Source organism: Enterobacter sp. BIGb0383 (assembly GCF_003751845.1).
GTDB lineage: Bacteria > Pseudomonadota > Gammaproteobacteria > Enterobacterales > Enterobacteriaceae > BIGb0383.
The window spans coordinates 286,104-514,095 of record NZ_RJKQ01000001.1 but is presented as its reverse complement, the minus strand read 5'-3'; the positions used below and the strand labels follow the sequence as shown (position 1 = coordinate 514,095).

At 55.4% G+C, this 227,992-nt stretch carries 230 protein-coding genes, 2 tRNA genes, 4 pseudogenes and 1 riboswitch (2 of these 237 only partly in view); of the genes and pseudogenes, 136 read left to right on the top strand and 100 right to left on the bottom strand.

All coding sequences use genetic code 11. The annotated features are described in order from the left end of the window. The 8 genes and pseudogenes from EDF81_RS02560 to EDF81_RS02530 form a co-directional block, all read right to left on the bottom strand. Window positions 1–956 carry the 5' portion of a carbohydrate porin gene (locus EDF81_RS02560; RefSeq protein ID WP_123345950.1) on the bottom strand. It extends 583 nt beyond the left edge of the window, so the window shows 956 of its 1,539 coding nt (coding positions 1–956); the start codon lies at window positions 954–956; the stop codon falls past the left edge of the window. Between the two features lie 145 nt (window positions 957–1,101). Further along, window positions 1,102–2,130: a Gfo/Idh/MocA family oxidoreductase gene (locus EDF81_RS02555; protein WP_123345949.1), complete on the bottom strand. Its 1,029-nt coding sequence runs from the start codon at window positions 2,128–2,130 to the stop codon at window positions 1,102–1,104. Then, entirely contained in the window at window positions 2,120–2,806 is a 687-nt protein-coding gene (locus EDF81_RS02550) for a hypothetical protein (protein WP_404851466.1), read from the bottom strand. Before EDF81_RS02550 ends, EDF81_RS02555 begins: the two co-directional genes overlap by 11 nt. A 3-nt stretch (window positions 2,807–2,809) precedes the next feature. Next, window positions 2,810–3,066: pseudogene (locus EDF81_RS24185) on the bottom strand (Gfo/Idh/MocA family oxidoreductase); the annotation flags it as partial. Window positions 3,067–3,155: 89 nt separating this feature from the next. Further along, entirely contained in the window at window positions 3,156–4,556 is a 1,401-nt protein-coding gene (gene ascB, locus EDF81_RS02545) for a 6-phospho-beta-glucosidase (RefSeq protein ID WP_123345947.1), read from the bottom strand. A 28-nt stretch (window positions 4,557–4,584) separates the two neighbouring features. Beyond that, entirely contained in the window at window positions 4,585–4,893 is a 309-nt protein-coding gene (locus EDF81_RS02540; RefSeq protein ID WP_123345945.1) for a PTS lactose/cellobiose transporter subunit IIA, read from the bottom strand. Between the two features lie 51 nt (window positions 4,894–4,944). Then, complete coding sequence (locus EDF81_RS02535) at window positions 4,945–6,225, bottom strand: PTS sugar transporter subunit IIC (protein WP_123345942.1); 1,281 nt, start codon at window positions 6,223–6,225, stop codon at window positions 4,945–4,947. Between the two features lie 17 nt (window positions 6,226–6,242). After that, window positions 6,243–6,572, bottom strand: a complete 330-nt coding sequence (locus EDF81_RS02530) for a PTS sugar transporter subunit IIB (protein WP_123345941.1) — start codon at window positions 6,570–6,572, stop codon at window positions 6,243–6,245. Between the two features lie 452 nt (window positions 6,573–7,024). Here EDF81_RS02530 and EDF81_RS02525 point away from each other — a divergent pair, with 452 nt between their 5' ends. After that, window positions 7,025–7,804 carry a DeoR/GlpR family DNA-binding transcription regulator gene (locus EDF81_RS02525; RefSeq protein WP_123345939.1) on the top strand — a complete coding sequence of 260 codons (780 nt, stop codon included), beginning with the start codon at window positions 7,025–7,027 and terminating at the stop codon, window positions 7,802–7,804. A gap of 48 nt (window positions 7,805–7,852) precedes the next feature. Here the strand turns inward: EDF81_RS02525 and EDF81_RS02520 are convergent, their stop codons facing one another. Continuing rightward, on the bottom strand, window positions 7,853–8,758 hold the full coding sequence (locus tag EDF81_RS02520) for a LysR family transcriptional regulator (RefSeq protein ID WP_123345938.1): 906 nt from the start codon (window positions 8,756–8,758) through the stop codon (window positions 7,853–7,855). 151 nt (window positions 8,759–8,909) lie between these two features. Here EDF81_RS02520 and EDF81_RS02515 point away from each other — a divergent pair, with 151 nt between their 5' ends. The 6 genes from EDF81_RS02515 to EDF81_RS02490 all read left to right on the top strand — a co-directional run bounded on the left by EDF81_RS02515 (window position 8,910) and on the right by EDF81_RS02490 (window position 13,970). Beyond that, on the top strand, window positions 8,910–9,368 hold the full coding sequence (locus EDF81_RS02515) for a cupin domain-containing protein (protein ID WP_123345936.1): 459 nt from the start codon (window positions 8,910–8,912) through the stop codon (window positions 9,366–9,368). 13 nt (window positions 9,369–9,381) lie between these two features. Further along, entirely contained in the window at window positions 9,382–10,158 is a 777-nt protein-coding gene (locus tag EDF81_RS02510) for a carboxymuconolactone decarboxylase family protein (protein ID WP_123345934.1), read from the top strand. Between the two features lie 36 nt (window positions 10,159–10,194). Beyond that, window positions 10,195–10,932 (top strand): SDR family oxidoreductase, encoded by a 738-nt coding sequence (locus EDF81_RS02505; RefSeq protein WP_123345933.1) that lies wholly within the window; start codon window positions 10,195–10,197, stop codon window positions 10,930–10,932. Window positions 10,933–11,133: 201 nt separating this feature from the next. Beyond that, a complete protein-coding gene (locus EDF81_RS02500) occupies window positions 11,134–12,342 on the top strand; it encodes an MFS transporter (RefSeq protein ID WP_123345931.1) in 1,209 nt (402 codons plus the stop codon). A gap of 85 nt (window positions 12,343–12,427) precedes the next feature. Continuing rightward, window positions 12,428–13,471 carry an alpha/beta hydrolase gene (locus tag EDF81_RS02495; protein WP_123345929.1) on the top strand — a complete coding sequence of 348 codons (1,044 nt, stop codon included), beginning with the start codon at window positions 12,428–12,430 and terminating at the stop codon, window positions 13,469–13,471. Between the two features lie 70 nt (window positions 13,472–13,541). Further along, complete coding sequence (locus tag EDF81_RS02490; RefSeq protein WP_123345928.1) at window positions 13,542–13,970, top strand: cyclophilin-like fold protein; 429 nt, start codon at window positions 13,542–13,544, stop codon at window positions 13,968–13,970. A gap of 15 nt (window positions 13,971–13,985) precedes the next feature. On the opposite strand, the gene EDF81_RS02485 is transcribed toward EDF81_RS02490, so the two are convergent. Further along, window positions 13,986–14,897, bottom strand: coding sequence for a LysR family transcriptional regulator (locus tag EDF81_RS02485; RefSeq protein WP_123345926.1), 912 nt, complete (start codon window positions 14,895–14,897; stop codon window positions 13,986–13,988). 171 nt (window positions 14,898–15,068) lie between these two features. On the opposite strand from EDF81_RS02485, the gene EDF81_RS02480 reads away from it, so the two are divergent. After that, window positions 15,069–15,395: an EthD family reductase gene (locus EDF81_RS02480; protein ID WP_123345924.1), complete on the top strand. Its 327-nt coding sequence runs from the start codon at window positions 15,069–15,071 to the stop codon at window positions 15,393–15,395. A gap of 119 nt (window positions 15,396–15,514) precedes the next feature. Continuing rightward, a complete protein-coding gene (gene umuD / locus EDF81_RS02475; RefSeq protein ID WP_123345922.1) occupies window positions 15,515–15,949 on the top strand; it encodes a translesion error-prone DNA polymerase V autoproteolytic subunit in 435 nt (144 codons plus the stop codon). A gap of 3 nt (window positions 15,950–15,952) precedes the next feature. On the opposite strand, the gene EDF81_RS02470 is transcribed toward umuD, so the two are convergent. From EDF81_RS02470 to EDF81_RS02460, 3 genes are read right to left on the bottom strand one after another with little or no spacing between them, the layout of a single operon-like run. Then, a complete protein-coding gene (locus EDF81_RS02470; RefSeq protein WP_123345920.1) occupies window positions 15,953–16,576 on the bottom strand; it encodes a glutathione S-transferase family protein in 624 nt (207 codons plus the stop codon). Between the two features lie 32 nt (window positions 16,577–16,608). Then, the gene (locus EDF81_RS02465; RefSeq protein ID WP_123345918.1) at window positions 16,609–17,502 is read right to left on the bottom strand and encodes a dihydrodipicolinate synthase family protein; all 894 of its coding nucleotides are present in this window, start codon (window positions 17,500–17,502) and stop codon (window positions 16,609–16,611) included. Window positions 17,503–17,526: 24 nt separating this feature from the next. Next, a complete protein-coding gene (locus tag EDF81_RS02460; protein WP_123345916.1) occupies window positions 17,527–18,129 on the bottom strand; it encodes a cupin domain-containing protein in 603 nt (200 codons plus the stop codon). Between the two features lie 43 nt (window positions 18,130–18,172). Here EDF81_RS02460 and EDF81_RS02455 point away from each other — a divergent pair, with 43 nt between their 5' ends. After that, complete coding sequence (locus EDF81_RS02455) at window positions 18,173–18,862, top strand: B3/4 domain-containing protein (protein ID WP_123345915.1); 690 nt, start codon at window positions 18,173–18,175, stop codon at window positions 18,860–18,862. Between the two features lie 29 nt (window positions 18,863–18,891). Here EDF81_RS02455 and EDF81_RS02450 read toward each other — a convergent pair whose 3' ends face one another. Beyond that, window positions 18,892–19,284, bottom strand: a complete 393-nt coding sequence (locus tag EDF81_RS02450; RefSeq protein WP_123345912.1) for a YdeI family stress tolerance OB fold protein — start codon at window positions 19,282–19,284, stop codon at window positions 18,892–18,894. Window positions 19,285–19,490: 206 nt separating this feature from the next. On the opposite strand from EDF81_RS02450, the gene umuC reads away from it, so the two are divergent. The 3 genes and pseudogenes from umuC to EDF81_RS02435 all read left to right on the top strand — a co-directional run. Further along, window positions 19,491–20,753 carry a translesion error-prone DNA polymerase V subunit UmuC gene (umuC, locus tag EDF81_RS02445; protein WP_123345910.1) on the top strand — a complete coding sequence of 421 codons (1,263 nt, stop codon included), beginning with the start codon at window positions 19,491–19,493 and terminating at the stop codon, window positions 20,751–20,753. A gap of 130 nt (window positions 20,754–20,883) precedes the next feature. After that, the gene (locus EDF81_RS02440; RefSeq protein WP_123345909.1) at window positions 20,884–25,449 is read left to right on the top strand and encodes an ATP-binding protein; all 4,566 of its coding nucleotides are present in this window, start codon (window positions 20,884–20,886) and stop codon (window positions 25,447–25,449) included. A 149-nt stretch (window positions 25,450–25,598) separates the two neighbouring features. Further along, window positions 25,599–25,763 (top strand): annotated as a pseudogene (locus tag EDF81_RS02435) (DUF4113 domain-containing protein); the annotation flags it as partial. Between the two features lie 14 nt (window positions 25,764–25,777). Here EDF81_RS02435 and EDF81_RS02430 read toward each other — a convergent pair. Next, entirely contained in the window at window positions 25,778–26,722 is a 945-nt protein-coding gene (locus tag EDF81_RS02430; RefSeq protein ID WP_184999447.1) for a VirK/YbjX family protein, read from the bottom strand. A gap of 274 nt (window positions 26,723–26,996) precedes the next feature. On the opposite strand from EDF81_RS02430, the gene EDF81_RS23870 reads away from it, so the two are divergent. Next, entirely contained in the window at window positions 26,997–27,179 is a 183-nt protein-coding gene (locus EDF81_RS23870) for a hypothetical protein (RefSeq protein ID WP_148049897.1), read from the top strand. 101 nt (window positions 27,180–27,280) lie between these two features. Here EDF81_RS23870 and EDF81_RS02420 read toward each other — a convergent pair whose 3' ends face one another. Then, window positions 27,281–28,324, bottom strand: coding sequence for a S9 family peptidase (locus EDF81_RS02420; protein ID WP_123345903.1), 1,044 nt, complete (start codon window positions 28,322–28,324; stop codon window positions 27,281–27,283). A 231-nt stretch (window positions 28,325–28,555) separates the two neighbouring features. On the opposite strand from EDF81_RS02420, the gene EDF81_RS02415 reads away from it, so the two are divergent. The 4 genes from EDF81_RS02415 (at window position 28,556) to EDF81_RS02400 (ending at window position 31,030) form a co-directional block, all read left to right on the top strand. After that, entirely contained in the window at window positions 28,556–29,605 is a 1,050-nt protein-coding gene (locus EDF81_RS02415; RefSeq protein WP_123345901.1) for an NAD(P)-dependent alcohol dehydrogenase, read from the top strand. Window positions 29,606–30,011: 406 nt separating this feature from the next. After that, window positions 30,012–30,257, top strand: coding sequence for a hypothetical protein (locus EDF81_RS02410; protein ID WP_123345900.1), 246 nt, complete (start codon window positions 30,012–30,014; stop codon window positions 30,255–30,257). 177 nt (window positions 30,258–30,434) lie between these two features. After that, window positions 30,435–30,635 (top strand): hypothetical protein, encoded by a 201-nt coding sequence (locus EDF81_RS02405; protein ID WP_123345898.1) that lies wholly within the window; start codon window positions 30,435–30,437, stop codon window positions 30,633–30,635. Window positions 30,636–30,727: 92 nt separating this feature from the next. After that, a complete protein-coding gene (locus EDF81_RS02400) occupies window positions 30,728–31,030 on the top strand; it encodes a hypothetical protein (RefSeq protein ID WP_123345896.1) in 303 nt (100 codons plus the stop codon). A gap of 60 nt (window positions 31,031–31,090) precedes the next feature. Here EDF81_RS02400 and EDF81_RS02395 read toward each other — a convergent pair whose 3' ends face one another. From EDF81_RS02395 to EDF81_RS02380, 4 genes are all read right to left on the bottom strand, one after another. Beyond that, window positions 31,091–31,336 (bottom strand): biofilm development regulator YmgB/AriR family protein, encoded by a 246-nt coding sequence (locus EDF81_RS02395; RefSeq protein ID WP_123345894.1) that lies wholly within the window; start codon window positions 31,334–31,336, stop codon window positions 31,091–31,093. A 133-nt stretch (window positions 31,337–31,469) separates the two neighbouring features. Further along, complete coding sequence (locus EDF81_RS02390) at window positions 31,470–31,835, bottom strand: hypothetical protein (protein WP_123345893.1); 366 nt, start codon at window positions 31,833–31,835, stop codon at window positions 31,470–31,472. 26 nt (window positions 31,836–31,861) lie between these two features. Continuing rightward, on the bottom strand, window positions 31,862–32,998 hold the full coding sequence (locus EDF81_RS02385) for an MFS transporter (protein ID WP_123345891.1): 1,137 nt from the start codon (window positions 32,996–32,998) through the stop codon (window positions 31,862–31,864). Between the two features lie 13 nt (window positions 32,999–33,011). After that, window positions 33,012–33,803 carry an inositol monophosphatase family protein gene (locus EDF81_RS02380; protein ID WP_123345889.1) on the bottom strand — a complete coding sequence of 264 codons (792 nt, stop codon included), beginning with the start codon at window positions 33,801–33,803 and terminating at the stop codon, window positions 33,012–33,014. Between the two features lie 91 nt (window positions 33,804–33,894). Between EDF81_RS02380 and EDF81_RS02375 the strand changes: the two genes are divergently transcribed. The 8 genes from EDF81_RS02375 to EDF81_RS02340 all read left to right on the top strand — a co-directional run bounded on the left by EDF81_RS02375 (window position 33,895) and on the right by EDF81_RS02340 (window position 43,726). Then, window positions 33,895–34,659, top strand: a complete 765-nt coding sequence (locus EDF81_RS02375; RefSeq protein WP_123345888.1) for a DeoR/GlpR family DNA-binding transcription regulator — start codon at window positions 33,895–33,897, stop codon at window positions 34,657–34,659. Window positions 34,660–34,953: 294 nt separating this feature from the next. Continuing rightward, complete coding sequence (locus EDF81_RS02370; RefSeq protein ID WP_123345886.1) at window positions 34,954–35,415, top strand: PTS sugar transporter subunit IIA; 462 nt, start codon at window positions 34,954–34,956, stop codon at window positions 35,413–35,415. Beyond that, window positions 35,412–35,735: a PTS fructose transporter subunit IIB gene (locus EDF81_RS02365; protein WP_123345884.1), complete on the top strand. Its 324-nt coding sequence runs from the start codon at window positions 35,412–35,414 to the stop codon at window positions 35,733–35,735. The genes EDF81_RS02370 and EDF81_RS02365 overlap by 4 nt, the downstream gene beginning before the upstream one ends. Window positions 35,736–35,748: 13 nt before the next feature. Further along, window positions 35,749–36,855, top strand: a complete 1,107-nt coding sequence (locus tag EDF81_RS02360; protein WP_123345882.1) for a PTS fructose transporter subunit IIC — start codon at window positions 35,749–35,751, stop codon at window positions 36,853–36,855. A 32-nt stretch (window positions 36,856–36,887) separates the two neighbouring features. Further along, window positions 36,888–39,521 carry a mannosylglycerate hydrolase gene (gene mngB, locus EDF81_RS02355; protein ID WP_123345880.1) on the top strand — a complete coding sequence of 878 codons (2,634 nt, stop codon included), beginning with the start codon at window positions 36,888–36,890 and terminating at the stop codon, window positions 39,519–39,521. 9 nt (window positions 39,522–39,530) lie between these two features. Beyond that, entirely contained in the window at window positions 39,531–41,441 is a 1,911-nt protein-coding gene (locus EDF81_RS02350; protein WP_123345878.1) for a transcription antiterminator, read from the top strand. A gap of 62 nt (window positions 41,442–41,503) precedes the next feature. Continuing rightward, window positions 41,504–42,685, top strand: a complete 1,182-nt coding sequence (locus tag EDF81_RS02345; protein WP_123345876.1) for a carbohydrate porin — start codon at window positions 41,504–41,506, stop codon at window positions 42,683–42,685. A 93-nt stretch (window positions 42,686–42,778) separates the two neighbouring features. Next, window positions 42,779–43,726: an ROK family protein gene (locus EDF81_RS02340; RefSeq protein WP_123345874.1), complete on the top strand. Its 948-nt coding sequence runs from the start codon at window positions 42,779–42,781 to the stop codon at window positions 43,724–43,726. A gap of 4 nt (window positions 43,727–43,730) precedes the next feature. Here the strand turns inward: EDF81_RS02340 and smrA are convergent, their stop codons facing one another. Both smrA and EDF81_RS02330 read right to left on the bottom strand, forming a co-directional pair. Beyond that, the gene (smrA, locus tag EDF81_RS02335; RefSeq protein ID WP_123345872.1) at window positions 43,731–44,294 is read right to left on the bottom strand and encodes a DNA endonuclease SmrA; all 564 of its coding nucleotides are present in this window, start codon (window positions 44,292–44,294) and stop codon (window positions 43,731–43,733) included. Window positions 44,295–44,668: 374 nt separating this feature from the next. Then, the gene (locus EDF81_RS02330; protein ID WP_123347649.1) at window positions 44,669–45,583 is read right to left on the bottom strand and encodes a LysR family transcriptional regulator; all 915 of its coding nucleotides are present in this window, start codon (window positions 45,581–45,583) and stop codon (window positions 44,669–44,671) included. 176 nt (window positions 45,584–45,759) lie between these two features. Here EDF81_RS02330 and EDF81_RS02325 point away from each other — a divergent pair, with 176 nt between their 5' ends. From EDF81_RS02325 to uspE, 6 genes are all read left to right on the top strand, one after another. Continuing rightward, on the top strand, window positions 45,760–47,070 hold the full coding sequence (locus EDF81_RS02325; protein WP_123345871.1) for a M20 family metallo-hydrolase: 1,311 nt from the start codon (window positions 45,760–45,762) through the stop codon (window positions 47,068–47,070). Then, window positions 47,070–48,515, top strand: coding sequence for a M20 family metallopeptidase (locus EDF81_RS02320; RefSeq protein WP_123345869.1), 1,446 nt, complete (start codon window positions 47,070–47,072; stop codon window positions 48,513–48,515). The genes EDF81_RS02325 and EDF81_RS02320 overlap by 1 nt, the downstream gene beginning before the upstream one ends. A gap of 52 nt (window positions 48,516–48,567) precedes the next feature. Further along, complete coding sequence (gene abgT, locus EDF81_RS02315; RefSeq protein WP_123345867.1) at window positions 48,568–50,094, top strand: p-aminobenzoyl-glutamate transporter; 1,527 nt, start codon at window positions 48,568–48,570, stop codon at window positions 50,092–50,094. Between the two features lie 9 nt (window positions 50,095–50,103). After that, entirely contained in the window at window positions 50,104–50,619 is a 516-nt protein-coding gene (ogt, locus tag EDF81_RS02310; protein WP_123345865.1) for a methylated-DNA--[protein]-cysteine S-methyltransferase, read from the top strand. Window positions 50,620–50,830: 211 nt separating this feature from the next. After that, entirely contained in the window at window positions 50,831–51,583 is a 753-nt protein-coding gene (fnr, locus tag EDF81_RS02305) for a fumarate/nitrate reduction transcriptional regulator Fnr (protein WP_123345863.1), read from the top strand. A 144-nt stretch (window positions 51,584–51,727) separates the two neighbouring features. Further along, window positions 51,728–52,678 (top strand): universal stress protein UspE, encoded by a 951-nt coding sequence (uspE, locus tag EDF81_RS02300; protein ID WP_123345861.1) that lies wholly within the window; start codon window positions 51,728–51,730, stop codon window positions 52,676–52,678. A gap of 41 nt (window positions 52,679–52,719) precedes the next feature. Here the strand turns inward: uspE and EDF81_RS02295 are convergent, their stop codons facing one another. Next, entirely contained in the window at window positions 52,720–53,469 is a 750-nt protein-coding gene (locus EDF81_RS02295; RefSeq protein ID WP_123345859.1) for an SDR family oxidoreductase, read from the bottom strand. A gap of 101 nt (window positions 53,470–53,570) precedes the next feature. Here EDF81_RS02295 and EDF81_RS02290 point away from each other — a divergent pair, with 101 nt between their 5' ends. After that, the gene (locus EDF81_RS02290) at window positions 53,571–53,942 is read left to right on the top strand and encodes a helix-turn-helix domain-containing protein (protein WP_123345857.1); all 372 of its coding nucleotides are present in this window, start codon (window positions 53,571–53,573) and stop codon (window positions 53,940–53,942) included. Between the two features lie 42 nt (window positions 53,943–53,984). Here the strand turns inward: EDF81_RS02290 and EDF81_RS02285 are convergent, their stop codons facing one another. The 3 genes from EDF81_RS02285 to pntA all read right to left on the bottom strand — a co-directional run bounded on the left by EDF81_RS02285 (window position 53,985) and on the right by pntA (window position 57,246). Next, window positions 53,985–54,173 (bottom strand): YdiH family protein, encoded by a 189-nt coding sequence (locus EDF81_RS02285; protein WP_123345856.1) that lies wholly within the window; start codon window positions 54,171–54,173, stop codon window positions 53,985–53,987. Between the two features lie 147 nt (window positions 54,174–54,320). After that, window positions 54,321–55,709, bottom strand: a complete 1,389-nt coding sequence (gene pntB, locus EDF81_RS02280) for a Re/Si-specific NAD(P)(+) transhydrogenase subunit beta (RefSeq protein WP_123345854.1) — start codon at window positions 55,707–55,709, stop codon at window positions 54,321–54,323. Window positions 55,710–55,719: 10 nt separating this feature from the next. Continuing rightward, window positions 55,720–57,246, bottom strand: coding sequence for a Re/Si-specific NAD(P)(+) transhydrogenase subunit alpha (gene pntA, locus EDF81_RS02275; protein ID WP_123345852.1), 1,527 nt, complete (start codon window positions 57,244–57,246; stop codon window positions 55,720–55,722). Between the two features lie 530 nt (window positions 57,247–57,776). Here pntA and ydgH point away from each other — a divergent pair. The 3 genes from ydgH to folM all read left to right on the top strand — a co-directional run bounded on the left by ydgH (window position 57,777) and on the right by folM (window position 61,055). Continuing rightward, entirely contained in the window at window positions 57,777–58,727 is a 951-nt protein-coding gene (gene ydgH, locus EDF81_RS02270) for a DUF1471 family protein YdgH (protein ID WP_123345850.1), read from the top strand. 186 nt (window positions 58,728–58,913) lie between these two features. Next, on the top strand, window positions 58,914–60,296 hold the full coding sequence (locus tag EDF81_RS02265; protein ID WP_123345848.1) for an amino acid permease: 1,383 nt from the start codon (window positions 58,914–58,916) through the stop codon (window positions 60,294–60,296). Between the two features lie 36 nt (window positions 60,297–60,332). Then, window positions 60,333–61,055, top strand: coding sequence for a dihydromonapterin reductase (gene folM / locus EDF81_RS02260; RefSeq protein WP_123345847.1), 723 nt, complete (start codon window positions 60,333–60,335; stop codon window positions 61,053–61,055). On the opposite strand, the gene EDF81_RS02255 is transcribed toward folM, so the two are convergent. Next, window positions 61,052–61,387 carry a GlpM family protein gene (locus EDF81_RS02255; RefSeq protein ID WP_123345845.1) on the bottom strand — a complete coding sequence of 112 codons (336 nt, stop codon included), beginning with the start codon at window positions 61,385–61,387 and terminating at the stop codon, window positions 61,052–61,054. The two genes, folM and EDF81_RS02255, sit on opposite strands and share 4 nt — an antisense overlap. A 128-nt stretch (window positions 61,388–61,515) precedes the next feature. On the opposite strand from EDF81_RS02255, the gene rstA reads away from it, so the two are divergent. From rstA to tus, 3 genes are all read left to right on the top strand, one after another. Continuing rightward, a complete protein-coding gene (gene rstA, locus EDF81_RS02250) occupies window positions 61,516–62,235 on the top strand; it encodes a two-component system response regulator RstA (protein WP_123345843.1) in 720 nt (239 codons plus the stop codon). A 17-nt stretch (window positions 62,236–62,252) separates the two neighbouring features. Continuing rightward, window positions 62,253–63,554, top strand: a complete 1,302-nt coding sequence (gene rstB / locus EDF81_RS02245; protein ID WP_123345841.1) for a two-component system sensor histidine kinase RstB — start codon at window positions 62,253–62,255, stop codon at window positions 63,552–63,554. Window positions 63,555–63,629: 75 nt separating this feature from the next. Then, window positions 63,630–64,559: a DNA replication terminus site-binding protein gene (gene tus, locus EDF81_RS02240; RefSeq protein ID WP_123345839.1), complete on the top strand. Its 930-nt coding sequence runs from the start codon at window positions 63,630–63,632 to the stop codon at window positions 64,557–64,559. Here tus and fumC read toward each other — a convergent pair. Together fumC and fumA are read right to left on the bottom strand one after the other, a co-directional pair. Then, entirely contained in the window at window positions 64,556–65,959 is a 1,404-nt protein-coding gene (gene fumC, locus EDF81_RS02235) for a class II fumarate hydratase (protein ID WP_123345838.1), read from the bottom strand. The genes tus and fumC overlap by 4 nt on opposite strands. 147 nt (window positions 65,960–66,106) lie before the next feature. Beyond that, window positions 66,107–67,753 (bottom strand): class I fumarate hydratase FumA, encoded by a 1,647-nt coding sequence (fumA, locus tag EDF81_RS02230; RefSeq protein ID WP_123345836.1) that lies wholly within the window; start codon window positions 67,751–67,753, stop codon window positions 66,107–66,109. 201 nt (window positions 67,754–67,954) lie between these two features. Between fumA and manA the strand changes: the two genes are divergently transcribed. Both manA and EDF81_RS02220 read left to right on the top strand, forming a co-directional pair. Further along, window positions 67,955–69,130 (top strand): mannose-6-phosphate isomerase, encoded by a 1,176-nt coding sequence (manA, locus tag EDF81_RS02225; protein ID WP_123345834.1) that lies wholly within the window; start codon window positions 67,955–67,957, stop codon window positions 69,128–69,130. A gap of 108 nt (window positions 69,131–69,238) precedes the next feature. Next, the gene (locus EDF81_RS02220) at window positions 69,239–70,738 is read left to right on the top strand and encodes a YdgA family protein (RefSeq protein WP_123345832.1); all 1,500 of its coding nucleotides are present in this window, start codon (window positions 69,239–69,241) and stop codon (window positions 70,736–70,738) included. A 25-nt stretch (window positions 70,739–70,763) separates the two neighbouring features. Here the strand turns inward: EDF81_RS02220 and EDF81_RS02215 are convergent, their stop codons facing one another. Then, the gene (locus tag EDF81_RS02215) at window positions 70,764–71,792 is read right to left on the bottom strand and encodes a Mal regulon transcriptional regulator MalI (RefSeq protein WP_123345831.1); all 1,029 of its coding nucleotides are present in this window, start codon (window positions 71,790–71,792) and stop codon (window positions 70,764–70,766) included. A gap of 173 nt (window positions 71,793–71,965) precedes the next feature. Between EDF81_RS02215 and malX the strand changes: the two genes are divergently transcribed. The 3 genes from malX to add all read left to right on the top strand — a co-directional run bounded on the left by malX (window position 71,966) and on the right by add (window position 75,845). Further along, window positions 71,966–73,561, top strand: coding sequence for a maltose/glucose-specific PTS transporter subunit IIBC (malX, locus tag EDF81_RS02210; RefSeq protein ID WP_123345829.1), 1,596 nt, complete (start codon window positions 71,966–71,968; stop codon window positions 73,559–73,561). Next, window positions 73,561–74,745 (top strand): MalY/PatB family protein, encoded by a 1,185-nt coding sequence (locus EDF81_RS02205; protein ID WP_123345827.1) that lies wholly within the window; start codon window positions 73,561–73,563, stop codon window positions 74,743–74,745. The genes malX and EDF81_RS02205 overlap by 1 nt, the downstream gene beginning before the upstream one ends. Before the next feature lie 101 nt (window positions 74,746–74,846). Continuing rightward, window positions 74,847–75,845, top strand: a complete 999-nt coding sequence (gene add, locus EDF81_RS02200) for an adenosine deaminase (RefSeq protein WP_123345825.1) — start codon at window positions 74,847–74,849, stop codon at window positions 75,843–75,845. 35 nt (window positions 75,846–75,880) lie between these two features. Here add and EDF81_RS02195 read toward each other — a convergent pair whose 3' ends face one another. After that, window positions 75,881–76,921 (bottom strand): oxidoreductase, encoded by a 1,041-nt coding sequence (locus EDF81_RS02195; RefSeq protein ID WP_123347648.1) that lies wholly within the window; start codon window positions 76,919–76,921, stop codon window positions 75,881–75,883. A gap of 183 nt (window positions 76,922–77,104) precedes the next feature. Here EDF81_RS02195 and blr point away from each other — a divergent pair, with 183 nt between their 5' ends. From blr to gstA, 12 genes are all read left to right on the top strand, one after another. Further along, window positions 77,105–77,254: a division septum protein Blr gene (gene blr / locus EDF81_RS02190; RefSeq protein ID WP_123347647.1), complete on the top strand. Its 150-nt coding sequence runs from the start codon at window positions 77,105–77,107 to the stop codon at window positions 77,252–77,254. A 156-nt stretch (window positions 77,255–77,410) separates the two neighbouring features. Next, window positions 77,411–77,626 carry a transcription modulator YdgT gene (gene ydgT, locus EDF81_RS02185; RefSeq protein ID WP_123345823.1) on the top strand — a complete coding sequence of 72 codons (216 nt, stop codon included), beginning with the start codon at window positions 77,411–77,413 and terminating at the stop codon, window positions 77,624–77,626. Between the two features lie 75 nt (window positions 77,627–77,701). After that, complete coding sequence (locus tag EDF81_RS02180; RefSeq protein WP_123345821.1) at window positions 77,702–78,130, top strand: DUF2569 domain-containing protein; 429 nt, start codon at window positions 77,702–77,704, stop codon at window positions 78,128–78,130. A 77-nt stretch (window positions 78,131–78,207) separates the two neighbouring features. Continuing rightward, window positions 78,208–78,789: an electron transport complex subunit RsxA gene (gene rsxA, locus EDF81_RS02175; RefSeq protein WP_123345819.1), complete on the top strand. Its 582-nt coding sequence runs from the start codon at window positions 78,208–78,210 to the stop codon at window positions 78,787–78,789. After that, complete coding sequence (rsxB, locus tag EDF81_RS02170; RefSeq protein ID WP_123345817.1) at window positions 78,789–79,364, top strand: electron transport complex subunit RsxB; 576 nt, start codon at window positions 78,789–78,791, stop codon at window positions 79,362–79,364. The genes rsxA and rsxB overlap by 1 nt, the downstream gene beginning before the upstream one ends. After that, window positions 79,357–81,420, top strand: coding sequence for an electron transport complex subunit RsxC (gene rsxC, locus EDF81_RS02165; RefSeq protein ID WP_123345815.1), 2,064 nt, complete (start codon window positions 79,357–79,359; stop codon window positions 81,418–81,420). Before rsxB ends, rsxC begins: the two co-directional genes overlap by 8 nt. Then, window positions 81,421–82,473 (top strand): electron transport complex subunit RsxD, encoded by a 1,053-nt coding sequence (gene rsxD / locus EDF81_RS02160; protein WP_123345814.1) that lies wholly within the window; start codon window positions 81,421–81,423, stop codon window positions 82,471–82,473. It begins immediately after the preceding gene. Between the two features lie 10 nt (window positions 82,474–82,483). Beyond that, window positions 82,484–83,104 carry an electron transport complex subunit RsxG gene (gene rsxG / locus EDF81_RS02155; protein WP_123345812.1) on the top strand — a complete coding sequence of 207 codons (621 nt, stop codon included), beginning with the start codon at window positions 82,484–82,486 and terminating at the stop codon, window positions 83,102–83,104. Window positions 83,105–83,107: 3 nt separating this feature from the next. Further along, window positions 83,108–83,809 (top strand): electron transport complex subunit E, encoded by a 702-nt coding sequence (locus EDF81_RS02150; RefSeq protein WP_123345811.1) that lies wholly within the window; start codon window positions 83,108–83,110, stop codon window positions 83,807–83,809. Next, entirely contained in the window at window positions 83,806–84,441 is a 636-nt protein-coding gene (gene nth, locus EDF81_RS02145; protein WP_123345809.1) for an endonuclease III, read from the top strand. Before EDF81_RS02150 ends, nth begins: the two co-directional genes overlap by 4 nt. A 582-nt stretch (window positions 84,442–85,023) precedes the next feature. Next, entirely contained in the window at window positions 85,024–86,526 is a 1,503-nt protein-coding gene (gene dtpA, locus EDF81_RS02140; RefSeq protein WP_123345807.1) for a dipeptide/tripeptide permease DtpA, read from the top strand. A gap of 111 nt (window positions 86,527–86,637) precedes the next feature. After that, entirely contained in the window at window positions 86,638–87,249 is a 612-nt protein-coding gene (gene gstA, locus EDF81_RS02135) for a glutathione transferase GstA (RefSeq protein ID WP_123345805.1), read from the top strand. Between the two features lie 39 nt (window positions 87,250–87,288). Here the strand turns inward: gstA and pdxY are convergent, their stop codons facing one another. The 5 genes from pdxY to anmK form a co-directional block, all read right to left on the bottom strand. Further along, window positions 87,289–88,149, bottom strand: coding sequence for a pyridoxal kinase PdxY (gene pdxY, locus EDF81_RS02130; protein ID WP_123345804.1), 861 nt, complete (start codon window positions 88,147–88,149; stop codon window positions 87,289–87,291). Between the two features lie 208 nt (window positions 88,150–88,357). Then, window positions 88,358–89,632 (bottom strand): tyrosine--tRNA ligase, encoded by a 1,275-nt coding sequence (gene tyrS / locus EDF81_RS02125; protein WP_123345802.1) that lies wholly within the window; start codon window positions 89,630–89,632, stop codon window positions 88,358–88,360. 183 nt (window positions 89,633–89,815) lie between these two features. Next, window positions 89,816–90,472: a pyridoxamine 5'-phosphate oxidase gene (gene pdxH / locus EDF81_RS02120; RefSeq protein WP_123345800.1), complete on the bottom strand. Its 657-nt coding sequence runs from the start codon at window positions 90,470–90,472 to the stop codon at window positions 89,816–89,818. Window positions 90,473–90,529: 57 nt separating this feature from the next. Then, complete coding sequence (gene mliC, locus EDF81_RS02115; RefSeq protein WP_123345799.1) at window positions 90,530–90,853, bottom strand: C-type lysozyme inhibitor; 324 nt, start codon at window positions 90,851–90,853, stop codon at window positions 90,530–90,532. Between the two features lie 96 nt (window positions 90,854–90,949). Further along, window positions 90,950–92,074, bottom strand: a complete 1,125-nt coding sequence (gene anmK, locus EDF81_RS02110; RefSeq protein ID WP_123345797.1) for an anhydro-N-acetylmuramic acid kinase — start codon at window positions 92,072–92,074, stop codon at window positions 90,950–90,952. Between the two features lie 291 nt (window positions 92,075–92,365). Here anmK and slyB point away from each other — a divergent pair, with 291 nt between their 5' ends. Together slyB and EDF81_RS02100 are read left to right on the top strand one after the other, a co-directional pair. Next, the gene (gene slyB, locus EDF81_RS02105; RefSeq protein WP_123345795.1) at window positions 92,366–92,833 is read left to right on the top strand and encodes an outer membrane lipoprotein SlyB; all 468 of its coding nucleotides are present in this window, start codon (window positions 92,366–92,368) and stop codon (window positions 92,831–92,833) included. A 188-nt stretch (window positions 92,834–93,021) separates the two neighbouring features. Beyond that, a complete protein-coding gene (locus EDF81_RS02100; protein WP_123345793.1) occupies window positions 93,022–94,104 on the top strand; it encodes a hypothetical protein in 1,083 nt (360 codons plus the stop codon). A 43-nt stretch (window positions 94,105–94,147) separates the two neighbouring features. Here EDF81_RS02100 and slyA read toward each other — a convergent pair whose 3' ends face one another. Next, window positions 94,148–94,588: a transcriptional regulator SlyA gene (gene slyA, locus EDF81_RS02095; RefSeq protein WP_123345791.1), complete on the bottom strand. Its 441-nt coding sequence runs from the start codon at window positions 94,586–94,588 to the stop codon at window positions 94,148–94,150. A 182-nt stretch (window positions 94,589–94,770) separates the two neighbouring features. On the opposite strand from slyA, the gene EDF81_RS02090 reads away from it, so the two are divergent. Genes EDF81_RS02090 through EDF81_RS02080 form a run of 3 tightly spaced genes read left to right on the top strand, consistent with a single transcriptional unit; the run spans window position 94,771 to window position 97,869 of the window. After that, window positions 94,771–95,010, top strand: coding sequence for a DUF1656 domain-containing protein (locus tag EDF81_RS02090; protein WP_123345789.1), 240 nt, complete (start codon window positions 94,771–94,773; stop codon window positions 95,008–95,010). A gap of 4 nt (window positions 95,011–95,014) precedes the next feature. Continuing rightward, complete coding sequence (locus EDF81_RS02085) at window positions 95,015–95,875, top strand: HlyD family secretion protein (protein ID WP_123345787.1); 861 nt, start codon at window positions 95,015–95,017, stop codon at window positions 95,873–95,875. Beyond that, window positions 95,875–97,869, top strand: coding sequence for an FUSC family protein (locus EDF81_RS02080; protein ID WP_123345785.1), 1,995 nt, complete (start codon window positions 95,875–95,877; stop codon window positions 97,867–97,869). The genes EDF81_RS02085 and EDF81_RS02080 overlap by 1 nt, the downstream gene beginning before the upstream one ends. 6 nt (window positions 97,870–97,875) lie before the next feature. Here the strand turns inward: EDF81_RS02080 and sodC are convergent, their stop codons facing one another. Continuing rightward, window positions 97,876–98,400 carry a superoxide dismutase [Cu-Zn] SodC gene (gene sodC, locus EDF81_RS02075; RefSeq protein WP_123345783.1) on the bottom strand — a complete coding sequence of 175 codons (525 nt, stop codon included), beginning with the start codon at window positions 98,398–98,400 and terminating at the stop codon, window positions 97,876–97,878. Between the two features lie 92 nt (window positions 98,401–98,492). After that, window positions 98,493–98,732 carry a DUF1289 domain-containing protein gene (locus EDF81_RS02070; protein WP_123345782.1) on the bottom strand — a complete coding sequence of 80 codons (240 nt, stop codon included), beginning with the start codon at window positions 98,730–98,732 and terminating at the stop codon, window positions 98,493–98,495. A 103-nt stretch (window positions 98,733–98,835) separates the two neighbouring features. Here EDF81_RS02070 and EDF81_RS02065 point away from each other — a divergent pair, with 103 nt between their 5' ends. From EDF81_RS02065 to rnt, 4 genes are all read left to right on the top strand, one after another. Further along, window positions 98,836–99,435, top strand: coding sequence for a TetR/AcrR family transcriptional regulator (locus tag EDF81_RS02065; protein ID WP_123345780.1), 600 nt, complete (start codon window positions 98,836–98,838; stop codon window positions 99,433–99,435). Window positions 99,436–99,488: 53 nt separating this feature from the next. Next, a complete protein-coding gene (locus EDF81_RS02060) occupies window positions 99,489–100,586 on the top strand; it encodes an alkene reductase (RefSeq protein ID WP_123345778.1) in 1,098 nt (365 codons plus the stop codon). A gap of 90 nt (window positions 100,587–100,676) precedes the next feature. After that, window positions 100,677–101,084 (top strand): lactoylglutathione lyase, encoded by a 408-nt coding sequence (gene gloA, locus EDF81_RS02055; RefSeq protein WP_123345776.1) that lies wholly within the window; start codon window positions 100,677–100,679, stop codon window positions 101,082–101,084. Between the two features lie 101 nt (window positions 101,085–101,185). Next, the gene (gene rnt, locus EDF81_RS02050; protein WP_123345774.1) at window positions 101,186–101,836 is read left to right on the top strand and encodes a ribonuclease T; all 651 of its coding nucleotides are present in this window, start codon (window positions 101,186–101,188) and stop codon (window positions 101,834–101,836) included. A 30-nt stretch (window positions 101,837–101,866) separates the two neighbouring features. On the opposite strand, the gene EDF81_RS02045 is transcribed toward rnt, so the two are convergent. After that, window positions 101,867–102,208, bottom strand: a complete 342-nt coding sequence (locus EDF81_RS02045) for a Grx4 family monothiol glutaredoxin (protein WP_123345772.1) — start codon at window positions 102,206–102,208, stop codon at window positions 101,867–101,869. A gap of 292 nt (window positions 102,209–102,500) precedes the next feature. Here EDF81_RS02045 and EDF81_RS02040 point away from each other — a divergent pair, with 292 nt between their 5' ends. Then, a complete protein-coding gene (locus tag EDF81_RS02040) occupies window positions 102,501–103,322 on the top strand; it encodes a C40 family peptidase (protein WP_123345771.1) in 822 nt (273 codons plus the stop codon). A 34-nt stretch (window positions 103,323–103,356) separates the two neighbouring features. Here EDF81_RS02040 and EDF81_RS02035 read toward each other — a convergent pair whose 3' ends face one another. Then, window positions 103,357–104,526 (bottom strand): MFS transporter, encoded by a 1,170-nt coding sequence (locus EDF81_RS02035; RefSeq protein WP_123345769.1) that lies wholly within the window; start codon window positions 104,524–104,526, stop codon window positions 103,357–103,359. Between the two features lie 180 nt (window positions 104,527–104,706). Beyond that, entirely contained in the window at window positions 104,707–104,796 is a 90-nt protein-coding gene (locus EDF81_RS02030; RefSeq protein WP_123345767.1) for a YnhF family membrane protein, read from the bottom strand. Window positions 104,797–105,091: 295 nt separating this feature from the next. Here EDF81_RS02030 and purR point away from each other — a divergent pair, with 295 nt between their 5' ends. Then, window positions 105,092–106,117 (top strand): HTH-type transcriptional repressor PurR, encoded by a 1,026-nt coding sequence (purR, locus tag EDF81_RS02025; RefSeq protein WP_123345765.1) that lies wholly within the window; start codon window positions 105,092–105,094, stop codon window positions 106,115–106,117. Window positions 106,118–106,139: 22 nt separating this feature from the next. Here the strand turns inward: purR and punR are convergent, their stop codons facing one another. Further along, window positions 106,140–107,051, bottom strand: coding sequence for a DNA-binding transcriptional activator PunR (punR, locus tag EDF81_RS02020; protein WP_123345763.1), 912 nt, complete (start codon window positions 107,049–107,051; stop codon window positions 106,140–106,142). A 112-nt stretch (window positions 107,052–107,163) separates the two neighbouring features. On the opposite strand from punR, the gene punC reads away from it, so the two are divergent. Both punC and cfa read left to right on the top strand, forming a co-directional pair. Further along, window positions 107,164–108,345, top strand: coding sequence for a purine nucleoside transporter PunC (gene punC, locus EDF81_RS02015; protein WP_123345761.1), 1,182 nt, complete (start codon window positions 107,164–107,166; stop codon window positions 108,343–108,345). 302 nt (window positions 108,346–108,647) lie between these two features. Then, window positions 108,648–109,796 (top strand): cyclopropane fatty acyl phospholipid synthase, encoded by a 1,149-nt coding sequence (gene cfa / locus EDF81_RS02010; protein WP_123345759.1) that lies wholly within the window; start codon window positions 108,648–108,650, stop codon window positions 109,794–109,796. A gap of 43 nt (window positions 109,797–109,839) precedes the next feature. On the opposite strand, the gene EDF81_RS02005 is transcribed toward cfa, so the two are convergent. Further along, window positions 109,840–110,487 (bottom strand): riboflavin synthase subunit alpha, encoded by a 648-nt coding sequence (locus tag EDF81_RS02005; protein ID WP_123345758.1) that lies wholly within the window; start codon window positions 110,485–110,487, stop codon window positions 109,840–109,842. 226 nt (window positions 110,488–110,713) lie between these two features. Between EDF81_RS02005 and mdtK the strand changes: the two genes are divergently transcribed. The 3 genes from mdtK to EDF81_RS01990 all read left to right on the top strand — a co-directional run bounded on the left by mdtK (window position 110,714) and on the right by EDF81_RS01990 (window position 112,401). Further along, the gene (gene mdtK / locus EDF81_RS02000) at window positions 110,714–112,087 is read left to right on the top strand and encodes an MdtK family multidrug efflux MATE transporter (RefSeq protein WP_123345756.1); all 1,374 of its coding nucleotides are present in this window, start codon (window positions 110,714–110,716) and stop codon (window positions 112,085–112,087) included. A 151-nt stretch (window positions 112,088–112,238) separates the two neighbouring features. Then, window positions 112,239–112,315, top strand: a tRNA-Val gene (locus tag EDF81_RS01995). A 9-nt stretch (window positions 112,316–112,324) separates the two neighbouring features. Beyond that, window positions 112,325–112,401: transfer RNA gene (locus EDF81_RS01990), tRNA-Val, on the top strand. A gap of 159 nt (window positions 112,402–112,560) precedes the next feature. On the opposite strand, the gene EDF81_RS01985 is transcribed toward EDF81_RS01990, so the two are convergent. Further along, entirely contained in the window at window positions 112,561–113,532 is a 972-nt protein-coding gene (locus EDF81_RS01985) for an AEC family transporter (protein ID WP_123345754.1), read from the bottom strand. A gap of 244 nt (window positions 113,533–113,776) precedes the next feature. Between EDF81_RS01985 and EDF81_RS01980 the strand changes: the two genes are divergently transcribed. Beyond that, entirely contained in the window at window positions 113,777–114,133 is a 357-nt protein-coding gene (locus tag EDF81_RS01980) for a hypothetical protein (RefSeq protein ID WP_123345752.1), read from the top strand. A gap of 39 nt (window positions 114,134–114,172) precedes the next feature. On the opposite strand, the gene EDF81_RS01975 is transcribed toward EDF81_RS01980, so the two are convergent. The 3 genes from EDF81_RS01975 to EDF81_RS01965 form a co-directional block, all read right to left on the bottom strand. Continuing rightward, the gene (locus EDF81_RS01975; RefSeq protein WP_123345751.1) at window positions 114,173–114,895 is read right to left on the bottom strand and encodes an amino acid ABC transporter ATP-binding protein; all 723 of its coding nucleotides are present in this window, start codon (window positions 114,893–114,895) and stop codon (window positions 114,173–114,175) included. Next, on the bottom strand, window positions 114,882–115,646 hold the full coding sequence (locus EDF81_RS01970; protein WP_123345749.1) for an amino acid ABC transporter permease: 765 nt from the start codon (window positions 115,644–115,646) through the stop codon (window positions 114,882–114,884). The genes EDF81_RS01975 and EDF81_RS01970 overlap by 14 nt, the downstream gene beginning before the upstream one ends. A gap of 68 nt (window positions 115,647–115,714) precedes the next feature. Beyond that, a complete protein-coding gene (locus EDF81_RS01965) occupies window positions 115,715–116,482 on the bottom strand; it encodes a basic amino acid ABC transporter substrate-binding protein (protein WP_123345747.1) in 768 nt (255 codons plus the stop codon). A 177-nt stretch (window positions 116,483–116,659) separates the two neighbouring features. On the opposite strand from EDF81_RS01965, the gene EDF81_RS01960 reads away from it, so the two are divergent. The 7 genes from EDF81_RS01960 to EDF81_RS01930 all read left to right on the top strand — a co-directional run bounded on the left by EDF81_RS01960 (window position 116,660) and on the right by EDF81_RS01930 (window position 124,297). Further along, window positions 116,660–117,661: a LacI family DNA-binding transcriptional regulator gene (locus EDF81_RS01960; RefSeq protein WP_123345745.1), complete on the top strand. Its 1,002-nt coding sequence runs from the start codon at window positions 116,660–116,662 to the stop codon at window positions 117,659–117,661. A 23-nt stretch (window positions 117,662–117,684) separates the two neighbouring features. Continuing rightward, the gene (locus EDF81_RS01955) at window positions 117,685–118,689 is read left to right on the top strand and encodes an ABC transporter substrate-binding protein (RefSeq protein WP_123345743.1); all 1,005 of its coding nucleotides are present in this window, start codon (window positions 117,685–117,687) and stop codon (window positions 118,687–118,689) included. After that, window positions 118,689–119,558: an iron ABC transporter permease gene (locus EDF81_RS01950; protein WP_123345741.1), complete on the top strand. Its 870-nt coding sequence runs from the start codon at window positions 118,689–118,691 to the stop codon at window positions 119,556–119,558. Before EDF81_RS01955 ends, EDF81_RS01950 begins: the two co-directional genes overlap by 1 nt. Further along, window positions 119,555–120,346, top strand: coding sequence for an ABC transporter permease (locus tag EDF81_RS01945; protein ID WP_123345740.1), 792 nt, complete (start codon window positions 119,555–119,557; stop codon window positions 120,344–120,346). The genes EDF81_RS01950 and EDF81_RS01945 overlap by 4 nt, the downstream gene beginning before the upstream one ends. Beyond that, on the top strand, window positions 120,343–121,338 hold the full coding sequence (locus EDF81_RS01940; protein ID WP_123345738.1) for an ABC transporter ATP-binding protein: 996 nt from the start codon (window positions 120,343–120,345) through the stop codon (window positions 121,336–121,338). Before EDF81_RS01945 ends, EDF81_RS01940 begins: the two co-directional genes overlap by 4 nt. Next, on the top strand, window positions 121,335–122,165 hold the full coding sequence (locus tag EDF81_RS01935) for a phosphodiesterase (protein WP_123345736.1): 831 nt from the start codon (window positions 121,335–121,337) through the stop codon (window positions 122,163–122,165). The genes EDF81_RS01940 and EDF81_RS01935 overlap by 4 nt, the downstream gene beginning before the upstream one ends. Before the next feature lie 188 nt (window positions 122,166–122,353). Beyond that, window positions 122,354–124,297 carry a bifunctional diguanylate cyclase/phosphodiesterase gene (locus EDF81_RS01930; RefSeq protein WP_123345734.1) on the top strand — a complete coding sequence of 648 codons (1,944 nt, stop codon included), beginning with the start codon at window positions 122,354–122,356 and terminating at the stop codon, window positions 124,295–124,297. Between the two features lie 32 nt (window positions 124,298–124,329). Here EDF81_RS01930 and EDF81_RS01925 read toward each other — a convergent pair whose 3' ends face one another. The 4 genes from EDF81_RS01925 to fadR all read right to left on the bottom strand — a co-directional run bounded on the left by EDF81_RS01925 (window position 124,330) and on the right by fadR (window position 127,869). Further along, window positions 124,330–126,285, bottom strand: coding sequence for a PhoX family phosphatase (locus EDF81_RS01925; RefSeq protein WP_123345732.1), 1,956 nt, complete (start codon window positions 126,283–126,285; stop codon window positions 124,330–124,332). Between the two features lie 98 nt (window positions 126,286–126,383). After that, a complete protein-coding gene (locus tag EDF81_RS01920) occupies window positions 126,384–126,761 on the bottom strand; it encodes a RidA family protein (protein ID WP_123345731.1) in 378 nt (125 codons plus the stop codon). Between the two features lie 13 nt (window positions 126,762–126,774). Next, entirely contained in the window at window positions 126,775–126,993 is a 219-nt protein-coding gene (fumD, locus tag EDF81_RS01915) for a fumarate hydratase FumD (protein ID WP_123345729.1), read from the bottom strand. Between the two features lie 156 nt (window positions 126,994–127,149). After that, window positions 127,150–127,869: a fatty acid metabolism transcriptional regulator FadR gene (fadR, locus tag EDF81_RS01910; RefSeq protein WP_123345727.1), complete on the bottom strand. Its 720-nt coding sequence runs from the start codon at window positions 127,867–127,869 to the stop codon at window positions 127,150–127,152. 216 nt (window positions 127,870–128,085) lie between these two features. Here fadR and nhaB point away from each other — a divergent pair, with 216 nt between their 5' ends. Both nhaB and dsbB read left to right on the top strand, forming a co-directional pair. Next, entirely contained in the window at window positions 128,086–129,621 is a 1,536-nt protein-coding gene (gene nhaB / locus EDF81_RS01905; protein WP_123345725.1) for a sodium/proton antiporter NhaB, read from the top strand. Window positions 129,622–129,760: 139 nt separating this feature from the next. Next, a complete protein-coding gene (dsbB, locus tag EDF81_RS01900; RefSeq protein ID WP_123345723.1) occupies window positions 129,761–130,291 on the top strand; it encodes a disulfide bond formation protein DsbB in 531 nt (176 codons plus the stop codon). A 30-nt stretch (window positions 130,292–130,321) separates the two neighbouring features. Here dsbB and EDF81_RS01895 read toward each other — a convergent pair whose 3' ends face one another. Beyond that, window positions 130,322–130,786 carry a hypothetical protein gene (locus EDF81_RS01895; protein ID WP_123345722.1) on the bottom strand — a complete coding sequence of 155 codons (465 nt, stop codon included), beginning with the start codon at window positions 130,784–130,786 and terminating at the stop codon, window positions 130,322–130,324. A 201-nt stretch (window positions 130,787–130,987) separates the two neighbouring features. Here EDF81_RS01895 and EDF81_RS01890 point away from each other — a divergent pair, with 201 nt between their 5' ends. Next, window positions 130,988–131,212, top strand: coding sequence for a hypothetical protein (locus EDF81_RS01890; protein WP_123345720.1), 225 nt, complete (start codon window positions 130,988–130,990; stop codon window positions 131,210–131,212). On the opposite strand, the gene EDF81_RS01885 is transcribed toward EDF81_RS01890, so the two are convergent. The 4 genes from EDF81_RS01885 to EDF81_RS01870 form a co-directional block, all read right to left on the bottom strand. Beyond that, window positions 131,188–131,481, bottom strand: a complete 294-nt coding sequence (locus EDF81_RS01885; protein ID WP_123345719.1) for a hypothetical protein — start codon at window positions 131,479–131,481, stop codon at window positions 131,188–131,190. The genes EDF81_RS01890 and EDF81_RS01885 overlap by 25 nt on opposite strands. A gap of 7 nt (window positions 131,482–131,488) precedes the next feature. Further along, a complete protein-coding gene (locus tag EDF81_RS01880; protein ID WP_123347646.1) occupies window positions 131,489–131,935 on the bottom strand; it encodes a YcgN family cysteine cluster protein in 447 nt (148 codons plus the stop codon). A 92-nt stretch (window positions 131,936–132,027) separates the two neighbouring features. Then, window positions 132,028–132,687: a fumarylacetoacetate hydrolase family protein gene (locus EDF81_RS01875; protein ID WP_123345718.1), complete on the bottom strand. Its 660-nt coding sequence runs from the start codon at window positions 132,685–132,687 to the stop codon at window positions 132,028–132,030. Window positions 132,688–132,728: 41 nt separating this feature from the next. Next, entirely contained in the window at window positions 132,729–133,004 is a 276-nt protein-coding gene (locus tag EDF81_RS01870; RefSeq protein WP_123345717.1) for a YcgL domain-containing protein, read from the bottom strand. A gap of 124 nt (window positions 133,005–133,128) precedes the next feature. On the opposite strand from EDF81_RS01870, the gene minC reads away from it, so the two are divergent. Genes minC through minE form a run of 3 tightly spaced genes read left to right on the top strand, consistent with a single transcriptional unit; the run spans window position 133,129 to window position 134,941 of the window. Next, window positions 133,129–133,836 carry a septum site-determining protein MinC gene (gene minC, locus EDF81_RS01865; RefSeq protein WP_123345716.1) on the top strand — a complete coding sequence of 236 codons (708 nt, stop codon included), beginning with the start codon at window positions 133,129–133,131 and terminating at the stop codon, window positions 133,834–133,836. 22 nt (window positions 133,837–133,858) lie between these two features. Further along, a complete protein-coding gene (minD, locus tag EDF81_RS01860; RefSeq protein ID WP_123345714.1) occupies window positions 133,859–134,671 on the top strand; it encodes a septum site-determining protein MinD in 813 nt (270 codons plus the stop codon). Window positions 134,672–134,674: 3 nt separating this feature from the next. Then, on the top strand, window positions 134,675–134,941 hold the full coding sequence (gene minE / locus EDF81_RS01855) for a cell division topological specificity factor MinE (RefSeq protein WP_123345712.1): 267 nt from the start codon (window positions 134,675–134,677) through the stop codon (window positions 134,939–134,941). A gap of 56 nt (window positions 134,942–134,997) precedes the next feature. Here the strand turns inward: minE and rnd are convergent, their stop codons facing one another. The 5 genes from rnd to EDF81_RS01830 form a co-directional block, all read right to left on the bottom strand. Beyond that, window positions 134,998–136,116, bottom strand: a complete 1,119-nt coding sequence (rnd, locus tag EDF81_RS01850; protein ID WP_184999481.1) for a ribonuclease D — start codon at window positions 136,114–136,116, stop codon at window positions 134,998–135,000. A gap of 84 nt (window positions 136,117–136,200) precedes the next feature. After that, window positions 136,201–137,886, bottom strand: coding sequence for a long-chain-fatty-acid--CoA ligase FadD (gene fadD / locus EDF81_RS01845; protein ID WP_123347645.1), 1,686 nt, complete (start codon window positions 137,884–137,886; stop codon window positions 136,201–136,203). A 205-nt stretch (window positions 137,887–138,091) separates the two neighbouring features. Then, entirely contained in the window at window positions 138,092–138,673 is a 582-nt protein-coding gene (locus EDF81_RS01840; protein WP_123345709.1) for a Slp/YeaY family lipoprotein, read from the bottom strand. Between the two features lie 39 nt (window positions 138,674–138,712). Further along, complete coding sequence (tsaB, locus tag EDF81_RS01835; RefSeq protein ID WP_123345707.1) at window positions 138,713–139,408, bottom strand: tRNA (adenosine(37)-N6)-threonylcarbamoyltransferase complex dimerization subunit type 1 TsaB; 696 nt, start codon at window positions 139,406–139,408, stop codon at window positions 138,713–138,715. A gap of 56 nt (window positions 139,409–139,464) precedes the next feature. Beyond that, on the bottom strand, window positions 139,465–141,375 hold the full coding sequence (locus EDF81_RS01830) for an ATP-dependent DNA helicase (RefSeq protein WP_123345705.1): 1,911 nt from the start codon (window positions 141,373–141,375) through the stop codon (window positions 139,465–139,467). Between the two features lie 138 nt (window positions 141,376–141,513). On the opposite strand from EDF81_RS01830, the gene EDF81_RS01825 reads away from it, so the two are divergent. Further along, entirely contained in the window at window positions 141,514–141,858 is a 345-nt protein-coding gene (locus EDF81_RS01825; protein WP_123345703.1) for a RidA family protein, read from the top strand. A 6-nt stretch (window positions 141,859–141,864) separates the two neighbouring features. On the opposite strand, the gene EDF81_RS01820 is transcribed toward EDF81_RS01825, so the two are convergent. Then, window positions 141,865–142,050, bottom strand: a complete 186-nt coding sequence (locus EDF81_RS01820; protein ID WP_123345701.1) for a YoaH family protein — start codon at window positions 142,048–142,050, stop codon at window positions 141,865–141,867. 83 nt (window positions 142,051–142,133) lie between these two features. Here EDF81_RS01820 and pabB point away from each other — a divergent pair, with 83 nt between their 5' ends. The 3 genes from pabB to sdaA all read left to right on the top strand — a co-directional run bounded on the left by pabB (window position 142,134) and on the right by sdaA (window position 145,626). Then, window positions 142,134–143,495, top strand: coding sequence for an aminodeoxychorismate synthase component 1 (gene pabB / locus EDF81_RS01815; RefSeq protein WP_123345699.1), 1,362 nt, complete (start codon window positions 142,134–142,136; stop codon window positions 143,493–143,495). A gap of 1 nt (window position 143,496) precedes the next feature. After that, a complete protein-coding gene (locus tag EDF81_RS01810; protein ID WP_123345697.1) occupies window positions 143,497–144,075 on the top strand; it encodes a CoA pyrophosphatase in 579 nt (192 codons plus the stop codon). Window positions 144,076–144,261: 186 nt separating this feature from the next. Further along, window positions 144,262–145,626: an L-serine ammonia-lyase gene (gene sdaA, locus EDF81_RS01805; protein WP_123345695.1), complete on the top strand. Its 1,365-nt coding sequence runs from the start codon at window positions 144,262–144,264 to the stop codon at window positions 145,624–145,626. A 138-nt stretch (window positions 145,627–145,764) separates the two neighbouring features. On the opposite strand, the gene yoaE is transcribed toward sdaA, so the two are convergent. Then, window positions 145,765–147,333, bottom strand: a complete 1,569-nt coding sequence (yoaE, locus tag EDF81_RS01800; protein ID WP_123345693.1) for a CNNM family cation transport protein YoaE — start codon at window positions 147,331–147,333, stop codon at window positions 145,765–145,767. Next, on the bottom strand, window positions 147,321–147,437 hold the full coding sequence (locus tag EDF81_RS24335) for a hypothetical protein (RefSeq protein WP_404851465.1): 117 nt from the start codon (window positions 147,435–147,437) through the stop codon (window positions 147,321–147,323). Before EDF81_RS24335 ends, yoaE begins: the two co-directional genes overlap by 13 nt. 327 nt (window positions 147,438–147,764) lie before the next feature. Between EDF81_RS24335 and manX the strand changes: the two genes are divergently transcribed. The 5 genes from manX to mntP all read left to right on the top strand — a co-directional run bounded on the left by manX (window position 147,765) and on the right by mntP (window position 151,915). Next, on the top strand, window positions 147,765–148,733 hold the full coding sequence (gene manX / locus EDF81_RS01795) for a PTS mannose transporter subunit IIAB (RefSeq protein ID WP_123345691.1): 969 nt from the start codon (window positions 147,765–147,767) through the stop codon (window positions 148,731–148,733). 59 nt (window positions 148,734–148,792) lie between these two features. Further along, on the top strand, window positions 148,793–149,590 hold the full coding sequence (gene manY / locus EDF81_RS01790) for a PTS mannose transporter subunit IIC (RefSeq protein ID WP_123345690.1): 798 nt from the start codon (window positions 148,793–148,795) through the stop codon (window positions 149,588–149,590). 12 nt (window positions 149,591–149,602) lie between these two features. Next, the gene (locus tag EDF81_RS01785; RefSeq protein WP_123345689.1) at window positions 149,603–150,454 is read left to right on the top strand and encodes a PTS mannose transporter subunit IID; all 852 of its coding nucleotides are present in this window, start codon (window positions 149,603–149,605) and stop codon (window positions 150,452–150,454) included. A gap of 55 nt (window positions 150,455–150,509) precedes the next feature. Next, window positions 150,510–150,968 carry a DUF986 family protein gene (locus EDF81_RS01780; RefSeq protein WP_123345688.1) on the top strand — a complete coding sequence of 153 codons (459 nt, stop codon included), beginning with the start codon at window positions 150,510–150,512 and terminating at the stop codon, window positions 150,966–150,968. 200 nt (window positions 150,969–151,168) lie between these two features. Continuing rightward, a riboswitch (yybP-ykoY riboswitch) is annotated at window positions 151,169–151,356 on the top strand. Continuing rightward, window positions 151,349–151,915: a manganese efflux pump MntP gene (gene mntP / locus EDF81_RS01775; protein ID WP_123345686.1), complete on the top strand. Its 567-nt coding sequence runs from the start codon at window positions 151,349–151,351 to the stop codon at window positions 151,913–151,915. (Overlaps the previous riboswitch by 8 nt.) On the opposite strand, the gene rlmA is transcribed toward mntP, so the two are convergent. The 5 genes and pseudogenes from rlmA to EDF81_RS01750 all read right to left on the bottom strand — a co-directional run bounded on the left by rlmA (window position 151,912) and on the right by EDF81_RS01750 (window position 154,448). After that, complete coding sequence (gene rlmA, locus EDF81_RS01770) at window positions 151,912–152,706, bottom strand: 23S rRNA (guanine(745)-N(1))-methyltransferase (RefSeq protein WP_123345684.1); 795 nt, start codon at window positions 152,704–152,706, stop codon at window positions 151,912–151,914. The genes mntP and rlmA overlap by 4 nt on opposite strands. Window positions 152,707–152,876: 170 nt before the next feature. Then, window positions 152,877–153,086 (bottom strand): transcription antiterminator/RNA stability regulator CspE, encoded by a 210-nt coding sequence (cspE, locus tag EDF81_RS01765; RefSeq protein ID WP_001062678.1) that lies wholly within the window; start codon window positions 153,084–153,086, stop codon window positions 152,877–152,879. A gap of 44 nt (window positions 153,087–153,130) precedes the next feature. Next, window positions 153,131–153,243 (bottom strand): annotated as a pseudogene (locus EDF81_RS01760) (DUF2627 domain-containing protein); the annotation flags it as partial. Between the two features lie 686 nt (window positions 153,244–153,929). Next, window positions 153,930–154,232 carry a YebO family protein gene (locus EDF81_RS01755; protein ID WP_123345680.1) on the bottom strand — a complete coding sequence of 101 codons (303 nt, stop codon included), beginning with the start codon at window positions 154,230–154,232 and terminating at the stop codon, window positions 153,930–153,932. 72 nt (window positions 154,233–154,304) lie between these two features. Further along, a complete protein-coding gene (locus EDF81_RS01750; RefSeq protein WP_123345679.1) occupies window positions 154,305–154,448 on the bottom strand; it encodes a PhoP/PhoQ regulator MgrB in 144 nt (47 codons plus the stop codon). A 159-nt stretch (window positions 154,449–154,607) separates the two neighbouring features. Between EDF81_RS01750 and EDF81_RS01745 the strand changes: the two genes are divergently transcribed. Beyond that, the gene (locus tag EDF81_RS01745) at window positions 154,608–154,847 is read left to right on the top strand and encodes a YobH family protein (RefSeq protein ID WP_123345677.1); all 240 of its coding nucleotides are present in this window, start codon (window positions 154,608–154,610) and stop codon (window positions 154,845–154,847) included. A gap of 69 nt (window positions 154,848–154,916) precedes the next feature. On the opposite strand, the gene kdgR is transcribed toward EDF81_RS01745, so the two are convergent. Beyond that, a complete protein-coding gene (gene kdgR, locus EDF81_RS01740) occupies window positions 154,917–155,708 on the bottom strand; it encodes a DNA-binding transcriptional regulator KdgR (protein WP_123345675.1) in 792 nt (263 codons plus the stop codon). 177 nt (window positions 155,709–155,885) lie between these two features. On the opposite strand from kdgR, the gene EDF81_RS01735 reads away from it, so the two are divergent. Beyond that, entirely contained in the window at window positions 155,886–157,259 is a 1,374-nt protein-coding gene (locus EDF81_RS01735; RefSeq protein WP_123345673.1) for an MFS transporter, read from the top strand. A gap of 48 nt (window positions 157,260–157,307) precedes the next feature. Here the strand turns inward: EDF81_RS01735 and htpX are convergent, their stop codons facing one another. From htpX to EDF81_RS01715, 4 genes are all read right to left on the bottom strand, one after another. Further along, window positions 157,308–158,189, bottom strand: coding sequence for a protease HtpX (gene htpX / locus EDF81_RS01730; RefSeq protein WP_123345672.1), 882 nt, complete (start codon window positions 158,187–158,189; stop codon window positions 157,308–157,310). A 191-nt stretch (window positions 158,190–158,380) separates the two neighbouring features. After that, window positions 158,381–160,429: a carboxy terminal-processing peptidase gene (gene prc / locus EDF81_RS01725; protein WP_123345670.1), complete on the bottom strand. Its 2,049-nt coding sequence runs from the start codon at window positions 160,427–160,429 to the stop codon at window positions 158,381–158,383. A gap of 19 nt (window positions 160,430–160,448) precedes the next feature. Then, entirely contained in the window at window positions 160,449–161,132 is a 684-nt protein-coding gene (gene proQ, locus EDF81_RS01720) for an RNA chaperone ProQ (protein WP_123345668.1), read from the bottom strand. 97 nt (window positions 161,133–161,229) lie between these two features. Further along, window positions 161,230–161,727 carry a GAF domain-containing protein gene (locus EDF81_RS01715; protein WP_184999445.1) on the bottom strand — a complete coding sequence of 166 codons (498 nt, stop codon included), beginning with the start codon at window positions 161,725–161,727 and terminating at the stop codon, window positions 161,230–161,232. A gap of 143 nt (window positions 161,728–161,870) precedes the next feature. Here EDF81_RS01715 and yebS point away from each other — a divergent pair, with 143 nt between their 5' ends. The 5 genes from yebS to EDF81_RS01690 all read left to right on the top strand — a co-directional run bounded on the left by yebS (window position 161,871) and on the right by EDF81_RS01690 (window position 167,922). After that, a complete protein-coding gene (gene yebS, locus EDF81_RS01710; protein WP_123345664.1) occupies window positions 161,871–163,154 on the top strand; it encodes a membrane integrity lipid transport subunit YebS in 1,284 nt (427 codons plus the stop codon). After that, complete coding sequence (locus EDF81_RS01705) at window positions 163,123–165,756, top strand: PqiB family protein (RefSeq protein ID WP_123345663.1); 2,634 nt, start codon at window positions 163,123–163,125, stop codon at window positions 165,754–165,756. Before yebS ends, EDF81_RS01705 begins: the two co-directional genes overlap by 32 nt. A 78-nt stretch (window positions 165,757–165,834) precedes the next feature. Continuing rightward, window positions 165,835–167,271, top strand: a complete 1,437-nt coding sequence (gene rsmF, locus EDF81_RS01700) for a 16S rRNA (cytosine(1407)-C(5))-methyltransferase RsmF (RefSeq protein ID WP_184999444.1) — start codon at window positions 165,835–165,837, stop codon at window positions 167,269–167,271. Between the two features lie 114 nt (window positions 167,272–167,385). Next, window positions 167,386–167,625: a YebV family protein gene (locus EDF81_RS01695; protein ID WP_123345659.1), complete on the top strand. Its 240-nt coding sequence runs from the start codon at window positions 167,386–167,388 to the stop codon at window positions 167,623–167,625. A gap of 105 nt (window positions 167,626–167,730) precedes the next feature. Next, on the top strand, window positions 167,731–167,922 hold the full coding sequence (locus tag EDF81_RS01690) for a YebW family protein (RefSeq protein WP_123345657.1): 192 nt from the start codon (window positions 167,731–167,733) through the stop codon (window positions 167,920–167,922). On the opposite strand, the gene pphA is transcribed toward EDF81_RS01690, so the two are convergent. Further along, window positions 167,923–168,570: a protein-serine/threonine phosphatase gene (pphA, locus tag EDF81_RS01685; RefSeq protein WP_123345655.1), complete on the bottom strand. Its 648-nt coding sequence runs from the start codon at window positions 168,568–168,570 to the stop codon at window positions 167,923–167,925. Between the two features lie 169 nt (window positions 168,571–168,739). On the opposite strand from pphA, the gene EDF81_RS01680 reads away from it, so the two are divergent. Next, window positions 168,740–170,539, top strand: a complete 1,800-nt coding sequence (locus EDF81_RS01680) for an EAL domain-containing protein (RefSeq protein ID WP_123345653.1) — start codon at window positions 168,740–168,742, stop codon at window positions 170,537–170,539. A 445-nt stretch (window positions 170,540–170,984) separates the two neighbouring features. Here EDF81_RS01680 and EDF81_RS01675 read toward each other — a convergent pair whose 3' ends face one another. Genes EDF81_RS01675 through yobA form a run of 3 tightly spaced genes read right to left on the bottom strand, consistent with a single transcriptional unit; the run spans window position 170,985 to window position 172,590 of the window. Then, window positions 170,985–171,323 carry a YebY family protein gene (locus EDF81_RS01675; RefSeq protein ID WP_123345651.1) on the bottom strand — a complete coding sequence of 113 codons (339 nt, stop codon included), beginning with the start codon at window positions 171,321–171,323 and terminating at the stop codon, window positions 170,985–170,987. A 16-nt stretch (window positions 171,324–171,339) separates the two neighbouring features. Then, complete coding sequence (gene copD / locus EDF81_RS01670; protein WP_123345649.1) at window positions 171,340–172,212, bottom strand: copper homeostasis membrane protein CopD; 873 nt, start codon at window positions 172,210–172,212, stop codon at window positions 171,340–171,342. Window positions 172,213–172,215: 3 nt separating this feature from the next. After that, window positions 172,216–172,590 (bottom strand): CopC domain-containing protein YobA, encoded by a 375-nt coding sequence (gene yobA / locus EDF81_RS01665; RefSeq protein ID WP_123345647.1) that lies wholly within the window; start codon window positions 172,588–172,590, stop codon window positions 172,216–172,218. 137 nt (window positions 172,591–172,727) lie between these two features. Here yobA and EDF81_RS01660 point away from each other — a divergent pair, with 137 nt between their 5' ends. After that, complete coding sequence (locus EDF81_RS01660; protein ID WP_123345645.1) at window positions 172,728–172,958, top strand: DNA polymerase III subunit theta; 231 nt, start codon at window positions 172,728–172,730, stop codon at window positions 172,956–172,958. A 124-nt stretch (window positions 172,959–173,082) separates the two neighbouring features. After that, window positions 173,083–173,742: an exodeoxyribonuclease X gene (gene exoX, locus EDF81_RS01655; protein WP_123345644.1), complete on the top strand. Its 660-nt coding sequence runs from the start codon at window positions 173,083–173,085 to the stop codon at window positions 173,740–173,742. On the opposite strand, the gene ptrB is transcribed toward exoX, so the two are convergent. The 3 genes from ptrB to EDF81_RS01640 form a co-directional block, all read right to left on the bottom strand. Then, a complete protein-coding gene (ptrB, locus tag EDF81_RS01650) occupies window positions 173,743–175,800 on the bottom strand; it encodes an oligopeptidase B (RefSeq protein WP_123345642.1) in 2,058 nt (685 codons plus the stop codon). An 88-nt stretch (window positions 175,801–175,888) separates the two neighbouring features. Beyond that, window positions 175,889–176,548: a tellurite resistance TerB family protein gene (locus EDF81_RS01645; protein ID WP_123345640.1), complete on the bottom strand. Its 660-nt coding sequence runs from the start codon at window positions 176,546–176,548 to the stop codon at window positions 175,889–175,891. Window positions 176,549–176,634: 86 nt separating this feature from the next. Beyond that, window positions 176,635–176,958: a YebG family protein gene (locus tag EDF81_RS01640; protein WP_123345639.1), complete on the bottom strand. Its 324-nt coding sequence runs from the start codon at window positions 176,956–176,958 to the stop codon at window positions 176,635–176,637. Between the two features lie 131 nt (window positions 176,959–177,089). Between EDF81_RS01640 and purT the strand changes: the two genes are divergently transcribed. Beyond that, on the top strand, window positions 177,090–178,268 hold the full coding sequence (gene purT, locus EDF81_RS01635; protein ID WP_123345637.1) for a formate-dependent phosphoribosylglycinamide formyltransferase: 1,179 nt from the start codon (window positions 177,090–177,092) through the stop codon (window positions 178,266–178,268). 73 nt (window positions 178,269–178,341) lie between these two features. Here the strand turns inward: purT and kdgA are convergent, their stop codons facing one another. The 3 genes from kdgA to zwf all read right to left on the bottom strand — a co-directional run bounded on the left by kdgA (window position 178,342) and on the right by zwf (window position 182,534). After that, the gene (kdgA, locus tag EDF81_RS01630; RefSeq protein WP_123345636.1) at window positions 178,342–178,983 is read right to left on the bottom strand and encodes a bifunctional 4-hydroxy-2-oxoglutarate aldolase/2-dehydro-3-deoxy-phosphogluconate aldolase; all 642 of its coding nucleotides are present in this window, start codon (window positions 178,981–178,983) and stop codon (window positions 178,342–178,344) included. A gap of 40 nt (window positions 178,984–179,023) precedes the next feature. Beyond that, entirely contained in the window at window positions 179,024–180,835 is a 1,812-nt protein-coding gene (edd, locus tag EDF81_RS01625; RefSeq protein WP_123345634.1) for a phosphogluconate dehydratase, read from the bottom strand. Between the two features lie 223 nt (window positions 180,836–181,058). Continuing rightward, complete coding sequence (gene zwf / locus EDF81_RS01620) at window positions 181,059–182,534, bottom strand: glucose-6-phosphate dehydrogenase (protein ID WP_123345632.1); 1,476 nt, start codon at window positions 182,532–182,534, stop codon at window positions 181,059–181,061. Window positions 182,535–182,880: 346 nt separating this feature from the next. Here zwf and EDF81_RS01615 point away from each other — a divergent pair, with 346 nt between their 5' ends. Together EDF81_RS01615 and pyk are read left to right on the top strand one after the other, a co-directional pair. Next, window positions 182,881–183,750, top strand: coding sequence for a MurR/RpiR family transcriptional regulator (locus EDF81_RS01615; protein WP_123345630.1), 870 nt, complete (start codon window positions 182,881–182,883; stop codon window positions 183,748–183,750). Between the two features lie 126 nt (window positions 183,751–183,876). Beyond that, complete coding sequence (pyk, locus tag EDF81_RS01610; protein WP_123345628.1) at window positions 183,877–185,319, top strand: pyruvate kinase; 1,443 nt, start codon at window positions 183,877–183,879, stop codon at window positions 185,317–185,319. A gap of 79 nt (window positions 185,320–185,398) precedes the next feature. Here the strand turns inward: pyk and kdsA are convergent, their stop codons facing one another. From kdsA to hemA, 6 genes are read right to left on the bottom strand one after another with little or no spacing between them, the layout of a single operon-like run. Then, window positions 185,399–186,253: a 3-deoxy-8-phosphooctulonate synthase gene (gene kdsA, locus EDF81_RS01605; protein WP_123345627.1), complete on the bottom strand. Its 855-nt coding sequence runs from the start codon at window positions 186,251–186,253 to the stop codon at window positions 185,399–185,401. A gap of 35 nt (window positions 186,254–186,288) precedes the next feature. Next, window positions 186,289–187,098: an invasion regulator SirB1 gene (sirB1, locus tag EDF81_RS01600; RefSeq protein ID WP_123345625.1), complete on the bottom strand. Its 810-nt coding sequence runs from the start codon at window positions 187,096–187,098 to the stop codon at window positions 186,289–186,291. A gap of 3 nt (window positions 187,099–187,101) precedes the next feature. Beyond that, window positions 187,102–187,491 (bottom strand): invasion regulator SirB2, encoded by a 390-nt coding sequence (gene sirB2, locus EDF81_RS01595; protein WP_123345623.1) that lies wholly within the window; start codon window positions 187,489–187,491, stop codon window positions 187,102–187,104. Then, window positions 187,491–188,336: a peptide chain release factor N(5)-glutamine methyltransferase gene (gene prmC / locus EDF81_RS01590; protein WP_123345621.1), complete on the bottom strand. Its 846-nt coding sequence runs from the start codon at window positions 188,334–188,336 to the stop codon at window positions 187,491–187,493. The genes sirB2 and prmC overlap by 1 nt, the downstream gene beginning before the upstream one ends. Then, window positions 188,336–189,418: a peptide chain release factor 1 gene (gene prfA, locus EDF81_RS01585; protein WP_123345620.1), complete on the bottom strand. Its 1,083-nt coding sequence runs from the start codon at window positions 189,416–189,418 to the stop codon at window positions 188,336–188,338. Before prfA ends, prmC begins: the two co-directional genes overlap by 1 nt. A 40-nt stretch (window positions 189,419–189,458) precedes the next feature. Further along, a complete protein-coding gene (gene hemA, locus EDF81_RS01580; protein ID WP_123345618.1) occupies window positions 189,459–190,715 on the bottom strand; it encodes a glutamyl-tRNA reductase in 1,257 nt (418 codons plus the stop codon). Between the two features lie 199 nt (window positions 190,716–190,914). On the opposite strand from hemA, the gene lolB reads away from it, so the two are divergent. The 4 genes from lolB to dauA all read left to right on the top strand — a co-directional run bounded on the left by lolB (window position 190,915) and on the right by dauA (window position 195,275). Then, entirely contained in the window at window positions 190,915–191,526 is a 612-nt protein-coding gene (lolB, locus tag EDF81_RS01575; protein ID WP_123345616.1) for a lipoprotein insertase outer membrane protein LolB, read from the top strand. Then, the gene (gene ispE / locus EDF81_RS01570) at window positions 191,526–192,374 is read left to right on the top strand and encodes a 4-(cytidine 5'-diphospho)-2-C-methyl-D-erythritol kinase (protein WP_184999479.1); all 849 of its coding nucleotides are present in this window, start codon (window positions 191,526–191,528) and stop codon (window positions 192,372–192,374) included. The genes lolB and ispE overlap by 1 nt, the downstream gene beginning before the upstream one ends. A gap of 151 nt (window positions 192,375–192,525) precedes the next feature. Beyond that, window positions 192,526–193,473, top strand: a complete 948-nt coding sequence (prs, locus tag EDF81_RS01565) for a ribose-phosphate diphosphokinase (RefSeq protein WP_058648973.1) — start codon at window positions 192,526–192,528, stop codon at window positions 193,471–193,473. Between the two features lie 119 nt (window positions 193,474–193,592). Further along, complete coding sequence (gene dauA / locus EDF81_RS01560; protein WP_260232638.1) at window positions 193,593–195,275, top strand: C4-dicarboxylic acid transporter DauA; 1,683 nt, start codon at window positions 193,593–193,595, stop codon at window positions 195,273–195,275. On the opposite strand, the gene EDF81_RS01555 is transcribed toward dauA, so the two are convergent. Continuing rightward, window positions 195,261–196,319, bottom strand: a complete 1,059-nt coding sequence (locus EDF81_RS01555; protein WP_123345612.1) for a MerR family transcriptional regulator — start codon at window positions 196,317–196,319, stop codon at window positions 195,261–195,263. The two genes, dauA and EDF81_RS01555, sit on opposite strands and share 15 nt — an antisense overlap. 144 nt (window positions 196,320–196,463) lie before the next feature. Here EDF81_RS01555 and EDF81_RS01550 point away from each other — a divergent pair, with 144 nt between their 5' ends. Then, window positions 196,464–197,117, top strand: a complete 654-nt coding sequence (locus tag EDF81_RS01550; RefSeq protein WP_123345610.1) for a hypothetical protein — start codon at window positions 196,464–196,466, stop codon at window positions 197,115–197,117. A gap of 45 nt (window positions 197,118–197,162) precedes the next feature. Further along, entirely contained in the window at window positions 197,163–197,423 is a 261-nt protein-coding gene (locus EDF81_RS23860; protein ID WP_148049895.1) for a hypothetical protein, read from the top strand. A 52-nt stretch (window positions 197,424–197,475) separates the two neighbouring features. Here EDF81_RS23860 and ychH read toward each other — a convergent pair whose 3' ends face one another. Next, on the bottom strand, window positions 197,476–197,751 hold the full coding sequence (ychH, locus tag EDF81_RS01545; RefSeq protein WP_123345608.1) for a stress-induced protein YchH: 276 nt from the start codon (window positions 197,749–197,751) through the stop codon (window positions 197,476–197,478). Between the two features lie 273 nt (window positions 197,752–198,024). Between ychH and pth the strand changes: the two genes are divergently transcribed. After that, a complete protein-coding gene (gene pth, locus EDF81_RS01540; RefSeq protein WP_123345606.1) occupies window positions 198,025–198,609 on the top strand; it encodes an aminoacyl-tRNA hydrolase in 585 nt (194 codons plus the stop codon). A 127-nt stretch (window positions 198,610–198,736) separates the two neighbouring features. Further along, window positions 198,737–199,831, top strand: coding sequence for a redox-regulated ATPase YchF (gene ychF / locus EDF81_RS01535; protein WP_123345604.1), 1,095 nt, complete (start codon window positions 198,737–198,739; stop codon window positions 199,829–199,831). Between the two features lie 254 nt (window positions 199,832–200,085). Here ychF and EDF81_RS23855 read toward each other — a convergent pair whose 3' ends face one another. Then, window positions 200,086–200,694, bottom strand: coding sequence for a hypothetical protein (locus tag EDF81_RS23855; protein WP_148049894.1), 609 nt, complete (start codon window positions 200,692–200,694; stop codon window positions 200,086–200,088). A gap of 238 nt (window positions 200,695–200,932) precedes the next feature. Then, window positions 200,933–201,721: a DUF3750 domain-containing protein gene (locus tag EDF81_RS01525; protein ID WP_123345601.1), complete on the bottom strand. Its 789-nt coding sequence runs from the start codon at window positions 201,719–201,721 to the stop codon at window positions 200,933–200,935. 186 nt (window positions 201,722–201,907) lie between these two features. Between EDF81_RS01525 and EDF81_RS01520 the strand changes: the two genes are divergently transcribed. From EDF81_RS01520 to EDF81_RS01510, 3 genes are all read left to right on the top strand, one after another. Further along, window positions 201,908–202,606, top strand: coding sequence for a heavy metal response regulator transcription factor (locus EDF81_RS01520; RefSeq protein WP_123345599.1), 699 nt, complete (start codon window positions 201,908–201,910; stop codon window positions 202,604–202,606). Continuing rightward, entirely contained in the window at window positions 202,596–203,984 is a 1,389-nt protein-coding gene (locus EDF81_RS01515) for a heavy metal sensor histidine kinase (RefSeq protein WP_260232637.1), read from the top strand. The genes EDF81_RS01520 and EDF81_RS01515 overlap by 11 nt, the downstream gene beginning before the upstream one ends. A gap of 132 nt (window positions 203,985–204,116) precedes the next feature. Then, complete coding sequence (locus EDF81_RS01510) at window positions 204,117–204,506, top strand: DoxX family membrane protein (RefSeq protein ID WP_123345597.1); 390 nt, start codon at window positions 204,117–204,119, stop codon at window positions 204,504–204,506. A gap of 45 nt (window positions 204,507–204,551) precedes the next feature. On the opposite strand, the gene EDF81_RS01505 is transcribed toward EDF81_RS01510, so the two are convergent. After that, entirely contained in the window at window positions 204,552–204,809 is a 258-nt protein-coding gene (locus EDF81_RS01505) for a DUF1471 domain-containing protein (protein WP_123345596.1), read from the bottom strand. 287 nt (window positions 204,810–205,096) lie between these two features. Here EDF81_RS01505 and EDF81_RS01500 point away from each other — a divergent pair, with 287 nt between their 5' ends. The 14 genes from EDF81_RS01500 (at window position 205,097) to EDF81_RS01435 (ending at window position 219,741) form a co-directional block, all read left to right on the top strand. Continuing rightward, window positions 205,097–207,385 carry an FdhF/YdeP family oxidoreductase gene (locus tag EDF81_RS01500; protein ID WP_123345594.1) on the top strand — a complete coding sequence of 763 codons (2,289 nt, stop codon included), beginning with the start codon at window positions 205,097–205,099 and terminating at the stop codon, window positions 207,383–207,385. 157 nt (window positions 207,386–207,542) lie between these two features. Then, entirely contained in the window at window positions 207,543–208,658 is a 1,116-nt protein-coding gene (locus EDF81_RS01495) for a 1-propanol dehydrogenase PduQ (RefSeq protein WP_123345592.1), read from the top strand. A 34-nt stretch (window positions 208,659–208,692) separates the two neighbouring features. Beyond that, the gene (gene pduL / locus EDF81_RS01490; protein WP_123345590.1) at window positions 208,693–209,376 is read left to right on the top strand and encodes a phosphate propanoyltransferase; all 684 of its coding nucleotides are present in this window, start codon (window positions 208,693–208,695) and stop codon (window positions 209,374–209,376) included. Next, a complete protein-coding gene (locus EDF81_RS01485) occupies window positions 209,369–210,058 on the top strand; it encodes a flavoprotein (protein WP_123345589.1) in 690 nt (229 codons plus the stop codon). The genes pduL and EDF81_RS01485 overlap by 8 nt, the downstream gene beginning before the upstream one ends. Next, window positions 210,040–210,312 (top strand): EutN/CcmL family microcompartment protein, encoded by a 273-nt coding sequence (locus EDF81_RS01480; protein ID WP_123345587.1) that lies wholly within the window; start codon window positions 210,040–210,042, stop codon window positions 210,310–210,312. Before EDF81_RS01485 ends, EDF81_RS01480 begins: the two co-directional genes overlap by 19 nt. 17 nt (window positions 210,313–210,329) lie before the next feature. Beyond that, entirely contained in the window at window positions 210,330–210,842 is a 513-nt protein-coding gene (locus EDF81_RS01475; protein WP_123345585.1) for a heme-binding protein, read from the top strand. Window positions 210,843–210,857: 15 nt separating this feature from the next. Further along, window positions 210,858–212,057: a propionate kinase gene (tdcD, locus tag EDF81_RS01470; protein WP_123345584.1), complete on the top strand. Its 1,200-nt coding sequence runs from the start codon at window positions 210,858–210,860 to the stop codon at window positions 212,055–212,057. A gap of 187 nt (window positions 212,058–212,244) precedes the next feature. Next, window positions 212,245–212,526, top strand: a complete 282-nt coding sequence (gene grpH / locus EDF81_RS01465; RefSeq protein WP_123345582.1) for a propanediol utilization system shell hexameric protein GrpH — start codon at window positions 212,245–212,247, stop codon at window positions 212,524–212,526. A 21-nt stretch (window positions 212,527–212,547) separates the two neighbouring features. Further along, window positions 212,548–213,333 carry a propanediol utilization microcompartment protein PduB gene (gene pduB, locus EDF81_RS01460; protein ID WP_123345580.1) on the top strand — a complete coding sequence of 262 codons (786 nt, stop codon included), beginning with the start codon at window positions 212,548–212,550 and terminating at the stop codon, window positions 213,331–213,333. Between the two features lie 36 nt (window positions 213,334–213,369). Further along, window positions 213,370–214,869, top strand: coding sequence for an aldehyde dehydrogenase family protein (locus EDF81_RS01455; protein ID WP_123345579.1), 1,500 nt, complete (start codon window positions 213,370–213,372; stop codon window positions 214,867–214,869). Window positions 214,870–214,893: 24 nt separating this feature from the next. Continuing rightward, window positions 214,894–215,193, top strand: coding sequence for a BMC domain-containing protein (locus EDF81_RS01450; RefSeq protein WP_123345577.1), 300 nt, complete (start codon window positions 214,894–214,896; stop codon window positions 215,191–215,193). Window positions 215,194–215,304: 111 nt separating this feature from the next. Continuing rightward, window positions 215,305–217,848: a glycyl radical diol dehydratase GrpM gene (gene grpM, locus EDF81_RS01445; protein WP_123345575.1), complete on the top strand. Its 2,544-nt coding sequence runs from the start codon at window positions 215,305–215,307 to the stop codon at window positions 217,846–217,848. 76 nt (window positions 217,849–217,924) lie between these two features. Beyond that, window positions 217,925–218,842: a glycyl-radical enzyme activating protein gene (locus EDF81_RS01440; RefSeq protein ID WP_123347642.1), complete on the top strand. Its 918-nt coding sequence runs from the start codon at window positions 217,925–217,927 to the stop codon at window positions 218,840–218,842. A 98-nt stretch (window positions 218,843–218,940) separates the two neighbouring features. Next, window positions 218,941–219,741 (top strand): MIP/aquaporin family protein, encoded by an 801-nt coding sequence (locus EDF81_RS01435; RefSeq protein ID WP_123345573.1) that lies wholly within the window; start codon window positions 218,941–218,943, stop codon window positions 219,739–219,741. 238 nt (window positions 219,742–219,979) lie between these two features. On the opposite strand, the pseudogene EDF81_RS24180 reads toward EDF81_RS01435, so the two are convergent. The 4 genes and pseudogenes from EDF81_RS24180 to EDF81_RS01415 form a co-directional block, all read right to left on the bottom strand. Next, a pseudogene (locus tag EDF81_RS24180) lies at window positions 219,980–220,246 on the bottom strand (BMC domain-containing protein); the annotation flags it as partial. A 23-nt stretch (window positions 220,247–220,269) separates the two neighbouring features. Next, window positions 220,270–221,448, bottom strand: a complete 1,179-nt coding sequence (metK, locus tag EDF81_RS01425) for a methionine adenosyltransferase (RefSeq protein ID WP_123345570.1) — start codon at window positions 221,446–221,448, stop codon at window positions 220,270–220,272. Window positions 221,449–221,579: 131 nt separating this feature from the next. Next, window positions 221,580–222,632: a response regulator gene (locus tag EDF81_RS01420; RefSeq protein WP_123345568.1), complete on the bottom strand. Its 1,053-nt coding sequence runs from the start codon at window positions 222,630–222,632 to the stop codon at window positions 221,580–221,582. A gap of 15 nt (window positions 222,633–222,647) precedes the next feature. Continuing rightward, window positions 222,648–223,877: a PocR ligand-binding domain-containing protein gene (locus tag EDF81_RS01415; RefSeq protein ID WP_123345566.1), complete on the bottom strand. Its 1,230-nt coding sequence runs from the start codon at window positions 223,875–223,877 to the stop codon at window positions 222,648–222,650. A gap of 1,197 nt (window positions 223,878–225,074) precedes the next feature. Here EDF81_RS01415 and EDF81_RS01410 point away from each other — a divergent pair. The 3 genes from EDF81_RS01410 to EDF81_RS01400 all read left to right on the top strand — a co-directional run. After that, complete coding sequence (locus tag EDF81_RS01410; protein WP_184999443.1) at window positions 225,075–225,482, top strand: winged helix-turn-helix domain-containing protein; 408 nt, start codon at window positions 225,075–225,077, stop codon at window positions 225,480–225,482. 51 nt (window positions 225,483–225,533) lie between these two features. Then, complete coding sequence (locus EDF81_RS01405) at window positions 225,534–226,190, top strand: hypothetical protein (protein ID WP_123345562.1); 657 nt, start codon at window positions 225,534–225,536, stop codon at window positions 226,188–226,190. A gap of 71 nt (window positions 226,191–226,261) precedes the next feature. Beyond that, window positions 226,262–227,992: the 5' portion of an autotransporter outer membrane beta-barrel domain-containing protein gene (locus EDF81_RS01400; protein WP_123345561.1), read on the top strand. Its footprint extends 5,244 nt past the window's final position; 1,731 of the gene's 6,975 nt are visible here — the first part of the coding sequence; the start codon lies at window positions 226,262–226,264; its stop codon lies beyond the right edge, outside the window.

The window sequence follows — 227,992 nt, the reverse complement described above, 5'->3', positions numbered from 1 at the left end:
CCCGTATGCCACGCATCCTTGACGCTATAATAGGTCCCATTATTCTCGTCACGCTTATTCAGATCGGTTTTGTTAGGCGCAGAATAGCGTCCGAAAACATCCAGCGTAGCGCGCTCCCACAGTGGAATCGCGGTATAGCGAGCGTCCAGCGTATTGGTGTTGATTTGCTGGGTCTGACTGAGAGTACTGTCAACGGCATGCGCATCCAGGTCTTCGCGCACTAATGCAACGTTGACCTTTCCGGGTCCCAGTTGCCAGTTCTCCAGCCCTATTCCGGCCGCAGAATCAGCTTTGTGGTATTTGAAATCCAGCATCTGGATTTCAAATTTCGGCAGTGCATGTTTGCCGACCCAAAAATCGGCCTCCGGCGCGAAAGGCAAAAAGCCCCGTGTGGTCAGATAAATGTCCGAGAATTGCAGCAGGTTGTCGGAACGGTTGTCAAACCAGCCTGAGCTGTATTGCCCACCAACGTTACCATCCAGCATCACGACAGCTTTAGCCGTTTTATTACCTTCGTGATAGACCCGCTGGGAGAGTTCCAGGTCGAACCATGAGCTGTTTTCCTGGCCGAAACGGCCCAGCGAACCTATCGCATAGGATTTTGCCGGGCCTTGATTTCCTGCCGCGTAACCCGAGCGAAAATAACCAGAATAATTAAAGCCAATGTCATCTTTAATATATTGACTCATTTCACTAAGAGTCATTGACGAAATCGTTGATGCTTCCGAAAATACCGCTGGGTTAGCCGTATGGCCCGTGGGAACTGGATGGGAAGACTCATACTTTTCAAGCTGTGATTTTGTTGTTTCTAACTCCTTAATATTGGCTGAGAGCTGGCTTTCCAGCAACTCAACACGTTCCTCAAGCGTCAGCGAGGTTGCATATAGCGGCGTCATTCCCGAAACAAAAAAACCAGTAACCATTGCAGTACAAAGTACAGACATTTTTATGTTCATATGATTCCCGAAATTAAAAAATAGCTTTATATTATTTAATCACAGGCACAACAAGATGCACCGGCGTTCCCACCGGTGACAACCAATCTTATTATACAAAGAAAATAACATTAATTATGCTACAACCCGAAGGAAATAAACTCACTTAATGTAAACCATGAACCCCCTCCTGCAATAACTTTATTTGCAGTAACGTTTCTTCATCTTTCACCAGTTTTTCTTTACCATTAATTAACGTTTCGTAGATTGCATCGTAATAGCGAGCATAATCACCTTGTTCACTCGTCACTTTTTCCTCGTGATAGACCCCGGCATCATCCATCCAGGTCAGAACGCCGTAATCCTCCGGTGTATCCCGACCGAAATCCGGGTTATCGGGCATATAGAAGAGTTTCAGGTGGTGTTCCTGTTTATCTTTATTGTGTTTAATGAACATCCCTTTTTTACCATAGACAACGAAACTCGGACGTTCTTTTAAACGGAAATAACTCGATTTGACCGAGACTTTCAGTGCGCCATAATACATATCCACATCGAAATAGTCGTTCATTCGCCCGGCACCAAGCAACTGCCGGACATCGTAATGTACTGAGTCTGGCGCACCAAAATATGAAATAACCTGATCCAGAGTGTGGCAGCCATGACCATACAAATAGGAGTTAATAGCGCTGAATGATTTTACTGCTTCGGGAACATACGGACGATAGTAGTCATAGTGCATTTCAACTTCAAGTAAATCGCCAAGCTTGCCTGACTCAATGATTTTCTGCGTGGTCAGAAAGTCACTATCGAAACGACGATTCTGATAACACTGAATCATTAATCCCTTTTCTTGTGCCAGCGAGAATAGTGTTTGTGCTTCCTCGAGAGTTTGTGTAAACGGTTTTTCCACAACGCAGTGTTTACCGGCTTGCAGCACCTTGAGTGCAAATTCGTAATGCAAAGAGGATGGCGTACTGACAACCACCAACTGTATTTGTGGGTCGTTAAGCAATACATCCAGGTTGTCTGTATAGTTGACATCGGGTAATCGAGCCCAGCTATCCTGACTTGCGGTCGCCGAATAAATGGTTTTCGTGTTTACTTTATCAGCCCGCGAAAGAATAAAGGGAAGATGGTAGCGGTTGGCACTTTTACCATTGCCAATAAATCCAATAATCAGTTTAGTTTTCATTATTAAACTCCATAGTCTGCTGTTTTTTACCGATTTCAATTGTCTCTGCCACAACCATACTGACATCAAGCAGGCGCGCAGCGGCTTGATAATCACCGTTATCGATAATTCGAATAAACTCTTGAAACTCATACAGGAGGCGATGTTCACGGCGGTCGTAGTTAAATCTGGCGCTATCGCCGTTGTTGAGCGATATTTCATAGCCCATCAGCTGATTAACAGGCAGTGTAATGAGCAGGCTCCCTTTCTCCCCCTGAATAAGTGAGGTGGCCGGTGCTTTGCAATCTTTTGCCCCAATGCAGACGCATTTGAATTCACCGTAGTCGAGTAGCATAACGCCGCTGGTATCAATACCATTTTGTATATTGGCAAGATAGTTTACCGCCAGTGGTTTCCCGAACAGACCGGCTACAAAGTGGATATTGTAGATATTTATATCCATCAGCGCTCCGCCAGCTTTGCTGGCATCGAATGCTGGATGGACAATTCCCGCCATAAAGTCGTCGTAGCGCGATGAGTACTGGCTATAGTTAAGGGTCACCATCTTGATTTTGCCAATACTGGCCAGCTGTGAGCGAAGCGATAAGTAAGACGGGAGATAATGAATATTCATCGCCTCCAGCACGATCAACTGCCGCTCAGCCGCCAGGCGCTGCAATTTTTGTAGCTCATCCACACTGGTGGTGATGGGCTTTTCGATAATGACATGTTTACCATTTTGTAGGGCCTGACGGGAAAATGCAAATGATTCGGTAAAGCCACATAAATTGTGTCGACGTCACTATCCAGTAAATCCTGATAGTCGAAATAAATGTCGTTAATATTATGACGACAGGCCAGATCGCGAGTCTCTTCTTCCGTTTGTTGCGTCCCCAAAATCGCCAGTGATTTAAAGGGCAACTTATTTACCGTCGAGAGTAGATCTTTGACGATCATCCCCGTACCGAGAATGCCTAATTTCATGTACCACCTCATTGTGATACCCGCTATTACGCGGATATCAGCGCTTTGATCGAAACAGATTGCTAGAGCTCAGCACCATTAGAGTGAATAACATTTTGATACCAGTAGAAGGATTTTTTCCTGTAGCGCGCCAGTGACCCCTGACCGTCATCCTGGCGATCGACATAAATAAATCCATATCGTTTGGATAATTCAGCCGTGGAGGCACTGACCAGATCGATACAGCCCCAGGTGGTGTATCCCATTATCGACACGCCATCCTCGATAGCCTCATGTACCTGCTGGAGATGCTCGCGTAAATACTGAATACGATAATCATCGTCGACGGTGGGTTTGCCATCACTGCCTGTAATGAGCGTATCTTTCGCCCCAAGCCCGTTTTCCACAATAAAAAGCGGGATCTGATAGCGGTCATAGTATCTGTTTAAGATATAACGCAGTCCCTGGGGATCAATTTGCCACCCCCATTCGCTGGCTTTGAGATATGGATTTTTGACGCCCCCCATCAAGTTTCCTCTGGCGCTATCGGCCTCACCCTGCACCGTTTCACACGTGCTGAAGTAGTAGCTGAAAGAGAGGAAATCGACGGTATTTCGCAGAATTTGTGCGTCTTCTTCCGCAAAGTGAAGATGAATCCCCTGCTCACGGAAATAGCGTTTTATATAGCCCGGGTAATATCCCCGAACATGGACATCAGCAAAGAAATCGTTTTTGTGCTCAGCCTGCATGCAGGCAATAACGTCATCCGGGTCTGGCGTTAACGGATAGACAGGTAAACTGAGAACCATGCAGCCAAACTGAGCCTCCGGCATTATTTCCCGACCAATTTTCGTGGCCAGGGCGCTGGCAACTAATTCATGGTGTACCGCCTGATAAAGATCCTGCTGACTCAGTTGCTCCTTCGCCGTCAATATACCGCCACTCATCAGGGGATGATGCAGCACCGAGTTGATTTCGTTGAATGTTAGCCAGTATTTTACTTTGTGCTGATAGCGGGTGAACACTGTGGTGACATAGCGGGCATAGAAACCAATCAACTTACGGTTTGCCCAACCGTTGTACTCATTGGTCAGATGCAGCGGCGTTTCGTAATGAGATAGCGTGACCAGTGGCTCCATGCCGTATTTTCGACACTCATCAAAAAGCGAATCATAAAACGCCAGACCCGCTTCGTTAGGCTCTTGTTCATCCCCTTTAGGGTAAATCCGCGACCATGCAATCGAGGTCCGAAAAACCTTAAAACCCATTTCCGCAAGCAGCTTGATATCGTCTTTGTAACGATGATAAAAATCGATGCCTTCAAGTTTCAGGTTGTTTGCCGTCGGCTGTGAGGTCATCGGCCCCATAATACCCTGGGGGGTGACATCCTGAATGCTGAGCCCTTTACCATCGATATTGTAAGCACCTTCGCACTGATTGGCCGCAACCGCACCGCCCCACAGAAAATCGCGTGGAAATGTCATTATTGACTCCTGGTAGTAAACAAGTGAGTTAACGCTGTAACTGGCGCTGTACGTCGATGAGCTCCCCTATCAGTTCGCGCGCCAGCATCGAGGTCATAATGTGATCCTGTGCATGGACCAGCACCAGATTGATCGGTATCTTGCCGCAACCCTCATCCAGACCTATCAGCATGGTTTGTACGTCATGAGCACGTCTCGATGCCTCTGCGGCAGCTGCAAGCCTGGCATCAACCTGCTCCCATTCTCCGCATTTAGCGGCCCGTAGGGCTTCCATCGCATAGCTGCGTGATTCACCCGCGTTGATGATCAACTCCATTACCGTTGATTCCATATCCATATTTCGTTCTCCCCTGAAAACAGGTTAATAAGGTATTGTTGGGAAGGGTGATTACGCTGCAACCTCTTCCTGTTCAATGAGTTGCTTTTCATAAATTTTAAAGAAAGGCAGATAGATAAAAATGTCGATAACAATCAACGCCAGCACCAGCAGCATATTATTCATCATCCAGCCAGCGCCCCAGGCAGCGCCGAGCGGTGCCGGTGTGGTCCAGGGAACAAGGGAAATGACTTTAGCAACTAAGCCCGTTGTCGTCGCAAACCAGGCGATGATGGCATTCACCACGGGCGCAATAATAAAGGGGAAAAACAACACAGGGTTCATGACTACGGGGCTGCCGAAAATGACCGGCTCATTGATATTGAAACAAACAGGGACAATCGATAGCTTTCCCATTGCTCTAAGATGTACCGCTTTACTGCGCATATAAAGAATGACCAGTGCAAGCGTCGCACCGGAGCCGCCGAGATTAATAAAGAAGGCCCAGAACGGCTCGGCAAAAATATGCGGAAGTGGTAAACCATTAGCAAGTGCTGTCTGATTAAGTCCGAGGTTAATCAAATAGAATGGCTGGAGAATTCCACCAACGATCGCCCCGCCGTTAATGCCAGAGAACCATAATACCTGGCACAGTAAAACGGCAATAAGTACCGCAGGGAGTGAGTCCGCCGCTGAAACCAGTGGCGTAAATGCCGTCATGATCACTTCTGGTAGCAACATACCAAACTGATGCTGAAGAAACACATTTAGCGGATAGACGGTAAAAATAATGATTATCGCCGGGATAAGCAGGTTAAAGGAGTGGCGGATTTTATCCGGCACCTGCTCGGGCAGCTTAATGCCGATGTTGTAAGTTTTGAGAAAGCGAACCAGCTCGGTGCTGAAAACCCCGACCAGAATGGCAGTGAAAATCCCCGAACCGCCGAGAAATGCCGCAGGGAGTACCCCATCCTTGTAAGGTGACGTAATAAGCAGAAAGGTCATCAGTGATAACATGGCACAAGAAAACGCATCGAGCTTGTAAGTTTGTGCCAGGTTGTAGGCAATCCCCGCGCTGATATAGCACGCCATAATCCCCATTGTCATATGGAAGGGGGTCATTATTTCGTCGAAATATTGCTGTGCAACAGAGAGCCAGAGCTTGCCAATAAAAAATGTGGTGTCCGGTGCAAATGGAGGAAAAGCAAAGATTAGTAAAAAAGAGCCGACGATCATAAATGGCATCGCGCCAATAAAACCATCACGAATTGCCATAATATGTCGCTGTGTGCCCGCAACTGCGGCAACCGGAGTGATTTTATTTTCAATGAATTCAAAAAATACATTCGACATGATATTACCCTGTAAAATTATTGTACTGGGTTGGCTTTAGCGTCCTTAATCATATTCAGCGCGTCGTCGAGGATCTTCTCCCCTTTCAACATGCCGTAATCCATGCTGTTTATAATGGATATGGGTTTGCCTTCACGTCTGGCGATTGCAGAAAACTCGGCGAGCTTGTATTTAATTTGCGGCCCCAAAAGACAACAATCATAATGGGGTAATGTCGCTGCGAATTCCTCAATCGACACAGCAATAATTTCAGCATCAATACCTTTCTCGCTGGCAGCCTGCTTCATCTTTTTCACTACAATGCTGGTAGACATACCCGCGGCACAGCACAAGAAAATTTTGTTCATCCTCAACCTCGTTGTAAAAATATTGGTGTGTGACCCAAACGCTATATCTCATCAACGTTCAGTAAGAGCATTCGATGATTTTTTCCTTTAAACCATCACCTTGATACGTGAATGAAGCCTGGTGGCTATAGCGCTTTCATTTGACGGTTTTATGCTGGCAGGCTGTACGCCGGGATTCCGTGAGCAGAATCGCAAAAAAGATCAAACCACTTACAAACCATTAGATAATCGAGATCTAAATCACTAAATATCAATGAAAATGATTAAAATTACACTTAAAACACGACAAAACACTTATCAAAACCGATAGTATGTAAGCGATCATAAGCGCGTCAGCCATGCATTCCGCTGAGATAGCAGCCGACTGAGACCTGACATGACCCCATATACGCAGACAGGGTAATCAGATAAAATTACCCGCCGACCTTTACTCAAGAAAATGGATTAGGTTAATGACACAAGAAGAACGTTTGATCGAGTTAGAGGAACTCATTAAAACCCAGGGAAAAGTCACGCTGGATTACATCTGTCAGCAATATAATATTTCGTCTGACTCAGCCCGTCGTGACTTAGTCAAACTGACGCAACTCCCACATATTTTACGTATTCGCGGTGGTGCCATTCTTGCAGAGGCACGTGTCGAGTCCCCCTACGTTCAACGCACACAATTCAGCCCCGAAAAAGCGCTATTATCCGCCTGGGCAGCGAAGACCGTAGTTGAAAAAGAAATTCTTTTCATTGATGCCGGCACCACCTCGTCCGCCCTGGCCCGTCAACTACCGACATCAATTAGCGTTATTACCAATTCTATTGAAGTACTGAGCGAAATTATTGGCCGAAAAGGAGTCAGTATATCTATACTCGGCGGCAGTTTCGATGATTACTCCCATGCAATATTAGGCAATACCGCCTTAGAACAAATTAAAAAATATCATGCTGATAAGGCATTTATCGGTGTCAGTGCGCTATCGGAAAGCGGGATAACGACAGATACCGAATTGGATGCGCTGCAAAAAGTCGCGATGGCGAAACAGTCGAAAAAGGTTATTTGCATCGCCTCCTCCACCAAGTTCAATCTACAGCTGATGTATCAATCCTGTAGTTGGTCAGATATAGATCACATCATCACAGACAAAATGCCACCGAAGAATATTCTAAAGCTTATCGAAGAGCACGACGTGGAGCTGATGGTCGTTGATAAACCTGAAGCAGATGCCACGAGTCACCCATAGCCCATGTGGCAGTGCTACTGTTATTCGGTGTCGGGAAAAGACAGCCAGCTAAGGCTGTCTACGGGTTGAATAGCGTAGCTCGTCAACCAACAGGCTAAACGCCGGTGTTGGTTGACGGTGGGCAGGATAGTAAAGATGGTATCCGGAGTAAGGTTCGCACCATTCATCAAGTACGCGGACCAACAGTCCGGAAGCCAGATAGGGCTCCAGTTGCCCTTCTGGCAGATATGCCAGACCACGCCCTTCCAGCGCAGCTCTGAGGATCATGCTCCCGGTGTTAAAAACCAGTTGACCATCGACCCGCACATTCAACTCTCGCCCATCTTTCTCAAATTCCCACGCATAGAGTCCTCCATGCCCGGAAAGCCGAAGATTTATGCAACTGTGATCGGTAAGTTCCTGCGGAGTACCAGGAGCCGTTCGGTTTCGGAAGTACTCAGGAGAACCCGCCACCGCCATACGCATGTCTGGCGCAATGCGAACGGCAATCATATCCTTAGCAATTGTTTCTCCGGGACGCACCCCGGCATCAAAACGGTCTCTCACAATATCGGTCAGGCCATAATCCGTCAGAATTTCGACTTTGATATCGGGATAGTCTTTTACCAGACGGGCCACCGCCGGCCACAGAACTGACTCCGCCGCATATTCCGTTGCAGTGAGACGTATCGTGCCCGCGGGTTTATCACGGAGTTCACTGAGTACCATTAATTGCCGCTGGATGTCCTCGATCTGTGGTCCGACAGAGGCGAGTAAACGCTCTCCGGCTTCGGTAGGCACTACCCGCCGGGTGGTGCGATTGAGCAACCGTAAGCCAAGCTGAGCCTCCAGACTGCGAACCGTCTGGCTTAGCGCAGACTGTGAAACCCCCAGACGCTTTGCTGCGCGCGTGAAGTTCTGCTCCCTGGCAACCACCATAAAGGCAGCAAGGTCATTCAGGTTCTGATCGGACATTAAGAAGCTCTCCTTATAATTTCAATCTCATTTTAGCCTCTAATCACTTAATAAGTCCTTCGATATACTTCATTCGTTCACTAAATAACCATGCATTCCGGTTGACGCATCTCCGTCTTGTCATGGATTTAACGTAATCAGAGGGGTAACGATGAAAGCTATCATTGCAGCAGCAGCTATTTCACTGATGGGAGCTGCACAGGTTTCTGCCGAAGGCATTGAAATCCGTCGCAGCGGGAACACGCCCTCTGTCATGGGCAATGCTAAAAACTTCTCAGGCCACGCCGTGGTCAGCCCTTTGTTACCGCCGAACGAATCCACACGTGCAAATCTGGGCCAGGTTGATTTCACCCCTGGAGCTCGTACTGCCTGGCATACGCACCCAGCCGGGCAGCTGCTGATCGTTACGGCAGGCAAAGGCTGGGTACAGGAGGAAGGCAAAACGCGCCAGGAGATAGCACCGGGTGATGTCGTCTGGATCCCGGCGACGGTCCGCCACTGGCACGGTGCCACATCAACCTCCCCCATGAGCCACCTGGCGATGACTTATATGGTGAATGGCAAGAACGTGGACTGGCAGGAGCTCGTCTCCGACGAGCAGTATCAGTGATCCAGGAGGCTATATGAAAACTTCAACGGCCGTCGCGCTGGCGCTTTCTCTGGGTTCGTCTGGGGGCCTCGCAGAAACGGGCCAGCAGAGAGGCCCGCTATCAAATACCGATATGCAGGCGGTCTCTCCCGCCCTGGAACGCTATGCCAGTACCCGGCTTGCAGGGAACCTCTGGAAACGAGATGACCTGTCGCCACGCGATCGAAGTCTCGTGACCGTTGCTGCAGTCATTGCCCGTAACCAGACCGTGCTTTTGCCGGAACAGCTTGAGCTGGCGCTGAACAACGGCGTCACACCGGCTGAACTTTCTGAAACTATCACGCAGCTGGCGTTTTATGCCGGCTGGGGCAACGCCATTGCCGCCACAGCGGTAACGAAAGAGATATTTATAACGCGGGGAATTAATGCCGATCGGCTTCCTCGCGCAGAAGAAAACCTGCTGCCGATTGACGAAAAAGCCGAAGCAAGCCGCGTCGAGCGTGTAGAAAAAAGTATCGGTGCTGCGGTGCCGGGCCTGGTAAAAGACACGACCGATGTGCTTTTCCAGGACCTGTGGCTACGCCCCGGACTTGCACCCCGAGACCGAAGCCTGGTGACGGTTTCAGCACTTATCGCTAACGGGCAGGTACAGCAAATTTCACCGCACCTGAACCGGGCGATGGATAACGGACTGACCCGGGCTCAGGCCTCGGGCACGCTAAGTCATCTTGCTTACTATGCAGGCTGGCCTAACGCCTTCTCAGCGGCACCGGTTTTCAAAACGGTCTTTGAACAGCGTGAGTCAAAATAACGACAGGCTAACAGCCTCTCGTTGGAGGAGAACAATATGCCTCAGGGTATCGAAAACAAAGTCATTGTCATCACCGGTGCCAGCAGTGGTTTGGGCGCTGAAACAGCACGCCACCTATCAGCTCTGGGTGCGAAAGTGGTCCTGGGTGCCCGCCGCCAGGAAAGACTGGAGAGCCTTGCTAAAGAACTGGGACTGGATGCAAAAGCCATCCTGCGCACCGACGTAACGGATCGTGGTCAGGTTCAGGTCCTGGTTGACCGGGCTGTAGAACTGTACGGTCGCATTGACGTCATCATCAACAACGCTGGCTTAATGCCGAGCTCCATGCTCGACAAACTGAAGATAGATGAATGGGATCGCATGATCGACGTCAACATTAAGGGCGTGCTCTATGGAATTGCCGCAGCTCTGCCCTACATGAAAGCGCAGAAGTCAGGTCAATTCATCAACGTCTCGTCAGTGGCCGGGCATAAGGTAGGCCCCGGCGGTGCCGTTTATGCAGGCACTAAATGGGCTGTCCGGGCTATTTCTGAAGGACTACGTCAGGAAGTGAAACCCTGGAATATCCGTACAACGATTGTTTCTCCCGGCGCAGTCGATACCGAGTTGCCCGGAACCATTACCGACGAGGATGTCGCTAAAGGTATGGCGAAGAGCTATGAAAATGCGATCCCGGCAAACGCTTTTGCTCGGGTAGTGGCATTTGCAATCAGTCAGCCTGACGAGGTGGACGTGAATGAAATACTTTTCCGCCCCACAGTGCAGGCTTACTAAAAGAATCTCAGGCGCATAATTCGCGCGCCTGAGATTCCCGAACCGTTATCACTACCCGGAAATAAGAAGTGCCACGTTGATTAATATCGCCTTCACATACAGGAAATTCTGATCGGAATTTTTTGCGGACCACTTCGCGTCCGCAAAAATCAATAACCACCAACGGTTTAATATTTATCTAAAAGAAAGGGGCTGATTTATATGCCTGTAAAACATTCTGATGAGGCGTCCAGCGCCTCAGTCGTTGCTACGCTGATGCCCGTTATGGCTGCGGTACTTGTCGGCTTTATCATTATTGGCGTGGCACTTCCCGTGCTGCCACTGCATGTGAAAAACAACCTTGGCTACGGGACGTTTATCGTGGGCCTGGTTGCCGGGGCACAGTTTGCCGCATCGCTTATTTCACGCGTGTGGTCCGGGAGCTATTCAGACAGGCGTGGAGCCAAAAAAGGCGTGGTGGCCGGACTGATCGCCGCTGCCGTGTCCGGATTGTTATACCTGACGTCGCTCTGGCTGATAAGCATTCCGGTCCTGTCGGTTGCTATCCTGCTCGCAGGACGCGCCATTCTTGGCGGTGCAGAAAGTTTTATTATTACCGGAGCGGTCGCATGGGGACTTGCTCTGGTGGACAAGACACATGCAGGCAAAGTGATTGCCTGGGTCGGTACAGCCATGTTTGCCGCGATGGCGCTGGGCGGGCCGGTGGGCACGCTGCTGTTTGACGCATTCGGCTTTAAGTCGATAGCGCTGTTAACGCTGCTGCTTCCCCTGCTGGTACTGGCTTATCTTTCACGTATGCCCGCCGTGGCTCCGCATCCACAGGCTGCACGGGCCTCCTTTGGGTCAGTCATGCGGGCGGTCTGGTTACCCGGACTGGGAGCCGCGCTGGCCAGTACGGGCTACTGCACCATCCTTGCCTTCAGTTCGCTTTATTACAGTGCCATGCACTGGCAACCCGTCTGGATGGCGTTCACCGCCTTTGGCGTTGCGCTGATTGTCGCCCGAACCGTTGCTGGTCATTTGCCTGACCGTTTTGGTGGCGCGCGCATAGCGCTGATTTTTGTCCTCGTCCAGGCCGCCGGGCTGTTCCTTATTTGGCTTGCCGGAACATCCCTGGTTGCGTCTGTCGGTGCCGCCTTCGCCGGTTTTGGCTACTCGCTGGTTTATCCGGGACTCGGTATCGAAGCGATAAGCGGCTCAACGCCGCAAAACCGGGGCATGGTCATGGGCATCTACACGGCATTTCTCGACGTGGCAATGGCGATAGGCAGCCCGGCACTTGGCTGGATAGGCGGACATTTGGGACTCAATGCCATATTCCTGACCGGCGCACTGATTGTGCTCTCAACGGCAATGGTGGCGTATCTGCTACTTAAACGCTCAGTCCTGGCCAAACAAAAACTGGCCTGAAAAGGCTCTGCTGTCCGGTGATGTCGTCATCTCCGGATGTTTCACTCCGTTTGTATTAACACTATTGATTAATTCAGGAGATACAATGAAATTACCTGCCAAAGGGGAATTAAAAACGTTAGCCGCACTGGTGATATTAAGCGCGACTCTGGGTATGGGGACACCCGTAGCAGTCGCTGCGGATATGTCTCACGGAGCAGACAACTTCTATAAAAGCGATAAAGTGAATTCTTCAACCGTCAAATTCAAAAATATTTACGGTATGGAAGTCACTGGCACATTATTTACGCCCAAAAATATGGAAGAAGGCAAGAAATACGATGCTCTGATTGTAGGCCATCCTTTTGCTGCAGTCAGACAGCAGGCTGCGAATCTCTATGCAACAAAAATGGCGGAAGCCGGTTTCGTCGCCCTCTCTTTCGATCAGTCTTTCTGGGGGGAAAGCGCCGGAACTCCGCGCGGGGCAGTGCTGCCCGACGTCTATGCAGAAAACTTCAGTGCCGCCGTTGATTTCCTGGGTACGCGAGCGTTTGTTGATCGGGAAAAAATCGGTGTGATAGGCATCTGTGGTAGCGGCGGCTTTGCCATCGCGGCGACAAAAATAGACCCGCGTATTAAGGCGCTTGCCACCGTCAGCATGTACGATATGGGCGAATATTTCCGCACAGGTCTGGACCATGAGCGCACCGTGGATATGCGAAATAAGGACCTGGCCATCGCCGCCGAACAGCGCTATAAAACGGTTGAAAGCGGCCAGCCCGTCTATGGTCCGGGGCAAAACGATCCGGTCTTTATTGAAGGCAAAGAGTCGAATGACTTTTATCAGACAGAACGCGGGAAAGTTGCTTCAAACGATCGTCGGAGTACGCCAGCGACCTACGCAAAATTTATGAATTTCCATCCATTTATCGATATCGAGTCTATTTCACCACGTCCGATATTATTTGTCGTGGGTGATGCTGCGCCTTCTCGTACTTATACCGATACGGCCTATAAGATGGCCGCAGAACCTAAAGAACTTGTGGAAATCAAAGGAGCAAACCGCATTGACCTTTATGACCGCACAGAGCTAATTCCGTGGGATAAGCTTATCTCATTCTTTAATACAAATCTGAAAACAAATAAGTAACGAGTGGTTTAAACGGCGCTGCTTTCAGTGCCGTTTTTTTCTAAAAATGATAAATACAATGGAGCGTATTATGCTTAAACCCATTTTGCTGGCTCTGGTTTCCCTGACGGCCGTGTCGTTCCCATCTATGGCGGCTGGCGTCGATGGGATAAAGGTGAAAATAACCGTCGGTGACCAGGTAATGATGGCCACGTTTTATGACAATGCAACCACCCGGGCGCTTATTTCCCGATTCCCGCTGACATTGCCAATGGAAGACTTATACGGCCGTGAAATGTGTTACCGCTTCCCTGACGCTCTGCCTGCCAACGAAAAGCAAACCAGCGGATATGAAGTGGGCGATATCGTCTACTGGGCACCACGCCATAGCTTCGTCATTATGTATGAACAAAACAATGAACGAATCAGTAACCTGCAGAAGGTCGGGCGTATCCATTCAGGCGTGGGAATCTTCAGACATACTGGCGATACGCCTGTGAGATTCGACGTCGCAAACTAGCCGGGCCGGGCATCATTAATCAAGCAGGCCGTCATCGGCGGCCTTAACCAGCGAGTCTACCACGTAACGAATTTTCGGCAGCAACTGGCGACTTTTTGGCCAGAGCGCACTGATCGGCATCTCTCCGCCGGAATGACCCGAAAGCACCTCCCGAAGCTCACCACTCTCCAGGTATTTGCTGACAAGCCAGAGGGGTAACTGAGACAACCCTCCGCCCGCCAGCGTGACGGCGAGCATAGCATCGCCGTCGCCTAATTCATGCGTCGGGGGCGGCGTAAAGCGGCTAATGTGACCTTCATGCTCCTTTAGCAGCCAGGATATAGGCTGATTGCGGCGAAATCCGACGACGCATTGGTGCTGACCGATCTCTTCCGGGTTCACGGGTTCTCCGTGAGAAAGTAGGTAGTCCGGCGAAGCGCAGATCACTAATTTTTGCGTTGTTAATCTTCTGGCAACCAGTCCGCTGCTGTCTGCCAGCTCCCCAATGCGAATAACGAGGTCAATGCCCTCTTCGATAAGATCAACAAACCGCTCACTGAATGTAACGGTAAGTGCCAGGTCGGGATAACGTCGGGTAATGGCCAGCAGGATGGGAAGAATACGCTGTCGCCCAAAAGCGGCCGGTAAATCCACCCGCAGCCGACCTGATGGCTGGCAAATATGCGACGTCAGTTCAGCTTCAGCCTGTTCCAGTATCTCAATTGCGCTCTGGCAGCTGGTAAGAAATTGCTCACCGTCCGGCGTCAGGCTAAGGCGTCTTGTCGAGCGCTGAAACAGCGTTAGCCCGAGCCGCTCCTCAAGGCGGCCGACGCTTTTCCCGACGGCAGATTTTGTCAGGCCAAGTTTTTCAGCCGCCGCCGTGAAACTTCCCTGCTGAGCCGTGGCCACGAAAGCCGTGATGCCACCAAGGTGATCTATTTTTCGCATAACTGTCCGCCGGTAAAAAAGAGAGTCTGCACGGGTACGCCATAAGATACCGCAGAATCGCCCTGCCATTGTAGAATTTATGTCCGCAGAGTAACGAGGGAAACCCTATTTATCGCGAAATAAAAAACAATCATAGTCATCGTCTGAATTAATTATTTGACTGAGCGATGCATGACAGCTGTGAAAGGTTTTAAACACGTGGGTTTTCTCACCCGTAAACAAGGTCAACGTTTTGAGGATTTTGTTAAGCACTGGGAGGAGGTTCACACCAAAATCACCCTCCAACTTCCGGGTCTGAGAGGATACGTGCTCAATCCCATCGACCGGGAAAAATACCCTGATTCCCCCGTCGATGGTTTCTCTGAGCTGTGGTTTGACTCCCTTGAAGACGCGATAGCCGCATTCGATTCACCGATCGGCCTTGAAGCGTATGCCGATGTTGCTAATTTCGTTGAGCACGCCGCCATCACTTACATTACCGAGATCAGAAAACGGTAAAGGTGAAACGGTCATTAATACGGGAAACGTTCCGGATGGATCTTTACATAGCCCTGGCTTGATCCTCTCAATGCATAGGTATACTGTATATAAACACAGTATATCATCAGGCATATTCAATGAGATTAATCCCGCCCGCTTCCAACCTGAACGCCCTGCCGCTCCCGCTCTTTATCGAGCGGGTGCCCTGCGGCTTTCCCAGCCCGGCGCAGGACTACGTTGAAGATCGGATCGATCTGAATAAGCTGGCGATCCGCCATCCCAGCGCCACCTATTTTGTGCGGGTCAGCGGTGATTCCATGCGGGGAGCCGGGATCGGCGACGGGGATCTGCTGGTGGTGGATCGCGCCCTGACGCCGACGCACGGCGATATTGTGGTGGCGGCGGTCGACGGGGAGTTTACGGTCAAAGAACTGCGAACCCACCCCGCCGTGCAGCTGGTGCCGCATAATCGCCACTATGCGCCGATCCTGTTTGCCGAGGGGGAAGGCCCGGATATTTTTGGCGTGGTGACCTTTACCCTGAAATCACACCGCCAGAGCCGTAGCGGTTAATTCCTATACCATTCCGTTGTTACCATGACGCAGAAACGCCGGACGCTGGTTTAAACGTGCAAACCAGGCGTCAATGGCCGGTACGTCCGGGTGCGTGAAGGGCGTCATTTTCCAGCGATTGACCGACAGCCCCAGCACCACATCCGCCAGGGTAAAGGTATCACCCGCGGCCCATGCACCCGTGCGCTGGAGCTGCTGCTCAAGGATGCTGATACGGTAATTCCACTCTTCAATACCGGCGGCAATCGCATTTTGATCGTTATAGGCCGGGTTCTTGCGCGCCAGCGCCGGGAAGACATAGCGCCAGGCGTTGTTAAACTCGGTAGCCTGCCAGTCCATCCAGTGCTCAACGCTGGCGCAGGCCTGCGGATCGGTGGGTAACAGGTCGTCGCGCCCGGCTTTACGCGCCAGATAGCGACAAATCGAGTTAGATTCCCAGAGCACAAAGTCGCCGTCGATTAACACAGGCACCATGGCATTCGGGTTCATCGCACGAAATTCGTCGGTCTCCGTCGAGGCAAAGCCGCTGCCGTAGTCTTCCTGAACATAATCGAGCCCCGCTTCTTCGCAGGTCCACAGCACTTTGCGCACGTTGATGGAGGTCGTTTTGCCTAGTATTTTGAGCATATTACTGATGTCCTTTCGCGTGATAAATCGTCTCAGGCAAGCGCCAGATGTGTAATGACCTGCTCCACTTCCGCTCTGGCCTCGTCCGACAGGGAGAGTAGCGGTCGCGGCAGGCAGTCTCTTTCCGTCAGCCCCAGAATGCTGGCCGCCGCGGCTATCACCCGCAGGCTGCCATTATATTTACGGAACAGATCCCATAGCGGCGTCAGATCGTCGGTCAGTTTAGTGACCATCGCCCGGTCGCCGCGTAGGGCGGCGTCGGTAATCGCTTTCGCCGTCTTCGGGAAAAGCCCACCGCAGACAGAGTACCAGATCTCACATCCGGCATTTAACCCGACGCCAGCAAAGGCATCGCCGCTAATGCCGATCGTCACGCTTTGCGGAATTTTTCCCCGCAGCTGGCTGACGCGAGCGACTGCCGCCTCCGGTTCAGCCGGTACGCCGGGGATCTTGATAGAGGCGATGCCCGGCAGCGCGGCAATACGCCCGTGCACATCATCGGAAAAAGTAAAATGGGTGGTGCCAGGATTGTCGTAGATACAGACCGGCACCGAGACGTGACGGGTCACGTCGGCGAAGAATGCATAAGCTTCGTTATCGGTTAACGTCTGATAAGACACGGCAGGAAGCAATAAGGCGTCCGCCCCGGCCTGCTGCGCGTCATCGGCCAGGGATAAAACCTGATCCAGACTGACCGCACCGACGCAGACCATCATGGGGATCCCGTCCGCATGCTGCTTCGCCAGCGTGGCAACGCGCTTTCTCTGCTCGCGGGTCAGATAAGCATAGCTGCCGGTGGAACCGAGTATGCCAAGAGAGTTAACCCTGGCCTCCGTCAGACGCTGAAGGAGCTTTAAAAAAGCCCGCTCATCGACTTCACCGTTGATGATGGGGGTCAAAGGAAAGGCGCTGAGTCCTGTAAACATTTTTATGCTCCGTTAAAGGCAGTATCAGAGATGTTTTTCATAAACGGTCATGGTGAATTCAACTGCCGTGTTTGTGCGACAGGAATAAGCATGGGGCAGATCGGTTCTGGCAACGGCCGAACAGCCCTCTTCAATCGCATAGTCGCTGCCGTCTACCGACAGCGTCAGACTACCGCGGGTCACAAACAGCAGCTCACAGGTGCCCATCGGATGCCCGGTGGATTCAAACCGCTCGCCGGGGTGCATTTGCCACTGCCAGAGTTCCAGCATATCCGGGCCGCTGGTTCCGGCGACCAGACGGGCACTGCCGCCGCTGTCGCCGCGCCACAGTTCGGGGATCTCATCGGCGCCGATCAGATGTACCGGCGGCGCGGTCGCCACGTTAACAAAATCGGCGACGGAGACGCCCATCGCGGCGGCGATACGGCACAGCAACGCAATACTGGGGTTGGCTTTGCAGCCTTCAATGTCCACCAGCATCCCTTTGCTGACGCCAGAGCGCCGGGACAGCTCATCCAGCGACATTTTTTTCTCGCTGCGGAACTGCTTGATTCGGGAGGACACCGCCTCATTGACGCTGGTAATGTCCGCGCCGCTATCGGTCGGTAAATTGACTTTTTTGGTCATCGGTCGATATGATGTATTAAATTGGTCATTACAGGATTATGCGATGTCAGAGGTCTTACCGTCAATCAGCACTGAAATATCCCGTATCGCGCCGGGCTTCCGCGCGCTGAGTATCAGCGTACAGGCCGCACCCGTACAGAATGCACGGGTGGGCGAGATGGCGTTGAAAGAGGCCTGCCGGGCAGTGCTCGCCGGGCAACCCGACTGGGCTCAGACGCATCTGGATGCGTGGGGAGAGGTGTTCCGGCGCTTTGGCGCAAAACCCAAACGCACGCCCTGTTCCGCAGAAGCATTACGTAAACGCGTCCTGCGCGACGGCGAAATGAGCGGCATCGATCCCGTTGTCGATCTCTACAACGCGGTGAGCCTGCGCTATGCCATTCCCGTGGGTGGAGAAAATATCGCCGCTTATCGCGGCGCACCTCGCCTGGTTCTGGCAGAAGGAACGGAAGCGTTCGACACCGTTAAAGAGGGCGAAACCGCCATTGAGTATCCGGACGCGGGAGAAGTGGTCTGGCGTGACGATCTTGGGGTGACATGCCGACGCTGGAACTGGCGTCAGGGGATCAGAACCCGCCTGAGCGCTGCCGATCCGCAGATGTGGTTTATCCTGGAAAGTTTACCGGCGATGCCGGTCGAGGCGCTGCAGGCCGCCGGTAAGATGCTGACCGACGGCCTGCAGGAGATGATGCCAGGTGTGACCTTTGAGACGCGGCTTCTTGGCGTTGAGTAACGCGCCCTTTTCGCTGACTTCTCACTCACCTACTTCTGCAATAAATCAACCCGCACAATCGGCGGCGTCATTTTTTTATCCAGGCTGCCGTTAATACTCAGCATCTGGTCAGGTTTTACTTCCCGTCCGTCAAATACGGCGGTCGGGATTATCATCCCGATGCTGCCGCTTTTATCGCGAAAAACGTAGCGATCGTCCCCGATATGCTCGATAAGATTGCCGCGCAGGGAGATGGTCGCACCGTCATGGAGGGTTTTGGCAAACGCCACGGTCATTATGCGGGCATCTTCCGTACCACGATAGCCATCCTCAATTTTATGCGGCGGCGGCGGCGCAACGCTTTCATTTAAACCGCCCTCTTTCTGCGCCCAGGCGCCTTGCGCGGCGAGCAGACAGCAAACGATCAGGAGTAATTTCTTCATCTGTACCTCCGGTATTTCCTCGGGCTTAGGGTATTAAGCCTGGCTGCTGTTGTACGATTTCACAAATGTTGACGATACTCCGACGGTGGCAAACTAAATTCCCACACACTTCAACGCCTTTGCCGCCGCGCCCAGGAAGCGACTTGACCAGCGCATCTGATACGCAATACTGTATATAAAACCAGTATCAGTAAAAAACCGCACCTATGTTCGCTTTAGTCGACGTCAATAACTTCTATACCTCCTGCGAGACCGTGTTCCGTCCCGATCTCAAAGGTAAACCCGTGGTGGTCGTTTCCAACAACGACGGCTGTATTATCTCGCGCTCGGCGGAGGCCAAAGCGCTGGGGATCAAGATGGCCGCGCCGTATTTTAAGATCAAGGATGAGCTGCGCCAGCACGGCGTCCACGTGTTTAGTTCCAACTACGCGCTGTATGCCGACCTCAGCCACCGGGTCATGACCACGCTGGGCGATATCGCCCCGGCGGTTGACGTCTACTCTATCGACGAGGCTTTTCTGGATTTAACCGGCGTGGATAGCTGTATTGCCTTTGCCGATTTTGGTCAGCAGGTGCGCCAGCGCATAGCGCAGCATACGGGACTCGGCGTCGGCGTGGGGATCGGACCGACCAAAACCCTGGCCAAGCTCGCCAACTATGCGGCCAAGAAATGGTCGAAATCCGAAGGCGTTATTGACCTGTCAAACCGCGAGCGCCAGCGCAAACTGCTGGCGCTGGTGCCGGTGGAAGAAGTCTGGGGCGTGGGTCGCCGCATCAGTAAAAAACTGAATGCGATGGGGATAGGCAACGCGCTGCAGCTGGCCGAGTGTTCGAACTGGGTGCTGCGTAAACATTTTAACGTGGTGCTGGAGCGCACCGCCCGCGAGCTGCGCGGCGAGCCCTGCCTGGCGCTGGAGGAGTTTGCCCCCACCAAACAGCAGATTATCTGCAGCCGCTCTTTTAGCCACCGCATCACCCGCTATGAGGATATGCACCAGGCCATCTGCGCCTACGCCGAGCGCGCCGCCGAGAAACTCAGAACGGAGAAGCAGTACTGCTGCGCGGTCAGCGTCTTTATGCGCACCAGTCCTCATGCCGGAAATGAAACCTTCTATGCTCCTCAGGCCAGCGGGCGTCTGCCGATCCCCTCCTGCGATACCCGGGATATTCTTCGCGTCGCCACCGCCGCGCTGGACCAGATCTGGCAGGAGGGTTTTCGCTATATGAAGGCGGGGATCATGCTGGGTGATTTTTTCAGCCAGGGCGTCGCCCAGCTTAATCTGTTTGATGAGTATCAGCCCCGCGCCAGAAGCAGCGAGCTTATGCAGGCGATCGATACGCTAAATCAATCTGGCCGGGGAACCATCTGGTTCGCCGGCCAGGGTATTCAGCAGAGCTGGGCGATGAAGCGGGAGATGCTGTCGCCAGGGTATACCACGCGGTATGCGGATTTGCCGGTGGCGAAATAAGTCAGCTCTTCATTATCAACCAGTAGCCATAAAACTATGGCAACAACTTGTAGTATCATTCTATAAAAGTGTCATAACATTAGCTTCATCCAACATCAGAGATATATTTCACTGTTACCGGAGGAAATTCATGAGTGTTGCAGGTATACGCTCCAATCGTGGTGATTTCTATCAAAAGCTAGTCGCATTTGATTGGGCATTAGAGGTATTATCCAACCAGGATTTTCAATGGATAGGGATCGATTCAGTACTCTATTCAGTCGATGATGTAGTCGTTGGTAAAACAGATGGTACTTGTATTGCCTGTCAGTGCAAAAAAAACCAAGCGGGCTTCAAAGCCTGGACTATTACTGATTTAGCCGATGAAATCGATAAAGTAGCTACTTTGCTAGCCAACGATCCGAAGATAATAGTTCGGTTCTATTCGCGTAGCAACTTTGGTGACCTTGCAAAACTAAGAGAATATAGTCTAACTCAAGTTGACGAAAGCAGCTATCAGCAAAGTTTAGGTAAAGAGCAAAGGTCTATAGATAGAGACCTATCAGTGCGACTTGTTGGGATTTCCCCCAGTTTATCAACTTTTGAATTTCTGAACCGAACCAATTTTGTTACCAGCGAAGATTTTGATCGGATGGAAGAAGATTTACGAAATCGCTTAGGTAAGATAGTAAGTAATCCCGGGATTGCTTTTGATGCGCTTTGGATCAGTCTCGATAAACTTGGTGCTCGTATATCCAGCAGCAACTCATCTTCTGCCATTCAGCATCAACTAACTAAAAACGAACTTAAAATAATTATTCAGAAGGCTGGCTCCATAATAGCTCCACCAATGGTTCTCACTGATATACATCATTCTTTTTCCAGTACATCTTCTATTGGCAGGTCATGGAGGCGAGATATTGCCGGGGTGCGCATTGTTAACCCAGTGCTTGATGAACTACTTGCCGCTATTGATACTCAAAAACGATCCATTTTACTTACAGGTCTCCCAGGTTCGGGAAAAACCTGTGTAATGCTGGAATTGCAGGAGGCGCTAGAAAAACGAGCAAAGGATAGTTCGGATATTGTGTCCCTCTTTATTCAGTCGCGTGAGTTCGCAGATCTGGCTACATCAGAAGAGCGTCAGGCCCAGGGCTTGTCTTTGCAATGGGTAGAGGAAGCTGCAAGGCTAGCCGAAAACTTCCATGTGATTGTCGTTATTGATTCTTTAGATGTACTGTCAATTGCTCGTGAACATCGTGTGCTGCAGTATTTTCTTGCACAAATCGACCGCATATTACGAGTTCCCAATATCACCGTAGTTACCGCTTGTCGCGCTTTCGACAGACATTACGATAGACGGATTGCTGAGCGACATTGGGACTGCGAATTAAAGTGTGAGCTGCTGGACTGGGATGCAGAGGTTGCACCATTACTTACTTCACTAAAGATTGCGATTGCTGATATTGATGCTCTTACTCGCGATCTGATATGTAACCCACGCGAGTTGGCATTATTTGCCGAATTAGCCCTCCGAGACGGTAGTTTTAATGTAGTGACCAGCCAGGCACTGGCGCAACGGTATCTGGAAGCTATTGTTCTTTACGACAAAGAGTTAGGGGATACTGCTATACAAGCAGTTGAAGCTATTGCTTCCGAAATGTTGCTATCGCGAAGCCTGGTAGTTCCACGTCAACGTTTTCCTGCTTCTCAGGATATTCTGCGAAAACTATGTAGCCTCAACATATTGCAGGAAACACAGGAGGGGAAACTGACATTTGGCCATCAAACCTTACTGGATGTGCTTGTCATAAGCCGGGCCATGCGGAATGGCGTCACACTAAATGAATTTATAAATGACCTGCCACCAGTTCCATTTGTACGCCCAAGCATCCGCAGTTTTATCGCCCAGCTGGCGCTGGGTGAGCGTCGCGAATTCAGAAAACAACTCAGAACGGTATTGAAGGGTAACGCAGCTTTCCACATCAAACGTCTTGCAGCAGAGTCATTTTCCGCACAGAAACCACAGGATGATGATTGGTCATTGATACGTGATTTACGTGAGAATCATCGTGATGTTTTTCAAGTTGTTTATTATGCGGCCGATTCAATTGAGTGGCATCATTTCTGGCTCAAACATTTCGTTCCCTATCTTAAAATGAGTCGGGATGCAGAAGGCATCGCTATGCATGTTCATAGAATGACTCAATGGGGCAACATTGATACTAACGGCGTGCTGTCATTCTGGACGGAAACCCTTTCACTTGTTTGGTTCGATGGAAAAAAAATTGCAGACCAACTAGCAATGTACCTGTCAGAAATAAAACCAGAAAATATAGATTTTGTTGTTCCATTACTTGGAATATTACTAACCCTTCCTCGCTCTGAGTATAGTTTTCTTGGCCGGGTCATCGCTAACTGTGTAGTAGAGAGAGCCGTGGATGATAACTTGCTGTGGCGTTATATGACGGATGGAATTAAGGAAGAGGATTTATTAACACACCGACTCAATAATAAACTGAAATGTCATGATCATGAATTCGGAAATAGAAATGATAATTTTATCAGTACCCGTATGTTGCAATCCTGTGTTTTGCTGGATAACGCTTTAGATTCAATAGAGCATTGGAGCCTTGAGCGGGCATCATGCTTTGGAGAAGTCCGCAAAGGTTTTAGGCATGGCTTCTTGGGTGAAACATCTTTTGAAGATACACATAGTCAAAGAGATATGAAACACGTAGATAGTCTGAATATTCTACTTGATTCAGTAGAAGCTAGCATTTTCAATCATGCAAACAAAAATACAGCATGGTGGCAAAAAAATTGCAAACGGATATGTTTCAATCAAGAGGGCGCGTTGCTTTACTTTGGAATACTTGCTTGCACCGGTTCTCCTGAAGAAAATATTGAGCTGATATGCCGTATACTGTGTAATCGAGAATTATTGGAATCTGAGCTCTCCTATGAATTAGGTGAGCTAATGCACTCAGCATTCAAATTGATCCCTACCACCTCCCAAGATGAGGTGATGATGAATATTTTGACTATAAAAAACGATTATATTTCAGATGCATGTAGGTTAAAGGCCCAAGCGGAATTGATCATATCGATTCCTTGTCATCTTCGCTCGGCTAAATTGCAAAAGATAGTAGAGCAATATGAAAAAAAAGTTGGAATATTTATTCGCCAACCTCATATTTATTCAAGAGGTGGCACTGTCAGTGCACCATTCTCATTTGATATATTTATCAGTGCCAGTGATAGGGCAACATTAAAATTATTGACGCACTACATGGGGCATTCTGATTGGGGTGATAGGGATTTTCTGGTTGGAGGAGAACGTGAGGTTGGCTGGCAATTACATGAAGCATCTTCCCGCCAACCCTTGCGATTTCTGAATTTTTTATCTAACTATTGGACAGATATACCCCCAACATTTTGTGATGACATTATGGGAGGGGTATCTGCATATCTGGCCTATCGCTATGGCAACTTAACCCCAAATGGAACATGGGAACCACTCGAAGATCCTGATGCCCAACTTATGGCCAAGCAGATTCTTGATGAACTGGAAAGGCACTCAATGTATTGGCGATTCAACCACATTTCCGCCAAAGCTCTTGAAGCCTGTGCCAATGTTATACAAGACCAACAGGCCGCTGAACGATTAATATTTATGGCTATAGGCTTCGCGGGGCTTTATGAGAAAGAGTCATTGGATAGTATTAGTGATGATTTGATTAACACAGGTGTCAACATGGTAAAAGGAGATGTTACCGAGGCGCTAATGATTCTAGCAAATAACTTTCTAGAGCGAGGAGATAGACTTCCTGGTTTATTAGCTCCCACATTGAAGAGATTTGCCAGTGACGAGCACCCTGCTATTCGCGCGATGATATTACAACGCTTGCCATTTTTGCAAAGCAAGTCTTTCGATTTGGGATGGGATTTATTTAACATTGCAATGAAAGAAAATAGAGGGCTTTGGAAAATCGCTGAACGGTGTCTTTATTATGCCTACAAAAATCATTTTAAAATAGTGGGTCCTCTGTTGGTTCGTCTTCGCAGAGAGGGTGTCGATAAAGATTTGGAAACATGGGGGCGAATTTCAGCTTTGTCCACCATGACCGGGCATATAGACTTTAACCAATTTATAAGTGATTTAAATACGTTGAAATCCACAGAGGCCTGGCATGGTGCGGCCACTGTTTGGGCAAACACTGAAAATCTTCGACAACACCGGGAACAGTGCCTCGCAGGTCTTTATGCAGGTTTACATGCAGATAGCATGTATGCTATTAAAGTAGCAAAGTATTTCGAGCATATTTTTTCCGATGGCAATGATGTAATTATTGTACCAATAGATATTATTTTTCGTTGTTTTTCAGTCTTTGAAAAAGATAGCAGCAATCAGAACGAACATTATCGTTTTTTTAAATATCATGGATGGCTTAATGCAATTTCTCAGCAAAATCCTGAGCAAGCCTTAGCCGCAGCAGAAATCTATTTAACTTATGTTCGCCATAGCAAGCAATACATGTATGATCATAATGACAGTCTTACTCAGTTAATGACTCGTCTTTTTTCTGAAGCAGAAGAACGCGAGGAATCTGATCAAGGAGCAATGCTACAACGCGTGGTTGCATTGCAAGACATACTACTTTCAATGGGCGTTAAAGGAATAGTTGATTGGTTAAAAGCGGCAGAACGACCATGATTGTCCTTGCATCTAATCGATTTGAAAGCCTTTGAAGTATAGATATTTTGGGACAGGCAGCATACCAAATATGGTACTGCTGCGTGGTCACCCTCTTTATGCACGCCAGCCCTCACGCCAGAGAGCGCTGCGGTTCCTCTCCTTCCCGCGCCAGAAGCAGCGAGCTTATGCAGGCGATCGATACGCTAAATCAATCTGGCCGGGGAACCATCTGGTTCGCCGGCCAGGGTATTCAGCAAAGCTGGGCGATGAAGCGGGAGATGCTGTCGCCAGGGTATACCACGCGGTATGCGGATTTGCCGGTGGCGAAATAAGCGTCGCCAGGGTGCTACACGCGCAGTGCCGTATGCATTTTCAGCGCGATATCATCAAGCAGATCGTAGCGCCTGCGGTATTCGGCACGCTTTTTACTCGCGATGGATTCCATGGGTTTTCTGCTGCTTTCACACGCCAGCGCATAATAACCCTCCGCGTTTAGTGTCCCGCCCACCATCTCCCAGAAACCGTTGTAGTCGGAATGCATCCGTTTTTGGCGGTTATGATACCGAAGCGACTGATAGACATGCGTTTCATTCGAAACGGCAACTATGGACTCAACCTTAAACAGGTTTGCCATCGTGATCAGTGCTTCGTAGACCAGTTTTTTGGGGAAGATGCCGTAGAGGTTTTTGGTTGCAGCCTGCACTTTTTGCTGGGCGTTCTCGCTATTCGGTCCCTGGATCCCACCGATCATCAGGGTCGTTTTCCCGGCACGTTCACACAGCGTAAAGGTGATTTCGCAAAGCATTTCGCCGTCGGCATCGTGGAGGATCAGGCTGGCCTCGCCTTCTCTGTCCAGACGATGCGCAGCAATAAAGCTGAGGTAATAAGCATCACCGCTCTTTACCTCAAATTCGGCGACCTTAAGGCGGTTATCCAGATGCTGATTAAACGCGTCGGCCCCCAGCAGCCGAGGCATCATCCCGTAGTGCCAGATAATCGCCTGAGCGCAGTCCTGTCGACTCAACCGGTTTGTCAGATAAGGGCGATGTAATCTGCAGGGCAGACGCGGCTGTGCCGAGAGTATTTTTTCATAGCTCGGGTGCGTGGTAATAAATTTCAATAGTTTATGCGTAGAAAATGGCATCACCAGGCTACGTAACATAAATTTATTGCGAAATTTTCTCACTCCCCAAAGTTCATGAGGAGCATATTTACCCTGGAAAAGAGACAGGCACAGTTTCCACGGCGTCGCAGGTAAAATGGCGCTGTTATTGTCACTCAAAATATGCATTTTCATTCCAGTTCTTTTATTATAATAGCCGCTCGCTTTGGCAACGAAATGATTATGCATGGCGAGTATCAACGTTTAGTCAACGGACGATCAATTCCTCATGACAAACATAAACCCGACCTAAACAAAGTTAATTAAGGACGAATCCTTAACCGTTTCTCGACAATGAAACGGTATAAAGAGCCCTTATCTTATTGATTCTTCATGTGGGCTCTATGAGAAGCATAAAAAGGCTGGTCTACGGCTGGCGAGATCCCGATGCGGTAGCATAAATATGCATCCTGATGTTCTTGATTTTGTAACAGAAAAAACCGGACAGAGGATCCGCTACTTCCAGCGGCAGGAACAGGGAGAGATTGTTGGCGGGTATGCCGTCCTCGATGATAAATACGTCGGCGCAAGAGTATGGAATCAGCATGGTTTTTCTGACGTTTACTTATTAGCGGCAGCCGGTTAGTCCGCAATATAAATAAGCGTTCCATTGTGCAGAGAAACGGTGATATCACATTCTCCACGGACCTGCTTTACTCCTTTTAATTAATTTTCAGCGATTAATGCTTACGGGTGCGCGTCAGCACATCTCTGCCCTTGAACCCATCCCCCAATGTCACTCAGCGCTCCCGGGGCCCAGGCATATTGCCCGGAAAGCATAAACAGCCCCTGTTTCCACAGCGGCCACCGGGACGCCAGCTGGTAATCGAACCACGCGCTGCGTAACAGCCCGTGGGTGGCTCCACCGATAAGCCGGATGCAGCGCGGCGTACCGGTGGGCAATGTTTCAGCCCAGGCGGAGACGGTTTCATGGGGATTGACGTTGCGATCGTCCTCCCCCATCAGGATCATTACCGGGGTTTTCATCGCCGCGATGTCACTCAGTGCATCGGCGTGGGCGTTTCTGCGTTCAAAATCCTGTCGCGTGCAGGACGACAGACACGGCAGTCGCACCGTCTCTGGCGTAAACGCCCTGTCGAAGTCTGCCGCATCGCGTTCAGTCGCCGCCTGGATCTCAGCGGAGGAACGCCCTTCCGATTGACGCCGTTGCGCCCCGTAATAAAACCCCTGAGCACGCCAGTTAATTGCCGCACCGACCAGCACGGCAAAGTCGGCGTTTGCCCGCTGGCTGGCCTGGGGAACGACCCAGCCCGCCTGCGAAAAACCGAGAAAACCAACGCGACTGCTTTTCAGCTCCGGCTGCTGACGGACTTTTTCGAGGGCCAAAGCCGCCTCGCCTGCCCGGTCCGGCATCGTCTGTGCCAGCCAGTTCCCACGGCTTTCGCCCGTGCCGGGCTTATCCCACGAATAAACGGCAATCCCTTGTGAAACAAGATAATTCACCAGCGGAAGATAGCCGCCGTCAGACCAGCGGTCCTGAGCGCCATCCCCGTGGACCAGCAGCACAACCGGAGGTGATATCACGTTAGCAGGCAGGATTAACGTGCCTGTCAGCCGATCCTGCTGATGCTCAAAGCGGAGCGTGCGCGACAGCCCCTCGCCGGGCAGGTCAAACTCAGTCAGTCGATTGAGGATAAACACCGTGATGGCGCAGATCAGAAATAGAAAAAGAACCCGATATTTTTGTCGCTTAACGTGAAGCCATCCCATATTCACCTCTCCATTATTGCCGGTTCACTGCGGGAGAATAGAGGTTACGCTGCATCGATTCTGGTATCCCGGATTAATAAACAACGCTTATAAGCCTATTCATAATTCATTAGCTAGTTATCCTGAGTCAGGCGTGTAGAATTTTCAACAGCGAGCACGTGTCGATTTCCCTTGTTAATCCGTTTGACGACGCCGGCTTATGATATACCACACAAAACAGGAGCTAACACCATGAAAATAAAGGCTATCGGCGCATATTCCGCGGTCCAGTCGCTGGAAGGAATGGATATCAGCCGCCGGGACCCCGGTCCGCATGATGTACAGATTGCTATCGCTTATTGCGGCATCTGTCATTCGGATATCCATCAGGTCCGCGCCGAGTGGGCGGGAACCCTCTACCCCTGCGTGCCAGGCCATGAAATTGTCGGTCGGGTTGTGGCTACGGGCAGCCACGTTGAGAAATACCAGACCGGAGATTTAGTGGGCGTGGGGTGCATCGTTGACAGCTGCAAACAGTGTGAAGAGTGCGAGGACGGCCTGGAAAACTACTGCGACCATATGACGGGAACCTATAACTCTGCAACGCCGGATGCCCCGGGTCATACCCTCGGCGGCTACTCGCAGCAGATTGTGGTGGATGAGCGCTATGTCCTGCGGATACGCCATCCGGAAGAACAGCTGGCCGCCGTGGCACCACTGCTTTGCGCGGGTATTACCACCTGGTCTCCTCTGCGCCACTGGCAGGTCGGCCCCGGTAAGAAAGTGGGTATCGTCGGCATTGGCGGACTGGGCCATATGGGCATCAAACTGGCGCACGCAATGGGTGCAAAAGTGGTGGCCTTCACCACATCGGAGAGCAAACGCGAGGCAGCAAAAACTCTCGGCGCTGACGAAGTCGTGGTTTCCCGCAATGCCGGTGAAATGGCGACCCATGCGAAAAGCTTGGATTTTATTCTCAATACGGTCGCCGCACCGCACAACCTGGACGCTTTTACCACCTTACTAAAACGCGACGGCACCATGACGCTGGTCGGTGCGCCAGCAACGCCGCACGACGCGCCTGAAGTGTTCAATCTGATTATGAAACGCCGTGCGATTGCGGGTTCAATGATCGGTGGCATTGCCGAAACCCAGGAGATGCTCGACTTCTGTGCCGAACAGGGGATTGTCGCGGATATCGAAATGATCCGCGCCGACCAGATTAATGAAGCCTACGCCCGCATGCTCAACGGCGATGTGAAGTACCGCTTTGTGATGGATAACACCACGCTCACTGCCTGAGGGGGAATAACATCGTTCTTTAAGGCAAACCTCAAGTAATACCCCAAGGCCAGCACCTGTCGGGTGATGGCCTTTATTTATTACCACACTCTAAAAAGCGCTTTAAAAATAAACAATCACAAACGGATAGTTCTTAAAAAAATATCTCACCTGGATACCCGGCTATAATTAAACCATGACAACACGGAAGTCCCGCTCTTAAAAAAATTGTCCTGGTGAAATATCTCGCTGATTTAAGATATAAAGTCACGGGAGCGTTCAATGCCAAAAACCAATAAAATATATTGCTCATAAATAACGAGGGGCAAAAGTATTTTACTTTTATATGACTTTTCTGGCTTTTAGACCATGCCGTCTATACACTGTGGGCTCATTACGATTTCCTTTAAGGTGAGAGAGGTCTGCGGTGGTCAGAACGACGGATAAGTCGGAACAGAACGGGAAGCAGACATCACAGCCTGCCAGCGCGGAATATGAAGCGATGCTGGGCAGAATCGTTATCGAAATGCTGCGCGCAGGCCGACCGGTGAGTCGGCAATCACTCTGCGCAAAAATCGCATTTCTGCTGAGCGAATCACCGCAGCCTTCCCAGGAGCTGTTATATGAAAATCTGCTGCGAATGTTGCTCAATGTAGACCGTACCGATCGTTAAATATCCTCTTCACCGCGCAGGGATCTCATCGCATCCCTGTCTCGCGTTACCCCCACAGTTTTAACCCCTTCTCAGGCAAACCCGCCTGCCCCTTTTTTATATCCAGACTCTTAGACGGCAAGGCCTGAAGGCTTTGCCGTGGACATTTGCATTCTGAATTAATCCACAGGAGGTTATATGGATAAAGAAAAATCAGCCCGGCTGAATTCCGCAAAAGAGATCCTGGGTGAAGCCACTCTCTTTCTCCTCCAGCAAGAACGTCCCGTCTCCCCCGACACGCTGTATACGCTAATAAGCTCATGGGAAAGACAGGCTGAAACGAATCAGAAATCGGCTTACCAGGAAGCGCTTAAAATTCTGGTCAGAAAAATGAACTAACCCTAAACTGTCCGGACAGAAAAGTGTCATAACATCTTGAGAGAGACGCCGACCAGGTTATGATGAACCGGTCATACTAAAGGAGGTCATCAATGCGCAACAACGAAACCGGCAAAATTGCCGACGCCCTTATCGGTGAGGCCGTGATGGAGCTACTTGAGAGAAATGACGCCATCGGCTTCGACACGATGGTGCAGGCGCTTAGAGAGGCCAGTATGCGCCCGGAGAATCGCGCAAGAGCGAAAGAGTATGCCGCGGCCATTGCCGACGTCAGAAACTATATGGCCCAGGCGAGCAAGCAGAAACAGCCTGCTGCCGGATTGTGGGCCACCAGCGAGGTAAAAGGCTGGCACCTTAATGAGCCGCTATCGGGCAGCGATGAGAAAAAACACTAACCGCAAAAAAAATGCCTCCACCAGGCCGGGAGGCATTTCATCAGATAACCCTTCAATATATTAAATATCATCCGGCGTTCGCTGAACCACCTGCTCCAGCGCACGACGATAAATATCGTTGCGAAGGGCATCCTTTTCCTGCTCGATGCAATGGATAAGTGCCAGAATAATATCCTTATTCGTCACAAATGATTTTATCTTGCGTAGCTCACGGGTAATGTCACTGATTATCTGCTTTTCAGCCTCAAGGGCATAAAGATGATTCTGGTAGCTGTGGCTGGGAAGAGCTGCATTATTTTCCATCATTCACTCGCTAAAAAAAGTTCCATAATCCGTCATAGCGGGCCCGGTCGTGCACAACCTGAAGATCTTAAATTAGACACGAAATGACGGATGTGCAACATACTTTCAGCTTTTTTAAAACTTATTCAGCTATTGCTCAGACCACAAAAATATAATCATCTCCCATGATACTTTGCACAATATCGAGAAAGTCCGCCTTGCTGGGCAGATCTCTCGAACCGTCGTTATGGCTCTGGCCAAGCCAGTAGATAATCAGGCCGAGCACTTTGCGGATGTTAACGGTGGGTACGGCGATTGCCTCGCCGACCACCGTGGTTAAGGCAGAGGATAAAGGCGGCAGGCCACCATCAGTATTTTCCAGTAATGCGGAAAAATACTGTTTAAAGCAGCCGTACTGCGCTTCGATAAAATAGTCATAAAACAGCAGCTGCGGCGAAACCTGCCGCCGCGCCAGAAACCAGTATCGGGTTTCGTCGCAGAGTCTGTTGTGCATGCTGACCATTATCCCATTCCTCTTTAATCCGTCACTCAGGACACCACGCTGCGGGCAAACACCTTGCGCAGGCTCAGGGAGAGCAGCGCCGCCAGCAGCATTAACAGCATGACAAAGATAAAGGCGTGAGGGAGCGAGCTATGGTGAGCGATATAGCCAATCATCGCCGGACCGGCCAGCACCCCGATGTAGCCCAGGGTAGTGACCGCCGGGACGGCGACCATCTGCGGCATACTGTTCTGTTTTCCGGTCTGGGAAAACATCACCGGGACGATATTGGCGCAGCCAATGCCCACCAGCAGATAGCCCGCCAGCAGCGCGGGCAGCCCGCTACTGATAATCACCACCATAAAGCCCGCGATGGCCACCAGCGCCCCGACCAGCACCACGGTTAGCGAGCCTAATCGGCTGATAATATAATCCCCGCTGAGTCGCCCCAGGGTCATGGCCGCCGCGAAAACGGCAAAGCCCAGCCCGCCCGACGATTCCGCCACGCCCCGATTTTCCACGAGATAGAGCGCGCTCCAGTCCAGCACCGTCCCTTCGGCCAGGAAGACCACAAAACAGATAACGCCCAGGATCAGCACCGTTCCTCTGGGAATGGCAAAGGCCGGACCTTCCGGCGGGTTGGCGTAAGGCAGCAGCGTTCTGTAGCTGATAACCAGTAATCCCAGCACCAGAATCGAGAGCGCCGCAACGGACAGCATGACCGTCAGCCCCAGGGTCAGTAGCGCCGTCATCAGCCCCGCACCGGCGATCCCCCCGACGCTGTACATGCCGTGAAAGCCGGACATCAGCGGTTTGCCCGAGGTTTTTTCGACGATAATGGCCTGAATGTTCATCGCACAGTCGGTGATGCCAATCCCGATCCCGAAGATCAGCAGCGTCAGGCCCAGCGCCAGCGGGTCGCGAATCACCGACAGGAAGGGCGTGGCCAGGATAACAATCATCACCGCGCAGCCGATCACCTTCCGGCAGCCGAAGCGGGACGTCAGCGATCCGGTCAGCGGCATGGCGACGATAGCGCCTGCACCGAGGCACAGCAGAAGCGAGCCTAACACCGCCTCATCCACCCCGGTATTCACCTTCGCAAAAGGCACAATCACCGCCCAGATGGCGGTGACCATCCCGGCAATAAAGAAAATAATCCGTGTCGCCACGCGTTCATTCATACAATAAGATCCATTAACCGTTAAGAATATCCAGCACCTGGCGGTGCAGTTTTTCACTGGCGCTGGCGACTACCGCGCCGCCGTCTTCCGCTCTGCCACCGTCGAGCGTGGTCACCACGCCACCTGCATGTTCGATAACCGGGATCAGCGGGACAATATCGTAAGGCTGGAGGGAGTACTCAACGCAGATATCAATATGACCGGCTGCCAGCATCGCCATCGCATAGCATTCGCCGCCATAGCGGGTCATCAGCGCCTTATCCTGCAGGGCGCTAAAGTTATTGCCCTTGTACAGCGCAACGGACTCAGGGGCGGTCGTGTGCAGAATCGCCTGGTGCAGCTCGGCGCTCTGGCGGGTGCGGATCGGGAATTCCCCCTGTCGTCCGGACATCCATGACTGTTTTCCATCGGACCAGAAACGATCGCCCGTATGGGGCTGGCTCATCATCCCCATCACCGCGATACCGTCTTTCTTCAGGCCAATCAGACAGCCCCAGACCGGCAGCCCGCACAGGAAAGGACGCGTGCCGTCTATCGGGTCAATCACCCACTGCCAGGGACTCTCACCGCTGGCACCATACTCCTCGCCCATAATGGCGTGGTCGGGAAACTCGCGGCCAATAATTTCACGCAGGCACATTTCCGTATCGCGGTCGACGCTGGTGACGGGATCGAAGCGGAAACCCTCTTTCGGTTTTGATTCAATATCAATTACATGGGGCTTGAGATAGTGCTCCAGCGTCATTTTTTCCGCCGCGCTGGCTAATTCATGTAAAAATCTCACATCCGGAGTTGTCATTGGCATAATGCTGTTCTCATGGTTGTCTTGATTAGTATTCGCGATTATGCTCGATCATGATTGATTGTGCAAACATACAAAAATTAACGAGGTCACATTGCTCGATTATGATGCTTTCCCGGAGCAGCGACAGGCGCTAATCCACCAGACGCTGGAAGAAAAAGGCCGGGTGGTCTGCGTGGATCTGGCAAAACAGCTTGGGGTTTCAGAACACACCATCCGCCGGGATCTGCAGGAGCTGGCGCGCAAGGGATTGTGCAAAAAGGTGTATGGCGGCGCGGTCAGTCCGCCTCAGGAAGCCACTAATTTTCTGGCGCGTTCCGGGCATAAGCTGTCGGAAAAAAACGCACTTGCCCGAAAATGTATTCAGCTAATTAAAGAAAAAAGCTGTGTCTTTCTGGATACGGGTACCACCCATTTAGCCATCGCGCAGGCCCTGCCCGACGATAGCGAGCTGACCATCGTCACCAACTCGCCGCTGATCGCCACCGAACTGATTCGGGTGAAAAATTGCGAAGTGATCCTGCTGGGCGGAAAGCTCAATAAAGACGTAGGCGGTATTCTCGGCTCAGAGCCTGTCAATCAGCTTCGGGAAATCGAATTCGATCTCGCCTTTGTCGGCGCCTGCGCCTTCGACCCGCAGACGGGACTGACCGGCGTTGATTATGACGATGCCTGCTTTAAAAAGGAGATCGTTAAAAAAGGCTGCCAGATCGTGCTGGCTCTGACGGCGGAAAAGATAAGCAGCGTGGCCCGGTATAAAATCGCCGCACCTGAAGACATTGATTATATTGTCGTCAGCAACGGTACGGATATTAGCCCTCTGGCCCCGCTGAGCCTGCAAATTGAAATAGCAGAATAAGCCACCATCGCCAGTTTATGGCGATGGGAATATCCCCGCAAACTGTCCCCCTTTAATTTATCTCGCTGCTGGCGGTCACAAAAATAGACCGCCGGCAGTGATATAAAACCGCTAAAAATTTAGAGGCGCATCACATTTACCTGCCAATATTTGAGCTAACTCGCCCTTTTCCCTCTCCCACAACAAGCCATTTCCCGTTCGCCGAGGAAAACGGCTATCAGCAAACGCCGCCTGGCACACTTATTATCCTCTGCAATCTGAATGACGAAAATTTGCCGATGGAGAAGTCGCCCGATGCTGATAGCCCGAGAGAACATCTTTCTTAATCAACAGTTCAGTAGTAAGCAGGAGATCTTCCGCTTCCTGGCCGCCCAGGCCGTAGCCCGCGGCTGGGCGCAGGATGCCGATAAAATTGAAGCCGACCTCTGGAGCCGGGAAAACCAGTACTCCACGGGCTTTGAAAATCAGATTGCTATCCCCCACGCCAAGACGGCCAACGTCACCGAAGCTGGGGTAATTTTTATACGTCTCAGCAGCCCTATCGACTGGGAAAGCCTGGATGACCAGCCGGTACAAATTATCTTTGGCCTGCTGGTACCGGAATCCGGCGCAAAGATATTGCACCTGCAAATTATTAATAGTCTTGCCAGCCAGATAGTCGAAGACGATTTCAGAGAGAAACTCTTTAGCGCCAAAACCGAAGACGAATTATTCGCGTATATGCAGGCGCGCATCTCAATTGAGGAGGACGCATGAATATTGTTGGAGTCACTTCCTGTATCGCCGGATTAGCCCATACGCCCATGGCAGCAAAGTCGCTGGAAAAAGAGGGTTCACGCCTCGGACACAGCGTCAAAATTGAGCAACAGGGCGCGATGGGGATGCTTAACAAAATAACCCCTGAAGACATTGAGGCCGCAGATTTTGTATTAATCGCCGCCGATCGTTCCATTGAAGAAGAGGAACGTTTCGCCGGGAAGATCGTTATTCGCGTCAAAATTGGTCAGTGCGTCAGCCACGCCGCCGACGTGATCGGCAAATGTGTCGATGCCGTTGCCGCCCGTCAGTCTAAATAACCGCAGGTGCGCTATGAAAAAAACCATGGTTGATATTAAAAACCACCTGATGACGGGGATCTCCTACGCCCTGCCGGTGATTATTGCCGGTTCTCTGATGGTGGCGGTGGCAAAAATTGTCGGACTCGCCTTTGGCGTTTCGGATCTGAATGCCTTTGCTGACAGCAGCGGGATCCAGAACTGGCTGTACCAGACTCAGGAGATCGGTTTCAAAATCATCGGGCTGATGAACTATATCCTCGGTGCCTATGTGGCTTACTCCATCGCCGGTAAAAAAGGCCTGGCGGCCGGTTTTGCCGCCGGTCTGATTGCCTCCCTGACCGGATCGGGCTTCCTCGGCGCGGCCATCGGTGGCCTGCTGGCGGGCTATTCGTCCGAATGGGTCTCGCGCAAAGTGCAGATCACCGGCTCTGCGGCCACCTCCGTCCCGCTGATTATCCTGCCGTTTATCACCGTCGGACTGCAGGTCGTGATTATGCTGCTGGCGCTGGGCGACGCGCTGGGCTGGCTAAACAACGCCCTGATGACCTGGGTGCAGCAGATGACCGAAGACGGTACCAGCACGGTGGTTCTGGCTGCGGTACTGGGCGGTATGATCTGCTTCGACCTCGGCGGTCCGGTCAATAAGGCGGCCTGGGGCACGGCTAACGTTCTGTTCCTCAGCGGCGTCTACCTCCCGGCCATTCTGGTTAACGTGGCGATTATTATCCCGCCGCTGGGCTATGCCGCCGCCCGCTTCCTGCGTCCGCACAACTTTAGCCAGACGCTGAAAGAGGCCGGGAATGGCTCGGTGATTATGGGCATCCTCGGCATCTCCGAAGGGGCCATTCCCTTCACCCTGAAAAATCCGGCGCGCCTGATCCCGCTTAACGTTCTGGCAGGCACCCTGGGGGCCGTTACTGTCGCCCTGCTGAAAGCCTACCCCATTATGCCCCCGCTGGGCGGGCTGTACGGCGGCTTCACCGTCGGTCATCCCTGGGCCTACTTTGCCGGGGCGCTGGTCGGAACCCTGGTGATCGCCATCGGCGCCAACCTGCTGGTCAATTTTAACGATGACGAATCCGCCCGCACCGCCGATGAGAAACATTCGACGGAAGAGATTGAAATTAAATTCGATTAATCGCTGAACGCTGTAAAGACGGGACCTATTTTATGCCAAAGAAAACCGTACATATTTATTCCCATACGCACTGGGACCAGGAGTGGTACTTCACCTCCTCGCGATCGCGCATTTACCTCTTTAACCATATTAAAAATGTGATTCGCGTTCTGGAGGAGACCCCTGAGTTTCCCTGCTACCTGCTTGATGCCCAGAGCGCGTTAATTGAGAGCTACCTGGAATGGGCGCCGGAAGACCGGGAGCCGCTGTTTCGCCTGATTGCCGAAAACCGCATTATTACCGGCCCCTGGTATACGCAAACCGACCAGCTGGTGATCCATCAGGAGTCGGTCGTCAGAAACCTGTACTACGGCAGTGAGATTGCCGCTGCCGCCGGGAACAGCATGCGTCTCGGCTACGTCCCGGACTGCTTCGGCCAGGGTGGCAACATGCCGCAGATCTATAAACAGTTCGGCATTAACCATGCCCTTTTCTGGCGCGGGATTTCCGATAACACCCTGCATGAAACGGAATTTTTCTGGGAAGGCGACAATGGCGATCGCGTCTTCGCGGTCCAGATGCCCTGGGGCTACCACTACGGCGGCCTGCTTGATGAAACCCCGGAAACAATGAAAGCGTTTCTGGACGACAAAATGGCGCTGATTGAATCACGCAGCGCGCGCACTAACCTGCTCTACCCGCACGGATTCGATCAGGCCCCGATCCGCGAGAATCTGCCGTCGCTGGTGAACGCCTTTAATAAATGCGATGACCAACGGCACTACCAAATCAGCAGCCCGCTGGAATTTGTGCAGGCCGTAGAAGAAGAAGCCGCCGCAGACGCCCGCGTGCTGAAGGGCGAACTGACCGAAGGGAAACACTCCCGCGTACACAAAACGATCTTCTCCTGCCGGGCGGATCTTAAGCTGCTGAATAATGAAATTGAGGCGCTGCTGGTCAATACCCTCGAACCGGTGCTGGCCGTCAGCCGCGGACTGGGCGAGGCCTATCCGGCGCAGATTATTGCCGATATCTGGAAACTCATGTTCTACAACGCCGCCCACGACAGCATCGGCGGCTGCAATAGCGATGACACCAACCAGGATATCTTCTTCCGCTATAAGCAGGCCCGGGATCTGGCCCTTAATCTGCTTGAGCTGCATACGCGGAAAATCAGCATGCGTATCCCGCGCGAGCATGACTATACCTTTACGGCCTTTAACCCGCTGCCGTACCCGACGGCGCAGCAGATCCGCTTTGAAGCCTGGCTGCCCGGCATTCCCTTTACCCTGCGCGACGCGGCCGGTAATGCGCTGCCCTATGTGATTGAGGAACAGGAAGATCTGACCGACTATGTTCTGAATCAGAGCATTCGCCTGAACCCCGGCAAGCCCTGGCATCGCCCGGAGAAGGTGTATCGCACCCGTCTGGTGGTCGCCAGCGATACCCTGCCCGCCCTCGGCTATACCCGCTGGCACCTGGACTTCTCCGCCGACGGTGCAGCGGTCACAAAAACCGATAACGAGCAGACCATCGAAAACGCCGTTTACCGGATTGAGGTCGAGTCCAGTGGACTGCTCGCCATCACCCATAAAGCCAGCGGCAAGCGCTATACGCGCCAGATGGAATTTGTGGAAAACGGCGACGACGGAGACTCCTATAACTACTCCCCGCCGCGTCAGGATATGCATATCAGCGCCGAAAACAGTCTGGTCAGCGCCCGTCGCAACGTGGACGGCCTGCGTCAGTCTCTGACCCTGGACTATGTGCTGAGCGTTCCGGCGGATCTTAATGACCGCGCGAGCGGCATCGCCGACCGTAAAATGCCCCTGTCAGCAACCGTGACGTTGCAGGACGATGAGCTGATTCGCTTTACCGTCGATGTCGACAATCAGGTCTTAAGCCACCGTCTGTGCGTCCGCTTCGCCACCGATATTATGGCCAGCGTCTCCTGCGCGGATCAGCTGTTTGGCGCCATCACGCGTCCGGTAGAGCTGAAAGAGTCCCTGCAGGTATGGGAAGCAGAGCAGTGGCATGAGAAACCCATCGCCATTGAACCGATGCAGAGCTACGTCAATCTCCATGACGACCGCCACGGGTTTACCTTCCATACCAACGGCGTGCGTGAATACGAAATCGTCGGCGATAACTTTGATACGGTCGCCGTGACGCTGTTCCGCTCCTTCAGCCATATGGGCAAAACGGACCTGCTCTACCGTCCGGGCCGCGCCTCCGGCGAGTCGGTGGTCGCCACCCCGGATGCGCAGATCCTGGGGCCGCTCTCCTTTGCCTTTAGCTGGCGTATCTACAGAGGCCGTTTTGACGACGCTCAGCACGCCCGCGTCTCGAAGACGCTGCTGACCACCTTCCCGGTGTACCAGGATAGCGACTTCCTTAACGGGCGTCTGCGTTTCTGCCTCAGTGATGAAGTCCGCGACTATCCCGAAACCTTTAGTCTGCTGACGCTACCGGCCACGGCCAGCGATGCGCTGGTCAGTACGGTAAAATGTGCGGAGCGTGATACAGGATATATCATAAGATTCTACAACCCGAACCTCGCCAGCACCGTCGCGCTGCCCGCACTGAGCGACGCCCGTCCGGTCATGCTCGACGAACATACGTCGATGCCGGATCGCCAGCTGCTGCAGCCTGGCGATGTTCAGACTCTGTATGTTGAAATGGATTAAAGGGAAAAAATGAGACTGTTTACCACTAAAAGGATGAGGGATATTTTCATCCAGATCGCCCAGGGACCGGTGACGCAGGCCGCTCTGGCAAAAGAGATGAATGTCTCTACGCGCACCATCAGAAGCGATCTTAAAGAGCTGGGCGATATGATGGGCCAGCACGGTAGCAGTCTTGTTTACGACCGGAAAAGCGGGTTTGGCATCGACATTCTTGATGATGCCCGCTATTCCGCCCTGCTTGAACAGTCGGAAAAGCCCTGGAAAGAGACGCGTTCCGCTGCAGAACGGCGGAACGCGCTGCTGACCCTGCTGCTACGTCAGCAGGGTCATGTCTCGCTGGAGGAGCTTGAGGCGCACTGGTTTATCAGCATCTACAGCCTGCGCAACGACATTTCGCTGCTTAAGCGCCATTTCTGGCTCTACCAGATTAATGTGGAATCGGAAGGCAACGACAGTTTTAAGCTCACGGGAGATGAGCTCGCCTTCCGCCGCTGTATCTATGATCATTTGCTCAGCACCAGGGAAACCGAAACGGATTACAGCGAGCTGTTTGGCCCGACCCGTAAAATGGCCGACGTCAAATGCACTCTGAGCCACCATCTGGTGGACAATCATCTGCAGTTCAGCGACGTCAATCTGCGTTTTTTCACCCTCGCCTGTGGTATCAGCATCGAACGAATTTTGCGCGAGTGCTGGCTGCTTGATTTTGAATTTACCGACGTGGATCCGCTGTGGAAAACCGTCGCCGGGGCCATTCTTGAAGAGCTTTTGCCTGGCACGGTATTGCATATCCCGCAAAGCGAAATCGACTATATGGCGATGACGCTCTCCGCCTTCTGCTCCACGCGTTCAGATGCGCCAGGCGCAGAGAGCGTCTGCGACGCCGAACACGCGGTGATGAATCACTTCCTCAGCTATGTCAGCTCCGTGTGGTTCTGCGACGTTAATTACGATGAACAGTCGCGCAAAAATTTGTTAAACCATATCCGGGCGATGCGGGTACGGGTGAATAACGGGATTACCATTATTAACCCTCTGCTGGCGCAGATTAAGCGCCACTACCCGCTGATGTATGAAATGACCCTCTCAGCGTTCAGCGAGATGGAGCACTTTTTTGTCGGCAAAATCAGCGATGATGAGATCGGTTATCTGGTGATGCATATCGGTGCGGTGCTCGAAGAGACGCACTATCAGGATCAGAATACGCGCCTTCGGGTGCTGGTTGTCAGCGATCAGAGCATTGCCTCCGCCCGACTCGTTAGCCAGAAAATTATCCGCATGTATCCAAACGTGGTGATAACAGACTGTATTTCCGTTGAACAATACAGCCTGCTGCCGACGATAGAGGACGATCTGGTTATCGCCCTGGTTAGCCTGGCCGAAAAAAATAAGAAGGTGATCCACCTCCCGCCGCTGCCGGAGCGATCCCAGCTGGAAAACCTGAAGTACCTGCTGACCCAGGAACAGACGCCGCCGGATAGTATGACTAACTACTTTTCGGCCGCTCACTTCTTTATTTTCGACCGCAGCGAACATAATAAAGAGTCGCTGATCAACGCCCTTTCCGCCCATCTGCAACTCACCGGTAAAGTGGATGCCAGTTATTTACCGTCGGTACTGGAACGGGAAGCTCACGCCTCAACCCTGCTCGACGAAAAAATAGCGATTCCGCACCCGATGGGGCTTGTTGCTTTACGGACGCAGGTTACCGTTGCGGTATTCCCAGAGGGTATCGAGTGGGATCCGGGTAAAACGGTCAGGCTGATTTTTATGCTGGCCATTAGCGAAGATGCTTTTGTCGACAGCATGCATATTTACGATTACCTGACCAATATTCTTGATGATGACATCATCGATAAATTAAGCCAGTGCCAGGACTTTAACGATTTTATATCACAGTCGGAGAGATACTTCGTATAAAGCAAATGCCGTACCCAATAAAAAATAACAGAAACCCTACAGAAAGAATCAAGGAGTTAAGGATGAAATATAGCAAATTCCTCTGTGCATTATTTGCCCTGTCCACCCCGGCTATCGCCGGTATCAACTTCGATACGCCCCAGGGTAGCCTGAAACTGTACGGCGACGTTGAATTTAACGTCGATGCCGCCAGCAAAACCGGGCAGCTCACCTCTCTGCGGACCAACAGCGGAAAAGACTGGAATGCGGGCGACAGCGAGCGCTGGGACGTCAATGGTCGTATTCTGATTGGGCTCGATGGCTACCGGACCACGACAAATAATCAGTTTGCCGGCTTTAGCGTACAGCCGCTGGCGGATCTCTCCGGTGATATGAATCTGGATGACGCGGCCTTCTTCTTTGGCCAGGAAAAAGACTGGAAGATCAAAGTCGGCCGCTATGAAGCCTATGATATGTTCCCGCTTAACCAGGATACGCTGATCGAGTATTCCGGCAATACGGCCAACAATCTGTACGACGACGGCTTCGGCTATATCTATATGATGAAAGAGGCCCGCGGACGCAGCAGCGCCGGAGGCGCGGTTCAGTTCAGTAAAATCAGCGGCCCTTTCTATTTTGAGCTGAACACTTTCGCCAGCAACGGCACGAAACTGTTCCAGGATAGCGAGTTCCACGGCAACACCCTGGAAAATAAAAAGAACGTGGTCTATCTGCGCCCGGTTATCGCGTACAACATCAGCGATGATGTTACCGCCGCCATCGCGATGGAAACCAACGTGGTGAGCAACGCCTACGGCTATACCGACGCTAACGGCGTATTCCACGACCAGTCTGAGCGCACCGGCTATGGCGCGACCCTGACCTGGAACGGGCAAAAAAATAACCCGGATAACGGCGTGGTTCTCAATATGAGCACCGCGTATCTGGATGCCACCGACGAGAAAGACTTTAGCGCCGGGGCTAACGCCCTGTGGAACGATATCGAGCTGGGCTATATTTACGCCAAAAACGATGTACAGGCCTTTAATTTCAGCAATACCGATATTGATAATATGGATGGCGTGATCCTCGGTAAATATGATATCCACACCGTGCATACCTCATACCGTATTCGTAACATTATGGAAATGGATAACTTCGATATTTATCTGGGTGCCTACTGGTCCCGCCTGGCCATGGATAATAGCCAGCAGGACGATAAAGATCGCTACGGCGCACGCGTTCGCTTTAAATATCACTTCTAATCTATAACGCTCGCTGATCTGCGCTCTGTTTATCGGGTACAGCGCTATTGCTTTGCCCGTTACAGGGCGTAGAACTCACTAATGGGATAAATAATGTACTCTCTGGGACTGGATATTGGCGGCACTAAAATAGCCGCGGTAATTATTGATAACACCGGCCGCGAGTATGGCCGCTTTCGTCGTGATACGGTGAAAAATAGCTACGGCGATTTTCTGCACGATCTGCTGCTGTTTATTCAGGAGATCAAAAGTACCGTACAGGAACCTCTCGCTATCGGCATCGCGCTTCCCGGCGGAATTTCCCCGATCAGCGGAAAAATAAAGAATTCCAATATTCTGGTACTCAACGGCGAAGATCTACAGTCGGACCTGCGTACGCGCCTGGGTCAGCCGGTAATGATTGAAAACGACGCCGCCTGTTTTGCCCTTTCTGAAGCCTGTGACGGCGCAGGACGTGGCAAAGAGGTGGTTTTCGGCCTGACGCTCGGGACCGGGTGCGGCGGCGGGATCGCTATCGGCCAGCGGCTATTTTCCGGCGCATGGGGCAACGCCGCCGAATGCGGCCATATCACCCTGCCGGGCTACACGCCGGAGACGGACGGCCCGCCGGTCACCTGCTACTGCGGCAAACAAAACTGTACCGAATCCTTTGTCTCCGGCACCGGGCTGGCTAAACGCTATCTTGAACGCTGCAAAACCGCGCATACGGCACCGGAGATCATCGCCCTGGCAAAACAGGGTGAGCCCCAGGCGCTGCTGCAGGTGGCGAATTTTCGCAATCAGCTGGCGCGCCTGCTGGCGACCATCGTCAATATCATTGACCCGCACGTCATTGTCATTGGCGGCGGTTTGTCGAACGAGCCGCTGCTGCTGGACGGAATCGACGACGAAATCGCCCCGCTGGTCTTTACGGATAGCTTTATGACTCCCGTGCTGACCGCGGTTCACGGCGACAGCAGCGGGATGCGCGGTGCCGCCTGGCTGGCGCTCAGGGCTGGATCGCCCGCTATCGACGATCGATTAACGCCCGTAATGAATTAAGCCTTCAGCGGCTGCGCTTGGCATGGCGTTCCCAGTTATCGAGCTTCGCCTGCGCCGATTTACGCAGCGTCACATAACAGGCTCCGGTGCCGCCGTCGTGCGGCAGCGCCGGACAGAAGGCCTGCACCTCTTCAAACTCCACCAGCCAGCGTGCCAGATAGCTGCGAACAATATTGGCATGAGACTGCAGGTCCCGCCCTTTGCCGTGGACAATTAGCAGGTTACGCGCGCCCTCTTCAGCAGCCCTACGGATAAAAGCAAACAGCTGCTGGCGACACTGCTCTACGGGCTGGCCGCGCAAATTCAGCGAGACTTGCTGCCCGTACTTGCCCCGCCGCAGTTTATCCAGCACGCCCTGCTGCAGACCTTCACGCTTAAATTCCAGGAGGCTATCGAGAGGCAAAACGTCGAGAAAACCGGTGGTGAGAAAGTTATCAAGCTGCAGCTGATCCAGCCGCTTCGGCGCACGGACGGTGCGGTTCGGCTGCCAGAGCGTATCACTACAGCATTTCAGGGGCTGGACATCTTCCATGGCGTCAAGAAACAGGGATTTGTCATCAGGGTTCATGGTCGCTCCTCCCGCTACAACAGACGAGCTACTATAAGCCAGACCCTCAGTCCGCCTCAACGCGTTTTATCCCCCGGACGATGGTTCGCGCAAGAAATATTCATGCACTAAATAATTTAGTCGAGCTAATATATCAAAATTAACTATCACTTAACTTAAATTAACTGCCAGTAATATTTCCAGTTTTCGTTAAGATTTCGTGAAATCAATCACTCCGAAAGCTGGCAAGAAATGTATTCGTTGCTATAACTGTATCTACCTGCAACACGGACAACAATGCAGGGAAGATGTATACGGATATATCGCTGTGTGATATTCGCAGGGCCTGACGATGTCGACAGGCCCTGGTTTTTATCCACGTGAAATACAGGTGTTTATTGACAAGAATATATCTGTCGGCACTGCCGACGGAATTGATTAATTAATGACTCGGTAAGCGGCGTCTGCCGGGAATCACGACGCTGGATGAGATAGTAGGTTGCTTTTGGCAAGTTATCTACAACGGGGATCATCGCCAGAGGCCTTGACAGAAGCGGGTCGCAGCCTAACTCCTGCGGCAGGATGCTCAGAAAATCGCTCTGTCCGACCAGGCTGATACAGGCAGAGAATGTCTCACAGACCACGCCAACATTGGGTTTTTGCGCACGATGATTAAATAACTCTTCGAGCTGTTTATAATAGCTACCCCGTGGCGTGGGCATCGTCCAGTTATAATCCAGTAACTCACTGATTGATTTTGCACCAATGGCCGGATGACCTTCCCGACAAAATACCGCAAACGGTTTCTCGAGTAATTTCTCAAAGCTAAACTCATGATCGTAAGGTCCTTGATAATACGTATTAATCGTAAAATCAAGTTCTCCCTGACGTAATTGATTGATCATCGACAGCAGCTGCCCTTCCATTATGCGCACCTTCACCTGCGGGTGCTGCAGATGAAAGCGAGAAATCACCGGCGGCATCAGGGTTCGCGCGATGCTGGCCCCCAGACCGATGTTGATCTTTCCTGCCAGCTGGCCATGACGCTGAAGAATGTCATCCTGCGCTGCGCGCAGCTCTTTGAGGATCAGGGTCGCGTGCTGGTAAAAACTCTCCCCGCACTCGGTCAACGCCACCCCTTTACTGCGACGAATAAACAGCTGGGCGGCAACGCCCTCTTCCAGCTCCTTAATCGAACGGGTCAATGCTGGCTGCGACAAATTCAGCACCCGGCTCGCGCCGCGGATACTCCCCTGGCGTGCCACCTCGACAAAGGCGCGTAGCTGATGAAATTTCACCTGAAAAGACATGCCATCTCCGATAACCATTGTTTATCAGACCAAAGAAACTGGCATCTACTTTAATGCAAATGGATATGCGAGGGTAATCAGTCGGCGGTTAAAAAATGACACATTGATGCGGGTGATAAGTATTTTTTATCACAACATGAGCCGATTCACAATTTCTACTGATGACAGGAAAGGTTATGCCGTTACTTGCTGAACAGATCAAAACCCTCACCCCGCAGCTGATCGAATGGCGTCGCGACCTGCACCTTTATGCCGAATCCGGCTGGGTCGAGTTCCGCACCGCGACCCGCGTCGCCGAGGCGCTACATAATATGGGCTATCAGCTGGCGATGGGCCGGGACGTGGTGGATGCCGAGAGTCGAATGGGGCTGCCCGACAGCGCGACGCTGGCGAAAGAGTACGAACGGGCGCGGCAGCAGGGCGCGATTGAAAAATGGCTTCCGGCCTTTGAAGGCGGTTTTACCGGTATTGTCGCCACGCTGGACACCGGCCGTCCCGGGCCGACGCTCGGTTTTCGCGTGGATATGGACGCGCTGGACCTCAATGAACAGCTCGATGGCTCCCACCGTCCGTTCCGGGAGGGCTTTGCCTCCTGCAACGCAGGGATGATGCACGCCTGCGGTCACGATGCGCATACGGCTATCGGGCTGGGGGTTGCGCAGATACTGAAGGCGCATGAATCCGAACTTCACGGCGTGATTAAGCTGATTTTCCAGCCGGCGGAAGAAGGCACCCGCGGGGCCAGAGCGATGGTCGCCGCCGGGGCGCTGGATGACGTGGACTATTTTACCGCGATCCATATCGGCGTCGGCGTGCCCACCGGCACCGTGATCTGCGGCAGCGATAACTTTATGGCCACCACCAAGTTCGACGTCCACTTTACCGGCGTTGCGGCCCACGCGGGCGGTAAACCGGAAGAAGGACGCAATGCCCTGCTGGCGGCGGCACAGGCGGCGATTGGCCTGCACAGTATCGCACCGCACAGCGCGGGCGCATCGCGGGTTAACGTCGGCGTCATGCAGGCCGGAACCGGACGTAACGTGGTGCCCTCCGGCGCACTACTGAAGGTAGAAACCCGGGGCGAAAGCGAAGCGATCAACAGCTATGTCTTCGAGCGCGCACAGCAGGTCATCGCCGGTGCCGCCGCCATGTACGGCGCGGAGGTTGATATCCGTCTGATGGGCGCGGCCACCTCCAGCTCACTGTCTCCGGCCTGGGTTGACTACCTCCGCCAACAGGCAAGCCAGGTCCCCGGCGTGCAGCATGCCATCGACAGGATTGCCGCGCCTGCCGGTTCAGAAGATGCCACGCTGATGATGGCGCGGGTTCAGGAGCGCCAGGGCCAGGCATCCTATATGGTGTTCGGCACCGAACTGAGCGCCGGTCATCACAACGAGAAGTTTGATTTCGATGAACAGGTTATGGCCCTGGCGGTGGAAACCCTCGCCCGCGTCGCGCTGGCCTTTCCCTGGCAGCGAGGTGTGTGATGCAGCCTGTCTATCAATTTGTTGATGAAGCGATCCAGTCCCGCCAGGCGCTATTCACCGATATTGCCGACGCCATCTGGGATCATCCGGAAACCCGTTTTGAAGAGTTCTGGTCCGCCGAAAGGCTGGCCAGCGCGCTGGAAGCCGAAGGTTTTCAGGTCACCCGCGAGGCGGGCGGCATCCCTAACGCGTTTATTGCCAGCTACGGCAGCGGCCAGCCGGTGATTGCCGTTCTCGGCGAGTACGACGCCCTGGCCGGTCTGAGCCAGCAGGCCCACTGCGCTACGCCGCAGAGCGACACGCCCGGCGCTAACGGCCACGGCTGCGGGCATAACCTGCTGGGCACCGCCGCTTTTGCCGCCGCGCTCGCGGCAAAAACCTGGCTGCAGCAGTCATCCCGGGGCGGGACCCTCCGCTTTTACGGCTGTCCGGGTGAAGAAGGCGGGTCCGGCAAAACCTTTATGGTGCGCGAAGGACTCTTCGACGATGTCGATGCTGCCGTGACCTGGCATCCGGAAGCCTTCGCCGGGATGTTCAGCACCAGCACCCTCGCCAATATTCAGGCCGCCTGGCGTTTTACCGGCACCGCCGCCCACGCGGCCAACTCACCGCACCTGGGCCGCAGCGCGCTGGATGCGGTGACCCTGATGACCACCGGCACCAACTTTCTTAACGAACACATTATCGAAAAGGCACGGGTCCACTACGCCATCACCGATACCGGCGGCATCTCGCCAAACGTGGTACAGGCTCAGGCCGAAGTGCTGTATCTGATCCGCGCCCCTGACATGGCCGACGTGAGGCAAATCTATGCCCGCATCGAGAAAATCGCCCAGGGTGCGGCGCTGATGACCGAAACCGGGGTCAGCTGTCGGTTTGATAAAGCCTGCTCCAGCTATCTGCCCAACCGGACGCTGGAAGGCGCGATGTATCAGGCGCTGCAGCACTACGGCACGCCCGAGTGGAGCGAGGGAGAGCGCGCCTTTGCGGCAGAAATCCGCGCCACCCTGAGCGATAACGATCTGCAGAACAGCCTGAACAATATCGCCAATACCGGCGGGGACGCGGGTAAAGCCTTTGCCCGTCGCCACCGCCAGACGCTACTGATCGATGAAGTCGCCCCCTGGGCAGAAACCGATAACGTGCTGGCCGGATCAACGGATGTGGGCGACGTAAGCTGGAAAACGCCGGTCGCCCAGTGCTTCAGCCCCTGCTTTGCCGTCGGTACGCCGCTGCATACCTGGCAACTGGTCAGCCAGGGCCGGACCTCAATTGCCCATAAAGGTATGCTGCTGGCCGGTAAGGTCATGGGCGCAACGGCGATCCATCTTCTGCAGGATAGCGCCCTACTGGCCGCCTGCCGCGAGGAGCACCAGCAGCAGTTAAATGAACAGCCGTATCACTGCCCAATACCAGAAGACGTGACACCGTCACCATTAAAATAAAACAAAAAAAACAATACGCAAACACAACAACAAAAACGCACGAGGAACGCCTATGAGTTTATCATCCATTCCTTCTCCGCCCCCTTCCGGCAAGCTGTACGGCTGGGTTGAGCGAATTGGCAATAAGGTCCCGCACCCTTTTCTGCTGTTTGTTTATCTGATCGTGGTGCTGATGCTGGCAACCGCCGTCCTCTCCTGGTTCGGCGTCAGCGCCAGAAACCCGGTGGATGGCTCGCCGGTAGCGGTTAAGAATCTGCTGAGCGTTGAAGGTCTGCACTGGTTTTTACCGAACGTGATTAAAAACTTCAGCGGTTTTGCCCCGCTGGGTGCCATTCTGGCGCTGGTCCTGGGTGCCGGCCTGGCGGAACGGGTCGGGTTACTCCCGGCGCTGATGACCAAAATGGCGTCACACGTTAACGCCCGCTATGCCAGCTATATGGTGCTGTTTATCGCCTTTTTCAGCCATATTTCGTCCGATGCGGCGCTGGTGATTATGCCCCCGATGGGCGCGCTGATTTTCCTTGCGGTGGGTCGTCACCCGGTTGCCGGTCTGCTGGCGGCGATTGCCGGGGTCGGCTGCGGCTTTACCGCTAACCTGCTGATCGTCACCACCGATGTGCTGCTCTCGGGGATCAGTAGCGAAGCGGCCAAAGCGATTGATGCCTCCGTACACGTCAGCGTGATCGACAACTGGTACTTTATGGCCAGCTCGGTGATCGTCCTGACCATTGTCGGGGGGCTTATCACCGATAAAATCATTGAGCCGCGCCTCGGTAAATGGGAAGGCAAAAGCGAAGATGCGCTGCAAACCCTGTCAACGGTTCAGCGCCGTGGGCTGCGGGCGGCCGGTATTGCCGCGCTGGCGTTTATCGCGCTGATCGCCGTGATGGTGGTCCCGGAAAACGGCATTCTGCGCGATCCGGTCCAGCATACGGTCCTGCCGTCACCGTTTATTAAAGGTATCGTGCCGCTGATTATCTTCTTCTTCTTTGTGGTGTCGCTGGCCTACGGCATCGCCACCGGCAAGATTGCGCGTCAGGCCGATTTACCCCAGCTAATGATTGAGCCCATGAAGGAGATGGCCGGTTTTATTGTTATGGTGTTCCCGCTGGCCCAGTTTGTGGCGATGTTTAACTGGAGCAATATGGGCAAGTTTATGGCCGTCGGCCTGACCGATGCGCTGGAGACGGCGGGACTCAGCGGGATCCCGGCATTTGTTGGCCTGGCGCTGCTGTCGTCGATTCTGTGCATGTTTATCGCCAGCGGCTCGGCGATCTGGTCGATTCTGGCCCCCATCTTCGTCCCGATGTTTATGCTGCTGGGCTTCCATCCGGCCTTCGCGCAGATCCTGTTCCGCATCGCCGATTCCTCGGTGATCCCACTGGCACCGGTATCGCCGTTTATTCCGCTGTTCCTCGGCTTTTTACAGCGCTATCAGCCGAAGGCGAAGCTGGGTACCTACTATTCGCTGATCCTCCCGTACCCGCTTATCTTCTTAGTGGTATGGTTGGTGATGCTGGTGGCATGGTATCTTGTCGGCCTGCCCATTGGGCCGGGGATATACCCGAGCCTGCACTAAGGAGAAGGGATGCTGAGATTACTGGAAGACAAGATCGCCACGCCGCTGGGTCCGCTGTGGGTGATCTGCGACGAGCAGTACCGTCTGCGCGCCGTCGAGTGGGAAGAGCACAGCGACCGTATGGAGGAGCTGCTGAATATCCACTATCGTGCCGAAGGCTACGAGCGCGTGGCGGCCAGCAATCCTGGCGGGCTTAGCCAGAAACTGGCGGACTACTTCGCCGGCGATCTCAGCATTATTGAATCCCTGCCGACCGCGACCGCCGGAACCCCTTTCCAGCGTCAGGTCTGGCAGGCGCTGCGTACCATTCCCTGCGGCCAGGTGATGCACTACGGCCAGCTCGCGGAGCAGCTGGGACGTCCGGGCGCTGCCCGGGCCGTTGGCGCGGCAAACGGATCTAATCCGGTCAGTATCGTGGTGCCCTGTCATCGGGTGATCGGCCGTAACGGCACCATGACCGGCTACGCGGGCGGCGTCTCGCGCAAAGAGTGGCTGCTGCGCCACGAAGGCTACCTGCTGCTTTGATGTTTTGTGCGCCGTGATGTCGGCGGCGTACGCATTTTCTAAATCACTCCCATTGCGACCAATAAATAATGTACTTATTATCAATAAGATAGATAATCCACACCCTTTGAATGCCAATTATATATCCCTGGTGCTTTCCCGGACTTACGTGCTCACAAAAAAGATGTTAAAATTGACTAATATCAATTACGGCTACGGCTTGGGCAGACCTATGATCCCGGAAAAGCGAATTATACGACGCATTCAGTCTGGCGGTTGCGCCATTCACTGTCAGGATTGCAGCATTAGTCAGCTGTGTATCCCGTTCACGCTGAATGAGCATGAACTTGATCAGCTGGACAATATTATTGAGCGCAAAAAACCCATTCAGAAGGGGCAGACGCTGTTCAAAGCCGGTGATGAACTGAAATCGCTGTATGCCATTCGTTCCGGCACCATCAAAAGCTACACTATCACCGAACAGGGCGATGAGCAGATCACCGGCTTCCATCTGGCAGGCGATCTGGTGGGCTTTGACGCCATCGGCACCGGGCATCACCCGAGTTTTGCCCAGGCGCTGGAAACCTCGATGGTTTGCGAAATCCCGTTCGAAACCCTGGACGATCTGTCCGGCAAGATGCACAGCCTGCGTCAGCAGATGATGCGTCTGATGAGCGGCGAGATCAAAGGCGACCAGGATATGATCCTGCTGCTGTCGAAGAAAAACGCGGAAGAGCGTCTGGCGGCGTTTATCTACAACCTCTCCCGCCGCTTTGCCGAACGTGGCTTCTCGCCGCGTGAGTTCCGCCTGACCATGACGCGTGGCGATATCGGTAACTATCTCGGCCTGACGGTCGAAACCATCAGCCGTCTGCTGGGACGTTTCCAGAAAAGCGGTATGCTGGCGGTTAAGGGTAAATACATCACCATCGAAAACGGCGATGCGCTGGCGCAGCTGGCCGGTCACTCTCGCAACGTCGCCTGATTTTCCCTTCGCTTTGAACCTCTTGCCGGATCGCTGAATTTATCTGATTTATTGATCTGGCAGAGGTTATCCTCTGTCTCAATCCGCATATATGGTTTACTCTTTGACTTACAGATTGTGGTGAACGCTGTAAGGAGACTCTGTATGGCAAAGTATCAGAATATGCTGGTCGCCATCGATCCTAACCAGGACGATCAACCCGCATTACGACGCGCTGTGTATCTACATCAACGGATTGGTGGCCGCATTAAAGCCTTTCTGCCGATCTATGACTTTTCCTATGAAATGACCACTCTTCTGTCGCCCGACGAACGGACCGCCATGCGTCAGGGTGTCATTAGCCAGCGTACGGCGTGGATCCGTGAGCAGGCGAAATTCTATATCGACGCGGGCATTCCCATTGATATCAAGGTGGTGTGGCATAATCGCCCCTTCGAAGCCATCATTCAGGAAGTGATGAGCAGTGAGCACGACCTACTGCTGAAAATGGCCCACCAGCACGACAGGCTGGAGGCAGTGATCTTCACCCCGACCGACTGGCATCTGCTGCGTAAATGCCCGTGCCCGGTGTGGATGGTCAAAGATCAGCCGTGGCCGGAAGCGGGTACCGCGCTGGTGGCGGTCAATCTGGCAAGCGAAGAGGACTATCATAATCCTCTTAATGAGAAGCTGGTCAGAGAGACGCTGCAGCTGGCCGAGCAGGTCAATCAGACCAGCGTCCACCTGGCCGGAGCCTACCCTATTACGCCCATCAATATCGCCATCGAACTGCCGGACTTCGACCCGAGCGTCTATAACGACGCTATTCGCGGTCAGCACCTGTTAGCCATGAAAGCGCTGCGGCAGAAATTCAGCATCGATGAAAGCAAAACCCACGTGGAAAAAGGCCTGCCGGAAGAGGTGATCCCGGACCTGGCTGAACATCTGCAGGCGGGGATTGTGGTGCTGGGTTCGGTCGGACGCACCGGACTGTCGGCGGCGTTCCTCGGCAATACTGCCGAGCAGGTGATCGACCATCTGCGCTGCGATCTGCTGGTCATTAAGCCGGATGCCTGGAATACCCCGGTCGAACTGGACGATCCGGAAGACGACTAATGTAAATTCCCTGCCTGCACCCGCAGGCAGGGATTTATCCCTCAGAGATTCGCCACGCCCCCGTCCACCAGCATTTCCGTTCCCACCATAAAGCGGGATTCGTCAGACGCCAGATACACCGCTGCATGGGCAATATCCGCAGGTGAACCTAGTTCTCCCGCCGGAACCAGTTCAACGATTGTTTTGCGCAGCGCGGCTTCCTCCTCAGCCGGTAACCCCAGTTTTTTCATTGCCGGCGTATCGGTCGGCCCTGGGCTTAAGCCATTGACGCGGATCCCCTGCCCGATTAACTCCCCGGAAAGCGTACGGGCCAGCGAGAGTAGCGCCGCTTTGCTGGCGGCATAGACGCTGCTCTGAGGCAGGCCAATATGCACGCTGGTCGAACCGCAAAGAATAATCGACGAGGGTCGGGTAAACAGCGGCAGCAGTTTCTGGATCAGAAAGAACGGCCCGCTGAAATTGGTATTGATCGCCTGCTGGTAGGTGGCTTCATTCCAGTCCGCGAGCGGAAGATGGGTCACATCGCCGGCATTAATAAACAGAATATCGAGACGCCCCCAAAGGCGCTTAATGGCCTGAGCCAGCTCCGCCTGCCCGGCAATATTGCCCGCGTCTGAGATCAGCGTAATCAGATCCGCCCCTAGCGCCTCTTTCGCTCTTGCCAGCGCCGCCTCATCACGGCCGGTGATCGCCACGATCGCCCCTTCTGCCATAAATTGCCGGGCGGTTTCCAGCCCGATCCCGCTGCTGCCGCCGGTGATCAGCGCAAATTTTCCCGTTAACCTTGCCATGATTGACTCCCCTTTTGTCTCGTGATGTTCTTATCATGAAACATGCAGTATACTTTTGGAAGTAGGTACCTTTTGGATACTAAAGGAGCATCAGGCAACGAATGAGCACCCCACAACGGCAGAAATGTCCGATGATTACCTTTGTGAATATGGTTTCCGGCAAATGGGCCATCCCGGTGCTTTACCGGCTGATGGTGATTAATGCCCCGGTGCGATTCAGCGATTTAAAACGGGCCATACCGGAAATTACCCAGAAAGAGCTGACCAAACAGCTGCGGCTATTTGAAATGCGAGGCATCGTTAGCCGTCAGATTTACGCCGAGGTGCCGCCAAAGGTGGAGTATCAAATTACGCCGCTGGGGCTGACCCTGAGAGCGACGCTGGATTCACTGGCGGGATGGGTGAATCAGAATGAAGACCAGCTGGCTGCCAATACGCAGACCTGGGCCGAACGGGAAAATAAAAAAGCCTGATGCGATCCGCACCAGGCCCATTCTGTTTAATGCAGGGAGGCGTCAGTGGATACCCAACCGCCAGGCAAAATCGATCTCTTCGCGCAGCTCGCTGGCTGAGAGCGCCATCAGATCGGCGAATTCCAGCTCAAGATGTTTTAGTTTTTTCAGGTACTGCGCCGGGGTTAAGGCGCTGTTGTCGCGGCGGAGAAACTCAATGGCCAGCTGTGCGGGGGTCAATTCGGTATCCATAGCATCCTCTCATTAGTTAACGTCCATTTAAGTATAGCATTTCATGCTGACCACTTTTTGACCAGAAACAACAATCCCGCTTCTGTGAATCGCAGGCAAAAAAATACCGCTCCGAAGAGCGGTATTTCATCGCGTTGAAAACGGGTTTTACAGCGCTTTCAGGATAGCGTCGACGCTGGCTTTGGCATCGCCGAACAGCATCTGCGTATTCTCTTTAAAGAACAGCGGGTTCTGTACGCCTGCGTAGCCGGTGTTCATGGAGCGTTTGAAGACGATAACGTTCTGCGCCTTCCACACTTCCAGAACAGGCATCCCGGCGATGGGGCTCTTCGGATCGTCCAGCGCCGCCGGGTTCACGGTGTCATTAGCGCCGATAACCAGTACGGTGTCGGTGTCGCTGAAATCGCCGTTGATCTCATCCATCTCCAGCACCACGTCATACGGTACTTTGGCTTCCGCCAGCAGCACGTTCATATGACCCGGCAGACGACCGGCAACCGGGTGGATACCGAAGCGCACTTTGATACCACGCGCGCGCAGTCGCTCGGTGATTTCCGCAACCGGATACTGGGCCTGCGCTACCGCCATGCCGTAGCCCGGGGTGATGATCACCGACTGAGAGCCTTTCAGCATTTCGGCGGTCTCTTCCGCACTGATTTCGCGGTGCTCACCCACTTCTTCATCGCTGCCAGTAGAAGAGCCATCGGTTCCGAAACCACCGGCAATTACGCTGAAGAAGGAGCGGTTCATCGCCTTACACATAATGTAAGAGAGGATCGCCCCGCTTGAGCCCACCAGCGCACCGGTCACGATCAGCAGGTCGTTGCTCAGCATAAAGCCTGCCGCCGCTGCCGCCCAGCCCGAGTAGGAGTTGAGCATGGAGACCACAACCGGCATATCCGCCCCGCCGATTGACGCCACCAGATGCCAGCCGAAGGCCAGCGCAATCAGGGTCATCAGCACCAACGCCAGCACCTGCAGACCTACGCTCTCGGTACGCACAAAGACGACCATCAGCAGGAATGACACCACCAGCGCAGCGAGATTCATCTTATGACGCTGCGGCAGCATCAGCGGTTTGGACGAGATTTTGCCGCACAGCTTGCCGAAGGCCACGATAGAGCCGGTAAAGGTCACCGCACCGATAAAGATGCCGAGGAAGACCTCCGTCAGGTGAATGTTGTCCAGCACCGCGTTCACGCCCGGTTCATGGTGCAGGTAGCTGTTTAAGCCCACCAGTACCGCCGCCAGACCCACGAAGCTGTGCAGGACCGCCACCAGTTCCGGCATCTCGGTCATCTCGACTTTCTTCGCCAGACGAATACCGATGGCCCCACCGATCGCCATCGCGACGATGATCCACGCTACGTTGCTGGTGTCAGGACCGAAAATGGTCGCCACCAGCGCGATAGCCATACCGGCCATACCAAACAGGTTGCCCTGCTTAGAGGTTTCGTGTTTCGACAACCCGGCAAGACTGAAAATAAACAGGATAGCGGCAACAATATATGCAGCTGTTACTAATCCTCCAGACATGTGCTACCCCTTAGTTCTTCCGGAACATTTTCAGCATGCGCTGAGTGACGGTGAAACCACCAAAAATGTTGATACTGGCGATCAGCACCGCGATAAAGCTGAAGAAGGTGATCCAGCCACCGTCGCCAATCTGCAGCAGCGCCCCGACAACGATAATCCCTGAAATAGCGTTAGTGACCGACATCAGCGGCGTATGCAGCGCGTGGGACACGTTCCAGACTACGTAATAACCGACCACGCAGGAGAGCGCGAAAACGGTGAAGTGGCCGAGGAACTCTTTCGGTGCCACGTTAGCCAGCCAGCCGAAAAGAATAATCGCCAGCGCCATAAACGCATACTTGCGCCACGGTGATGCCGGTGTCTCCGGGGCTTTTGGTGCTTCAGGCGCTTTTGCCGCCTGCGGCTGAGCGGAAACCTGAATCGGCGGAGCCGGCCAGGTCACTTCGCCGTCGCGGATAACCGTTACGCCGCGAATCACCACGTCGTCGAAATCGACAACCACGTTACCGTCTTTTTCTTTGCACAGCAGTTTCAGCAGGTTAACGAGGTTGGTCCCGTAAAGCTGTGAAGACTGGGTCGGCAGACGGCCCGGCAGATCGGTATAACCGATGATCTTCACGCCGTTCGGCGTGGTGACCACTTCGTTAGCGACGGTGTATTCACAGTTGCCGCCGTTTTGCGCCGCGAGGTCAACGACCACGCTGCCAGGGGTCATACTGTCGACCATTTCACGGGTGATCAGCTTAGGAGCCGGTTTACCCGGAATCAGCGCGGTGGTGACGATAATGTCGACCTCTTTTGCCTGCGCGGCAAAGAGCGCCATCTCAGCCTTAATAAAGGCTTCGGACATCACTTTCGCATAGCCGTCGCCGCTGCCCGCTTCCTCTTCGAAGTCCAGCTCAAGGAACTCGGCACCCATACTCTGCACCTGTTCTTTGACTTCCGGACGCGTATCGAAGGCGCGCACAATGGCACCGAGGCTGTTCGCCGCACCGATGGCCGCCAGACCAGCAACGCCGGCACCGATGACCATGACTTTAGCCGGTGGCACTTTACCCGCGGCGGTGATCTGCCCGGTAAAGAAGCGACCGAATTCGTGCGCGGCTTCCACGATAGCGCGGTAACCCGCGATATTCGCCATTGAGCTCAGGGCATCAAGGGACTGGGCACGCGAAATACGCGGCACGGCGTCCATTGACATCACGGTCACGTTGCGCGCAGCCAGTTTTTCCATCAGCTCCGGGTTCTGGGCCGGCCAGACAAAGCTGACCAGCGTCGTGCCGGGGTTCAGTAACGCAATTTCGTCATCTGAGGGTGCGTTGACCTTCAGGATCACATCCGACTGCCATACGCTCTGGCCATCGACAATTTCCGCGCCTGACTGGACGAATGCCTCGTCATCAAAGCTTGCCAGTTTGCCTGCGCCGCTCTCAATCGCGACGGTGAAACCCAGTTTTAGCAGCTGCTCCACCGTCTTCGGCGTTGCGGCGACGCGGGTCTCATTGGCCAACCGTTCTTTTGGTACACCAATACGCATAATTTTCCCTTCCATCGGTTTTTTATGATGGTTTGTCAATTTAACCGGCGGGATCTCACCGCCGGAGTTCGTCCGGAGGCAGAGATGCTCAGCCCGAAAAATAAAACGGTAACAAACTTTCTATAACCTACTGAAAATTACGGTTGTGATCCACCGCCAGAAAACAGAAATTCTCTTTTTTTCGCTGAAAAGTAATGATCGCAGCCCTCTGATAGCGATATTTGCCTTTATTTCATCTCAACGGCTGATATTTCGCTCACTGCGGGCAATAAAACATGATATTTCTCCAGGCATAAAATCGAGACTTAACATTACATTAACTTATAAAAGTCATATGGATTATCGATTTTGCTGGTCAGGCGGCTGTTTTTTCAACATATCACTAAAAGTTATCGTTGTTTGCCGTTGCGAGCGCATTATGCGCAAAAAATCCCGCAGACAGTTGCCCCGATTCAATGCCATAATCCCCCACGTTTTCAGTCAACAACAAATACCAGAACATGGTTTGCGCAAGGCGAAGGACTATCTTTATGAAGCTTAAGAACACACTCCTGGCGTCCGCACTTTTGTCGGCCACCGCGCTGACAGCTAACGCAGCGACAGAACTGACTCCGGAGCAGGCTGGAGCACTGAAACCTGAAGATCGCATCGTGGTCACCGGCCGTTTTAATTCCATCGGCGACGCGGTAGCGGCCGTTTCCCGCCAGGCTGATGCAAAAGGCGCGGCCTCTTTCTATGTTGTCGATACCTCAGACTTCGGCAACGGCGGCAACTGGCGCGTCGTTGCGGATATCTACAGCAAAAACGCGGCCAAATCCGAAGCGCCGTCAAATCGCATCATCAACGGCATCATGGAATTACCGAAAGACCAGGCCGTCATGCTTGAGCCGTTCGATACCGTGAGCGTGCAGGGCTTTTACCGCAGCCAGCCGGACGTGAACGCTGCCATCACCAAATTAGCGAAAGAAAAAGGTGCAGCGTCGTTCTATATCGTTCGCCAGTTTGACACCAACGACGGCGGCAACCAGCAAATCACCGCTTACGTCTATAAGGCCGACGCGAAAAAACGCGTCGTACAGAGCGCGGACGCCGTTCCGGCTGATTCCGACGCCGGTCGCGCCCTGCTGGCTCAGGGTGGCGAAGCCGCGAAGAAAGTGGAAATCCCGGGCGTCGCCTTTTCCGCTGAGGCAGGCTCAACATCTGAAGTGGGCCGCTTCTTCGAAACTCAGTCCTCTAAAGGCGGTCGTTACACTGTCACTCTTCCGGATGGCACCAAAATTCAGGAAGTGAATAAAATCACCGCCGCGCAGATGGTGCCGTTTGATAGCGTCAAGTTCACCGGCAACTACAGCAGCTCGACGGAAGTCTCCTACCAGGTGGCCAAACGCGCCGCACAGAAAGGTGCCAAGTATTACCACATTACCCGCCAGTGGCAGGAGCGTGGCAATAACCTCACCGTTAGCGCAGACCTCTACAAGTAATCCTTCAGAAGGCGGCGCAAGCCGCCTTCTTTTTTGCCCCACCGACGTATTTACGTTTTTCTGACTTAGCCCGTTGCAAGCAAGCCATTCTCTCCGTAAAATCCCGCGCCTTAGCGTTATTCACCTTATTTATGCGCTTTTACCCAATAATTATTCTTTACTCGTTCCTTGTTAATGCGGATGCCCATGGAAAAGAAACTCAGCCTCAGTGCCCTGACCGCCCTTGTTTTAAGCTCCATGCTCGGCGCGGGGGTATTTAGCCTGCCGCAGAATATGGCTGCGGTGGCCAGTCCGGCGGCGCTGATCGTTGGCTGGTCCATTACCGGCGTCGGGATCCTGCTGCTGGCCTTTGCCATGCTGATCCTGACCCGCCTGCGCCCGGAACTGGACGGCGGTATCTTTACCTACGCTCGCGAAGGCTTTGGCGAGCTGATCGGCTTCTGTTCCGCCTGGGGTTACTGGCTGTGCGCGGTGATAGCCAACGTCTCCTATCTGGTGATTGTCTTTTCCGCCCTGAGCTTCTTTACCGACAGCCCGGGCCTGCGCCTGTTTGGCGACGGCAATACCTGGCAGGCCATGCTGGGCGCGTCTGTGCTGCTGTGGGTCGTTCATGCCCTGGTGCTGCGCGGCGTACAGACCGCCGCCGGGATCAACCTGCTGGCAACCCTCGCCAAACTGCTGCCGCTGGGGCTGTTTATTATCCTCGCGGCCATCGCCTTTAGCAGCGACACCTTTAGCCTCGATTTTGAAGGCGTGGCGCTGGGTGTACCGGTCTGGGAGCAGGTGAAAAACACCATGCTGATCACCCTGTGGGTGTTTATCGGCGTTGAAGGCGCGGTGGTGGTCTCTGCCCGGGCGCGTAATAAGCGCGACGTCGGCAAAGCTACACTGCTGGCGGTACTGGCCGCGCTGGGTGTCTACCTGCTGGTGACCCTGCTTTCTCTTGGTGTGGTCCCGCGAACCGAGCTTGCCGGTATGCGCAACCCGTCGATGGCCAGCCTGATGGTGGAGATGATGGGGCCGTGGGGAGAAGTGATTATTGCCGCCGGTTTGATTGTCTCGGTGTGCGGTGCCTACCTGAGCTGGACCATTATGGCCGCAGAAGTGCCTCTCCTGGCCGCCAACCATAAAGCCTTCCCACGCATCTTTGCCCGCCAGAATAAAAACAACGCGCCGTCGGCGTCCCTGTGGCTGACCAACAGTGCGGTGCAGGTCTGCCTGGTGCTGATCTGGCTGACCGGCTCCGACTACAATACCCTGCTGACCATCGCCTCAGAGATGATTCTGGTGCCCTATTTCCTGGTCGGCGCGTTTCTGCTGAAGGTCGCCACCCGTCCGCTGCATCAGGCGGTGGCTATCGGGGCCTGTATTTATGGCTTATGGTTACTCTATGCTTCCGGCCCGATGCATCTGTTATTATCGGTGGTGCTGTATGCGCCGGGCCTGCTGGTCTTTCTCTATGCCCGCAGTACGCACGAGCACAACAGCGTGCTGCGCCGCCGCGAGCTGGCGCTAATGGGATTGTTACTGGTTGCCGCCGTTCCGGCAACCTGGATGCTGATGGGGTAAATCGCGATGCCCCATCGTTCGCCAATGGAGAGTTCGATGGGACAGACAGAGCCCCGCCCGATCCTGATAACCGGCGCAGGCCGCCGTATTGGCCTTGCCCTGGCCCACCATTTTCTTAACCAGCAGCAGCCGGTAATTATCAGCTACCGCACCCACTACCCGGCTATCGAGGGACTTTGTGCGGCGGGCGCGGTCTGTATTGAGGCTGATTTCGCAACGGATGACGGCATTCTGGCCTTTGCCGACGAGGTTAAGAGCCATACCCGGCAGCTGCGGGCCATTATTCATAACGCCAGCTGCTGGCAGGCTGAAAAGCCGGGGACGCCGCTCACCGACGTGCTGACGACGATGCTGCAGATCCACGTTCATGCCCCCTATCTGTTGAACCATCTCCTGGAAGATCGGCTCCGCGGCATCGGCCACGCCGCCAGCGATATTATTCATATTACCGACTACGTGGCGGAGCGCGGCAGCGACAAGCATATCGCCTATGCGGCCAGCAAAGCCGCGCTCGACAACCTGACCCGCTCCTTCGCCCGCAAGCTGGCACCGGAGGTGAAAGTCAACGCCATCGCGCCGTCGCTGCTACTGTTTAATGAGAGCGACGACGCCGTGTATCGTCAGAAAGCGCTGAACAAATCGCTGATGAAAATTGCGCCGGGTGAAAAAGAGATCATCGACCTGATCGATTATCTGCTCACCAGTTGCTACGTCACCGGCCGCACCTTCGGCCTCGACGGCGGTCGCCCGCTGCGTTAGTGAAAACGACTCCAGCAGGCGATCAGGATCCACGCGCTCAGGCTCCAGCAGACTACCGCGCCGGTTAACGCCAGCGGCAGGCGCAAAAAGCCGGTGAAATACCACAGCGACAGCAGATAGAGAAAATAGGGAATAATCGACCACATTCCGAAAACGATAGTGGCGCGCAGCGCCTCTATCCCGCGCTCGGTGGCGACGATATAGTGCGCAATCAGCGCAAAGGTCGGAAACAGCGGGATCAGCCCGGCGATATAGTAATTTTTGGTTTTTGCCAGTATGCCTATCAGTACCACCACCAGCGCCCCAAGCGCGGCTTTAATCAACAATCCCATCCCATTTTGCCTTACGTTTTCATTACCACTGCGAGCAGCATAGCGGAAGTGTATCAATTGATGAACGAGTAATAGCAGCCGTCCTGCTGGCGGTGTATGTTCTTTTCTTTTGCCAAAGCCTGTGGCGTATGAACAAAATCGTTTTTGTCGAAGATGATCCTGAAGTGGGCGCGCTGATCGCCGCTTATTTAAGCAAGCATGATATGGATGTGGTCATTGAACCGCGTGGAGACTGCGCTGAAGCCCGTATTGCGGCGGAAAAACCCGATCTCGTCCTGCTGGATATTATGCTGCCTGGTAAAGACGGCATGACCCTGTGCCGGGATCTACGCGGCCAGTGGCAGGGACCGATAGTCCTGCTTACCTCGCTGGACAGCGATATGAACCATATCCTCTCTCTGGAGATGGGCGCCAGCGACTATATCCTCAAAACGACGCCGCCCGCCGTGCTGCTGGCCCGTTTGCGCCTGCATCTGCGTCAGCATCTGTCGTCGTCGCAGGCCGAGCCCTCCCCGAACGCGCTGACGCCGCATAAGGCGCTGCGTTTCGGCACTCTGGCCATTGACCCCGTTAACCGCCAGGTGCTGCTGGCCGGTGAAAACATTCCGCTTTCTACCGCCGATTTTGACCTGCTGTGGGAACTGGCAACCCACGCCGGGCAGATTATGGACCGCGATGCCCTGCTGAAAAATCTGCGCGGCGTCAGCTATGACGGGCTGGATCGCAGCGTTGACGTCGCCATTTCGCGGCTGCGGAAAAAGCTGCTCGATAGCGCCACCGAACCTTATCGAATCAAGACAGTGCGCAATAAAGGCTATCTGTTCGCTCCCCACGCCTGGGATAACTAAGCGCAACCGGATCGGTTATGAAAAAACTTTTCGTTCAGTTTTATCTCCTGCTGTTTGTCTGCTTTCTGGTGATGACCATGCTGGTCGGGCTGGTGTATAAATTCACCGCTGAGCGGGCCGGACGGCAGTCGCTCGACGATCTGATGAAAAGCTCTCTCTACCTGATGCGCAGTGAACTGCGGGAAATCCCTCCCCATGAATGGGGCAAGACGCTGAAAGAGATGGATCTCAATCTTTCCTTCGATCTGCAGGTCGAACCGCTTTCTCGCTATCACCTCGACCCGGCCTCGATGCGCCACCTCCGCGCCGGTGATATCGTCGCGCTCGACGATCAGTACACCTTTATTCAGCGTATTCCGCGCAGCAACTACGTGCTGGCCGTCGGTCCGGTTCCCTATCTGTTCTTCCTCCACGAAATGCGCCTGCTCGATATCGCTCTGATGGCTTTTATCGCCATCTCCCTTGCGCTACCGGTCTTTATCTGGGTTCGTCCGCACTGGCAGGAGATGCTCAGGCTTGAAAGCGCTGCCCAGCGCTTTGGCGACGGACATATGACGGAGCGCATTCATTTCGACAGCAATTCCAGTTTTCTGCGCCTCGGCGTGGCTTTTAACCAGATGGCCGATAACGTCACCGCCCTGATCGCCAGTAAAAAGCGGCTAATCGACGGCATCGCTCACGAGCTGCGTACCCCGCTGGCACGACTGCGTTACCGGCTGGAGATGAGCGATAATCTGACGGACGAGGAGTCGCAGGCCCTGAACCGCGATATCAGCCAGCTGGATGCGCTGATTGACGAGCTGCTGACCTACGCCCGCCTCGACCGTCCCCAGAATGAGCTGATCCTCAGCACTCCCGACCTGCCCGCCTGGCTTAACACCCACGTGCAGGACGTCCAGGCCGTCAATCCCCAGCGCGTCGTGACCGTCGGCCTGCTGGATATCGCCGACTACGGCGCGCTGGATATGCGACTGATGGAGCGGGTGCTGGATAATCTGCTGAATAATGCCCTGCGCTACAGTCGTGAACGGGTCGATGCACAGCTAACGTGCCATAACGGTTTCGCCTCCCTGACCGTGGATGATGACGGACCGGGGATCGATCCCGACGAGCGCCAGCGTGTCTTTGAGCCCTTTGTACGCCTCGACCCCAGCCGGGATCGCGCCACCGGCGGCTGCGGCCTGGGGCTGGCCATCGTTTACTCTATCGCCCAGGCGATGGAGGGTGAAGTGACCTGCGAAGCCAGCCCGACCGGCGGCGCACGCTTTCGCTTTAGCTGGCCGGTCAGCCGCCCGCTGCCGCCGTTGATCCCTGCCTGACAACGCCTTGCGCCGATGCTTCAGTCGGCGTAAAGTAAAAAATCATAGAGTATGTTGTAACTAATGAGGGTCACAATGGCGCGATACGATCGGGTTGAACGGCTTAACGATACCTTCCGGCAAATCGAGCGGGAGCTGTTCACCCTTAAAGCATCGCTGGCAGAGCAGCGGCTGCTGGCCGCACGGGTGTTTGAGCTGCCCGAGGTCGCCAAAGGCGATGAGCACTCGCCCCTGGATAAAATCCACGTCCGCCAGCGCCTGGGTCGCGAGGCGCAGACCCTCGCCCTCGCCCATTTCAGCCATCTGTTTATCCAGCAGCAGTCGGAAAAACGCAGCAGCAAGGCCGCCGTGCGGCTGCCGGGCGTTCTCTGTTTTCAGGTCGACGCGGCGCAGCAGCAGGCGCTGATGGCGCAGATCCAGCATATCAACGCTCTCAAGAGCACCTTCGAACAGATCGTCACCGTCGAATCCGGCCTGCCTTCCGTTGCCCGCTTCGAATGGGTTCACCGCCATCTACCGGGGCTGATCACCCTTAACGCCTATCGCACCCTGACGGTGATTAACGATCCGGCCACCCTGCGTTTTGGCTGGGCCAATAAGCATATTATTAAGAACCTGACCCGCAATGAGGTGCTTGCACAGCTGGAGAAAAGCCTGAAGTCACCGCGGGCGGTCACGCCCTGGACGCGTGAGCAGTGGCAGGCAAAGCTTGAGCAGGAGTATCAGGATATTGCCGCTCTGCCGGAAAAGGCGCGGCTGAAGATCAAAAGACCGGTGAAGGTCCAGCCCGTGGCCCGGGTCTGGTATGCGGGCGAGCAAAAGCAGGTCCAGTACGCCTGCCCGACCCCGCTGATTGCGCTGATAAGCGGCACGGGTGGCGTCAGCGTGCCGGATATCGGGGAACTGCTGGATTACGATGCCGAAAATATTCAGCACCGTTATAAACCTCAGGCGCAGCCGCTGACGCTAATGATCCCCCGGCTGCACCTGTACCTGGCGGATTAATTCGCCGGTTTCATACTGCCGACCATCGACTCCGGTCTGACCCAGCTGTCGAACTCCGCTTCGGTGAGGTAGTCCAGCGCCAGCGCGGCCGCCTTAAGGGTCAGCCCTTCTTTATGCGCCTTTTTGGCAATTTCAGCCGCTTTGTCATAGCCGATATGGGTATTCAACGCGGTCACCAGCATCAGAGACTCGTTCAGCAGTTTCTCAATGCGCTCGCGATTCGGTTCGATACCGGTGGCGCAGTGCTCGTTAAAGCTCTCCATCCCGTCGGCCAGCAGGCGTACGGACTGCAGGAAGTTATGGATAACCATCGGACGGAAGACGTTCAGCTCAAAGTTGCCGGATGCGCCGCCCAGGTTGATGGCGACATCGTTGCCCATCACCTGACAGCAGAGCATGGTCAGCGCTTCGCACTGGGTCGGGTTAACTTTACCCGGCATAATCGACGATCCTGGCTCGTTTTCCGGGATGCTGATTTCACCGATCCCACAGCGCGGGCCGGAGGCCAGCCAGCGCACGTCGTTGGCAATTTTCATCAGCGAGGCCGCCAGGCCCTTCAGCGCGCCGTGGGCATGCACCAGCGCATCGCAGGTTGCCAGCGCCTCAAATTTGTTCGGGGCGGTGATAAACGGCTGGTGCGTAATGGCCGCCAGCTCCTTCGCTACCCTTTCGGCATATTCAGGATGCGTATTCAGCCCGGTACCGACCGCCGTCCCGCCCAGCGCCAGCTCGCTCAGATGCGGCAGGCCGTGTTCAAGATGGCGCAGGTTATGCTCAAGCATCGCCACCCAGCCGGAGATCTCCTGGCCCAGCGTCAGCGGCGTGGCATCCTGCAGATGGGTACGGCCTATCTTGACGATATCGGCGAAGGCGTGGGACTTTTCGGCCAGGGTCGTCGTCAGCACCTTAAGCTGTGGGAGCAGATGTTCGCGCACGGCAATCACCGCCGCAACATGCATCGCCGTCGGGAAGACGTCGTTGGAGCTCTGGCTTTTATTGACGTCATCGTTGGGATGCACTTTACGCTCCATCCCCCGGACGCCGCCCAGCAGCTCGCTGGCCCGGTTAGCCAGCACCTCGTTCATATTCATATTGGTCTGGGTACCGGAGCCGGTCTGCCAGATAGCCAGCGGGAATTCATCCGGGTGCTTGTCAGCCAGCACCTCGTCGGCGGCGTTGACAATGGCGGTGGCCTTCTCAGCCGCCAGCAGGCCGAGATCCTGATTCACTTTTGCCGCCGCGCGCTTGGTCAGCGCCAGGGCGTGGATTAGCGAGAGCGGCATTTTTTCCGTTGAGATACGGAAATGCTCCAGCGAGCGCTGGGTTTGCGCTCCCCACAGCTTATCTGCCGGCACCTCGATGGCACCCATTGAATCCTTCTCACTGCGATGCGTTGTCATTACTTTCTCCTGTCAGTCAAAGATGGTCAGTATCGACATTGCCCGCCTGCCAGCGGTGTTATCAGTATTGTCGCGAAAACGGTCGCGGTTTAGTGCTTTGTGCGCTTAAAAAAGGCGCAAAAAAACCGCCCCGAAGGGCGGTAGAGATTATTTAAGACAGCTGCTGCACTGGCCGGACTGGATCTGCTGGAAGAAGTCGTTGCCTTTATCATCCACCAGGATAAAGGCCGGGAAATCTTCAACTTCGATTTTCCAGATGGCTTCCATCCCCAGTTCCGGGTATTCGACGCATTCGAGGCTCTTAATGCTGCTCTGCGCCAGCACCGCCGCCGGGCCGCCAATGCTGCCCAGGTAGAAACCGCCGTGCTTATGGCAGGCGTCGGTCACCTGCTTACTGCGGTTGCCCTTTGCCAGCATAATCATGCTGCCGCCTTCGGACTGGAGCTGGTCAACGTAGGAGTCCATGCGTCCTGCCGTGGTCGGCCCCAGTGAACCGGACGCATAGCCCTCCGGCGTTTTGGCCGGGCCAGCGTAGTAGATTGGATGATCTTTCACGTACTGCGGCAGACCTTCGCCGCGATCCATCCGCTCCTGCAGCTTCGCATGGGCAATATCACGCCCCACGATAATGGTGCCGGTAAGGGAGAGACGAGTAGAAACCGGGTACTGTGACAGCTGACCCAGAATGTCGCTCATCGGCCGGTTGAGATCGACCTTCACCGCTTCCCCTTCTCCCGCCTGACGCAGGGACTCAGGGATATACTTGCCGGGGTTGCTTTCCAGCTTCTCAAGCCAGATACCGTCGCGGTTAATTTTGCCTTTGATATTGCGATCCGCCGAGCAGGAGACCCCCATCCCGACCGGGCAGGAGGCGCCGTGGCGCGGCAGACGCACCACGCGAATATCGTGGGCAAAGTATTTTCCGCCGAACTGCGCGCCGAGGCCCAGATTCTGCGCCTCTTCCAGCAGTTCCTGCTCCAGGGCGATATCACGGAAGGCCTGGCCGTGGGCGTTGCCTTCTGTCGGCAGGCCGTCGTAGTACTTGGTCGAGGCCAGCTTGACGGTTTTTAGCGTCGCTTCCGCCGAGGTGCCACCAATCACAAAAGCGATATGGTATGGCGGACAGGCCGCGGTGCCGAGGGTGCGCATTTTCTCGACCAGGTAGTTTTTCAGCTTGCCCGGAGAGAGCAGCGCTTTGGTTTCCTGATAGAGATAGGTTTTATTGGCCGAGCCGCCGCCTTTCGCGATGCAGAGGAACTTATACTCGTCGCCGTCAACGCTGTAGAGGTCGATCTGCGCCGGCAGATTGGTGCCGGTATTGACCTCTTTGTACATATCCAGCGCCGCGTTCTGAGAGTAGCGCAGGTTATCTTCGATATAGGTGTTGTACACCCCCTGCGCCAGCGCCGCCTCATCGCCGCCGCCGGTCCAGACGCGCTGACCCTTTTTGCCCATGATAATCGCCGTGCCGGTATCCTGGCAGGTCGGCAGAATACCCTTCGCCGCAATATCCGAGTTGCGCAGGAACTGCAGCGCCACGTAGCGGTCGTTTTCACTGGCCTGCGGGTCGTTAAGGATGTCCGCCACCTGCTGCTGATGGGCCGGGCGCAGCATAAAGGAGGCGTCGTGGAAGGCGTGCTGCGCAAGCAGCGTCAGGGCCTGAGGATCAACTTTGAGGATTTGCTGGCCGTCAAATTCAGCAAGGGAAACGTGGTCACGGCTTAACAGATAGTATTCGGTGTGGTCCTTTTCTAACGGGAAAGGATCCTGATAAAAAAATGGTTTATTCGACATTGTGCTCTCACTTACTGCCTGAAGGATTAATTACCGGGCAAATTATCCATTTGCTCTGTTCACCAGCGAGTCCGCTTATCCTACACAAATTTTTAACAAAAACTGAGACTAATACGACTTTTTATCTGCGCAGGTTACATCCCGCCGCTTTATTGGTTTAATACCTGCCATCAATATTTCTATTAACAACAGGGCTTGATGATGCAAAAACTGATCAACTCAGTGCAGAACTACGGCTGGGGAAGTACAACTGCGTTAACGGAACTCTACGGCATAGCGAACCCACAGGGGCTGCCCATGGCGGAACTCTGGATGGGCGCACATCCGAAGAGCAGCTCTAAAGTGCAGGATCCCGACGGCCATATCCACGTCCTGCGCGATATTATCGATGCGGATAAAACGGCCCTGCTTGGCGACGGCGTCGCCAGCCGCTTTGGCGAACTGCCGTTCCTGTTCAAAGTGCTGTGCGCCGATCAGCCGCTCTCCATCCAGGTTCACCCGAATAAGCAGAACTCGGAAATCGGTTTTGCCCGCGAGAACAGCGCCGGTATCCCGCTGGATGCGGCCAACCGCAACTATAAAGACCCCAACCATAAGCCGGAGCTGGTATTTGCCCTTACCCCGTTCCTGGCGATGAACGCCTTCCGCGAGTTTAGCGATATCGTCGCCCTGCTCCAGCCGGTGGCCGGTGCCCATACCGCCATCGCGCACTTCCTGCAGGAGCCGAACGGTGAACGCCTGAGCCAGCTGTTTGCCAGCCTGTTGAATATGCAGGGCGATGAGAAAAGCCGTGCGCTGGCGATCCTGAAAGCCGCACTTAATAGCCAGCAGGGCGAACCCTGGCAGACCATTCGCGCCATTGCCGAGTTCTACCCTGACGACAGCGGCCTGTTCTCCCCGCTGCTGCTGAACGTGGTCAAACTGAACCCAGGCGAAGCCATGTTCCTGTTCGCCGAAACCCCGCATGCCTACCTGCGCGGCGTGGCGCTTGAGGTGATGGCCAACTCGGATAACGTGCTGCGCGCCGGGCTGACGCCGAAGTATATCGACATCCCTGAGCTGGTCGCCAACGTCAAGTTTGTCGCCAAGCCGGCGGATGAGCTGCTGACTCAGCCGGAGAAGCACGACGGCATGCTGGATTTCCCGATCCCGGTCGAGGATTTCGCCTTCGCCCTGTATGACCTTTCCGTGCAGGAAACCACTATCGACCAGCGTAGCGCCGCAATTCTTTTCTGCGTTGAGGGCGAAGCCATTCTGCGCCAGGGCGACCAGCGTTTGGTCCTGAAGCCCGGCGAATCGGCATTTGTCAGCTATGATGAGCAGCCAGTCGCCGTCGGCGGCGTTGGCCGACTGGCACGTGTTTATAATAAGCTATAGTAAGTTACTGAAATTTTTAGTGGCTATTGCTAAGCTTTAGCCACGCCTCTACATACACAGCCGGGCGGAATTTTCCACCTGGTTTTTATTTTTTATGGACGATCCCTTATGAAAAAATCGCTTGTCGCCGTGGGTGTTGTTGCCGCTCTGGGCGTTGTCTGGACCGCAGGCGCATGGTTTACCGGAAAGCAGATGGAAGCACGCTTTGCCGATATGATTGCAGAGACCAACGCGCAGCTAAACAGCACCGCACCGGAAGCCGCCCTTGCATTAAGCTATCAGAATTACCAGCGCGGCCTGTTCAGCAGCCATTTACAGCTGGTTATCCAGCCTGCAGCCGGAAAAGAGAGCCCGTGGCTTAAGCCGGGTCAGCAGGTGGTGTTTGATGAAAGTGTCGATCACGGTCCTTTCCCCTTCGCCCAGCTGAAGTCCTTTAATCTGCTGCCTGCTATGGCATCGGTCAGCAGTACGCTGGTGAATAACGAGGTCAGCAAGCCGCTGTTTGACGCCGCCAAAGGGAAGTCTCCGTTCAGCGCCGAAACCCGCGTCGGCTACAGCGTCGCCACCGACTCCCGCATTACGCTCGAACCGCTGAATTATGAAGCGGAAGGTGAAAAACTGGCCTTCAGCGGCGGTACTCTGCGTATGCAGGCCGATCGCGAAGGGAAAGAGTTAGCCCTGAGTGGCGACATCAAGAGCGGCGATTTCGATACCCTCAATGAGTATAACCAGCGCGTTCAGATGAGCTTCAGCAATCTTAAAACCGATGGCTCCAGCGAGATGACCGATTTTTCCGAGCGTATCGGCAGCCAGAAGCTGAGTCTCGACAAGCTGACCATTGCCATCGAAGGGCAACAGATGGCGGTGATCGACGGGATGAACCTCGACGCCGCATCGACCCTTTCCAGCGATCGTAAGGCAATCAACACCCGTCTGGATTACACCCTGAATAGTCTGAAGCTGCAAAGCCAGGATATGGGCAGCGGCAAGCTGTCGCTGAAAATCGACAAGATCGATGGCGAAGCATGGCACCAGTTTAACCAGCAGTACCAGGCGCAAATGAACGCCCTGGCCGCCCAGCCGGAGCTGCTGCAGGACCCGCAGGTCTATCAGCAGCAGATGACCGCCGCCTTCTTTGGCTCGATGCCGATCCTGCTGAAGGGCGGACCAACCATAACCGTCGCGCCGCTTAGCTGGAAAAATGCCAAAGGCGAATCCACCCTGAACATCGCCCTTCAGCTGAACGATCCGTCCGGTGCAACCGGCGTACCGCAGACAATGGGCGAAGAAATCGACCGTAGCGTCAAATCGCTGGACAGCAAGCTGACGATCCCGGCAGCGATGGCGACCCAATTGATGACTCAGGTTGCTCAACTTGAAGGGCGCGATTCTAAGTCTGCAGCCAGCATGGCAGCGATGACGGTCGAGCGCTTTGCCGCCATGGGGCAGCAATTCGGCCTGACCACGCGTGAAAAAGACAATATCGTTTCTTCACTGCAGTACGGTGCCGGTAAAATCACGCTTAACGGTAAGACCATGACGCCGGAAGAGGCGATGATCATGTTTATGATGGCAAGACAGGGCCAGTCTACTCTGCCAGCGCAGTAAAACAGCTTAGCCCCTCGATGAGGGGCTATTTTCTGATAATCAGCCGGGGCGGGATAACCTGATGCCGCGCGCTGCTCGTTCCCTGAGCGATACGCATCAGGATCTGCTCCCCGATCCCTTCACCAATCTCTCTTGCCGGCGTGGTAACCCAGGTCAGCGGTAAATCGTCCAGCTCCTGTTCGGGCTTATCGGCAAAGGCCGCCAGAGTGACCTGCTGTTCAAAGTAACTCTCGACCCCATCTTCCCCACTCTGTTTCCCGCTGCGCACCAGACCAAACCAGGCCCCCATCGCGATCACGCTGTTGTCGCAGAGGACAGCGCTGATGGTCGGGTTTTGTCGCAGCAGAGCGGTAATCGCATCCGCCGCCTGTTTCTGACTGGCGGGACACTCCACCACCCACTCGCTGTGAAACGGCAGGCCATATTTGAGCAACATGCTGCAGTAGCCACCGACGCGTTCAGCGCGGGTCAGGGATGAACTGACCCCGCCCAGCCAGGCAATACGCTGATGGCCCCGGTGGATTAGATGTTCGACGATCATTTGCGCCGCCAGGGTGTTATCAGGGCGAACGGTATCCACATCGTCCAGATAGCCTGCGCGGGAGGCGAATACCAGCGGAATACCGTGCTCCTGCGCCTGAGCAAGCAGTTCGCCCGCATTGCCGGGGGAACCGGCAATCACAATCCCGTCCACGCCCTGGGATACCAGGGTATCGAAACGCTGCCGGACGTGCTCGCCCCGGCGACCACCCTGGGTAAGAAACACCATACGCCCTTCGGCTTCCAGTTTCGCCGTTAGACCGGTCGTCAGCTCGGCATAGAAAGGTTTGCACAGGTCGGCAACGATCAGGCCGATTACCCCGCTCTGCCCACCGCGCAGGGAAGCGGCCTGACGGTTGCGCACAAAGCCCAGCGTCTCAATGGCCGCATTGACCCGCTGCCCGGTCGCCGGGGAGATGCGCCCCTTGCCGCTGAGCACCAGCGAGACGGTGCTGACGGAAACGCCCGCCGCCAGCGCAACATCATTGATAGTGATCCTTTTTGCTATCGCCATGTCGATTATCCAGCCTGATGAATTGTACAGATAAAACGTTTTATCCATAGTTTGTATTTATAACGTGCATTATCACCCGATAATGTGATTTTACTCGCACTAAAGTTTGATAAAACGTTTTACCTTTATTCGCCATCACCCGACGATAGCCCCTAACAACAAGGAGTCGTTTTATGACGACGAAAGCCGTACAGAAAATCACCCTGTGGGAGTTTTTCCAGCAGCTCGGTAAAACCTTTATGCTGCCGGTAGCCCTGCTCTCCTTCTGCGGGATCATGCTGGGCATCGGTAGCTCACTCGGTAGCCGGGATGTGATCACCCTGATCCCGGCCCTGGGGCATCCGCTGCTGCAGGCGCTGTTTATGTGGATGAGCAAAATCGGCTCCTTTGCCTTTAGCTTCCTGCCGGTGATGTTCTGTATCGCCATCCCGCTGGGGCTGGCGCGGGAAAACAAGGGCGTGGCGGCTTTTGCCGGTTTTGTCGGCTTTGCGGTGATGAATCTGGCGACCAATGTCTGGCTGACCGCCCGTGGTATTCTGCCGACCACTGATGCCGCGATACTGAAGGCGCACAATATCCAGAATGTTATCGGCATTCCCGCAATTGATACCGGCATCCTCGGGGCGGTGATCGCCGGGATTATCGTCTGGATGCTGCACGAACGTTTTCACACCATCCGCCTGCCGGACGCGCTGGCTTTCTTCGGCGGTACCCGCTTTGTGCCCATTATCACCACCGTCGTAATGGGGCTGGTCGGTCTGGTTATTCCGCTGATCTGGCCGGTTTTCGCCGCCGGGATCGGCGGACTGGGGCGCATTATCAACAGCGCCGGGGATTTCGGCCCGATGATTTTCGGCACCGGCGAACGTCTGCTGCTGCCCTTCGGCCTTCAACATATTCTGGTAGCCCTGATCCGCTTTACCGAGGCGGGTGGGACGATGGATGTCTGCGGCCATAGCGTCAGCGGCGCGCTGACGATCTTCCAGGCCCAGCTGAGCTGCCCGGATACCCACGGCTTCTCCGAAAGCGCCACCCGTTTCCTCTCGCAGGGGAAAATGCCGGCCTTCCTTGGCGGCCTGCCGGGAGCCGCGCTGGCCATGTATCACTGCGCACGTCCTGAGAATCGGCACAAAATTAAAGGGCTGCTAATTTCCGGGGTGATCGCCTGTACCGTCGGCGGCACCACCGAGCCTATCGAGTTTCTGTTCCTGTTTGTCGCCCCAGCGCTCTATCTGATCCACGCCCTGCTGACCGGTCTCGGCTTTACTATCATGGCCGTGCTGGGCGTGACTATCGGCAATACTGACGGTAACGTCATCGACTTTGTGGTCTTCGGCATTCTGCACGGCCTGTCGACCAAATGGTATATGGTGCCTGTCGTGGCCGGGATCTGGTTTGCGGTGTACTACGGGATTTTCCGCTTCGCTATTACCCGCTTTAATATCAAAACGCCGGGCCGCGATCCTGAGTTAGCCGCGGCTGGCGGTGAGAAAGCTGCCGCCGTTGTCACGGGCAAGTCCGGCTACAATGTCCCGGCAATTCTGGAAGCGCTGGGCGGCGCAGAGAATATCATCAGTCTCGATAACTGCATTACCCGTCTGCGTCTGTCGGTCAAAGAGATGGATAAGGTCAACCCTGAGGCGCTGAAAGCCAACCGGGCCATCGGCGTGATCCAGCTCAATGCCCATAATTTGCAGGTAGTGATCGGGACTCAGGTCCAGTCGGTGAAGGATGAGATGGTCGTGCTCATGAACACGGTAGAGGCGTAATGAAGGCAGAACTGTTCGATTTCTCCATCCCGGTAGACCGACACGGGACCTGGTGTACCCAGTGGGATTACGTGGCGGACCGCTTCGGCGTCGCCGATCTGCTGCCGTTTACCATTTCGGATATGGACTTCAGTACCGCGCCCTGCGTGCTGGAGGCCTTACAGCAGCGGCTGGCGCACGGGGTACTGGGCTACAGCCGCTGGAATAACGACGACTTTACCGGAGCAATTTCGTACTGGATGCAGAGCCGTTTTGCCTGCAAAATCGATCCGCAAACCCTGGTCTATGGCCCGTCGGTTATCTATATGGTGGCGGAGATGATCCGCCAGTGGTCCGCGCCGGGCGAAGGCGTGGTGGTGCATACACCCGCCTATGACGCGTTTTATAAAACCATCAGCGGCAACGAGCGTAAGTTGGTTTCGGTTCCGCTACGCCACGGTGGCAGAGAGTGGCACTGCGATATGGTGGAGCTGGAACAGGTCCTGGCGCAGCCGAAGAACCGGGTACTGCTGCTGTGCAGCCCGCATAATCCGACCGGTAAAGTCTGGCGTCGCGAGGAGCTGGAAACTATGGCCGCACTCTGCGCCCGCTACGATGTGAAGGTCATCAGCGACGAAATCCATATGGATATGGTCTGGGGCGACAGCGTCCATACGCCCTGGTCCAGCGTCGCCCGCTCGCCCTGGGCGCTGTTTACTTCGGCCTCCAAGAGTTTCAATATTCCGGCTCTGACCGGAGCCTGGGGAATGATTGGCGACACTGATTCCCGCGAGGCCTGGTTTCAGGCGCTGAAAAACCGGGACGGCCTCTCTTCTCCCGCTGTTCTTGCGGTGGTGGCCCATATTGCTGCCTACCGTGACGGCGCGGCCTGGCTGGATGCCCTGCACGACTATCTGCAGGCCAATTTGCACTCCGTCGCCGACGCGCTTAATGCCGCCTTCCCCGCCCTTAACTGGCAGCCGCCGCAGTCCACCTATCTGGCCTGGATCGATCTGCGTCCGCTGGGTATCGACGGTCAGGCGTTACAGCAGGAACTGATCCATCACCAGAAGGTCGCGATTATGCCGGGCGAAACCTACGGCGCAGAGGGGCTGGGTTTTGTCCGTCTTAACGCCGGGTGCCCACGGGCAAAACTTGAACAGGGCGTTGAGCGGCTGATTGCTGGTATTCACGCCGTTATATGAACAGAAATAGCGCAACACAGTCTTTGTGTTGCGCAAGCTCGCTTTTTGCCCCCGAATCTTTTTATAATAGGCCGCACTTTAACTAAAAAAAGAGTGCGACCATGATTGACCTTAACTTGCCACTAACCGATATTCACCGCCACCTTGATGGCAACATCCGCGCACAAACCATTCTCGATCTTGGCCGCCAGTTTAATCTTGCCCTGCCCGCCGATACGCTCGATGCCCTGCGTCCCCATGTACAGATTACCCACCACGAGCCGGATCTGGTTAGCTTCCTGTCCAAACTCGACTGGGGAGTCAAAGTCCTCGCTTCTCTCGACGCCTGTCGTCGCGTGGCGTATGAAAATATGCAGGATGCCGCCGCCAACGGTCTGCACTACGTTGAACTGCGTTTCTCCCCGGGCTATATGGCCATGAACCACAATCTGCCGGTCGACGGCGTGGTGGAAGCGGTGATTGCCGGCGTGCGTGAAGGCAGTCGCGATACGGGTGTGCAGGCAAAACTGATTGGCATTTTAAGCCGTACCTTCGGCGAAGCCGCCTGTCTTCAGGAGCTGGAAGCGCTGTTGGCCCACCGGGACGGTATTACCGCTCTGGATCTGGCCGGTGACGAGCTGGGCTTCCCCGGCAGCCTGTTTCTCAGCCACTTTAACCGCGCCCGTGATGCCGGCTGGCATATCACCGTGCATGCCGGTGAAGCGGCCGGTCCGGAAAGTATCTGGCAGGCGATTCGCGAGCTGGGAGCCGAGCGTATCGGCCACGGGGTGAAAGCGATTGAGGATCCGGCTCTGATGGCGTTTCTTGCCGAACAGCGTATTGGGATCGAATCCTGTCTGACCTCTAATATCCAGACCAGCACCGTCGCCTCACTGGCGCAGCATCCGCTGAAGCATTTCCTTGAACAGGGCGTGCGGGCCAGCATCAATACCGACGATCCGGCGGTTCAGGGCGTGGATATTATTCATGAGTATCAGGTTGCGGCTCCGGCGGCAGGGTTAAGCCCGGCACAGATCCGCCAGGCGCAGATTAACGGCCTGGAGATGGCGTTTTTATCCGCCGAAGAAAAACAGGCGCTGCGCACACGCGTCAGCGCCTGATCGCACTCTGCCGCTCATAATGAACGGCAGAGGTATTACGCCAGGTTGAGCGTCGCGCGGTGTTTCGCCGACTCGATGCCCAGCTCAAGCAGCTCCATCACCTGAATGGCCTGGCTGGCGGGCACCGGGTTCTCCCCGCTGCCGTTCAGCGCGTCGCGGATCCCGGCATAATACGCCGGATAGTTACCCGGCAGCGTCAGCCAGGTCTCTTCGATCCGCTCATCGCCTTCCGCACGGGTCAGCACGCCATCGCGCATATCATAGCCCCAGTCTTCCTGCGGCAGACGTTCCCCGTTTTTCAGCCGCTCTTCCTGCGGATCCAGACCGTACTTCACATAGCTGCCGCGTGAACCGTGCACGATATAGCGCGCCGATTCCGCCGCCGCCAGCAAGGTACCGTGCAGCACAACCCGGCGCTGGGGATAATTCAGCACCGCGTGGAAGTAGTCTGTGGCCTTCGCGCCTGGGCGCAGCTGGGCCAGATCGACCGTCAGGCTGACCGGCAGGCCAAACAGCGTCAGCGCCTGATCCAGCAAATGCGCGCCTAAGTCGTACCAGATACCGCTCCCCGGACCGGCCTGTTCGCGCCAGCGGTCACGCACCTGGGGACGGAAACGGTCGAAGTGGGATTCAAAGTAGGCCACTTCACCCAGCGCGCCGTCAGCCAGCAGCGCTTTCAGGGTCAGAAAATCACTGTCCCAGCGGCGATTATGGAAGACCGAAAGCACACGTCCCAGGCTGCGGGCCAGCGCGTCCAGTTCCCGTGCCTGTGACAACGTCACGGTAAAGGGTTTATCGACCACCACATGTTTACCCGCCTCCAGCGCCGCTTTTGCCAGCGGGAAGTGCGTATCGTTAGGCGTCGGGATGACGATCAGATCGATGGAAGGGTCGTTAAATAAATGCCGGGGTTCAGCCACAACCGGGACGCCGGGCCAGTCCGCTTTGACTTTGCTCTCATCGCTGCTGGAGATGGCCGCCAGCTCCATTCCCACGGTGCCGGCGATCAGCGGTGCATGAAAGGTTTTACTGGCGTAACCATAGCCAATTAACCCCACCCGAATAGTATCACTCATCATTCAGCCTCTCTGGTCTGTGTTGCGCAGCCTCAACTCCCCCTGCGCAATCGTATGGAATAACGCGACTGTTCATAATTAAGGCAACGGACAGTGAATAAAAGGATAACACTGATATCCCACTTGCTGTTATTTAATGTGATGGGTAACATTGTTATCCCTTATGTAACTGTGATAAAGATTATGTCGTCTGTTTTCAACCGTCTTGTTGAATTAGCCGGGTGGGTCGTCGTGGGGCTCTCGGTCTGTTTGCTGATGATCGCTCACCATATCGATAATTACCAGTCACCGGAGCCAACCGCTCAGGTGCAAAAGAGCGAAGTCCACGGCTGACGCGGCAAATAGTGCATTCTGGACACCTGTTTACTCGCGATTCTGACAAGAAAATTCCTAAATTTCAGGCAGCAGGATGGGAACTATTTACGCTTATTTCTTTCCGTTTATTATTCAAATCAACAATACTCATTATAACCAGGGATGCTTTATAAAATGACGGTTCAGGACTACTTATTAAAATTCCGCAAAGTCAGCTCTCTCGAAACGCTGGAAAAGTTATTTGATCACCTCAACTACAGCCTGACGGATAACCACGAGATCATTAACATGTACCGTGCCGCCGATCACCGCCGTGCGGAGCTGGTTTCCGGCGGCCGCTTATATAATGTCGGCGAAGTGCCTAAATCCGTTTGGCGCTTTGTGCAGTAGCCCTGTCATCCTTCGCGCTTTCTGTTTTATACTGCACGCCGCTTTTCCTGCGCGAAATGATGATGAGGAGTTTTGATGTCCGTAAAGCCTGAAGAACGCATTGGCGGCTGGTTGCTGGGTCCACTGGCCTGGCTGCTGCTTGCGTTGATTAGCACCTCTCTTGGGCTGCTCCTTTTTGCTAACGCAATCTTAACGCCACAAACCTTTGCCGCCCTGCGTGCGCAGGACGCGCTGTGGTTTCTCTCCTGCGCTATCGCGGTCGCCATGTGGTATTACACCCTGTGGCTGAGCATTGCCTTCTTTAAGCGCCGCCGGATTGTGCCAAAGCACTATATTCTGTGGCTGCTGATTTCGGTGTTGCTGGCGCTTAAAACCTTTGCTTTTTCTCAGGTGCCCGACCAGTTCGCTCTGCGACAGCTGATTTTCCCGCTGCTGGCTGCGGCAGCGATCGTGCCTTACCTGAAGCGCTCTGAGCGCGTGAAACGCACCTTTGTTAATCCGTAATAACCTTACATCTGCTATGTTGTCGCCTGCCCCGGTTTGACCGATAATAGGCGGCTTTTTTCGTTTCAGGTCGAATAATGACTGACTATCTTTTGCTGTTTATCGGAACCGTGCTGGTCAATAACTTTGTGCTGGTGAAGTTCCTCGGTCTGTGTCCGTTTATGGGCGTTTCCAAAAAGCTGGAAACGGCGATGGGCATGGGGCTGGCAACCACGTTCGTGATGACCATTGCGTCAATCTGTGCGTGGCTTATCGACACCTGGATTTTGATCCCGCTCGATCTTATCTATCTGCGCACCATGGCCTTTATTCTGGTCGTGGCCGTCGTGGTGCAGTTCACTGAAATGGTGGTACGCAAGACCAGCCCGGCGCTCTATCGCCTGCTCGGGATCTTCCTGCCGCTGATCACCACTAACTGCGCGGTGCTCGGCGTTGCCCTGCTGAATATCAGCCTCGGCCACAACTTTATGCAGTCTGCGCTGTACGGTTTTTCCGCGGCGGTCGGCTTCTCGCTGGTGATGGTGCTGTTTGCCTCGATTCGCGAGCGTCTGGTGGTATCCGACGTCCCCGCACCGTTTCGCGGTAATGCCATTGCGCTGATCACCGCCGGGCTGATGTCGCTGGCCTTTATGGGCTTTAGCGGGCTGGTGAAATTGTAATGAGCGCAATCTGGCTGGCCATTATTACGCTCAGCGTGCTTGGATTAATTTTCGGTGCGATCCTGGGCTACGCCTCCCGCCGTTTTGAGGTGGAGGACGATCCGGTCGTTGAAAAACTGGACGAACTGCTGCCGCAAAGCCAGTGCGGGCAGTGCGGCTATCCGGGCTGTCGCCCTTACGCCGAAGCCGTCGCGGGCCAGGGCGAAAGTATTAACCGTTGTGCGCCAGGCGGCGAAGCGGTGATGCTCAAAATCGCCACGCTATTAAACGTCGATCCGCAGCCCATCGGAGATGAAGAAGCCCAGCAGCCTGCGCGCTTGCTGGCGATCATTGATGAAGATAACTGTATTGGCTGCACCAAATGTATTCAGGCCTGTCCGGTCGATGCCATTGTGGGCGCGACCCGCGCCATGCACACCGTGATTAGCGACCTGTGCACCGGCTGCAATCTGTGCGTCGCACCTTGTCCGACCCAGTGCATTACGCTGCAACCGGCGGCCACTACCACTGAAAGCTGGAAATGGGATCTGCAAACCATTCCGGTACGCATTATTCCCGTGGAACAACATGTTTAAGCTATTTTCCGCTCTGCGCAAAGACAGAATCTGGGATTTTAACGGCGGGATCCATCCGCCGGAAATGAAAACCCAATCGAACGGCACGCCGCTGCGTCAGGTTCCGCTGGCCAGCCGTTTTGTTATTCCGCTAAAACAGCATATCGGCGCTGAGGGTGAGCTGTGCGTGAAACCCGGCGACCAGGTCCTGCGCGGTCAGCCGCTGACGCGTGGCCACGGCCGGATGCTGCCGGTTCATGCGCCAACATCGGGCACGGTCACCGCTATTGCCCCTCATAGCACCGCCCATCCCTCTGCCCTGGCGGAGATGAGTATTATTATCGACGCCGACGGCGAAGACCGTTGGATCGATCGCGACGGCTGGCCCGACTATCAACGTCAGAGCCGCGAGGCGCTGATTGCCCGTATCCATGATTTCGGCGTGGCCGGTCTTGGCGGCGCGGGCTTCCCTACCGGGAACAAACTGCGCGGCGGCGGCGATAAGATCGACACACTGATTATTAACGCGGCCGAGTGCGAACCCTACATCACGGCGGACGATCGCCTGATGCAGGACTGTGCGGCGCAGATCGTCGAAGGGATACGTATCCTGGCCCACGTCCTGCAGCCGCGTGAGGTTATTATCGGTATCGAAGATAATAAACCTCAGGCGATCTCCATGCTGCGTGCGGTACTGAGTGACGTCCACGATATTATCCTGCGGGTGATCCCAACCAAATATCCGTCCGGCGGCGCAAAACAGCTGACCCAGATCCTGACCGGGAAACAGGTGCCGCACGGCGGTCGCTCTTCCGATATTGGTATTCTGATGCAGAACGTCGGGACCGCCTTTGCCGTTAAGCGTGCGGTGATTGACGGCGAGCCGCTGACCGAGCGCGTGGTGACCCTGACCGGCGAAGCCGTCAGCCGACCGGGCAACGTCTGGGCACGCCTGGGCACCCCCGTGCGTCACCTGCTGGAGTTTGCCGGATTCTGCCCGTCGCCCGAGCAGATGGTGATTATGGGCGGCCCGCTGATGGGCTTCACCCTGCCGTGGCTGGATGTCCCGGTGGTCAAAATTACCAACTGCCTGCTGGCCCCTTCGGTCAGCGAGATGGGCGGCGAAGCGCAGGAAGAGAAAGGCTGTATTCGCTGTAGCGCCTGCGCCGACTCCTGCCCGGCCGACCTGCTCCCGCAGCAGCTTTACTGGTTCAGTAAAGGTCAGCAGCACGATAAAGCAACGGCGCATAATCTTGCCGACTGTATCGAGTGCGGCGCCTGCGCCTGGGTCTGTCCGAGTAACATCCCCCTGGTGCAGTATTTCCGTCAGGAAAAAGCCGAGATTTACGCCATCGCCCAGGAAGAGAAGCGCGCAGCGGAAGCCAAAGCGCGCTTTGAAGCGCGCGCGGCACGTCTTGAGCGGGATAAAGCGGCGCGACTGGAACGTCATAAGCAGGCGGCCGTACAGCCTGCTGCGAAGGATCAGGCGGCCATTGACGCCGCCCTTGCCCGGGTGCGTGAAAAACAGCAAAACGCTGCCCAGCCGGTTATTGTTCAGGCCGGTGCCCAGCCCGACAACAGCGATGTGATTGCGGCCCGCGAAGCGCGTAAGGCCCAGGCTCGTGCGCGTCAGGCCGAGAAAGCCAGCGCGACCCGGACGCCAGAGGCAACGGCAGACGTCAGCGACCCGCGAAAAGCGGCGGTGGAAGCGGCGATTGCCCGGGCGAAAGCCCGCAAGGCTGAGCAGCAGACGTCAGCGACACGGGAGGTCACACCTGTCGCCGAGCCGGTCGATCCGCGCAAGGCGGCGGTGGAAGCCGCCATTGCCAGAGCAAAAGCCCGCAAGGCTGAACAGCAGACGCCCGCGAAGCCGGCGGTCACACCTGCCGCCGAGCCGGTGGATCCGCGTAAAGCCGCCGTCGAAGCCGCCATTGCTCGTGCAAAAGCGCGTAAAGCGGCGCAACAAACCGATAATGAAGAAGCTGCCAATGACGATCCGCGTAAAGCGGCCGTTGCCGCCGCGATTGCGCGCGTTCAGGCGAAAAAAGCCGCTCAGCAGGCTGTTAACGAGGATTAAATGGTTTTCAGAATCGCAAGTTCCCCCTATACCCACAACCAGCGACAGACCTCACGGATTATGCTGCTGGTGCTGCTTGCCGCCGTGCCGGGCATCGCCGTGCAAACCTGGTTCTTCGGCTGGGGAACGCTTATCCAGATCCTGCTCGCCAGCCTGACCGCATGGGGTGCCGAAGCGGCCGTGCTGCGACTGCGCAAACAGAATGTTGCCGCTATCCTTGGCGATAACTCCGCCTGGCTGACCGGCCTGCTGCTGGCCATCAGTATTCCGCCGTTCGCGCCCTGGTGGATGGTGGTGCTGGGCACCGCCTTTGCAGTGATCATCGCCAAACAGCTGTACGGCGGGCTGGGCCATAACCCGTTTAACCCGGCAATGATTGGCTATGTTGTGCTGCTGATCTCTTTCCCGGTGCAGATGACCCTGTGGCTACCGCCTTACAGTATTGCCGCCAGCGTTCCGGGCCTGATGGATGCGGTGCAGGTGATCTTCACCGGCCATACCGCCGCCGGGAGCGATATGAACGCCCTGCGGATGGGTATCGACGGTATTAGTCAGGCAACGCCGCTGGATAACTTTAAAACCTCCCTGCACGCGGGCCAGCCGGTGACGCAGATCATGCAGGGAGCGATTTATCAGGGCGCACTGGCGGGCGTTGGCTGGCAGTGGGTCAACCTGGCTTATCTGGCCGGTGGCGTCTTCCTGCTGTGGCAGAAAGCGATTCGCTGGCATATCCCTGTCAGCTTCCTGCTGAGCCTCGGGGTTTGTGCGACCCTGGGCTGGCTGTTCTCCGCCGACGGTCTGGCGACGCCGCAGATGCATCTGCTTTCCGGCGCAACCATGCTGGGCGCATTCTTTATCCTGACCGATCCGGTTACCGCCTCTACCACTAATCGTGGACGGCTGGTCTTTGGCGCGCTGGCCGGGCTGCTGGTATGGCTGATCCGCAGCTTCGGCGGCTATCCTGACGGCGTGGCCTTTGCGGTACTGCTGGCGAATATTACCGTTCCACTGATCGATTACTACACGCGGCCGCGCGTTTACGGCCATCGCTAAGGACGCCATCATGCTAAAGACAATGCGTAAACATGGCATCATCCTGGCGCTGTTCGCTGCGGGGACGACTGGCCTGACGGCGGTCATTAACGAGCTGACCAAATCAACCATTGACCAGCAGGCTGAGCTGCAGCAAAAAGCGCTGTTTGACCAGGTCCTGCCCGCGTCGCTGTACGATAATAATCTGCCTCAGAGCTGTTATCGGGTCAGCGCCCCGGCGCTGGGCAAAGGCGAGCAGCGGCTCTATATTGCGCGTCAGGGCGATACGCCGGTGGCGGTAGTGATGGAAGCCACCGCGCCCGACGGTTATTCCGGCGCAATCCGCCTGCTGGTCGGGGCTGATTTTAGCGGTACCATCCTCGGTACCCGCGTAACGGAACACCATGAAACGCCGGGCCTGGGGGATAAAATCGAACTGCGCCTGTCGGACTGGATCACCCGCTTTAGCGGCAAAGCTATCAGTGGCGAAAATGACGCCCACTGGGCGGTGAAAAAAGACGGCGGCGATTTCGATCAGTTTACCGGCGCGACCATCACGCCACGCGCGGTGGTTAACGCGGTAAAACGCGCGGGCCTGTATGCGCAGACCCTGCCCGACCAACTGTCCACCCTTCCCGGCTGCGGAGAGTAAACCATGAGCGAAGCCAAAGACGTTATCATCCAGGGCCTGTGGAAAAATAACTCGGCCCTGGTACAGCTATTAGGCCTGTGTCCGCTGCTGGCGGTGACCTCGACCGCCACTAACGCCCTCGGCCTCGGGCTCGCCACTACCCTGGTCCTGACCCTGACCAACTCGGCGATTTCTGCCCTGCGGCGTTGGGTCCCGGCGGAAGTGCGTATCCCAATCTACGTGATGATCATTGCTTCGGTGGTGAGCGGTGTCCAGATGCTGATGAACGCCTGGGCGTTCGGGCTCTACCAGTCGCTGGGGATTTTTATCCCGCTGATCGTCACCAACTGTATTGTTATCGGTCGGGCCGAAGCCTTTGCGGCGAAGAAAAGCGTGGCGCTGTCGGCGCTGGACGGCTTCTCAATCGGGATGGGCGCCACCAGCGCGATGTTTGTGCTGGGCTCAATACGCGAAATTCTCGGCAACGGCACCCTTTTTGACGGCGCGGATTCACTGCTGGGCGGCTGGGCCAAAGCCCTGCGCATCGAGATTTTCCATACGGATACGCCCTTCCTGCTGGCGATGCTGCCGCCGGGCGCCTTTATCGGTCTCGGCATGCTGCTGGCGATTAAATACCTGATTGATGAACGTTCTAAGAAGCGCCGGGCGCTCGCTGCGGCTGCTGAAACGCCGTTAGAGGGCAATACTGCAGGGAGTGCGCTATGAATAAAGTCAAGCGGCTGGAGATCCTGACCCGTTTGCGGGACAACAATCCCCATCCGACCACCGAGCTGAATTTCACCTCGCCTTTTGAGCTGCTGATTGCGGTTCTGCTTTCCGCTCAGGCCACCGACGTCAGCGTCAATAAAGCCACCGCGCTGCTCTACCCGGTGGCCAACACCCCGCGGGCGATGCTGGAGCTGGGCGTCGACGGCGTGAAATCGTATATCAAGACGATCGGCCTGTTTAACAGCAAGGCGGAAAACGTCATCAAGACCTGCCGTATCCTGCTTGAGCAACACGGTGGTGAAGTACCGGAAGACAGGGCGGCGCTGGAAGCCCTGCCCGGCGTCGGGCGTAAAACCGCCAATGTGGTACTCAATACCGCCTTCGGCTGGCCGACTATCGCCGTGGACACCCATATTTTCCGCGTCAGCAACCGGACTCGCTTTGCGCCGGGCAAAAACGTGGAAGAGGTGGAGGAGAAGCTGTTAAAGGTGGTTCCCGCTGAATTTAAGGTCGACTGCCACCACTGGCTGATCCTGCACGGCCGCTACACCTGTATCGCCCGTAAGCCCCGCTGTGGCTCGTGCCTGATTGAAGATCTGTGCGAATTCAACGAGAAAGTCGATATCTGAAACGATGCTGGCGCAGGCCAGCACGTATTTACCTGAGTTGCAGTCCTTTACCACCACTCCCGCGCTTATTCCCTGCATATTGTCCCGCGTTTAAACGCCCAGGCAGGTTAATCTTTTTTCCCTTAGCGAAAATTTATATCGATATGTGACGCACATCACAAAACCACTGCAATGTTAAAATTCGGTAACAAAACGGTTTGATAAACACGTTTCTGCGGGCTCTCCTGATGCACTAAGGCGATACAATAGACCAGAGTTTTTTAAGAACTTAGCCCATACAACCATAAAGGTAGCCATTTAGCAGTATATATCGCCAAAACCCGTCGGAGCGCCCCTTAACTCAGTGTAAAAAACCACTTTTACACTAAAGGTAAAATTAAACGCTAAATAACATTTGGATTGCCAATCGATTATGCCACTCTGATTATATGTAACAGAGTATTGCAAAGGTATTGCCTGATCGCCCTGGATCGGGAACATTACCCGCCGTTTCTCCCACCACTATAACGATCAGGCGAATGATGCTTCATCATTACGCTCTGCGCTTCCCCGTTAATATGGGATGTAAAAAAAGAGGTATAAGTGTCTACTGCAAACAAAAAACCAGCTGAAAGCATCAGCCTGAATGCTTTTAAACAACCGCGATCGTTCTATCTGATTTTCTCGATTGAACTGTGGGAGCGTTTTGGCTACTACGGCCTGCAAGGGATTATGGCGGTCTACCTGGTGAAACAGCTGGGGATGTCCGAAGCGGACTCCATTACGCTGTTCTCCTCCTTTAGCGCCCTGGTTTACGGTCTGGTCGCCATCGGCGGCTGGCTGGGTGATAAAGTCCTCGGCACCAAACGTGTGATCCTGCTCGGCGCTATCGTGCTGGCTATCGGCTATGCGCTGGTTGCCTGGTCCGGTCATGACGCCGCCGTGGTCTATATGGGGATGGCGACTATCGCCGTCGGTAACGGCCTGTTTAAAGCCAACCCGTCTTCCCTGCTCTCGACCTGCTATTCCAAAGACGATCCGCGTCTGGACGGTGCATTTACCATGTACTATATGTCCATCAATATCGGTTCGTTCTTCTCCATGCTGGCAACCCCGTGGCTGGCCGCCAAATTCGGCTGGAGCGTGGCGTTCGCGCTGAGCGTGGTCGGGATGCTGATCACCGTAGTGAACTTCCTGTTCTTCCGTGGCTGGGTGAAAGAGTACGGCTCTAAACCTGACTTTGCCCCGGTTCATATGGGTAAACTGCTGGCCACGCTGGTGGGTGTTGTCGTGCTGGTCGTCATCGCCACCTGGCTGCTGCATAACCAGGATGTCGCGCGTATCGCACTGGGCGTGATCGCTCTGGGTATCGTGATTATCTTCGGTAAAGAGGCCTTTGCGATGCAGGGCGCGGCACGTCGTAAGATGATCGTCGCCTTTATCCTGATGGTACAGGCCGTGGTCTTCTTCGTGCTGTACAGCCAGATGCCGACGTCCCTCAACTTCTTTGCGATCCGCAACGTTGAGCACAGCATCCTCGGTATCGCTTTTGAACCTGAGCAGTACCAGGCCCTGAACCCGTTCTGGATTATGATTGGCAGCCCGATTCTGGCCGCTATCTATAACAAAATGGGTGACCGTCTGCCGATGCCGCACAAATTCGCTATCGGTATGGTTCTGTGCTCCGGCGCATTCCTCGTGCTGCCGCTGGGCGCGAAGTTTGCCAGCGACGCGGGTATCGTGTCCGTTAACTGGCTGATCCTCAGCTATGCCCTGCAGAGTATCGGTGAGCTGATGATCTCCGGTCTGGGTCTGGCAATGGTTGCACAGCTGGTGCCTCAGCGTCTGATGGGCTTTATCATGGGCAGCTGGTTCCTGACCACCGCAGGTGCCGCACTGATCGCCGGTAAAGTCGCGAATCTGATGGCCGTGCCGGAAAACGTCACCGACCCGCTGGTCTCCCTGGAAGTGTACGGACGCGTGTTTATGCAGATTGGTATCGCTACGGCCATTATCGCCGCGCTGATGATGCTGGTTGCGCCGAAACTGAACCGTATGACTCAGGATGATGACAACGTCAAAACCGTGGATACTGCTTCCGCGTAACCTTGCCGCGTTATTACCGAATAATCAGCCGCTAACCGCACGTTAGCGGCTTTTTTTTTGCCCCTGGCCGAACTACCATAGAAGCACTTACCTGCGCCTTAAGGAGCGTCCATGAAACTGTATTACAAAGCCGGTGCCTGTTCCCTTGCCCCACATATTATCCTGCGTGAAAGCGGTCGTGATTTCACAATGGAAAGCGTCGATCTGATGCAGAAAAAGCTGGAGAATGGCGACGACTATTTCGCTATCGCGCCGAAAGGACAGATCCCGGCCCTGCTACTGGATGACAACACCCTGGTGACCGAAGCCGTCGTGATTATGCAGTATCTGGCCGACGCCGTACCTGACCGTCAGCTGCTGGCACCGGTTGGCAGTATTAACCGCTATAAGACCCTGGAGTGGCTGAACTTTATCGCCACCGAGCTGCATAAAGGCTTTACCCCGCTGTTCCGCCCTGACACGCCGGAAGACTTCAAGCCGGTTGTCCGTGGTCTGCTGGAGAAAAAGCTGCAGTATGTGAATACGTCGCTGGAAGGGAATGAGTGGATCAGCGGTCAGCGCTTTACGATTGCCGATGCCTATCTGTATAACGTGCTGCGCTGGGCGCATGCCGTGAAGCTGCAGATGGCGGGACTGCAGAATATTGAGGCCTATATGGCACGCGTTGCCGCACGTCCGGCGGTGGTTGCCGCCCTGGCTGCGGAAGGCCTGTCAGCGGCCTGACACGCGACGGTTCAGCCCACAAGGGCTGAACCTCTTCGATTACAGCCGGGTCGCGCTAAAGTAGTGTTCCGGGCTGGCAATACGATCCTGCGCCGCAACCACCTGCAGTTCATACTCTTCCATGCTCTGCGTGGTCACCATCACTTCGTACACCGCCGCCGTCACATGCTCCAGCGCATCGCGCAGCGCCGCACCCTGTAACAGCTTCACCAACAGCAGGCCGCTGGTCACATCGCCCACGCCCACCGGCTGACGCAGACCGAAGTCCACCAGCGGACGGCTGATATGCCAGGCTTCATCCGCCGTTACCAGCAGCATCTCAAAGCGCGTCAGATTCATTCCCGCCCGCGCCAGGTGCTTAACCAGCACAATCTCCGGCCCCTGAGCGATCAGCTCCCGTGCGGCATCCACCGCGTCCTGGACGTTATTCACCGCGTGGCCGCAGAGAATTTCCAGCTCGATCAGATTCGGCGCGATAATATCGCTGGCCGGCAGCGCATAGCGCACGTGGAAATCCGCCACGCCCGGCGCGACAATGCAGCCTTTTTCCGGGTGGCCCATCACCGGATCGCAGAAATACTTCGCCTGCGGGTTCGCCGCCTTGACCTTACGCACGATCCCCAGAATATGCTCACCCTGCTCCGCCGACCCGAGATATCCGCTCAGCACCGCATCACAGCGACTCAGCTGGCCAATATCGGCGATCCCCTGCACCACCTCGGTCAGATGCTCTGGCGGCATCACGCTGCCGGTCCATTTGCCGTACTGGGTGTGATTGGAGAATTGCACGGTGTTCAGCGGCCAGACGTTTGCGCCCAGACGGCGCATCGGAAATTCGGCCGCGCTGTTGCCCGCGTGACCAAAGACCACGTGAGACTGAATTGCGAGGATGTTCTTCATTATTTTTCCAGGCGGGACAACCAAAAAATAAGGGGCGTGGTTTCCCACGCCCCGGTCTTATAGACTGCCCCATTAGGCGTAATTGTCGCAGCCAGTTTGAACACGGACAGCGCGCAGCAACCGGAACGTACACGCAGTACGTGAGGATTGCGAGCACTGCCCAGGTTCGAAATGGCAAGTAAAATAGCCTAATGGGACAGGCTAATGATTATTTCCAGCAAACTAGACAGTAATTCTTCTTACCGCGACGCAGCAGCGTATAGCGGCCAAACAGAATGTCTGCATCCACAAAAGCGTATTCCGGGTCAGCCTGTTTTTCACCGTTGATGGTTACCGCATTGGAAGCGACAGTCTTGCGAGCCTGGCCGCGAGACGGTTGCAGTTCGGAATCCACCAGCGCCTGTAACAGATCGGCACCCTTGTCCATTTCCACCATCGGGACGCCGTCCTGAGCCAGCTGCTCAAAATCGGCTTCGCTCAGCGCGCTCAGCGTGCCGTTGAACAGGCTGTCGGTAATGCGTTTCGCGGCAACCAGTCCCTCTTCGCCGTGCACCAGGCGGGTCACCAGCTCGGCCAGCACATACTGGGCGCGCGGGGCTTTGCCGCTGTTTTTGTCTTCTTCTTCCAGGGCATTGATCTCGGCAATGTCCATAAAGGTGAAGAACTTGAGGAAGCGATACACGTCGGCATCGGCGGTGTTGATCCAGAACTGGTAGAACTTGTACGGACTGGTCTTTTTCGGGTCCAGCCAGACCGCGCCGCCTTCGGTTTTACCAAACTTGGTGCCGTCAGCTTTGGTGATCAGCGGCACCGTCAGGCCAAAGACCTGGTTCTGATGCAGACGACGCGTCAGATCGATACCGGAGGTGATGTTACCCCACTGATCGGAACCGCCAATCTGCAGGCTGACGCCGTGCAGGTTGTTCAGACAGGCAAAGTCATAACCCTGCAGCAGATTGTAGGAGAACTCGGTAAAGGAAATCCCCTGATCGTCGCGGTTCAGACGCTGCTTAACGGCTTCTTTGTTAATCATCTGGTTAACAGAGAAGTGTTTGCCGATATCGCGCAGGAAGGTGAGCACGTTCATGCCACCGAACCAGTCATAGTTGTTCGCCGCAATCGCCGAATTGTCCCCGCAGTCAAAATCGAGGAACGGTGCAACCTGGTGACGGATTTTATCCACCCACTCCTGCACGGTATCCTCGGTATTGAGCTTACGCTCGGCGGCTTTAAAGCTCGGGTCGCCAATCAGACCGGTTGCGCCGCCGACCAGGGCAACGGGCTTATGGCCCGCCTGCTGGAAGCGTTTCAGGCATAACAATGGAACAAGATGCCCCAAATGCAAGCTGTCGGCGGTGGGATCGAAGCCGCAATAGAGCGCGATCGGGCCCTGCGCCAGTCGCTCTGCTAACGCTGCTTCGTCCGTCACCTGAGCCACGAGGCCCCGCTCTTGCAATTGTTTAATCAAGTTACCGCTTGCCATCAAATTCTCCATGTAAAAACATAAAACGACTGCACCTTTGCCGGTACACGACTTTTCGCCAGACGCGAAAGAAAAAGGTCGTCTGCGCCGCAGCGGGGTTCGTTCACCCGTGCGACGCAGAGCAGACTAGAATAAAGCGCTGACAGCAGGAGTACCAGCGCTTAACGCAACATTTTGCCCTTATCAGGGCGCCAGGCGGTCAATTTTCCACGCCTGGCCATCACGCTGGTACAAAAAACGGTCGTGGAGGCGATGTTCACCCCCCTGCCAGAATTCCATCTGCTCGATGCTGATGCGAAAACCGCCCCAGAAACTCGGCAGCGGGACTTCGCCCTGCTGGAATTTTTGCTTCAGTTCGAGGAATTTACTTTCGAGGATACCGCGAGCGGAAATACGGCTGGACTGTTTCGAGACCCAGGCGCCGATTTGACTGTCACGCGGACGGCTGTGGAAGTATTTCACCACTTCAAGCGTGGAGAGACGCTCGGCCTTGCCGGTTACCATCACCTGGCGTTCCAGCATATGCCACGGGAAAAGCAGGTTCACACGCGGGTTGTGTTCAATATGGTGCGCTTTGCGGCTGCCGAGGTTGGTATAAAACACCAGCCCTTTTTCGTCATAGTGCTTGAGCAGCACAATGCGCTGATACGGCTGGCCCTGTTCATCGACGGTGGCCACAACCATTGCGGTAGGGTCGGCCAGCCTGGCGTCACAGGCCTGTTTAAGCCAGTGTTCGAACAACGCCAGCGGTTCGGCGGGAAGATCGTGGCGACGCAGGCCACCACGGATGTATTCACGGCGCAGGTGCGCGATTTGCTGCAGTTCATCGTTGTCGGACATGGCGTATCAGAGAGTTGTCAAAGGGTTCCGCTATTGTGCGCCGCCCCCGGCAAAATCTCAACGCTGCGCGCTGGCTAACTGGCAGTTATTCAGCACGATACGGTCGCGTTTATACACCGTAGCCTCTTCACCTTTTGACCAGAAGACGTACACGCCGTCCGTATAACGCGCACCGGACGCGGAGCGTCCCTGCTTCAGCGTGCGCGGCTGATTATCATAGATAAAGCTGACTTCCTGGCGGGTGTTGTTGAGGTGTACCGTAAGCGGTTTTTCCTCACACTGGTATTCGAGGGTGTCGGTGTTCATACGCTCCATAAACTGGTTGTAAGCGCTACAGCCAGCGAGCATAAAAGGGAGGGCAAGGATAAGCAGTTTTTTCATGGGGTTATTCCACAGACCGGTTTCATCGGGAGAGCTGATGCCCTCCCTCTCTTGTTTGTCTGCAGTGTACCGACTGGTTGTCAGAGAATAATTCAGTTAACTCTGATTATGTCGCGGATTTGCCGGGAAAATCGCCCCCAGTACGCTGGCCTCTGAAGCGCCGGTGACCGAGGGTAGATTGCCCGGCTGCCCCGCAAGGGTGCGCCATGCCAGCCACGCAAACGCCAGCGCTTCCATATCGTCACCGCTGATCCCGGCCTTATCGGTGGTGTCCACTTCCGTTCCCGGCAGCAGCGCCGCCAGACGGCTCATGACCAGCGGGTTGCGCCCGCCGCCGCCGCACACCAGCAGTTTTTCACAGCCGCCGCTGAGCTGGACCTGTTCGGAAATGCTCATTGCGGTCAGCTCCGCCAGCGTGGCCTGCACATCCTGGGCGGCAAGACCCGGGAAGTGCGCCAGCTGCTGCTCCAGCCAGCCCATATTAAAGTATTCGCGCCCGGTACTTTTGGGCGCGGGCGCGGCAAAGTAGGGATCGCTCAGCATCGCCTGCAACAGCGGGATAATCACTTTTCCCGAGCAGGCCCAGTCGGCGTCTTTATCATAGGGTTTACCGCGCTGCCGCCAGATCCAGGCATCCATCAGCATATTGCCGGGGCCGGTATCGAATCCGCGTACAGCCTTGCCGGGGATCAGCAGGGACAGATTGGCAATACCGCCGATATTCAGCACCATGCGTCGCTCAACGGGATGTGCCAGCAGCGCCTGATGAAACGCAGGCACCAGCGGTGCGCCCTGCCCGCCGAGCGCCATATCCCGACGGCGGAAGTCGCCGACCACCGTAACGCCGGTGCGGGCGACAATCTGGTTATTATCACCAATCTGCATCGTGTGCGGTGCAGCGCCGACAGGTTCATGCCAGACCGTCTGGCCATGGCAGCCAATCGCCACCACGTCTTCAGGCTTTAACTTTTGTTCATCCATCAGCGCCTGTACGGCATCGGCGAACAGGCGTCCCAGTCGGGTATCCAGCTGTCCGAGCTGAGAAAGCGTCAGCTGCTGTCCCTGACAAACGTCGAGAATCGCCTCTTTTAAGGCCATCGGGATCGGCCAGCTCAGGCTGGCCTGCTGGGCGACCATGGTTTCGTCGATAGCTGCGAGGACAACGTCGACGCCGTCCAGGCTGGTACCGGACATAACGCCAATATAACGACCCGATCTCATAGCCCTTCCTTAGTGTTGCGTCTTAGTGACCATCACTCCATCACAAACCGTGGGTTAATACCACGCTGCGTTGATACTTTTTAACACTCGGTAATAAAATACGCATAAGTGTTAAGGTTTATTGTTTGCAGAGGGTCGATTTTTACGCCGTTTATCTTTGGTTCAGGTAAAAAGCCGTATTATTTTTAAAATATTGTCGCCGAAGCGATGCGCGATGGTAAATTATTACCATATAATTACGTCAAGACGGATGCTCATAAGAGCGTTAGTTTGTGAACAGGAGATTCATAGATGATTTCACGTGTATTAGCCGTTTCCATGATTGGACTTTCGCTGGCTGGCTGTGTCAGCAACAGCGGCCTCTCAGGTGATGTTTACTCTGCATCCGAAGCTAAGCAGGTGCAGAACGTCACCTACGGAACCATTGTGCATGTCCGCCCGGTACAGATTCAGGGCGGCGATGATTCCAACGCGATTGGCGCTATCGGTGGTGCCGTGCTGGGCGGGTTCCTCGGGAATACCATCGGCGGCGGCAGCGGTCGTTCACTGGCCACCGCTGCGGGTGCAATCGCAGGCGGCGTTGCCGGCCAGGGCGTACAGGGTTCAATGAATAAAACCCAGGGCGTAGAGCTGGAAATTCGTAAAGATGACGGTAACACCATTATGGTAGTGCAGAAACAGGGCGATACCCGTTTCTCCGCCGGTCAGCGCGTCGTGATGGCCAGCAACGGCAGCCAGGTCACCGTTTCACCACGCTAAGCAAGATACTGAAAAAACGCGATCGCCCTGCGGTCGCTTTTTTTTTATGTCGCATCATCGAAAATACTTCGCCCCCCTTCGAAAAAACCGCTAAACAGCCTTCACGAAATGAAGCTTTTCGCGCTTTAAATACCACCGTGGCCTGGTAAAATATTGCTCCGTTACGCTGTCTTTTCCGAAGAAAATTAATGCAAAAAATTTTAATCACAAACAACCATTTACATGATATTAAAGGTTCGGAACTGGTCACCCTTGAACTCGCCGAAATGTTTTTACTCATTGGCTGGCAGGTGACGATTTATACCAATCTTTATATGCAGCCTTTATCTCATGAATTTTCCCGTCTTGTCGGCAGAGAGAATCTGCATATTTATCAGGACCCCTGCGAAGTCGTATCCGTAGACTTTGATATTATCTGGATCCAACAAAATACGATCCCCCCTGCCGTTATCGATGCGCTCGCCACCACGGGGTTACACACGTACATTATCTGGCATCATATGTCGTCGTTTATTCATATTGAATTGCCTCTGCTGGCAGACGTCGAGAATGCGCTCTGTGATGTGGTTACCTGCATATCGCCGGAAAGCGCCGGGTGTATTGCTCAGTATGGCATCGATGAACACAGGATCGCTCTGTTCGATAATCCCGCTCCCGATACGTTTGCCGATTATCCCCGTCCTGCCACGGCAACTGATAAACCCGCCTCGCTGCTGCTGGTTTCGAATCATCTCCCGGAAGAGGTCAGGCTCGCCATTCCCGCCATACAAAAACAGGGGGTCGCCGTGATCCACCTCGGCGATGGCAGCGCCGTCAAACGACTTAATCCGGCATTGTTGTCCGGTTATGATGCGGTGCTCACTATCGGAAAAACGGTACAGTATGCGCTCAGCATGGGGCTTCCCGTTTATGAATATGACCATTTTGGCGGGTATGGGTGGCTCACCGAAGACAATTTCGACTGTGCGGCACGGATGAATTTTTCTGGCCGGGCTTCGGGACAAAAGAAAACCTCGCAGGAGATTGCCCACGAAATTGTGACCGGGTACAGAGACGCTAAGGCGTATGTCACTGAAAATTCGGCGCAGCTTGCGGATAAATATCGCCTGTCGAATCAGCTGTCGCAGCTTCTGCAGCGGCTTAGCGCAACGCCTTCGCTGAAGAAAATATCCGCCAGACAGGCGCTACAGGTTAAAACCTTCACAGAGCTCCACCGTGGTTTATACCGGACGCTGATGTATTTCAAAATGCGGGTGCAGGAACAACAGTAGGAAGAAAGAAAGCCTTGCGAACGCAAGGCTTGTTAGATAGTGCTTAATCGCGGGTCTGTAGCTCAATAATATTGTGCTCAAGACGCCCTATCAGTTTCATCAACAAATCCAGTTCATCAGGGGAAATGCCGGAGAGAATTTCTCCGCGCGTTTTCTTAATCACCGTTTCCATTTTGTCGATAATCGGATTGGCATTTTCTGTCAGCTTGATGCGCTTTGCACGACGATCGTTGGCACAGGTCTGGCGAGAAATCAGTCCCTTCTCTTCCAGTTGATCCAGAGTACGTACCAGCGAAGGTTGCTCAATGCCAATCGCTTTGGCCAGTTGAATTTGCGACTGATCGGGCGGAAGCTGATGGATGTTGTGCAGCGTTACCCAGTGAGTCTGCGTTAATTCCAGAGGTTTGAGGCGATGGTCAATCAGAGCACGCCAGATGCGCACTAAGCGTGCCAGATCAGAACCTAATGGCGATTCCAATTTCATCTCCTTATAATTAGCTTGCTAAGTTATTATACTCATTTTAAATTAGTGTGCAGCATTTATATTTCTAAAACAAATGTAATGCGGCGTTCGTCCTGATTAATCGACTCTTTTACATTAGTCTACATTTCTCAGGGTCGGCGCATAACTGGACCGCCAGACCGCTATTGCAAAGGATTTCGCTTGTGAACTCGATTTTCACCTCGGCAGGCTTCCCCCTACAGGATCTGGTGGTGGGTGCCTCAATCTATTTACCACCGCTATTTAAAGTGGTGTTTATCGGTTTTTTTGTCTGGCTGATGATTCACCGTCTGCTTCGCGACTGGATCTACGCCGGGGATATCTGGCATCCCCTGCTGCTGGACCTCTCTCTGTTCGCACTGTCTTTATGCTTTGCGCTGCTTCTGCTGCTGCTCGTCGGGTAACCTTATGCCACTGAAAAAAATAAAATATTTCACCTCACTGCTGGTTGCCGCCCTCGCCCTTATCGCCGGCTGGCTGCTGTGGAATTACTATATGCAGTCCCCCTGGACCCGCGACGGGAAAATACGCGCCGAGCAGGTGAGTATTGCGCCGCAGGTGTCCGGCAGCATTACTGAACTGCCGGTCCGCGACAATCAGTTGGTGAAAGCCGGAGAGGTACTCTTTCGCATCGACGATACGCCGTACCGTATCGCGGTGCTTGATGCCACCGCCCAGCTGGAAAAAGCGAAGGCCGAGCTGGCCAGCGCCAGTCATGAGGCAACCCGACGACGCCATCTGCCCCAAAACTATATTTCTGCGGAAGATCTGGACGTCGCCAATATGAATGTTAATGCGATGCAGGCCAGCGTCGACGCCGCCAAAGCCCGACTGGAGCAGGCCCGGTGGCAGCTCGCTCAGACCGTGGTGAAAGCCCCGGTCGATGGCTGGGTGACCAATCTGTCGACCCGCACCGGCAACTATGCCAGCGCCGGTCAGCCGCTGTTCGCGATGGTAGACAGCCACTCGTTTTATGTTGTCGGCTACTTCGAAGAGACCAAACTGCGGCATATCCGCGAAGGTGACCGGGCGCAGATCACGCTTTACAGCCATCCCCTGACGCTGGAAGGACGGGTAACCGGTATTGGCCGCGCCATCTACGACCAGAGCGTGGAAAGTGACAGCGGCCTGGTGCCTGACGTGAAGCCTAACGTTCCCTGGGTGCGGCTGGCCCAGCGTGTACCGGTCCGCATCACGTTTGACAAACTTCCGGCGGATCTCACTCTGGTGTCCGGCACAACCTGCACCGTCTCTCTCGGCGGACAGTGATGGTTGTGCTATCCCATCTGCCCTGGCTGAAGGCCACCGCCGGCCAGTGGCGCTATGCCCTGCGTAACGCCATTGCCATGTGCCTGGCGCTGGTGATTGCCTACGAGCTGAATCTGAATGAACCTTACTGGGCAATGACGTCAGCGGCGGTAGTGAGTTTTCCGACCGTAGGCGGGGTGATCAGTAAAAGCCTGGGGCGTATTGCCGGGAGTGCGTTCGGCGCCTGTGCGGCGTTAATTATCGCCGGGCATACGCTGAACGATCCCTGGCTGTTTCTGTTCTGTATGGCCGCCTGGATCGGTTTCTGTACCTGGGCCTGCGCCCATTTCAGCAATAATGTCGCCTACGCCTTTCAGCTGGCAGGCTATACGGCGGCGATTATTGCCTTCCCGCTGGTGAATATCATCGATATTACCGAACTCTGGGAGATAGCCCAGGCGCGCGTCTGCGAAGTGATTATCGGGATCCTCTGCGGCGGCCTGATGATGATGCTATTGCCCGGCAGCCAGGACGGCACCTCCCTGCTTACGGCCTTAAAAACGCTGCATACTCGTCTTCCCGAGCACGCGATGCTGTTGTTAAGACCGGAAACCACCGAGGCCATCCGCACGGCGCATGAGTCGGTGATCGGCCAGATCCTCACCATGAACCTGCTGCGCATTCAGGCGTTCTGGAGCCATTACCGTTTTCGCCAGCAAAATGCCCTGCTTAATCATCTGCTCCACCAGCAGCTAAGGATGACCGGGGTGCTTTCCGGCCTGCGGCGGATGCTGCTGAACTGGCCCCAGGCCCCGGCATCCGTTGCTGAAAATTTGCCTCCGCTGCTGCACCTGCTGGCGCAGCCGAATACGGATGCCCTGCATATTGCCCGCGCCCTTGCGAAGCTGGCTCCGTCCCGGGATAGCGACTATCGTCATCACGCCTTCTGGCAGCGTCTGCGCTACTTTTGTCAGCTCTATCAAAGCGGCGGCCGCTGGCTGCGACGGCTGGAGTCGGCTACGCCGATCGCCCGGTTCAGGGTGCCAAAAAGCCCGGCGCTGGCCCGGCAGACGGATGATACCGAAGCGCTGTGGAGCGGCCTGCGTACCTTTTGCGCTCTGCTGCTGACCGGAGCATGGAGCATCAGTACCCAGTGGGATACCGGTGCCGATGCCTTAACCCTTGGCGCGATTGCCTGCGTGCTCTACTCCGTTTCCCCTGCGCCCTTTACCTCCCTGACACTATTGCTGCGTACCCTCGCAACCCTGTCGCTCTTCAGCTTTGTGGTTAAGTTCGGGCTCATGGTGCAGCTCAGTTCTCTGTGGTCGTTTTTGCTGTTTCTTTTACCGTTGCTGGCAACGATGCAATTGCTGAAGCTGCAGAGGCCCAAACAGGCGGCACTGTGGGGACAGCTGATTGTGTTTATGGGTTCGTTTATCGCGATTACCGACCCGCCGGTCTGGGATTTTGCCGAGTTTCTGAATGATAATCTGGCGAAGCTACTCGGCGTGGCGCTGGCCTGGCTGGCCTTTGCCGTGTTACGTCCGGGCTCCGACGCCCGCAAGAGTCGACGTCACATCAGGACGTTACGGCGTCACTTTATCGACCAGCTTAGTCGCTTTCCGCAGGAGAGTGAAAATCGCTTTGAATCGCGGGTCTATCATCTGGTCAGCCAGCTAAGCCATAGCCAGGATACGCAGGCCAGGCGCTGGCTACTGCGCTGGGGTGTCGTGCTGTTGAACTGCTCCCACGTGGTGTGGCAGCTGCGCGGCTGGGAAACGCGATCCGACCCGCTGTCGCAGGTGCGCGATCGCTGCATCGGTATGCTCAGAGAGGTGATGAGTGAAGGCGGTGTCCGTCAGCAGAGGCTGGGCGTCACGCTGCAACAGCTCCTGCACGTCAGCGAGACGCTGGCGCTGAGCCACCAGCCTGCCGCCAGAGAACTGGCGACGCTGGTCTGGCGGCTCTGGTGCGCCCTGTCCCAGCTGGAACAGGCGCTGCCTGAAGAGAGGTAAAGTCCGTTACTTGATGACACCACAGGCGACACGCTCCCCGCCGCCGCCCAGCGGTTTCGGGTGATCGGCCATGTTATCGCCTCCGGCATGCACCATCAGCGCTTTGCCTCTGACCTCATCGAGGGTTTTTATGCGCGGAGCCACGACCGACTCGCGGGCGTTGCCCTCGGCATCGACCCGAATAGCAGGAAGATCCCCGAGGTGCCCGTCGCCTTCAGGTCCCGCGTGTTTACCGGTGTTTTGCGGATCGAAATGCCCGCCTGCCGCGCCCGCGGCGGTGGCTTTGCCGTCAACGATAGCTGGCTGGCAGCTGCCGTTGGCATGGATATGAAAACCGTGTTCCCCAGCCGGGAGGGCTTTAAGATCCGGCGTGAACTGCAGACCGCCCTCGGTTTCAGTGACGGTCACCGTGCCGATGGATTGCCCGACGCTCTGGGCGGTGACCAGATTTAACGCCACCTTTTCGCTGGCGGCCCAGGACGCCCCCGAACAGGCCGCCATAATAAGAATTGCCAGACTAAAACGCTGCATAAGACCTCCGTTAGATTCTGTGTACCGGTTAAGTTTAAACCAGGACAACAGATTTCACCGGAAGGTGACCTTATTCTGGCGACCGGAGCGCCTCAAAAAAGCGTCGGTTGCTGCGGTTCATCCTCGGCAGCCGCCTTCGCGGCCCGCAGTTTACGCAGGCGACGCTGATGACACAGGCGCAACACATCCTGCTTCTGGACATCGCTCAGGCTTTGCCAGTTAAAACGTTCATCGCGGCTGCGCATACAGCCCCGGCAAAAGCCGCGCTCGTCCGACTGGCAAATGCCCCGGCACGGACTCTGGATGGGGAAAAACTCCAGCTGTTCTGCCACGTCCGGTCTCCTCAGCTTCGGGTATAAGATACATTGAAGACGTTTCCACGCCGTCGTGCAAGCCAACTTGCATTAGACCGAACGGTCTAGTACAGTGACCAACATGAATAAAGCCCCAGAACATGATACCCGCGAACATATCCTCACTGTCGGTGAGCAGCTGTGCATGAGCCGCGGCTTCACCGGAATGGGATTGAGCGAGCTGCTGAAAACCGCAGGCGTGCCGAAAGGTTCGTTCTACCACTACTTTCGCTCTAAAGAAGCGTTTGGCGTTGCGATGCTTGAGCGGCACTTCGCCACTTATCATCGACGACTGCAGGAACATTTCGCCTCCGGCGACGGCACGGCCCGCGATCGTTTGCTGGCGTATTACCAGCACGCCCTCACCCAGTTTCGTCAGCAGGGCATTATCAGCGGCTGTCTGACGGTGAAGCTTTCGGCGGAAGTCTGCGATCTGTCGGAAGATATGCGCGGGGCGATGAATCGCGGTACCAGCGGAATTATTGCCCTGCTGGCGCAAACCCTCGACGAGGGACGCGACGAGCATAGTCTGACCTTTAACGGCGAGGCGTTTTCCCTGGCGCAGGTGCTCTATTCCCTGTGGCTCGGTGCCAATTTGCAGGCCAAAATTACCCGCACCACCCTGTCGCTGGAAAGCGCCCTGGCGGTGGTTGCAACCCTGATTGCTGCGCCTGAACGTTAACAGGCGTTTTTATTTACCCGAACACTAGCCGACCGGTCTACTCAGGAGTCATTATGTCCTCACAGAAGCTCTTTACCCCATTGAAAATCGGGCCCGTTACCGCACCGAACCGCGTCCTTATGGCCCCGCTGACCCGTCTGCGCAGCATTGAGCCGGGCGATATCCCGACCCCGCTGATGGTGGAATACTACCGCCAGCGTGCCAGCTCGGGCCTGATCATCAGCGAAGCCACCCAGATTTCCGCCCAGGCCAAAGGCTACGCGGGCGCGCCGGGTCTGCACAGCGAGGAACAGATCGCCGCGTGGAAGAAAATCACCGATGCCGTTCACGCTGAAGATGGCCGTATCGCCGTTCAGCTGTGGCACACCGGGCGTATTTCCCACCATACCCTCCAGCCAGGTGGGCAGGCTCCCGTTGCGCCTTCAGCCCTGAGCGCGGGCACTCGTACCTCGCTGCGTGACGAAAACGGCAACGCGATCCGCGTCGATACCTCTCTGCCGCGTGCGCTGGAACTGAGCGAAATCCCGGGTATCGTCGATGATTTCCGTCAGGCCGTTGCCAACGCCCGCGAAGCCGGTTTTGATATGGTCGAACTGCACTCCGCTCACGGCTACCTGCTGCACCAGTTCCTCTCTGAATCCTCCAACCAGCGTACCGATCAGTACGGTGGCAGCCTGGAAAACCGTGCACGCCTGGTGCTGGAAGTGGTCGATGCGGTCTGCAAAGAGTGGGCGCCGGAGCGTATCGGTATCCGCGTTTCGCCGGTCGGTTCGTTCCAGAACGTCGATAACGGTCCGAATGAAGAAGCGGAAGCGCTGTATCTGATCGAAGAGCTGAACAAGCGTGGTATCGCCTATCTGCATATGTCCGAGCCGGACTGGGCAGGCGGTCAGCCTTACACTGAAGCCTTCCGTCAGAAGGTTCGCCAGCACTTTAGCGGCCCGATCATCGGCGCAGGTGCCTATACGCCGGAAAAAGCGGAAGACCTGATTGGCAAAGGGCTGATCGATGCCGTTGCCTTTGGCCGTGATTACATCGCTAACCCGGACCTGGCCGCGCGTCTGGAACGCAAAGCCGCACTCAACCCGCAGCGGCCGGAAAGTTTCTACGGCGGCGGCGCGGAAGGCTATACCGATTACCCTTCACTGTAATCTGTTGATTGATAGCGGCCCGGAGTGGCCGCTATACTAAAACAACGTTTCTCCTTGTCCGGAAAGGACAAATTACCCGAAGAGGATTTTATGCGCTTACTTCACACCATGCTGCGCGTTGGCGATCTGCAACGTTCCATCGAGTTCTACACCAAAGTACTGGGAATGGATCTGCTGCGCACCAGCGAAAACACGGAGTATAAGTACTCTCTGGCATTCGTCGGCTACGGCCCGGAAAGCGAAGAAGCCGTGATTGAACTGACCTACAACTGGGGCGTTGATAAATACGACCTCGGCAATGCCTACGGCCATATCGCGCTGGGCGTGGATAACGCGGCAGAGGCCTGCGAACGCATTCGTAAGAATGGCGGCAACGTCACCCGTGAAGCCGGTCCGGTTAAAGGCGGCACTACCGTTATCGCCTTTGTCGAAGATCCTGACGGCTACAAAATCGAGCTGATCGAAGAGAAAGACGCCGGTAAAGGCCTGGGTAACTAATCTTTTCGGGCGTCATTCTGGCGCCCGCTGCATTTCCCCTGCTGCACCCGGCGGCAAAATTTGCCATAATGCCCGCTTCTTTTCCCTGGCAAGAGACCCTGATGTCCGATAATGCTCAACTCTCCGGTCTGTGTGGCCGTTTTCGTGGTTTTTATCCTGTTGTTATCGATGTTGAAACGGCGGGATTTAACGCAAAGACCGACGCGCTGCTTGAAATCGCCGCCGTCACGCTGAAAATGGATGAAGAGGGCTGGATGCTGCCGGACAGCACGCTGCATTTTCACGTCGAACCGTTCGAAGGGTCGATTTTGCAGCCGGAAGCGTTGGCGTTTAACGGGATCGATCCGAACAATCCCCTGCGCGGCGCAATCAGCGAACACGATGCCCTGCACGCCATCTTTAAAGCGGTGCGCAAAGGGATCAAGGACCAGGGCTGTAACCGGGCGATTATCGTGGCGCATAACGCCACCTTCGACCACAGTTTCCTGATGGCGGCGGCTGAACGCGCCTCCCTGAAGCGTAACCCGTTTCATCCGTTTGTGACCTTCGATACGGCAACCCTTAGCGGGCTGGCGCTGGGTCAGACGGTGCTGGCAAAAGCCTGCGCTGCGGCGGGTATGGAATTTGACAGCGCGCAGGCGCACTCGGCGCTGTACGATACCGAGCAAACCGCCCTGCTGTTCTGCGATATCGTCAACCGCTGGAAGCGTCTCGGCGGCTGGCCGCTGCCGGTACCAGACGAAACCGAGTGATAAAAAAAGCGACCCGAAGGTCGCTTTTTTTTATGCCTGAGGCTCAGCCGGATATTTGGCCGCGGTCTCTTTGATCAGCGTCTGCAGTTCACCGCGCTGATACATTTCAATAATGATGTCGCAGCCGCCAACCAGCTCGCCATCCACCCACAGCTGCGGGAAGGTCGGCCAGTTTGCGTACTTCGGCAGCTCAGCGCGAATATCCGGGTTCTGCAGAATATCAACATAGGCAAAACGCTCGCCGCAGGCGGACAGCGCCTGAACAGCCTGTGCGGAGAAGCCGCAGCTTGGCAGCTTCGGGGAGCCTTTCATATACAGCAGAATCGGGTTGCCAGAGATCTGGCTTTGGATTTTTTCAAGAGTCGTGCTCATTGCTTGCTTCCTTTAACTTCTTTTACGGCAGTAGTCTGACATTGTAGCGTTTCAGGCTCGCGACGGAAAATAACATTTTGTTCACTAACTGCTATTTTATCGTCTGACGCCATAAGTTGCTTTATAAATATCACTTTAACCCGCTAAACGGTGGGCTTTTGCTCAGTCGATAACGAAAGTGTTTAGAACTGTGAAAAGGCTATTAACATCGCCTCTTTTTATGCTTTAGAATCGACGCGTTTTGTATATCATTTGCAGACTCTATTTTCTGCATCTATCAGGGGAATGCTCAGTGGCGCGGATTACCACAACCTCGATCACACTCTGTGCTGTGCTCTTTGCATCGCTGGCCTTTACGCCATTAAGTCAGGCGTCTGAACAGACGCGGACGTCATCCGTGCAGAAAAAGAGTCTCGCGAAGGCGGACGAGCGGAAGAAAAAAACCACCACGAAGAAAGCCGCACCGGCAACCACCGCAAAGAAAAGCACCAAAAGCAGTAAACCCTCCTCCGGCAAGACCACCAGCAAGAAAACAACGCGCACCGCAGCAACCCAGAGCAAGAAAGTGACCAGTCGCCGGGCGAAGTCGACCGTCGCTGACGTTACCGCGCTTGAAAGGCCAAAAAACTGCACCCTGCTGAAAGGGCGTAAAAATAGCTGCCCGCGTGGAAAGGCACCGACTCTGAGCGCCGCGCATAAAGCCCGCGTGCAGAAAGCACAAAGCAAAGCGATGTCGAAGTTGATGAATCAGATCGGCAAACCTTACCGCTGGGGTGGCACTTCACCAAATACGGGTTTTGACTGCAGCGGGCTGGTCTATTACGCCTATAAAGATCTGGTCAAGTTCCGCATTCCGCGCACCGCCAATGAAATGTATCACCTGCGCGATGCCGCGCCCGTCGGGCGCAATGAACTGCAGAATGGCGATCTCGTCTTCTTCCGCACCCAGGGCCGTGGCACGGCGGATCACGTTGGGGTGTATGTCGGCAACGGCAAGTTTATCCAGTCGCCACGTACCGGCCAGGAAATCCAGATCACCTCGCTCAGCGAAGATTACTGGCAGCAGCGCTATGTCGGTGCTCGCCGCGTTATGACGCCAACGACCCTGCGTTAACAACCCTGCCGCCAGGCGGCAGGGTTTTCCTCTGTTACTGACTTGCGCAAACGGCGTCTTCTGTCGGTGTGCGCGAAGAGAACAGCACCACCAGCAGCGCCAGACCGGCAATGATCGCCCCCATCACCGGAACAAAACCGTAGCCCAGCCCGCCGGAGATCACCGCCCCGCCGGCCGCCGCACCCAGCGCGTTGCCCAGATTAAAGGCACCAATATTCACCGATGACGCCAGACCTGGCGCTTCGCTGGCCACGCGCATGACCCGCATTTGCAGCGGCGGAACCACCGCAAAGGTTGCCGCGCCCCACACAACCATACTGATGGCTGCACCGATTTCACTGCGTGCCAGAAGTGGGATCGCCAGCATGATGGCAATCAGCAGCAGCAGAAAACCTTTCAGGGTGCCGCTTACCGAACGGTCGGCCAGCTTGCCACCCAGGTAGTTACCCAGCGAGAAGCCGACGCCAATCAGCACCAGCATGGCGGTGACAAACAGCGGCGTCGCATCGGTGAGGGTATGCAGGACCGGTGCAATATAGGTATAAAGGGTGAACATCGCTCCGGCGCCGAGCACCGTTGTCAGCAGCGCGGCCAGTACCTGAGGACGCATCAGCACCGCCAGCTCCTTACGCACGTCCGGACGTTCGCCCGCATTGCCCGCCGGCAGAGAGAACCACAGGCTGAGCATCGACACCACGCCCAGTCCGGCAATGGCAAAGAACGCCATCCGCCAGCCGATGGTGTCGCCAAGCCAGGTCGCCGCTGGTACGCCGCCGACGTTAGCAATGGTCAGCCCCATAAACATGGTCGCGACGGCGCTGGCCTGCTTGCCCGGCGGAACGACGCTTGCCGCCACCACCGCGCCGAGGCCAAAGAATGCGCCGTGGTTAAGGCTGGTAATAATGCGCGCAATCATCAGGGTGGCGTAATCCGGCGCAATCGCCGACAGCACGTTGCCCAGGGTGAAGATCGCCATCAGAAAAATCAGCGCGCTGCGGCGGGCCCGATGAGAGAGCAGCAGCGTCATCAGCGGCGCCCCGACCATCACCCCGACGGCGTAGGCGCTGATCAGCATCCCGGCGGCCGGAATAGAGACGTCGACGCCTTTCGCAATGGTCGGCAGCAGCCCCATCGGTGAAAACTCGGTGGTGCCGATCCCAAACGCGCCGATCGCAAGCGCCAGCAGGGGAAAATTCACTTTCATTCAATGACTCCGGACAGGCTGACGAAGAGTGTCAGCACACTAGCAGAAGCCAAAAGGATGACATCAATCACAAAAAAACAGAAGTGAAGGTTATGGCAAAAGATTTTTGCGAATTTGAGAATAATGCGGCGTGCAGGGAGAGGCAGGTAAAGGGAGGGAGAAGACTCTCCCTCTGGTCACTCAGTTCAGCGCAGCCGTCAGTGCGCCGGCAACGATCAGGCTCAACACGATAACCGTGGTGTAGAGCGAAAACTTAAGGTCTGTACTCATCAATTTTTCTCCTTTTAATTCCCACAAGAAAAGTGAGCTCGATCATTCTTGCACAGTTGACTGCAAAAATCTGCACACTTTTAGAGGGATGGAGAGTATTTTCTCTTCCCCTTTGCGCCAGGATAAGACAAAATTCGACGCTAATTTAGAAGCGTACCGGCCATTGAACCCCTCCCCGACGTCCTGTGTCGTTTTCCCGGCTTATGCAATCCCCTGGATTGTGCCGAGGGTGTGTAAAGGCAAACGTTTACCTTTAGGATTCACAGGCGTTCGGGCCGGGTCTGGAGTGACATGAATGGCGACAATTAAAGATGTTGCGAAACGCGCAAACGTTTCCACTACAACTGTATCACACGTTATTAACAAAACCCGTTTCGTGGCCGAAGAGACGCGCAACGCGGTGTGGGCAGCGATTAAAGAACTCCATTATTCGCCCAGCGCCGTTGCCCGCAGCCTGAAGGTCAATCACACCAAGTCGATTGGCCTGCTGGCCACCAGCAGCGAAGCCCCCTATTTTGCGGAAATTATTGAAGCCGTTGAGAAACACTGTTTCGAGAAGGGCTATACCCTGATCCTCGGCAACGCCTGGAATAACCTCGAAAAACAGCAGGCCTATCTGTCGATGATGGCGCAAAAGCGCGTCGACGGTCTGCTGGTGATGTGTTCCGAATACCCTGCTCCGCTGCTCACCACGCTGGAAGAGTATCGCCATATCCCGATGGTGGTAATGGACTGGGGCGAGGCCAAAGCGGACTTTACCGATTCGGTGATTGATAACGCCTTTGAAGGCGGCTATATGGCCGGTCGGTATCTGATCGAACGCGGCCACCGCGAAATCGGTGTGATCCCCGGCGCGCTTGAGCGCAACACCGGCGCAGGTCGTCTGGCGGGCTTTATGAAAGCAATGGAAGAAGCGCTGATAAACGTTCCGGAAAACTGGATTGTCCAGGGTGACTTCGAGCCGGAGTCCGGCTATCGCGCAATGCAGCAGATCCTTGGCCAGAGCCATCGCCCGACCGCCGTTTTCTGCGGCGGCGATATTATGGCGATGGGTGCGCTGTGCGCCGCGGATGAGATGGGTCTGCGCGTGCCGCAGGATGTCTCGCTGATCGGCTATGACAACGTGCGCAACGCCCGCTTCTTTACCCCGGCGCTGACCACCATTCACCAGCCGAAAGATTCGCTGGGGGAAACCGCCTTCGGCATGCTGATGGATCGTATCGTCAATAAGCGCGAAGAGTCCCAGTCTATTGAGGTGCATCCGCGCCTGATCGAGCGTCGCTCGGTGGCCGACGGTCCTTTCCGCGACTATCGCCGCTAATTCTCCTGCTGTCGGGAGCCGCTTACGCCGGTTCCCGCAGCCATTCCCTGTTCAGCGTCTCGCTATCCCCCAGATACTCCAGCAGCCAGCTTAAGGCCGGAGAGACATCATTTTGCTGCCAGGTCAGGCAGCAGGCGGCGTCAGGGAAGGGATTTTCCAGCTCCAGCGCCACCCACTCCCCGCGATCCAGCCACGGACGGGAAAAGTGCGACGGCACCATACCGATGCACAGCCCCGCTGAGAGGCAGGTCGCCGACGATTCCCAGTCCGGCACCACCAGCCGTTTCTGGTTATCCAGCAGCCAGGTAATACGCTTCGGCAGCGAACGGGAGGTGTCTTCACTCACCAGCGAAGGCCAGTTGCGCAACGTATCGTCGCTGAGCGGCCCTGACATCTTCGCCAGCGGGTGATGGCTGGCGACCACGCAATCCCAGTTCAGCATGCCCATATCGCGAAACGCATAGCGTCCCCCGACGGGAATCGCCTGCGTCGCCCCAATGGCCAGTTCGGCCCGGCCATCGGAGAGCGCATCCCAGACGCCGTTAAAGACCTCCTGCTGCACAATCAGCTCGACATCATCAAAGTGGCGATAAAAATCCACGATCAGCTGCCGGGTACGTTCGGGCTTTACAATGTTATCCACCGCAATGGCCAGCTGGCCGCGCCAGCCGTTGGCGATCTGCTGACACTGCTGGCGGGTGATCTGCATTTTTTTGACAACAGAACGCCCTTCCTTCAAAAAACAGGCCCCGGCGGGCGTGAGGATCACGTCCCGATGACGGCGTTCAAACAGCGGCACCGCGAGCCACTCCTCCAGCTGACGCACGGTATAGCTGACGGCCGAAGGCACGCGGTGCAGCTCCTGGGCCGCCGCGCTAAAGCTGCCGGTGCGGGCGACAGCATCAACCACTTCAAGGGAATATTCTGACCACATTTTCTGCCTGCAAAAAATTTGAAACCTGTTCGCAAATATTAGCGTTTCACAAGCCGGAATGCACTCTCTACACTCCGGCGCATCGTAACCTGCAGTAAAGAAGAGAGAAGAGATGCAACCAGGAAGAGGTTTTTTAGTCTGGCTGGCCGGCCTTAGCGTCATTAGTTTTCTGGCGACCGACATGTATTTACCGGCCTTTGCCGCCATTCAGACGGACTTACAGATCCCGGCAGCGGCGGTCAGCGCCAGCCTGAGCGTCTTCCTGGCGGGCTTTGCCGTGGCGCAGCTGGTCTGGGGACCGCTCTCCGATCGCTACGGGCGCAAGCCCATTCTGCTTAGCGGGCTAAGCCTGTTTGCCGTTGCCTGTATCGGGATGCTGTGGGTCAGCGACGCCACCACCCTGCTGGTCCTGCGCTTTATGCAGGCCGTGGGTGTTTGCGCCGCGGCGGTCTGCTGGCAAGCGATGGTCACGGATTACTATCCTGCCCAGCGTACCAACCGTATTTTCGCCACCATTATGCCGCTGGTAGGGCTGTCCCCAGCCCTGGCGCCGCTGCTTGGCAGCTGGCTGCTGGCCCATTTTAGCTGGCAGTCTATTTTCGCGACCCTGTTTATTATTACCCTGCTGCTGATGCTGCCCGCCCTGCGCCTGCCTAAGCCCACGCAGAAGGCCGCACACCGTGGTGAACGTCTGACCTGGATGACCCTGCTGCGTTCCGCCTCCTGGCGCGGCAACGTGCTGATTTACGCGGCCTGCTCCGCCAGCTTCTTTGCCTGGCTGACCGGCTCGCCGTTTATTCTTGATGCGATGGGCTATGGCCCTGGGGCGATTGGTCTGAGCTACGTGCCGCAGACTATCGCCTTCCTGGTCGGTGGCTACGGCTGTCGCGCCGCGCTGCAAAAATGGTCTGGCCCGCGAATGCTGCCGTGGCTGCTGACTATCTATGCCATCAGCGTGATCGGGACCTGGGTGGCAGGCTGGTTTGCCCCGACGTCGCTGACCTTGCTGCTAATCCCCTTCTGTCTGATGGCGATGGTCAATGGCGCTATCTACCCTATCGTGGTCGCCGAAGCCCTACGTCCCTTCGCCCATGCCAGCGGACGTGCCGCCGCGCTGCAGAATACGCTCCAGCTGGGTCTGTGCTTCTTCGCCAGCCTGGTGGTCTCCTGGCTTATCGCCACCCCGCTGCTGAGCACCACCAGCGTGATGCTGGCGACGGCGGTACTGGCGATCCTCGGCTACTTCATGCAGGCGCGCGCGGCGGCGGTTAGCGCGGAGCCGCTGCACTCCTGAGGGCTGTGCGCCCTCTAAGCCCGGAAAAGTCATATTAATTAGGCTGCTACATATTTTTATTGAACCCATAAAAATTGCAGCCTATACTAAATTTCGTTTTGACGAAGGTCACACTTTCACCTTTTGACGGGTCGCGGATCTCACCCGTTTCTCCCATGGACGGTTTGTCAGTCAGGGAGTCTCCCTCTCTCTTTTCTACGTCGGATAGCAGTCTCACGGAGCTTCCGTGGGTTTTCTCACATACCAAAGAATGCGTCTACGCCGCCTGACGTTCCCGGTCACCCGGTTGTGATGGAGAAGCTATGAGCACATCGTGTATAGAAGACATCGAACTACAGGACGATAACTGGTTTCGCATCGCCAGCGAATTACTGAACCGCGCAGGGATCGCCGTTAACGGCTCCGCCCCTCACGATATCCAGGTTAAGAACCCACTCTTTTTTAAACGCGTACTTCGGCAGGGCTCAATGGGCCTTGGCGAGAGCTATATGGACGGCTGGTGGCACTGTGACCGGCTGGATATCTTCTTCCATAAAGTGCTGCGCGCCGGGCTGGAAAACCAGCTTCCCCGCCATCTCAAAGATACCCTGCGTATCGCCGCCGCCCGCCTGCTTAATCTGCAAAGTAAAAAACGCGCCTGGATTGTCGGTAAAGAGCACTACGATCTCGGCAACGACCTCTTTAGCCGGATGCTCGACCCCTTTATGCAGTACTCCTGCGGCTACTGGAAAGAGGCCGCTACCCTTGAAGATGCCCAGCAGGCCAAGCTGAAAATGATTTGCGAAAAATTGCAGCTGAAGCCGGGGATGCGGGTACTGGATATTGGCTGCGGCTGGGGCGGACTGGCGCAGTATATGGCCCTGCACTATGGCGTCAGCGTGACCGGCGTGACCATCTCCGCCGAGCAGCAAAAGATGGCTCAGGCGCGCTGCGAGGGCCTGGACGTTACGATTCTGCTCCAGGACTACCGTGAGCTGAACGATCACTTTGACCGGATTGTCTCCGTCGGGATGTTTGAGCACGTGGGTCCCAAAAACTACGCGACCTGGTTTGACGTCGTGGACCGCAATCTGAAGCCGAACGGGCTGGTTCTGCTGCATACCATCGGCTCGCAGAAAACGGATAATAACGTCGATCCCTGGATCAATAAGTATATTTTCCCCAACGGCTGTCTGCCGTCGGTGCAGCATATTGCTCACGCCAGCGAAGCGCATTTCGTGATGGAAGACTGGCATAATTTTGGCGCGGACTATGACCGGACGCTTATGGAGTGGCATAAACGGTTTATCGGCAGCTGGCCGGACATCGCGGAGAACTACTCTGAGCGTTTCAAAAAAATGTTCAGCTACTATCTTAACGCCTGCGCCGGGGCGTTTCGCGCACGCGATATTCAGCTCTGGCAAGTGGTATTTTCACGCGGGATTGAGAAGGGTTTGCGGGTGGCCCGCTAGGGTGTGAACGGCGCATCCGGGGATGGGTGCGCCGGATTAAAGCTTACTCGTCGCTGGAAGCTACCTGACGCACAGCCGCAGCCTCTTTCGCCGCCAGCACGCGCTCGACCGTATCCACCACCGCCTGGGTCTGCGGGTCGATTTCAATATTCACCCGATGACCCAGTTTTTTCTTGCCGAGCGTCGTACGCTGCAGCGTTTCCGGGATCAAATGCACCGAGAAACGTGACGCTGTCACCTCACCTACCGTCAGGCTGATACCGTCAATGCCGATAAAGCCTTTATAGAGGATATATTTCATCAGCGCCGGATCGGCCACTTTAAACCAGATCTGGCGGTTATTTTCCGAGGTCAGGATCTTCGCCACTTCGGCGGTGGTCATAATATGACCGGACATCAGATGCCCGCCAATCTCGTCGCTGAACTTTGCCGCACGCTCAACGTTGACCACATCGCCCTCGGTCAGCTCCCCGAGGTTGGTGATGCGCAACGTCTCTTTCATCAAATCAAAGCTAATCTGGTTACCGTTGATGGCGGTAACCGTCAGGCAGCAGCCGTTGTGCGCAACCGAGGCGCCGGTTTCAATCCCGCCCAACATATCGTCGGGTAACTCCACCACGTGGGTACGGAAGTTCGGTTTTTCATCAATAGACACCACTTTTGCAGTGCCCTGCACAATGCCAGTAAACATGCTCGCTCCTGTGATCCAGCCATAGGGTCTGTCCCCATTCTCTGGTACAGCACAATAACAGGTGGAAAAAGAGGTTGCCAGCCTGTCTGCCCCCTGCGCGGTGATTTCACTAGATAAATAGCCAATCCTCGCTACAATAGCTCGCATATCCCCCACTACTTCTTCCTGCTGCCAGCGACGGCGGCTTTTTTGTCTCTTCAATAACAACAATCTATAAGGTGTTCACGTGCAGAAGTACTTCAGTGAAGCGCGTCAGTTATTAGCCCTTGCGATCCCGGTGATCATCGCCCAGGTCGCGCAGACGTCGATGGGCTTTGTCGATACGGTGATGGCGGGCGGCTACAGCGCCACCGATATGGCTGCGGTGGCCATCGGCACCTCGGTCTGGCTGCCGGCCATTCTGTTCGGCCACGGCCTGCTGCTGGCGATGACGCCGGTGATTGCCCAGCTTAACGGCTCCGGCCGCCGCGATCGTATCCATCATCAGGTGCGTCAGGGCTTCTGGCTGGCGGGATTCGTCTCGATTCTGATTATGGTCGTGCTGTGGAACGCGGGCTATATCATTGGTTCGATGCACAATATCGACCCGCAGCTTGCGGATAAAGCCGTTGGCTATCTGCGTGCGCTGCTGTGGGGCGCGCCGGGGTATCTCTTCTTCCAGGTCGCACGTAACCAGTGTGAAGGGCTGGCGAAAACCAAACCCGGCATGGTAATTGGCTTCCTCGGGCTGCTGGTCAATATTCCGGTCAACTATATCTTTATTTACGGCCACTTCGGGATGCCGGAACTCGGCGGCGTCGGCTGCGGCGTGGCCACGGCGGCGGTGTACTGGTTTATGTTCGTCACCATGATTAACTGGACCAGACGCGCCCGCTCTATGCGCGATATCCGCAACACAGCGGTCCAGAGTAAGCCAGATTTCGCCGTGCTGCTGCGTCTGAGCCAGTTGGGTCTGCCTATCGCCCTGGCCCTGTTCTTCGAAGTCACCCTGTTTGCGGTTGTGGCGCTGCTGGTCTCGCCGCTGGGAATTGTTGACGTTGCCGGACACCAGATAGCCCTGAACTTTAGCTCGCTGATGTTTGTCCTGCCGATGTCGCTGGCGGCCGCGGTGACCATCCGCGTGGGCTATCGCCTGGGTCAGGGTTCGACGCTGGATGCGCAGGTGGCGGCCCGTACTGGCCTTGCCGTCGGTGTCACCATGGCATTCTTTACCGCCCTGTTTACCGTGACCCTGCGCGAGAATATCGCCCTGTTGTATAACGATAACCCGGAAGTGATCACCCTCGCCGCCCAGCTGATGCTGCTGGCCGCGGTGTATCAGCTTTCAGATTCGATTCAGGTGATCGGCAGCGGCATTTTGCGCGGCTATAAAGATACCCGTTCGATCTTCTTTATCACCTTCACCGCTTACTGGGTGCTGGGACTGCCGAGCGGTTACATCCTGGCCCTGACCGACCTGGTGGTCGACAGAATGGGTCCGGCAGGTTTCTGGATTGGTTTTATTATCGGCCTGACCGCCGCCGCCGTGCTGATGATGCTGCGTATGCGCTTCCTGCAGCGCCAGCCGTCCAGCCTGATTTTGCAACGCGCCGCACGTTAATTATCCAGCCGCCGCCCGTCGGCGGCGATTTTCTCTCCATTTTGCGCAGTTGTTCCGCAATCGAGTGAAATCTGAAAGAAAAATCCGTTTTACCTCTTGCAAGCCACCTGAGCTGCCGCTAATATTCGTCCCCGTTGTCCAGTACAGCAATGCGTTCATAGCTCAGTTGGTTAGAGCACCACCTTGACATGGTGGGGGTCGTTGGTTCGAGTCCAATTGAACGCACCATTCTTCAGTGCGTCCGTAGCTCAGTTGGTTAGAGCACCACCTTGACATGGTGGGGGTCGGTGGTTCGAGTCCACTCGGACGCACCATTTCAGCAGTAAGTCTTCGTTTTATCTTCCTGATTATCACTTTTAAATAACGACCACGTTATCGTTGATGGTCTATGAATACATTGCCATTCAGTAAGCCCCTTTCGGTCACATCCTGGTAGAAGCCAATTTGCAGTCCCCGGCCAGTGACGCATAGGGTCAGTAAGCCGGATAAAAATGACTCATCAGCAGCATCAGCAGAGGCGTACTCAGGGTTGAAATCAGGGTGGAGATCAGCATGCTGGCGGCGGTGGTGCCCTGCATAACGCCAAATTTCTGCGCCATCAGATAGACGTTCACACCCACCGCCATCGAGCCGAGCAGAACCACAACCTGGCTCTCTTCGCGGGGCAGATGAAGCAGCAGCGCCAGGCCCCAGATCACCGCAGGCATCAGGGCCAGTTTCAGCAGGCAGATAGCCGCACTCTCTTTCAGGCCCTGGCGGATTTGATACTGTGAAAGGCTCATACCCAGCGTGACCAGCGTAAGCGGGGCCGATACCTGTCCCAGCATACTTACCGGGGTATCGATAATCGTTGGCAGCGGTCGCTGTAGTGCGCTCCAGACAAAGCCGCTAAAGATGCCGATAATCAGCGGATTGCGCAGCACGCTGAGCAGCGTCCGGCTGATACCCCGCAGTGAAAAGCTACCGTTCTGCGCCCACTCCACCGAAACCGTCACCAGCGTCCAGAGGATCAGGCTGTTAAAGACCAGCACCAGCGCCACGGAGGAAAGACTCGACTGACCGAGCAGAATAATCGCCACCGGAATACCGAGCATGACGTTATTAGAAAAGATCCCCCCAAGGCTGAAGACCGAGGCGGAGACTACATCCATTTGAAACAGCGTGCGGGCCACAACCCGTCCCACCAGCCAGACGATAAAACAGCTGCCGAAGTAAGCAACCAGCAGGCGCGCATCCACCGGCGGACTCTGGTAGAAGTTGCTCATGACTTTAAAGAGCATACAGGGCAGCGCGACGCTAAAGCAGAAGCGGTTTAAGCCTTCGCTTACCGAGGCAGGCCAGCCGGCAAAACGCCCAAGCGCAAAGCCAAGCGCGATAAGAACAATCAGCGGGGTGGAGAGGAGTATCTGGTTCCAGAGCTGTGCAAAGAAGCTGAGCGATTCCATCCGTTACTCTACCGTTTCGGGGTTTTCAGACCGGGGTTATTGTCGGCAGTATAAGAGATACCTGCCGTTTTACAATCATTTACGTTGCCCCCTCCCGCTTCGCTTTGCCCTGTGCAGGGCGGGGGCGGATGTAAAGAAATTCCCTGTCCGCCCTCCGCGGCTGTAGGGCCGACAGCCGCATCTGGAACCGCCCCGGTCGGCTGTGGTCTACTCTGCGGCATTGATGACGGAACAGGAAACGAAAATGAATAAACTGGCTATTCTGGCGCTAAGCACTCTTTCTCTGGCGCTTGTCGCCTGCGATGACGCAAGCAAAGAGAAACTGAACGCCACCGTTGAAGAGGCAAAGCAGCACGCTACCGGTCTGCAGGAGGAGGCGGAAAGCCGCACTCAGGCACTGACGGATTCAGCGAGTGACGCATGGCAAAAGACCAAAGACCAGGCTCAGTCCAGCGTCACGGAACTGGTGCCGGAACAGATCCAGCAGGCAAAAGATAAAGTGGCGGCGGTCGGGGATCTCACCGTGTCGGATCTGCTGGGGATGGGGGATTCAGAGAACGAACAGGACGCGGCTCAGGGCCCCGAAGAAGACGAGAACTGATAAACAGCAGCCTCTCTCCGTAAAGAGAGGCTGCCAGCATTAAAGCACTTTACTGAGAAATGCCGCGGTGCGCGGATTCTGCGGGGCGGTAAAGATCTGTTCCGGCGTGCCTTCTTCCTGAATCACACCCTGGTCGATAAAGATAACCCGGTCCGCCACTTCACGGGCAAAGCCCATTTCATGGGTTACGATAACCATGGTCATACCGTCGCTAGCGAGGTTTTTCATCACTTCCAGCACATCCCCCACCAGCTCAGGGTCGAGCGCCGACGTCGGCTCATCAAACAGCATAATCGACGGGTTCATTGCCAGCGCCCGGGCAATCGCCACGCGCTGCTGCTGCCCGCCGGAAAGGCTGGATGGCCAGGCATCGCGCTTATCGCTCAGGCCGACTTTCTCCAGCAGCGTCTGCGCCAGGCTCTCAGCCTGCGACCGGCTCATCCCCTGCAGCGCCTGAGGGGCCATCATCAGGTTTTCCAGTACCGTCTTATGCGGGAACAGGTTAAAACGCTGGAAGACCATACCCACGCTTTCACGCATTTTATTCAGATCCGTGGTCCGGTCGTGTACGGCAAAACCGTTAACCACCACTTCCCCTTCACTCACCGTTTCCAGCGCGTTCATACAGCGCAGGAAGGTACTCTTCCCGGAGCCGGACGGTCCGATCACGCAGACGACTTCCTGAGGGCGAATATCACAGCTGATCCCGCGTAGAACGTGGCTGTCGCCAAAGTGTTTATGCAGATTATTAATGTGAATCACTTTTGCCTAACCCCTTTTCCAGTCGGTTAACCACCTGCGCCAGCAGGAATGTAATGACCCAGTAGACCAGGGAGATGGCCAGGTAGGGTTCCCAGTAGGTCGCATACGCGCCAGACACCGTACGCGCGGCATAGGCGAGATCGGCCAGACCAATCGCCGAGGCCAGCGAGGAGTCTTTAACAATCGCGATGGCATTATTGCCGAGCGGCGGAAGGATACGGCGAAACGCCTGTGGCAGGATCACCTGGCGCATGGTTTTCCACCACGGCATTCCCAGCGCTCTGGAGGCTTCCATCTGCCCTTTGTCGATGGACTGGATCCCGGCGCGGAAGATTTCCGAGACGTAGGCGCCCGCATTCAGGGTGATGGCGACAACACAGGAGAGAAACGCACCGTACTCGGAGCGCAGTCCGCGCGCTACATCGCTGCTCATCAGACCGCTGGTGACCAGCAGGCCGTCACGCGGGTTGATAAACAGCGGGACCAGGGCGAAATGGACCACCATGATTTGCACAAACAGCGGCGTACCGCGAAAGGCGCTGACGTAAAAGCGCACCGGGAACTGAACCAGGTAGCGCAGAATATAGTGCCAGGGTCCGTGATCGGCTTTCGCCATACGTCCGAGGCCCAGCGTTAAGCCCCACAGCGTACCGAGGAATACGCAAATAATGGTGCATTTGATGGTCATCCAGGCGCCTTCCATAAACAGCGGCGCATACTCCTGGAGGATCTCCCAACGGAATCCCGTCATGGTGTTTTCCCTGAAAAAATACGGCTATCGCAAAACATCGCGATAGCCGGAATTAGCAACAGCCGTGATTACTGCGCAGGCAGCGTCGGCACGTTCTCGTCAAACCAGTTCTTATAGATGGTGGCGTAGGTACCGTCAGCCACGATCTTTTTCAGACCGCTATTGATTTTATTGCGCAGCTCTTCGTTACCTTTCGCCACGGCAATACCGAAATACTGACGCTCAAACTTCGCATCCGGCACCAGTTTGAACTGCTTTTCCGGGTGCTGTTTGATGTAGTACTTCACCACGCCCACATCGCCCACAGCAGCGCTGACGCCGTCTTCATACAGCTCCTGCAGCATCAGCGGGGTATTATCAAAACGCTTAATCGAGGTGCTGTTTTTGCCCAGCACGTCAGAAACGACGATATCGCCGGTGCTGGAGTTAACTACCCCAACCTTCTCGGTTTTCAGCGCGTCCAGCGAGGTGACTTTCGAGTCGGTCGGCACCACGATGGACTGCTCTGCCGGGAAGTACGGCGCGGAGAAATCAACCATCTGCTTACGCTTATCGGTGATGGTGATCCCGGAAATAATAATGTCGCGATCGCCAGATCCGAGGGTCGCGAAGATGCCTTCCCATGGGGTGTTGACCAGCTTAACGTTAAAGTTTTCTGCTTTAGCGATGGCTTTAATAATATCGATATCAAAACCTTCCAGCTGTTTCTGGCTGTTTTCAAATTCAAACGGACGATAGGTGCCGCCGGAACCGACAATATAGGTTTCCTGTGCAGCGTATGCAGCCCCTGAAAATGCGGCGACCAGACAGCACGCCTGCAATAATTTCCCGATCATTTTAACCCCTGTTTATGCATAATTTCTGCATAAAAATACACACTGCGCGACCGCAACGCAACCGTTAAACGGCGTGCTTTCGGTAAAACGTCATTTGCGAGTCATAAATCTGACATCTGTCCTGCCTATGCTGCGCCCAATGAGATCGATCTCATTTGCGTATTCAGAGAGGGACGAATGACAGATTTACTCAGCGTTGCACGCCTTGCCGGCGTCTCACGTGCCACCGCCGCCCGCGCCTTTGCCGAGCCTGAAAAGGTGCGGGAAAGTACGCGGGAAAAAGTGTATGCCGCCTCAAACACGCTGGGTTTTCGTCCCAACTATGTCGCGCGCCAGCTGCGCACCCAGTCGACGCGGATTATTGGCGTAATGCTGCCCACCCTGAGCAACCCGGTATTCAGCGAACAGCTTCAGGCGATGGAGAATCTCGCCCGCGAACACGGCTACTCGCTGATGGTTGCCACCACCGACTATCACCCGGACCGGGAATCGGTCGTGCTGGAGAATATGCTACGCCAGCGGGTTGACGGACTGATCCTCACCGTGGCGAATGCACAGCACAGTCCCTGCCTGGATCTGCTCTCCCGCGAGGCGCTTCCGGTGGTGCTGGCCCATAACCCGGATGCGCCCTCACCTTTTGTTACCGTCAGCGTGGATAACCAGCGTGCTATGTATCAGGCCACCCGCCATCTGCTGACGCTGGGCCACCAGAGGATCGGCATGATTGCCGGGCCGGTACAGCAGTCGGATCGCGCCAGCCTGCGCTATCAGGGCTACTGCCAGGCGGTAGAGGAAGCAGGCCATTCACCGCTGCCGCTGATTGAGATGCCGCACCATACGCGGGCGGATATTAACGTGCTGCTGCCGTGGATTGCCGCCCCGTCTTCTCTCACCGCCCTGCTGTGCTCGAACGACCTGCTGGCGATCAGCACCATCGGCAATCTGCAGCGCCGCGGTTTTAACGTGCCGCAGCAGGTCTCGGTGGTGGGATTTGACGGGATCCAGCTTGGCGAAATGCTTTGCCCGTCGCTGTGCACTATTGAACAACCGCAGCAGGCGCTTGGCGAAGCCGCCCTGACCAGCCTGCTGGCGTTGATATCCGGCGAAGCCAGCCCCTGCCGGACCCTCGATTTTACCCTGCGTCATGGCGAAAGCGTCGCCAGGGCGCAGATTTTATGATGTTCCAACACCCGGGAAATCCCATGAAAAAGTCAATAATTTCGTCGATTTGCCTTACCGGCGCGCTGCTGGTGTCGGCTCAGTCTCAGGCGGCAACTGCTATCTGCTATAACTGCCCGCCGGAGTGGGCCGACTGGGCCACCCAGCTTAAATCTATTGCCAAAGACACCGGCATTGTGGTGCCGCAGGACAATAAAAACTCCGGCCAGGCGCTGGCGCAGATCGTTGCCGAGAAAAACAATCCGGTGGCAGACGTGACCTATCTGGGCGTGACCTTCGGGATTCAGGCCGCCAAATCTGACGTACTTGAGTCTTATAAGCCTGCGGGCTGGGAGAGCATTCCGGCTGACCTGAAAGATCCTGACGGGAAATGGGTCGCGCTGCACTCCGGCACCATCGGTTTTATGGTCAATGTGGATGCCCTGAATGGCGCGCCGGTACCGACCTCCTGGGACGATCTGCTCAAGCCGGAATACAAGGGTATGGTGGGCTATCTTGACCCGGCCAGCGCCTTTGTTGGCTATGCGGCGGCGGTGGCGGTAAACCTCGCCAAAGGCGGGACCATGAACGACTTTACGCCGGGTATTAACTACTTCAAACAGCTGATGAAGAACGAGCCTATCGTCCCGAAACAGACCGCCTACGCCCGCGTGCTGTCCGGTGAGATGCCGATCCTGCTGGATTACGACTTCAACGCCTATCGCGCCCGCTATAAGGACCACGCCAATATTGCGTTTGTGATCCCGAAAGAAGGCAGTATCAAGGTGCCTTACGTGATTAGCCTGGTGAAAAACGCCCCCCACAGCAGTGAAGGCAAAAAAGTGATCGACTATGTGCTCTCCGACAAGGGCCAGGCCATCTGGGCGAACGCCTGGCTGCGTCCGGTCCGCGAAAGCGCCATGACCGACACCGCGCGTGCCCAGTTCCTGCCGGACAGCGACTACGCCCGTGCGCATACTGTGAACTATCAGCAGATGGCCGACGCTCAGAAAGCCTTCTCTGCTCGCTATATCAACGAGGTTAAGTGATGCCGCAACACGGCCTTAACGCCGCCACGCCGACCCGCCCTCGCGGGCGGCGTTTTCCACCCGGCGTGATTTTTGCGCTTGTTCCCGCGCTCTCCCTGTTCTGTGCGTTCTGGCTTCTGCCTTTTGCCTCGCTGGCGATCCTCGGCAGCGGCCCGGATAACAGTACGATGGTAAGCGGTTACTGGACTATCCTCAGCAGCCCGCGCTATCTGCAAAGTCTGCTGATTACCCTGACGCTATCAGCGCTGGTTTCGCTGGCGGCGGTGGCAATATCCGCCGTGGTAGCCTTTTTCCTGTCGCGCCATCCATTTCCGGGCAAAGGCCTGGTCCTGGCCCTGCTGACCTTCCCGCTGGCGTTCCCCGGGGTGGTGGTTGGGTTCTTTATTATTATGCTTGGCGGCCGTCAGGGGCTGTTTGCCACTCTCGGCATGAGCCTGACCGGCGAGCGCTGGATCTTTGCCTACAGCCTGGTTGGCCTCTTTTTTGGCTACCTCTATTTCTCTATCCCGCGGGTGATTATGACCCTCGTCGCCGCCTGCGAGAAACTCGATGCCAGCCTCGAAGAAGCGGCTCGCTCTCTGGGGGCCGGAAGCTGGCGTATCCTGTGTGACGTGGTGATCCCGGGCCTGGCACCGGCGCTGTTTTCCAGCGCGGCGATCTGTTTCGCCACCAGCATGGGCGCGTTTGGCACCGCCTTTACCCTGGGTACCGATCTGAACGTGCTGCCTCTGACAATTTACGGTGAATTCACTAACTACGCCAACTTCGCCACCGCCGCCGCGCTTTCGGTCGTGATGGGCCTGGTGACCTGGCTTGCGCTGCTACTGGCCCGCCGCTGGTACGGCTCCCACGCGGAGATGCCCGTATGACCCGACCGCTGCTGTTTACTGCTCAGCTCACGCTGACTCTGCTGGTGTGTCTGTTTCTGATGGTTCCGCTGGTGATGTCGGTGCTCGCCGGGTTTACGGAGAACTACTTTATTGGCCTGAAAAGCGGCCTGACTCTGCGCTGGATTGAAGAAGTCTGGGCGCTTTATGCCCCGACCTTCTGGCTGTCGCTGATGATTGCCCTGGCCTGCCTGGTCTGCACCGTGCTGGTCGGCGTGCCCGCGGCCTGGGCGCTGCTGAAAAGCCCGTCCCGCATGGCGGTGTGGATTGAAGAGTGCCTGATGCTGCCGGTGGCGGTGCCCGGTCTCGCGACCGCGCTTGGCCTTCTGCTGGTATGGGGCGGGATCCCCGGCCTGCGTAATAGCTGGATCTTTATTTTGATTGGTCACGTGCTCTTTACGCTGCCGTTTATGGTACGTCCGGTACTGGCAGTCATGAAAGCTTCCGCCCTGCCGCAGATGGAAGAGGCCGCTGCCAGTCTCGGTGCCGGTGCACTGCGTCGTTTCTTCACCGTGGTGATCCCCAACTCGCTTTCCGGCGTGCTGGCCGGGGCCTTTATGGTGGTGACGCTTTCGGTGGGTGAATTCAATATCACCTGGATGCTGCATACGCCGCTGACCAAAACGCTGCCCGTTGGGCTGGCCGACAGCTACGCCTCCATGCGCCTTGAGATCGGTTCCGCCTACACCACTCTGTTTTTACTGATGATTATTCCGCTGCTGCTGGCAATGCACTATTTCAGCCGCGCTAAAAAGGGAGCCTCCCGATGACCCAAATTCGTTTACAAAACTGCAGCCGTACCTTTGCCCACCACCAGGTGGCGCTGCATCCGCTGGATCTGACCATCCAGAGCGGAGAAACCCTGGTGCTGCTCGGCCCGTCCGGCTGTGGGAAGACGACCACCCTGCGCATTATCAGCGGCCTTGAGCGCTGTGACAGCGGCGGCGAGGTCTGGTTTGGCGACAATAACGTGACGGCCCTTCCCATTGAGAAACGCAATGTCGGTATGGTCTTTCAGAACTACGCTCTGTTTCCGCATCTCGACGTAGCCAGCAACGTCGCCTACGGCCTGCGTATTCAGGGCCTGCCACCGTCGGAGATTGCCACCCGAGTGGCTGAGATGCTGGCGATGGTCGATCTTAGCGATTACGCCACCCGTTCTATCAACGCGCTCTCCGGCGGTCAGAAACAACGCGTGGCGCTGGCCCGTGCGCTGGCGGCCCGTCCGAAGGTACTGCTGTTTGATGAGCCCCTGGCGGCGCTGGACGCCAAACTGCGCGAAAAGCTGCGGGAGGATATCGGCACACTGCTGCGCCAGCTTGGGATCACCGCCGTTTACGTGACCCACGACCAGCAGGAAGCGATGGCCCTGGGCGATCGTATCGCGGTGATGCGTCACGGCAGAATCGAGCAGATTGGCACCCCGCGTGAGATCTATCATCACCCGGCCAGCGAGTTTGTCGCCGGGTTCGTCGGTGCGATAAATCCGCTGACCTGGCAGGGTGAAACCCGCTACTGCCGCCCGGAAGATATTCGCCTGGTTCTGCCGCAGGAGAGCGCCTTCACGGGCGAGGTCATGCACTCGGTATTCCTCGGTCAGACCCAGCGCGTGGTCGTCCGCACCGCAGAAAGCCAGTCGGTGCAGGTGGACTGCCCTGCACGTGAGAGCTGGGCACCGGGCATGCAGGTGGGTCTGCATATCGACCCGCGTTCTGTTTTTTCCGTTCCTTCACCCTTAACTCCGCCGGGAGCTCTGCGTTGAAACCTGATTTCGTTCTTGCTCAGATAAGCGATCTGCATATTAAAGCCGGAGGTCGCCTCTCCTACCGGAAAGTGGATACCCTCGGCGCGCTAAAAGCCGCCGTTGCCCGACTCAATTCTCTGACACCGCGCCCGGATGCGGTGGCCATTACCGGCGACTTAACCGATTTTGGTACTCCTGAGGAGTACGCAGCGGTCCGTGCGGTGCTGGATACGCTGACGCTCCCGTGGTTCGCGATTGCCGGCAATCACGATAGCCGTCCCGCTTTCCGCGACGCCTTCAGGGACTGCGACTGGCTCAACCCACAGGCTGAGTTTATTCAGTGGTGTGTCGACCGTTTTCCAGTCCGACTGATTGGACTCGATTCCACCGTTGCGGAGCAGCCCTGGGGCGAACTCTGTCCGGCCCGGCTCGCGTGGTTACAGGAGCAGCTGGCCGCCGCCCCGGAGAAACCCACCATCGTGATGCTGCACCACCATCCGTTTATCAGCGGAATCGACCATATGGACAGGCAAAATCTGCGCGATGCCGATGCGCTGGCAAACGTCCTCGCCGACGCGCCTCAGGTGCTGCGGATACTGTGCGGTCATGTGCACCGTTTTATGGTGTCACAGCTGGGCAGCACCATCGTCTGTAGCGCACCGGGCACCTCTCATCAGGTCACCCCGGATTTTGCGCCAGACGGCCCCTCGACCTTTAGCCTTGAACCGGCCGGATTCCTGCTGCATCGCTGGAGCGCGGTAAACGGTATTGCTACTCACTACTGCCCCATCGGTCAGTTTGACGGCCCCTGGCCGTTTTACGATCAAAACGGTCTTATCGACTGATTCCACCTGCCGAAAAATCGTGCGCCGTATCCCGGCGCGCCATTTTTCCTCTCATATTCCCCTTAAGTCTGCCGATAACGTTTTTGCAGTGCCGCCTGGCAAACTGACGCAATCATCATTAGCCTATAAGTTATGGTGTCAGTTGGCCGTCCGGCCTGTTAACGGAAACTTTTTATGGCGAACAGATAATGAGCATCAATCGTAGCAATGCCGCGCTTTACCAGTCTGAAGGGCTTAAGCTTTTATATGGCAATTCACTGCTGGGCATTATCATCGGCTTTATCGCTTCCGGCATTCTGACCTTTACCTTCATCACTAACGTCCACTTCGCCGCCAAAATGACCTGGTGGCTGATGCTCTCTGCGGTGCTGTTCCTGCGTCTTATCGACACCCTTTTCTGGTTCAGAACACCCGACAGCGCAAAAAACCATACCCGCTGGCAACTGCGTTTTTCGCTTGGCTGTCTGTTCACTGCTGCTCTGTGGAGCGCCTATGGGGTGCTATTTTTCCCGTCGTTTAGCCTGGCTGAATTTACCACGGTGGTGGTTATCCTCTCGGCCCTGGCCGGTGGCGCCACCAGTACGCTGTCCGGAAATTTGACGATCGCCATTCTCTACAATCTGACCATTCTGGCCCCTTTTTCACTGACCATGCTGGCGCAGCCTGAAACCTGGCAAAGTAATCTCGGCATACTGGGGATGTGCTCTACCGCCGCCATGATCGTCGGCGCCATACGGTCGACCCGCTATACGCGGGAAGTCATCCTGCTGCGCGATAAAAATAAGATGCTGGTGAGCAATATGGAGGACACCATCCGCAAACGCACCCAGCAGATCTATGAGATTTCACATATCGATTCTCTGACCGGGCTCTATAACCGGGCGGCGTTTTTATCGGCGGCGGAGGATATCTGCAGCCAGTACCGCGAGAAGCATATCGACGGCTTCTGTATCTTTTTTATCGATCTCGACGGCTTTAAAAATATTAACGATACCCTCGGCCACGATATTGGCGATCGGGTTTTGCATACGCTTAGCGCCCGACTGTATGAATTCTACCGACCCGGAAGCCAGGTCTGTCGCTGGGGCGGAGATGAATTTATATTTCTGCTGGTTAACGGCGATAAATACGCCGCACAGCAGCTGGGAGACGAGATTGTGCGCAGCCTGTCGCGGCCCATTATCGTCGACGGGCAGAAGGTGACGCTGAGCGCCACCATCGGAATTTCCGTTTGCCCGGAGCATGATACGTCCCTGACCCGGCTGATTCAGCTGGCGGATATCGCCATGTATTCGCAGAAAGGTAAATACCCGGAGCGGGTGGCGTTCTATAACATGGAGCTGGAATCTAATCTGCTGCGCAAAATCGCCCTGAACGAGGCGCTGAAAACGGCCCTCGCCAACGATGAACTGCGCCTGATGTACCAGCCGATAGTCAATCCGCAGGGCAGGATCGTCAGCTTCGAAGCGCTGCTGCGCTGGCACTATCAGGGAAGTGATATTTCCCCGGCGGAGTTTATTCCGCTGATGGAACAGAGCGGCAGAATTGTGGAGATTGGCAAATGGGCGATGGAGGAAGCCTGCCGGACGCTGCTTGAGATACAAAAACGTCGGCCCGGCGTGGCGATGTGCGTCAATATCTCCATGATCCAGTTCTATGACAAGGAGTTCGTCTCCAACGTCACTCAGCTGCTCTCCACCTGGCAGATTGACGGAAGCAGCCTGCACCTGGAAGTGACGGAATCGATTTTCAATGCCGAACTGCAGGTGATTTATCAGAAAATCAGCGCCCTGCAGCAGCAAGGCGTACGTTTTTCCGTTGATGATTTCGGCACCGGCTACTCCAGCCTGTCGGTGATCCAGAACATTAACGTCGACTATATCAAGATTGATCGCTCGTTTATTAATAACCTGGATAGTAAAGGGCTGGCGATTGTTGAGGCAGTGATGAATATCTCTCAGGGTCTAAAATTTTACGTCGTCGCCGAAGGCGTTGAGACGGCGAAACAGCGACAGAAACTGATTAAATGCGGGGTGCACTTTATGCAGGGCTACTACTTCTCCCGTCCGCTGGAGTATGCCGGTACCCTGGCGCTGCTGGAGACGGACAGTCTGGACGTCGCCGCGCAGTAACGGCCCCCGCAAAACGAAGGCCGCTGTCTGGGTTAACTGCCTATCACGCCGCCGTCGGCTTTGACAATCACCACCGTGGACGAACGCGGACGGCTGTTTTTATCCCCGTCCGGCCAGGTCGATACCGCCGTCGGATTCGCCGGATCGCTGATATCATCCCCCGGCTCACCGGGATGCTGGATATTAATAAACAGGGTGCGGTTATCCGGCGTAAAGGCGATACCGGTAATTTCACACCCGCGAGGACCGGTCAGGAAGCGACGATACTCATTGCTCCCAGGCACGGTCGCCAGCATCTGGTTGTTCCCCATGCCCTCATAGGCTTTCTTATTGATGGTGCCGGACGACACGTCGGTCTGGATCCACAGCACCCCACGAGGGTCGAATGACAATCCGTCCGCGCTACCAAACTCGGCTCCCTTCATGGAACCTTTGGCCTTTTCGTCATCGGTATCGGTACGCCCGCCCAGGACCAGGATATCCCAGTTAAAGGCGTCGGCGGCCGGATTGTTGCCCTTCTCCACCCAGTGCATAATATGTCCGTAGACGTTATTCGCACGCGGGTTGGCGGCATCGACCGCAGCCTTGCCCTCTTTGCCACGATCGCTGTTGTTGGTCAGGGTACAGTAGACGCTTCCGGCGCTGTGGGGGTCGACGGCAATCCATTCCGGACGGTCCATTTTCGTTGCCCCGACGGCATCGGCCGCCTGACGCGTTTTCACCAGCAGTTCACCCTGGCTGGCAAAACCGTTGCTGGCCTCAAGCCCTGGCTGTCCCTGGACCAGCGGCAGCCACTGACCGCTGCCGTCGTCGTTGAATTTCGCCACAAACAGCGTGCCTGTTGCCAGCAGATCCATCGCCGCAGCGCGGTTAGCCGGATCGTATTTCCCTTCAGAGACGAATTTATAGATATATTCGAATTTCTGATCGTCGCCCATATAGGCCACCACGCGCCCGTCGCTCGCCAGCGTAATGGCCGCACCTTCGTGCTTGAAGCGTCCCAGGGAGGTGTGTTTGCGCGGCGTGGAATCCGGATCGTAAGGGTCGATTTCCACCACCCAGCCAAAGCGGTTAGGTTCGTTAGGCGTTGCGTCAACGCTGAAACGCGGATCGGCTTCATTCCAGCGATAGGAGTCGTCGCTGTCGCTGATGCCGTAACGTTTTTCAAGCGCGTTCGGCGCGGCTTTTTTAACAAAAATATCCGACCAGTTTTCCTCACAGGTGAGATAGGTTCCCCACGGGGTATGGCCGTTGGCGCAGTTCTGCATGGTGCCCAGGATGGTTTCGCCCTGCGGATCGGCAGCGGTTTTCAGCAGGTCATGGTGACGAGCCGGGCCGGTCACGCCCATCGGCGTATTGACGGTGATACGGCGGGCGTAGTTCGACGGACGGACAATCGTCCAGCTGTCGCCCTGCTTTTTCACCTCAATCACCGAAATCCCCATCGCATTCTGTCCCTTGCGGACTTTATCGAGATTCCAGTTGGCCGCACCGTCTTTAAACAGCAGCCCGTTATCAATATATTCATGGTTCATCGCCAGCAGTCCATGCTGTGCGCTCTCGCTGCCCGCCGGCAGGCTAAACCAGGCCATACCGTCGTGGTGCATCCCCGCCTGGGCGGCCTGTTCATCGGTGGTGTTGCTGCCGTCTTTATTAAATTCCGGCATATTTCCCGCGAGCCCCACCGCGTCGCCCCAGCGATAGAACGGACGCGCAATATACCCTTCCGGTACCCGCACCGTATCTTCTGTGGAAACCGCAATGCTGGTGAAGCCCAGCGAGGTCGCACGGGCGATGGCGTTATCTACCGCCAGCGCCGCAGGGGATCTTAAGAGCGCAGGAAACGCCGCAGCCGTTCCGGCCACCACGCCCATTTGCAGGAAACGGCGGCGGCTGAGAAAAGCGCTGACCACCGAGGAAAAAGCCGGGTTGTCACTCTGGTTGCTGATTTCACTGCTATGTTCTTGTTTGAATAAGGGTCTGCTCATGATTGCTTCCTGTCGGTATCCATCGTCGGAAGCAGGCAGTGTAAGAATATTCTGTTACATTTTTATAACCGTTACGAAACACAGAATAGTCTTAAGGGTCAGAGGGCAAAAATAGTCTCGATTTCGATCGTCAGATCCGGGGAGAACAGCCCGCTGACTTGCACCAGCGAACTGGCCGGCAGATGCTGACCAAAATGGCGGAACAGCACCACCCGCAGGCTGGCAATATCCGCAAGAGTGGTGACAAAAATGGTCACTTTAAGCAGCGAGGCCAGTGAGATGCCCTCCGCAGCCGTGATCTGGTGGAGCTGGCTGAAAATCGCCTCTGCCTGCTCGGCAATACTGCCCTGCTGCGCAGGGGTTCCGAAGGCGGTCAACCCTGAGACATAGAGGGTATCGCCGTGCTTGACGGCGTGGACATAGGGGGCCTTAACATCGCCCAACTGGGGATAATTTTTGCGTTCTGGCTGCATCATCATTTTCCTTTAATTATGCATGGTGTCCTGAGAGCGCCTCGATAACGCGCTCCATCGCTTCCTTTGTTAGCGGTGAACGCGGGATCCTCGGGTTTGCCAGCGATGTGCGGACCACTCCGGCGATGACGATATGCTTTGGCTCCTGGCCCAGATCGCGCATTTCCAGCACCACCTTACCGACCACCCGGCACATCTCCTGATATAACGCTTCGTCTTTCGCCTTATTGCCCATAGTCATCCGTCTCTGTTAATGATGTGTAACACAGGCATTATTGACATAAATGTAAGAAATATCAAAGAACAACGGTGAGATGAATAAGTGACGGCGTAACAAAACAGGCAGGAGAACGGGCAGTGGCGAACGCCGCTGCCCGGAGGGACTCAGGGATTAGCGGCTGTGGATCGCCAAATCACCCGGCAGATTTTTTTGCATACGGTGCCAGACCAGGCCGCTCTCGTGACCGTAGGTACGTACCGTTTCATAGACCTGATCGATAAGCCCCTCTTCACACACCTTTGCCAGCTGGTGGTAGAAGCCCAGCGCCAGGCTACGGGCCGCCGGGTTGGCAAAATAGTGGCGGCCGATACGGGTGTACAGCCCTTTCATCCCGTTGAGGATCAGGCCGTAAATCGGGTTACCGGAGGCAAAGGCCAGGCCGCGGAAAATACTGTAGTCCAGCTCGGCAAAGGCATCCGCGTGATCTTCTACAGCATTTGCGCTGGCCAGCACCTTCAGCGCCTCGTCGGGGTGCTGACGGAAGGCGGTACGAATAAAGATAGTGGCAATATTGGTGCGCACGGAGAGCAGATTGTCGATCAGCTGTGGAACGCTGTCGTGGTCCAGACGCGCCAGGGTTTCCAGGATATTCAGCCCGGACGTTTCCCAGAAGTTATTCACTTTGGTCGGCTTGCCGTGCTGGATAGTCAGCCAGCCGTCGCGCGCAAGACGCTGCAACACTTCACGCAAGGTGGTGCGAGTTACGCCGATCAGTTCAGAGAGTTCACGTTCAGCGGGCAGGATCGATCCCGGAGGGAAGCGACTATTCCAGATGCTTTCGATGATGTACTCTTCCGCGAAACCCGCCGGGCTTTGCGCCTTAATTACCATAGAGATTTTCCGTTACAGCGTTGCAATATTACCTTCATCATACCAGAGCTGATGGGGGTCAGATAGCACGGAGGGCCAATAAAAAAGGGATCGTGGTTTTATTTTTGTCAATTTTGTCATTCGCCTAAACACATGTATTGATCGTCGTTATACAGATGGCTACTCTTGCTGCACTTCAATAAAAATAATGTTTTATTCACGGCAAGGATCCCGATTTTGACGCTTTCATATGGCAGCGCGCTCTGGCGCAATTTCCTCGGTCAGTCCCCGGACTGGTATAAGCTGACGCTCATTCTGTTCCTGATTATCAACCCGCTGATTTTCTTTATTAATCCTTTCGCTGCCGGCTGGCTGCTGGTGGTGGAATTTATCTTTACCCTGGTCATGGCGCTGAAATGCTACCCGCTGCTGCCGGGCGGCCTGCTGGTGACAGAAGCCATTTTTATCGGCATGACCAGCGCCGAACACGTCCGGGAGGAGATCGCCACCAATCTCGACGTGCTTCTGCTGCTGATGTTTATGGTCGCCGGTATCTTCTTTATGAAACAGCTGCTGCTGTTTATTTTTACCCGTCTGTTACTGAGTATTCAGAGCAAAATGAGGCTCGCCCTGGCCTTCTGTCTGGCGGCCGCCTTTCTCTCCGCGTTTCTCGATGCCCTGACGGTCGTCGCGGTGGTGATAAGCGTGGCGATGGGCTTTTATGATATCTACCATCGGGTGGCGTCCCGACCGGAGCACGCTGACTCCGCCCAGGTCCGCGAGGATCTGGATCGCTTCCGCGCCTTTTTACGCAGTCTGATGATGCACGCAGGCGTTGGCACCGCGCTCGGCGGCGTGATGACGATGGTGGGCGAGCCGCAAAACCTGATTATCGCCAAGGCCGCAGGCTGGGATTTCACCGAGTTTGCCCTGCGCATTGCGCCGGTTAGCGTTCCGGTCATGGTTTGCGGATTGCTGACCTGCCTGCTGGTAGAGAAATTCCGCTGCTTTGGCTACGGCGAGCCGCTGCCGGAGAGCGTCCGCCAGGTCCTGACCGACGTCGACAACCAGAATCGTCAGCAGCGTACCCGTCAGGATAAGGTCCGTCTCTGCACTCAGGCATTGATTGCCGTCTGGCTGATCGTCGCCCTCGCTCTGCATCTCGCGGAGGTTGGCCTGATTGGTCTGTCGGTGATTATTCTGGCGACCTCCCTGACCGGCATTACCGACGAACAGACTATTGGCAAAGCCTTTAGCGAAGCCCTGCCTTTTACCGCCCTGCTGACCGCCTTTTTTGCCATTGTGGCAGTCATTGTCGATCAGCAGCTGTTCTCGCCGATCATTGCTTACGTATTGCAGGCTTCGCCGCAGTCGCAGCTTTCGCTGTTCTATATTTTCAACGGCGTGCTGTCGTCGATTTCAGATAACGTATTCGTGGGGTCGGTCTATATTAACGAGGCGAAAAACGCGCTGCAGCACGGTGCCTACGGCGCAGAGCAGTTTAACCTGCTGGCCGTCGCCATCAATACCGGGACAAACCTGCCCTCCGTGGCGACGCCCAACGGCCAGGCGGCATTTCTGTTCTTACTCACCTCCGCCCTTGCTCCACTGATCCGTCTCTCCTATGGACGTATGGTGTGGATGGCGCTGCCTTATACGCTGGTGTTGAGCCTGGTCGGACTGCTTTGCGTGGAGTTTGCGCTGGTCCCAATGACCGGCTGGATGACCGCGCAGGGCTGGATTGGCGCGCTCTCTGCGGGTGCCACGCCCTAAAGATGATCGGGCGCATTGTCGCCCGATTTGACTTGTAACATCATAAATGCCCGTTTACGTTTTATTTTTTTGTGCGCTACTGGTGTGCAGGGTAAATTCGTTTACACTGCCTTGTCTTAATATTTCCAGGAAAATGATTATGTTGCGATTTTTAAACCAGTGCTCACGCGGTCGCGGTGCCTGGTTACTGATGGCGCTGACCGCGTTCGCGCTGGAAGTCGTGGCGCTGTGGTTCCAGCACGTAATGAATCTCCAGCCTTGCGTGCTCTGCATTTATGAAAGATGTGCGCTGCTGGGCGTACTGGCTGCCGCACTGGTTGGCGCTATTGCCCCCAAAACGCCGCTGCGCTATGTCGCTATCGCTATCTGGCTGTACAGCGCCTGGCGCGGGATTGAGCTGGCGTATCAGCACACCATGATGCAGCTGCACCCGTCTCCGTTTATGACCTGCGATTTTGCCGCCAGCTTCCCGAGCTGGCTGCCGCTGGACAAATGGGTACCGCAGATGTTTGTCGCTTCCGGTGACTGCTCCGTGCGCCAGTGGGAGTTCCTGACGCTGGAAATGCCGCAGTGGCTATTGGGTATTTTTGCCGCCTACTTTATCGTTGGCGCGCTGGTGCTGATTGCTCAGCCCTTCAAACCCAAACGTCGCGACCTGTTCGGCCGCTAAAAAAGAGAAACGCGCCATTCGGCGCGTTTTTCATTTGCAGTACTGCCTTTCGGTATCCGCGTAGATTTTATTCAGGCCGTGATACGCCTCGCGCATTTTTTCATTAGACATCAGCGGGTAGATCGGCTTTAACATCACCACCAGCATCGGCTCCGGGTGATAAACAAACCGGGTTCCTAAGCGGCTTCCCGCCCGGCTGGTACCGGACGCCACGCCGCAGACGGCGGTCGTTTCACCCCGGTAAATTTTGATGTCAGAGAGCACAACCGGCTTTTCCCAGTCAAATATCCCGCCGCAGAGCTTCATCGCCATCTTGTTGGCCTCTGCGCCGAAGGCCTGCTCCTTCTTACTCATCACATCCGCACAGGGCTGTTTACCATTGAAAACCGCCATCTTCTTAACCACGGCGATTCGGGCCTCTTCCTTCAGAAGGTTGTCAGACTTTCCGGCGCAGCCAGCGGCCAGCAGCGGAAAGAGTAGCCATAAATAACGCATCAATCTGTTCCTGCAAATTCGTTAAATCATAAAGACCCACATAATGTGGGTAAATGTAAAAGCCATGATACCATCACGACTTCTCTAAGCGGTTTCTCAAGAGTATCATAGAGTTGAGTGGCTCTGTAGCCTAAGACAAAGGGATTAACTTTCCTGCCCGACGGCGCGATCCCGACGACTTACATTCACAGGGAGTATATTATGACGTTAAAAACGAAGCTTTTTCAGGGATGGTTTACCGGGGCAACGCTTTTTACCTGCGGGGCGCTCGGCGACAATGTGGGCTGGCGCTATTTTGACGGGTCCAGAATCCCCTGGCTGGTCTGCATGGCTCTGGCGATAGCGATTGTCTGGTGGGGATACGGGGTCATTAACGCGCTCAGCGCGTCGTCAGACAGGCCTCAGAACCGCGATGCTAGCGAATAGATAACGGTTTTCAGGCCGTGCAGACCAGCCGGAATAAAAACCACGGCCATAAAGACGTTTACCGCGCCGGAAGTGAATGCCATCACGCCGGGAGCGGTTAGCCTTTCTATGACGGGGGTAAGCAAAATCAGCTGCAGCCCGACCATCATCAGCCCCACCAGCAGCGCGTAGGCCAGAATACTCAGGCCCATAAACCGCAGCAGTTCGCCATAGCTTAATCTGGCCTGCCAGTGAAAAGCCTTTATGTACTGCAGAAACCAGGTGCGCATGGCTGCCTCAGTCCGCCCACTCGGGTTTGTTCAAAATATGATCCTGCCAGTCGCGGACTTCGGATTCTTTAACCGCGATATGGCGTACGGAAATACGTTCGCCGTGCATCGCCGCTTTTGAACCGGCGATCAGCGGATGCCAGGCGGGCAGGTCTTTGCCTTCCGCCAGCAGGCGATAGGCGCAGGTGTGCGGCAGCCATTCAAAGGTCGGCAGATTATCGCGGGTCAGCTTGATGCAGTCTGGCTCGTACTCGAAGCGGCGTTCGTAGTTACGGCACTGGCAGGTTTTGATATTCAGCTGGCGGCAGGCGACGTTGGTAAAGTAGATCTCATCGCTGTCTTCATCCATCAGTTTATGGAGGCAGCACTGACCGCAGCCGTCACACAGGGATTCCCACTGCGCGTCGGTCATCTCGTCGAGGGTTTTGGTCTGCCAGAAGGGTAAATCGCTCATCAAAAAATCCGCCTTTAACATCAAGCTGCACCTTATAACCACTCTGGCGTCCCGATGCAAGTTTTGCCGCCGCAAAGGGCGGCAAACTGGCGTTACAGTACGCGAGTGCTGAGCGTCAAATCGTTCAGACCCAGCTCCAGCGCATCGCCGCTGCTGAGCGGACCAACGCCTGCCGGCGTGCCGGTGAGGATCACATCCCCCGCCTTAAGGGTGAAGAAGCGGCTCATATAGGCAATCAGCGGCACGATCTTATGGATCATATCGGAGGTGCTGCCCTGCTGGCGCACTTCACCGTTGATTTTCAGCGTCAGGGTGCTGTTTTGCGCATCGCCCTCAAAGGATTCCACCGGGATAAAGCCGGAGATCGGGCAGGAGTTGTCAAAACCTTTGGCTTTTTCCCAGGGCTGACCGGCCTTTTTCATTTTGCCCTGCACGTCGCGCAGGGTCAGATCCAGCGCCAGACCATAACCGGCGATGGCTTTGTGCACATGATCTTCCGTCGCCTGGCGCAGCGTTCCGCCAATCAACACCGCCAGTTCAATCTCATGGTGGACGGAACCAAGGCCCTGCGGCAGCGCCAGAGGCTGACGGATATCACACAGTGCCGTTTCCGGTTTGATAAACAGCACCGGCTCTTCCGGCGTGGCGCTGCCCATTTCCTTAATATGAAGGGCATAGTTGCTACCCACACAAACGACTTTACTGGCCGGATAATCCAGCAGCGCACCCTGCCAGTTATGATGTTGATACATGCGTTTCCCCTGACGGTTAATAACGTGAAGGTAAGAGTGGGCTATGACTTCCCTGCCCCGGCCAGATGCTGTTTCAGCAAATCTTCCGGCGGCGGCGGCATCTGTAAATAATAGCCCTGTTCAGCCAATGCTTTTTTCACCTTTTCAAGGTCAGCATTGACCAGTTTTTTGCGTCCGTCCAGCGGCAGAAGCATCGCCAGCTGCGGCTGACCAAAACCGGACATCAGCTCCGGCGGCACGCGTGAGAAATCGTCTTTTTTCTCGACATATAAATAGGTCTGTTCGCGACGGGCACTTCGGTAGATAGCACAAAACATATGTTTACTCGGAATAAAACGGGATGGCGACTTGCCTGAATATAGCAGGGACTATAACATGCCTGATAGTCTTCGGAATATCGCCGCAGCGGGTGCGGTGAACAGCAAATTGAGTAAGGCCAGGATGTCAAACACGCCAGTTGAGCTAAAAGGCAGTAGCTTCACCTTATCAGTGCTTCATTTACATGAGGCAAAGCCCGAAGTTATTCGCCAGGCGCTAGCGGAAAAAATCGCCCAGGCCCCGGCCTTTTTACAGCATGCTCCCGTCGTGGTTAACGTGGGTGCCCTGCAGGGCCCGGTTAACTGGGTGCAGCTACAGCAGGTGATTGCCGAATCCGGCTTACGTGTGGTCGGCGTCAGCGGTTGTAAAGATGCCGAACTGAAGGCTGAAATCGACGCTGCCGGTCTGCCTCTGCTGACCGAAGGCAAAGAGAAAGCGGCGCGTTCTGCGTCCGCCGTCAAACCCGCTCCTGTCGATCCCGCTCCCGCTGCTGCCTCCATCACAAAAACGCGACTTATTGATGTGCCGGTACGTTCCGGTCAGCGTATTTATGCGCCAAACTGTGATCTGATTGTGACCAGTCACGTCAGCGCCGGGGCCGAGTTAATTGCGGATGGTAATATTCACGTCTACGGTATGATGCGTGGACGCGCGCTGGCAGGCGCAAGCGGCGAGCGAGACGCCCAGATTTTTAGCACCCACCTGGCGGCAGAACTGGTTTCTATCGCCGGAGAATACTGGCTGAGCGATCAAATCCCGGCCGAATTTTATGGCAAAGCGGCACGCCTGCGTCTGGCAGAGAGCGCTTTGACTGTTCAATCGTTAAATTAATCCCTTTTAACAAGGAATTTCTATGGCACGCATTATTGTTGTGACTTCGGGTAAAGGAGGCGTTGGCAAGACTACCTCCAGCGCGGCCATCGCCACTGGTTTGGCCCAGAAGGGAAAGAAGACCGTCGTTATCGATTTCGATATCGGCCTGCGTAACCTCGATCTGATCATGGGCTGTGAACGCCGCGTGGTGTATGACTTCGTCAACGTTATTCAGGGCGATGCCACGCTTAATCAGGCGATGATTAAAGATAAGCGTACTGAGAATCTCTTTATTCTTCCTGCCTCGCAGACGCGCGACAAAGACGCTCTGACCCGTGAAGGCGTGGAGAAAGTGCTGGATGAGCTGAAGAAGATGGAGTTCGACTTTATCGTCTGCGACTCCCCTGCCGGTATCGAAACCGGGGCGCTGATGGCGCTCTACTTCGCTGATGAAGCGATTATTACCACCAACCCGGAAGTGTCGTCCGTGCGCGACTCAGACCGTATTCTGGGCATTCTGGCATCGAAGTCACGTCGTGCCGAGAATGGTCAGGAACCGATTAAAGAGCATCTGCTGCTGACGCGCTACAATCCGGGTCGCGTCAATAAAGGCGATATGCTGAGTATGGAAGACGTACTGGAAATCCTGCGTATCAAGCTGGTCGGTGTTATTCCGGAAGATCAGTCGGTCCTTCGCGCCTCTAACCAGGGCGAGCCGGTGATCCTCGATGCGGAAGCCGATGCCGGTAAAGCCTATGCTGATACGGTGGAACGTCTGCTGGGAGAAGAACGTCCTTTCCGCTTCATTGAAGAAGAGAAGAAAGGTTTCCTCAAACGCCTGTTCGGAGGATAAGTTATGGCATTACTGGACTTTTTTCTTTCGAGAAAAAAGAGCACCGCAAACATTGCGAAAGAGCGCCTGCAAATTATCGTGGCGGAGCGCCGTCGTAGCGATGCAGAACCGCATTATTTACCGCAGCTTAAGCGCGATATTCTGGAAGTGATCTGCAAATATGTGCAGATTGACCCGGAAATGGTCACGGTGCAGCTGGAGCAGAAAGGCGACGATATTTCCATTCTGGAACTTAACGTCACCCTGCCTGAAGCCGAAGAGTCAAAGTAAGCGCCAAAAGGTAGCGGTAAAAGAAAAGGCAGAATCATTTCTGCCTTTTTTATTGTTTATCCGCGAGGATATTCGCTAAGCAGCGTTTTCAGGCGATCGGCCATCAATTCCCCACGCCAGCCAGAAATAAGCTCCGGCGGAAGGGACTGCGGTTTGAGCTGCCAGTGTCCGTTCAGCAGCTGGTTAATCTGCCGACGCGAGGCCAGCATTTCCGCGCTGATCCCCTGCTCTTCACTCACCTGCTGGACCAGGGCTTTAATCTCTTTAAAGACCTTACGGTAGCCCGGCATATCCATTAGGTTCAGCAGCGGCTGCGGCAGGCTCTCTTCCGGCAGCGCCTGCGCTTTTTCCACCAGGCTCAGCAGCGTTTTACCGTGGAAGCGGATTTCACTGCCCGAAAGCCCCATCCCGTCCAGTTCACCCAGGCTGCCCGGCATATAACGCGCCACCGACAAGAGGTGCTCTTCGCGCACCACAAAGTTTACCGCCATATCGCGGTCGCGTGCTTTGCGCAGACGCCATTCGGCCAGCAACTGCAGGCAGGCAAGCTGGCGAGGACGCAGCTGCCAGGCATTGGTAATATCGCGCCAGGCCTCGGCCGGGTCGGTCACTTCCTGGCGGCGCAGCATTGTTAAGCGACACTCGTCCAGTGCGGCCGGGAGCCAGCCCGCTTCTTCAGTTTCGGCCAGCAGTCGGTGGGCGATGGGCAGCAGATACCAGACGTCAGCGGCGGCATAGTCGCACTGACGGGTGGTCAGCGGACGTGCCAGCCAGTCGGTGCGGGACTCGCTTTTATCGATGACGATCCCTTCAAACTCTTCGACCATCGCGGCGAAGCCCCATGACATGGGGCGTCCGCAGAATGCGGCAAGGATTTGGGTGTCAATCAGCGGGTTCGGCATGCAGCCCAGCGTATTCAGGAACACTTCCAGATCTTCACTGCCCGCGTGCAGGAACTTAGTGACATCCGGGTTCAGCAGCAGCGTGCGCAGCGGTGCCCAGTCGGTAATGGTCACGGCGTCAATCAGCGCCAGGTGCTGTCCGTCAAACAGCTGGATCAGGCCCAGCTGCGGGTAGTAAGTGCGGGTGCGTACAAATTCGGTGTCCAGCGCAATGGCCGTGGCCTGGCCTGCAATTTCACACAGGGTAGCCAGCCCGTCATTGGTGGTGATCATCTGATAATTCAAATTGTCATATCCTGGTGTTTTGCGCCCATAAAAAACGCCGGCTAAACCGGCGTCTGGCGACTAACTCGAAGCTCAGCCCTTATTGTCCACTTTACCGCGCGCTTCGTCACGCAGTTCTCGCCGTAAAATTTTACCGACGTTGGACTTGGGCAGCTCGCTGCGGAACTCAACCAGCTTCGGCACCTTGTAACCCGTCAGCTGACGGCGGCAGAAGGTCACCAGCGCTTCCTCGGTTAAGGACTCATCTTTTTTGACGACAAAGATTTTTACCGCTTCTCCGCTGCTGCCGGACGGTACGCCCACGGCGGCCACTTCCTGCACGCCGCTGTGCTGCATCACCACATCTTCGATCTCATTCGGGTAGACGTTAAAGCCGGAAACCAGAATCATGTCTTTTTTACGATCGACGATGCGTAAAAAGCCTTCTTCATCGACGGTGGCAATATCGCCGGTATACAGCCAGCCATCCTTAATGATGTCGTCGGTGGCATCCGGGCGCTGCCAGTAGCCGAGCATGACCTGCGGGCCTTTGACGCACAGTTCACCCGGCTCGCCCAGAGGGACTTCGTTACCCTCATCATCAACCAGTTTCACTTCGGTGGACGGCACCGGCAGGCCAATACTGCCGCTGTGATAATCGATGTCGTGCGGATTCACGCTGACCAGCGGTGAGCACTCGGTCAGGCCATAGCCTTCCAGAAGATACTGACCGGTCAGTTTAACCCAGCGCTCGGCCACCGCCTGCTGTACCGGCATCCCGCCACCAGCGGAGAGATGCAGGGTGGAGAAATCGAGGTTCTGAAAATCTTTATTGTTCAGCAGGGCATTAAACAGGGTGTTCACCCCGGTCATCGCCGTGAAGGGATATTTCGCCAGCTCTTTAACCAGACCCGGAATATCACGCGGGTTGGTGATCAGCAGGTTCTGACCGCCCAGCTCAATAAACAGCAGGCAGTTCATGGTCAGCGCAAAGATGTGATACAGCGGTAGTGCAGTGACCACCAGCTCTTTGCCCCGATGCAGTAGCGGCCCGTAAGTGGCATTCACCTGTTCAAGGTTCGCCAGCATATTACGATGGGTGAGCATCGCGCCTTTCGCCACGCCGGTCGTACCGCCGGTGTACTGAAGGAAGGCCAGATCGTCGGCAACAACCTCGGGTTTAACATACTGCATGCGGTAGCCGTTATGCAGCGCGCTACGAAAAGAGATGGCATCCGGCAGATGGTATTTCGGCACCAGACGCTTGATATATTTGACCACAAAGTTAACCAGCGTCCCCTTCGCCGTCGAGAGCTGGTCGCCCATGCGGGTCAGGATCACGTGCTGGACCGGGGTTTTCTCAACCACTTTCTCCAGGGTGTGGGCAAAGTTAGAGACGATCACGATCGCCGTCGCGCCGCTGTCGTTCAGCTGGTGTTCCAGCTCACGCGGGGTGTACAGAGGGTTAACGTTTACCACCACCATCCCGGCGCGCAGGATACCAAACAGCGCTACCGGATACTGCAGAAGGTTTGGCATCATCAGCGCCACGCGATCGCCCTTCTTCAGCCCCAGACCCTGCTGCAGCCACGCGGCAAATGCCCGGCTACGCTCTTCCAGCTTGCGGAACGTCATCACCTCGCCCATGTTGACGAAGGCGGGCTGGTCTGCGTAGCGCGTGACCGACTGTTCAAATAGATCTACCAGGGATTGATAACGGTCAGGGTTGATGTCCGCCGGAACATCGGCGGGATAACGGTTAAGCCAAACCTTCTTCAATGCGTCACCTCTGAAATGCGTGTTCGTCGTCATCGCAGCACCTGCTAATAAACAAGTTGTTAACATAATATTAACTCAGCGTACCAGTTTATTAATTAATCACTTATCAGGTTGCGAAGCGTGTCACTAATTATTTTTATTCGACCGACTCAGACAAAGAAACAGCGGACAAGCCGCTGTTTCTTTTCATATCCCACAGAGTGTATTACTCCGTTACGACACTCTGAACCTGGGCCGGACCGGGGTGATACCATCCCCAGCCACCGTAGCGCCAGGCACCCGGCCCCGGTCCCCATAACCAGGGGTCCATCGGCTGCGGCGGCATCATCACCTGCTGGGTGATACGCCAGCGTTTATAGCCGTTAACCTGCATCAGCATAAATTTATAGGGCGTCTCTCCGACCTTGCCGTCAACCGCACCGCTAATCGGTCCGACGACGGTGACCAGCTGGCCGCGAAAATCGACCGGGTCAAGGAAACCGTTAACATCGGCATAAATACGACCACGCGACGGCTCGCCGAGGACCGGACGGGCACCGCTGTCCAGCGGGACAGTGGCGATTTCCAGCCGGGTTTTGCCCTGCTGATTTTCAATATTGACCACTTTACCGCCGAAGCGGGCTTCCTGGCCGACGTACAGCTGCGGGGCATTCATGACCCGCGTCAAATCCTGCTGCGGCGTCGGGCTGGTGCCTTTGATCGCATCCGGCACGGTGACGCAGCCGCTTAACGCGACGCTCACGATGCCGGCCATTGCCCAGCGGGTAAACCCTGTTTGAACCACCATGATGCCACTCCTCAAACGCAATCTCTTATCTGCTGAGACTCATTCGCGGCCAGGAAGTTTCTTCCACGCCACTTCGTTGCGTAAATATATCGGCTCGGCGTGCTCGACCGCCACAATTCGGCCTGCGCTGAACTGCTGCTGCGCCAGGGGAAGCATATCTTCCGCCGCCGGAAGCAGAACCTCGCCGTCAGTCAGGGTCAGACCGCTGTCGTTCGCCATATCCGGCCAGGCTGGCCAGCCGGTGCCAACGGTGGCCCAGCTGCCCTGCAGCTGGCGCAGTCGTTCACTGACCGCTTCAGGCTTCAGCACCGCTTCGGTCTCTTCCCCGTGCCAGATACCCTGCTCGTCGCGCTGATACTCGGCCCAGTACACTTCGCCCATACGGGCATCGATAGCGGCCAGAACGCGGGTCGCGCCGGTTTTACGCCAGGCGCCCTGGGCCATGGTCGCAAGGGTAGAAACACCGGTCAGCGGCAGCTCCGCGCCCAGCGCCAGCCCCTGAGCAATACCAATGCCGATACGCACGCCGGTAAAACTGCCAGGACCGCGGCCAAAGGCCAGGACATCGAGTTGTTCAAGGGAGAGGTCACCTGCGGTGAGCATATCCTGCACCATCGGCAGAATACGCTGGGTGTGTTCACGCGGGCAGAGTTCAAAGTGGGCGTGGGTCGAACCGTTGTCCGACAGGGCGACAGAACAGGCCTCTGTCGCGGTATCAATAGCCAGTATTCGCATAAATCGTTGCGCTCTTGCAATGGGGTTCTTACAAAATGGCGCGCATCTTACCACAATTACCGCACGGGTGGCACCGCGAGGAAGCGGACCGCCCGTGCAATATCGCGGGTGCGCGGCGCCGGTGGCAGGCTGGCCAGGAAAACGGCACCGTAGGGACGCATCACCAGCCGGTTGTCGCAAATCACCAGCACCCCGCGGTCATCAACGTCACGGATCAGACGCCCGACGCCCTGTTTGAGGGTGATCACCGCATCCGGCAGCTGAACCTCATCAAAGGGATCGCCTCCGCGCAGACGGCAATCTTCCATCCGCGCCTTGAGGAGCGGATCGTCCGGGGAAGTAAAGGGCAGCTTGTCGATAATCACCAGCGACAGGGTATCGCCGCGCACGTCCACGCCTTCCCAGAAGCTGCTGGTGGCGACCAGCAGCGCGTTACCGGCGGTGACGAACTGATTAAGCAGTTGGCCCTTGCTGGTTTCCCCCTGCAGGAGTACCGGCAGCGTCAGCATGGCGCGGAACTGTTCGGCCAGATCGCGCATCATGGCGTGGGAAGTACAGAGCATAAAGCAGCGGCCGTTGTTCGCTTCGATCAGCGGACGCAGCATCGTGGCCAGATGGCGCGCCGCGCCCGGCTGGTTGGGCAACGGCAGATTACGCGGCACGCAGAGCAGCGCCTGACTTTCGTAATCAAAGGGGCTGGGCAGCAGCAAACTTTCTGCATCGGTAATACCCAGCCGGTCGGTGAAGTGGTGCAGGTCGTCGTTGACCGACAGGGTGGCGGAGGTGAAAATCCAGCTGCCCTTCTGCTGCACCATCACCTCTTTAAATTTATCCGCCACCGTCAGCGGCGTAAGCGCGAGGGTAAAGTGGCGGGAGTTGCACTCATACCAGTAGCTGAAGCCGGGCTGATTGATCTCTTTTAGCCGCTTCAGACGTCCGCGGTAGATCGTCGCGCGTTCAAAGGCGGCATCCAGCAAGGCGGAACGTCCGAGAGAGAGCTTCGCCACGTCGTAGCACAACTCCAGAGCATCATCGAGCAGGACCAGCGCACGCTGAATATTGTTATCGGCCAGCAGCTCGCGCAGATTGCCGCGATAGCCGGGATCGCCCAGCTGCATGCGAAAATCCTGGGTGCTCTGGGCCAGACGGTCGGCGCATTTCTGTAGCTGCTGGGTATCTCTTAATTCGGTGCGGTAAGCGATGGTAAAATCTTTCGCCAGATCAAGCAGCTGACGGCTGGAGAGAGACTGGCCGAAATACTGGCTGGCGATATCGGGAAGCTGGTGTGCTTCATCGAAAATGCGTACGTCGGCCTCGGGGATCAGCTCCGCAAAACCGCTCTCTTTCACCACCATATCGGCAAGAAACAGATGGTGGTTCACCACCACCACGTCGGCATCCATCGCTTTTTTACGCGCCTTAACGACGAAGCACTCCTGGTACTGCGGGCAGTCACTGCCGAGACAGTTGTCGTTCGTGCTGGTCACCAGCGGCCAGGCCTGAGAATCTTCGGCCACGCTGGCGCAGGTACTGATATCCCCGTCGACGGTCTGGTTGGCCCAGCTGCGCAGCAGGATCACATCGCTCAGGGTCTGGACCGGCAGATCGCCGCCCGCCAGCGCCTGCTGTTCAAGGCGTTCAATACAGAGGTAGTTGGAGCGCCCTTTCAGCAACGCCAGTCTGCCGCTATATTCCAGGGCACGCGCCACGGTCGGCAAGTCGCGACTGTAGAGCTGATCCTGCAGCGCCTTCGAGCCGGTGGAGATAATCACCTTTTTGCCCGTACGCAGCGCCGGGGCCAGGTAGGCATAGGTTTTACCTGTACCGGTACCGGCCTCCACCACCAGCGGCTGCAAGGCCACAATAGCGCGCTCCACCGCCGCGGCCATCTGACGCTGCGGTTCACGCGGGCGAAAACCGGGTATGGCTTTCGCTAACTGGCCGTCTGCTGCAAAATCGTCTGTCACACTGCCCCCTGGTTATTTGGCCAGTGATTATGTCAGCCTCGCGGCGGTTTCGCCACCGGGGATGACGAATCGGCTGCGTTATGGCAGTCTTCACCGCACGCTCTTCATTGCACGATGCCGATAATAAAGGAATGAAAAATGACAATTGTACGTATTGATGCCGAGGCCCGCTGGTCTGACGTCGTGATCCACAACCAGACCCTCTACTACACCGGGGTGCCATCCAATCTGGATGCGGATGCCACTGAGCAGACCGCCAATACGCTGGCGCAGATCGACGCGGTGCTGGAGAAACAGGGCAGCGATAAGTCACGTATTCTCGATGCCACTATTTTCCTCGCCGACAGCGCCGATTTTGCCGCGATGAATAAAGCCTGGGATAGCTGGGTGGTAGCCGGTCACGCCCCGGTGCGCTGCACCGTGCAGGCGAAACTGATGAACCCGAAATACCGCGTGGAGATTAAGATTATTGCCGCCGTCTGAGGCGCATTACTCTTCTTCGTCTTCGTCCTCAAAACGCGCCACTATCCGCTCGCCGGTATGGCTGGCGCGTAATTCCTGGGCCACCAGGGCAATCGCTTCGCCGCTGCTCATGCCTTCGGTCATTAACTGCTGAATTCGCTCCACCGCTTTTTGCTGCTGCTCGTGGCTCAGAGAAGGTAAACCTGCAAACATCGTCAACTCCTGCTAAATTATTCAGCGCTAATTATTTCACGCCGGCCGGTGATTAGCCAGCGGGCGGTCAGAGTCAGGAATGCATGAAGACGTTATCTCCCGCTATTATCGCCCTGCCGTGGCGTCAGGACGCCGCCGAGTTTTATTTTTCCGCGCTGAACACCTCCCCCTGGGCCATGCTGCTGCACTCCGGTTTTGCCGATCATCCGCATAGTCGTTTCGATATTCTGGTCGCCGACCCGGTTGCTACGCTGGTCACGCACGGCGCGAGCACCACCGTCACGCAGGGCAACGAGCCGTTCGTTTCCGAAGACGATCCGCTGAACCTGCTCCAGCAGGCGCTGGACCGGATGAATTTACGCCCGCAGCCGGACCTGGATTATCCGTTCCAGGGCGGCGCGCTGGGGCTGTTTGGTTACGATCTGGGTCGCCGTTTTGAAACCCTGCCGGCGCGGGCGGCGGCCGATATCGACGTCGCCGATATGGCGGTGGGTCTCTATAACTGGGCGCTGATTGTTGACCACCAGCGCCAGAAACTCTCCCTGCTGTGCCACGGCGATGCCACAGCCCGGCTGACCTGGCTGGAACAACAGCAGGCAGCGTTCTCTGCGCCTTTCGCCCTGAACACGGCCTGGCAGGCCAATATGACGCGCGACGAGTACGGGGTGAAATTCAACCAGGTGCAGGCGTATCTGCAGAGCGGCGACTGCTATCAGGTCAATCTCGCGCAGCGTTTCGAAGCCGGATACCAGGGCGATGAGTGGCAGGCCTTTACCCGACTGAATCAGGTCAACCGCGCGCCCTTCAGCGCCTTTCTGCGCCTGGACGACGCCGCTATCCTGAGCCTGTCGCCGGAGCGCTTTATCCAGCTGGAAGACGGCAATATCCAGACCCGGCCAATCAAAGGCACCCTGCCGCGCCTTGAGGATCCGCAGCAGGATGTCCTGCAGGCGCAAAAACTGGCGGCCTCGGAGAAAGATCGCGCTGAAAACCTGATGATTGTCGATTTGATGCGCAATGACATTGGTCGGGTGGCGGTGCCGGGATCGGTTCGGGTACCGGAGCTGTTTGTCGTCGAGCCGTTCCCGGCGGTGCACCATCTGGTCAGCACCATTACCGCCCGCCTTTCGCCACAGCTTGACGCCTGCGATCTGCTGCGGGCGGCGTTCCCCGGCGGTTCGATCACCGGCGCGCCCAAAGTACGGGCGATGGAGATTATCGATGAACTGGAGCCACACCGACGCAACGCCTGGTGCGGCAGCATTGGCTACCTGAGCCTGTGCGGCAATATGGACACCAGCATCACCATCCGCACCCTGACGGCCCGCGACGGGCGCCTTTACTGTTCCGCAGGCGGAGGGATCGTTGCCGACAGCCTGCCGGATGCGGAATATCAGGAAACCTTTGATAAGGTTAACCGTATTCTGCGACAACTGGAGAATTAAGATGCAAACCCCCGGCCTGACGCTGGATCATTTCCTGTCACGCTTTCAGATGCTGCGTCCTGAACCCAGCCAGCATGTTCTCAATACCCGCCGCGCCGCCGTCCTGGTGCCGGTAGTGCGGCGTCCTGAACCCGGTCTGCTGCTGACCAAACGTGCGTCCCATATGCGCAAGCATGCCGGTCAGGTTGCCTTCCCCGGCGGTGCGGTCGACAGCAGCGACGCCTCGCTGATTGCCGCTGCCCTGCGCGAAGCTCAGGAAGAGGTCGCTATCCCGCCGGAATCGGTGGAGGTGATTGGCATCCTGCCGCCGGTGGATAGCGTCACCGGCTTTCAGGTCACGCCGGTCGTCGGCATTATCCCGGCGGACCTGCACTACCATGCCAGCGAAGATGAGGTCGCGGCTGTCTTTGAAATGCCCCTCGCGGAAGCCCTGCGCCTGAGCCGCTATCACCCGCTGGATATCCATCGTCAGGGTAACGATCATCGGGTCTGGCTCTCCTGGTATGAGCACTATTTTGTCTGGGGAATGACCGCCGGCATTATTCGCGAACTGGCCCTGCAAATTGGTCTGAAACCCTGACTATAATTAATGGCATACAGGGGTCTCCGGTCCCGGTGTTAGCGGCTTCGCACTATTAGTTTAATCGGGGGAAAGCATTAGTATTATTCATGTGAATAGTCCTGTTGCCATACCCGTTCCCTCTTACACTATGCGCAGTTATTACATCGTGACTGGAAACCCAGTCACCCTGTCAGGAGTGTTACCGTGATTAGTCTATTCGACATGTTTAAGGTGGGGATTGGTCCCTCATCCTCCCACACTGTAGGGCCAATGAAGGCCGGAAAGCAGTTCGTCGATGATCTGGTCGAAGAAGGATTACTGGAAAGCGTTACCCGGGTAGCGGTCGATGTGTACGGCTCGCTCTCACTCACGGGTAAAGGCCACCATACCGATATCGCCATTATTATGGGTCTGGCGGGCAATATGCCTGCAACTGTGGATATTGACGCCATACCTGCATTTATCCGTGACGTAGAAACCCGTGGCCGTCTGCTGCTGGCGCAGGGTCGTCAGGAAGTCGATTTCCCGCAGGATAACGGCATGCGTTTCCACAGCGACAACATGCCGCTGCACGAAAACGCCATGCAGATCCACGCCTGGAGCGGTGAAAAACTCGTTCACAGCAAAACCTACTACTCTATTGGCGGCGGCTTTATCGTCGACGAAGAGCACTTTGGCAAGGCTGACAGCTCGGACATTAAGGTGCCTTATCCCTTTAACTCCGCCAGCCAGATGCTGGAGTATTGCCAGCAGACCGGCCTGTCTCTCTCCGGGATGGTGATGCAGAACGAACTGGCGCTGCACAGCAAAAGTGAAATCGAAGCTTACTTCGGCGACGTCTGGCAGACCATGCAGGCCTGTATCGATCGCGGGATGAACACCGAAGGCGTGCTGCCGGGACCGCTGCGCGTGCCGCGTCGTGCCTCTGCCCTGCGCCGGATGTTGGTCAGCAGCGATAAGCTCTCCAGCGACCCGATGAACGTGATTGACTGGGTTAATATGTTCGCGCTGGCGGTGAATGAAGAGAACGCCGCCGGTGGCCGCGTGGTGACCGCCCCGACCAACGGTGCCTGCGGGATCGTTCCTGCCGTGCTGGCCTATTACGATCACTTTATCGAACCCGTCACGCCGGACATTTACATTCGCTACTTCCTGGCGGCGGGCGCAATTGGCGCACTCTATAAGATGAACGCCTCTATTTCAGGCGCAGAAGTTGGCTGTCAGGGCGAAGTGGGCGTGGCCTGTTCCATGGCGGCAGCCGGGCTTGCCGAACTGCTGGGCGCCAGCCCGCAGCAGGTGTGCGTGGCGGCAGAAATCGGTATGGAGCATAACCTGGGTCTGACCTGCGACCCGGTTGCCGGTCAGGTACAGGTACCCTGCATCGAGCGTAACGCTATCGCGTCGGTGAAGGCGATTAACGCCTCACGTATGGCGATGCGCCGCACCAGCGAGCCGCGTGTATCGCTCGATAAGGTTATCGAAACGATGTACGAAACCGGTAAAGATATGAATGCCAAATATCGCGAAACCTCCCGTGGTGGTCTGGCGATTAAGGTGCAGTGCGACTAATACCCACCCTCGCCCGTTCAGTTCCGGACGGGCGAACATTCTGCATGATTTATTTTACAGCGTGATTTAAATAAGGTTATTGCAGGAAGGTTAAAGATAAGGCATCACGGCCGGGCGGCCGTGATGCCTTTTTTACGCTTACTCTTCTTCGTCTTCGTGTTCCGGACGCTCTTTGACGACGCGAACCAGATCGATACGATAGTCGTTGGCTTCAACGATGGTAATGGTCAGCGGTGCCAGCTGAACCACATCGCCTTCGCGTGGGATCTGCCCGTTAACCGAAATCACCAGACCCGCCACGGTGGCGATATCTTCGTCTTCATCCACCAGGTTATCCATCGCCAGATGACGCTGCAGCGCGTGCAGGTCGGTGCCACCTTTAACCAGCCAGCCGTCGCCGTCGGCGATAATTTCCGGGGTTTCATCCGCATCCGGGAATTCACCGGCAATCGCTTCCAGCACGTCCAGCGGCGTGACCAGACCCTGAACGACACCAAACTCGTTGGTGACGATCACGAAGCTACCGCGTGCGCGACGCAGGACGCCAAGCAGGTTGATCGGGTCCAGCGTTTCCGGAACCACGATAGCCGGCGTTGCTGCAGCGATAGACGCCACGTCTTCACCGCTCTCCAGCGCCACCAGCATCTCTTTGGCGCGGACAATACCGATAACCTCGTCCAGCTCGCCCCGGCAAACCGGGAACAGGCTGTGCGGAGAGGACAGCAGCTGCTGACGGATCTCTTCCACGCTCAGGTTGGCATCCACCCAGCTGATATCACCACGCGGGGTCATAATGCTGCGCAGTGAACGCGAGGCCAGGGTCAGAACGCCGTTGATCATATAACGTTCTTCTTCGGCAAACGCGCCGTCCAGCACGGGAACCGGTGCCGTCGGGCTGTCCGATTCGCTGGTCTGGGTCGCCTGCTTATTGCGGCCGCCCATCAGACGCAGAATGGCATCGGCGGTACGGGCACGCAGCGGCTGCGAGGACTGATGACGCAGGAAGTTACGGCGCGCGATCTGGTTAAACAGCTCGATGATAATCGAGAAACCAATCGCGGCGTACAGATAGCCTTTCGGAATGTGGAAGCCGAAGCCTTCCGCCACCAGGCTCAGACCAATCATCAACAGGAAGCTCAGACAGAGTACCACCACCGTCGGATGCTGGTTCACAAAGCGCGTCAACGGCTTAGAAGCGAACAGCATCACGGCCATGGCAATCACCACCGCAGCCATCATGACCGGCAGATGGTTCACCATCCCCACGGCGGTAATTACCGCGTCGAGGGAGAAGACGGCGTCAAGGATAACAATCTGTACCACCACCACCCAGAAGCTGGCATAGCCTTTGGAATTGCCGGTGTCGTGCTCTTTGTTCTCTAGCCGTTCGTGTAGCTCCGTGGTCGCCTTAAACAGCAGGAACAAACCACCGAACAGCATAATGAGGTCACGCCCTGAGAACGCAAAGTCCGCAACGGTAAAGAGCGGCTTTGTCAGGGTGACCATCCAGGAGATAACCGACAGCAGGCCCAGACGCATAATCAGCGCCAGTGAGAGGCCGATGATACGTGCTTTATCACGCTGTTTCGGCGGCAGCTTGTCGGCCAGGATGGCGATAAAGACCAGGTTGTCGATACCAAGAACGATCTCAAGTACCACCAGCGTTAATAAGCCGGCCCAAATTGAGGGATCCATTAAGAGTTCCATGACGTGCTCCTGCTGACGGAATAACTAAACGGCGCCCTGTACATCTCAGGCGTAATGATTATCGCTGGGGGAAAAATAGTGTGCTGCACAGCGGCTGTGTGCATTCGGGTGAACTGACGTCGGTGACGGTCCATACGGTGGGCAACTGCCCTCTACTCCTGTTAGTTAAACGGCAGCTAAACATATCAGACAAAATATGGCCATGGCAAAGATTTACCTGTCTTTGCATTTGACCACATTTTTTGCGAGGCGAAATTTCGCTTAGGCTCTGCGCTAAATTACGGATCTTCATCACATTAATTATTTTTTCACTGTCTAAAATAATTCATCGAAGTAATGGGTTTCAGATTTTTATTGAATCGTTTTTTCACAGTAGAGACACATTGCAACTATATAAAGGTTGTACTCACGATAATTAAAGGAGGTAGCAAGTGACGATTGCTATTGTAATAGGCACACATGGCTGGGCAGCAGAACAACTGCTGAAGACCGCTGAAATGCTGCTGGGCGAGCAAGAAAACGTCGCCTGGATCGATTTCGTTCCCGGTGAAAATGCCGAGACGCTGATCGAAAAGTATAACGCGAAGTTAGCCGGGCTCGACACGCAGCAGGGCGTGCTATTTCTCGTTGATACATGGGGCGGCAGCCCGTTTAACGCTGCCAGTCGCATTGTCGTCGATAAAGAGCATTACGAAGTCGTGGCCGGCGTCAATATTCCGATGCTGGTTGAAACCCTGATGGGCCGTGACGACAACCCCACCTTTGACGAACTGGTGGCGGTGGCGGTGGAAACCGGTCGCGAAGGCGTGAAAGCGCTGAAGGCGAAACCGGTGGAAGCCGTAAAAGCCGCACCCGCGCCTGCCGCACCGAAAGCCGCCGCGCCGGCTAAACCTATGGGTCCCAATGACTATATGGTGATTGGCCTTGCGCGCATCGACGATCGCCTGATCCACGGTCAGGTCGCCACCCGCTGGACGAAAGAGACCAACGTTACGCGCATTATTGTTGTCAGCGACGAAGTGGCTGCCGATAACGTGCGCAAAACATTGCTTACCCAGGTGGCTCCGCCGGGCGTCACCGCGCATGTGGTGGACGTCGCCAAAATGGTCCGCGTCTGGAACAACCCGAAGTATGCCGGTGAGCGCATCATGCTGCTGTTCACTAACCCGACCGACGTGGAACGTCTCGTTGAGGAGGGAGTAAACATCACCACCGTGAATATCGGCGGCATGGCTTATCGACAGGGGAAAACTCAGGTCAATAACGCGGTTTCGGTTGATGAGAAAGATATCGAAGCCTTTAAAAAGCTGAACGAGCGCGGCATTGAACTCGAAGTCCGCAAAGTCTCGAACGATCCGAAACTGAAAATGATGGACCTGATCGCAAAAATCGCCAAGTAAGGCGACGGACCGATACCCCTCGTTTTCATCGTTAAGTCTTACGTCAAAGGAGAAGTACAATGGAGATTACCACTCTTCAGATTGTGCTGGTGTTCATCGTCGCCTGTATCGCCGGTATGGAGTCGATACTCGATGAATTTCAGTTTCACCGTCCGCTGGTGGCCTGTACGCTGGTCGGGATCGTGCTCGGCGATATGACAACCGGTATCGTCATCGGCGGTACCCTGGAAATGATCGCTCTCGGCTGGATGAACATCGGTGCAGCGGTTGCACCCGATGCGGCGCTGGCCTCGATTATCTCCACCATCCTGGTTATCGGCGGTCATCAGAGCATCGGTGCCGGTATTGCGCTGGCGATCCCGCTAGCAGCAGCGGGCCAGGTACTGACCATCATCGTGCGTACTATCACCGTCGGCTTCCAGCACGCGGCGGATAAAGCCGCCGAAAGTGGAAATCTGACGGCCATTTCGTGGATCCACGTCTCTTCCCTGTTCCTGCAGGCCATGCGTATCGCCATCCCGGCGGTTATCGTTGCCATCTCTGTCGGCACCAGCGAAGTTCAGAACATGCTCAACGCCATTCCTGAAGTGGTGACCAGCGGTCTGAATATTGCCGGCGGCATGATTGTGGTGGTGGGCTACGCGATGGTTATCAATATGATGCGCGCAGGCTACCTGATGCCGTTCTTCTATCTCGGTTTCGTGACGGCGGCCTTTACCAACTTTAACCTGGTGGCGCTGGGCGTTATCGGTACGGTAATGGCGATTCTCTACATTCAGCTGAGCCCGAAATATAACCGTTCTGCAGCCCCCGCCCAGGCGGCCGGTGCTAACGATCTTGATAACGAACTGGACTAGCAGGTGAGCACAATGGTTGATATGACAAAAACATCCGCCGAGAAAAAACTGACTCCCGGCGATATCCGTGCCGTGTTCCTCCGTTCAAACCTGTTCCAGGGGTCATGGAACTTCGAACGTATGCAGGCGCTGGGCTTCTGCTTCTCGATGGTGCCGGCGATCCGTCGTCTGTACCCGGAGAACAACGACGCACGTCGCCAGGCCATTAAACGCCATCTGGAATTCTTCAACACCCACCCGTACGTGGCGGCACCGGTCCTCGGTGTTACCCTGGCGATGGAAGAGCAGCGCGCCAACGGTGCAGAAATTGACGATGGCGCAATCAACGGGATTAAAGTCGGCCTGATGGGCCCGCTGGCAGGCGTTGGCGACCCGATTTACTGGGGCACGGTACGTCCGGTCTTTGCGGCGCTGGGTGCCGGTATTGCAATGAGCGGCAGTATTCTCGGTCCGCTGCTGTTCTTTATCCTGTTTAACCTGGTGCGTCTGGCCACCCGCTACTATGGCGTGGCTTACGGCTACCGCAAAGGTATCGACATCGTTCAGGATATGGGCGGCGGCTTCCTGCAGAAACTGACGGAAGGAGCGTCCATTCTCGGCCTCTTTGTGATGGGGGCACTGGTCAACAAGTGGACGCACGTTAACATCCCGCTTGTCGTTTCACGTATTACCGACCAGACCGGGAAAGAGAACGTCACCACGGTACAGACCATCCTCGATCAGCTGATGCCTGGCCTGGTTCCCCTTCTGCTCACCTTCGCCTGTATGTGGCTGCTGCGTAAGAAGGTTAACCCGCTGTGGATTATCGTTGGCTTCTTCGTCATCGGTATCGTAGGGTACGCTATCGGCCTGCTGGGCCTGTAAGTAAAGTCAAAACGCTTAACCGGGGGCCTGCCCCCGGTTTTTTTTCGGAGGAATAATGACGATAACGGATATCGTGCTGCTCATCTGCGTTGCGGCACTGCTGGCCTGGGCCATTTATGACCAGGCCATCATGCCTACCCGCAAGGGGAAAACCCTGCTGGCTATCCCTTTACTGCGTCGGGGACGCGTGGACGGCTTCATCTTCGCCGGACTGGTCGCCATTCTGATTTATAACAATATTACTCAGCACGGCGCATTATTAACCACATGGTTATTATGTGCGCTGGCCTTAATGGCAATTTACCTGTTCTGGGTACGGGTACCGAAAATCATCTTTAAAAAAGAGGGCTTTTTCTTCGCCAGCGCCTGGATAGAATATAACCGTATAAAAGAGATGAATTTATCTGAGGATGGCGTACTGGTGATGCAATTAGAATTAAGAAGGCTGCTCATTCGCGTACGCAATATCGACGATCTTGAAAAGATATATAAATTTATGGTTAAAAATCAGTAACATGAAGATATAGCCAGCGCTATGTTTTTTAGCATAGTGAATAAGGAAAGTGATATAGCACTGGCTATATCAGTACAAATATACACCCACCTTCATTAACGTTTTATTTACTATTAAATTGTAGTGATAATCGTTATCATTTGGTTAATAAAATAACGCTCGCGTGTTATTGTTTTATATTCTCAAAATATGTTAAGGTTGCGCCCGTCGTTGGGGAGTAGCCGATTTCCGAATAACCGGAAATGTACGTGTCAACATACTCGTTGAAAAACGTGGTGCGTACGGATTGAGTGTTCAGTCAGGCGAGACCATTGGCACATCAGCTACTTTTTACTGGGGGTGGCGGTGTGTTATATGGAATTCCCGGTCAGGACGCACGTATGAATCTTTCCGCTACTCTTCTTCTCGCCTTCGGCATGTCTATGGACGCCTTCGCGGTGTCAATCAGCAAGGGCGCTGCGCTCCACAAACCTAAATTCTCTGAAGCTCTGCGAACCGGCCTTATCTTTGGCGCTATTGAAGCCTTAACCCCGCTGATCGGCTGGGGGCTCGGCATGCTCGCCAGCCAGTTTGTTCTGGAGTGGAATCACTGGATCGCCTTTGTACTGCTGGTGTTCCTCGGCGGTCGTATGATTATTGAAGGCTTCCGCGGCGGAGATGACGAAGAGAGTACGCCGCAGCATCGCCACGGCTTCTGGCTGCTGGTCACTACCGCTATTGCCACCAGCCTCGACGCAATGGCCGTTGGCGTCGGTCTGGCTTTCCTGCAGGTGAATATCATTACCACGGCGCTGTTGATCGGCTGCGCAACGCTGATTATGACCACGCTGGGTATGATGATCGGACGCTTTATTGGCCCGCTGCTTGGCAAACGGGCTGAAATACTCGGGGGCGTGGTGCTGGTTGCTATCGGCGCGCAGATCCTCTGGGCACACTTCGCCGGTTAATCTTCCCGCTGCCAGATGTGCAGCGAAAAATCCGTCTGACAAAGGAACTGCGGCAGCGCTCTGAGCTGCTGCCAGACTTCGGTACTTGCCCGCCAGGCAAACGGCGTCATCTGCAGCAGCGCCGCGGCTTCCGCGCCGGTTAATGTCATCGGATAGGCCAGTGATTCGCTTTCGACCAGCGTAAAGCCCGGCAGCTGTTCTGAATGCGGCGCGTGCAGCCGGATCTCATCGTAGATCAACCCTTTCAGCTCCATCAGATGGCGCGGGCCTGGCGTGGCGGTAATCACCCACCCGCCCGCTCTGACGACGCGCGTCAACTCCTCAGGATTACAGGGCGCATAAATACGCACAACCGCATCGAGACTGTTATCGTCGAAGGGTAAACGCTGGCTTGACGCCACGCAGAACTGGACTGCCGGGTAACGTTTCGCGGCGATGCGAATCGCGGTTTTGGATACGTCCAGGCCAAAGGTTTCTTGCGCCGTTTCGGCAAAGGAGTGGGTGTAATACCCTTCCCCACAGCCGATATCCAGCAGCACGGCGGGCGAAACGGTGGCAAGGCGTGAACGAATACGGTCGCGCAGCGGCTGATAGTGGCCCGCGTCCAGAAACGCCCTGCGCGCCTGGATCATTTCGCCATTGTCGCCCGGATCGCGAGAGCGTTTGTGCTGTACCGGCAGCAGGTTGACATAGCCCTCTTTCGCCCGGTCAAACTGGTGCCCGTTGGGGCAGCTAAGATGAGTATGATTGTGCTGCAAGGCAGCGTGACATAACGGGCAACGCCAGGACATGACCACTCCGGTAACGGCTTGAAAGGGCGAGAGTGTAACCCTATTCACGCCTGCGGGGAACCGCATAAGCCTTTTGCCCGACAAGCGCCATAAAAAAACCCCGCCTGAGCGGGGTTTTTCAGCTGAACTGTGCAACGCCGATGGCGCTACAGAACTCAGTGAGTTTACATTCAGATTGCAGTTACGTTAACTGCAGCCGGGCCTTTCTGGCCGTCCTGAATTTCAAACTCAACGTTCTGGCCTTCAGCTAAAGTTTTGAAGCCGTTACCCTGGATAGCAGAGAAGTGTACGAACACGTCTTTGCTGCCATCAGCCGGAGTAATGAAACCAAAACCTTTGGATTCGTTGAACCACTTAACTTGACCTTTAATCTTTGCCATTTGCAAAATTCCTTAGAGAGTTTACTTCGCCCGGAGGCTCTACTTACAGATAAAACTGAGACATTACTGCATGAGGCACTAAATAAGACTCGGCAGAGAAGCGGTATTCAACGAAAACGTGTTTACTCAGGACTTCTTTACTGAAAATGCCGCACATAAACAGAACTGTACCTCGTTTAACCCAAACCGTGTTATCACATACAACGGAAATAATGGCAAGCCATTTTTAAACGTCAGTCGATCCGATGCACAAATTTTATCATTAATTGACGAGTCGCTGCACATTTATGCGTAAGCTTATGCATTTCTTGTCTATCAGTGCTAAGCCTTTTGCTTCGCAAGCCACCCTGCTTTTCGTCGATTTTTCGTCCTGACTCAGTCACTTTACAACGATGCCCTCGACCAGAAACGCACGCAGGATATAGTCTATATCATCAAAGTAAGCACTGCATAAACATGCACTTCAATTGACTAAAAAACACGCCTTGCGCTGTAGACAAAACGGCAGAAAAGTCAATATTCCGACCGTAATAACGTCCGGGAAATAACCGATTGCCCTGCACTAAAATAATGAAAATTTAATGACAGTGCCTCATTTGAATGCAATAAAATCGTTTCGCTAAAATTAAAACAACCGATAAATTGCGTATAAGAAGATTAGATAACAATCAGCGCGGCAGGCGCACGGGAAATGTCCATTCTAATAGCAGAAATCTGCGTTGACAGAAAAACAGAATAGTCCTGCAAAATAAGGGGCATATGGCGCACCAGAACGGTGCAGCAGCGTCTTCTGCGGAAATCGCTGCGCCACAAGGACGCGGCGATGTAAAACACCTGACACGATTATCGTTCGGCAACGATACGAATAAAATCGTCTTCTTCCTGCGCCGGTTCAGCGGCAGGCTGCGATGCAGTCTGTACCGGTTCATCACCCTGCTCAGGTTCGTTGGCTTCACAGAGCCGACGCAGCAGCACGGTCTGTTTTTTCTGCTGGATTAGCATCGACTCCAGCAGCGCAATCTGCTCCCCGGTGCGCGAACTTGCACGGTTGACAAAGAACCACAGCACCAGCCCCACTAACAGCAGGACCAGAGAAACCACCAGTGAAGCCAGACTCAAAGCTCCGGAACTCATTAACTCACTCATTTCACCACCTCAATCAAACCACGCTATTCTACCACCCGTGGTCAGGAAGGAAATGACTGACGAAAAAAATGCTCACCAGGGAATGAATTTGTTGATGGTGCATACGCCGCTGAAGAATTGCACGTCTTCATCACACAGGCCATTGAGCACCTGCACCCAGAGCAGCAGGCTGCCCAGAATGATGGCTGCCAGTATCGCCCACTTCGCTTTTTTCACCCCACTCTCCGCGTCAAAACATAAAGTCACCAGGTTAGCACAGGTTTTATAAACAAAAGCTAACCGTACCCTCTGTTACTATTTTAGGAATAATTAACTTGTTCCATCGCCACACCATAGTAGGCTAATCCCCAGGAATGACGTGCACAGGAGAGACATATGCGTCTGTTAATAAGAACAATTGCGGTACTCGCCCTGGTCTGGATCGGCATCTTGCTCAGCGGCTATGGCGTGCTGGTTGGCAGCAGCCAGAACGCAGCCGGTCTGGGTCTGCAGTGTAAATATCTGACCGCCCGCGGGATCAGCACCGCGCAATATGTCCACTCTGAGAGCGGGATTATCGGCATGAGTAACTGCCCGGTACTGCGTAAAAGCGAAACGACGATCGACAACGGCTAAACCACTCATCCTTGTCAAAAACAAAAACGCCGCGTTCAACGCGGCGTTTTTGCACAGATTTCACGATCTTCAGAACGGGTAGTCGTTATAACCCATCTGCGCGGAAATCTTGCGTGCGGCAACGTGCAGCATTTCAACGTACTCGTGCAGGCGTTCCTCAGAGAAACGCAGCGTCGGGAAGGAGATACTCAGCCCGGCGATAACCACACCAAAACGGTCAAAGACCGGTACGCCGATGCAGCGTAAGCCTTCTTCCTGCTCTTCGTTATCTTCCCCGTAGCCCTGAGCACGCACCGTATCGAGCATGATCAGCAGATCTTCGGTGGTAGTAATCGTCCGATCGGTGCTGCGTTTGTACTCCACGCCCTCAAGGATTTGCAGGACTTCATCGCGATCGCGCCATGCCAGCAGTACTTTACCAATCGCGGTGCTGTACAGCGGGTTACGACGGCCGATACGCGAGTACATACGCAGGTTGTACATGGAATCGATTTTATGGATGTAAACAATGCTGTCTTCATCCAGCGCACCCAGGTGGACCGTTTCTTTGGTCAGGTGCGACAATTCACGCATTTCGATATCCGCACTGCGGATCAGATCAACATTCTGCAATGCACGAGCGCCAAGCTCAAACAGCTTCAGCGTTAACGAATATTTTTCAGATTCCCCTTCCTGGGCAACGTATCCCAAAGACTTCATGGTCTGTAAAAAGCGATATACGGTGCTTTTTGACATCATGACGCGCTGCGACAGCTCGGTAATCCCTATCTCACGCTCTTCACCAAGCGCCTGTAAGATGCCAAAAACCTTCAATACTGAAGAGACAGAGTCTGGCTGCTTATCCAAATCTGCGACTGCCATTAATCACCTCATCGCAACTGTTTTATAAAAATTAGAACCGGTTTTTATTATAAATTCGCCCGACCTCTGCCGCAATCAATCTTCCGCGACTTAGTTATAATTCTGCGACATAAACACGAATTATCAATGCTAAAATCATTATCTGAAGAATAATTACGCCAGGCTCACACTTTTTCTATGGATAATCACGTTCTCGACGGGTTGCCGGTGCCCCGTCGTTACGGTGCAATCGTCGCCATCATTTTTGGGATCGCCATGGCCGTACTAGACGGCACGATCACAAACGTTGCCCTCCCCACTATTGCCCGCGATCTCTACGCCTCGCCCGCCGCGTCCATCTGGGTGATCAACGCCTATCAGATAGCGATTGTGGTCGCCCTTCTGCCGCTGTCGTTTCTGGGCGATATGGTTGGCTACCGCCGCGTTTATCAGTGCGGGCTGGCTCTCTTTACCCTCACCTCGCTGCTCTGCGCCTTCTCCACGTCGCTGGAGATGTTAACTTTTGCCAGGGTGCTGCAGGGGTTCGGCGGCGCGGCTCTGATGAGCGTCAATACGGCGCTGATCCGGCTTATCTATCCCCAGCGGCAGCTGGGACGCGGAATGGGGATCAACTCCTTTATCGTTGCCGTCTCGGCCGCGTCCGGGCCAACCCTTGCGGCGGCGATACTCTCCGTTGCCTCCTGGCAGTGGCTCTTCCTGGTCAATATCCCCGTCGGCATCGCCGCCCTGGTACTGGCCCTGCGCTTTTTGCCGGCCAACGGCGCACGCAGTCTGGCAACGCATTTCGATCTCCCCGGTGCGGTGATGAACGCCCTGACCTTTGGCCTGTTGATTGCCGCCCTCAGCGGTTTTGCCCAGGGGCAACCCGTGGCGCTAACGCTGGGTGAAGTCATCGTGATGCTGATTGTCGGTACGATTTTTATTCGTCGGCAGCTGCGCCTGCCGGTTCCGCTGCTGCCGGTTGATCTGCTGCGCATTCCCCTGTTCTCACTCTCTATTGGCACCTCAATCCTCTCTTTCTGCGCCCAGATGCTGGCGCTGGTCTCTCTGCCTTTCTTCCTCCAGGGGGTTTTGGGTCGCAGCGAAGTCGAAACCGGCCTGCTGCTGACGCCCTGGCCGCTGGCGACCATGGTGATGGCGCCGCTGGCCGGGTATCTGATTGAGCGGGTGCACGCCGGGGTGCTTGGGGCGCTGGGACTGGCGGTAATGGCCTGCGGACTGTTTGCGCTGGCGATGCTGCCTGCCGAACCTGCAGACATCGATATTGTCTGGCGTATGGCGCTGTGCGGGGCCGGGTTCGGTCTGTTTCAGTCCCCCAACAACCATACGATTATCGCCTCCGCGCCGCGAAACCGCAGCGGCGGTGCCAGCGGGATGCTCGGTACTGCCAGGCTTCTGGGGCAGAGCATCGGCGCGGCGCTGGTCGCGCTAATGTTTAACCTTTTCGCCACTCAGGGCACCCATATCTCACTGTGGCTCGCCGGAGGTCTGGCGACGCTGGCGGCCCTGGTCAGCGGGTTGCGTATCCGCCAGCCCCGGGCACAGGCGTAAAAAAAGCGCGTCACCAGGACGCGCTTTTTTACTTCAGAAACGTTACGACTATTTCAGGTATTCACCGCTGCGCAGCGCTTCAATACGCTTATCCAGCGGCGGGTGCGTCATAAACATTTCGCTCAGCGATTTTGACTTACCGTTGATGCAGAAGGCCATCATGCTGCTGGCTTCCTGCGGCTCATAGCTGGTTTTCAGACGCTGCAGCGCGGCAATCATCTTCTCACGCCCCACCAGCTTCGCCGATCCGGCGTCCGCATGGAACTCGCGATAGCGGGAGAACCACATGGTAATAATGCTGGCCAGAATACCAAATACCAGCTCCAGCACCATCGCCACGGCGAAGTAGATCATCGGGTTGCCGTTGTTGCTCTCGCCTTCATCGCGGTTGCCGCCGAGGAAGCCCGCGGCAATCTGGGCAAGAATACGCGAGATAAAGATAACAAAGGTGTTCACGACGCCCTGGATCAGGGTCATGGTGACCATGTCTCCGTTAGCGATATGGCTTATCTCGTGCGCAATGACCGCTTCAGCCTCATCGCGGCTCATATTCTGCAGCAGGCCAGTACTGACCGCCACCAGCGACGCATCGCGACGGGCACCCGTGGCAAAGGCGTTAATATCCGGGGCGTGATAGATAGCTACCTCCGGCGTCGCAATCCCGACCTTGCGGGACTGATTCGCAACGGTGTCCAGCAGCCAGCGCTCGCTTTCGTTGCGCGGCTGCGTAATCACTTCGCCGCCAACCGATTTCAACGCCATCCATTTTGACATCAGCAGTGAAACGATCGAACCACCAAAACCAAACAGCAGCGCCATGATCAGCAGGCCCGTCATGCTGCTTGACTGAATTCCGGTCAGGCTCAGCACCAGTCCGAATACCACCATAACCGCCAGGTTGGTCATCAGGAAGAGCGCGATTCGCATCATAATATTCTTTTAACCTCGATTTAACAAAACGCACTATGCGCTATCCCATATCGTATGGGTATGCGCGGCATTTTCAAGCATCACGGTCCGGTAAGTCACGAGAAAAACACAACTTTACATTTTGTAGCATCATGCTTACGTGGGTTCACAGAGGAAAAAAAACGGGCACAATTTCTTGTGCCCGTGGGGTCTTATTTGGCGGGTGCCGGGTTTTCCGCCGGCTTCGATTTATCAAGCTGCGACAGATCGAGTGCGATATGGACCGTCTCATCGAGATACGGATCCGGCTCCTGATAATCCTTCGGCAGATCGTCGAGTTTTTTCAGCGGCGCTTTGCCTTCACGCTTATAGCGATCGTTAATGCGCGCCAGACGAATCGCATCATCCTCTACGTTCTCTTTTTCACGCTGGGCGTAATTAAGAGAAACGATGTTTTTCTTCGCCTTCAGGGCGTTGAAACGGGCGATGTCTTTCACGATGTACTGGAACTCAGGATCTTTCGCGATACGCGCTTCATGCTGAGCCAGCAGCTGCGGGCCGAACGGTTTCAGATCGCCGGATTTCACCCAGCTTGCCGCGTTGATGCTATCCCACGGCAGGGCGTTATCTTCAAACTGCTCGCCGGTTTCGGTCTCTTCCGTACCGGTTGGCATCAGGATATCCGGCGTGACGCCTTTACGCTGAGTACTGCCGCCGTTGATGCGGTAGAACTTCTGGATCGTGTACTGAACGGATCCCAGCGCCGGCCATTCCGGGCGCAGCATCTGATCGTAGATACGGTTCAGAGAGCGGTACTGCTGCACGGTGCCTTTACCGAAGGTCGGTTCCCCGACGATCAGCGCCCGGCCGTAGTCCTGCATCGCGGCAGCAAAGATTTCCGAGGCGGATGCGCTAAAGCGGTCAACCATTACCACCAGCGGGCCTTTATAGTAGACCACGCCGTCGGTATCGCTGTCTTCGCGCACTTTACCGTTGTTATCGCGCACCTGCACCACCGGGCCGGACGGGATAAACAGGCCGGAAAGCGATACCGCTTCGGTCAGCGCCCCGCCGCCGTTGCTGCGCAGGTCGATAATAATGCTGCTGACGTTCTGTTTTTCCAGTTTCTGCAGCTGGGCTTTGACGTCATCGGTCAGGCCAACATAGAAGCCCGGAATATCCAGCACCCCAACTTTTTCCTTACCGACGGTCTTCACCGACATTTTAACCGCGCGATCTTCCAGACGGATGCGCTCGCGGGTCAGGGTAACGATACGGGTTTTGGTGCCCTTACCTGCCGGAAGAACCTCAAGGCGAACCTTGCTGGCTTTCGGCCCTTTAATCAGGGCAACCACGTCATCCAGACGCCAGCCGATCACGTCAACCATATTCTGGCCGGTCTGACCGACGCCGACGATGCGATCGCCAACGCTTATCGCCTTGCTTTTCGCCGCCGGACCGCCCGCAACCATCGAGTTGATCACCGTGTAGTCATCATCCATCTGCAGCACGGCACCGATACCTTCCAGAGACAGGCTCATTTCAGTATTAAACTGCTCGGTGTTACGCGGTGAGAGATAGTTGGTGTGCGGATCGATTTCACGCGCAAAGGCGGTCATCGCCAGCGAGAACACATCTTCACTGTTGGTCTGCGCCAGTCGGCGAATGGCAAACTTATAGCGGCGGGTCAGGGTCTCGCGAATTTCTTTATCGCTTTTCCCGGTCAGCTTGAGGCTGAGCTGGTCATATTTGACCTTGGCATCCCAGAGCGCATTAAGTTCGGCTTCGTTTTTCGGCCAGGGTGATTTGCTGCGATCCAGATTGAAGGTATCGGTGCCGCTGAAATCCATCGGACGTTCCAGCACCTTGAGCGCATATTCATAACGCTCAAAACGACGTTTCTGCGCCTGGTTGTACAGGTCGTAGAAAACCTCCAGCTTTCCGCTGCGCAGTTCATCGCCAATCTGGCCCTGCTTTTTCGCAAACTGCTCAACGTCACTGGCCAGCAGAACGTTATGGCTGTAATCAAGCAGATTGAGATAGCGCTGAAAAATTTTCGCGGAGAAGGATTCGTCGAGATCGAACTGACGGTAGTGAGAACGCGTAAACCGGGAGGTTACGCGCTCACTGACCGTGGCGTGCTCAGCTTCTTCCTTCATCAGAGGGATCTGCTCAACACGCGTAATATCTTCCACGGCAACGGCATGGCCTGTCACTAGCAACAGGCCCGCCAGCGCGGTGACTTTAAAAATTGTGTTCATGCCAGGCCTGGTCTCCGTATCAGAACAACAGGTGTTCCGCGCGTACAATCATCGACATACCAGAAGTTAGCTGTACACGCACGCCATCTTTGGTGATTTCCAGCACGGTGGCGTCCATTGCATTGTTGCCTGCTTTCACTTTCAGATTTTGACCCACATTCAGGGCGGACAAATCTGAAACTGGAGTATGACGCTCTTCCTGCACCACACGCGGCGCTTTTGCCGCAGGCTTATCGGTACGCGGTTTGCGATCGGCACCTTCGGCGCGGCGCGGAGCCGGACGAGGTTTGCGTTCGCGACGCGGCGCGTCAGTTTTGCCTTCAGCAGCGGCGGCTTCACGCTTTTTAGCCTGCTGTTCAGCACGCTGGGCCTGCACCCGCGCTTTCGCTTCTTCAAGCTGCTGACGTGCATGCTCAACGTGCTGCGCATCGAGTTCACCACAAGGGTTACCATCGAGGTCGACGCGGATTGCACCGAGCTTAACGCCATGCAGATAACGCCAGCTGGACGTGTAGAGACGTAATGCGGAGCGAAGTTGAGTTTTACTGAGATTCATCTCTCCCTCAACGCGCGTGACCAGATCCTGGAAGATACCAATCTTCAGGGGGCGGGCTTCGCCTTCAGCGCTAAAGCACTGGGGGAAACGCTCGGCCAGAAACGCGATAACTTCTTTACTGCTATTCAACTTAGGTTGATTTTCCATGAAATTTCCTGATTACAACGGACGTAGCCAACAAGCCGCAGGCATGAACAGGCGCCATTATAATGACGCCATCGCTAAATGCTACGTTATCCGTTGATTATCCTGCGACGGACGCAAAGAATTTTTGATAATCCGTAGAGACAAGCAGCTGTTCCAGGCCTGCGACAAGGGTCCGCAGCCCCTGCTCATCCTCAGCGGTGAAGCGAGAAAAGAGCGTGCTGTCGATATCCAGTACACCAATAATCTGATTTTTCACCACCAGCGGCAGTACGATTTCAGAATTACTGGCGGCATCACAGGCGATATGCCCGGCAAAAGCATGCACATCTTCGACACGCTGCACCGCATTCTGCGCCACTGCCGTACCGCAAACGCCGCGTCCAACTGGAATTCGCACGCAGGCGATTTTGCCCTGGAACGGCCCCAGCACCAGCGTATCGTCTTCCAGCAGATAAAATCCTGCCCAGTTCACCCCATCCAGACGCTCAAACAGCAGCGCGCTGGTATTGGCCAGCATCGCCAGGAAACTGGTTTCGCCTGCCATCAACGCCTGAAAATCACGGTTTAAGTCCGCGTAAAATTCTGTTTTGTTCATTATGCAATCACTATGTTGTCTTACTTCGGGCCGTATACGGCTTGTCTTCAGCATTATAAAATAAGCATTAAATGCGTTCAGGCTCAAGATGAATCCATTCATGAGTTAATATAGATCCATTCAATCATTTACTAGCGCGATAAATGGCCCTTAAAACCCCCCGGCTTACGCCGGACAAAAAAATCGCCGTTCATGCAATTGGCGATCCGCTGCCGCGGGAACATTACCAACGTTGCCCCCAGTGCGATACGCTTTTTATGCTGCCAAAGATGAAATCGCACCAGAGCGCCTGGTGTCCCTGCTGCAATGCAAAGATCCGCGATGGCCGCGACTGGTCCCTGACCCGTCTGGGCGCGATGGCCTGCACCATGCTGCTGCTGATGCCCTTCGCCTGGAGCGAACCGCTGCTGCGTCTTTATCTGCTCGGGGTGCGTATCGATGCCAACCTGCTGCAGGGGATCTGGCAGATGACCAGCCAGGGCGATCCTCTTACCGCCGCCATGGTGCTGTTCTGTACCGTCGCCGCGCCGCTGGTCCTGGTGCTGGCCATCGCGTATCTGTGGCTCGGCAATATCCTCGGTATGAATCTGCGCCCGGTTTTGCTGATGCTGGACAAGCTCAAAGAGTGGGTGATGCTGGATATTTATCTGGTCGGTATTGCCGTCGCGTCCATCAAAGTGCAGGACTACGCCTTCCTTCAGCCGGGCGTTGGGCTGTTCGCCTTTATCTGCCTGACCATCCTCAGCGTGCTGACGCTAATTCATCTGAACGTCGAGCAGCTCTGGGAGCGGTTTTACCCTCAGCGCCCTGCCCGTCGTGCCCATGAGAATCTGCGCGTCTGTCTGGGCTGCCACTTTACCGGCCTGCCGGATCCCCGTGGTCGCTGTCCGCGCTGTCATATCCCGCTGCGCGAGCGCCGTCGCCATAGCCTGCAAAAAAGCTGGGCCGCGCTGCTGGCATCGATGGTCCTGCTGTTCCCGGCGAACCTGATGCCGATTTCGATTATCTACGTCAACGGGGCGCGCCAGGAGGACACCATTATGTCCGGTATCCTGTCGCTGGCGGATAGCAACGTCGCGGTGGCCGCCGTGGTGTTTTTCGCCAGTATCCTGGTGCCATTTACCAAAGTCATCGTCCTGTTTACACTGCTTATCAGTATCCATTTCAAATGCGAGCAGGGATTGCGTGCGCGCATCGTGCTGCTGCGCGCCGTAACCTGGATTGGCCGCTGGTCGATGCTGGATTTATTCGTTATCGCACTGACGATGTCGCTGATTAACCGCGATCAGCTGCTGACGTTTACGATGGGCCCCGCAGCCTTTTATTTCGGCTCTGCGGTAATATTGACTATTCTTGCTGTCGAATGGCTGGACAGCCGGTTACTTTGGGATGCACATGAGTCAGGAAACGCCCGCTACGCCGACTGAGGCGCGAGTTACCACCAAACGACGTATTTCGCCTTTCTGGCTGCTGCCGGTTATCGCGCTAATGATTGCCGGATGGCTTATCTGGAACAGCTACGAAGATCGCGGGACGACGATCACCATCGATTTTATGTCGGCTGACGGAATTGTTGCCGGCCGCACACCCGTGCGCTACCAGGGTGTGGAAGTCGGTACCGTGCAGGAAATTCGCCTCGGCGAAAACCTCAACAAAATCGAAGTGGTCGCCAGCATCAAGGCGGACATGAAAGATTCCCTGCGCGGCCAGACCCAGTTCTGGCTGGTCACGCCCAAAGCTTCGCTTGCCGGGGTTTCCGGGCTGGATGCGCTGGTCGGCGGTAACTATATCGGCATGATGCCGGGAAAAGGCGAGCCGGAGGATCACTTCACGGCCCTGGATACCCAGCCTAAATATCGCCTGAATAACGGTGAGCTGATGATCCATCTGCGCGCGCCCGATCTTGGTTCGCTGAGCAGCGGGTCGCTGGTCTATTTCAGAAAAATCCCGGTCGGCCGCGTCTATGACTACACCATTAATGCCAATAAAGAAGGTGTGACCATCGATGTCCTGATCGAACGCCGCTTTACCAATCTGGTGAAGAAAGGCAGCCGTTTCTGGAACGTTTCCGGCGTGAAGGCCGATGTTAGCCTGGCCGGAGCGAAGGTCGAACTGGAAAGCCTCGCGGCGCTGGTCAACGGCGCCATCGCCTTTGATTCTCCCGACGAGTCAAAGCCCGCCGCACAGGATGATGAGTTTGGCCTGTATGAGGATCTGGCCCACAGCCAGCGCGGCGTGCTGATTAAGCTGGATCTGCCCGACGGCAACGGTCTGCGAGCCGGTGCCACGCCGCTGATGTATCAGGGGCTGGAAGTGGGCGAACTGACGAAGCTCAATCTGGCCACTGAAGGTGCCGTGACGGGTGAAATGACCGTCGATCCGAGCGTGGTCAATTTGCTGCGCGACAATACCCGCATCGAACTGCGCAGCCCGAAACTGTCGCTTAACAGCCCCGGTATCAGCAGTCTGCTGACCGGCAGCACCTTTGAACTGGTGCCGGGCGATGGCGAGCCGCGGGATCGTTTTACCGTGCTGCCCGCGACCAAAACGCTGCTGCAGGAACCCAACGTGATGACCCTCAGCCTGAACGCGCCCGAGAGCTACGGCATTGATGCCGGTCAGCCGCTGGTGCTGCACGGCGTCCAGGTCGGCCAGGTACTGGAACGCACGCTCTCCAGCAAAGGCGTCAGCTTCTCGGTGGCTATCGAGCCGCAGTATCGCGAGCTGGTACACGGCGACAGCAAATTTGTGGTCAACAGCCGGATAGATGTCAAAGTCGGCCTCGACGGCGTGGAGTTTCTTGGCGCCAGTGCGGGCGAATGGCTGAGCGGCGGTATCCGCATCCTTCCGGGTGCTAAAGGCGAGATTAAATCGCAGTATCCGCTGTATGCCAATCTTGATAAGGCCCTGGAAAATAGCCTGGGCGATCTCCCCACCACGACGCTAACCCTGACGGCGGACGTTCTGCCCGATGTGCAGGCCGGTTCCGTCGTGCTCTACCGTAAGTTTGAGGTCGGGGACGTGATTACCGTTCGCCCTCGCGCCAACGCCTTTGATATTGAACTGCATATCAAACCGGAATACCGCTCTCTGCTGACCAGCAATAGCGTGTTCTGGGCCGAAGGCGGTGCCCGAGTGCAGCTTAATGGCAGCGGGCTGACCGTGCAGGCTTCGCCGCTGTCGCGTGCCCTGCGCGGTGCCATCAGCTTCGATAATCTGAGCGGTGCCGGAGCCAGCGCACGTCAGGGCGACAAGCGGATTCTTTATCCGTCAGAAACGGCGGCCCGCGCCGTGGGCGGTCAGATTACCCTGCATGCCTTTGACGCCGGGAAGCTGTCGCCAGGGATGCCGATTCGCTATCTGGGGATTGATATCGGCCAGATCCAGACTCTGAAACTGATTACCGAGCGTAACGAAGTGCAGGCTACGGCGGTGCTTTATCCTGAGTATATGGAGACCTTCGCCCGCATCGGTTCCCGCTTCTCGGTGATCACCCCGCAGATTTCTGCAGGTGGCGTTGAGCATCTTGATACGATCCTCCAGCCCTATATCAACGTCGAGCCGGGCCGGGGTAAGGCACGTCGCGACTTTACGCTGCAGGAGACGACCATTACCGACTCCCGCTATCTGGACGGGCTGAGTATCGTGGTCGAAGCGCCGGACTCCGGCTCGCTGAATATCGGCACTCCGGTACTGTTCCGCGGTATCGAAGTCGGCACGGTCACGGGCCTGACGCTGGGCACTCTTTCCGACCGCGTGATGATTGCGATGCGGATCAGTAAGGATTATCAGCACCTGGTCCGTAATAACTCCGTGTTCTGGCTTGCCTCCGGCTACAGCCTGGACTTCGGGCTGATCGGCGGCGTGGTGAAAACCGGCACCTTTAACCAATTTATTCGCGGTGGTATTGCCTTTGCCACGCCGCCGGGCACTCCGCTGGCACCGAAGGCGCAGCCGGGTAAACACTTCCTGCTGCTGGAAGCGGAGCCCAAAGAGTGGCGCGAATGGGGAACCGCGCTGCCGCGTTAAGATCAACAAGCTCCGGCGTGCCTGCGCCGGAGCCTTTGTGATACACTGCGCACCCGTTTTTTCCCCTGTGGTGCGCCCGTGGCTCAAAATTCAGCTTATCTTCCCGACGACTTTCTGGCTCTGATGCAGGCGGCAATGCCTGCCCATCTGTCGCTCGATGATTTTATCGCAGCCTGCCAGCGCCCGCTGCGGCGCAGCATTCGCGTCAATACCCTGAAGATTACCGTGGCCGACTTTTTGTCGCTGGTTGCACCTTATGGCTGGCAGCTCAGTGCGATCCCCTGGTGCGAAGAGGGATTCTGGATCAGCCGGGAAGATGAAGAAACTCTCCCGCTGGGCAGCACCGCCGAACATCTGAGCGGCCTTTTTTATATTCAGGAAGCCAGCTCCATGCTGCCGGTGACGGCGCTGTTTGCCGACGGTAACTCACCGCAGCGGGTGATGGACGTGGCGGCCGCGCCGGGTTCTAAAACCACGCAGATCGCCGCCCGCATGGGCAACCAGGGCGCGATCCTCGCCAATGAATTTTCCGCCAGCCGGGTCAAAGTGCTGCATGCCAATATCAGCCGCTGCGGCATTAGCAACGTGGCCCTGACCCATTTCGATGGCCGGGTTTTCGGCGCCGCGCTGCCGGAAGCTTTCGACGCGATCCTGCTCGATGCCCCCTGCTCTGGCGAAGGCGTGGTGCGTAAAGATCCGGATGCGTTAAAAAACTGGTCCGCCGAAAGCAATAGTGAAATTGCCAAAACCCAGCGGGAGCTTATCGACAGCGCTTTCCATGCCCTGCGGCCCGGTGGCACTCTGGTCTACTCCACCTGCACGCTGAACCGTGAGGAGAACGAAGAGGTGGTGGAATGGCTGCTGGCGCGCTATCCCGGGGCGGTTGAACGTCAGCCGCTGAATGCGCTTTTCCCGACCGCCGGCGAAGCGCTGACGGCAGAGGGCGATCTGCACGTTTTCCCGCAAATTTATGACTGTGAAGGTTTTTTTGTCGCCCGCCTGCGTAAGACCCAGGCTATTGCGCCGCTGCCGGCACCGGGCTATAAGATGGGTAAATTCCCCTTCAGCCCGCTGAAAACCCGCGAAGCCGCCGATCTCACCGCGACCGCCCGCAAAGCCGGACTGGCCTGGGATGCCAGTCTCTCCCTGTGGCAGCGCGATAAAGAGATCTGGCTGTTCCCGACCGAAATAGAACCCCTGTTGGGCAAGGTTCGCTTCTCACGTATTGGCCTGAAGCTTGCCGAGACGCATAACAAAGGTTTCCGCTGGCAGCATGAGGCCGTTATCGCCCTGGCCGCTGACGACGCACACCGCTGTGAGCTAACGCCGCAGGAGGCCGAAGAGTGGTATCGCGGCCGGGATGTCTGGCCTGAAACGCTTCCGGCCAGCGATGAAATGATCGTCACTTTCCAGGGGATCCCACTGGGTTTGGCAAAAAAAGTGGGCTCGCGTCTGAAAAACAGTTATCCCCGCGAGCTGGTGCGTGACGGGCGTCTGTTCGCCGCCGGAGCATAACGGCGCGAAAAAATAGCACGTTTTGACTGGCACTTTTCTCTCCGTGGTCCAGGCTGAAAGATGGGGCGACAAACTGGTCGTACCACGAACCCAGCAGATCAACGGAGAGCATATATGAGCAAAACCAGTGTCCGCATCGGGACCTTTGAAATCGATGACGCCGAACTGCAAGGCGAACAGCAGGGAGAACGAACGTTAGTCATTCCCTGCAATTCCGACCCGGATTTATGTATGCAGCTCGACGCATGGGATGCCGATACCAGCATCCCAGCTATTCTCGACGGGGAACACTCCGTTCTCTACCGCCACCACTACGACCAGCAGTCCAATGCCTGGGTCATGCGTCTTGCCTGACTCAACAGGGAACCCGTCCGTCAGACGGGTTATTTACCTCTCTGAGTTTCCCCGCTCCGATTCATCCCCTACACTAACATCAGGTTGTAAAAATCTGAGGGTGGAATGTTCGCACTGGTACTTTTTGTTTGTTACCTGGACGGCGGCTGTGATGACATCGTTATCGATGTCTTCAATACGGAGCAGCAGTGCCTGTTTGCCATGAAGGACCAGCGCATGCGTCACGGTGGCTGTTACCCGCTGGAAGAGTTTATTGACGGCTTCTGGCAGCCCGCCACCGAATACAGTGATTTTTGATTACTGAAGCTGAACCAACGTCAGCGCCCCGCCGAAGACGGCCCCGGTGTCGATATAGTGCAAATTCGCCACGTCGAAACGCTGCTTCAGCGGCGTATGCCCAAACCAGAAGTGATCCGCGCCTTCAATCCCTTCCAGCGTCTGTTTTTCAAGCGCGGCGGTGAGCCGCTGGCGACTCCATAGTATTTGCTGCCGATCAACCGGCTGATGCCAGCGGTAGTGCGGCGCCGGATAATCCGCATGGGCAATAATATGGATCCCGTCCCGGCAGCGCGCTTCAATGATCCAGGGCAGCCGATGGCAGCCGTGAATCTGCGATGTCGCCTCTTTTCTCTGGGGCTGGGGCGTTTCGCTCAGCCAGGTACCGCCGTTAAGCTGCCACAGCGTCATCTCGTTTCCGGCCAGAGCATCCAGCGCCATCTGCTCGTGGTTACCGCGCACCGCGATAAACCAGGACTCATCCAGCAGTTGCAGGCAGCGCAGACTCTCGGGACCACGGTCGATCAGATCGCCCACGGAAATAAGCAGATCCTCAAAGGGATTGAAGTGACGAAGCCTGAGTTCGGCCATGAGTTGCTGATAGCAGCCGTGCAGATCGCCAACCACCCAGATAGAGCGCCATTTTTCACCGTCAATACGTTGATACATATGCCCTCCCGTTCTGAAAAATGGTGGAAAAAATATCGGCAATATTTGCAATAACGGATTTATAACATTTTGCTAATTTCTGCCATTATATAAGTTCTGACGCCGCCTTTTTGGCTTCGCCCAGAAATCCCATAGTTAAGAGGCCTATGTCGCACGAGCGGAGTGATGCATGTTTTCAGGATTAAACAGAAGCGATACCAAAAAACTTGCTACGCTGGAACTGCTGCGCCAGGAGGATAAACCCCGCGACAGGACTCTGGACGAGTTTGCCTGGCTGGCCAGCCAGCTTATGGGCGTTTCTGGCAGCTTTGTAACCATTGTAGACGACCAGTTCCAGTACATTAAATGCACGCGTAATTTGCCCCCGCTGGCGACAAAGGTGCATCTGGACGAGACCATGTGCCAGCACTCGGTCCACAGCTCGCGGGCAATTATCTGCAATGATACCCGGCGCGATCCGCGTTTTGCCTCGCATCCGCAGGTGACTAACGGCACGGTGATTTTCTATGCCGCCGCTCCGCTGAAGACCCACAAAGGGGACGTTTTCGGAACCCTGTGCTTAACCGATAATCAGCCTTCCTGTCCCAATCAGCTGCAGATCGACCAGTTTCTGCGGGTGGCAAAACTCACCAGCGAGTATCTTCAGTCCTGGTACTCCGTCGGGCGTATCGATCCCCTGACCGGCCTGCCCAATCGGGTGAGCATGCTGAACGAGATCAACCGCCTCGCCTTTTCTGACGTGCCAGAACCCTGGACGCTGGTTATTTTCGACTGTATTGATATGCCCCGCGCCTATGAGCTTTCCCGTTATCTGGGCCTGGCCGCCGTGGAAAAAATGCTGCGCAGCTTTGGTCCGCTGCTACGCTTACGCCTTAATTTAACGGAGGCCACGCCGCTGTATGCGTTCGCCACCGGGCGCTATGCTGTCCTGGTGAAAACCGATGAGGCGAGTGAGCTGCTTGAGAAGGCGCGTACGATCCCACATACCCAGGCGAAGATTACCGGCGATATCGAAATCCAGCTGCAGACGCATGCAGGCTACCTCACCTTCGAGCCGCGCGAAATTCCCGGTCAGGAAGTCTTTCGCCGTGGCGTAAGCGCCCTGCACGAAGCCATACGTCAGGATACAGCGCTGGTGGAATTCGATCCGGTGATGGATGACAAGCGCAATACCGATTTCCGCTTGCTGTACGATCTCGGCGAAGCAATAAAATCCAGCGACCAGCTCTATCTGGTCTATCAGCCTAAAATTTCACTGCATACGGGGAAAACCGAAGGCGTGGAGGCGCTGCTGCGCTGGAACCATCCGGAAAAAGGCAATGTTCCCCCATCGACCATTGTGGCCCTGGCCGAACGGACAACGCTGATGGCTTCGCTTACCCAGTGGGTCATTCGCCGGGCGCTGCAGCAGCTACAGATATGGCGTGCGCAGGGTATCACCATACCTGTCTCGCTAAATATCACCGTCAGCGACTTCTCCCGCAGCGGCTTCGCCCGGCAGCTTGCCGATATGGTCACCTTTTCCGGCCTGACGCCGAATGATATTCGCATCGAATGTCTGGAGACGGAAAAAGTGCTGGAAAGCCAGACCGCGCTGCTGGAACTGGATAACCTGAAAGCGCTGGGCTTTAAAATCCTGCTTGATGACTTCGGCGCCGGTTACAGCAATATCAGCTATCTCCGCCGTATTCCTATCGACATCATCAAGCTGGACCGCTCCCTGATAAACCAGATAACCACCGACGCCGGCAGTCAGATTATCGCCCGAAATATTATTACCATGCTGAAAGAGCTGGATTACCTGGTGCTGGCCGAGGGCGTCGAAGATAAAGAAACGGCCACCATCCTGCGTCAGTTTGGCTGCGATGAAGCACAGGGGTATTACTTTGCGAGACCGATGACGGCGGAGCAGATTGTGGAGTGGCTGGACAGGGATAGTGCGGTGGAAATGGTTCTCACTCTTCACTAGCTGACTTAAGCTTACATCCCTTCTGAAGCCCGCCAAAAGTGCGGGCTTTTTACTGATTACCCTGTCAGACAAACCCTATTAATTACCAAAAATAGCTGGACGTTAGCCTGGCAGAGTATGTTATGTTTTGAAGCGGATGTGGGCTTTCGAATTTTTTCAGGATGAAATCGCGAAGTAGCTTACATTTCATAAGGATAAAAAAAGACCAAATACGATTCCTGTATTTGGTCCAGGGAAATGGCTCCTGGGAGAGAGCCGTGCGCTAAAAGTTGGCATTAATGCAGGCGAAGTCGCCTTGCCACTTAAGAATAGATGACCGCGTCAGCTTTTCCAGTCCGCGGCGAAAGAGGCCCGCAAAACTGAGGGGTCTATACAAAAAACCGCAGCGCCTCTTTGCAGAAGCCTGCGGTTTTTTTATTTGCGACCAGTACGTTAGCGTAGAAAACTAGCAGAGGGTTTCCGCACGTTCAATAAAGGGTGCGAGGCTCATCTTCTGGCCCGGATGGTTCGGATCGTCTGCCAGGATGATATCAATGGACTGGCCTTTGCTTTCACCGCTGTCGACGCGCTTCTGCGCCACGTCATTGATCGGGTACTGGACCAGAGTGCTGGGGTTGATCACAAACAGCGCCTTGCCCGGTCGGCAGGTCAGCATAACTTCTTCACGCGTAAAGGCCCATTTATCCTTACCCATCTCAAAGCGGCTAACGGTGATCACCTGCGGCGCGGCCAGCGCCATGCCGGAAGAGGTCAGTAAGAGCAGAGAAAGTATAATTCGCTTCATGGTTTTATCAGTCCGTTCAGAAGGGTTCCAGAGTGGCAAACAGGCTGACCGTTGCCAGCACCAGCACCCCGAGCACCATTTCACTTTGTGTCATGCGGATAAACATCTGCTGCGCCTGGCTTGTGCCGGTGCGCATTCGTGGTACCAGAACATACCTGTTCACGAGGGCAATTGCCACCATCAGCAGCACTAACGCACATTTAAACAACAACATGCGCCCGTAAAGGCTGCCCGGTGCGATCAGCGCGCCCTGAATCAGCCAGCTGTTGATCGCCCCGCTGAAAAGCACGCCCGCCACGGCAAGGTGCCCATAGCGGGAAAAGCGCATCATGGTGTAGATTGCCGCCGGTCGCCAGCGCCCGTGGGAGAGCTGGATGCAGTAAAGCAGCGGCAGCAGCCCACCCAGCCAGCTCGCCGCGCACAGCAGGTGCAGGCCGCGATTAACACGCTGCAGGACGCCGGTAATGCCATCGTTCATGGCCGCATGCCCTACCCCGGCCAGCAACAGCAGCTGAACCACGCAGAAAATCAGCAGCAGTCCCTGAACCCGACGCGGCTGCATCAGCGCCAGGCCAAGCGTTATCCATGCCAGTACGCCCTGCCAGAGCAGGATGCTGCCGGTGCGGGTTGTCGCCACCGCCTGCCAGATCTCAGGCCGGAGCACATCCGCCCAGCCATCGCCCATCTGGCCGCCGAGCACGGCAAACATCAGGGTGGCACTGAGTGCATTGACGATCAGCGCATGCCGCTGAATACGCTGAAAACGTCGGGTCAGCAGCGGCCTGAGCGTTGACGGTGCCAGCCAGGCACAGTAAAGCGCCCAGCCAAACGCCAGCATCAGCGCCAGGAAATGGAGGAAACGCAGGCTTACCCAGGTCAGGGTTAGCATGGGCTAGCGCACGCTAAACTGATAGCGCCCTTTGGTTTTGTGGCCGTCCACCGAGACGACGTGCCAGTCGACGCGATACTCGCCGGGCTGTAGCGGCTGGCTCAGCGGAACAATAAGCTGTTTATTATCCTTTTCATTACGCTTCGCCTTACCGGTTTCAATCGCCGTTTCGCCGGGACCGGTCAGGGTCAGGCCGCTGAACTGTGGCTCTATGCCTTCGGAAAAATTCAGCGTCAGCGCCTGGGGCGCGGCATCAACCTGCGCATCCGCGGCGGGATACTGGTGTTCCAGGTGGGCATGGGCGAAAACGCCGGGGGTGACAAACAGGGTGGCGATAAGCCAGAGCGCCGGACGACGCCGTACAGAAATGAAAGCCATCTTTGCCATTCCTTATGGTTATCTATATTGCTAAAAGCATACCGTTGTATAATTGGGCCGTCGAGGTGGAATCGGGACAGGCTTGCCATTATGCGACAAGCTTAGTAAGTTCTGTGCCGCGAACTCAGGAGAAAAAAATGAACAAGAATCTGGCGACCCTTGAGCAGGAAGAGATGGACAAGGTGAATGTCGATCTCGCTGCCGCAGGGGTGGCATTTAAAGAACGCTACAATATGCCCATCGTGCCCGAGGTTGTCGAACGCGAACAACCCGAGCATCTGCGCGGCTGGTTCCGTGAAAGGCTGATTGCTCACCGCCTGGCCTCGGTGAATTTATCCCGCCTGCCGTGGGAACCTAAAATGAAGTAATCATCCACCTGCGTGATAAATCCCGGACGCGATGCGGCACCGCACCCGCGGCGAAACCGTATCCCGGGGTTGGCAAGGGGTGAGCATTCTATTACGCTACCCTTTTTACGGCCAGGAGTGTGCCATGTTACGCGTTATCGATACCGAAACCTGCGATTTGCAGGGCGGCGTGGTCGAGATTGCCTCTGTCGATGTTGTTGACGGTCAAATAACCAACCCCATGAGCCACCTGGTCCGCCCGGACCGCCCTATCAGCCCCCAGGCGATGGCCATTCACCGCATTACCGAAGCGATGGTCGTCAACCAGCCGTGGATAGAAGAGATCGTTCCCCACTATCAGGGCAGCCATTTTTACGTGGCGCACAATGCCAGCTTTGACCGTCGGGTCCTGCCGGAGATGCAGGGCGACTGGATCTGCACCATGAAGCTGGCCCGCCGCCTCTGGCCGGGGATCAAATACAGCAATATGGCGCTGTATAAATCCCGCAAGCTAAACGTCGCCACTCCGCCCGGCCTGCATCACCACCGGGCGCTGTATGACTGCTATATCACCGCCGCCCTGCTGATCGATATCATTAATACCTCCGGCTGGACGCCCGACGATATGGTAACCATCACCGGCCGTCCTGCGCTGCTGACCACCTTCCCGTTCGGTAAATATCGCGGTAAGCCCGTCTCAGAAGTGGCGGAGCGCGACCCCGGCTACCTGCGCTGGCTGTCCAATAATCTGACCAATATGACCCCGGAAATGCGCCTCACCCTGAAGCACTATCTGGGAGACTGATCAGACCGTCTGGCCCGGTAATGTCCCCTGGGCCAGCGCAATCAGGAAGCTATACTCCATCGCCACCCCTTCGTAGCTGCGAAAACGCCCGGATTTCCCGCCGTGGCCGGAATCCATATCGGTACACAGCAGCAGCAGCCGATCGTCGGTTTTCAGTTCCCGTAGCTTTGCGACCCACTTGGCTGGTTCCCAGTACTGCACCTGGGAGTCGTGCAGGCCGGTGGTCACCAGCAAATGAGGATAATCCTGCACCGTCACCCCATCGTAGGGGCTATAGCTCTTGATATAGTCGTAGTACGTTTTATCCTGCGGATCGCCCCACTCTTCGAACTCGCCGGTGGTCAACGGGATGGATTCATCCAGCATTGTCGTCAGCACGTCAACAAAAGGCACCTGCGCCACCACACCGTGAAACAGGTCCGGGCGCTGGTTAATAACGTTAGCCACCAGCAGTCCGCCCGCACTGCCGCCCATGCTGTAGCAGAGTGCCGGATCGCCATAGCCCTGAGCTAATAGCGCCTCGCTGGCGTCGATATAGTCCGTAAAGCTATTTTTCTTGTTAAGGAATTTGCCGTCCTCGTACCACTGCTGACCCAGTTCGCCGCCGCCGCGCACGTGAGCAATGGCAAAAACAAACCCGCGATCCAGCAGGCTCAGACGGCTACTGCTGAAGTCTGCATCCATGCTGGCACCGTAGGAACCATAGCCGTAAACCAGCAGCGGATTATGCCCCGGTCTGAAGTGTTCCCGATGATAAACCAGCGAGACGGGCAGTTCGACGCCGTCGCGGGCCTTCACCCACAGTCGCTCGCTGCGATAGTGACCCGCATCAAAACCGGCCACCTCACTCTGTTTAAGGACCTGCCGTTCACCCGTATCCATATCCAGCTCAAACAGCGTATCCGGCGTCGTCATGGACGAGTAGCCGTAGCGCAGGCGGGACGTTTCCGGCTCCGGATTACTGGCGATCCAGCTGACATAGGCCGGATCATCAAATGCGATCCCGGTACTCTCGCCGCTCTGGACATTAATCTGCCGCAGGCTGGTCAGGCCGCGCTGACGCTCGCCCACCACCAGCCAGTCGCGGAACAGGGTAAAATCTTCCAGCATCACCTCATCCCGGGCCGGGATCAGCGTCTGCCAGGCCTGCTCATCGCGTTTCGGCGTCTGATAGAGGCCAAAGTTTTTCCCGTCCCGGTTAGAGCGCAGATAAAAACGATGGTGGTAGTGGTCGAGATTATATTCATGATCCTTGCGGCGCGGCAGGAAGACCTGCGGCTGCGCGTCCGCCAGTTCGGCATCCAGCAACAGCGCCTCGCTGGTAGTAGCGCTGGCGAGGTCGATCACCACAAAATGGCGGGAGGTCGTTTTATGCAGGCTGACGTAAAAGGTTTCGTCGTGCTCCTCATAAATCAGCTCATCCAGACTGACCGGGTTACCCAACGTATGCCGCCAGACCTGGTACGGCAGCAGAGTCACCGCATGCTTGCGCACATAGTAGAGCGTTTTTGAATCATTGGCCCAGACCACATCCGGCTCAATGTTCTCCAGCACTTCCGGATACCAGTTTCCGCTTTCCAGATGGCGAAAACGCAGCCCGTACTGACGACGGGAGAGGTAATCTTCCGCCAGCGCCATCAGGGTATTATCCGGGGAAATGGCAATCGCGCCGAGCGTATAAAATTCGCTGTTCGCCGCCCGTTCGTTGCCATCCAGCAGCGTCTCCCAGGCATCCCATTCGGCGCTCTGGGCCGGCTGACGCTGGTAGATTGCGTACTCAAGACCTGGCTCATAAATACTGCGGTAGCGGTAGCCGTTTTTTACGTAGGGCGCGGAAATATCCCGCTGCGGCAGACGGTCGATAATCTCTTTCAGGACCCGGTCCTGCAAGGCCTGCTGGGAAGCCATCACCTTGTGGCCCCAGGCATTCTCCTGCTTGAGGTAGTCCAGCACGTCCGGCTGTGAGCGGGTATCGTCGCGCAGCCAGTAGTAGTTATCGATGCGGGTATCACCGTGGGTGGTGATAGCGTAAGGGATCGGTTTCGCTTTTGGTGGCATGACATTCGTACTTATCAGAGAAGACATTCCCTAAGGGTGGCAAATGTCAGCCACGATGCAAGCGAAACCTGTTGTCAGGGCAAAAATATTAGCCCGGAAGTGCCTGTTTTTGCTGTTTAAGATCCTGCTCAATGCCGTCACGCACGTCCTGAGGAATTTTCAGGGCGTCGCCGAGCGCGTTCAGGTAGCTGCGCTCCATAAAGTGATCGATATCGATGGCCGCGCAGCTGAGGAAGTAAACCTCAAGCGCTTCTTCCTCGTTACGGATATCCCGCGCCAGGCGCTGGGGATCTAACGGCTGCTCGATGGCCTGCGCAACCAGTGCCCGTCCCTGCTCTTCCACGCCCGCCTCGCGCATCTGCTGTTCGATAGCCGCACGCTCGTTATCGTCAATATGACCGTCGCTTTTCGCCGCAAACACCAGGGCGAGGATCAGCCGCTCCGTGCGCACGTCCAGAGGCGAGCTCTGCTGGCCGAACTGCGGCTCGCCCTGATGAGCGGTACGGATCTTGTCTTTATACTTGTTCCACAGCACGGTGCCGGCCACCGCGCCACCGCCAACCAGCAGCGCGCCGGTGCCGTATTTGGTCAGTAGCTTGCGCGATGATTTATTGCCGACCAGAAACCCTGCCAGGCCGCCCAGCGCGCCCGGTACCAGCAGTTTGCTGAGCCCCTGCTCACCGGACGAGGAGGAGGATGCGCCTTTCTGCCCCAGCAGCGACTGGAGTTGATTGAGCCAGTTAGCCATGATTTTCCTCAGATAGCTGATAACAATCCGCCCAGATTAGGTGAGCGGGCGTCAGGAAATGTCTGGCCCGGCTAAAGATGCGCAAATTACGCGGCTTTGACCCGCTTTGCCGCGGTGGTGATATCCACCGCATCGGTCCCGGTCGATTCCGTTTCCGCGTCGGTTTCCGCAGCAGCAGGCAGCTGACCCGACTTGAGGATTGCGCTGAGGATATCTTTGCGCTCGGCCAGCCACAGCGCCATACCCTCGCGAGCGGCATCGTCGAGTTCGACAGGTGCGGTACCCAGCCAGCTTCCCAGCACATCTGCCATATCGAGCATTTTGTCGTATGCGTCCGCATCCTTTTTGCTGGTAAATGACATCTTTTCCTCACCTTCGCGAATGACCACGTATTTCACTTCAACCGTCATGATGCAGCCTCATTACTGTGTATTTGTACAGTACAATAGCGCGCCGTTTAAACAAGCGCAAGTGTTAAAAGACAGACGCAAACGTTTTCGTTTATACTGTGGCGAAATTTTTTTGCTATCGGAAATCGGCTATGACGGTATTAGGAACGGCGCTGCGTCCTGCGGCAACACGCGTAATGTTACTGGGCTCAGGGGAACTGGGAAAAGAAGTGGCGATTGAGTGCCAGCGCCTTGGGCTGGAAGTGATTGCGGTAGACCGCTATGCGGATGCCCCGGCGATGCACGTGGCCCACCGCGCCCACGTTATCAATATGCTGGACGGTAACGCGCTGAAAGCGCTGGTCGCCGAGGAAAAACCCGATTATATCGTGCCGGAAATCGAAGCCATCGCCACCGATATGCTTATCGAACTGGAACAGGGTGGACAGAAAGTGGTTCCCTGCGCCCGCGCCGCCCGTCTGACCATGAACCGGGAAGGTATTCGTCGTCTGGCTGCGGAAGAGCTCTCCCTGCCTACCTCCAGCTACCGCTTTGCCGACAGCGAAGCGGCTTTCCGCCAGGCGGTGGAAGAAATTGGCCTGCCCTGCATTATCAAGCCGGTCATGAGCTCCTCCGGCAAAGGCCAGAGCTTTATCCGCACCGCCGATCAACTGGCTCGCGCCTGGGAGTATGCACAACAGGGCGGCCGCGCCGGTGCCGGTCGGGTGATTGTTGAAGGCGTGGTGAATTTTGATTTCGAGATTACGCTTCTGACCGTCAGCGCCGTCGACGGCGTGCACTTCTGCGACCCCATCGGCCACCGTCAGGAAGACGGCGACTACCGTGAATCCTGGCAGCCGCAGCAGATGAGCCCGCTGGCGCTGGAACGCGCTCAGGCGATTGCCAGCCAGGTTGTGCTGGCCCTCGGCGGACACGGCCTGTTCGGCGTGGAACTCTTCGTCTGCGGCGACGAGGTCGTCTTCAGCGAGGTCTCCCCTCGCCCGCACGACACCGGCATGGTGACGCTGATCTCCCAGGATCAGTCGGAATTCGCCCTGCACGTCCGCGCCTTCCTCGGTCTGCCCGTGGGTGGCGTTCGCCAGTACGGTCCGGCGGCCTCGGCGGTGATCCTGCCGGAACTGACCAGCCAGGATGTGACCTTCGGCAATATCGACGCGGCGGTTGGCGCTGGCCTGCAGCTGCGCCTGTTCGGCAAGCCAGAGATCGACGGAACACGTCGTCTGGGCGTGGCGCTGGCCGTTGCCGATACGGTTGAAGATGCGGTTGAGCGCGCCAAAAACGCGGCGGCAGCGGTGGTCGTTAAAGGCTAAAAAAAACGGGCCGCGTAAACGCAGGCCCGTTGGTGATATGACAAACCCGGCAAACCGCCGGGTTTTTTAATGCTTACAGCTTCGCGCCTTCTACGGCTTCGCGCGCCAGCTTAGTGATACGATCGTAGTCACCGGCTTCCAGCGCATCCGCCGGAACCAGCCAGGAGCCGCCGATGCACAGGACGCTTTTCAGCGCCAGGTAGTCACGGTAGTTGGCCGGAGAGATCCCGCCGGTCGGGCAGAAACGGACCTGCGCGAACGGACCGGCAATGGCCTGCAGCGCTTTGGTGCCGCCGTTGGCTTCCGCCGGGAAGAATTTGAATTCTTTCAGACCGTAGTCCATACCCAGCATCAGTTCAGACACGGTGCTGATACCCGGGATCAGCGGGATAGTGCCTTCGGTAGCGGCTTTCAGCAGCGGCTCGGTCAGACCCGGGCTGATGGCGAACTGCGCGCCCGCTTCGGTCACTTCCGCCAGCTGCTGCGGATTCAGTACGGTACCGGCACCGATAATAGCCTCCGGCACTTCTTTGGCGATAGCGCGGATAGCGTCCATGGCGCACGGGGTACGCAGCGTCACTTCCAGCACGCGTACGCCACCGGCAACCAGCGCTTTTGCCATCGGCACGGCGTGTTCCAGTTTATTGACTACGATAACCGGCACTACCGGGCCAGTTTTCAGGATTGTTTCAGCAGTTGTTTTCCAGTTTTTCATCAGAAATATTCTCTCGCCTGAATTTACAAATCTTGTCGTCTTAAAAGTCGATGCAGGTCGCGCCCTGTTCCGCACCGGAAAGTTTTTCCCGCAGTGCGCCGAACATTTCACGCCCTGTTCCCACGCGCGCCGCGCTCAGGTCAGGAATATGTGGCTGACGTGCCGCCAGGACTTCTTCATCCACCATCAGTGTTAACTCACCCGTCTGGCCGTTAACACGAATGATGTCGCCGTCATGCACTTTTGCCAGCAACCCGCCGTCATACGCTTCCGGTGTCACATGAATCGCTGACGGCACTTTACCTGATGCGCCGGAGAGCCGTCCATCGGTAACTAATGCAATTTTGAAACAGCGGTCCAATAATACACCAAGTGGCGGCATGAGTTTATGTAATTCTGGCATGCCGTTCGCTTTAGGCCCTTGATGTCGCACAACAACGACGCAATCACGGTCCAGTAAACCGGCGTCAAAGGCAGGTAAAACGTCGTGCTGGCTTTCAAAAATCACCGCCGGCGCTTCGATCACCTGATTTTCGACCGGGACCGCAGAGGTTTTCATCACCGCACGGCCAAGGTTGCCGCTCAGCACTTTGGTGCCGCCATGTTTCGAGAACGGCTTCTCAATGGTGGCGATGACCGCATCATCCAGTGAGGCGCTGGCACCGTCACGCCAGTCCAGCTCGCCGTTGTTCAGCCAGGGCTCGAGGGTATAGCGCGAAAGGCCAAACCCGGCTACCGTGTTGACGTCTTCATGCAGCAGACCGCCTTTCAGCAGTTCACGAATCAGCACCGGTACGCCACCGGCCGCCTGGAAGTGGTTGATATCAGCCGGGCCATTCGGGTAGAGACGCGCCATCAGCGGCACAATTGCCGACAGGTCAGAGAAGTCATCCCAGTTAATGATGATGCCCGCCGCACGCGCCATCGCCACCAGGTGCATGGTGTGGTTGGTGGAGCCGCCGGTTGCCAGCAGGGCCACGATACCGTTAACCACCACTTTCTCATCGACCATTTTACCCAGCGGCATCCAGCTATTACCGTTGCCGGTCAGGCGTGTTACCTGACGCGCCGCCGCGGTGGTCAGGGCTTCGCGCAGTTCAGCATCCGGATGCACAAAGGAGGATCCCGGCAGCTGCATGCCCATAAATTCCACGACCATCTGGTTCGTGTTAGCGGTGCCGTAGAAGGTACAGGTGCCCGGTGCGTGATAAGAGGCCGCTTCCGACTCAAGCAGCGCCATTCTGTCCACTTTTCCTTCGGCGTACAGCTGACGAATACGGACTTTCTCTTTATTCGGCAGGCCGCTGGCCATCGGCCCGGACGGCACAAAAATGGCCGGTAAATGGCCAAACGACAGCGCCGCCATCGCAAGCCCCGGGACGATTTTGTCGCAGACGCCGAGATAAAGCGCCCCGTCGAACATATTGTGGGACAGGCCCACCGCCGCCGACATGGCAATCACTTCCCGGCTCAGGAGTGACAGTTCCATCCCGTCCTGCCCCTGGGTAACACCGTCACACATCGCCGGTACACCGCCAGCAACCTGCCCGACGGCGTTAACCGAGTGCAGCGCACGGCGGATGATGTCCGGGTAGCGTTCGTAGGGTTGGTGGGCGGAGAGCATGTCGTTGTAGGAGGTGATGATGGCGATATTGTTGCGCAGCATGCTTTTCAGCGAGGCTTTATCATCGGGCTGGCAGGCGGCGAAACCGTGGGCCAGATTACCGCAGGCCAGAGTTGAGCGCTGGACCGTCTCACTTTTCGCCTGCTCGATACGGGCAAGGTAGGCGCTGCGAGTGTCGTGCGAACGGGCAATGATTCGTTGTGTTACCCGTAACAATTCAGGATTCATAAAAGCTCCTTAAAATTTATTTTTTCCGGGCTACGGGTTCAAACGGACGCTCACATTACTGAAACGTTGTTCCCTTTAGCACCAGGGGCAAAATCGCTTCAGCCAGTGTAATAAAAAAAGCCCCGCTGGTGAATCCAGTCGGGGCTTAAAAGAGTAAAAAATGTGCGGGATTCTGCCTTAGATCATGTTACCAGTAACGTAACAGGTATCTTGTGGCTAAAAATCACTCGAATTCGTTCCAGGAACGACCGTCGCGGGTGATCATCGCTACCGAGGCCACCGGGCCCCAGGTACCCGCCTGATATGGCTTAGGCGCATCCTGATCGGCCGCCCAGGCTTCAGTGATGGAGTCAACCCACTTCCAGGCCTCTTCCACTTCGTCACGACGAACGAACAGGGCCTGAATACCGCGCATGGTTTCCAGCAGCAGACGCTCGTAGGCATCGGCCAGGTGCGTCTCGTTAAAGGTCTCTGAGTAGCTCAGATCCAGCTTGGTGGTTTGCAGGTTGTGTTTGTGGTCCAGACCCGGAACTTTGTTGAGGATCTGGATATCCACGCCCTCATCCGGCTGCAGGCGGATGGTCAGTTTATTCTGCGGCAGCTCCTGCCAGGACTCTTTGAACAGGTTCAGTTCCGGGTTCTTAAAGTAGACCACGACTTCTGAACACTTGGCCGGAAGACGTTTACCGGTACGCAGATAGAAAGGTACCCCCGCCCAGCGCCAGTTTTCGATATCGACGCGGATCGCCACGAAGGTTTCGGTGTTACTGGTTTTGTTGGCGCCCTCTTCTTCCAGATAGCCCGGCACTTTTTTGCCCTGGGCAAAACCGGCACTGTACTGGCCGCGCACGGTTTTCTCACGGACGTTGGAGCGATCGATACGCTTCAGGGCTTTCAGCACCTTCACTTTCTCATCGCGAATGCTGTCGGCGGACAGGTCCGACGGCGGCGACATGGCGATCATGCAGAGGATCTGCAGAAGGTGGTTCTGAATCATATCGCGCATCTGACCGGCCTGGTCGAAGTAGCCCCAGCGGCCTTCGATCCCGACTTCTTCGGCGACGGTGATTTCCACGTGATCGATAGTGCGGTTATCCCAGTTATTCACAAACAGGGAGTTGGCAAAGCGCAGCGCCAGCAGGTTAAGCACCGTCTCTTTGCCGAGATAGTGGTCAATACGGTAGACCTGACACTCTTCGAAGTACTGACCCACCTGGTCGTTGATCTCGCGGGACGTCGCCAGCGAAGTGCCCAGCGGTTTTTCCATCACTACGCGTGCCGGTTTGGCGTTCAGCTTCGCTTCCCCAAGGCCTTTACAGATTGCGCCAAAGGTGCTCGGCGGCATCGCAAAGTAGTTAATGGTGATGCGATTTTCCTGGTCCAGCATCTCGCCCAGACGGGTAAAAGCCGTGGTGTCGTTGACGTCAAGGTTACAGAAATCGAGGCGACCGCTCAGCGTATCCCACAGGCCCGCATCGATTTTCTCCTTCATAAAGGTTTCCAGCGCTTCTCGCACCACCTTAGTCCAGGCCTCTTTATCCCAGTCTGCGCGACCCACCCCGATAATGCGGGTATCCGGGTGGAGCTGGCCGGCTTTTTCAAGCTGATACAGGGAAGGCAGCAGTTTACGACGCGACAGATCGCCTTTCGCGCCGAAAATGACCAGATCGCATGCCTGGGCTGTTTGCGTTACCGCCATGTCATTCTCCTCAGTTGGATAACCTGGTTCGTCTGCCAGGCCTTACTTGTAATTTTATTACGCTGCACTGTACTGTGTTTACGGCCTTGCCGAAAGCCCGGGCAGCGGTCAATGCGTGCTATTTCGCCCCGGATGCTGGCTTACGGGCTTTACGGATGAACAAACCTCAACCGCCGGTTATTATTCTTCGTCTGTAAAACCCGACTCTGATCATGTATTGAAAAAAAACAACATTTTTTGTCGCACTTGCCCATCCCATCTTACGGATGCGGCGGTATATTCTTGCTAAAACGCTTCACGATTTCATTTATTACTGAAATCGTTATTAATATGAGTGCACTTTTTGATGAATATGCTGGAAAAAGTCCAGGTACAACTGGAACACCTAAGCAAATCCGAGCGCAAAGTAGCCGATGTGATCCTGGCTAACCCGGATCGGGCCATTCATTCAAGCATTGCCGCACTGGCGCTTGAGGCCTCGGTCAGCGAGCCTACCGTTAACCGTTTTTGCCGCAGTATGGCGACCCGTGGATTCCCCGATTTTAAACTGCATCTGGCCCAGAGTCTGGCTAACGGCACGCCCTATGTTAACCGCAATGTCGATGAAGACGACAGCGTTGAGGCCTATACCGGCAAAATTTTTGAATCCGCGATGGCCAGCCTCGATCATGTGCGGCAGTCGCTGGATATGTCCGCCGTTAACCGCGCCGTCGATCTGCTGACGCAGGCCAAGAAAATTGCCTTTTTCGGCCTCGGCTCTTCCGCCGCCGTCGCCCACGATGCGATGAACAAGTTCTTTCGTTTCAACGTGCCGGTAGTTTACTCTGACGACATTGTGCTGCAACGAATGAGCTGTATGAATTGTAGCGATGACGACGTGGTTGTGCTGATTTCCCATACCGGACGCACAAAGAATCTGGTGGAGCTGGCGCAGCTGGCGCGGGAAAATGACGCGATGGTAATCGCCCTCACCTCCGCCGGAACGCCGCTGGCCCGCGAAGCGACCCTCGCGATTACGTTGGATGTGCCTGAAGATACCGATATTTATATGCCAATGGTGTCGCGGCTGGCACAGCTAACGGTGATTGACGTGCTGGCAACCGGATTTACTCTGCGTCGCGGGGCAAAATTCAGGGATAACTTGAAGCGTGTCAAAGAAGCGCTGAAGGAATCGCGTTTTGATAAAGAGCTGCTTCCCGGAAGCGATAACCATTAAAAGCTGATAACAAAGCTGTAACTTATTCTGTCGTTCGGTTAAGTTCCCATTATGCCGTTGCGGCATGCGGATAACCGAATCCCTGTTCACGCAACACCTGAGTTGTTTCACTCAACGGAGTATTACATGTCCAGAAGGCTTCGCAGAACTAAGATTGTCACTACGTTAGGCCCGGCAACGGATCGCGATAACAACCTCGAAAAAATTATTGCCGCAGGTGCCAACGTTGTTCGTATGAACTTCTCTCACGGGACCCCGGAAGACCATAAACTTCGCGCCGATAAAGTCCGCGAAATCGCCGCCAAACTGGGACGCCATGTGGCGATCCTCGGCGACCTGCAGGGCCCGAAAATCCGCGTATCCACCTTTAAGGAAGGCAAGGTCTTCCTCAATATTGGTGATAAATTCCTGCTCGACGCCAACCTTGGCAAAGGCGAAGGCGACAAAGAAAAAGTCGGTATCGACTATAAAGGCCTGCCTGCTGACGTGGTCCCGGGCGATATCCTGCTGCTTGACGACGGTCGTGTGCAGCTGAAAGTGCTGGAAGTTCAGGGCATGAAGGTGTTTACCGAAGTGACCGTCGGTGGCCCGCTCTCCAACAATAAAGGCATCAATAAACTGGGCGGCGGCCTCTCTGCCGAAGCCCTGACCGAAAAAGACAAGGCCGATATCCTGACCGCCGCGCAGATTGGCGTCGATTACCTGGCCGTCTCCTTCCCGCGCTGCGGCGAAGACCTGAACTACGCCCGCCGTCTGGCCCGCGACGCCGGCTGCGATGCCAAAATCGTGGCGAAAGTTGAACGCGCGGAAGCCGTCTGCGATCAGGACGCGATGGATGACGTGATCCTCGCCTCCGACGTGGTGATGGTTGCCCGTGGCGACCTCGGGGTCGAAATCGGTGACCCGGAGCTGGTCGGTATCCAGAAAACCCTGATCCGCCGCGCCCGTAAGCTGAACCGTGCGGTCATCACCGCGACTCAGATGATGGAGTCGATGATCACCAACCCGATGCCTACCCGTGCGGAAGTCATGGACGTGGCAAACGCCGTGCTGGACGGTACCGATGCGGTGATGCTCTCTGCCGAAACCGCCGCCGGTCAGTATCCTGCTGAGACCGTTGCCGCAATGGCCCGCGTCTGCCTCGGTGCAGAAAAAATCCCGAGCATTAACGTCTCTAAACACCGTCTGGACGTCGAGTTCGACAACGTGGAAGAAGCGATTGCCATGTCGGCAATGTACGCGGCAAACCACCTGAAGGGCGTGACGGCGATTATTACCATGACCGAATCCGGCCGCACCGCGCTGATGACTTCCCGTATCAGCTCCGGCCTGCCGATTTTCGCCATGTCCCGTCATGAGCGCACCCTGAACCTGACCTCGCTGTATCGCGGCGTTACCCCGGTACATTACGACGGCGAAGGCGAAGGCGTGGTTGCCGCTAGCGAAGCGGTTAACCTGCTGCGCGACAAAGGCTACCTGGTCTCCGGCGATCTGGTTATCGTCACCCAGGGCGACGTGATGAGCACCATCGGCTCAACCAATACCACCCGTATCCTGACCGTCGAGTAAGAACGGTACGCTACGGGTAAAAAAATCCCCCGACTTCATCAGCGGGGGATTTTCCTTTCTGGTCCAACCTTACGCGTGATTACGCTTCGGTATTCAGCTCTTCAAAGTTTTTCACCAGGTCATCAATCGCTTTAATCTGACGCAGGAACGGCTCCAGCTTCGCCAGCGGCAGCGCGGACGGGCCGTCGCATTTCGCATTTTCCGGATCCGGATGCGCTTCGATAAACAGACCGGCCAGGCCGGTTGCCATACCGGCACGCGCCAGTTCAGCCACCTGAGCACGACGGCCACCGGATGCAGCACCAAACGGGTCGCGGCACTGCAGGGCATGGGTCACGTCGAAGATCACCGGGGAGTTGTTGGTGACGTTTTTCATCACGCTGAAGCCCAGCATATCCACGACCAGGTTGTCATAGCCGAAGTTGCTGCCGCGATCGCAAAGAATCACTTTATCATTGCCGCCTTCGTGGAACTTATCGACGATGTTCCCCATCTGGCCCGGGCTGACGAACTGCGGTTTCTTCACGTTAATCACCGCACCGGTTTTCGCCATCGCTTCAACCAGGTCAGTCTGGCGAGCCAGGAATGCCGGAAGCTGGATCACGTCAACCACGTCGGCAACCGGCTGCGCCTGGCTGGCTTCGTGAACGTCGGTGATGATTTTTACGCCGAAGGTCTGCTTCAGTTCCTGGAAAATCTTCATCCCCTCTTCCAGGCCCGGGCCACGGTAAGAGTGAATAGAGGAACGGTTAGCTTTATCAAAAGAGGCTTTGAAGACGTACGGGATGCCCAGCTTCTGGGTCACGGTCACGTAGTGTTCGCAGATACGCATGGCGAGGTCGCGGGATTCCAGTACGTTCATGCCACCGAACAGCACGAACGGCAGGTCGTTCGCGACGTTGATATCGCCAATGCTAACCACTTTTTGTTTCATAAGATCGCCTTATCAGGGTTCAGATTTGAATCGGATTAATGCAACGTAGTATGTTTATGCGAAATCGAGTTGATTTGCGCCCGGATCATCTCGCTGATCGGATCTTCCGGGCACTGTTCAACAAAGTAGCTTAAATCAGTCAGCGCCACGTGGTCACACTCCAGCTGGGCATAAATCAGCCCGCGGTCGCGGATCTCATACGGGTCTTCAGGATTAAACTGCAGCAGCGCTTCGCTGGCGCGCAGGGCCAGCTCCATCTGCCGCTCTTCCATCAGCGACGATTTCAGGGTGTCGAGCAGCTTGCGGATCACCTCGGCGTTATCCGCCTCGTCGAGATCCTCATTAAACAGCTCGGCCACCGGGCTGATATTCCCCTTCAGCCAGACCTCAAGGGTATGTTCATCCAGGGTATCACCGTTAAACGGATTGATCAGCCACAGCTCGCCCTCTTCAGACTCGGTGCGCAGGATCAGCTGGGTGGGGAAAATCACCGGCACCAGCATAATATCCAGGCGATGGGCGACCCACAGCAGGATCGCGCCGAGAGAGACAGCGCTGCCCTCACGGTTTTTCAGCACCTGATCGAGCCACAGGGCATCGGACAGGCGATACACGCCGCGCTTATCTTTAAAACCCCATTCACCGTAGAACAGCTCAAGCAACGCTTCCATCTGAGTATCCGGGGACGACGCCTGGCAAATTTCTTCCCGCGCGAGGCGAACCAGCTGTTCCAGTTCGTCATACACGCGTTGCGCCGGGAAATCTTCGCGGATCAGTTCGGAAACCAGAACCATTCCTTCGCACAGCGGCGCTTTGTTAAACTCGAAATTGGCTAACGACCTCATGACTTACCCCAGTAACGGTATATGTGTTATGGCCAGTTTGATGATGATATACAGCACCACCAGCCCCAGCATAAAGGCAATAAAACCTGCCTGCTGGCTGCGCCGGACACGATGTCCCAGCGCAAAAAATCCTAAAACGATGTAGATAATAACGCCAAACAGCTTTTCCGTCAGCCACGTACCGTGCTCTGTAAACGGGAAGTTTTGGGAAACCCACATTAACCCCACGCCGCTGAGCAGCAGCAGCGTATCAACCATATGCGGCAAACGTCGTGCCCATCCCGCCTGCGCACGCGGATTACCGGTATAGCGCCACCAGTAACGCACGATAAACAGGGTGATGGTCAGCACCACGCAGGCGATATGGGTATAAATCAGCGCACGAAAAAGCATTATGCACTCTCCTGTGCAGGCAACCACCCAAGGGTCACGCGGTCATTGCCGCCATAATCGACGCAGGTTTCCACGCGGATGTAGCCTTCGCGGGTAAAGAGTGCCCGGACGGCTTCGCCCTGTTGCCAGCCGTGCTCCAGCAGCATCACGCCGCCTGGCAGCAGATAATCACGCCCTTCGCGGATGATATGCGCCAAATCGGCCAGGCCGCTGTCGGCGGCAACCAGGGCGCTTTTCGGCTCAAAACGCACGTCGCCCTGGGCTAAATGGGGATCCTGTTCGTCGATATAGGGAGGATTGCTGACAATCAGGCTAAAGCGCTGCCCGTGCAGAGCGGAAAACCAGTCGCTCTGTTCGATGCAGATATTGCCGATAGCCAGCGCCTCGGCATTACACCGGGCCAGCGCCACGGCATCCGCCACCCGGTCTACGGCGGTGACCTGGCAATCAGGCCGCTCGCTGGCGAGGGCCAGGGCAATCGCACCGGTGCCGGTGCCGAGATCGAGGATCGCGCAGGACGTATCGGTCAAACGCGCCAGCGCCTGTTCGACCAGGCATTCCGTATCAGGACGCGGGATCAGAGTAGCCGGAGAGACAAACAGCGGCAGGGACCAGAATTCACGCATCCCGACAAGATGCGCCACCGGCTCTCCGCGCTCGCGGCGGGCCAGCAGCGTATCGAGCTGCGTTTGCTGCTCAGGCAAAAGCAGGGTTTCACCGAAGGCGAGAATAAAGGTTCGCGCCTTCCCGGTGACAAAGCCCAGCAGAATTTCAGCATCGCGCCGCGGGCTGTCGCTTTCATGCAGGCGAACAATCGTCTGGCGCAGCCACTGCTGGTATTCCATCAATCCTGCTCGGCCAGGGCCGCCAGCTGATCGGCCTGGTATTCCTGGACAATCGGTTCGATCAGCATATCCAGTTTGCCTTCCATCACCTCGTCCAGACGGTAGAGGGTCAGGTTAATGCGGTGATCGGTCACCCTTCCCTGCGGGAAGTTGTAGGTGCGGTTACGGTCGCTGCGATCGCCCGTGCCAAGCAGGTTACGGCGGGTTGATGCTTCCGCCTGCTGACGCTTCGCCACTTCGGCAGCGCGAATACGCGCCCCGAGCACCGACAGCGCTTTGGCTTTGTTTTTGTGCTGGGAACGTTCGTCCTGGCACTCGACCACGATGCCGGTCGGCAGGTGGGTAATACGGATTGCGGAGTCGGTGGTGTTAACGTGCTGACCGCCCGCACCCGAGGAGCGGAAGGTATCGATGCGCAGGTCCGCCGGGTTGATATCCGGCATTTCGGCTTCCGGCAGCTCCGGCATAACCGCCACGGTACAGGCGGAAGTGTGGATACGGCCCTGAGATTCAGTCGCCGGGACGCGCTGAACGCGATGACCGCCGGACTCAAACTTCAGACGGCCATGAACGCCTTCACCGCTGATTTTGGCGATCACTTCTTTATAGCCACCGTGTTCGCCTTCGTTGGCGCTCATTATCTCGACCCGCCAGCGGCGCGATTCGGCATAGCGGCTGTACATGCGGAACAGATCTCCGGCAAACAGCGCCGCTTCGTCGCCGCCGGTTCCGGCGCGAACTTCGACAAAGGCGTTGCGTTCATCATCTGCATCTTTCGGCAGCAGCAGAACCTGCAGCTGCTGTTCCAGCAGCTCGCCCTTCTCTTTTGCGTCGCGCAGCTCTTCCTGCGCCATCTCGCGCATTTCCGGATCGTCGAGCATCATCTGCGCGGTTTCAATATCGTCCTGAATCTGTCGCCAGTCGGTAAAACAGCGTGACACATCGCTCAGCTGTGCGTATTCACGGGACAGCGCACGAAAGCGGTCCTGGTCAGCAATAGTACCGGCATCGCCAAGCAGCGCCTGGACTTCTTCGTGGCGCTCATACAGAGCTTCCAGTTTGGCAACAATAGAAGGCTTCATAGGCGTAAATGCACCCTAATAATAAAAATATGGTGGTGCGCTATTCCAGCCCGAGGCTGTTGCGCAGAATATCCAGGCGTTCATCATCCCCGTTACGGGCTGCCTGCTGGAGTGATTTGGTTGGTGCGTGGATCAGTTTGTTGGTCAGTGACCTGGCCAGATCCCGCATAATGACTTGCGGATCGCCACCCTGAGCAAGGGCAGCAAGCGCTTTGGCTGTGAGTTCATCGCGGGTTTGCTCTGCCTGTCCACGGTATTCGCGGATGGTTTCGCTGACGCTTTGCGCGCGCAGCCAGGCCATAAACTCGCTGGTTTCCTGGGCAACAATGGTTTCGGCTTCAACGGCCGCCGCTTTACGCTGCGCCAGATTGTGCGAAATGATGCTTTGCAGATCGTCAACGCTGTAGAGATAGGCGTTGGCGAGTTTACCCACGTCCGGCTCCACGTCACGCGGCACGGCGATATCCACCAGCAGCATCGGCTGGTTGCGACGGGCCTTCAGCGCCCGTTCGACCATCCCTTTGCCGATGATCGGCAGCGGGCTGGCGGTTGAACTGATAATAATGTCAGCCTCCTGCAGACGCGCATCGACATCGCTCAGGGCGATCACTTCCGCACCGACCTCATCGGCCAGCAGCTGGGCGCGTTCGCGGGTACGGTTGGCAATGATCATTTTGCGCACGCTATGCTGGCGCAGATGACGCGCCACCAGTTCGATAGTCTCCCCGGCACCGACCAGCAGGACGGTCACCGTGGAAAGAGATTCAAAGATCTGCCGTGCCAGGGTGCAGGCCGCAAAGGCCACGGATACCGCACTGGCTCCGATATCGGTTTCAGTACGCACGCGTTTGGCAACGGAGAAGGATTTCTGGAACAGACGCTCCAGCTCGCTGGCTTTAAGATGGCCGCGCTGGGAATCGGCAAAGGCTTTTTTCACCTGGCCGAGGATCTGCGGCTCACCCAGAACCAACGAATCCAGGCCGCTGGCGACGCGCATCAGGTGGCTGACGGCGTCGTTATCCTGATGCCAGTACAGGCTGTTGCGCAGCTCGTCTTCTTTCAGGTTGTGGTAATCGCACAGCCAGCGGATCAGACCATCATGGATATTATCCTGCTGCTCAACGCTGAGATAGAGCTCGGTACGGTTACAGGTCGACAGGACCACGCCGCCCTGCACCATGGGCTGGTCAAGCAGGCTTTCAAGCGCACGGTCGAGAGTTTCCGGCGCAAACGCAACGCGTTCTCGCAGGGAAACGGGAGCCGTTTTATGGTTGATGCCAAGCGCTAAAAGGGTCATGAGTGCGGGAATAGTACCAGCGTTGATAAGGTTAGTCTGAGCGCATCATACAGGATGGGATGGTGCAATAAAAGAGAATGCCCCCTTTTGGAGTACCAGGTGTTTTTTGATCCAGGATAATTTGACCGTAGACGCCACTGCCGCAGGCGGCTAGCATTACAGCTAAGCCCGTCTTACCTATCAAGGATTTGTCATCACTATGACCCGATTGATTCGCCTGCTGCCGCTGGCCAGCCTGATCCTGACCGCCTGTACCCTGAACGCGCCTAAAGGCCCGGGCAAAAGCCCCGATGCGCCGCAGTGGCGCCAGCATCAACAGGACGTGCGCAACCTCACTCAATACCAGACCCGTGGAGCCTTTGCGTTTTTATCCGATGAGCAGAAGGTCTATGCCCGCTTCTTCTGGCAGCAAACCGGCGCCGATCGCTATCGCCTGCTGCTGACCAACCCGCTCGGCAGTACCGAGCTGGAGCTGAACGCCGAACCGGGCGCAGCGGTGCTGATCGATAATAAAGGCCAGCGTTATACCGCTGAGGACGCCGAAGAGATGCTTGGCAAGCTGACCGGGATGCCGATTCCGCTTAACAGCCTGCGCCAGTGGATCCTCGGCCTGCCGGGCGACGCCACCGACTATAAGCTGGATGATCAATATCGCCTGAGCGAAATTCGCTATGCCCAGGACGGTAAAAACTGGACGGTGACCTACGGCGGCTATGACAGTAAAACGACCCCGGCCCTCCCTTCCAGCATGGAGCTGAAAGAAGGCAGCCAGCGCATCAAGCTGAAAATGGACAACTGGATCGTCAAATGATTACCCACTGGCCCTCACCGGCAAAGCTGAACCTGTTTTTGTATATTACCGGTCGCCGCGCCGACGGTTACCATAATCTGCAGACCCTGTTTCAGTTTCTCGATTACGGCGACACCCTTTCTATTACGCCGCGTCAGGACGGCCAGCTGCGTCTGCTGACGCCCATCGAAGGCGTGGCGGATGAGGATAACCTGATTATCCGCGCCGCCCGTAAACTGATGCAGGCCGCGCAGGCAAGCGGTCGCCTGCCCGCCGGCAGCGGTGCCGATATCGGCGTGGAAAAGCGTCTGCCAATGGGAGGCGGTCTTGGCGGCGGGTCATCCAATGCGGCCACCACCCTGGTGGCCCTGAATCAGCTTTGGGGCTGCAATCTTACGGAAGACGAGCTGGCGACTATCGGCCTGACGCTTGGGGCGGATGTGCCGGTGTTTGTTCGCGGGCACGCGGCCTTTGCCGAAGGCGTTGGTGAGATCCTGACCCCGGTTTCCCCGCAGGAAAAATGGTATCTGGTGGTGCATCCCGGGGTCAGTATTCCGACCCCGCTGATATTCCAGGATCCCGACCTGCCCAGAAATACCCCGATCAGGTCAATTGAAACGTTACTAAAATGTGAATTCAGCAATGATTGCGAGGTTATCGCAAGAAAACGTTTTCGCGAGGTTGATGCGGCGCTTTCCTGGCTGTTAGAATACGCGCCGTCACGCCTGACTGGCACAGGAGCCTGTCTTTTTGCTGAATTTGACAGCGAATCCGCTGCTCGTCAGGTGCTGGAGCAAGCCCCGGAATGGCTGCACGGTTTTATTGCGCGAGGTGTAAACCTCTCGCCGCTAAAGCAGGCCACTCTCTGAGTAATCCGGGGAAGCTGAGCTCCGGTGACAACGTCACCTTGTTCCAGACGTTGCATCGCGCTCTTTAATACACCGCCTGGTCAGGATCCCGCCCACCCGCTTGCAATGGCGGTTCCTGTCCACCACTGGACGCATGCCTGAGGTTCTTCTCGTGCCTGATATGAAGCTTTTTGCTGGTAACGCCACACCGGAACTAGCACAACGTATTGCCAACCGCCTGTACACTTCCCTCGGCGACGCCGCCGTAGGTCGCTTTAGCGACGGCGAAGTCAGCGTACAAATTAACGAAAATGTACGCGGTGGTGATATTTTCATCATCCAGTCCACTTGTGCCCCGACCAACGACAACCTGATGGAACTGGTTGTGATGGTTGATGCCCTGCGCCGTGCTTCCGCAGGCCGTATCACTGCGGTAATCCCCTACTTTGGTTACGCCCGTCAGGACCGCCGCGTGCGCTCCGCTCGTGTGCCGATTACCGCCAAAGTGGTTGCCGATTTCCTGTCAAGCGTCGGCGTTGACCGCGTTCTGACCGTTGACCTGCACGCCGAGCAGATCCAGGGCTTCTTCGATGTACCGGTAGACAACGTCTTCGGTAGCCCGATCCTGCTGGAAGATATGCTGCAGCTGAACCTGGACAACCCGATTGTGGTTTCTCCGGATATCGGCGGCGTTGTTCGCGCCCGCGCTATCGCCAAACTGCTCAACGATACCGATATGGCTATCATCGACAAGCGTCGCCCGCGTGCGAACGTTTCTCAGGTGATGCACATTATAGGTGACGTTGCCGGTCGCGACTGCGTACTGGTTGACGATATGATCGATACCGGTGGCACCCTGTGCAAAGCAGCAGAAGCGCTGAAAGAACGCGGCGCGAAGCGTGTCTTCGCCTATGCGACCCACCCGATCTTCTCCGGTAACGCGGTGAACAACCTGCGCAACTCCGTGATCGACGAAGTGGTGGTGTGCGATACCATTCCGTTAACGGATGAAATCAAAGCCCTGCCGAACGTCCGCACCCTGACGCTCTCCGGCATGCTGGCCGAAGCGATTCGTCGTATCAGCAACGAAGAATCCATCTCTGCTATGTTCGAGCATTAATCGAGCCCGGCACGAAAACCCGCTTCGGCGGGTTTTTTTATCGCTGAATATATTTGTATGATTTATGTTTCATCACCTGCCATTGAGATGACAGATGATGCTCTCACGGATGAAACATTATGCTGAAACTAACCGGTCTTTCTGATGTGATGCCTTTCCGCGCCATTATTGACGCCTGCTGGAAAGAGCAATATACCCTTGCCCGTTTTACTCGCGACCTGATTGCAGGGATAACCGTCGGCATTATCGCTATTCCACTGGCGATGGCGCTGGCTATTGGCAGCGGCGTTGCCCCGCAGTACGGCCTCTATACCGCCGCCGTCGCCGGGATTGTGATTGCGCTAAGCGGCGGCTCGCGCTTTAGCGTCTCCGGCCCGACCGCCGCCTTTGTGGTGATCCTCTATCCCGTCTCGCAACAATTCGGCCTCGCGGGGCTGCTGGTGGCGACACTGATGTCCGGCGTTTTCCTGATCCTGTTCGGGCTGGCCCGTTTTGGCCGCTTAATTGAGTATATCCCCCTCTCAGTGACCCTCGGTTTTACCTCGGGGATTGGGATCACTATCGCCACCATGCAGGTGAAGGACTTTTTCGGTCTGGAGCTGGCGCAGGTTCCGGAACACTATCTGGCGAAGGTCTCAGCGCTGACAATGGCGCTGCCGACGCTGAATATCGGCGATGCCGCTATCGGCATTGTGACGCTCGGGACGCTGATCCTCTGGCCCCGCCTTGGCATTCGTCTGCCCGGACATCTGCCCGCCCTGCTGGCCGGTTGTGCCGTCATGGTTGTCGTCAATATTGCCGGAGGCGAGGTCGCCACTATCGGCTCCCGCTTCCAGTATCTGCTGGCCGATGGCACGACAGGTCACGGGATCCCGCAGCTTCTGCCGCAGCTGGTGCTGCCCTGGGACATGCCCGGCTCCAGCTTTACGTTGAGCTGGGACAGTCTGCGCGCCCTGCTGCCCGCCGCTTTTTCTATGGCGATGCTCGGTGCCATTGAATCCCTGCTCTGCGCGGTGGTGCTGGACGGGATGACCGGAACCAAACATAAAGCCAATAGCGAGCTGATCGGCCAGGGAATGGGCAATATCATCGCGCCGTTCTTCGGCGGGATCACCGCCACCGCCGCTATTGCGCGCTCGGCGGCTAACGTCCGCGCCGGTGCCACGTCGCCGGTCGCCGCGATCATTCATGCCCTGCTGGTCATCCTCGCCCTGCTGGTACTTGCTCCGCTGCTCTCCTGGCTGCCGCTTTCGGCCATGGCCGCGCTGCTGCTGATGGTGGCGTGGAATATGAGCGAGGCGCATAAGGTGATCGACCTTCTGCGGCACGGACCGAAAGACGACATTATCGTGATGCTGCTGTGCATGTCCCTGACCGTGCTGTTTGATATGGTGATCGCCATCAGCGTCGGGATTGTACTGGCGTCGCTGCTGTTTATGCGACGTATCGCGCGCATGACGCGTCTGGCACCGGTTAACGTCAGCGTACCGGACGACGTGCTGGTACTGCGGGTGATTGGTCCGCTGTTTTTCGCTGCCGCCGAAGGGCTGTTCAGCGACCTGGCGGTACGCGCCGCCGGTAAGCGGATTGTGGTCCTGAAGTGGGATGCGGTCCCGGTTCTCGATGCCGGTGGCCTTGATGCCTTCCAGCGCTTTGTGAAACAGCTACCGGAAGGCTGTGAACTGCGAGTCAGCAACCTGGAGTTTCAGCCCCTGCGCACCCTGGCACGCGCTAACGTGCAGCCGATTGCGGGCCGTCTCGCCTTCTTCCCCAACAAAGAGGCGGCGTTAGCCGACCTGTGACCGACCGGATGCGATCGCCCGCGCTCGCATCCGCTCTCCAATCCCCTGCTGCAGCCACTGCAGCACCTCGGGCGTCATCCAGGTTCCCTTCAGCAAATGCGGATGTTCCTGCATCGCCTGACGGAATTTAGCGTGAGTCAGCGGATCGGTTCCGGCATAAGATTCAAAAAGCCTCTGCCAGTGTGCAACCAGCGCCTGTCCCTCTTCATCCGCAGGACTGAGTCCGTCCCGGCAGGCCTGATGCAGCTTCGCCACCAGCGGCGGCCACTCCATCAGCCGGTCAAAATAGTGCACGCGGGCAAACGCCATCTCCTGCGGGTTCAGATAGTTGTCCCAGATAGCCATCTTGCTCTCGGCAAACGCCCGGGTGATATAGTTCGTTATCGCTTCAGTGATGCCGGTCTGCTCCCGCATCTGCGCTTCGGCGCTGTGCATCTCATTCAGACGGGTTAAAAACTCCGGTCTGCCTGCCGTATCCTGCTCCAGGCGTTCCATCCAGCGGGTCGCCAGATTCATCGCTCGTATATCATCAGCGGCAACGCGCTGTGCCATCAGCGTATTCACCTCTGTAAGCAGCCCGTTCCATACCTCAGCCAGCGGCTCGCGCTGCAGGGCAAAAGGCAGCTGCTCCAACTCTTCTTTCGTAAACCAGCGATCGTACATATTCATTAACTCCAGAGTCTGCAACCAGGACTCGAGATCCGGCGTATCCCCTGCCGTTAGCCCCTCTTTAAGCTGGCATAGTTGGAAGCGCAAGGTACCGATCGCACGCAGCTGTTTATCCAGCATGGCGATCTGCACATCGAGGATCTCTCCTAACGGCAGGGTCTGCTGCGCCAGCAGGTCCCTGATTGCGGCCAGTTCCATTCCCGCCTTTGCCAGCGCCTGGATCGTATGCAGGCGCTGGACATCCGCGAGATTATATAAGCGGTAACCCGCAGTACTTCTGGCGCTGGGCAGCAGCAGTCCGGTCTGTTCATAATGATGCAGCGTGCGCACGGTGATCCCCGCCCGCTTCGCCAGCTCTCCGACCTGAATTAACATGGCTGCTCCTTTTCCGTTGCCAGTGGCGTCACTCTGGAGCCTTACGTTACGTGAGGGTCAAGCGGGGATGCAAAGGAAAATGCGTGCGGGTACGCAGTAATTTTAATCGCGATGCGTGTTATGGAATGAGCCTCGATAGATGGCGTGCTGAAGGTTGCTCTGTCAGACGGCTTTAGCAAAACTGCTGGCATGAAATCCCAGGGAGGGATGGAGATGCCAAACGGAACGGGTGTAAGTAAAGCCGCAAAAATTGCACTATCCAGTGCGAACACGCTGTTTATGCGGGGTGATCTCGACCTTCATGTTCAAACGCTTAACAAAATCGATCTGGACTGGTGTATTGCACTTCAACGTTTCCAGCCCGATGACCGACGGTTACCGTGGGACCAATGTGGCCGAACATTGTACGATCCCTGCGTTTTTGCGTTCAGTTTTAAAACCACTGAACACAGCCGGTTACCTGCCGCAGCCTGTATCTGTCAGTTCTGTGAGCCAACCGAAGCTGTTCCGGCGTTACTCAACCTGGAAATGCTGCAAAACTTCCGCCTGCAGGATTCCATACTTGACGGGAATACATTCAGATTCACGTTATATGTCGTAGCGATTTTTATGGCCATAACAGAATGTCGCGGGCTGCGTTTAATCGCGCCCGTTAACAATCGCGTAGCGACATATTATATGCGCCAGTACGGTTTTATTGACCTGACAGAGGGTGCCAGAGAGATTCTTTACCACGATGCCGCCGGGCTATATAGCGTGTTATCGGGTACGAGTACGCGTATTGAAGACGATTACTAATTAAGCAATAATGCAAACTCAAATGATCACGCGGGAGGCAATATCATGGGTAACACAACAAGGATGGGTTCTGAGCGCCCGAAATCTTATGCTCTCAGACTGTGCCGTCAGGCAGAAGACGAATCGGCAACGGAAAAGATAATATCATCTGCCGAGATTGACCGACTCACTCCGCCAGGAATGAAAATCACGGCATCTCTGGATGAAATGCTTTCCATGCTGACCGTATCAATGCAGAACATTAAAAGACAAAGCCATCCGGTGTACGAAGCTATCGGCTCAGTACGACTTCAACAGCCGGAATAAAATGCTGTAAACCAATGCCAGCACGGCTGGCATTGGTAAAATACAGCAGTGGTTAACTGTGTTTCTGGTGCCCGCGCTGGCAGCGTTTATCGTAGTGGCGGATCCACCAGTAGCGGTCACAGACCTGCTCACGGCCACCGATACGCGCACCGGCAAGCCAGAGTACGGCACCAACAAAGATACTCATCACCGCGCCGTGGGCAAAATATTCAGGCAGAGCAAACTGCGGAAGCTGATTTAAAATCGAGTAGCCTACACCACCGATCATAACGACTAATCCCAATCCCATCAGCACGTTACCGAGTAACGAAGCGTTTTTGCGTTTCATCTGTCACCTCCGGAACTTATGGGTTGTACGAGACGTATCCCAAATTATGATGTGTAAAGTATAGACAATCGCACTTTTCGCTATTGCGCAGGCGATCACAATTACGCACAACGAGGCAACATAACTTTACATTTAATCCCCTGAATTACATGAAATTAAAATAGTTGATCATGCTAATTATTGGATTTTCAGCCGCTCTGCGCCCTGCACTTTGTCAACCGCGTCACGACAACGTAAACTACGCGCCTGAACTCTCTCCCCCAGGAAAGAAACGTGACCATTAAACTGATTGTCGGCCTCGCCAATCCCGGCGCAGAATACGCCGCGACGCGCCATAACGCCGGTGCCTGGTATGTCGACCTGCTGGCCGAACGCTTTCGCGCACCGCTTCGTGAAGAGCCAAAATTCTTCGGCTATACCGCCCGCATTAATCTTGCCGGTGAAGATGTGCGTCTGCTGGTGCCAACCACCTTTATGAACCTGAGCGGCAAAGCCGTTGCCGCCCTTGCGACTTTCTATCGTATTAATCCCGATGAAATTCTGGTGGCGCACGATGAACTGGATCTGCCGCCCGGCGTCGCGAAATTTAAGCTCGGCGGCGGTCACGGCGGCCATAACGGCCTGAAAGATATCATCAGCAAGCTGGGCAATAACCCCAACTTTCACCGTTTACGCGTGGGAATCGGCCATCCGGGCGATAAAAACAAAGTTGTCGGTTTTGTGCTGGGTAAACCGCCGGTCTCCGAACAGAAGCTAATTGACGATGCCGTAGACGAAGCGGCGCGCTGTACCGAAGTCTGGCTGAAAGACGGCCTTGCCAAAGCGACCAGCCGTCTGCACACCTTTAAGGCGCAGTAACCCACCGGCGGCCGCTTTTTTGCCGCGCCCTGTGACGGTTACGTGTATAATAGGCTTAATGACGAACTTTTCTGCAATCCGTTCAATGTAACGGGTTGATTATCAAGATATTAAGGTGATTTAACTCATGGGATTCAAATGCGGTATCGTCGGTCTGCCTAACGTCGGCAAATCCACCCTGTTCAACGCGCTCACCAAAGCCGGTATCGAAGCGGCCAACTTCCCGTTCTGTACCATCGAGCCGAACACCGGTGTCGTGCCGATGCCGGACCCGCGCCTGGATAAGCTGGCTGAAATCGTTAAGCCTCAGCGCATCCTGCCGACCACCATGGAATTCGTTGATATCGCCGGTCTGGTAAAAGGCGCTTCTAAAGGTGAAGGCCTGGGTAACCAGTTCCTGACCAACATTCGTGAAACCGAAGCGATCGGCCACGTGGTGCGCTGCTTTGAGAACGACAATATCATCCACGTAAATAACAAAGTGGACCCGGCTGACGATATCGACGTCATCAATACCGAACTGGCGCTGTCTGACCTCGACACCTGTGAACGCGCCCTGCACCGCGTGCAGAAAAAAGCCAAAGGTGGTGACAAAGACGCCAAAGCTGAACAAGCTGCGCTGGAAAAATGTCTGCCACAGCTGGAAAACGCGGGCATGCTGCGTGCGCTGAAAAACCTGACAGAAGAAGACAAAGCGGCGATCAAATACCTCAGCTTCCTGACGCTGAAACCAACCATGTATATCGCTAACGTGAACGAAGACGGTTTTGAAAATAACCCGTACCTCGATAAAGTGCGCGAAATCGCTGCCGCTGAAGGCTCAGTTGTGGTTGCCGTCTGCGCCGCGGTTGAATCCGATATCGCCGAACTGGACGATGCCGACCGTGAAGAGTTTATGGCCGAGCTGGGTATCGAAGAGCCGGGCCTGAACCGCGTGATCCGCGCCGGTTACGAGCTGCTGAACCTGCAGACCTACTTCACCGCCGGTGTAAAAGAAGTTCGCGCCTGGACCATCCCTGTTGGCGCGACCGCCCCGCAGGCGGCCGGTAAAATCCATACCGACTTCGAAAAAGGCTTTATCCGCGCCCAGACCATCAGCTACGAAGACTTTGTCACCTTTAAAGGTGAACAGGGTGCCAAAGAAGCCGGTAAGATGCGTGCAGAAGGGAAAGACTATATCGTTAAAGATGGCGATGTGATGAACTTCTTGTTTAACGTCTAATAGTATCCATAGCCGACTGATTGCGAAATGACTAATTAGAACCTTAAAACTCAACTAACCCTATGAGTTTTAAGGTTTTTTCATTATCGACTGGAATATAGTTCTGAAATAGCTTCAGACAAAGAAATAAACATAATAAAAAGTGCTCAATGGAAGTCTTATTTCGACTCATATTCAACCCAACATAGGATAGCAAGAAAAGAAGAATATCATTGCACCAAAATAAAAATTGTTTTTTGTGAATTGACTCTTTATTAACGAGGGGCATTTTTGTCTATTGTTTCATCAAATTGTGCTTGGATTTGTGGAATCCAAATTTTAAAGACAAAGTTCTCCCAGTAGTCTCTCGATGAACCTTGCTTGCGAAAGGCGCTCTCTAGTCGCTTGAATATATTTTCTTCTGAAAAGTACTCATACCGAGGGAAATTTGCGAAATCAGCTACAGACTCATCCCAGTAGTGAGCCGCCAAATCCATTGAAAAACAACGTTCAACCTCACCCATATCTGATTTTTTGCTAACCACGGAATAACACTCATCAACAATCCCCTGCATTCCGAGTAAACCATCTTTATTATAAACAATGAATGCTTCAGTCACCCCTCTATATATATTATAGTCAATTCTTTCAGTTACTTCTGAAACACTATGGTTCACATCAGCATTTGAATTATTAATTGTGACTGGTCCATAAACACTCCCTATCTGAGTGTTATTATCTCCAGTAACCCCAGAAAAACTGACGGAAGGTTCTCGACTATCCTCTGCTGAAGGAGAAAAAAAGGTCACAACGGCTACTACACAGCTTATGATTGTAGCAATACCAACCCAAGTATTCCTTATGGTTTTTGCTGACTTTTTCAAAACCCCTCCTGAGGGCACGGATGCGGAATATATTTTTCCAGTTATAATATATAGAACGGTGACTTCAAGTAAATCAAGTGGTTATTATAGCCTCACAACGTGAGGCCATCAAGGTGATTGACATTAATTAAAACTCAGATCTTTTTTACACAAAAAATCAAAATGCATGATATAAAATTGCAAAAAAAATGTAATCATTTAACTCGCTACAAAGTTCAGCAAACTTAATGTGTAGATCTTACCCTCTATCCTTCACTGCCGCACCCTTCTGCAAATTCCCCCCACCCACCCCACCCACAAAAGGCAGCCTTAACCGCAGCGGCGCAAAGCCCACCCCCAGATTCAGCCCCAGAAGGTTAATCTCGAAACCTTCTTCCGCCCCAACCGTGACGCCAGCCACGCCAAGCACGGAGACCTGTACCCCTCGTCCGGAAGGCGGCAGCCCAATCGGATTACGCAGGGAGCGATAATCTTTCCCCACCGCATTGGCAGGCATATCGAGCTTAAGCGCAGGCACTTCGCGGCCAATATGGGCGATAAAGGTATTGCTGTTGGGACCCGGCCAGGCGTGGTAGGTGTCCGGCCACGGATAGGAGCCGATAGCGGCCTGAATTTGCGGGATCATCGCTTCGGCCTCTTTTCCCCGATGCTCCACCAGCAGACGAGGCTTTGCGCCGTACCAGTAGCCGTCCGGCTCATTGCTGTTTCGACGGACCTTATCTCCGCTGCCCCAGCTAATCACTTCATAGCGGGTATAGCGCTTTTCACCGGCACGTTTAAAAATAATCCACGGATGCACAGCCACCACGCCTTTCCAGCCCCAGGTCGGTGCGGCGTAGACCTGCACAATCGCCAGATCGGCGTTTTTACGGGGATCGGGTGCGATTCTGGCAGAATCACGCCGCGCGGCCCACCAGCCCTCCTGCTCGCGCGAATCGCGCTGATACATGGCGAGGGCAAAACTGGCAACAAAAGCGAGAAGAACAAAACCAAAAAAAGTCAGACAAAAGGTTTTTAACGAGATCATGACAGCCTGCAGTTAGGGTGGAGTGTTCAGACGACGCGCTATTGTACTGCCGTTTTTCTGTGCAGCAATATATCACCAGTGCCGCTATGCCAATTGCTTACAAATTTGTCAGCCAGCGGCAAGACTTCTGTCAGGCACAAACCTTTATAATGCCCGCCTGAACCAGGACAGAAAGCGAGCAAAGAGATGAAACTTCTGTTAATCGAAGATGAAGAAAAAATCTCTTCCTACATTAACACCGCCCTCAGAGAACAGGGTTACAACGTCGATATTTCCGCAGACGGACGCGAAGGGCTGTTCCTGGCAACGGAACTCGATTACGACGCCATTATCCTTGATATAATGCTGCCCACGATGGATGGCTATTCTGTTATTGCCCATCTCCGGAAAAGTAAGCAGACGCCGGTATTAATGCTCTCGGCACGCGGTTCCCTGGACGAACGCGTTAAGGGCCTGCGGCTGGGTGCAGATGATTACCTTACCAAACCCTTTTCACTGATCGAGCTGGTTGCCAGAATCCAGGCCCTGCTCCGCCGTCGTCCGACCGATGGCGCGGATATTTCACAGATCCAGATCCATAACCTGCAGCTCGATTTGCTGGCCCGCAAAGTGCATCGCAACGGTGTCCGAATCGACCTGACGCAAAAGGAGTTTGCTTTGCTGAGCCTTCTGGCAAGGCATCAGGGAGAAGTCCTGTCCAAAATGATGATCGCCGAGCAGGTCTGGGATATGAATTTTGAAAGCGATGCCAATATTGTCGAAGTGGCGATAAAGCGTTTACGCACAAAAATGGATACTCCGTTTACGGAGAAGCTGCTGCACACGGTCAGAGGCATGGGATACGTTCTGGAATCTCGCGAAGAAGATGGCGAAAATGCCCATTAAATTGTTCAAAAAATCGATATCCCACAAGCTGGCATTGACCTTTGCGATTGTCACGTTCTGCATCGCGCTGGCCTACGCCCTGTGCCTGAGGGTCACTTTGCGTGAGTCACTGCATAAGCAAATGTATAACGAACTCCAGTTCCGCTACTCGCTTATGGAGCCGTTAATTAATGCGGAGCATAGCGAGGCGGGCTGGCAGAAGCTGAAAGTCAAACTGCTGAATCTGGCGAACTCGGAAGGCGGACGCGTCAGATACTGGGTTCTGAGCGATAATCCGGCGTATCAGATTGGCGGCGTTCCCCCCAGCGAGCTCAATCTCGCGGCCCTGGAGGATGGCTTTAGCCGCATCGACAGGGATCATCGGGGCGAGTGTCCGCTGTTTATCCTGACCAAAACCATTCAGTACAAAGATAGCCAGACGCCGCTGCATTTTATCGTTGCTATCGATTCCACACCTTATATGGGTACCCTGAATGAGTTCACGCGGATACTGGTCTTTATTACCACCTTTGGCATTCTGTTCGTCACGTTTCTGGGCTTTATTATTTCCCGCAAAGGGATGCAGCCGCTTGAGCAATTAAGCCAGCAGGCGCATAAACTGGCGCCCGGCGTCGACGGTCAGCGATTAAATTCATCCGCGTTACCTCAGGAATTACGTGGCCTGGCCGAAGCCTTTAATGGCGTGCTGGCCCGTCAGGAAAAAGCCTGGACTCAGCTTGAAAGCTTCAATGCCGATGTCGCCCATGAACTGAGAACCCCGTTAGCCAGTATCACCGGACAAACGCAGCTTGCCCTCTCACGTAAAAGGACAAACGCCGAGCTGGAAGAGTGTCTCGCCTCCAATCTGGAGGAAGTGGACCGTATGGCATCAATCGTCAACGATATGCTGTTCTTGTCACACGCCCACACGGGCAAGCACGCCCCGAATTTAACCGAAGTCTCGCTGCGCGACGAAGCGCTCAAAACCGCTGACTATACCGAACCCTCTTTCACCGACCGTAATCTGAGGCTGACCATCGACGGAGATGTCACTGCCTGCGTGGATAAAAGACTCTTTACCCGCTCTCTGGCTAACCTGTTAGAAAACAGCGCCCGATATGCTTATGAAGACAGTCAGGTGGTTGTCACCCTGGCCAGCAATGAAGAGCAGGCAAGGGTTGAAGTGCGAAATTACGGCGATCCGATTGAGCAGCACCATCTGGAGCGGCTCTTTGAGCGCTTTTATCGCGTTGATAACTCACGAACGCAAAGTGTTACCAATCATGGCCTCGGGCTATCAATTGTTAAAGCGGTTGCCCATATGCACGGAGGTGAAACCTTTGTCACCAGCCTCAACGGCGTGAATACCTTTGGCTTTACGCTCATGCTGAGAAAATAAACCTCACGCATTCATATCCAGCCTCCTGACAGGAAAGACAGAATATCGTAACCTTTCCGTCAGCATCTCAATTATATAATAGCCGCGCAAACCTGCATACTTTCATCCAACCGAATAGATAAGGATCAGATTATGGATACGCGGACTATCATGATTATTGCACGTATATTAATCACACCACTTTTTTTATACAGCGGCACAGGAAAATTATTTAATTTTACCGACAATGTACTAAAGACACCTTTTGGTGATAGCTTAATCGGCCGCCTGATGATTATTGCCGCTATTATTATCGAAATCGGTGGCAGCATTGCTTTTATTAGCGGCTATAAAATTAAAGAGACCTCTCTTCTGTGGATCCTCTATGTGTTCCTGACCAGCGTCATGTTTCACCAGTTTTGGGCGGCCAGCGGCGCACAGCAGGTTTCGCAGATCGTGCAGTTTACCAAGAACATGAGCATCTGCGCGGGGCTGTTGAGTTTCTATCTCTACAGTCGGGATAACCTTAAAGACGCTAAGTAATGAAAAAGGGCACCATTAAGGTGCCCTTTTTTAATTGGCCAGTTATTATTTAAACAGAATGGCATTGCCGTAGAAATATTCACCGCCACGCGCAGAGACAATTTTATAGTAGCTGGCATTTTGCTGTTCCGCTTTTTCTTTAATTTGCGACTCGAGATCGGATAGCGTACCGGCATTCGATACGGAAATCATTCCCATCCTTACCAGTCCGGCCTCACTTTTAACCGGTTCAGCGGCCATCGCGCTGAAAGCAATGGCACAAGAAATAGACAGTCCGACAACAACGTTAGCGATCTTTTTCATACTTATTCTCCACGTAATTTAATTTATTGTTCAATATGTCCTCTACGGGATGAATAATACCCTGCCAACCCTGACCAGAAACTGACACATTAATAACAACTTTGTCAGGCACAGTTTTTTACATTACCCGACAGTTCATGAATATTGAGGTGGCAAAAAACCGCTTCAGTGACCTCCCGTTTAAGCTCCAAATGATAAATAATTGTTATGATTTCGTTAGGTCGATATGAAACAATATCGCCTAAGGTAAGCTACAACCGTTTCACCCCCGCACAGCAGGAGTTCCAATGCATAACAAACGACGTTCAGTTCCCGGGATCAGACACTATGACGGTCCCGCTGGCGGATGGGGAGCCTTAAAAGCCACGGCGATTGCCGTGCGTACGCAGATGGATACGTTCGAAGCGCCGGCAACGCTGCTGCGCACCAACCAGCCGGATGGTTTTGACTGTCCGGGCTGCGCATGGCCGGATAAAGAGCATAAGTCCACATTTCAGTTCTGCGAGAACGGCGCCAAAGCGGTGACCTGGGAAGCGACCAATAAGCGAGTGACGCCGACGTTTTTTTCGGAGAATACCGTGACGTCGCTGCTGGCAAAAAGCGATTTCGAGCTGGAGGGCTACGGACGCCTTACCCATCCCCTCCAGTATCATCCGCAGAGCGATACCTTTCGCCCAATCGCGTGGGAGCAGGCGTTTGCCCGTATAGGCGAGGTGCTGCGCACGCTACCTGCCGATGCGGTGGAGTTCTATACCTCCGGTCGCGCCTCCAATGAAGCAGCATATCTGTTCCAGCTGTTTGCCCGCGAGTTGGGCACCAATAACTTCCCCGACTGTTCCAATATGTGCCACGAAGCCACCAGCGTGGGGCTGCCGCGCTCAATTGGTATCGGGAAAGGCACCGTCTCGCTGGAGGATTTCGATAATACGGAGCTGGTGATTTCGATCGGTCATAACCCGGGAACCAACCACCCGCGCATGATGGGGACGCTGCACGAGCTGGCCCGTCGCGGGGTGCCGATTATTGTTCTGAACCCGATGCGCGAAAGAGCCCTGGAACGCTTTGCCGATCCGCAAAGCGTGGTTGAGATGGCGACCTACGGTTCGACGGATATCGCCTCAACCTATTTTCAGGTCAAGGCGGGCGGAGACGCCGCCGCGCTGAAAGGGATCGCCAAACATTTGCTGCAGTTTGAAACCGCGCGCGGCGACGTGCTGGATCGGGAGTTTATTGCCGCCCATACCCAGGGTTTTGACGCCTTTGCCGCAGATATTCACGCGACCGAATGGGACGCTATCGAGCGCGAATCGGGTTTATCCAGGCACGACCTGGAGCAGGTAGCACGGGCCTACGCCAAATCCAACGCCACTATTATTACCTACGGGATGGGGATCACTCAGCATAATAAGGGCACCTCAAACGTGCGCCTGATTGCCGACCTGCTGCTAATGCGCGGCAATATTGGCAAGTCCGGGGCGGGGATTTGCCCTCTGCGCGGGCATTCTAACGTGCAGGGCAACCGCACCGTCGGCATTACCGAGAAACCTTCCGCTGCGTTCTTGTCCCGGCTTGAAGAGGTGTTCGGCTTTGTCCCGCCGTCAAAACACGGGCACGACGCGGTCCAGACTACCCAGGCCATGATTAACGGCCAGTCGAAAGCCCTGCTCTGCCTCGGCGGCAACTTCGCGGTCGCCATGCCGGAGCACGAGCGCGTTTTCCAGGCGATGCGCAGTCTGGATCTCTGCGTTCATGTCGGTACCAAGCTGAACCGTACCCATCTGCTGACCGGCAAAGAGACCTTTATTTTCCCCTGTCTGGGCCGGACCGAACTGGATATGCAGCAGAGCGGTAAGCAGTCGATCACCGTGGAAGACTCCATGTCGATGGTCCACGCCTCCGCCGGTAAGCTGAAACCCGCCTCCCGCGAGCTGCTTTCAGAGCCGGCAATTGTGGCCGGGATGGCAAAAGCGACGCTGACAAACAGCAAAGTCAACTGGCTGGAGCTGGTTACGGATTACGATTTAATCCGCGATCTGATCGAAAAAACCCTTCCCGGCTTTGAGAACTACAACGAGCGTATCAGAACGCCGGGCGGTTTTCGGATGCCGCTGCCGCCGACGGAGCGTATCTGGCCGACGCCGACGGGTAAGGCCATGTTCTCCCTGTTTGAGGGCGTCGATGAGAACGCCAAAGGCGTGGGTGACGAGACCCTGAGGCTGGTCACCTTACGCAGTCATGACCAGTACAACACCACCATTTATGCCATGGACGACCGCTATCGCGGCGTCTTTGGTCGCCGCGATATTCTGTTTATGAACGAGGGCGATATGGCGCAGCTGGGTCTGGAGCACGGGGATCGCGTGGATATCACCACCGCCCTGCCGGGCAGCACGCTGCGTCTGGACGATATTACGGTGGTGGCCTACAGCATCGCCTCTGGCACCGTCGGGGCCTACTATCCAGAGGCTAACGTGCTGGTACCGCTGGATTATCTGGATAAAGAGAGCGGCACGCCCTCCTATAAATCCGTGCCCATCAATATCACCCTGCGCTCAAAAGAGATCCGGGCGCTGTAACCCTCGCGCCGACGCCTGGCGTCGGCGCACTGCACTTTTTTGTCTGCCGATTCACCACCACAGCAACATAATCCTGTCACAGCACAAGCTTCGCTAGCGGCTTCCCGTCTCGTCCATGACACCATGAAATCTCTTTTAGGGATAAGGTAGTCAAAAGATGGCGAGCTCTTTTTTTTCCATTCCTGACGTCTATTTTGGCGAGGAAGCAATCCATACCCTGCGTCGGCTGAACCATAAAAAGGTCGGGATTGTGACCGACAACTTTATGGCAACCTCCGGCAAAACCCGCTACCTGATCAACGAGATGCCGCAGGCCGCCGTCTCTATTTTTAGCGACGTCAAACCCGATCCAAGCGTCGAGGTACTCCAGGCCGGGGCAGCGCAGTTTAAAACGTTCCGACCGGAGGTCATTATCGCGCTGGGTGGCGGCTCGTCGCTGGATGCGGCAAAAGGGATAAAAGTGACGCTGGAAGAGTTTTTCCCCGGTCACGCCATCGAGCTTATCGCCATCCCGACCACCAGCGGCTCCGGGTCAGAAGTGACCGCCTATGCCATTATTTCCGACCCGCAAAACGGGCGTAAATATCCGCTGATTGCCGATGAACTGGTCCCCGACTGCGCCATTCTCGACCCGCATCTTGTGCTCTCCGTTCCCCTGCAGGTGGCCGTCGATACGGGCATGGATGTGCTGACCCATGCCATTGAGGCGCTGGTTTCTACCGACGCCAACGACTTCAGCGATGCGCTGGCAGAAAAAGCCATTGCCCTCACCTGGCGCAGCCTGCCCGAGGTGTTCCGCGACGAGAAAAACCTTCAGGCGCGCAGCCATATGCACAATGCCTCCTGCATGGCCGGGATGGCATTTAATTCCGCCGGTCTCGGGCTGGTACACGGTATGGCGCACGCTATCGGCGGCATGCTGCATATTCCGCACGGCAAAATTAACGCCATGCTGCTGCCGCTGGTGATTGAGCACAATGCTGAACGTTCGCCCCGTGCCGCGACCCGCTATCTGACCTGCGCCGCCATTATGGGGATCCGGGCCGCCACGCCGCAGCAAACGCTCGATGCACTGGTCAGCGGCATCCGCGATCTTAATCGCCGTTTTGCTATCCCCGCCACCCTGAAGGAACTGGGCACCGATATGGCGCATTTCACGTCATTACGCGCCTCGCTGACGGCGGCGGCGCTGGCCGACGGCTGCACGGCAACCAACCCCTATGAACCCGTTCCCGCTGATGTCGACGGGCTATTGACCCGTATCGCCGGATAAACCTTATTCACTCTTATTTCAGGTCGTTGACGTTATGAATGACAACCAGCAGCAAGCCGAATTGATCACCCGCCAGATCCTCCAGGAGCTGGCGGAGCGGGACACGCGCCCGGCGTCCAGCGTCGCTCAGACGCTGGATATTCCGGTCGGCATCTCCAATCGCCACGTGCATTTAAGTCGGGAAGATATGGATGCGCTGTTCGGGTACGGTGCCACCCTCACGCGGATGAAGGCCGTTAAGCAGCCCGGCCAGTACGCCGCAGAAGAGACCGTGATCCTGCGCGGGCCTAAAGGCGAGCTGCAGCGGGTTCGGGTGCTCGGTCCCCTGCGCAGCGCAACCCAGATTGAGATCTCCGTCGCGGACAGCTTTGTGCTGGGCGTCAAAGCCCCGGTGCGGATGTCAGGGGATTTACAGGATTCGCCGGGGATCGAAATAATCGGACCACGCGGGCGGGTAATGAAATCCGACGGGGCGATTGTCGCCTGGCGGCATATTCATATCTCCCCGTCCGACGCGGAGCGGTTTGCCCTGCGCGATGGTATGGAGATTGATGTGCGCATTAACGGCTATCGCGGCGGGATCCTCAGTCATGTGCTGGTCCGCGTCAGCGCTGACGCCGTGCTGGAAATGCATATTGATGTCGAAGAGGCGAACGGCTTTGGCCTGCGCAATGGCGACTGCGTCAGGCGCGTGGTCGCGGAATATCATTATGGCTGATCGGGGAAACAGGCTGACAAGTCGGGAGCGCCTGTCCGATTTCCTGGATGCGCTGATCCCTGCCCTGCTGGCACGCCGGACGATCCAGGTGGTCATCAGCGGCGAGGACCTGTCGACCCTGACCACCACGCTGACCTGCCTTACCGCGCTCCACCGCAGCGGCTATCTTCTGCGGCTGGCGTTTTCCCACAGCGCCTGTCACTCATCGCTGCAGGCGGCCTGTCTGGACGGCCTTGCCGTGCGTCAGATTCATGCGCTGTGCGACAACGCCGGACCGGAGTCCGATACATACTGTCAGCTCTATCTTCCGGCCCTCTCGACCAATAGCCTGAGCAAAATCGCCCTGGGGATAGGCGACAACCTCGTCTCCCGCTGGGCCTTCCACGCGCTGAGTCAGCAGAAACCCATTGTCGTCACGCTGACTCATCCTGTACTTCCAGCGGCGCTTCAGGCGCGTCTCGCAGAGTATGCCGCAACCCTGACCACCTATGGCATCACGGTTATCGGTCAGGAGAAGACAGCAAAACTGATTACGCTCAGCGATGCGCGACAGCTCCCCGCCGGGGAGCCGGTTCATATTGGTCGCCACACGCTGGTTACGCCCGCCGCCCGGGATGAATTCCGGACTCGCGGCATCGAACTTATCGCTTCCCGGGGGGAAATATGTATCTGGCAAAAGTGACCGGAGCACTGGTCTCCACCACCAAACACGTCTCGCTCAACGGCGCAAAACTGCTGATTGTCGCCCGCCTGGATGAACACTATCAGCCAACGGGAACGGCGCAGGTTGCGGTCGATTTTGTCGGCGCGGGCAACGGCGAGACGGTCCTGATTACCACCGGCAGTTCGGCGCGGATGAGCACCAGCAAGGAGCACTCCGTTATTGATGCCGCCGTGGTCGGCATCGTTGATTCCCTTGACCTCCACGGTCAGTGAGCCATCGGGAGAATATCATGCGTCAGGATTGTCACTCCGACCTCGACCGCCGAATCAACGAGGCGATTTCACGTCATCTCCCGTCAAATTCGGCCTCGCTCAGCCTGGCGGACGCGGCGGCGCTAGCACAGTACGCCCACGAGGCGGCTCTTGAGCACGCTGTGCCGGTTGTTTTTAGCCTGGTCGATGCCGGTGGTCAGCAGCGTTACTTTTTTAGCATGGATAACGCCCTGCTGGTCAGCCAGAGCCTGGCGGGCAAAAAAGCCTGGAGCGCGGCGGCGCTCAGAATGCCCACCCACCAGCTGGCAACGGCGATACAGCCGGGTGCAAGCCTTTATGGTCTACAGCATGAACCGGGTATCTGCTGCCTGGGCGGCGGGCTGCCCTGCTGGTCCGGCGGCGTGCTGCTCGGGGCCATCGGTATCAGCGGCGGCAGCGTCGAACAAGATATTGCTATTGCCAGCGCGGCGCTGGCGCGGTTCAGCCGCGAGCGCTTCCCGCTGACGGCCGTTAATGCGTCAATTTCCTGAAGGACAGGGGTCACTATGTCGTTAGCTTCACTGGTTCTGGTTATTAACTGTGGTTCATCCTCTCTTAAATTTTCCGTTATTCCGCGTGATGATGATGCGCCCTTACTCTCCGGGCTGGCGGAGAAGTTAGGTCTGCAGGATGCCTGTATGACATTTAAAGATGCGGCGGGGAATAAAACGACCGAATCCCTGACCGAGGCCAGTCATCACTGCGCCCTGAAAACGCTTTTTGCGAAGCTCGATAGTCTGGCCCTGCTGCCCCGCGTTTGCGCCATCGGGCACCGCGTGGCCCACGGCGGGAGCGACTTTACCCGGTCGGTGCGGCTGACGGCGTCGGTTATCGCCCGCATCCGGGCGCTCTCGGCCCTGGCTCCGTTACATAATCCGGCCAACCTGACCGGCATTGAGGCCACTTTTGCCCTGCTGCCTTCTCTCCCGCAGGTGGCGGTGTTTGATACCGCTTTCCATCAGACGCTCTCCGCCGAAGCCTACACCTACGCTATCCCGCTGGCGTATCAGGAGCAGCATCAGGTCAGACGCTACGGTTTTCACGGCACGTCGCACCGCTTTGTTGCCGCCGAAGCGGTGGCGCGGCTGAATCTGGACCCGGCCGACCATGGGATTCTGATCGCCCATCTCGGCAACGGCTCTTCCGTTTGCGCGGTGAAGAATGGCAAAAGCGTGGATACCTCGATGGGCATGACCCCACTTGAGGGGCTGGTGATGGGAACCCGCTGCGGGGATCTCGATTTTGGCGCTGCCGTCTATATCGCCCACGCGACCGGGCAGTCACTCGACGAGCTCTACAAAATGGTCAATAACCAGTCAGGGCTGCTGGGCATTTCAGGCCTGTCCAGCGACTGCCGCACCCTACAGGAGGCACGCAGCCAGGGCTGTTCCCGCGCCACGCTGGCGATTGATGTGATGGTCCACCGCCTGGCGCGCCATCTTGGGGGGCACCTCGCCTCGCTCCACCGCTTCGACGCCCTGATCTTTACCGGCGGTATCGGCGAGAACTCGGCCCTGGTCCGGGAGCTGACCGCCCGGCGGCTGGCGGTGTTTGGCGTACAGCTCGATGCACAGAAAAATGCGCAGATGTGCGGCGGCCAACAGGGGGTGATATCCCGTCCTGATTCACCGATTGTTGCGGTGATCCCGACCAACGAAGAGAAGATGATCGCCCAGGACGCCGCGGCGATTGCCGCCACGGTCTGAGCACGCTGGCGCAGGAGGATTTTATTGTCGCCCGCCGACGTGGAAAACAAGAAAGTCTCTCTGACGGGCAAAACATTTTGTCCTGTGCGCAATAACATCGTAATGCATGAATTATTACGTCAATGAAGGCACCCGCCGGGTTATTTCATGACTTGCTTTTACACTTACCTGGAATATTGAGGTCATTATGCAACAAGAAGCGTTAGGTATGGTTGAAACAAAAGGTCTGGTCTCGGCAATTGAAGCGGCTGATACCATGGTTAAATCCGCAAACGTGACTCTCGTGGGTTATGAAAAAATCGGTTCCGGACTGGTCACGGTAATGGTCCGTGGCGATGTTGGCGCGGTTAAAGCCGCCACGGATGCAGGTTCTGCTGCGGCAAATAAAGTCGGTGAACTGGTCTCTGTGCATGTTATTCCACGCCCGCATATCGAAGTGGAAAAAATTCTGCCGAAAGCGCTCGGTTAATAAAGCCAGAGGATACCGACCATGCGAGATAATCTTGTTGAACAGATTATATCTGAAGTAATGAATAAACAGACGGATACCGGCGCCCCGAAAAAAACGGCGGCCAGTATCGCTGGCTGCGGGCTGACAGAGTTTGTCGGCACGGCCCTCGGTCATACGATTGGACTGGTTATTGCTAATGTCGATCACCAGCTCCATGAGGTCATGAATATCGACAAGAAGTTTCGCTCAATCGGTATTCTAGGCGCGCGCACCGGAGCAGGCCCGCAAATTTTCGCGGCTGACGAGGCCATCAAGGCCACCAACAGCGAAATCCTCTCTATCGAACTGGCGCGTGATACGGAAGGCGGCGGCGGACACGGGTGCCTGATCATTTTTGGCGCATCTGATGTATCCGATGTTCGTCGCGCTATTGAAGTCGCGCTGGCGGAGGTCGAGCGGACCATGGGCGATGTCTACGGCTCCCCGGCGGGCCATCTGGAATTTCAGTATACCGCCCGTGCCAGCTACGCCCTGAACAAGGCGCTGGGTGCGCCGGTAGGGAAAGCTTTCGGCATGACCTGCGCCTGCCCGGCCGCTATCGGCGTGGTGATCGCCGACGCGGCGGCTAAGGCGGCGGTCATTGAGCCGGTGGGCTACGCCAGTCCGGCCAACGGCACCAGCTTCAGTAACGAGGTGATCTTCACCTTTGCCGGTGATTCAGGCGCGGTACGTCAGGCGGTGATTGAGGCACGCGAAACGGGGCTGACGCTGCTCTCCACGCTGGATCCGACGCCACTCAAATCGACGACCACCCCGTATATTTGATGGCACGCCGCCGCTGTGAAGTAAGGAATCAATAGCATGAACGATCTTGAAATTTCTCAGGCCGTCTCGCGCGTGCTGAGCAAATACACCAAAACAGCGCCTGAACCCGCAGCGCGCCCGGCGCAGGCGAATCCGGCGCATGACAGTATTGAGGCCATCGTTGCCAGCGTGCTGGCGAGCCGGACAGCGCCGGAGACGCCTCAGGTTAGCGTTTCCGGTGAGGGTGCTTTCGCCACTATGGATGAGGCCATTGTCGCCGCCCAGCTCGCGCAGATCCAGTATCGTCACTGCACTATGCAGGATCGCGCCCGCTTTGTTGACGGCATCCGCACGCTGTTTCTCAAGGAAGAGGTATTGCAGGATATCTCACGGATGGCCGTGGAAGAGACCGGGATGGGCAACGTCGCGGACAAGCTGATTAAAAATCGCGTGGCGGCGCAAAAAACGCCTGGGGTTGAAGACCTGGCGACCGGCGCATTAAGCGGCGACGGCGGTCTGACCCTGATGGAATACTCCGCATATGGCGTTATAGGTTCAATCACCCCGACCACGAACCCGACGGAAACCATCATCAATAACAGTATTGGGATGCTGGCAGCGGGCAATACGGTGATCTTCAGCCCCCATCCGCGCTCACGCAATGTTTCCCTGCACTGCGTCGCGCTGATTAACCAACGCCTGGCCCTGCTGGGCGCGCCCGAGAACCTGGTGGTGACGGTCAGCACGCCATCCATCGAGAATACCAACGCCCTTATCAACGATCCACGCGTCAATATGCTGGTCGCCACCGGTGGTCCGGCCATTGTCAAAACGGTGATGTCATCGGGTAAGAAAGCCATCGGTGCCGGGGCGGGCAATCCGCCTGCCGTGGTGGATGAAACCGCCAATATTGAGAAGGCAGCCAGAGATATCATTAACGGCTGTAGCTTCGATAACAACCTGCCCTGCGTGGCGGAAAAAGAGGTCATTGTCGTTAATGAAGTGGCGGATTACCTCATCCACTGCATGAAAAAAAGCGGCGCCCTGCTGCTGTGCGATAAGCAGCATATCCAGCAGCTCCAGTCGCTGGTGCTTAACGACAAGGGTACCGGGCCGGACACCGCCTTTGTCGGCAAAGATGCCCGCTACATCCTCCAGCAAATCGGCATCGATGCGCCGGAAGAGGTCAAGGTGATCCTGCTGGAGACAGAACGCGACCATCCTTTTGTGGTGCATGAATTGATGATGCCGATCCTTCCCGTGGTGCGGGTCGAAAACGTCGATGAGGCGATTGAACTGGCCATTAAAGTGGAGCATGGCAACCGGCATACGGCGATGATGCACTCCACTAACGTGGAGAAACTGACCAAAATGGCGCGTCTGATCCAGACCACGATTTTTGTCAAAAATGGTCCCTCCTACGCCGGAATAGGCGTCGGAGGCGAAGGTCACGCCACCTTTACCATCGCCGGACCAACCGGAGAAGGTTTGACGTCGGCGCGTACTTTCGCCCGGAACCGTCGGTGTGTGATGGTGGAAGCGCTCAACATTCGTTAATCAACGCAGGCGGGTAATCTACTGATGAAAAAGCGCGTTATCAATGCACCGACCCCGGAAACCCTGGCCATGCTGAAACGGCGCATGCCTTCCGAGTCGCGCAACCGGCTTGAGCTGGTGCGTATTGATGCCATCGGGCTGATTATGCTGCCGATACCTGACCTGTACTTTTATGCCGATCTGGCCAGTAAAAGCGCCCACGTTGCGGTATCGGAAATTTATGGTAGTTGCCCGCAGCATATCACTACGCTGGCGATATTTGGTGAAGTGGCTGCCGTCCACGAAGCCATGCGTTTTATTGAGGATGACACGGCGGCATTTTGAAATACCAGCGCATCTTTATTAATTGATTAACGAATGTGCCCGGCACTGCCGTGAGGTTAAAAATTCAGGCGTGGGGATAAACCCTGCCTATATCATTTCGGGAGTTATTCTATGTTAGAGAAAGGCTTTACTCATCCTACCGATCGTGTTGTAAGACTCAAAAATATGATTCTGCACGCTAAACCTTACGTAGAATCTGAACGCGCAGTGCTGGCAACCGAGGCTTATAAAGAAAACGAACATCTTCCGGCTATTATGCGGCGGGCAAAAGTCGCCGAGAAAATATTTAATGAATTGCCGGTGACCATCCGCCCTGATGAATTAATTGTTGGCGCCGTAACCATTAATCCGCGCTCAACGGAAATTTGCCCTGAGTTTTCCTATGACTGGGTCGAAAAAGAGTTCGACACCATGGAACACCGTATTGCCGACCCATTTATTATCCCGAAGAAAACCGCGTCGGAACTGCGCGAGGCCTTTAAATACTGGCCAGGAAAAACCACCAGCTCGCTGGCCGCCTCTTATATGTCTGAGGCCACCAAAGAGAGTATGGGCAGCGGCGTATTCACCGTCGGTAACTACTTCTACGGCGGGGTCGGCCACGTTAGCGTCGATTACGGCAAAATCCTGAAAATCGGCTTTCGCGGCATCATCAATGAAGTCACCCGGGCGCTTGAACAGCTTGATCGCAGCTCGCCTGACTACATTAAAAAAGAGCAGTTCTACCAGGCGGTGATCCTGACCTACCAGGCGGCGATTAATTTTGCCCATCGCTACGCGCAGGAGGCCACGCGCCTCGCCCGGGAAGAGCGCGACCCGACGCGTCAGCGCGAACTGGAACAAATCGCCCGCAACTGTACCCGCGTGCCGGAGAACGGCGCCACCACCTTCTGGGAAGCCTGCCAGACATTCTGGTTTATCCAGAGCATGCTGCAGATTGAATCCAGCGGCCACTCGATCTCCCCCGGCCGTTTCGACCAGTATATGTACCCTTACCTCGCCGCCGATACTTCCATCGACAGCACCTTCGCCCAGGAGCTGGTGGACTGCTGCTGGATCAAACTGAACGACATTAACAAAACCCGCGATGAGGTCTCCGCCCAGGCCTTTGCCGGCTATGCCGTGTTCCAGAACCTGTGCGTGGGCGGTCAGACCGAAGACGGTCGCGATGCCACCAACGCCCTGACCTGGATGTGTATGGACGCCACCGCCCACGTGCGTCTGCCGCAGCCCTCGTTCTCTATTCGCGTCTGGCAGGGTACGCCGGATGAGTTCCTGTTCCGCGCCTGCGAGCTGGTTCGCCTGGGTCTGGGCGTGCCGGCCATGTACAACGATGAAGTCATTATTCCGGCCCTGCAAAACCGCGGCGTCTCCCTGCGCGATGCCCGTGATTACTGCATTATCGGCTGCGTGGAGCCACAGGCACCGCACCGCACCGAAGGCTGGCACGATGCGGCGTTCTTCAACGTGGCGAAGGTGCTGGAGATCACGCTGAACAATGGCCGCTCAGGCAGCAAACAGATTGGCCCGGTAACCGGAGAGTTAACCCAGTACGCCGGAATTGACGACTTCTATACCGCCTTTAAAACGCAGATGGCGCACTTTGTTCATCAGCTGGTGGAAGCCTGTAACAGCGTGGATATCGCCCACGGCGAACGCTGCCCGCTGCCGTTCCTGTCGGCCATGGTGGACGACTGTATCGGCCGGGGTAAATCCCTGCAGGAAGGCGGTGCGATCTATAACTTTACCGGTCCGCAGGCTTTCGGTATCGCCGATACGGGCGACTCGGTCTATGCCCTGCAGAAGCAGGTCTTTGAGGATCGCCGTCTGACGCTGCAGGAGCTGAAAGGCGCCCTGGATTCCAACTTTGGCTATCCGGTTGGCGGCACCCCGCACGCCACCCCGGCCAAATCCTCTCTCGATGAGCAGGATGTCTATGCGGTGGTTAAACGCATTATCGACCAGCACGGTTCGCTGAACCCTGCCGCCATCAAAGAGGAAGTCTATCGCCAGTTGGCCGGAGCAAGTGCTGCACCGGCAACCGGTAGCGGACGCTATGAAGAGATCCGCCATATCCTGGAAAATACGCCGTGCTTTGGTAACGACATTGACGAAGTGGACCTGGTCGCCCGCAACTGCGCCCTGATCTACTGCCAGGAAGTGGAGAAGTACACCAACCCACGCGGGGGTCGTTTCCAGGCGGGGATCTATCCGGTTTCGGCCAACGTCCTGTTCGGGAAGGATGTCAGCGCCCTGCCGGACGGTCGCCTGGCCAAAGAGCCGCTGGCCGACGGCGTCTCTCCGCGTCAGGGCAAGGATACGCTCGGCCCGACCGCAGCGGCGAATTCGGTCGCCAAGCTCGACCACTTTATTGCCTCCAACGGGACGCTCTATAACCAGAAATTCCTGCCGTCGTCTCTGGCCGGGGAGAAAGGGTTACACAACTTTGGCGGCCTGGTCCGCAACTACTTCGATAAGAAAGGGATGCACGTCCAGTTTAACGTCATCGACCGCAATACCCTGATTGAGGCCCAGAAAAACCCGCAGCAGCACCAGGATCTGGTGGTACGCGTTGCCGGGTACAGCGCCCAGTTCGTGGTGCTGGCCAAAGAAGTTCAGGATGACATTATCAGCCGCACCGAGCAGCAATTCTGATCCTGTCCAGCCTCAGGGCCACGCACCCGCGTGGCCCTTTTCAGACCTGATGGTCGCGTTGATGATGAGTGATGTTATGAACAGAGTCGAACACGAGACGGAAGGCGTTCTTTTCAATATTCAGCGCTATTCCCTGCACGATGGTCCCGGTATTCGCACCATCCCCTTTTTCAAAGGCTGTCCGCTGGCGTGTAAATGGTGCAGTAACCCGGAATCACAGCGCCCGCAGCCCGAGCTGATCTTTAAAAAGAGCGACTGTATCCGCTGCGGAAAGTGCATTGATACCTGCAAACAGCGGGCGCTATCCCCCGGCAACCCTTTCTTTGTCGATCGCGAACGCTGCATCCAGTGTGGCGAGTGCACGAAGGTTTGCCCGACTCAGGCGCTGGAGATGAAGGGAAAACGAATGACGGTCAGCGAGGTTATCCGCGAATTACAGAAAGAAGAGAATTTGTTTCGTCGCTCCGGCGGCGGCGTAACGCTGTCGGGCGGCGAGCCGCTGGCGCAGCCAGAATTCGCCAGGGAGTTGCTGAAGGCGTGTAAATCGAAAGGGTGGCATACCGCCATCGAAACCACCGGCTTCACCACCAAAGAGGTCATAGAGGAAGTCTTCCCCTGGGTTGACCTGGCCCTGACGGATATTAAAGCCATCAACCCGGCGACCCATGAGCTGAACACCGGCGTGGATAACAGCCGTATTCTGGAAAACCTGATCCGGATTTCCTTTATTACCAAAGTGATCGTGCGTATTCCGGTGATCCCGGGGGTAAATGATAACCCTGACGAAATTCGCGGTATCGCAGAATTCGCGAAGCTGATGTCCGGCGTTGATACCCTGCATCTGCTGCCCTACCACTCCTTCGGGGAAAACAAATATACCCTGCTGGGCCGTATTTATCCGATGGGTGAGGCAAAATCTCACGCTGAAGAGAAAATGGAAAGTCTGAAAAAAGTCGTTGAATCAATGGGTTTTCACTGTCATATCGGCGGGTAATCCGCCGCAAAATAACAATAGCGTTTTCACCCTCCTCCTTTTGCACCTTACAAACATTCAGTGATGACCACGTGCATCACTGAATACAGGAAAATACGATGAGCCAATCTCTTACATCCGTAAAGGGCCCCTGCATTGCCGAATTTCTGGGGACCGGACTCTTTATCTTTTTCGGCACCAGCGTGCTCTGCGCGGTAAATCTGGCCGGGGCCAGTTTTGGCCTCTGGGAAATCAGCGTGGTCTGGGGCCTCGGCATTGCGCTGGCGGTCTATCTGACGGCCGGTATTTCAGGCGCACATCTTAACCCGGCGGTCACCCTCTCCCTCTGGCTGTTCGCCTCTTTTAGCGGTCGTAAAGTTGCGCCCTATATGCTGGCCCAGCTGGCAGGTGCCTTCTGCGGCGCGGCGCTGACGTATCTGCTCTGGCACAATTTTTTTGCCGACTATGAGCAGGCGCACCAGATAGTACGCGGCAGCCAGGAGAGCCTGGCGCTCGCGGGTATTTTCTCTACCTATCCGGCCCCGGCCATCAGCGTCTGGCTGGCTGCGCTGGTCGAAATCGTTATCACCTCAATTCTGATCGGCCTGATTATGGCGCTGACCGATGACGGCAACGGCGTGCCGAAAGGGCCACTGGCTCCGCTGCTGATCGGCATCCTGGTCGCCGTAATTGGCGCCTCAACCGCGCCGCTGACCGGGTTTGCAATGAACCCGGCACGTGACTTCGGGCCGAAGCTCTTTACCTTCTTTGCGGGTTGGGGAGAGATCTCGATGACCGGCGGCAGGGATATTCCCTATTTTATCGTGCCGCTGATCGCGCCGATTATCGGCGGGCTCCTCGGGGCCGGTATCTATCGTTACTGCATAAGCCGCTACCTGCCTGTTCCCGTTCGTCCTTAACGGACCGCAAACTCTGCAGACACAAAAAAACCACCCTGGGTGGTTTTTTTGCTTGCGGATATTGTTACTTTTTGCCCTTTTTCGTTCGCGGCTGCGGCGGCTTTTCCTCATCAGGTTCGGAGGCGTCGAGCAGCACAACCGGGATCGTCTCTACTTTTTCTTCCGCCGCCGTCGGGGTCTCTTCCGGCGCGGGGATTTCTGCCTGCCGGGAGGAAACGCCCCGGGTTTCCGGTGAATCAATCAGGCCGTCGATACCGGCGGCGGTACGGGCAATCACCTTCCAGGCATAAACGCTCCCTACCCGGCTGGCAGCAGCAACGCCCGCGGCCACGGCGGCATTCATGGCCCCGACTTCTCCCGCAAACTTGACGGTGACCAGACCGCCGCCTTTGGTCAACTCGTAGCCGACCAGCTCAACGTTTGCCGATTTCATTGCGGCATCGGCAGCCTCCATCGCGACCGTTAGGCCGACCGTTTCAATGAGTCCTAAACTCTGCCCGGACATCGCGTTCTCCTGTTAATGTCAGTTCACTGGGTAGGCATGGGATTGCGCATAAAGCGTGCCGCGGCATCCCGCAGCAGCGCCACTTTGTCCGTCTGTTCCCATGGAAATATTTCCCGGCCAAAGTGGCCGTAACATGCCGTCTGCCGGTAGCGCGGCGCAAGTAAATCGAGCTGTTGAATCATGCCGTAAACGCTCAGGTCGAAATGGGTATCGACCAGCCCGGCCAGCACCCCTGACGTAAGCCGGGAAGTACCAAAGGTTTCAATGCGAATGGAAACCGGGCGGGACAGGCCAATCGCCCAGCCCAGCTGGATCTCACAGCGCGATGCCAGCCCGGCAGCCACGATATTCTTCGCCACATAGCGCGCCGCATAGGCCGCCGAGCGGTCAACTTTGGAGGGATCTTTGCCTGAGAATGCGCCCCCGCCATGGCAGGCTGCGCCACCGTAGGTATCGACAATGATTTTTCGCCCGGTCAGGCCGCAATCAGCCGCCGGTCCGCCGTGGACAAACTGACCGGCAGGATTGATCAGCAGGCGGGTTGTGGCCGTCAGCCAGCGCGCCGGGATCGTCGGCTTGACAATCTCCTCAATTACCGCCTCCCGCAGGGTGGCAAGCGGCATATCCGCCCGATGCTGGGTGGAGATCACAATGGTGTCAGCAGCGAGGATCTGACCCTCGCGATAGCGCAGAGTGACCTGACTTTTCGCATCCGGCAGGAGGCCGTCGAGCCGCCCGGTCTTACGCAGCATCGCCTGGCGCTCCATTAAACGATGGGCATAAAGCAGCGGCGCCGGCATATGCTGCGGGGTTTCGCTGCACGCGTAGCCAAAGGTGATCCCCTGATCGCCAGCCCCCAGCGAGGCGGGATCGTCGGCGCGTATACCCCGGGCAATATCGCCCGACTGTCTGCCCAGCATATTGATCACCGCGCAGGTCGCGCCGTCAAACCCCTTCGAGGAGTGGTCGTAGCCGATGGATTTCACCGTGGCACGTACAACGGACTCAATATCGACCTGCGCCCGGGTGGTGATTTCCCCGGCGAGGATCACCGCCCCGGTTTTCACCAGGCATTCGCAGGCCACTCTGGACCCGGGGTCTTTCAGCAGGCAGGCATCCAGAATGGCATCCGATATCTGATCGGCCATTTTGTCAGGATGCCCTTCGGCAACGGACTCAGAGGTAAAAAGATAATCTTCCACGACGGGGCACCAGATTAAGAGCGTCTCTTATCTTAGCGATCTGCGCTTTTCGGGTGCGTAAACTATCTTGCCGCAATAGCGGACTTTCTTGCGCTTGCCGGGGAAGCAAGCGCAAAAAAAGACTGACCGCCCTAACGGGCTTCCGGCGAGATAATTCTGCGGTAGTCAGACGGGGCAATACCCGTCTCTTTTTTGAAGATCCGACAGAAGTAATTCGCATCCTGCCAGGAGAGCTCCAGCGCGATAGCATTAACCTTTAAATCACTGAACTGCAGTAGCGATTTCGCCATGCTGATTTTGCGGCTGGTGATATAGCTTGAGAAACCCGTTCCCATACTTTTCTTGAAGGCCCGGCTCAGGTAACAGGGACTGACAAAGACTCTGGCGGCAATTTCATCCAGGGTCAGGTTATGCAGAACATTTTTCTCAATATAAAATTGTGCGCGGCTCACGAAATCCATACTGCCACTGGCATGCTTAAAGACCTGCTCAAAGAGCTGCTCGCTGATATGCAACAGCTGATTAAAAACCTGCCAGTAGTTACCCGCCAGGAGTCCCTGCTGGCGTATCTTCAGTACCAGCCCGCTCAGCTCTTCGCGGCAGGACGTATATTTGTCACCGAGACCCGCCAGGTGCTGCTGGATCAGTTCGAGCGCGTCGGTTACCGTTTTCGAACGGTCGCTGCCAAAGGCCCAGCCGGTACAGGCCGCATCCAGGATGCTGAATAAAAAACGGTGCCAGCCGGGGTAATCGCAGCGGGTAATCAGCTCGCTAATTGTCTGTCTCAGTTCCCGCGTCGCGAGGGCGTCCTCTTCGTCGACCTGCAGCGTTTTACGGATCGCCTCGTGCAACACGCTTTGCTTAACCGGCTTAAGCAGGTAGTCATCCACTTTCAGGCTGAGCATATGCCGCACGATATCAAAGTCATCGTTGGCGGTGGTCACGATAACTTTGGTTCCGCTGTTTTTCTGCTTGAGGTATTCAATCACCTGATTGCCGTTAGGGAGCGGGATATTGATATCAACGAACATCATATCAATCTGCTCAAGCTGATCGATTAGCTGAATGGCCTTATTGCCGGTGGCGGCCTCATGGATAACGGCATTTTCAACGCAGCGAGAGATGATGCGCCTGAGGGATTCCGATTCGATATGCTCATCTTCAACAATCACAATATTGTACATGTTCACGCTCCTGGCTCAGGCGGGTACCAACGGGAACCGCAATTTAATGGTGGTGCCAAGCATAGGCTTGTGGGGACTGGTGATTTGCATGGCGTAGCTTTCACCAAACAAGAGTTGAAGGCGGTTTTTTATGTTATGAATACCGATGCCGCCTTTTTGCCGGTTCTGGTCCCCGGACAGAATGTTTTCAATATCTTCCCGGGATATCCCGTCACCGTTATCGGTGATTTCAATCGTCACATCCTTGCCGTCATCCGTCGCTCGCAGAAGAAGATGACTCTTCATTTCACGTGGCTCGACCACATAATTAAAGAAGTTTTCTACCAGCGGCTGAAGAATTAAAAAGGGGCAAACGACATCTTTGTATTTATCGGTAATGTCGCAAACATAATCAAAGCGATCGTTCATTCTCACTTTCTGAATGGCCATATAGCAGTTGACGTAATTCATCTCCTGGCCCAGGGTGATCAGGCCATTATTATTTTTGCGCAGTAAATAGCGCATCATATCGGCAAAGTCATGCACCATGGTTTCGGTGCGGCTGGCCTCCTCGAGAAACGCCAGCCGACCGATAGTATTCAGCACGTTAAATAAAAAATGCGGATTGATCTGGTAAGAGAGCGCCTTGAACTCGGCCTCATGCAATAAACGCTCTATCTCAACCCGCTTACGCAGCTCGGCGGTCAGCTCCTGCTCTTTCTGTCGAAGTTCACGTTGAATGTTGTTGGCATGTGCCTGTTCTACCAGATACGAAGCAACATGCAGCAGCGTATAAGCCGTCGATTCGAAACGTTCATAGGGCATACGCTGCGTCGTGTAATGGAGATCGCTCAGCCAGGGGTTTGCCTCCCACAGGGTGTTGTTGTCGAGGATATAAGGGATGCTATTTTCTTTCTCTTCTTCTACCTTGACCTGGCCGGAGATAAACGCCCCAAGATAATGATTGTTAATCATTATCGGCACCGCAAACTCGACAAATCCGCAATAGCAGCGGTAGACCACCGGTTTCCCGGCGCGCATAGCTGCCTCGCCGCCCGCCCGATCGCTGTCATAGCAGTGCCTTTCCAACGTTTCATTCATTCGGGAGCGTGCGCAAAAATCGGAAAAGCCGCTGGGACGCGTGACGGGCACGCCATCCTGGTCCACGACCACCAGCGCGATCATCATCGATTTACTAAAATTATCTTGCAGGGTCTGCAGGCGATCGACATCAAGAAACTCGTGCAGTTTATATTTGTTGCTCATGATATCTGCCCACTTATTTTAAATACCGGCAAACCATACCTTATTTATCAAATCAAAATAATGAATCCGCTCACAAACGCACATTTAATTGTGGCAGAAATGTTAATTGAGTGATACTTATGTTTTATTATTGTTTTATTTAGCAAACATTCGCCCCCAAAAAGATATTACCCAAACGTATCGTTCATTTATTATAAACTGTGTAATAAGCCAGGCTTTTGTAAAGAAAATCGGCTTACAGAACAAACGCTCCGGGATACGCCAATGCGAATGAGACGCTACGCCGACTCAACGAATTAATAAGATAAATGCAAAATCCTTAATGATCCCGACAATGCACTTTTGCCCCCCTCAGCACCGCCGATAGAATTCACCGAAAAACAATCAAATGGCAGAATAAAAACATATATAATCACATTTTAATAAATTAAATTGCTATGCTCAGGGTCAAATGTTTACATATACCTCATCGAATACATCAGAAAGTATCATCACTGGAGAGAATCAATAATGAGCATTCATCCGCAAAACATTCTCAACTTATATATTAGAAGTTCAAATAATGATTTGCGCAATATCGTTATTATGAGAATGCCTTTCTTTTGCGGCCTGCAAGAAAATTGACTCACATCAATAAAAATGAAAATGACACGTTTTTTATTTAAAAAAAACTAAATGGTTTTAGGCGCCTTTTCATTTCCATATGGGATGAAAGGTTAATTAAACTTGACTTATAGATACAGTGAACACAATGAATTGGATTTTCATAGCGCGAAGGCCGGTGATTACAGTTTTTTATTTTGCATATTTCACTAACGCAGACGGCATTGCGTTGCCTTAGGAAAAATGTTCTTATGCTGTCGAAAGGGAGAGAACGTCAGATGGGAATGTATTCAGTGCAGGTTGGATAACACTCTATTAACTTCACTCGCATAACGTACTTCATGCTATCAACTCTTATTGACAGGCAAGAACTCTACCAGATTGGCTAAAAGATGTATTTTTCCTGATGGTCGCCTTTACCGGAGCTCTCAGCAAAATGTTATTAACGACAATGACAGGAAAGTTTAATAGCAAAAATTATATCCTTTAGTGAATCTTGTGGCTGTAGCAAACACCTTCCTGATCGCTGTTGAATTCTTTCAACCGGTTAGCGGATGGCTATTTGCTGGATTAATGCATGCTGGGGAGAATGTTATGTCAGACAATACTGTTAGTGGGGTTATCCCGATGGGATACCTTATTGAAGGTAACACCTTTTACAGTTATGAAAAAAAGAGTTTAATTTCCATCGGCAGTTCGAGGAAAGGGATCCGTCTGCGAAGTACTCAGTCAAATGTTCTGGAATATCTGCTTGAGCATGCTATTGAATCTTTTGTCACGGATGAGGAGCTGATGCTGAATGTCTGGGAGAAAAATGACCTGCGTGCGTCAACTCAGCGCGTCTGGCAGGTTATCAATAGCCTCAGATTGAAAATCCAGGAACTGGGTATTAGTGATCACTTCATATTAAGAGTATCCAAAAAGGGTTTTTATATAAGGGAAAGCAGCATCAGAACGATTTACTGCAGCCCTGCGCAAAATCATCAACATGTCGAAGTGTGATTTTTTCGGCATTTAAACAACCTTTATCGCAACAGATAAGACAGAATCGACATGGATGTATTGACTCGTTCTGAAAAAGAAACGCTGTGCCTTGTCCTGACAGATAATCATTTTCTGTTCTACGGACTGTCATCGCTGTTCAATCATATTGAACTCCATCATATCCCCTATGATGGTGCGTTTTGCAACGTAACGACAGACATCCTTAGTGCTAAAAACATTACTATCCTCATCGACTGTAATATTTTTATTAGCGGCAAATGGCATGGTTATAAAGCGCTAAATCAATGCTACCCGCAGGCCAAAAGAGTCTGGCTGACGCGTTGGTCGCACTGGGCTATGTGGCCCAGTGAATGCATCAGGGACCAACAGTTACTATCAACCATGAGCACCCGCTTATTGTTTAAAAAGTTATCCCCAATGCTTAACGGACGCTCAGCAAACAACGCTGAAGGCGATGCATTAGACTTTCCTGAGTTTAATGTAAAAGAAAAGAAATTCCTCGCCAGTTTCCTGAAAGGAAAAGAGGTTAATTTTCTGGCCAAAAAATCGATGCGCTCAGAAAAAACAATATATACCCTGCGCTGCGCCATCCAATATAAATTCGGCTTCAGAACATCGGCCTGGATGGTTTCTATTTTTTATCGCAACAATGAAGTATTTAACGAAACGTGGATACATCAGCTACAGAAAGGGACGCCAATATAAGCATGCAAAATCGATTTACAAGATATTTATTTTATTGATTCCAACACCTAAAACAGTTTAGAGCTTATATCATGAATAGAATATTCAAAGTTATCTGGAATGCACAACTGCAGGTTTTTATCGTTGCTTCCGAGTTCGCCAAAGGCTATTGCCGAAGTGCAAAAGTTTCGTCTGATGCAAAGCACCTGCTAATGGGTATCGTCACGCCCCTCGCCGCAGGCTTACTGTATGCGCCGTCAATTAATGCCGCGGACCTGACTTTTTATGGATTCTCCCCTTCGGATCCCACCGAAATCACCGTCTCCGGCACTGACAATACTCTGACGGGCAGCTTCGCAAACGTGCAGAACGGGAGTAAAGGATTCAAAAATATCACGCTAGGCCAGGCACAGGCTGACGGTTTATTGGGCTGGAATGGCGACCTGGTTGGGCAGTATGATCTGCTGAAAATGGGCTCCCAGGAGAAATCCATTAACTATACCGATCCGCTGACCGGGACCAACCTGTCGATGAAGGTGTTTAACAGCGATAATTTCCTTACCGCTTCCCTCTCCGACTTCGTGGTGGCGGTTTCTGTTGCAGTGGGTAAAGATGGCCAGTATGTCGACAGAAACCTCTATAACATTAATGACGGCGGCTCGCTTAACGTCAATGTGGGTAGCACGGCCGCAGACTGGATGAACCAGGCGGAGAACCATTTTTCAGCGATATTAAAAAGCTCCGTAAAAGATAAAAATAACACCTCCGTCTTCCTGGTCTCCTCAACCGGAAGCGATGCTTCACTTAATTACAATGCCAAAACCGTTGTTCAGTTGGGTAATAAAAATAACAACTTTAAGGGTAACGAAACCTCCATTGCCAATGCGGTTCTCAATAAATATACCGGAACCTTTAGCAGTGTCCTGGGTCAGCAGACCGTCACCAGCCTTGATGAGTTTATAGCCTATAACAATGCCCTGGTTGCCGCGCTGCAAAATGGAGAGATCCATATGACAGAGGCGGAGTACGCTGCCGAACTGAACAAAGCGAGGGATACTAAGGCTTATCCGATCTATACCAATAATGACAGTATTCCTGCAGACGATGCGGTGAAGGCCCAGGTTAACCGGGATGCGGTCTCGTTTATTCATGCCAGCGGCGCCGGGGCTGTGGTTAATATCGATGTGGATGCCAACATTCAGCTGCTCGCCTCAGACGCCGCCCTGGTCAATCTTGAAGATGGCGCCACCCTGGTCAATAACGGCACGCTGGGCACGACCGGTAACACCCTGCAAGGCGCCTATGTTGTCTCCACCCGGAGCGGATCGGTCTTGCAGAACAACGGCGTAATTGATGCCGGAACGAATAACGAGATGCTCTCTGCGAATAACGACGTTGCTGCCGGAATGCAGACCGGAATCATGGCAAATGGCACCTCGGTGGTGAACAACAATGCCACCGGCATTATTAATCTCGCGACCAGCAGTAGTCAGAACAGTAATGACGGGGTGATACTCGGCGATACTGCCGCCATGACCAATAACGGTACCCTTAATGTAGCGGCGACCACTCAGGTCACCACCCAGGGGACGCCGGTAACGACTGGGATCAAGGCAACCCAGCAATCAGCGCTAATCAATAATGGTCTGATCTATATCGGTCGCGAAGCGCAGCGTAACGCGACGGACGTGGCCCAGGATTTACGCATCAGTAGTAAATCCGTCGGTGTTCAGGTCTCGGACTCGGCGACCTATACCAGCACCGCCGATTCGAAGATCGTGATCGGCTCCCTGACCTCGGATGCCAGGGCGCTGAGCATCGAA

Coding starts and splice junctions, on each gene's coding strand:
- EDF81_RS01660 (WP_123345645.1), top strand. CDS start 172,728: ATGAACAAGAATCTGGCGACCCTTGAGCAGGAAGAGATGGACAAGGTG.
- uspE (WP_123345861.1), top strand. CDS start 51,728: ATGGCAAAGTATCAGAATATGCTGGTCGCCATCGATCCTAACCAGGAC.
- EDF81_RS01780 (WP_123345688.1), top strand. CDS start 150,510: ATGACGATAACGGATATCGTGCTGCTCATCTGCGTTGCGGCACTGCTG.
- hemA (WP_123345618.1), bottom strand. CDS start 190,715: ATGACCCTTTTAGCGCTTGGCATCAACCATAAAACGGCTCCCGTTTCC.
- pduL (WP_123345590.1), top strand. CDS start 208,693: ATGAATGACAACCAGCAGCAAGCCGAATTGATCACCCGCCAGATCCTC.
- EDF81_RS01525 (WP_123345601.1), bottom strand. CDS start 201,721: ATGATCTCGTTAAAAACCTTTTGTCTGACTTTTTTTGGTTTTGTTCTT.
- minC (WP_123345716.1), top strand. CDS start 133,129: ATGTCAAACACGCCAGTTGAGCTAAAAGGCAGTAGCTTCACCTTATCA.
- slyB (WP_123345795.1), top strand. CDS start 92,366: ATGATTTCACGTGTATTAGCCGTTTCCATGATTGGACTTTCGCTGGCT.
- EDF81_RS02080 (WP_123345785.1), top strand. CDS start 95,875: ATGGTTGTGCTATCCCATCTGCCCTGGCTGAAGGCCACCGCCGGCCAG.
- blr (WP_123347647.1), top strand. CDS start 77,105: ATGTCGTCTGTTTTCAACCGTCTTGTTGAATTAGCCGGGTGGGTCGTC.
- mntP (WP_123345686.1), top strand. CDS start 151,349: ATGAATCTTTCCGCTACTCTTCTTCTCGCCTTCGGCATGTCTATGGAC.
- purT (WP_123345637.1), top strand. CDS start 177,090: ATGACGGTATTAGGAACGGCGCTGCGTCCTGCGGCAACACGCGTAATG.
- EDF81_RS02370 (WP_123345886.1), top strand. CDS start 34,954: ATGCTGATAGCCCGAGAGAACATCTTTCTTAATCAACAGTTCAGTAGT.
- EDF81_RS02365 (WP_123345884.1), top strand. CDS start 35,412: ATGAATATTGTTGGAGTCACTTCCTGTATCGCCGGATTAGCCCATACG.
- EDF81_RS01755 (WP_123345680.1), bottom strand. CDS start 154,232: ATGAGTGAGTTAATGAGTTCCGGAGCTTTGAGTCTGGCTTCACTGGTG.
- EDF81_RS01930 (WP_123345734.1), top strand. CDS start 122,354: ATGAGCATCAATCGTAGCAATGCCGCGCTTTACCAGTCTGAAGGGCTT.
- EDF81_RS01820 (WP_123345701.1), bottom strand. CDS start 142,050: ATGTTTGCAGGTTTACCTTCTCTGAGCCACGAGCAGCAGCAAAAAGCG.
- EDF81_RS02385 (WP_123345891.1), bottom strand. CDS start 32,998: ATGAATGAACGCGTGGCGACACGGATTATTTTCTTTATTGCCGGGATG.
- EDF81_RS02380 (WP_123345889.1), bottom strand. CDS start 33,803: ATGCCAATGACAACTCCGGATGTGAGATTTTTACATGAATTAGCCAGC.
- EDF81_RS02395 (WP_123345894.1), bottom strand. CDS start 31,336: ATGATGGAAAATAATGCAGCTCTTCCCAGCCACAGCTACCAGAATCAT.
- EDF81_RS01485 (WP_123345589.1), top strand. CDS start 209,369: ATGGCTGATCGGGGAAACAGGCTGACAAGTCGGGAGCGCCTGTCCGAT.
- lolB (WP_123345616.1), top strand. CDS start 190,915: ATGACCCGATTGATTCGCCTGCTGCCGCTGGCCAGCCTGATCCTGACC.
- EDF81_RS02485 (WP_123345926.1), bottom strand. CDS start 14,897: ATGCGAAAAATAGATCACCTTGGTGGCATCACGGCTTTCGTGGCCACG.
- EDF81_RS02005 (WP_123345758.1), bottom strand. CDS start 110,487: ATGTTTACTGGCATTGTGCAGGGCACTGCAAAAGTGGTGTCTATTGAT.
- rsxD (WP_123345814.1), top strand. CDS start 81,421: ATGGTTTTCAGAATCGCAAGTTCCCCCTATACCCACAACCAGCGACAG.
- EDF81_RS02530 (WP_123345941.1), bottom strand. CDS start 6,572: ATGAACAAAATTTTCTTGTGCTGTGCCGCGGGTATGTCTACCAGCATT.
- ychF (WP_123345604.1), top strand. CDS start 198,737: ATGGGATTCAAATGCGGTATCGTCGGTCTGCCTAACGTCGGCAAATCC.
- EDF81_RS02295 (WP_123345859.1), bottom strand. CDS start 53,469: ATGGCAAGGTTAACGGGAAAATTTGCGCTGATCACCGGCGGCAGCAGC.
- EDF81_RS01920 (WP_123345731.1), bottom strand. CDS start 126,761: ATGATGCAGCCAGAACGCAAAAATTATCCCCAGTTGGGCGATGTTAAG.
- EDF81_RS02515 (WP_123345936.1), top strand. CDS start 8,910: ATGAAAGCTATCATTGCAGCAGCAGCTATTTCACTGATGGGAGCTGCA.
- EDF81_RS02255 (WP_123345845.1), bottom strand. CDS start 61,387: ATGGGATTGTTGATTAAAGCCGCGCTTGGGGCGCTGGTGGTGGTACTG.
- smrA (WP_123345872.1), bottom strand. CDS start 44,294: ATGAACCCTGATGACAAATCCCTGTTTCTTGACGCCATGGAAGATGTC.
- EDF81_RS01555 (WP_123345612.1), bottom strand. CDS start 196,319: ATGTTAATTCAGGTCGGAGAGCTGGCGAAGCGGGCGGGGATCACCGTG.
- anmK (WP_123345797.1), bottom strand. CDS start 92,074: ATGAGATCGGGTCGTTATATTGGCGTTATGTCCGGTACCAGCCTGGAC.
- zwf (WP_123345632.1), bottom strand. CDS start 182,534: ATGGCGGTAACGCAAACAGCCCAGGCATGCGATCTGGTCATTTTCGGC.
- ydgT (WP_123345823.1), top strand. CDS start 77,411: ATGACGGTTCAGGACTACTTATTAAAATTCCGCAAAGTCAGCTCTCTC.
- EDF81_RS01895 (WP_123345722.1), bottom strand. CDS start 130,786: ATGCGTTATTTATGGCTACTCTTTCCGCTGCTGGCCGCTGGCTGCGCC.
- EDF81_RS02455 (WP_123345915.1), top strand. CDS start 18,173: ATGTCAGAGGTCTTACCGTCAATCAGCACTGAAATATCCCGTATCGCG.
- EDF81_RS02180 (WP_123345821.1), top strand. CDS start 77,702: ATGTCCGTAAAGCCTGAAGAACGCATTGGCGGCTGGTTGCTGGGTCCA.
- EDF81_RS02205 (WP_123345827.1), top strand. CDS start 73,561: ATGAAGGCAGAACTGTTCGATTTCTCCATCCCGGTAGACCGACACGGG.
- ydgH (WP_123345850.1), top strand. CDS start 57,777: ATGAAGCTTAAGAACACACTCCTGGCGTCCGCACTTTTGTCGGCCACC.
- EDF81_RS01415 (WP_123345566.1), bottom strand. CDS start 223,877: ATGAGCAACAAATATAAACTGCACGAGTTTCTTGATGTCGATCGCCTG.
- EDF81_RS01715 (WP_184999445.1), bottom strand. CDS start 161,727: ATGAACAAAACAGAATTTTACGCGGACTTAAACCGTGATTTTCAGGCG.
- ascB (WP_123345947.1), bottom strand. CDS start 4,556: ATGACATTTCCACGCGATTTTCTGTGGGGCGGTGCGGTTGCGGCCAAT.
- EDF81_RS02325 (WP_123345871.1), top strand. CDS start 45,760: ATGCCGTTACTTGCTGAACAGATCAAAACCCTCACCCCGCAGCTGATC.
- tdcD (WP_123345584.1), top strand. CDS start 210,858: ATGTCGTTAGCTTCACTGGTTCTGGTTATTAACTGTGGTTCATCCTCT.
- EDF81_RS02520 (WP_123345938.1), bottom strand. CDS start 8,758: ATGTCCGATCAGAACCTGAATGACCTTGCTGCCTTTATGGTGGTTGCC.
- EDF81_RS02285 (WP_123345856.1), bottom strand. CDS start 54,173: ATGGATACCGAATTGACCCCCGCACAGCTGGCCATTGAGTTTCTCCGC.
- EDF81_RS23870 (WP_148049897.1), top strand. CDS start 26,997: ATGCATCCTGATGTTCTTGATTTTGTAACAGAAAAAACCGGACAGAGG.
- EDF81_RS02065 (WP_123345780.1), top strand. CDS start 98,836: ATGAATAAAGCCCCAGAACATGATACCCGCGAACATATCCTCACTGTC.
- EDF81_RS24335 (WP_404851465.1), bottom strand. CDS start 147,437: ATGCACACAGCCGCTGTGCAGCACACTATTTTTCCCCCAGCGATAATC.
- pduB (WP_123345580.1), top strand. CDS start 212,548: ATGCGAGATAATCTTGTTGAACAGATTATATCTGAAGTAATGAATAAA.
- prfA (WP_123345620.1), bottom strand. CDS start 189,418: ATGAAGCCTTCTATTGTTGCCAAACTGGAAGCTCTGTATGAGCGCCAC.
- EDF81_RS01440 (WP_123347642.1), top strand. CDS start 217,925: ATGAACAGAGTCGAACACGAGACGGAAGGCGTTCTTTTCAATATTCAG.
- EDF81_RS02215 (WP_123345831.1), bottom strand. CDS start 71,792: ATGGCGATAGCAAAAAGGATCACTATCAATGATGTTGCGCTGGCGGCG.
- kdgR (WP_123345675.1), bottom strand. CDS start 155,708: ATGGCAGTCGCAGATTTGGATAAGCAGCCAGACTCTGTCTCTTCAGTA.
- EDF81_RS01785 (WP_123345689.1), top strand. CDS start 149,603: ATGGTTGATATGACAAAAACATCCGCCGAGAAAAAACTGACTCCCGGC.
- yebS (WP_123345664.1), top strand. CDS start 161,871: ATGGCCCTTAAAACCCCCCGGCTTACGCCGGACAAAAAAATCGCCGTT.
- EDF81_RS02440 (WP_123345909.1), top strand. CDS start 20,884: ATGAGTGTTGCAGGTATACGCTCCAATCGTGGTGATTTCTATCAAAAG.
- EDF81_RS02100 (WP_123345793.1), top strand. CDS start 93,022: ATGCAAAAAATTTTAATCACAAACAACCATTTACATGATATTAAAGGT.
- EDF81_RS02510 (WP_123345934.1), top strand. CDS start 9,382: ATGAAAACTTCAACGGCCGTCGCGCTGGCGCTTTCTCTGGGTTCGTCT.
- EDF81_RS01495 (WP_123345592.1), top strand. CDS start 207,543: ATGGCGAGCTCTTTTTTTTCCATTCCTGACGTCTATTTTGGCGAGGAA.
- EDF81_RS01480 (WP_123345587.1), top strand. CDS start 210,040: ATGTATCTGGCAAAAGTGACCGGAGCACTGGTCTCCACCACCAAACAC.
- EDF81_RS02085 (WP_123345787.1), top strand. CDS start 95,015: ATGCCACTGAAAAAAATAAAATATTTCACCTCACTGCTGGTTGCCGCC.
- EDF81_RS02480 (WP_123345924.1), top strand. CDS start 15,069: ATGACAGCTGTGAAAGGTTTTAAACACGTGGGTTTTCTCACCCGTAAA.
- EDF81_RS01955 (WP_123345743.1), top strand. CDS start 117,685: ATGAAAAAGTCAATAATTTCGTCGATTTGCCTTACCGGCGCGCTGCTG.
- EDF81_RS02415 (WP_123345901.1), top strand. CDS start 28,556: ATGAAAATAAAGGCTATCGGCGCATATTCCGCGGTCCAGTCGCTGGAA.
- EDF81_RS02320 (WP_123345869.1), top strand. CDS start 47,070: ATGCAGCCTGTCTATCAATTTGTTGATGAAGCGATCCAGTCCCGCCAG.
- pntB (WP_123345854.1), bottom strand. CDS start 55,709: ATGTCTGGAGGATTAGTAACAGCTGCATATATTGTTGCCGCTATCCTG.
- EDF81_RS01450 (WP_123345577.1), top strand. CDS start 214,894: ATGAAAAAGCGCGTTATCAATGCACCGACCCCGGAAACCCTGGCCATG.
- rsxB (WP_123345817.1), top strand. CDS start 78,789: ATGAGCGCAATCTGGCTGGCCATTATTACGCTCAGCGTGCTTGGATTA.
- EDF81_RS02400 (WP_123345896.1), top strand. CDS start 30,728: ATGCGCAACAACGAAACCGGCAAAATTGCCGACGCCCTTATCGGTGAG.
- EDF81_RS02470 (WP_123345920.1), bottom strand. CDS start 16,576: ATGCTCAAAATACTAGGCAAAACGACCTCCATCAACGTGCGCAAAGTG.
- EDF81_RS01645 (WP_123345640.1), bottom strand. CDS start 176,548: ATGGCTAACTGGCTCAATCAACTCCAGTCGCTGCTGGGGCAGAAAGGC.
- EDF81_RS01925 (WP_123345732.1), bottom strand. CDS start 126,285: ATGAGCAGACCCTTATTCAAACAAGAACATAGCAGTGAAATCAGCAAC.
- EDF81_RS02460 (WP_123345916.1), bottom strand. CDS start 18,129: ATGACCAAAAAAGTCAATTTACCGACCGATAGCGGCGCGGACATTACC.
- copD (WP_123345649.1), bottom strand. CDS start 172,212: ATGCTAACCCTGACCTGGGTAAGCCTGCGTTTCCTCCATTTCCTGGCG.
- EDF81_RS02265 (WP_123345848.1), top strand. CDS start 58,914: ATGGAAAAGAAACTCAGCCTCAGTGCCCTGACCGCCCTTGTTTTAAGC.
- abgT (WP_123345867.1), top strand. CDS start 48,568: ATGAGTTTATCATCCATTCCTTCTCCGCCCCCTTCCGGCAAGCTGTAC.
- EDF81_RS02350 (WP_123345878.1), top strand. CDS start 39,531: ATGAGACTGTTTACCACTAAAAGGATGAGGGATATTTTCATCCAGATC.
- EDF81_RS01505 (WP_123345596.1), bottom strand. CDS start 204,809: ATGAAAAAGATCGCTAACGTTGTTGTCGGACTGTCTATTTCTTGTGCC.
- pabB (WP_123345699.1), top strand. CDS start 142,134: ATGAAGACGTTATCTCCCGCTATTATCGCCCTGCCGTGGCGTCAGGAC.
- EDF81_RS01965 (WP_123345747.1), bottom strand. CDS start 116,482: ATGATCGGGAAATTATTGCAGGCGTGCTGTCTGGTCGCCGCATTTTCA.
- EDF81_RS02450 (WP_123345912.1), bottom strand. CDS start 19,284: ATGAAGAAATTACTCCTGATCGTTTGCTGTCTGCTCGCCGCGCAAGGC.
- EDF81_RS02465 (WP_123345918.1), bottom strand. CDS start 17,502: ATGTTTACAGGACTCAGCGCCTTTCCTTTGACCCCCATCATCAACGGT.
- EDF81_RS02340 (WP_123345874.1), top strand. CDS start 42,779: ATGTACTCTCTGGGACTGGATATTGGCGGCACTAAAATAGCCGCGGTA.
- EDF81_RS01880 (WP_123347646.1), bottom strand. CDS start 131,935: ATGAGCGATTTACCCTTCTGGCAGACCAAAACCCTCGACGAGATGACC.
- EDF81_RS23860 (WP_148049895.1), top strand. CDS start 197,163: ATGGGTAACACAACAAGGATGGGTTCTGAGCGCCCGAAATCTTATGCT.
- EDF81_RS01520 (WP_123345599.1), top strand. CDS start 201,908: ATGAAACTTCTGTTAATCGAAGATGAAGAAAAAATCTCTTCCTACATT.
- grpM (WP_123345575.1), top strand. CDS start 215,305: ATGTTAGAGAAAGGCTTTACTCATCCTACCGATCGTGTTGTAAGACTC.
- manA (WP_123345834.1), top strand. CDS start 67,955: ATGCAAAAACTGATCAACTCAGTGCAGAACTACGGCTGGGGAAGTACA.
- prmC (WP_123345621.1), bottom strand. CDS start 188,336: ATGGAATACCAGCAGTGGCTGCGCCAGACGATTGTTCGCCTGCATGAA.
- EDF81_RS02540 (WP_123345945.1), bottom strand. CDS start 4,893: ATGGATATGGAATCAACGGTAATGGAGTTGATCATCAACGCGGGTGAA.
- edd (WP_123345634.1), bottom strand. CDS start 180,835: ATGAATCCTGAATTGTTACGGGTAACACAACGAATCATTGCCCGTTCG.
- kdsA (WP_123345627.1), bottom strand. CDS start 186,253: ATGAAACAAAAAGTGGTTAGCATTGGCGATATCAACGTCGCGAACGAC.
- EDF81_RS01680 (WP_123345653.1), top strand. CDS start 168,740: ATGTTTTCAGGATTAAACAGAAGCGATACCAAAAAACTTGCTACGCTG.
- EDF81_RS01890 (WP_123345720.1), top strand. CDS start 130,988: ATGACGTTAAAAACGAAGCTTTTTCAGGGATGGTTTACCGGGGCAACG.
- rsxG (WP_123345812.1), top strand. CDS start 82,484: ATGCTAAAGACAATGCGTAAACATGGCATCATCCTGGCGCTGTTCGCT.
- ptrB (WP_123345642.1), bottom strand. CDS start 175,800: ATGCCACCAAAAGCGAAACCGATCCCTTACGCTATCACCACCCACGGT.
- EDF81_RS01840 (WP_123345709.1), bottom strand. CDS start 138,673: ATGGTGGTTCAAACAGGGTTTACCCGCTGGGCAATGGCCGGCATCGTG.
- rnt (WP_123345774.1), top strand. CDS start 101,186: ATGTCCGATAATGCTCAACTCTCCGGTCTGTGTGGCCGTTTTCGTGGT.
- EDF81_RS02330 (WP_123347649.1), bottom strand. CDS start 45,583: ATGTCTTTTCAGGTGAAATTTCATCAGCTACGCGCCTTTGTCGAGGTG.
- ogt (WP_123345865.1), top strand. CDS start 50,104: ATGCTGAGATTACTGGAAGACAAGATCGCCACGCCGCTGGGTCCGCTG.
- EDF81_RS02345 (WP_123345876.1), top strand. CDS start 41,504: ATGAAATATAGCAAATTCCTCTGTGCATTATTTGCCCTGTCCACCCCG.
- EDF81_RS02495 (WP_123345929.1), top strand. CDS start 12,428: ATGAAATTACCTGCCAAAGGGGAATTAAAAACGTTAGCCGCACTGGTG.
- pdxY (WP_123345804.1), bottom strand. CDS start 88,149: ATGAAGAACATCCTCGCAATTCAGTCTCACGTGGTCTTTGGTCACGCG.
- tus (WP_123345839.1), top strand. CDS start 63,630: ATGGCGCGATACGATCGGGTTGAACGGCTTAACGATACCTTCCGGCAA.
- EDF81_RS01745 (WP_123345677.1), top strand. CDS start 154,608: ATGCGTCTGTTAATAAGAACAATTGCGGTACTCGCCCTGGTCTGGATC.
- EDF81_RS02045 (WP_123345772.1), bottom strand. CDS start 102,208: ATGAGCACGACTCTTGAAAAAATCCAAAGCCAGATCTCTGGCAACCCG.
- EDF81_RS02405 (WP_123345898.1), top strand. CDS start 30,435: ATGGATAAAGAAAAATCAGCCCGGCTGAATTCCGCAAAAGAGATCCTG.
- EDF81_RS01515 (WP_260232637.1), top strand. CDS start 202,596: ATGCCCATTAAATTGTTCAAAAAATCGATATCCCACAAGCTGGCATTG.
- proQ (WP_123345668.1), bottom strand. CDS start 161,132: ATGGAAAATCAACCTAAGTTGAATAGCAGTAAAGAAGTTATCGCGTTT.
- EDF81_RS02500 (WP_123345931.1), top strand. CDS start 11,134: ATGCCTGTAAAACATTCTGATGAGGCGTCCAGCGCCTCAGTCGTTGCT.
- yobA (WP_123345647.1), bottom strand. CDS start 172,590: ATGGCTTTCATTTCTGTACGGCGTCGTCCGGCGCTCTGGCTTATCGCC.
- punC (WP_123345761.1), top strand. CDS start 107,164: ATGCAACCAGGAAGAGGTTTTTTAGTCTGGCTGGCCGGCCTTAGCGTC.
- pphA (WP_123345655.1), bottom strand. CDS start 168,570: ATGTATCAACGTATTGACGGTGAAAAATGGCGCTCTATCTGGGTGGTT.
- minD (WP_123345714.1), top strand. CDS start 133,859: ATGGCACGCATTATTGTTGTGACTTCGGGTAAAGGAGGCGTTGGCAAG.
- pyk (WP_123345628.1), top strand. CDS start 183,877: ATGTCCAGAAGGCTTCGCAGAACTAAGATTGTCACTACGTTAGGCCCG.
- kdgA (WP_123345636.1), bottom strand. CDS start 178,983: ATGAAAAACTGGAAAACAACTGCTGAAACAATCCTGAAAACTGGCCCG.
- EDF81_RS02505 (WP_123345933.1), top strand. CDS start 10,195: ATGCCTCAGGGTATCGAAAACAAAGTCATTGTCATCACCGGTGCCAGC.
- EDF81_RS01435 (WP_123345573.1), top strand. CDS start 218,941: ATGAGCCAATCTCTTACATCCGTAAAGGGCCCCTGCATTGCCGAATTT.
- EDF81_RS01885 (WP_123345719.1), bottom strand. CDS start 131,481: ATGCGCACCTGGTTTCTGCAGTACATAAAGGCTTTTCACTGGCAGGCC.
- EDF81_RS01970 (WP_123345749.1), bottom strand. CDS start 115,646: ATGACGGGATTCCGTTGGGAGATCCTCCAGGAGTATGCGCCGCTGTTT.
- EDF81_RS02390 (WP_123345893.1), bottom strand. CDS start 31,835: ATGGTCAGCATGCACAACAGACTCTGCGACGAAACCCGATACTGGTTT.
- rsxA (WP_123345819.1), top strand. CDS start 78,208: ATGACTGACTATCTTTTGCTGTTTATCGGAACCGTGCTGGTCAATAAC.
- fadR (WP_123345727.1), bottom strand. CDS start 127,869: ATGGTAATTAAGGCGCAAAGCCCGGCGGGTTTCGCGGAAGAGTACATC.
- grpH (WP_123345582.1), top strand. CDS start 212,245: ATGCAACAAGAAGCGTTAGGTATGGTTGAAACAAAAGGTCTGGTCTCG.
- nth (WP_123345809.1), top strand. CDS start 83,806: ATGAATAAAGTCAAGCGGCTGGAGATCCTGACCCGTTTGCGGGACAAC.
- EDF81_RS01690 (WP_123345657.1), top strand. CDS start 167,731: ATGTTCGCACTGGTACTTTTTGTTTGTTACCTGGACGGCGGCTGTGAT.
- EDF81_RS02060 (WP_123345778.1), top strand. CDS start 99,489: ATGTCCTCACAGAAGCTCTTTACCCCATTGAAAATCGGGCCCGTTACC.
- EDF81_RS01870 (WP_123345717.1), bottom strand. CDS start 133,004: ATGTTTTGTGCTATCTACCGAAGTGCCCGTCGCGAACAGACCTATTTA.
- rstA (WP_123345843.1), top strand. CDS start 61,516: ATGAACAAAATCGTTTTTGTCGAAGATGATCCTGAAGTGGGCGCGCTG.
- EDF81_RS02195 (WP_123347648.1), bottom strand. CDS start 76,921: ATGAGTGATACTATTCGGGTGGGGTTAATTGGCTATGGTTACGCCAGT.
- htpX (WP_123345672.1), bottom strand. CDS start 158,189: ATGATGCGAATCGCGCTCTTCCTGATGACCAACCTGGCGGTTATGGTG.
- pntA (WP_123345852.1), bottom strand. CDS start 57,246: ATGCGTATTGGTGTACCAAAAGAACGGTTGGCCAATGAGACCCGCGTC.
- EDF81_RS02220 (WP_123345832.1), top strand. CDS start 69,239: ATGAAAAAATCGCTTGTCGCCGTGGGTGTTGTTGCCGCTCTGGGCGTT.
- rsxC (WP_123345815.1), top strand. CDS start 79,357: ATGTTTAAGCTATTTTCCGCTCTGCGCAAAGACAGAATCTGGGATTTT.
- sodC (WP_123345783.1), bottom strand. CDS start 98,400: ATGCAGCGTTTTAGTCTGGCAATTCTTATTATGGCGGCCTGTTCGGGG.
- add (WP_123345825.1), top strand. CDS start 74,847: ATGATTGACCTTAACTTGCCACTAACCGATATTCACCGCCACCTTGAT.
- sirB1 (WP_123345625.1), bottom strand. CDS start 187,098: ATGAGGTCGTTAGCCAATTTCGAGTTTAACAAAGCGCCGCTGTGCGAA.
- EDF81_RS01615 (WP_123345630.1), top strand. CDS start 182,881: ATGAATATGCTGGAAAAAGTCCAGGTACAACTGGAACACCTAAGCAAA.
- gstA (WP_123345805.1), top strand. CDS start 86,638: ATGAAACTGTATTACAAAGCCGGTGCCTGTTCCCTTGCCCCACATATT.
- exoX (WP_123345644.1), top strand. CDS start 173,083: ATGTTACGCGTTATCGATACCGAAACCTGCGATTTGCAGGGCGGCGTG.
- EDF81_RS01405 (WP_123345562.1), top strand. CDS start 225,534: ATGGATGTATTGACTCGTTCTGAAAAAGAAACGCTGTGCCTTGTCCTG.
- EDF81_RS02430 (WP_184999447.1), bottom strand. CDS start 26,722: ATGCATATTTTGAGTGACAATAACAGCGCCATTTTACCTGCGACGCCG.
- EDF81_RS01410 (WP_184999443.1), top strand. CDS start 225,075: ATGTCAGACAATACTGTTAGTGGGGTTATCCCGATGGGATACCTTATT.
- EDF81_RS02035 (WP_123345769.1), bottom strand. CDS start 104,526: ATGAAAGTGAATTTTCCCCTGCTGGCGCTTGCGATCGGCGCGTTTGGG.
- gloA (WP_123345776.1), top strand. CDS start 100,677: ATGCGCTTACTTCACACCATGCTGCGCGTTGGCGATCTGCAACGTTCC.
- EDF81_RS01985 (WP_123345754.1), bottom strand. CDS start 113,532: ATGGAATCGCTCAGCTTCTTTGCACAGCTCTGGAACCAGATACTCCTC.
- folM (WP_123345847.1), top strand. CDS start 60,333: ATGGGACAGACAGAGCCCCGCCCGATCCTGATAACCGGCGCAGGCCGC.
- fumD (WP_123345729.1), bottom strand. CDS start 126,993: ATGGGCAATAAGGCGAAAGACGAAGCGTTATATCAGGAGATGTGCCGG.
- EDF81_RS01455 (WP_123345579.1), top strand. CDS start 213,370: ATGAACGATCTTGAAATTTCTCAGGCCGTCTCGCGCGTGCTGAGCAAA.
- rstB (WP_123345841.1), top strand. CDS start 62,253: ATGAAAAAACTTTTCGTTCAGTTTTATCTCCTGCTGTTTGTCTGCTTT.
- tsaB (WP_123345707.1), bottom strand. CDS start 139,408: ATGCGAATACTGGCTATTGATACCGCGACAGAGGCCTGTTCTGTCGCC.
- punR (WP_123345763.1), bottom strand. CDS start 107,051: ATGTGGTCAGAATATTCCCTTGAAGTGGTTGATGCTGTCGCCCGCACC.
- pdxH (WP_123345800.1), bottom strand. CDS start 90,472: ATGTCCGACAACGATGAACTGCAGCAAATCGCGCACCTGCGCCGTGAA.
- prc (WP_123345670.1), bottom strand. CDS start 160,429: ATGAACACAATTTTTAAAGTCACCGCGCTGGCGGGCCTGTTGCTAGTG.
- mngB (WP_123345880.1), top strand. CDS start 36,888: ATGCCAAAGAAAACCGTACATATTTATTCCCATACGCACTGGGACCAG.
- umuD (WP_123345922.1), top strand. CDS start 15,515: ATGAGATTAATCCCGCCCGCTTCCAACCTGAACGCCCTGCCGCTCCCG.
- ychH (WP_123345608.1), bottom strand. CDS start 197,751: ATGAAACGCAAAAACGCTTCGTTACTCGGTAACGTGCTGATGGGATTG.
- EDF81_RS01475 (WP_123345585.1), top strand. CDS start 210,330: ATGCGTCAGGATTGTCACTCCGACCTCGACCGCCGAATCAACGAGGCG.
- dauA (WP_260232638.1), top strand. CDS start 193,593: ATGCTGAAACTAACCGGTCTTTCTGATGTGATGCCTTTCCGCGCCATT.
- cspE (WP_001062678.1), bottom strand. CDS start 153,086: ATGGCAAAGATTAAAGGTCAAGTTAAGTGGTTCAACGAATCCAAAGGT.
- sirB2 (WP_123345623.1), bottom strand. CDS start 187,491: ATGCTTTTTCGTGCGCTGATTTATACCCATATCGCCTGCGTGGTGCTG.
- fumA (WP_123345836.1), bottom strand. CDS start 67,753: ATGTCGAATAAACCATTTTTTTATCAGGATCCTTTCCCGTTAGAAAAG.
- EDF81_RS01640 (WP_123345639.1), bottom strand. CDS start 176,958: ATGACGGTTGAAGTGAAATACGTGGTCATTCGCGAAGGTGAGGAAAAG.
- EDF81_RS02420 (WP_123345903.1), bottom strand. CDS start 28,324: ATGGGATGGCTTCACGTTAAGCGACAAAAATATCGGGTTCTTTTTCTA.
- EDF81_RS02525 (WP_123345939.1), top strand. CDS start 7,025: ATGACACAAGAAGAACGTTTGATCGAGTTAGAGGAACTCATTAAAACC.
- EDF81_RS01960 (WP_123345745.1), top strand. CDS start 116,660: ATGACAGATTTACTCAGCGTTGCACGCCTTGCCGGCGTCTCACGTGCC.
- EDF81_RS02490 (WP_123345928.1), top strand. CDS start 13,542: ATGCTTAAACCCATTTTGCTGGCTCTGGTTTCCCTGACGGCCGTGTCG.
- EDF81_RS01735 (WP_123345673.1), top strand. CDS start 155,886: ATGGATAATCACGTTCTCGACGGGTTGCCGGTGCCCCGTCGTTACGGT.
- EDF81_RS01875 (WP_123345718.1), bottom strand. CDS start 132,687: ATGTATCAACATCATAACTGGCAGGGTGCGCTGCTGGATTATCCGGCC.
- tyrS (WP_123345802.1), bottom strand. CDS start 89,632: ATGGCAAGCGGTAACTTGATTAAACAATTGCAAGAGCGGGGCCTCGTG.
- yoaE (WP_123345693.1), bottom strand. CDS start 147,333: ATGGAACTCTTAATGGATCCCTCAATTTGGGCCGGCTTATTAACGCTG.
- mliC (WP_123345799.1), bottom strand. CDS start 90,853: ATGAAAAAACTGCTTATCCTTGCCCTCCCTTTTATGCTCGCTGGCTGT.
- EDF81_RS01810 (WP_123345697.1), top strand. CDS start 143,497: ATGCAAACCCCCGGCCTGACGCTGGATCATTTCCTGTCACGCTTTCAG.
- EDF81_RS01980 (WP_123345752.1), top strand. CDS start 113,777: ATGAATAAACTGGCTATTCTGGCGCTAAGCACTCTTTCTCTGGCGCTT.
- EDF81_RS01695 (WP_123345659.1), top strand. CDS start 167,386: ATGAGCAAAACCAGTGTCCGCATCGGGACCTTTGAAATCGATGACGCC.
- EDF81_RS02150 (WP_123345811.1), top strand. CDS start 83,108: ATGAGCGAAGCCAAAGACGTTATCATCCAGGGCCTGTGGAAAAATAAC.
- fnr (WP_123345863.1), top strand. CDS start 50,831: ATGATCCCGGAAAAGCGAATTATACGACGCATTCAGTCTGGCGGTTGC.
- rlmA (WP_123345684.1), bottom strand. CDS start 152,706: ATGTCCTGGCGTTGCCCGTTATGTCACGCTGCCTTGCAGCACAATCAT.
- EDF81_RS02290 (WP_123345857.1), top strand. CDS start 53,571: ATGAGCACCCCACAACGGCAGAAATGTCCGATGATTACCTTTGTGAAT.
- EDF81_RS01675 (WP_123345651.1), bottom strand. CDS start 171,323: ATGAAGCGAATTATACTTTCTCTGCTCTTACTGACCTCTTCCGGCATG.
- minE (WP_123345712.1), top strand. CDS start 134,675: ATGGCATTACTGGACTTTTTTCTTTCGAGAAAAAAGAGCACCGCAAAC.
- EDF81_RS02030 (WP_123345767.1), bottom strand. CDS start 104,796: ATGAGTACAGACCTTAAGTTTTCGCTCTACACCACGGTTATCGTGTTG.
- cfa (WP_123345759.1), top strand. CDS start 108,648: ATGAGCACATCGTGTATAGAAGACATCGAACTACAGGACGATAACTGG.
- malX (WP_123345829.1), top strand. CDS start 71,966: ATGACGACGAAAGCCGTACAGAAAATCACCCTGTGGGAGTTTTTCCAG.
- rnd (WP_184999481.1), bottom strand. CDS start 136,116: ATGATCACCACCAATGACGGGCTGGCTACCCTGTGTGAAATTGCAGGC.
- EDF81_RS01705 (WP_123345663.1), top strand. CDS start 163,123: ATGAGTCAGGAAACGCCCGCTACGCCGACTGAGGCGCGAGTTACCACC.
- manY (WP_123345690.1), top strand. CDS start 148,793: ATGGAGATTACCACTCTTCAGATTGTGCTGGTGTTCATCGTCGCCTGT.
- EDF81_RS01950 (WP_123345741.1), top strand. CDS start 118,689: ATGCCGCAACACGGCCTTAACGCCGCCACGCCGACCCGCCCTCGCGGG.
- EDF81_RS02360 (WP_123345882.1), top strand. CDS start 35,749: ATGAAAAAAACCATGGTTGATATTAAAAACCACCTGATGACGGGGATC.
- purR (WP_123345765.1), top strand. CDS start 105,092: ATGGCGACAATTAAAGATGTTGCGAAACGCGCAAACGTTTCCACTACA.
- umuC (WP_123345910.1), top strand. CDS start 19,491: ATGTTCGCTTTAGTCGACGTCAATAACTTCTATACCTCCTGCGAGACC.
- EDF81_RS01500 (WP_123345594.1), top strand. CDS start 205,097: ATGCATAACAAACGACGTTCAGTTCCCGGGATCAGACACTATGACGGT.
- EDF81_RS01940 (WP_123345738.1), top strand. CDS start 120,343: ATGACCCAAATTCGTTTACAAAACTGCAGCCGTACCTTTGCCCACCAC.
- slyA (WP_123345791.1), bottom strand. CDS start 94,588: ATGAAATTGGAATCGCCATTAGGTTCTGATCTGGCACGCTTAGTGCGC.
- dsbB (WP_123345723.1), top strand. CDS start 129,761: ATGTTGCGATTTTTAAACCAGTGCTCACGCGGTCGCGGTGCCTGGTTA.
- EDF81_RS01945 (WP_123345740.1), top strand. CDS start 119,555: ATGACCCGACCGCTGCTGTTTACTGCTCAGCTCACGCTGACTCTGCTG.
- EDF81_RS02535 (WP_123345942.1), bottom strand. CDS start 6,225: ATGTCGAATGTATTTTTTGAATTCATTGAAAATAAAATCACTCCGGTT.
- EDF81_RS01825 (WP_123345703.1), top strand. CDS start 141,514: ATGACAATTGTACGTATTGATGCCGAGGCCCGCTGGTCTGACGTCGTG.
- EDF81_RS01420 (WP_123345568.1), bottom strand. CDS start 222,632: ATGTACAATATTGTGATTGTTGAAGATGAGCATATCGAATCGGAATCC.
- EDF81_RS01510 (WP_123345597.1), top strand. CDS start 204,117: ATGGATACGCGGACTATCATGATTATTGCACGTATATTAATCACACCA.
- EDF81_RS02555 (WP_123345949.1), bottom strand. CDS start 2,130: ATGAAAACTAAACTGATTATTGGATTTATTGGCAATGGTAAAAGTGCC.
- fumC (WP_123345838.1), bottom strand. CDS start 65,959: ATGACAACGCATCGCAGTGAGAAGGATTCAATGGGTGCCATCGAGGTG.